The sequence below is a fragment of the Mesorhizobium sp. M0954 genome (genome assembly GCF_040319155.1).
Taxonomy (GTDB): domain Bacteria; phylum Pseudomonadota; class Alphaproteobacteria; order Rhizobiales; family Rhizobiaceae; genus Mesorhizobium.
The window spans coordinates 1-224,374 of sequence record NZ_JAMYNR010000006.1; the positions used below are offsets into that span (position 1 = coordinate 1).

The window sequence follows — 224,374 nt, forward strand, 5'->3', positions numbered from 1 at the left end:
CCCCCCGCGGCTGCTGCGTTCCCCCCCAATACCTACCACCCACGGCTGTCTTCTCCATCTCTGGCTCCCGACTGGATACCAACACGTGCGGCGGCCTGGCCCCCCCGCTCTTGTCTGGAATTCCAGTTCGGCCGTTAGAGCGGTTCATCGTTTCACGGAACGCCGAACCGCTCTATCTCCTTGTTTTGACGCAATTCCCAAGGGAAAGCGCTACACGCTTTTTCCCAGGAAAACCGTTTCACACTTTCCTGGAATTGCTCTAGTTGTTGCCGAAGAGGTTGCGGTCGGCGCCCTGAGGCGCGGACTTGGGCACATCGCCAGACGAATTCAGCAGCTTGTAGATCGGCGAGTTGCTGTCCTGCACCGAATAGGTCTGCGTCTTGTCGACGTTGACGGTCGACTGCTTGTTGATGTCGGTCCCGCCAACATTGTCGTTGCGGGCATAAGCGCTGCCGGCGGCAATCAAGAGCGCGGCGGCAGTAAGAACAATCTTTTTCATTTTGGGTCTCCTGGATTTTCGAAATCAAGCGGCGGGCATGCCGCCGCCTTGATGCTGGGATCGGCTGTTAGTTGTTGCCGAAGAGGTTACGGTCGGCGCCCTGGACAACCGGCTGCTTTTCAGCCTGGTTCGACGTCTTGACGGAAGCCGTGTAGGAGCTGTCGACCGAGACAGCAGGCGGGTTGGCTCCGTTGGAACCAAAGTTGTCGCCGCCGGCGAAGGCGCTGCCGGTGATGGCCAAAACGGCGGCGGCAGCAAGAACGATCTTTTTCATCTTAATACTCCTGAATTTTTCAGATCCCCGGACGGCGGATATGCCCGCCGCCCTGATGCTGGGATCGGCTGTTAGTTGTTGCCGAAGAGGTTACGGTTGGCGCCCTGGACAGCCTGCTGGTCAGCATGAGCCGGCTTCTGAATGGAAGCCGTATACGAGCTGTCGACCGCAGCGGCAGGCTGGTTCGCACCCTTGGAACCAAAGTTGTCGCTGCCAGCGAAGGCGCTGCCGGTGATGGCCAAAACGGCGACGGCGGCAAGAGCGATCTTTTTCATTTTTTAGTACTCCAGTATCTTAGTTTTCCGTCCGTCTAGCGGCGTGCCTTGGGGGGAATTCGCGTCGTTCGGACAGCCCCGATGTGGGAAAGCCAATGGCCAGTTTCCAATCACGAAGTTTTTTGGTGTGGACCAAGAATCTACACCTTGAAATTGTGCCAGAGATTCCCTTCGCCACATTTTTATCGTTTAATGTCAAGCAGATAGTCTATCGCCTCGGTCTGGCTGCAAGGTGACTTGGGAGGCAGCGTTCACAGCATCCTGCACGCATTGTCAACAGAAACGAACCGTTCGGTTCGATTTTTTAAACCGATAAAAGTCGCAGCCGAGGTTCTTTGTCGAATCGTTAACCATTTCGGCCGAATGCGGCGTCGGCGTTGCGGCTGCTTTTGGCCTGCCTTATGCCGCCCAACGAAGGCAGCAACCGGGCAAGCAGAACCGGGTCAGACCCCGTAACGTTCGGTGCGGATGAGTGCCGCAGGCACCCCGGCATCGATCAGTGCCTCGGCGGCGGCCGTCACGAATGCGTTCGAGCCGCAGACAAAGGCGAGCTTCGGCGGCGCCGGCAGCCTGGTCATGGCTTGCACCATCATCGCGGCGTCGACCCGCCGCGCATAATCCGCCGGACGGCGGGCCGGCTCGCGCGTCAGCGTCAGCACCAGGTCGAAGCCATCCCGGCGCTCGGCGAGGTCGATCAGTTCGTCGCGAAAGATCACCTCGTCCCAGACCCGCGCCGAAAACACCAGGGCGGCGGCGACCAGCGATCCCCGCATCGCCCGGTGACGGAGCATCGACATCAGCGGCACCACGCCCGACCCACCGCCGACGAGCAGGAGCGGGCCGCCATCGCCGTCGGACCAGACGAAATGGCCGCCGAGCGGCCCGCGCAATTCGACCTCGTCGCCCACCGCCGCGATCTCGTGAAAGAACGGCGAGACCTCGCCGTCCTCGAGTTTTTCAATCGCCAGCTCGATGGTCTCGCCGGCTTCCGGCGCCGAGGCGATGGAGTAGGAGCGGCGCGCCTGATAGCCGTCCGGCGCCGTCAGCCTGACATCGACATGCTGTCCGGCACGATAGACGAAGGGCCGCGACGGCTGCAGGAAGAAGCTGGTGACGCGCGGCGTGCGCTTTTGGATGCGGGTGATGGTGACCGTCTGCCAGGGCGACTGCGCCGCCGGGCCGTCGCTCATGGATCGTTCGTGTAGCGCTGCTCGCGCCACGGATCGCCATAGATATGATAGCCTCGCAACTCCCAGAAACCCGGCTCGTCACGCTCTGTGAACTGCAGCCCGTTCAGCCATTTGGCCGATTTCCAGAAATAGAGATGCGGAACGAGCAGCCGGGCCGGGCCGCCATGGTCGGGAGTGATCGGCTTGCCCTGGTAAAGCAGTGCCACCATCGCCTTGCCGCCGGTGATATCCTTCGTCGGCACGTTGGTGGAATAGCCGTCGAAACCCAGCGCCAGCGTGAAGGCGGTGGGCGGCTCGATGCCAGCGTCGGCAAGGATGTCGTCGACGAGCACGCCCTGCCACGCCGTGTCGAACTTGGTCCATGCAGTGACGCAATGGATGTCGCGCGTCATCTTGGTCAAGGGCAGCGCGTTGAACTCGGCCCAGTTCCACTTCTTGATCGGCCGCGGCCCGTGCTTAAGCGTGAACGACCAATCCTCGGTGCGGACATGCGGCGTCGGGCCGGCCGACAGGACCGGGAAACCTTGCTCGAGATATTGCCCCGGCGGGATACGTGCATCCGTATCCTTCGGCGGCTTTCGTCCGGAAGAGAAACCTCGGGTAACCATCGAGAATATCCGTTTGCGCAAGGTCCAATCGACCTTTGTCAGTTTTCTCGAAGACGCGAGCGCGGGCAACCGAAATCTTGGCTCCGGCCCAGCGGCAATGCTCTACATCGATCTTGGCAGCGCGGCGCCCGCTTCAGCCGCTGGCGAAGGGGACGGCGACGAACATCTGGGCGTCGCCGCGCTCGACAAGCAGCAGCACCGATTTCTTGCCGGATTTGGCAGCCTGCACAATCGCCTGATTTGCCTGCCTGGCGCTCCTCACCGGAGTCTGGTCGACGCCGACGATGATGTCGCCGGGCTGGATGCCGGAAGCCGACGCCGCCTTGTTCGGGTCGACGCGCTCGACCAGTGCGCCGTGCTGGTTTTCTGGCAGGTTCATTGCCTGGCGCACATCAGGAGTGACGTCCATCAGGCCGAGACCGAGCGCCGGTGCGCGAAGGCCCTGCCCCGTCGACGGCTGACCTGAATCGCCGGTCACCGATCCCGTCGCCGTGTCGTCTTCGTTGCGCCCGATCTCGACGGAGATCTGCAGGCTTTTCCCATTGCGCCAGACATTGAGGGCTTCCCTCGTGCCAGGCGCAACGTCAGCGACGGCGCGCGACAGATCCCTCGGATCCTTTATGTCCTGGCCGGCGAAGCTGGTAATGACATCGCCGGTCTCGATGCCGGCCTTGGCGGCCGGCGATCCGTCGCTGACCTGCGCGACCAGCACGCCGGTAGGGTGATCGAGGCCGATGGCGCTCGCCACATCAGGCGTCACCGGCTGAATCTGGACGCCGAGATAGCCGTACTGGATGGAGCCGCCCTTCATCAGCTTGGCGACGACCTTTTGCGCCTGGTCCGAGGGGATGGCGAAGCCGACGCCGACGCTGCCGCCATTCGGCGAAAAGATCGCGGTGTTGATGCCGACGACATCGCCGTACACATCCGTCAGCGGGCCGCCGGAATTGCCCCGGTTGATCGGTGCGTCGATCTGGATGAAGTCGTCAAACGGGCCGCTGTGCAGATCGCGGCCGCGCGCCGAGACAATGCCGGCGGTGACCGTGGTGCCAAGGCCGAAAGGATTGCCGAAGGCGAGCACCTGGTCGCCCGGCATGAGCTTGTCCGAATCGCCCCATTTGACGGTCGGCAAGGGCTTGCCGGCGTTGACCTTGAGCACGGCAAGGTCGTTCTTCGTGTCATGGCCGATCAATTTGGCGGGAAGCTCGGTGCCGTCGTCGAGCATCACCTTGACCGACTGGGCGCCGTCGACGACGTGATTGTTGGTGACGATCATGCCGTCGGCACCGACGATGAAGCCTGAGCCGAGGGCCTCGGTGCGCGGCGCCTGTTCCGGCGGTGTCTTGGGGGCGGGCAGTCCCTGGTCACCGAAGAAACGGCGGAAATAGTCGTCGAAAGGCGAGTTGCCACCGAACTCGTTGCCACCGAATGGGGAGGCCTCGCTCGTGGTGTCCGACTGCGCCGATTTCATGAGGGTGGTGATCGTCACCACTGCCGGTTTGTCGGCCGCCACGACCGGAGCGAACGAGCCGCGGGGCGCCGTCATGCCGGTGACAGGTGGGGTCACTGTTGCCGCCAGGACATCATTCAGCCTGGGAGCGAAGGACAGGGCGAAGGGGCTGACGATCAGCGCGGCGCCCAGCAGAGCGGCGACGCGATGTCTGCGAAGGGTCTGGATTGGTGACATGGCCGTTGTCCGGGCGAGAGATTGGTCTTGCGCCGCGACGTTCCGTCACCGGAACAATTCATCGGCGCGTCGGTCGTCGGCCTTGCCTGTCTCGCCTGTCACGGCAGCCGACCGGATCGACAGCCCCGCATCTAGGGCACCGATGATGGTTTCCAGATAATATTACGAAGATTTAATTTCCAGCCGGCAACCGCCTCGCGGCGTTGCCGCCGAAACCCGAAAATACAAAACCCGCCTCGGGAGGGGCGGGTCGGTTGGGGCGAATCAGCACCATACCGATATTAGTAGCATAGCTGCCGGCACAAAGCAAGAACAAAATAGCTGCCCAAGACAAATCGCCTCAGATTTGCGCCGCCTCAGCCGAGGCCTCCTATTCGCCTTTCCGGTCGGTCCGGCTGAGATAGGTGGTGGCGATCTCGCGCATCCGCCTGCCATCGAAGCTCGGTCCATGGCCGCCATGGCCGATCCGGATCGGCAGCTCGAGCAGGCGCTGCATCGTGCGGCGATAGGCGGCACGATCCGAATCCGGCAGGTCGTCGATCAGCATGGCGTCGTAGATGGCGTCGCCGGCGAAGAACAGGCCGTCAGCCTCGTCGAACAGCGCGATCGAATCCGGAGAGTGGCCGGGCAGATGCAGGACGCGGAATTGGCGGTCGCCGAGGTCGATCCTATCGCCCTCGTCCAGGGTCCGGGCCAGAGGCGCCGGCTGAATCCTGTAATCGGCCGCCTTCCAGCCCTTTGCCGGCAGCCTGGAGACGGCGCCTTCCAGATCATGGAACATGTAGGCGTAGGTCACCGCTTCATCCATGCTGTCGAACTGTGCGGCGCTGTGGCGCGGCCCTGCCCGCAGCGGAAACTCGTGCAGCGAGCCGACATGATCGAGATGGATATGCGTGGCGACGACGAGCAGCGGCTTGCCGGACGGCGTGTCGATCTGCGGCGCCAGCGGGCAGATACCCATGCCGGTGTCGACCAGCAGGTCGACATCGCGGCCGCGCAAATGCCAGATGTTGGCACGCACGAAATCATGCACGAAGGGCTCGGTCAGCATTGTCGTCTTGGCGTCGACGATGGTTTTGCTGAACCAGCTGTCCATCAGATCAACGCCGCATCAGACGAACGGCTTGCCGACCTTGTACTTTTGCGGGACCAGCCGCTTCAGATAGGCCATCCCCGCGTCGGACAGCCGGTTGACGTCGGGCAGCATGAAATCATCCGGCATATGGCGCGTCTTGCCGGCGACGTTCTTCAGCGGCACCTTCTTCAGCACGGTTTTCTTGCCGTCATATTGCAGCGCCACCGAACCGCCGCCCTCGTCGGCCACCGTCACCGCGAAGGCGCCGGCATCGAAGGCCTCCTGCGCGTCCACCGCGCTGATGGCGCCGACATAGCCGCGCGGCATATAGCCGAGCGCATCGACGCGCGCCCGCTTGCCCGGCAATCCTTCGGCGAGCGCGCGCTCCAAGGCTGCCGGCAGGTCGCTGCCCGACAGCTTGACGTTCCCGTGTTGGTCGCGCTCCAGCCTTTCCGGCGGCACCAGGCTTTCGACCAGCGCCTTGCCGTCGGCGGTGCTGACGCCTTCGGAGACGGCAACGATGCAGCGCTTGTGGCGGTCGAGCGTGGCGCGCACGTCGTCGATGAAACCGGCCGCCGAGAACGGCCGCTCCGGCACGTAGACGAGATGCGGGCCGCTGTCCTGGTCGAGCTGCCAGGCCGCGGACGCGGCCGTCAGGAAACCGGCATGCCGCCCCATGACAATGCCGACATAGATGCCCGGCAGAGCGCGGAAATCGAGATCGACCGAAAGGAATGCTCCAGCGACGAACTCGGCCGCCGACATGAAGCCGGGCGTGTGGTCGTTCTCCTCGAGATCGTTGTCGATGGTTTTCGGCGCATGCACGAAGGCGATCTTGCCGCCGGCGGCGTCGGTGAGGATCTGCTGCGTGCCCGAGGTGTCGTTGCCGCCGATATAGATGAAGGCGTCGGCACCGGCTTTCTTCAAGCCGTTGAGGATGAGGTCGCAATAGGCGGCATCCGGCTTGTCGCGCGTCGAACCAAGCGCGGCGCTCGGTGTCGCCGCGATCAGCCGCAGGCGATCCTCGGGGATGGCGGAAAGATCGACGTAATTGCCGTCACGAATGCCGCGCACGCCGTGGATGGATCCCAGCACCTTGGCGCCGGGATGCCGCTTGCGGATTTCGAGCGCAGCACCCACCACGGTCTGGTTGATGACGGCGGTCGGGCCGCCGCCTTGCGCGATGACAAAAGTTCCGGCCATTGTTCACGTCTCCCGGGTGATGAAATCGCAGGCACATTCGCCTGTCTTGCGGCATCGCGCAACGGCAGAGTGATCGCTCGAGCCTTGGCCGCCGGTCAGACGACGACGACCGGGTTTTTCTTGGAGACGCGGCTGTAGAGGTCGATGATGTCCTGGTTGATCAGGCGCACGCAGCCCGACGACATCGCCTGGCCGATGCTCCACCATTCGGGCGAGCCGTGGATGCGATAGCCGGTGTCGCTGCCGTTCTGATAGATGTAGAGGGCACGCGCGCCGAGCGGATTGTCGAGCCCGCCCGGCTGTCCGCTTTGCCATTTCACCAGTTCCGGCCTGCGGGCGATCATCTCGGGCGGCGGGGTCCAGACCGGCCATTCCTTGCCGTACTGGATGTTGGCGCGGCCGGACCAGCGGAATCCGTCCTTGCCGATGCCGACGCCGTAACGGATCGCCTCGCCGCCGGGCTGCACCAGATAGAGCAGCCGTTCCTGCGAGTGAACGACGATGGTGCCGGGTTGCTCGCCGGTCGGATCGACGACGATCTGGCGGCGGAACTCCGGCTTGACCTTGAGATAGGGCACTTCCGGCACATTGAAGCCACCGTCGGTGAGCGAAGCGTACATCACGTCGGGGCTGGTAATGTTCTTGTCGACGCTGATACTCGGACGGATGGGCCGGATCGAGCCGGTGGTGACGTCGTCGAGCTGGAGCGACGGCAGATCCAGCGTCTGGCTGCAGCCGGCGACGCCGAGCAGCGCCAGCGCACCGGCGCCGGACAGCACCGTGCGACGGGAAAGCTGTATTTCGGTTTCGATTGCGTCGCCAATATGCGGCAGCGACAGACCGTGCGGCAACTCACGCATTTACCCAAACCCTACGCTGTCGGCGGGAAACACGCTCCGGCCGTATAGCAGGCATTTTCGCCAATCATGGTTGAAAAAGCGTGAAGGCCGGCCGCCTGGCATTAACGAGAGGCTTTTTCGACTTTGCCTCTTTACATCTGCGCGAGGCCAAGGATTTATCCTCTTCTTTGAGCTCAAGGAGAAGAAAATGTCCTTCGAAAACTGGGCCGCTTTTGCCGCTGCCTCGGCAGTCCTTCTGGTCATTCCGGGCCCGACCATCCTGCTGGTGGTTTCCTATGCGCTCGGCCAGGGCTGGCGCACCGCGCTGCCGATGGCAGTCGGCGTGGCGCTCGGCGACTTCACCGCGATGACACTGTCGATGCTGGGCATTGGCGCGCTGCTGGCGGCGTCGGCCACCGTGTTTACCGTGCTGAAGGTGATCGGCGCCGGCTACCTGATCTATCTCGGCATCAAGCTGTTTCGCGCCGGCGGTGCGCTCCGGGCCGAACCGCGCACCGATGCGGTGTCATCGGCGAAAATGACGGCGCACGCCTGGCTGGTTACCGCGCTCAATCCGAAAAGCATCACCTTTTTTGTCGCCTTCCTGCCGCAGTTCCTCGACCGGTATGCGGATTTCTGGACACAGATGCTGATCTTCGAGACGACCTTCCTGGCGCTCGCCTTCGCCAATGCCTTCGGTTATGCGCTGATCGCGGCAAGGGCGCGCAACGTCGTGCGCAACCCAAAGGCGATCCGCATCTTCAACCGCACCGGCGGCACGCTGCTGGTCGGCGCCGGCATCGCGACAGTGGCGATGCGCTCGGGCAACTGAGGACGGACCATGGCGGTGAGCGATGCATTCGGCCTGACACTGTCTGGCGCGACGGAGGCCGGGCTCTCGTCCTACAGCCGGGCTGTTCGCGAATTGCAGTGCTTCATCGGCGATCCGGTCGGTTCCGTTGACCGGGCAATCGCCGAAGATCCCGGCTTCGTCATGGCGCAGGTGTTCAAGGGTTATCTCTTTGGCCTCGCCACAGAGCGCGAAGCGACGGCGGTGGCCAAGGCATGTCACGAGGCGGCGCTGCCGCTTGCCGCGACAACACGCGAGCAGGCGCATGTCGCCGCCCTTGGCCATCTTGCGGAGGGACGCTGGCACGAGGCCGCCCGCGTGCTGGAGGATATCGCCATCGAGTTTCCGCTCGATGCGCTGGCGCTGCAGACCGGCCACCAGATCGACTTCTTCACCGGCAATGCGCGCATGCTGCGCGACCGCATCGGTCGCGCGCTGCCGTCCTGGCAGAGCGACATGCCGGGCTATCACGCCATACTCGGCATGCAGGCCTTTGGCCTGGAGGAAATGGGCGATTACGCGCGCGCCGAAAAACTTGGCCGCACGGCGGTCGATATCGAGCCGCGCGACGGCTGGGCCCAGCATGCGGTGGCCCATGTCATGGAGATGCAGAGCCGGCAGAAGGACGGCATTCTGTGGATGCGCGCCAATCCCGAAGCGTGGACGCGGGACAGCTTCCTGCAGGTGCACAATTGGTGGCATCTGGCACTGTTCCATTATGATCTCGGCGAAGTCGACGAGGTGCTGGCGCTCTATGACGGGCCGATCTATGGCGAACGCTCGATGCTGGCGCTCAACATGGTCGATGCCTCGGCGATCCTGTGGCGGCTGCATCTCGGTGGCGTCGATGTCGGCGAGCGCTGGGCGACGCTCGCCGCCAACTGGTTGCCCATGGCCAGCGCCGGCCACTATGCCTTCAACGACGCCCACGCGATGATGGCGTTTGTCGGTGCCGGCCTCGAAGCGCCGGCCCGCAACTTGCTCGAGGCGCAGCGCGAGGCGATGCGCGGCAAGGACGACAACGCTGCTTTCACCAGGGATGTCGGCCATCCCCTGACGCTCGCCATCAAGGCATTCGGCGAGGGCAATTATGCCGGGACGATACGCCTGATCCGGCCGATCCGGGCAATCGCCCATCGCTTCGGCGGCAGCCACGCACAACGCGACGTCATCGACCTGACGCTGATCGAAGCGGCATTGCGTTCCGGTGATGGCGCGCTGGCGAGGGCGCTTGCGGCGGAACGCGCGCTGGCACGGCCGGACAGCCCGTTGTCGGCACTGTTTTCACGGCGTGCAACCGCTCCCGCGGCGAATTGACCACGGCCACATCTTGCCTTAAAAACTGCCCCGGCCAGATTTTTTCGAGCGTCGAAAAAATCTTCGCGTGTTGACCGGGGTGCGTTTCCGGCGGCACGATTGCCGGGATATCTTCGCCGCCAGTGTCACAGGACTGGGCAGCGAAGCAAGAAAGACCGTCGCCGCCAGGCATGACGGACATGGGAGGAAACATGTATCTCGGCCTCGATCTCGGCACGTCGGGCGTCAAGGCGCTGCTGATCGATGCAAGGCAGAGCATCGTCGGTTCCGGCCATGCGCCGCTCGACGTGTCGCGCCCGCATCCCGGCTGGTCCGAGCAGAACCCGGCCGACTGGATCCGCGCCTGCGAAGCGGCGGTCGGCGAGCTGCGGTCAATGCATGCGAAGGAACTCGCGGCAGTCAAAGGCATCGGCCTTTCCGGCCATATGCATGGCGCCACTCTGCTCGATGCCGCCGACCAGGTGCTGCGCCCCTGCATTCTATGGAACGACACACGCAGCCACGCCGAGGCGGCCGCGCTCGATGCCGACCCGCGCTTTCGCAAGCTGACCGGCAACATCGTCTTTCCCGGTTTCACCGCGCCGAAGCTGGCCTGGGTGAAAAACAACGAACCGGCTGTTTTTGCCAAGGTGGCAAAGGTCCTGCTGCCGAAGGACTTTTTGCGGCTCTGGCTCGCCGGCGAGCATATTTCGGAAATGTCGGATTCGGCTGGCACGTCGTGGCTCGATGTCGGCAAACGCGCCTGGTCCGCCGAACTGCTCGCCGCGACGTCGCTCGACGAAAGCCAGATGCCGTCATTGGTCGAAGGCACGGCCAAGGCCGGTGCCTTGCGCGCCGAACTGGCCGCCAAATGGGGCATGCAGCCGGGCATCCCGATCGCCGGCGGGGCCGGCGACAACGCGGCCTCGGCCTGCGGCATGGGCACGGTCGGCGCCGGGCAGGCGTTCGTCTCGCTCGGCACGTCGGGCGTGCTTTTTGCCGCCAACGCGTCGTATCTGCCCAATCCGGAAAGCGCCGTGCACACATTCTGCCACGCACTGCCCGGCACCTGGCACCAGATGGGCGTCATCCTGTCGGCAACCGATTCGCTCAACTGGCTGTCGGGGATCGCTGGAAAAAGTGCCGGCGAGTTGACCGCCGAACTCGGCGATTCGCTGCAGGCGCCGAGCGGTGTCTCTTTCCTGCCGTACCTGTCAGGCGAGCGGACGCCTCACAATGATTCCGTCATTCGGGGCGCCTTTACCGGGCTTGCCCACGAGTCCGGCCGCGCGGCGCTGACCCAGGCCGTGCTCGAAGGCGTCGCCTTCGCTTTCCGCGACAGCCTCGAAGCCCTGGCCAAAGCCGGTACGACGCTGACCCGGGTGACGGCGATCGGCGGCGGCTCGCGTTCGCGCTACTGGCTGAAGGCCATCGCCACAGCGCTTGGCCTGCCAGTCGATATCCCAGCCGACGGCGATTTCGGCGCCGCCTTCGGAGCGGCCCGGCTTGGCCTGATCGCGGCGACAGGCGCCGATCCGCGCGCCGTGTGCACGGCGCCGGCGACGGACGCCACGGTCGAGCCGGTCGCCGCACTAAGCGATGCCTATGCAGATGCCTATCAGCGCTACCGCCAGCTTTACCCGGCGATCAGGAGCGCCACGGCGTGAGCGGTTTCCCGCCCTCGCCGTGGCCTGCCGAGAAGGCCTCACTGTGCCGGCACCTTGTCGAGAAAGCCGGTGACGCTTTTCAGCCGGCCATTTTCGATGACGCCGATATCGGTGCCTTCGATGACGGAGCCGACGCCTTCCGGCCCGAGGTTCCAGGAGAAGCGGATGGTATCGGCGAAGCCGTCCGGCTTGCCTTTCAGCGAGAACCTGAAGCCGGCAAAGCGCTGCTGAACGCCTTCGATCAGCGCGGCGATGGCGTCATGGCCGTCGCCCTGCATGATCGGATCGCGGTAGCCGACGTCCTCGGTGAAGGTCGCCTCGAGCAAGGCTTTCCTGCGTGCGGCGTCGCTCTCGTTCCAGGCGGCGATGTAGTTTTCGGCAATGGTGTTGAGGTCGGTCATGGTCTGTCTCCTTCGTTGGGTGGCTTTGACATGAGCCTTTTCGACCAGCGCCAGCGCGAAACCAATTACGCCTGAGGTAATCAGGCCGAACCATGCGAGAGGAAAAAAACATGAGCAGCGGTTTTTTCGGCGACATCCAACAGATCAAATACGAGGGACCGGATTCGACCAATCCGCTGGCCTATCGGTTCTACAATCCCGACGAGATCGTCGCCGGCAAGCGGCTGGAAGACCATCTGCGCTTTGCCGTCGCCTATTGGCATTCCTTCGCCTGGCCGGGCGGCGATCCGTTCGGCGGTCAGACGTTCGACCGGCCATGGTTCCCCAAGGCCGGCGGTACCGACACGATGGAGCTGGCCAAACTCAAGGCCGACGTCGCCTTCGAGATGTTTTCGCTGCTGGGCGCGCCTTATTTCTGCTTCCACGATGCCGACGTGCGGCCGGAGGGCCGGGACTTTTCCGAAAGTGCGGCGCGGCTCGACGAGATCGCCGATTATTTCTCGGGAAAGATGAAGCAGACCGGCGTCAAGCTGCTGTGGGGCACGGCCAACCTGTTCTCCAACCGCCGCTTCATGTCGGGCGCCGCCACCAATCCCGATCCGGACGTCTTTGCCTATTCGGCGGCGACGGTGAAACACTGCATCGACGTCACCAAGCGGCTGAACGGCGAGAACTACGTGCTGTGGGGCGGCCGCGAGGGCTATGAGACGCTGCTCAACACCGACCTTGCCCGCGAGCAGGAACAGGCCGGCCGTTTCCTCAACCTGGTCGTCGATTACAAGCACAGGATCGGCTTCGAAGGAACCATCCTGATCGAGCCGAAGCCTCAGGAGCCGACCAAGCACCAGTATGATTACGACGTCGCCACCGTCTATGGCTTCCTCAAGCGTTTCGGACTGGAGAACGAGGTCAAGCTCAACATCGAGCAGGGCCACGCCATCCTGGCCGGCCATTCGTTCGAACATGAACTGGCGCTGGCCAATGCGCTCGGCATTTTCGGCTCGATCGACATGAACCGCAACGACTACCAGTCGGGCTGGGACACCGACCAGTTCCCCAACAATGTGCCGGAGATGGCTCTGGCCTACTACCAGGTGCTGCAGGCCGGCGGCTTCAAGACCGGCGGCACCAATTTCGACGCCAAGCTCAGGCGCCAGTCGCTCGATCCGCAGGACCTGCTGATCGGCCATATCGGGGGCATGGACTGCTGCGCTCGCGGCCTGAAGGCGGCAGCGCGCATGGTCGAGGACAAGGCGCTGTCCGCCCCGCTCGCCGAGCGCTATGCCGGCTGGGATTCGGCCGAGGCCAAGGCGATGCTTGCCGGCAAGCGCACGCTGGAGGAAATCGCCGAGCGCGTCGTCAAAGAGAAGATCGAGCCGCAGCCCAGATCCGGCCGCCAGGAATTGCTCGAAAGCATCGTCAACCGGTACGTCTGAGGCGTACCCGGTTCGCGGCCGCATTGTTCAGCGGCCGCCGGCTAAGACGGCTTTCTGCGGGGCTGAACCGACGAAGGTTTTGCCCCGTGTGAAACTCGCGTGGCCTGTTCGCTGACCGGGTCTGGCGCGCCTTAGCCGTGATCGAGGCCTCTCAGGTAGGCGCAAAACATGTCGGCCATGGCGTTGGCGTAGACTTCAATCTCCTTGGGGGTTCGAGGCGTCTCCGAGAACTGCTTCCCCACCGTGCTGAGCGTCGTCATGACCAGGTCGCCGGCCAATTCGCGAGTCGCTTGCGCGGCGCTCGGCAACGCCTCCTGCATGAAGAGCTGGATGGTGCGGTCTCCGGAGGCCCTCGCCGCCTGCGCCTCGGGCGCGTCGCGGTAAAGCGGGGCGGCGTCGTCGAGCGCCACACGCACCGCAGCCTCCTCACACTCCGAGCGGAGGAAGGCGTGGACCAGGTCGCGCAGCCGGTCAAGCGGCGGTTTCCTGATATCCTCGAGGATATCGCGCAGCAAACTGGTCGTCTGCCGCCATTCGTCGCTCTGGAGCCGGAACAGGATCGCCGCCTTGTTCGGAAAATACTGATACAGCGATCCGACGCTGACGCCGGCCTTCTCGGCCACGCGCGCCGTGGTGAAGCGCTGCGCGCCTTCCCTCGCCAAAACCTGAACAGCAGCCTGCAAAATCGCAGCGACGAGCTCCGCCGAGCGGGCCTGCTTCGGCTGTTTTCGCGAGGAAATCCGCGGACTTCGGTTGTCGCTCATTGAGAGCCGCGCCAATGCGATTAGTGAATGCGAATGATTAGTCGTATTTTGAATGTCGCACAAGAACGCATTCAATTCCGACTGGAGACCGATATGACCACACTGACGACAACGCCGCTCGCGCCCCTGCTGGACCGCCTGTTCGAGGAAGCCGCTGCGGCAACAAGCCCTGCAGTGGCGGAACTCTCCGCCGAGGAGCGGATGCGGCTGGTTCGAAGCAAGACCGAATACCTCGATTTCTATGGGCGGCTAAGGGATCTCTGGCTTCCCGTTTCGCGAGAGACCGGCACGCTGCTCTACATGCTGGCACGAGGCAGCGGCGCACGGACGATCATCGAATTTGGAACCTCGTTCGGCATCTCGACCCTGCACCTTGCCGCAGCCTTGCGGGACAATGGCGGTGGCCGCCTGATCACCAGCGAGTTCGAGCCATCCAAGGTCGCGCGCGCGAGGAGTAATCTGACAGCAGGCGGTCTCATTGACATGGTGGAAACCCGCGAAGGAGACGCGCTGCAAACATTAAGCGTCGATCTTCCCGAAAGCGTCGACCTGCTTCTGCTCGACGGCGCCAAAGCGCTCTATCCCGAGATCTTGAGTCTGGTTGAAAGCCGCCTCAGACCGGGCGCCTTCGTCGTTGCCGACAACGCAGATCTTTGCCCCGAATACCTCGAGCGGGTGCGCTCGACCGGGAGTGGCTACATGTCCACGCCGTTCGGCGAGGATGTTGAACTGTCGATGCGGCTTGGCTGAAGCACTGCCTGACCTGCCGGAACGATCGTGCCCAAGATGGGCGGCGGCGGACAAAACTTTGCCCGGCATCGCCCATCAATCGCCTCGCTCTTGCCTTCAAACAGCCGTCACGAACCTCCTATAGTGTGGTTCGTGGCGGGATTCAGAAAGAAGGAGGCGAAACGATATGCAGCACGAACGCGAAATCGACGCCCTGCTCTCATCTGGCGAGGCTGGATCGATCATCGACCGGCTGATGGCGCTGCCGCACCCGAAACAAGGTGCGCTGATTGCAAACGAATGGGATCGCGCGGTCGCCAGCCGCTTCGAGACCCATCTTGCGAGACAGATGCGCTCGCAGATCGACGGCAGCAGCGACCGCCAGGACGCTGCCTGATCTACCTTTGCCTATGGATGTCGTTATCGCAAAACCGCTACGCACGCTCGGGTCAAGCCCGTGGCCAGGCTTTTGGGCGACATGCATTATCCCCGACGCAGCCTAACCGGCGCTTCGCCGAACGCTCTTGAAAACGCTCTGGAAAATGCCGCGGCGGACGAAAACCCCGTTCGCCCGGCAATGTCCGCCATGGCGATGCGCGTGTCGACCACCAGCCGGCGCGCGGCGCCGAGGCGCAGCCTGAGGTAATAAGCGCCGGGCGTTTCGCCGATCGACTTTCGAAAGATGCTTTCCAGCGTCCGTGCCGTCACCCCGGCGCGCTTTGCCACGGCCGCGATAGTCAGCGGCTGGTCGACATGCGCTTCCATCAGCCGGATGGCTTGCGCCAGCTTGGGATCGTAGCCGTCAAGACGGCCGAGCGAGACCAGCGGTTGCGCGTCCGTCGCGGCGCGCGCCTGGTCGTAGATGAAGACGCTCGCGACATCTAGCGCCACGGCCATGCCGAGCCGCGTGCGGATCAGATGCAGCATCAGGTCGAAGGTCGGCGAGGCGCCGCCGGTGGTGAACACCGGGCCATCGATGACGTAGCGGTCGGGGCGCACGTCGACGCCGGGAAAGGCCGACGAGAAATCCTCCATGTCCTCCCAGTGGGTGGTGGCGCTGCGCCCCTCCAGCAGACCGGCGCGGGCAACCAGCCAGGTGCCGGCCTCGACGCCGCCCCAGGCGCGTGCCGCGCGCGCCGCCCGGCGCAGTCCGGACAGCAAGGCCGATGTGGCATGGTTCTGCGAGCCGAAGCCGGCGACGACGACCAGCATATCGGTTGTGTCAGCCGCATCGAAGCGGCCGCTGACCGCCACCGGCAGGCCGCATGTGGTGACCGGCGCCTCGCCTGTCACCGAGACCAGCCTGAAATCGAACAGCGTCTCACCGGCAATGCGGTTGGCGGCGCGCAACGGATCGACGGCCGAGGCGACGCACATGATCGACGAGCCGGAGAATACCAGCAGCGTTACCTTGAGCGGCAAACGCTCGGCCCGAAAGATCGTCGGTTTTTCGTTTTTGGTCACACGATCTTCGTAAAACGCAAAACAGTTTCCGGCAAGTCAGGCATTCTTGCCCTACGTTCTATTGGGAGAGAATCCGATGCCGTTAGCGATGAACCGTGAGGTTTTCATTACCTGTGCCGTGACCGGGTCCGGCAGTTCGCAGGATCGCAGCCCGCATGTGCCGCGCTCGCCCAGAGAGATCGCCGATTCGGCCATCGAGGCGGCAAAGGCGGGTGCGGCGATCGTGCACTGCCATGTGCGCGATCCCGAGACCGGCAAGCCTAGGCGCGACGTGCATCTCTATCGCGAAGTAACCGAGCGCATCCGCGCGGCAGACGTCGACGTGGTGCTGAACCTGACCGCCGGCATGGGGGGTGACATGGTATTCGGCCCGCCGGAGAAACCGCTGCCGCTGAACGAAAAAGGCACGGACATGGGCGGCGCGAGCAACCGCATGGAGCACGTCCGCCAGTGCCTGCCGGAAATCTGCACGCTCGACTGCGGCACCATGAATTTCGCCGAGGCCGACTATGTCATGACCAATACGCCCGGCATGCTGCGTGCCATGGGCGGCATGATGACGGCGCTCGGCGTCAAGCCGGAGATCGAGGCCTTCGACACCGGGCATCTGTGGTTCGCCAAGCAATTGGTCGAGGAAGAAGTGCTGAAGCCGGACGCCTTGGTGCAATTGTGCATGGGCGTGCCGTGGGGCGCGCCGGACGACCTCAACACCTTCATGGCCATGGTCAACAATGTACCGTCGACCTGGAACTGGTCGGCCTTTGCCATTGGCCGCAACCAGATGGCCTATGTCGCGGCCGCGGTGCTGGCCGGCGGCAATGTCCGCGTCGGACTGGAGGATAATCTCTGGCTCGACAAGGGTGTGCTGGCGACCAATGCGCAGCTGGTCGAGCGGGCGGTCAGCATCGTGTCGAATATGGGCGCCAGGGTCATCGGCCCGGACGAAGTCCGCAAGAAGCTGAACCTGACGAAGCGCGCACCGCTTTGAAAAGCCGGTAGCCGGTTGGGAGGAGCCGCCGATGAAGACCGTGAAATTCACCGCCATGAAGGACGGCGACCGCGAGGATTACGCCTTCCTCACCGAGCACGAGATCGACTACGCGGCAAAGACCGGCGAGCGCCTGCTCGACGCGCTCGTCCAGCTTGATGCGGGCCTCTCGGGCTACAAGATCACCCGGCTCGGCCATTCACTGCAAGCGGCAACACGGGCCTGGCGCGACGGCGCCGACACCGACTGGATTGCCTGCGCCTTGCTGCACGATATCGGAGACATCTACGCGCCCTATAACCACGACGAGTATGCGGCGTCGATCCTGAAGCCTTTTGTGCGCGAGCAATGCACCTGGGTGGTGGAAAAGCACGGCGATTTCCAGCGCCTCTATTACGCCCACCACCTCGGCGGCAATCCGCACGCCCGCGACCGTTTCGCCGAGCACATCTACTTCGACGATTGCGATGAGTTTTGCGAACGCTGGGATCAGTCGAGCTTCGACCCGGATTACGAGACATTGCCGATCGATTTCTTCCGGCCCTTCGTGCTCGAAGTGTTCGCGCGCAAGGCCTATGACGCATGCGTGATCCGTGCCGGCGAACGCGTCGCCCTCACCGACCCCGCAACAGCCAGCACCAGAACCGGAGCTTCCGCATGAGCATCATCAACAAAGCGGCCGCCATCGGCGGCGGCGTCATCGGCGCCGGCTGGGTGGCGCGGCTGCTGCTCAACGGCATCGACGTGTCGATCTTCGATCCCGACCCCGAGGCATCACGCAAGGTCGGCGAGGTGATGAAGGGAGCACGACGCGCCTACAAGCAGATGCTGCCCGGCGGCCTGCCGAAGGAGGGCAAGCTTACCTTCGCCAAGACCATCGCCGAGGCGGTCGCCGACGCCGATTTAATCCAGGAAAGCGTGCCGGAACGGCTCGACCTGAAGCACCGCGTGCTGGCCGAGATCGACCTTTATGCGCCGGCCAACGCAATTGTCGGCTCCTCCACTTCCGGCATCAAGCCGACCGACATGCAGGTAGCGATGAAGAAGCATCCGGAGCGGCTGGTCGTCGGCCATCCGTTCAACCCCGTCTATCTGCTGCCGCTGGTCGAGATCGTCGGCGGCGAACAGACCTTTCCCGAGGCGATCGAGGTCGCCAAGGAGATCTATGCCTCGATCGGCATGAAGCCGGTGGTGATCCGCAAGGAGATCGAAGCCTTCGTCGGCGACCGGCTGCTCGAAGCGGCGTGGCGCGAGGCGCTGTGGCTGGTCAAGGACGGCATCTGCACGGTCGAGGAGCTCGACGACATCATGCGCTACGGCTTCGGCCTGCGCTGGGCGCAGATGGGCATGTTCCAGGTCTATCGCGTCGCCGGCGGCGAGGCCGGCATGCGCCACTTCATGGCGCAGTTCGGCCCGTGCCTGAAATGGCCGTGGACCAAGCTGATGGACGTGCCGGAGTTCAACGATGAGCTGGTCGAGCTGATCGCGACCCAGTCGGACGATCAGGCGCACGGTCTGTCGATCCGCGATCTCGAAAAGATCCGCGACGACAATCTGGTCGCCATCATGGAGGCACTGTCGAAGCAGAACAAAGGCAAAGGTTGGGGTGCCGGCGCCTTGCATAAGGACTACACCAGGCAGTTGGCCAAGCTTGCGGCGAAGAAGCCCACCGCCTCCAAGGCGGCCGAAAAGGCCAAGGCTGAAAAGCCGAAGAAAAAGAAGAAAGGCTGAGACCATGGATTTTGGTCTTTCGGAGGAGCAGAAGCTCATCGTCGAGACGACGCGGGCCTTCGTCGAGAACGAGCTTTACCCGCATGAGCGCGAGGTTGAACGCACCGGCGTGCTGCGCCGCGAGCTGATCGAGGAGATCAAGGCCAAGGCGATCGAAGCCGGCCTCTATGCCGCCAACATGCCGGCCGATGTCGGCGGCGCCGGGCTCGATACGGTGACCTGGCTGCTCTATGAGAAGGAACTCGGCCGCGCCAATTACGCACTGCATTGGACCTGCGTGGCGCGGCCTTCGAACATCCTTCTCGCCGGCACGCCGGAGCAGCGCGAAAAATATCTGTTTCCCTGCATTCGCGGCGAGAAATGCGATTGCCTGGCAATGACCGAGCCGGGCGCCGGCTCCGATCTGCGCGGCATGAAGGCAACCGCCGTGCAAGACGGCGACGACTGGGTGCTGAACGGCACCAAGCATTTCATCAGCCATGCGGACCTCGCCGATTTCGCCATCGTCTTCATGGCCTCGGGTGAGGAAGAGTCTTCGCGTGGAAAACGCAAGAAGATCACCGCCTTTTTCGTCGACAAGGGCACTAAGGGTTTCACCGTGCGCGACGGCTACCGCAACGTCTCGCATCGCGGCTACACCAACGCCATTCTCGAATTCGATGATTGCCGGCTGCCGGCGAGCCAGGTACTCGGCGAGGTCCACAAAGGCTTCGATGTCGCCAATTCCTGGCTCGGCGCAACGCGCCTGCAGGTCGGCGCCACCTGCCTCGGCCGCGCCGAGCGGGCGCTTGGCCACGCCGTCGAATACGCCGCGCAGCGCCAGCAATTCGGCCAGCCGATCGGCAAGTTCCAGGGCGTGTCGTTCAAGCTCGCCGACATGGCGACCGAGCTGAAGGCCGCCGACCTGATGGTGTTCGAAGCCGGCTGGAAGTACGATCAGGGTACCGTCACCGACCAGGACATGGCCATGGCCAAGCTGAAGGCCACCGAGATGCTTGCCTTCGTCGCCGACGAGGCGATCCAGATCCATGGCGGCATGGGGCTGATGGACGATTTGCCGCTCGAGCGCATCTGGCGCGACGCCCGCGTCGAGCGCATTTGGGAAGGCACTTCGGAAATCCAGCGCCACATCATCTCCCGGGCGCTGCTGCGCCCGTTCGGGGGCTGAACAGCGCAATGTCTGCATTCCTTCGCGCCCCCCTCAGTCCTATCGGACATCTCCCCCTCAAGGGGGGAGATCGGCCGCCATTCCTGATTTCGCCAGTTATTACCGTTGCATGCCTCGGGCCGGCGGCCCAGCTGCCAATCTCCCCCCTTGAGGGGGAGATGCCCGGCAGGGCAGAGGGGGGTGTTTATGCACAAACTTGAGCGCCTTCTGCGCCCACGAACGATCGCGGTCTTCGGTGGCGCGCAGGCTGCCGCCGTCGTCGCGCAATCGATCAAGATGGGCTTTGCCGGCGAGATCTGGCCGGTGCATCCGAGCAAGGCCGAGGTCGCCGGCCGCAAGGCCTATCGCTCGGTGGCCGAATTGCCCGGTGCGCCGGATGCCGCTTTCGTCGGCGTCAACCGGCACTTGACCATCGAAGTGGTCAAGGCACTGGCCGAGCGCGGCGCCGGCGGTGCGGTCTGCTTCGCCGCCGGCTTCCTCGAAACCGAGGCCTATGACGAGGACGGCGAGCGGCTGCAGGCCGAGCTGGTCGCGGCGGCGTGCCAAATGCCAATCATCGGGCCGAACTGCTACGGGCTCATCAACTACGCCGACGGCGCGCTTTTGTGGCCCGACCAGCATGGCGGCATCAGGCTGCCAGAAGGCGGTCGCGGCGTTGCCATCATCACCCAGTCGTCGAACATCGCCATCAACATGACGATGCAGAAGCGCGGCCTGCCGATCGCCTTTCTGATGACCGCCGGCAACCAGGCGCAGACCGGGCTTTCCGAAATGGCGCTCGGCCTGATCGAGGACGACCGCGTCACCGCGCTCGGCCTGCATATCGAGGCCTTCGATTCGGTAGCCGGCTTCGAAAGGCTGGCGGCACGGGCACGCGAGCTGAAGAAGCCTGTCATCGCCATGAAGGTCGGCCGCTCCGAGCAGGCGCGGCAGGCGACCGTCTCCCATACCGCGTCGCTGGCCGGCTCGGACGCGGCGTCCGGCGCCTTCCTGAAGCGGCTCGGCATCGCCCGCATCGATTCAATTCCCGCCTTCATCGAGGCGCTGAAGCTGCTGCACGTCACCGGCCCCCTGCCCGGCTACCGGCTGTCGTCGATGAGCTGTTCGGGCGGCGAGGCGTCGGTCATGGCCGACAGCGCCGAAGGCCGCTGGGTGACGTTTCCGCCACTCACCCCCGAGCACCGCGCGCATGTCAAATCGACGCTCGGGCCGCTGGTCGCGGTGGCCAACCCGCTCGACTACCACACCTTCATCTGGAACAACGAGCCGGCGATGACCGCCACCTTCACCGCGATGGTGTCGGGGGGCTTCGACCTCAACATGCTGGTGCTCGATTTCCCGCGCCCCGACCGCTGCTCGGACACCGACTGGTGGGCGACGCTGCGCGCCTTCGAAGTGGCGCTGAAGACCAACAGCGCGCAAGGCGCGATCGTCTCCTCGCTGCCGGAGAACCTGCCCGAGGAATACACTGCCGGCCTGATGGCGCGGGGCATGGTGCCGCTGTTCGGCATCTCCGAAGCCATTGACGCCGCCCAGGCGGCGGCCTTCATCGGCTGGGCCTGGCGCGAGCCGCAGGCGCAGCCGATCGACACTTCGGCGTCCGGCGCGCCGGCCGGCGACCATGTCACGCCGGACGAGGCCGAGGCGAAGGCGCGGCTCATCGAGGCCGGGCTCCCCGTGCCGAAGGGCGAGCGCGCCGGCAACGCGGTCGAAGCTGTCATCTCCTCGATGGCGCTCGGCTTCCCGGTGGCGCTGAAGGCCCTTGGCGTCATCCACAAGTCCGAGCTCGACGCGGTCCGGCTCAATTTGAGGGATGCTGAATCCGTCAGCACCGCCGCCCACGATCTCGGCCCGCTCGGCACGGGCCTTTATGTCGAGCGCATGGTGCGCGACGGCGTCGCCGAGCTGCTCGTCGGCTTCACCCGCGACCCGATGTTCGGCGCCGTGATGACGCTCGGCACCGGCGGCGTGCTGGTCGAGCTGTTGCGCGACAGCGTCACGCTGATGCTGCCGGCGACCCGCGACGATATCGAGGCCGCTTTGCGTGGGCTGAAACTGTTCCCGCTGCTCGACGGCTATCGCGGTCGGCCGAAGGCCGATGTCGCGGCGGCAATCGATGCGATATCGGGCATTGCCGCTTTCGTGCAGCAAAACGCCGGCGAGATCGAGGAACTCGACATCAATCCGCTGATCGTCTGCACCGAAGGCAAGGGCGCCTGGATCGCCGATGCGCTGCTGGTGCTTGGAGAGAACAAAAATGTCTGACGTCATCACCACCCGCCGCGAGGGCACTATCCTCGAAGTCACGCTCGACCGGCCCAAGGCCAATGCCATCGACCTGAAGACGTCGCGGCTGATGGGCGAGACTTTCAAGGCGTTTCGCGACGATCCCGACTTGCGCGTCGCCATCGTCAAGACCGCCGGTGACAAGTTTTTCTGCGCCGGCTGGGACCTGAAGGCAGCGGCCGGCGGCGACGCTGTCGACGGCGACTACGGCGTCGGCGGCTTCGGCGGGCTGCAGGAACTGCGCGACCTCAACAAGCCGGTGATCGCCTGCGTCAACGGCATGGCGGTCGGCGGCGGCTTCGAACTGGCGCTATCCTGCGACCTCATCTATGCGTCGGACCACTCCTCCTTCGCGCTGCCCGAAATCCGTGCCGGCACGCTGGCCGATGCGGCGACGATCAAGCTGCCGAAGCGCATCCCCTACCATGTCGCCATGGACCTTCTGCTCACCGGCCGCTGGATGGATGTCGCCGAGGCGCATCGCTGGGGCCTGGTCAACGAGGTGCTGCCCAAGGAAAGACTGGAGGACCGCGTCTGGGAAATCGCGCGGCTGCTCGCCAGCGGCCCGCCGCTGGTCTTCGCCGCGATCAAGGAAACGGCCCGGGTCGCAGAATCGCTGACGTTCCAGGACGCCATGAACCGGGTGACGCGCCGGCAACTGTCGACGGTTGACGCACTCTACGGCTCGGAGGACAATCTCGAGGGCTTTCGCGCCTTTGCCGAGAAGCGCGATCCGGTGTGGAAGGGGAAATGAAGGTACAGCCGAAATGACGGCACTCCGTCACACCCCCCTCTGGCCTGCCGGCCATCTCCCCCTCAAGGGGGGAGATCGGATGTCGCTTCGGTTTTCGCCAATCTCCAACGTTGCAAGATGGGCTGCAAGGCCGAAGCTGCCGATCTCCCCACTTGAGGGGGAGATGGCCGGCAGGCCAGAGGGGGGTGTTCACGCGGATTCATTGCGATCCATTCAGCGCCCATGACCGACTACAAAACCCTCATCGACGCCGAGACCTGGGGCTTCATCGAGCGGACTAACTCCTATTATCCGCCCGATACGATCGACTACACCGTCGCCGAGCAGCGCCAGATCTATAACCGGATGTGCCGCGAGTTCTTTGCCGGCTATCCCCAAGGCGTCACGGCGGAAACCACCGCCATTGCCACACCCTGGCACATTCCGATCCGCATCTACCGCGCTCCGGCGCCGGAAACGGCGGCGATGGTGCTTTATTTCCATGGCGGCGGTTTTATCCTCGGCGGGCTCGACAGCCATGACGACCTCTGCGCCGAGCTTTGCAGCCGCACCGGCTACGAAGTGGTTTCGGTCGACTACCGGCTGGCACCTGAACACCTTCATCCGGCCGCCTTCGACGATGCCATCAGCGCCTTCGAATGGGCGGCGGCGACTTACGAGCGTCCTGTCCTGCTCTGCGGCGACAGTGCCGGCGGCAATCTCGCCGCCGCCGTCAGTCACGCAACGCGCGGCCATGCGCGCAAGCCGATCGGCCAGATTCTGGTCTATCCCGGCCTTGGCGGCGACAGCTCCGCCGGTTCCTACGTCACCCACGCGGAAGCGCCGATGCTTACCGCGCGCGACCTCGTTTTCTACAGGGACATCAGGACCGGTGGCGAGGATCGCACCGGCGATCTCACTCTGTGGCCGCTCGCCGACGCCGAGTTCGCCAATCTGCCGCCCACCGTCGTGATCACCGCCGAATGCGACCCGCTGTCGTCGGACGGCGAAGCCTATCGCGACCGCATCGTTGCCGCGGGCGGGCGCGCCTGGTGGCTCGAGGAGCCGGGGCTGGTGCATGGCTATTTGCGCGCCAGGCACACGGCCGGCCGCGCCCGCTCGAGCTTTACCCGGATTGTCGATGCGGTAGCGGTTTTGGGAAGGGGCGAGTGGATCTGGTGAGGGATGTCTTCCCGACCAGAACGGGCCTTTGTCGGCCGGTACAGCTCTATTTGCGGCGGCGTCGCCGGCCGGAAACCTGCTTCAGCCAAGGTCCTAAATGGAAGCCGCTCATCAGCAGGTACATCGGGACCATGCCGTCGAGCGGTGACGCCTCTTGCCCGGTCGAGCACATCATGTCCGGCGCTCCGCCGAGAAGCGTCAGCAGCGCCATGGTTGCGAAGGTCGGCGCGGCCGCAAAGGACAGCCAATCGGCTGCACTATGGTCGGCCGGGCTCGCATCGCCGGTGGATCCGCCTGCATGAATCTCGCTCATGTCCGTAGTCCTGCATAGCGAGCGGGATGCGTCGAATTGAACCGTGCATCCCGCTCCTCCAATTGTCCTGGCTGCATTTCCGCGACGCCAAAGACGTTCTATTCGGTGCGATTCCGGAACGCGGCCTCTCCGGCGTCCGATATCTCGACCCATTTTTTGTCGGGGACGGCTTCGGCGCCGTAATTGTCGTGCCAATTCCACCACTTGTACGTCGGCGTCTGCGGATAGCCCACGGGCGAATCCTCCCAAACCTCCTGGCGGCCGAGCGGCGACAGGTCGAGATAGCTCCATACGGTCCCCATCGCCTCGTCACCGCGGTTGTTGATGAAGTAGGTGCGGAACACGCGGTCGCCGTCGCGGATGAACACGTTGTGGCCGTGCCACTCGTCAACGCCGAAGTCGGCATCGAAGCTGTCGGTGATGGTGTACCAGGGCATCTTCCAGTCCATCCGCGCCTTCAGCCGCGCAATGTCGGCCTGCGGTGCGCGCGAGGCGTAGGCAAGCGTGGTGTCGCGGGCGTTCAGATGGGCGAGGTTGCCGACCTGGTCCGCCCCCAGCGAACAGCCGCGGCAAGCGTGGTCGGGCCAGCCGAATACGCCGGGCTCGAAGAAGGCGCGGTAGACGATCAGCTGACGGCGGCCCTCGAACAGGTCGAGCAGGCTCACCTTTCCATCAGGCCCTTCGAACGTATAGGTCTTCTCCACCGCCATCCACGGCATCCGCCGGCGCTCGGCGGCCAGTGCGTCGCGAGCCCGGGTCACGGTCTTCTCTTTCACGAGCAGTTGCTGGCGCGCGGCCTCCCACGCGTCAGACGAAACGACCGGTGGTGTCTTCATCGCGAGCCGCTTCGTCTGCTCGCCTGTGCCATTCTGATGTGCCGTCATTGTGCATCTCCTTGCTGGTTTGTCGCCGCAGGCGCGACGTGTTGGGTCGTCAGATAGGATAGGGGCGATAGCGGGTTGGCGAGAGTGACAAGTGTGACGCGATTCCGACGGGTCCGCTGATCACGGCCAATTTCGCCGCCCGCGACGCCCCTGCGCTCATTCGTGCCCGGACTGCTGAATGGGCCGAGCGCCGGCCAGATAGCGGTCATTGTCAAACGGCTCGGCCTGGTTGCCATCCGGACTCCACAGCTGCCGGTGGGTTCGTGTGAGATCGCCGAGGTAGACATGCAGCGCACCCGATCGCGCACCGCCCGTATTCGCAACCGCATGAACGGTATTTGACGCCATGTGCACCACGGCAGGCGCTGCGATGTCCTGCCTTTCGGGAACATCGAGTTCGCTGCCGGCAACGGGATAGATGAAGTTCGTCTCGCTGCCCTTGTAGATGCCGATCAAGGCATCCATCAGGTGGTTATGAGGCGGGTACTGCAGGCCGGGCGACAGCGTGATGTGATAGATCGTCAGGTTCGGGCTCGCATGCAGAAGCACCTCGTCGTCGTCTTCTTCGTGAGCGAGTGTTCCCGATGCGTGAAAGCGGTTGGTATAGTCGCCCAGGACCGTCCTTACCGCTTCGAGGGGATCTGGCCCCTTCGCGGCATTGACGATATCATCGGCAGCGGCGTAGAGAGGCGAGTTGGCGGGTAAAGGCATATCAGTTATCCTCGCTGAGATGCTCAGATCATCAATCTGAGATGCTCACGCTAGCGAATGCTGATGCCAGCGTCAACGGGACAGCCAGACGGACGGAATATGAAAACGACGAAGTTGACCGCCGAACCGGCAAGGCCGGCCACGGTCGAGGCGACAGCACTGTCGGCCGCCGACGTCCTTCGCAGGGAACAGGCATATGAGCAGCTGAGGAACGACATCATCGCCTGCGTGTTGAGCCCCGGCGAAGCGCTCACAGAGAAACAGATCGGTAATCGATACCAGATCAAAAAGGCGACGATCCGCGCGGCGCTGGCTCGTCTGATGCAGGAAGGTCTGGTCAGGAGCGAGCCGCGCCGCGGCTACGTCGTTGCTACGCTCAGCCTGCGGGATGTCAACGAGATCTTCGATGTCCGCAGCTTGATCGAGCCGGAAGTGTTCAGGGTGGCGGCATCGAACATGACCGAGCGCGGGCTCGAGGATGTCAGGCTGGCAGCGCAAAAAGTGCTGAAGCCGGAGACGCTACGCAGCCACGTCGCCTTCCTTGCGGCCGACCGTGCCTTTCGTCTGGCCCTTGCGGAGCTCTCTGGAAATTTACGACTGGCGCATCTCCTGGACCAGATACTCGACCAGTCGGCGCGGGTTCTCCACCTCGGCTTCAAGTCCCGCGACTTCACCCAGTTGATCATCGCCCAGCAAAAGGAGCTGGTCCTTGCCTGCGAGGCAGGCGAGGTTTCCGCCATCGTCAAACTTGCCCGTTCGCAGTGCCTGTCTCTCAAGAAGCAGGTGCTCGAGGCTTTGCTTGCCGGTTCCAAGCTTCAAGACGTCAATTTGCAGCCCTTCGCCTAGAGCCGGTTCCGGTTCTCCTGGAACCGGTAACCCGCTCTAACTATCTGTTTTGCCGCATTTATGCGGACGCCAAATGATTCCATTCGGCTGCAAAATGCTCTAAGGGAAGTTGGCCACTCGGTGCGACCCGCCACCTTGGCGCAACGGCCGCCGCGGGCCTTGTTTCACCCCACTGCGCGTGCCGCCGCCCGTCCGGCACTGCGGCCGGAAAAGATGCAGCCGCCGAGAAACGTGCCTTCGAGCGCTGCATAGCCGTGCATGCCGCCGCCGCCGAAACCGGCGGCCTCGCCCGCCGCGTACAGCCCCTCGACTGGTTGGCCGCCGGCGCCCAGCACGCGGCTGTCGAGGTCAGTCTCCAGCCCACCGAGCGTCTTGCGGGTCAGGATGCTGAGCCTGACGGCAATCAGCGGGCCATTGGCGGGATCGAGCAGCTTGTGCGGTCTTGCGGTGCGGATCAGCCGGTCGCCGAGATAGGCTCGCGCGCCGCGCAACGCAGTAATCTGCATGTCCTTGGAGAACGGATTGTCGAGCTGCCGGTCGCGGGCGCGGATTTCGCGCTCAACCTGCGCCAGTTCGAGCAGCGGCTCGCCGCCGGCCACTGCGTTCATGCGGGCGACCAGCGCCGGCAAATCAGGCTCGACGATGAAATCCTCGCCCTTCTCCATGAACGCCTTGACCGGCGCGGGAACGCCGCTGGTGGCGCGGCCGAGCACCTGGCGCCAGCTCTTCTCCGTCAGATCGGGGTTCTGCTCGGAGCCCGACAGCGCGAACTCCTTCTGGATGATCTTTTTGGTCAGGATGAACCAGGAATGATCGAAGCCGGTGCTCATGATGTGGCTGAGCGTGGCCAACGTGTCGAAGCCGGGATAGAGCGGGACCGGCAGGCGCTTGCCGCGCGCATCGAGCCACAGCGATGACGGGCCGGGCAGGATGCGGATCGCATGATCGGTCCAGATCGGTGCCCAGTTCCTGACGCCCTCGACATAGTGCCACATGCGGTCGCGGTTGATGAGCCGGCCGCCGGCGGCTTCGGCGATCGCCAGCATGCGGCCGTCGACATGATCGGGAACGCCGGTGATCATGCGTTTCGGCGGCGCGCCCATCCGCTTCGGCCAATTCTCCCGGACCAGCCGGTGATTGGCGCCGATGCCGCCGGAGGCGACGATGACGGCCTGCGCCTTCAGCTCGAAATCACCGGTGATCTCGCGCGAGCTCTTGCGGCCGCGCTCGGCATCGCTCGCCGCCAATAGGTCGCCGCGCACGCCGTTGACGACGCTGCCCGTCCGCGTCAATTCGTTGACCCGGTGACGGAATTTGAAGCGGATCAGCCCGCGCTTCTCGGCCTCGCGTACGCGCTGCGCGAACGGTTCGAGCACGCCAGGGCCGGTGCCCCAGGTGATGTGGAAGCGCGGCACCGAATTGCCGTGGCCGACGGCATTGCCGCCGCCGCGCTCGGCCCAGCCGACCACCGGAAAGAATTTCAGGCCGCGCTGCATGAGCCAGGAGCGCTTCTCGCCGGCGGCGAAGCCGAGATAGGCCTCGGCCCAGCGGCGCGGCCAGAGATCTTCCGTGCGGTCGAAGGCTGCGGTGCCCAGCCAGTCCTCGAGCGCCAGCTCATACGAATCGCGGATGCGCATGCGCCGCTGTTCGGGCGAATCGACGAGGAAGATGCCGCCGAGCGACCAGAATGCCTGGCCGCCAAGCGACTGTTCCGGCTCCTGCTCGACGATGATGGTCTTCTTGCCGGCCGCAGTCAGTTCGGCCGCCGCGACAAGGCCGGCAAGGCCGGCGCCGACAACGATCACATCCGCATCGTCGGACATCTATTTGGCCATGATCTCGTCCAAAAACCGGTCCCCACTTTTTGGGATCATCGCCGGCCTAGACTGCCTCCCAGCCTTCCTTCTCGCCGGCGCGGAAGATGGCATCGATGACCTTCTGGTTGAGCACCGATTCTTCCAGGGTGAAGACACGATCCTTGCCGCCCTGCGCAGCCCGCGCGAAGGCCTCGACTTCCAGCCGGTACTGTTGCGTGCCGGGAAAGCGGAAAACCTGCGCCTCGCTGTGGTTCTGGTTGTGCAGTTCGACGCGGTGATGGTCGTAGAGTCCGGCGTTGAACGGTGAGAACACCTCGATGAAGCCCTTCTCGCCGTGGAAGACCATCACCTGGCGTGCCGCCATCTGCGTCGACAGGTAAAACGACAGCTCGAAGTCGCCGAAATCGGCGCGGATCGAGGAATAGATGTCGGTGCCGAATGTCTTGTCGCGCTCGATCGTCGCCTGGACGCGCAGCGGCTCCTTGCCGGTCGAAAAGCGCGTCGATACCGTCGGATAGACGCCGATGTCGGGCAGCGCACCGCCGCCGAGATCGAGCTTGTTGCGCATGTTGTTGGGGTCGACATTGTAATAGGAGAACGCGCCCTGGACATGGCGCAGCCGGCCGATGGCGCCGTTGGCGATGAGGTCGCGCACCTTGATCCATTGCGGATGGTAGACGACCATGAAGGCTTCGCAGACCAGCACCTTCCTGGCATCGCGCAGCTTGATCAATGGCGGAATGTCCTTGGCGTCGAGCGCCAGTGGCTTTTCGACCAGAACATGCTTGCCGGCCTCGATCGCCTTGGCTGTCCATTCGACATGCTGCGAGGTCGGCAGCGGAATGTAGACGCCGTCGATGTCGCTGGAGGCGAGCAGCTCCTCATAGGAGCCGAACGCGTGGCGCGCACCGAAGCGTTCGCCCAGCGCCTGCGCTTTCGACAGATCGCGGCTGGCAATCGCGGACAGCACGCCGTTCTCCGCTTCGACGATTGCCGGCAAAAGCTGCTCGCGGCCGATCTTGGCCGTCGACAAAACTCCCCATCGGAACATCAGATTTCTCCTCTCGATTGCAGGCCTGGAGGTTTGCCCTAATTCAGGAGAAAAGCCAATGCGGGAGCATGGTTCCTCGCCCCACGAAGTGGGGAGAGGTGGCCCGGCGAAGCCGGGACGGAGAGGGGTCTTCGTGACGGGCTGGAATTCGCTGTTTAAGGGCGGCGCCTGATAGGCTTCGTATTATGGCCCGTCTCGCGCTCAGTCCCTTTTAGGAGTCTGACTTCGCGACCGTCGTCCCCCTCTCCGTCCCGGCTTCGCCGGGCCACCTCTCCCCCGCACCGCGGGGGCGAGGAACCCAGGTCCTGCAGCGACGGTGAAATCTCAGGAAGAACCGCTCAACCCCTTCTACCCATCAGCGTCATGTCGAAATCGACGACGTTGGAATAAATCGGCGTGCCGACATCCATGCCGTAGCGCGACCGCAGCACCTTGCCGGTGACGTGGAATTTTATCGTGCCCGCCCTGAGCCCGCCGAGCTCGGCCGTGAATTTTTCCTGAAAGGTCTTGCCGCGCGCCGTCAGCCGGCCGGTGACAAGGGCCGACGTGTCGCCGGTGCGTTTGACGCTGGTCGAACGGAACTGGATCTCCGGATTGTTGGCCGCGTCGAAGACTGCGTCCGAGCGGAGAAAGGCATCGATGCGGCTTTGGCCGGTACCGACGCTTTCGGGAAAGATGGTGAAATTGACCCGGGACCGGCCGACATCGCTGTTGTCGATGAGGATACTGCCCTTGAAGCGGGAGAAGGCACCGTCGAGCCCGCCGCCGCCGAGCTTGGCGATGGAGAAATGGATGCTGGAACTCCCCGGGCTGATCGTGTAGCTGCCGGCCGCCTCGCCAAGGGCAACGGCGGCGAAAACAGGCATGGCAAAACAAGCGGCAGCTGCCGCAAATCCGAAGATGCGCGCGTACATGGAAATGGTCCTCTTGGCAGGCAACGCTTTCTTGCGTCCTCGCCCCATCAACGAATGAGCCGTCCGCTCTATTCCCTGTCGTGATGTGACGAAGCCGTGATCATGCGCGTCAGCACGGTATCCCTCAGCCAGAAATGATGGCGCAGCGCTGCGGCGAGATGCAAAGCGACAAGTCCGATGCCGGCATAGGCGAGATACCAGTGCGTCGCTGCCCAGAAGCTTTCTGCCGTGTCCGATTCACCGAGCGGCAGATTGGGCATGACGAACAGATTGAACGGCACGCTCGGGATCTCCAGCACCGAGACCGAGACCAGCGCCCAGCCGGACAGCGGCAGAGCGAGCTGAAACGCATAAAGCGCGAGATGGACCAGCGGCGCCATCCGGCGCGCGAAAGGGCCGACCGAGCGCGGCAGCGGCGGCACCGCATTAGCAAGGCGCCAGGCGATGCGCAGGATGACCAGTCCAAGCAGCAGGAAGCCGAAGGATTTATGCAGCTGGATCAGCTCGAAGGCGGTGCGCTGGCTGGACAGCCGCACCATGACGAAGCCGAGCACGAACTGGCCAATAAAGAGCGCCGCGATCAGCCAGTGAAGGATGATCGCCGTCCAGCCGTAGCCGGCCGTCTGGTTTTTGGGCAGTGCTGACATGGTCGGTGAACGAATGCCAGGTCGACTTTCTTCCAGCTCTCCCTTGTGGGGAGGGTTGGCTTATTCGCCGACCTTGAAAAAATCGACAAAGGCCCTGAGCGCCGGCCGCATCTGGCGGCAGCTGGGGTAATAGACGAAGAAACCATCGAAGCGCGGGCACCAGTCCTCCAGCACGCGAACGAGCTTGCCGGCGGCGAGCGGGTCGCGGACATAGTCCTCGAACACGAAGGCGAGCCCGGCGCCGTCGACCGCGGCATTGGCAATCAGATGGTCCTCGTCGAGGATCAGCGGCCCTTCCACCGGGATTTCGATCTCCTCGCCGTTTTTCTCGAATTCCCAGCGATAGATGATGCCGCTGGAGAAGCGGAAGCGGATGCAGCGGTGAGCGGCGAGATCGCGCGGATGCTGCGGCTTGGACCTGGTCTCGAAGTAGGCTGGCGCGCCGACCACGGCGCCGCGAAGGTCTGGTCCGATACGCACCGCGATCATGTCGCGCTGCAGGCTCTCGCCCAGCCGCACACCGGCATCGAAGCCGCCCTCGACCACATCGGTGAAGCGGTCCTCGATAACGATCTCCAGCACGATGTCGGGATAGGCAGCCGCAAAGGCGCTGAGCCTTGGCGTCAGCGCCAGATGGGCCGCGGTGCGCGGCACGGTCAGCCGGAGATTGCCGGCCGGCCGGTCGCGCGCCTCGATCGCCGATTCCAGCGCCAGGTCGATTTCCGACAGCGCCGGCCTGAGGCGCTCGAGCAGTTGCGCGCCCTCCTCGGTCGGAGCAACGCTGCGCGTGCTGCGCGCCAGAAGGCGCACGCCGAGGCGCGCTTCGAGGCTGGACACCGCGTGGCTGACCGCCGACGGCGCGATTGCCAGTTCCTTGGCGGCGCCGCGAAAACTGCCGCATTGGGCGACCATTGCCAGTACCGCGAGCTGTGAAAGATGGGTTCGCTTCATTGATCTATTTCTTGGAACAGCCCGTGCAATTGAGAGCCGATTATCGAACTCGGCGCAAGACGCTATCTCTGCGGCATCACAACCATCACAACAAGGAGACACGTGATGCAAACCCGCAAGCTTGGCAATGAACTTGACGTCTACCCGGTCGGCCTCGGCTGCATGGGGATGAGCTTTGCCTATGGTGGCCAGCCGGAGGCGGAGGCGATTGCCACGCTGCGCCATGCCGTCGAGATCGGGGTCAATTTCTTCGACACGGCCGAGGTCTATGGCCCTTTCGAGAACGAGATCCTGGTCGGCAAGGCGCTGAAGCCGGTGCGTGACAAGGTGACGATCGCAACCAAATTCGGCTTCAAAATCCTCGAAGAAGGCAGCGGCATGGAGCGCATGGCCGGTGTCGATAGCCGCCCGGAGCATGTCAAGGCCGTGGCCGAAGCGTCATTGAAGCGGTTGGATACGGAGGTGATCGATCTCTATTACCAGCACCGCGTCGACCCCAACGTGCCGATCGAGGATACGGTCGGCGCCATGGCCGAGCTGGTGCGCGAGGGCAAGGTGCGGGCGCTCGGCCTGTCGGAGGCAAGTGCGGCGACCATTCGTCGGGCGCATGCCGTGCACCCGATCGCCGCCGTGCAGAGCGAGTATTCACTGTGGAGCCGCGATCCGGAGGAGGAGGTGTTTGCTGTCTGCCGTGAGCTCGGCATCGGCTTTGTCCCCTATAGCCCGCTCGGCCGCGGCCTGCTCACCGGCACGATCGCCAAGCCCGATGTTCTCGGCGCCGACGACTGGCGCCGTGGGTTGCCGCGCTTCCAGGCCGACGCCATGGCGGCCAATGCGGCGGTCGTCGCCGTGCTGGAAAAGATGGCCGCCGGGAAGGGCGTGACGCCGGCGCAGCTGGCGCTCGCCTGGGTGCTGCATCAGGGCGACTTCATTGTGCCGATCCCTGGTGCCCGCAAGATACGACATCTCGAACAGAATACGGCGGCAGCCAATATCGTGCTGAGCCAGGCCGAGGTGGCATCCATCGGCGACGCCCTGTCGCCGGAAAAGGTGGTCGGCAAGCGCTATACCGAGGAGCTGCTGGCGCTGGTTAACGGGTGAACGGCAATCGACGGCGTAATCGAAACGGGGCGTTTGGGCACCCCTTTTTGACTAATACGGTGCGATGCAAAGCGTTGTGAGACCTCGGCGCGAGGCACCCCCCTCTGTCCTGCCGGACATCTCCCCCTCAAGGGGGGAGATTGGCAGTTCCCGCGCCCTGCCCGCCCTTCCGGCGCCGGTGATTGGCGAAAGCCGAGGTGACATCCGATCTCCCCCCTTGAGGGGCCCTTGAGGGGGAGATGCCCGGCAGGGCAGAGAGGGGTGCCTCGTGTCGACATTTCCTACCAAGGCACGACACTGATCTCCGGCCAGTTCTCCCTGGCACGTGCGCCCTTTGCCTCGTGCGTCTGGCGACTGTCCAGTACCCGGTTCGGCGTGATGCGAAACGAGAAGATGTCGTCCAGACCAAACGGCGCGACGAGATCAAGTCGCCCGTCCGTATCGAAGCGGACACCGACCGCATGGGTCTTCGAGGCGAAGAAGCGAACCGAGTCGCTGGAACTGGAATAACATGGACAGGACCGTCCGAACTTGGACGGATACCATAGATGCACCCGCGCCTGGTTGCGAATCTCGACTGGTAGGGGCAGATCGGCAAAGACCGGCGCGGCGCGGGCGATCACACTGTCCTCGGCCTCGTAGGACAGATCGCTCTCATCGAAATAGAACAGGTCGACATCCCGGATGCCGTACCCCGAGGGCTTTCCGGTCAGATGATTCCAGACGCTGTTGTAAAGCGCGCCGGACACGACCAGCCAGTCCGGCAGGCCCAGCACCCGTACCCGCGACAGCGTCTCGGCAATCAGCGGATCGGCCGAGACGATATCGAGAAAGGCTGCACGCTGTTCTCGAAAGACAGCCCGCAATAGCGCAAATGGTCCATCGCCCTTTGGACGGCGATTCGTCACCTGCCGGCAACCCCTCCAGGTCCTCAGCGCGCCATGCGTTGTGCAATTATCGGAAAGGGCGTCGTGACGCCCATTTCTGCAGGCTAGTTTCCCTCCCGCCCAAGGCTCATTGTTCGGTCGGTCTCGGACCAGAAGACTGGCTCCTCGATTGACGGCCATTCTTCGCCATACACAAAGCCTTCGATCGCATCTAGCTTTCCTTCAATCCCATCGAAGAACAGCACCATGCCGCAAAGAAGCTGGTCAGGTCCAACGCACGCTACCCGAAGCGAACTGAACACTCGACTCTCAAAGCGCAATTCCGGGGGAACCGATGAGGGAGTGACTCTGGTCATGAATCCTACAGGATCGCGGCTGCGTTCTTTGACTTTCAGCGCACGCATCATGTCAGGAGAAACGCCGGCGGAACGGCAGAACTCCTTGACGAAAAACACTTCCAGCGGGGTCAGTTGCATTTAGCTCAGCGGCAGAACGGACAGCGTTTCATTGGCGCTTGTACATCACGTCCGTTCGGATGACGTACTTGCGCCCCGACAGCACCTCGTCGCCGCGATGCTCGATCGGATGGTAGAACGCCAGTGCCATTCCTTTCTTCGGCTTCACCAGAAGACTGCTACCGGCATAGCCCGGCATCTCGCCGCGAAACGAGGTTCCTCCCCCTTCAAATCCATCTGAAAGATAAATCATGAACGTGAACTGACTGCGCTCCAAGGCGTGGCGCTCGAAATAGCCGTCATGGTGCCAATCGAACTTCTGGCCCGGCCCATAGCGATAGAAACGGAAACGCTCATTCAGCCCGGTCAAGCGCCAGTCGCCGAGACCACGATAGAGCAGAGGCCGCGCCCGTGCGAAGAGCAAATCCGCAAGGTCCTCGTCATCGAAGACAACCCGGTCGTTATTGCGAAGCTCCTTCAGGACGGTGGCGCCGCCGGAGCTGTTCACCTTGGCCGCCTCGAAACCGCGCCGTTCACTGTCAGCGATCAGATCGGCGCATTCCTGGTCATCCAAGAACCCGTCGATCGTCCCGATATGCGTTGCCAGCCAGTTGATGGAGAGCTTGTGGTCCATCAGAGCATCCCCTTACATCCGCAGCACGCCGCCGGTCTGCTTGCCAACATTCTCGACGATGCGCTTGGCCAGCGCCTCGAAATCCTCATCGGTCAGCGTCTTTTCGACCGGCTGGATCGACACTTCAATGGCGATCGATTTTTTCGCCGCGCCGAGCGCTGCACCCTCGAAAACATCGAACACCGAGACGCCGGAAATCAGCTTTCGGTCGGCGGCAAGGGCGGCGCGAACGAGTGTGCCGGCTTCGACCGCCTTGTCGACGACGAAGGCGAAATCGCGCTTGACTGCCTGGAAGGCGGACAGATCCAGTCTCGGCTTTGTCCGCGTCGGCTTGGTCTTCGGCTCAGGCACCGCATCGATGAACACTTCGAAGCCGCAAAGCGGGCCGGAGATGTCAAGCCTCTCCAGCGTCTTCGGGTGGAACTCGCCAAACGTGCCAAGGATTACCTTCGGCCCGAGCTTGATCGTGCCGGAGCGGCCGGGGTGATACCAGGCCGGGCCGCTGGCCTCGATCTGCAGCCGCTCGACCGGCGCGCCGCAGGCTTCGAGTGCGGCGATCGCATCGGCCTTGGCATCGAAAACGCCGACGGCGCCGGCGTTGCCGGCCCAATGGCGGCCGAAGCCTTCGAGCTTGGCGGTGCCGCGCCGCACGCCGGCGACAACGCGCCGCTGCTGGTCGGCGCCGTCGCCCTCGTAAGTGCCCGACACTTCGAACAGCGCGACATCGCCGATGCCCCTGTCGGCATTGCGCTGTGCTGCCGCAATCAGCCCCGGCAGCAGCGACGGCCGCATGTCCGACATATCGGCGGCGATCGGGTTGGCAAGCTTCAGCGCCTGCTGGCCGCCGCCGAACAATTCGGCGTGTTTTGCCGGAATGAACGACCAGGTGACGGCCTCCATCATGCCGCGCACGGCGAGTGCCCGCTTGGCGGCGCGGGTGCGGATCTGCAGCACAGTCAGGATCCTGGCGTTGACCGCATCGTGCGACCCGAGCGGCTGCGGCGCGATGTTGTCGACGCCGTGGATGCGCATGACCTCCTCGACCAGGTCGGCCTTGCCATCGACATCCGGCCGCCAGGACGGGACCGCCACATTGACGACATCGCCCGTGCCCTCCGGCCTGAAGCCGAGGCGGGCAAGAATGTCGAGGCTTGTCGAGCGCGGCACTTCGATGCCGGTCAGCCGCTTCACTTCCGACAATGGGAACGAGACGATCTTCGGCTGATGGCCGGCATAGCCGACGACTTCGGTTTGCGCCGGCGTACCGCCGCAGAAATCGAGCACCAGCTTCGTCGCCAGCTCCACACCGGGAATCATCATTTCCGGGTCGACGCCACGCTCGAAGCGGTAGCGTGCGTCGGTGATGATGCCGAGCGTGCGGCCGGTGCGGGCGGTGGTGATCGGGTCCCAAAGCGCCGACTCGATCAGCACGTCGGTGGTGTTCTCGTCGCAGCCGGAATGCTCGCCGCCCATGATGCCGGCAATCGATTCGATGCCGTCCTGGTCGGCGATGACGCACATCTCCGGCGTCAGCGTGTATTCGCGGCCGTCGAGCGACAGCACCTTTTCGCCATCACGCGCCCGGCGCACGGCGAGATTGCCGGTGACCTTCGCCGCGTCGAAGACATGCAGCGGCCGGCCGCGGTCGAAGGTGACGTAATTGGTGATATCGACGAGCGCGCTGATCGGCCTCAAGCCGATGGCGAGAAGCCTTTGCTGCAGCCATTTCGGCGACGGTCCGTTCTTGACGCCGCGCACCAGGCGCAGCGCAAAGCCGGGACAGAGCTCCGGCGCTTCGATCGTCACCTTGACCGGCGTCTCGCCCTTGCCGGGGATCGGCTCTATCGGCGAGCTCTTCAGCGTGCCGAGCCCGCTCGCCGCCAGATCGCGGGCGATGCCATGGACACTGGTCGCATCCGGCCGGTTCGGCGTCAGATTGATCTCGATCAGCGGGTCGTCGAGATGGGCATAGGCGGCGAAGCTGGTACCGACCGGCGCATCGGCCGGAAGGTCGATGATGCCGTCATGCTCCTCGGACAATTCGAGCTCGCGCTCGGAGCACATCATGCCGTGGCTTTCAACGCCACGGATCTTGCCGACGGTCAGCGTCACGTCGATGCCGGGAATATAGGTGCCCGGTGCTGCAAAGGCGCCGATCAGGCCCGCGCGGGCGTTCGGCGCTCCACACACGACCTGCACCGGCGGCTTGCCGTCGCCGGTGTCGACGGTCAGCACGCGAAGCCGGTCGGCGTCGGGATGCTGGACCGCCGTCAGCACCTTGGCGATGACGAAGGGAGCCAGGCTCGCCCGGTCGTCGACATGCTCGACCTCGAGGCCGATCGAGGTGAGACGCTCGACGATTTCCGCCAGCGAGGCGTCTGTCTCGAGATGATCCTTGAGCCAGGAGAGGGTGAGTTTCATGACTGTGTTCCGTCTGGTCTGGGCACGCTGCACTTGAAGCTATGCGGCCGCGCGTCGGACATGTGCAGGAAGGCGAGCTGCCCGCGGATTTGCTGCGGCCCGGTCGTCACGCGCTCAAGCCCCCGAACAGCGTCGGCATGTCGAGCGGCCTAAAACCGTAATGCGAAAGCCAGCGGACATCGGCGTCGAAGAAGGCGCGCAGATCCGGCATGCCGTATTTCAGCATGGCGATGCGGTCGATGCCCATGCCCCAGGCGAAGCCCTGGTATTCGTCAGGATCGAGGCCACCGTAACGGAGCACATTGGGGTGGACCATGCCGCAGCCGAGGATCTCCATCCAGTCCGAGCCCTCGCCGAAGCGCACCTCGCCGGGCCGCGAACGGTCGCACTGGATGTCGACCTCGAGGCTGGGCTCGGTAAACGGGAAGAAAGACGGCCGGAAGCGCATCTTGACGCTCGGCACCTCGAAGAAGGCTTTGCAGAACTCCTCCAGCACCCATTTCATGTTGGCGACGTTGGCCGATTTGTCGATCACCAGCCCCTCGACCTGATGGAACATCGGCGAGTGGGTGGCATCCGAATCCTGCCGGTAGGTCTTGCCGGGGATGACGATGCGGATCGGCGGCTTCTGCATCTCCATGGTGCGGATCTGCACCGGCGAGGTGTGGGTGCGCAAAAGCTTGCGCTCGCCCTGCTCGTCCGGCTGGAAGAAGAACGTGTCGTGCATCTCGCGCGCCGGGTGGCCTTCCGGGAAGTTCAGCGAGGTGAAATTGTAATAGTCGGTCTCGATGTCGGGACCTTCGGCGATGGCAAAGCCGAGATCGCCGAAAATCGCTGCGATCTCGTCGATAACCTGGCTGATCGGATGGATGCGGCCGCGCTCGGCCGGCGATTGCCTGACCGGCAAGCTGACGTCGACCTTCTCGGCGGCAAGCCGTGCCGTGATCGCCACATCTTTCAGCTCGGCGCGGCGTGCCGAAAGTGCCTCGGTGACGCGGTTCTTGAGGCCGTTGATTGCCGGGCCCTTGACCTGGCGCTCCTCGGCGCTCATCGAGCCGAGCGTCTTCAGCATCTCGGAAACCGAGCCCTTCTTGCCGAGGGCCGAGATACGCACCGCCTCGATCGCCTGCTCGTCGGCGGCCGAGGCGATCTCGGCCATCAGGGAATTTTCGAGAGTTTCCATGTCACTCATGTTCCAGATCCGATTGGAAGCAAAGAAAAACCCGCGCCAGCCCTGCCAGCGCGGGTTTCCCAAATCAAGTGTCGAATAGCTTGGGAAGCGCTGGTCTTAAGCGACAGCGCTTTCAAAAGCATTCGGCGTGGTATTCTTCAGGTATTCGAGCGCGACCTTGGCCTTGGCCACGAGTGCGGCGAAGGCCTGCGGCTCGTGGATGGCCATGTCCGACAGGATCTTGCGATCGATCTCGATCCCGGCCTTGTTGAGACCGTCGATGAAACGGCCATAGGTCAGGCCATGCTCATGCGTCGCCGCATTGATGCGCTGGATCCACAGCGCGCGGAACGAGCGCTTGCGGTTCTTGCGGTCGCGATAGGCGTACTGCAGCGACTTTTCCACCGCCTGCTTGGCGATGCGGATGGTGTTCTTGCGACGGCCGTAAAAACCCTTGGCGGCTTTCAGGACCTTCTTGTGCTTGGCGTGCGAGGTGACGCCTCTCTTTACGCGTGCCATGTCATGATCTCCTTAACGCTGTCCAGACCGAATGCTCAGAGGCCGTTCGGCAGAAAATTCTTGATGACCTTCTTGCCATCCGGTTCAGCCAGAACCATCGTGCCGCGGGCATTTCGAATGAACTTGTTGGACCGCTTGATCATGCCGTGACGCTTGCCGGCCGCAGCCGACAGAACTTTACCCGTACCTGTGATCTTGAACCGCTTCTTGGCGGCCGATTTGGTCTTCATCTTGGGCATTTTGCTACTCCGTTTATATGCGCACCAATGCGCTTTTTGTTCGCTTCAGGCCGACCAAAGCCCGAAAAGCAAATGAAACCGCCACGGCATGCCCTGCCGGGCGGTTTTTTGGGAACGGCGGTCCTATACGTCAAAGCGGGGGCGCGCGCAACACCCCGTGCCCAGCAACACTGTACTCAGCAACACCGTACTCAGGGGAAACGGAACAGCACCGGCAATATGCCGGACTGCTGGGCGCCGTCGATCAGTTCGAAAGCCGGCAAGGCAACCAGGAAGACCAGACCGTCGAGCAGCGTGGTTCGCAGCAGGCGCGGCTTGAAGCCGCCGGTGTCGCCTTCCTGATACAGCGACAGTTTCGGGAAGAAGCGCGGCACTTTCAACAGGTAGGCCTGGTATGGCGCGCCAAGAACCTGCTTGAGGAATTTCTCCTCGCGCAGGATAACGATGTAAAAGGCACCCGCGCAGAGCGCTCCAAAGCCGATCGTGGCGGTGATGGAGCCGATCTGTGCGCCGACACCGGCGGCAGCTAAAGTAGAGAAGACATAGAGCGGGTTGCGGGTGATCGAATAGGGTCCGCCGGTCACCACTTCGGAGGATTTGCGTCCACCAATATAGAGCGTCGACCACAAGCGTCCGACAACGCCGAGAAAGATCAGCAGGACGCCGACCATTTCGATCGTTTCATGCACAGGCGTATCGGGCGGAAAAACCGACTGCCCGAACAAAAGCATAGCGAAAAGGACGACGACGACGACGGCAAGCACCATCCTGCGCGTGTGCTGGTAGCTGCCCAGCCCATATTTGGCTTCCGAATGCTTGACGTCATTGACCATGTCGGGAATCCGATCGTCGAGGGAACCAGAGCGTCTTTGCTCTCGCCGGCGATCGCAGCGTCTGGCCAAGAAACAGGCGCCCCGCCGATCGCCGGGACGCCTTGCAATATGATTCAGGCGGATTTAATGCACGTCGCGCAAAAGTGCGCAGCGGTTTTGCGACAACGACATGCACAAACAGAACTAAAGCGCAACGCGCTTTAGCGGGGCGCCAGCACCATCATCATCTGGCGGCCTTCGAGCTTCGGTTCGGCTTCGACCTTGGCGATGGGCGCCACTTCCTCGCGAACCTTGTTCAGAAGCTGCATGCCGAGTTCCATATGCGCCATCTCGCGACCGCGGAAGCGCAATGTCAGCTTGACCTTGTCGCCTTCCTCGAAAAAGCGCCGGACGGCCTTCATCTTGGTCTCGTAGTCGTGGCTGTCGATGTTCGGGCGCATCTTGATCTCCTTGATCTCGATGACCTTCTGGTTCTTGCGCGCCTCGGCCGCCTTCTTCTGGTTGGCGTATTTCAGCTTGCCGAGATCGAGGATCTTTACGACGGGCGGCACTGCATTGGGCGATATCTCGACCAGATCGAGCCCAGCCTCTTCGGCGAGCAGCAATGCATCGTTGATGGAGACATCGCCGCGGTTCTGGCCTTCGGCGTCGATTAGCTGGACCCGGGGAACCCGGATATCACGGTTGGAGCGCGGGCCTTCCTTGGTGGGCGCCGCTGCTTTGAAAGGTCTGCGAATGGTCGTGGTCTCCTTGAGCCGTTTCGTTAAGGGGTTCTTCGGTTCAGAATTGCGAACGCGCAATGTGGTGAGCGCGCGGTCGGAGTCAATAGCACAGCATTCTCAGGAAATCACCTGCTCGATGGAATGCTCCTCTGCACCAAGCGAAGAAAGTGGCGGAGCACTTTTCGTTGAATGCCTTGCTGTGCCAAAAGACCGGCGTGAGGGAATACACCATGACCACCACCCCGATCTTTCTGGACGTCGACGGGACGAGCATCGCCGTCAGGCATGCGACAGGTGCCGAGCCCGGCATCGTCTGGCTCGGCGGCTACAAATCGGACATGCTGGGCACCAAGGCCGAAACGTTGTCGGAATGGGCGCGCAAAGAAGGTCGCGCCTTTCTGCGCCACGATTATTCCGGCCACGGCGAATCGGGTGGCGCCTTTGCCGACGGCACCATCTCGAAATGGCTGGGCGAGAGCCTGGCGGTTTTCCGCCGCTTCACCCAGGGCAGGCAGATCCTGGTCGGCTCCTCGATGGGCGCCTGGATCGCGCTGCGCATGGTGCAGGAATTGCGCAAGGCGGGCGAGAACAGCATCGCAGGTCTTGTGCTGCTGGCCCCGGCGCCCGATTTCACATTCGAACTGGTGGAGCCGGTGCTGACCGGGGCGCAGAAGCGCAACCTCAGGAAAAAGGGCTTTTTCGAAGAGCCGTCGGACTATTCCGCCGAACCGTACATCTACACGCGCGCACTGATCGAGGACGGCCGCAACAACCGGGTGATGACCGGGCCGATCGACACGCACTGTCCGGTCCACATCCTGCAAGGCCTGGCCGATCCCGACGTGCCGTCGAGCCATGCGCTGAAGCTGGTCAGCCTGCTGCCGGCCGACGACGTCACGCTGTCGCTCATTCCCGACGGCGACCACCGCCTGTCGCGGCCGCAGGATCTCGACATGCTGGTGCGGGCGGTGGACGCTATGGTGCGGCAGGCGGGATAGAGACATGCGCATTTCCATTCCGGTGTCCGCCTTCGTGGCGGCGATCGTCGGCTTCGGCGGTACGCTGGCCATCGTCATTGCCGCCGCCAAGGCGGTCGGCGCAACGCAGGTCGAGACCGCAAGCTGGGTGACGGCGCTTTGCCTGGCGATGGCGATCGAGAGCCTGTGGCTGTCCTGGCGTACGAAAATGCCGGTCATCACCGCCTGGTCGACGCCAGGCTTGGCGCTGATCGCCGCGTCGACCGGCTTTTCGATGGGTGAGGCGGTTGGTGCCTTCGTCGTCACCGCGGTCCTGCTGATCACCACCGGCCTGTTCGGGCCCTTGACCAAGCTGATCGCCAGAATACCGGCGTCCGTCGCGTCCGGAATGCTGGCCGGCATCGTCGTCACCTTCGCCATCAATGCGGTGAAAACCGTTCCCGTCGACCCCTGGCTGATCCTGCCGCTGGTTGCGGCGTTCTTCGTCATCCGCCTGTTCAACCCGGCCCTCTCGGTGCTGCTGGTGCTGATCGGCGGCGGTCTCGCCGCCTTCCTCACCGGCCGGGTCGGCGGTCTGCCGGCACCGGAACTCTCGAGCTTGACGCTGGTGATGCCGCAGTTCACCGCCACTGCGATCATCGGCCTCGCCTTGCCGCTCTATCTCGTCACCATGGCCTCGCAGAACCTGTCCGGCCTCGCCGTGCTGAGGGCAGCCGGCTATCATCCCGAACCAGGGCCGCTGATCGGCGTCACCGGCCTGTTTTCGCTGCTGACGGCGCCGCTCGGCGCCTCGACCACCAATCTGGCGGCAATCTCGGCGGCGATCTGCACCGGGCCCGACGTGCATCCCGATCCGGCCGAGCGCTGGAAGACCGGGCCGTTCTATGCGTTGGCCTATCTCGTCTTTGCCCTGTTCGGCGCCTCGCTGGTGGCGATCTTCGCCGTATTGCCGCAGAGCCTGATCGCGCTGGTCGCCGGCCTGGCGCTGATGGCGCCGCTCGCCAATGCACTGTCGATCGCCTTGAAAGACGAGGACGAGCGGATGGCCGCCACCGTCACCTTCGCCGTCACCGCATCGGGGCTGACGCTGTTCGGCGTCGGTGCGGCGTTCTGGGGCCTGATCGCCGGATTGGTCGTGCTTTTCCTTGAAATGCTCAAAAAGCGATAATCATTTCAGCCGCTTGTCCGGTTTTGGCGGCTGCTGTCTTGAATCGCCGTTTTCTTCATCCCATTTCGATTGCACGCAGCCGGATTTGGCTGTCTCCAACTGAAGGATTGGAAGAAATGAACACATCTGCATTGATCCGTCCGGCCTGGACGCCGGCGACCATCGCGTTGATGGTGATCGGGTTCATGGTGTTCTGGCCGCTCGGCTTAGCCATGCTCGCCTACATCATCTGGGGCGATCGGCTCGAGGGCTTCAAGCGCGACGTCAACCGCGCCACCGACGGCATCTTCGCCGGTTGCCGCCGCGGTTCCGACAGGGCCGCGCGCTGGGGCCATGGCTCTGCACGCACCGGCAACGTCGCTTTCGACGACTGGCGCGAAAAGGAACTCGAGCGGCTTGCCGAGGAACGCCGCAAGCTCGACGAGATGCTGAGCGAGTTCGATGAATATGCCCGTGAATTGCGCCGCGCCAAGGACCAGGAAGAGTTCGATCGCTTCATGGCCAACCGCAACAAGTCGACGTCGCCCACGACGGGTGGGTCAACTGGCTCGACGACGAACAACAAACGCGGCGGCAACTCCACGCCAGGCCTGCTCGACGAGTAAGGTCCCGTGCCCAGATAGATAATCCAACGGCGTCGCGTCAGCGGCGCCGTTTCTTTTTTGTTCTAGTCGTTTCCCTCGAATCACGTATCGTCCCGGAATGTCCTTCGGCTTCTTCCGCACCCCGACGAAACCCAAGCCCACGCCCGTCGTGGAGCGCGAGCATTGCGTTGCCGGCCGCACGCTGCCGCTCAAGATCGTCGAGAACGACCGGGCGCGGCGCCTGACGCTGCGCATCGATTCCGGCGGCCGCGGTTTGCGCATCACCGTGCCGCCGGGGCTGCGCCGCGGCGAGGTGGAAAAATTCCTCGACCGCCATCAGGACTGGCTGGAGCAAAGGCTGGCCAAGGTACCCAACCGGCCGCAGGTGCGGCCCGGCATCAAGGTACCGGTGCGCGGTGTGCCGCATCGCATCGTCCATGAACCGTCGAAACGCGGAACCGTCACGCTGTCGCGCGACGAGCGCGGACCGCTGATGATCGTGCATGGCGAGCGTGTGCATCTGCCGCGCCGCATCGCCGATTTCCTGAAGCGCGAAGCCAAGCGCGAGATCGAAGCGCTGGTGACCAAGCACAGTGCTGCGGTCGGCAAGCGCGCCAAGGCGATCCGCTTCAAGGATACGTCGAGCCGCTGGGGATCGTGCACGTCGGACGGCAATCTGTCGTTTTCCTGGCGCATCATGATGGCGCCGCGGCCGGTGATAAACTACCTCGTCGCGCATGAGGTGGCGCATCTCAAGGAGATGAACCACGGCCCGAAATTCTGGAAACTATGCGAGCAGCTTTGCCCGGATACCGAGCGCTGCAAGGACTGGCTCAAGCGCAATGGCGGCGCGCTGCAGGCGATCGCGTTCGAGTAGGATGCTTGTAGGGGCACGAAATGGAAACTGTAGCGATCCTTCGCGCCGGCCTCAATAGATTCTGCACTGCCGATCAATCGTCATTGGCCGCGTTCAACTCCTCCGGCCGCAACCCCTCATCGACATGGCGCGGCCAGGGCAGGAAATCCTTCTCGAAGGTCTCGTTGCTGAAATAAGCCAGCGCCCGGTGCGCCTCGGCGCCGTTGAAGGCTGCCTTGTCCATCAAATGAGCGATGACCTCATGGGCCTGCGCCAGCTTTTGCCTGAGTTCCGCGACGGTCTTTTCCGGCATGATCTTTGTTCTCCCGCCTCTGTGCCTGAGCAAGTAGCGTTGCGCTTATATTAGCAAGGTAGCGCGTTCCGCTCTTACATTAGCAAGGTAGCGCGTTCCGCGCTGGCGGCAAACAGGATGCTTTTTCTCGACTCTTTGGCCGTTTCATGCCAATCCCGCGCCATGGCGCTGGACATCAAGATATGCGGGTTGAAGACCGACAAGGCACTGGCTGCGGCATTGGCCGGCGGCGCCAGCCATGTCGGCTTCATTTTCTTTGCCAAAAGCCCGCGCTATGTCGAGCCGGCGGAAGCCGGCCGCCTGCGCGAAGCGGCGCGCGGCAAGGCCAAGGCGGTTGCCGTGACGGTCGACGCCAGCGATGCGTTCCTGGATGACATCGTCGAAAAGATGCAGCCCGATATGCTGCAGCTTCACGGCGCCGAGCCTCCCGAGCGGGTGGCCGAGGTGAAGGCCCGCTACGGCTTGCCGGTGATGAAGGCGCTGCCGGTCAGCGAGGCCGCCGATCTCGGGCGAGTCAAGCCCTTCATCGGCATTGCCGACCGCTTCCTGTTCGATGCCAAGCCGCCTAAGGGTTCGGAATTGCCGGGCGGCAACGGTCTTGCCTTCGACTGGCGCATTCTGGCTGGCCTTGACGCCGGCGTCGATTACATGCTTTCCGGAGGGCTCAATGCCGGCAATATCGGCGACGCCTTTCGGCTGGCGAACCCGCCCGGAATAGATGTTTCCTCGGGCGTGGAGAGCGCGCCGGGCGTCAAGGAACCGGCGCTGATCGAACAATTTTTCCGCGCCGTCGGGGCAGCACGCGACAACCGCGCCGCCTGACCACGCTTCAAACCACAGACCAGGAGATCGGCGATGGACAAGCCGGCGATACCGAATTCCTTCCGCACCGGCCCCGACGAGCAGGGCATGTTCGGCATTTTTGGCGGTCGTTTCGTTGCCGAAACGCTGATGCCGCTGATCCTTGAGCTGGAGCGGCACTGGAACGAGGTCAAGAACGACCCGGATTTCAAGGCCGAACTGACCGATCTCTCGACGCATTACGCCGGGCGGCCGTCGAAGCTCTATTTCGCCGAAGGCCTGACCAGGCATCTTCGTGAGGTGTCCTCGGCGAAGGGCCTCGGCGGCGGCGCAAAGGTCTATTTCAAGCGCGAGGACCTGAACCACACCGGCTCGCACAAGATCAACAACTGCCTCGGCCAGATCCTGCTCGCCAAGCGCATGGGCAAGACGCGGATCATCGCCGAGACCGGCGCCGGCCAGCATGGCGTCGCGTCCGCTACAGTGGCGGCGCGCTTCGGCCTACCCTGTATTGTCTATATGGGCGCGACCGATGTCGCCCGGCAAAGCCCCAACGTCTTTCGCATGAAGCTTCTGGGCGCCGAGGTGCGGCCGGTGACGGCCGGCCACGGGACGCTGAAGGACGCCATGAACGAGGCCCTGCGCGACTGGGTGACCAATGTCGAGGATACCTATTACCTGATCGGCACCGCCGCCGGCCCGCACCCCTATCCGGAGCTGGTGCGCGACTTCCAGTCGGTGATCGGCACCGAGGCGCGCGCCCAGATCCTCAAGCAGGAAGGCCGGCTGCCGGACACCATCATCGCTTGTGTCGGCGGCGGTTCCAACGCTATCGGCCTGTTCCATCCCTTCCTCGACGACAGTGAGGTGCGCATCATCGGCGTCGAAGCCGGCGGCCGCGGGCTCGACGGCATCGAGCATTGCGCCTCGATGAGTGCCGGCGCGCCCGGCGTGCTGCATGGCAACCGTACCTACCTTCTGCAGAACGCCGACGGCCAGATCATGGACGGTCACTCGATCTCGGCCGGCCTCGACTATCCGGGCGTCGGTCCCGAGCACTCATGGCTGCGCGATTCCGGCCGCGTCGACTATGTGCCGATCCTCGACAGCGAGGCGCTGGAGGCGTTCCAGTTGACGACACGCGTCGAGGGCATCATTCCGGCGCTTGAATCGGCCCATGCCATCGCACAGGCGGTGAAGATCGTGCCTGACATGGACAAGGACCAGATCGTCATCGTCAACCTGTCCGGCCGCGGCGACAAGGACGTGCATACGGTGGCCAATATGCTGGGCATGGAGATCTGATCATGGCCACCCGTATCGACCGCCGCATGGCAAAGCTGAAGGCCGAGGGGCGACCGGCACTCGTCACCTATTTCATGGGCGGCGATCCGGACTACGACACGTCCCTGTCGATCATGAAGGCGCTGCCCGGCGCCGGCAGCGACATCATAGAGTTAGGCATGCCGTTTTCCGATCCAATGGCCGACGGCCCGGCGATCCAGGCGGCCGGCCTGCGGGCGCTGAAGGGCGGCCAGACCTTGGTCAAGACGCTGAAGATGGCCTCGGAATTCCGCGCCGGCGACAGTGAAACGCCGATCGTCTTGATGGGCTATTACAATCCGATCTACATCTACGGGGTCGAGCGCTTCCTGAGCGATGCGCTGGCCAGCGGTATAGACGGGCTGATCGTCGTCGACCTGCCGCCGGAGATGGACGAAGAACTTTGTATCCCGGCACTCAAGGCCGGCATCAATTTCATCCGGCTGGCGACGCCGACCACCGACGACAAGCGCCTGCCCAAGGTGCTGCAGAACACGTCCGGCTTCGTCTATTATGTGTCGATGACCGGCATTACCGGTTCGGCGCTGGCCGACACCGGCAAGGTGGCGGCAGCGGTCAAGCGCATCAAGAGCCATACCGACCTGCCGGTCTGCGTCGGCTTCGGCGTCAAGACCGCCGAGCAGGCGCGCACCATTGGAGCGTCGGCCGACGGCGTCGTTGTCGGCACCGCGATTGTCAATGCAGTCGCCAACGTGCTGGGGCCGAAGGGCGAAAAGACCGCCGATCCGGCCGAGGCCGTCGCCACGCTGGTCAGCGGGCTTTCGCAGGGGGTTCGCGCGGCTCGCCTTGCTGCCGCCGAATAATCTTGATCTTCTGGTTGGCCATGATCTCCAGCGAAAACCGGTTTCCACTTTTCGGGATCATGGTCTAACTCTTCGTAAGGACAGGAGCCGAAGCGATGAACTGGATCACCAATTACGTCCGCCCGAAGATCAATTCGATGCTCGGCCGCCGCACCGACATGCCGGAAAACCTGTGGATCAAGGATCCCGAGACCGGCGAAATGGTGTTCCATAAGGATCTGGAGCAGAACCAATTCGTCATCCCGTCCTCCGGCCACCATATGAAGATATCGGCTAAGGAACGGCTGAAATTCTTCCTCGACGACGGCAAATACGAGACGCTGGAAAACCCCAAGGTCGTTCAGGATCCGCTCAAGTTCCGCGACGAGAAGCGCTACGTAGACCGGCTGAGGGATGCCAAAGCCAAGACCGGCATGGAAGACGCCATCATCAATGCGCTGGGCACGGTCGAGGGCGTGCCGGTGGTGGTGACGGTGCAGGATTTTGCCTTCATGGGCGGCTCGCTCGGCATGGCGGCAGGTGACGCCATCGTGCATGGTTTCGAGGTCGCCTTGCAGCGCAAGCGGCCGCTGATCCTGTTTGCGGCCTCCGGCGGCGCCCGTATGCAGGAAGGCATCCTGTCGCTGATGCAGTTGCCACGGACCACGGTCGGCGTCGACAGGCTGAAGGAGGCCGGCCTGCCCTACATCGTCGTCCTGACCAACCCGACGACCGGCGGCGTCACCGCCTCGTATGCGATGCTGGGCGACGTGCATATTGCCGAGCCCGGCGCCCTGATCGGCTTTGCCGGCCCGCGCGTCATCGAGCAGACCATCCGCGAAAAGCTGCCTGACGGCTTCCAGCGCGCCGAATATCTGATGGAACACGGCATGGTCGACATGGTGGTGTCACGGCTGGAGATGCGCCAGACCATTGCACGGCTGCTGAGAATGCTGCTCAAGCTGCCGGAGGAGCAAAAATCTCAGGAACCGGAAATCTTGCCGCCGTCGGTGATTCCGGCCGAAGCCCGGCCGCACGCCTGACGCATTCGCCACGAACTGCGATTGCGCGCCGTCCGCGGCGCGCCTAGGATTCGCCATGACCACGCTTGCCGCCGACCGCGAAATCGAAAGCCTGATGGCGCTTCATCCGAAGGGCTTCGACCTTTCGCTCGACCGCATTTCGCGGCTGCTCGAGCGGCTCGGCAATCCGCAGGACCAGCTGCCGCCGGTCATCCACATCGCCGGCACCAACGGCAAGGGCTCCTGTGCTGCTTTTTCACGGGCGCTGCTCGAAGCCGCCGGCTACCGCGTCCACGTCCACACCTCGCCACATCTGGTGAACTGGCACGAGCGCTACCGGCTGGCCGCAGATGGCGGCGGCAGGCTGGTCGACGACAAGGTCTTCGCCGAAGCCATCGCCCGCGTCGCCAAAGCCAATCAAGGCCAGAAGATCACCGTCTTCGAAATCCTCACCGCCGTCACCTTCCTGCTGTTTTCCGAACATCCAGCCGATGCCGTCATCCTCGAGGTTGGCCTTGGCGGCCGCTTCGACGCCACCAATGTCATCGCCGAGCCGGCCGTGTCGGTGATCATGCCGGTGTCGCTCGACCACGAAGCCTATCTCGGCGACCGCGTCGAGCTGATCGCCGCCGAAAAGGCCGGCATCATCAAGCGCGGATGCCCGGTCGTCATCGGCGCGCAGGAAAGCGAGACGGCCCAGCAGGTGCTCATCGAAACCGCCGAGCGGCTCGACTGCCCCGCCTTCGTCTATGGCCAGGATTTCCTTGCCTATGAGGAAAACGGGCGCATGGTCTATCAGGACGAAGACGGATTGATGGACCTGCCGCCGCCGCGCCTGCCGGGGCGCCATCAATTCGCCAATGCGGCGGCGGCGATCGCGGCGGTCAAGGCGGCGGGCTTCGAGATCAGCCACCGCGCTGCCGAGAAGGCGATGGCGAATGTTGCCTGGCCGGGCCGCATGCAAAAGCTGCCGCAAGGACGGCTGAGCGAACTGGCGCCGAAGGGCGCCGACATCTGGCTCGACGGCGGCCACAATCCCGGCGCTGGCGTGGTCGTCGCCGAGGCGCTGGCCGAGCAGGAGGAAAAGAACCCGCGTCCGCTGTTCCTGATCTCGGGTATGATCAACACCAAGGACCAGAGCGGCTATTTCCGCGCCTTCAAAGGGCTGGTCCGGCATGTCTACACCGTGCCGGTGAGCCTGAGCGACGCGGGCGTGCCGAACGACGAGCTGGCGACCCGCGCCATCGAGGCCGGCCTGTCGGCCGAACCGGTCAGTTCCGTCGCCAATGCGCTGATGCTGCTGCGCGACACATGGGACGGACCGCCGCCGCGCATCCTGATCGGCGGGTCACTTTACCTGGCCGGCGCGGTGTTGGCCGAAAACGGCACGCCGCCGGTTTGAGGCGTGCTTCAGCCGGGCCACGGTGACGCCACACTTGTCAGACCACCGCGAGGAGCCAATCATGATCAAGGTAAAGCAGCTCGCACACGTTTGCATTTTCGCGAATGACCTGGAGATGACGCGAAGCTTCTATCGGGACGTCCTCGGCATGGACACCCAGTTCAATTTCCTGCGCGACGGGAAGATTTTCGGCTTCTACCTCAATTGCGGCAGCCGTAGCCATGTCGAGGTGTTCCAGAAAGACGGCGCCAGCTATGGCGACTTGAACCAGATCAACCACTTCTGCCTCGAAGTGGAAAACATCGACGCCGCGATCGCCCATCTGAGGTCAAAGGGGGTTGATGTCACTTCCAAGAAACGCGCGTGCGATGACACCTACCAGGCTTGGATCCGCGACCCCAACGGCGTGAGGATAGAACTGTTCGAATACACTGAAAAAAGCGCACAATTCGTCGGCGGCGATCGTATCGCGGATTGGTGATCGCGCCTCGCCGGGACAATTGTAGCGGCGCAGCCGATGGTTGGTGGACTACTTCAGCTCGACCTCGATGAAGGCGAATTCGCCATCGTTTGCACTGATGACGTCATGTTCGACGCCCTCGTTGCGGAAATACGGGGCGCCCTTCTTCATCTCGGCAAAGGATTCGCCATCCTTGGTCAGGAGCTTCACCTTGCCGTCGGTCAACGGCACGATCACATAGTCGTGGCCATGGCGGTGCCAGCCGGTGTTGTCGCCCGGGGCGAAGCGGTATTCGGTGACGATGACGCGCTCATTGTCGATGAAGACGGTGGCCTTGGCGGATCCGGTCATATCGCTTCTCCTGCTTTAAGCCAGACAAGAGCATGAGACTGCAAGTGGCGAGTGCCAGATCTGCGGATCGGTGACGCCACAAGAAAGCCCGGCGCGAGGCCGGGCTTTTCTGCAAAATTTTGATCGGATCAGGCGAGGCTGCCGTTGATCCAGTGCGACAATGCAGTTTTCGGCGCAGCACCGACCTTCATGTCGGCGACTTCGCCGCCCTTGAAGATCATCAGCGTCGGGATCGAGCGCACGCCGAACTGCGCGGCCAGCTCAGGATTCTCGTCTATGTTGAGCTTGGCGATCTTTATCTTGCTGCCGAGTTCGATGGCGATGTCCTCGAGCGCCGGGGCGATCATCTTGCACGGGCCGCACCATTCCGCCCAGAAATCGACCACGACCGGCTCCTTGGCGTTGAGCACGTCGGCCTGGAAATTGCTCTTGTCGACCTTGACGGTGGCCATGCTGAGATCCTTTCGATTTATTCGTCCCACCAAATGTGGTGGTGATCGTGTCCGTCTTCAAGCAAGTGTTGTGTCACGCTCCCGTGAGTCTAGCAAGCGCGTCGTCCATGGCCGCTGCCGGCAGCTCGATCAGCCGCGGCACCTCGGTGAACAGCAGCGCCGCCGAGACCTCGCGTCCCGGATAGAGCGGCTGAAGCAGCGCGCGATAAAGTGCGAGCTGCAGAACATAGGCTTGCGGCACTTCGGCGAGCGTAGCTGGCGCTGGCCGATTGGTCTTGTAGTCGACGATCGAAACCTTGTCCGGCGTTACTGCCAACCGGTCGATCTTGCCGGAAATCGAGCGCAGTTTGCCCCTTACCTCCAGGCTGCCCATGATGGCGACTTCGGCGCGCGAGTTTGGCGCAAACAGCGGCGCGAAGCGGCTGTCGGCAAGAATTCTGAAAACGCCAGCCAGGGCCTTGTCGCGCTCGTCGTCGGGCCATGCCGCGCCGGCTCTTGCCAGATAGCGTTCGGCGGCATCCCGGCGTGTTCCCTCGGCGATGCCGGGCAGCATCTGCAGCAATTTGTGCAGCGCCAGCCCGCGCACGACGGCAAAGCCGGGCTCGGCGTCGGCATCCAGCACCGGCGAACGCGTGTCGGCCACCGCTTGCCGCGCCTCGTCGATCAGCACCGAGGCGCCGGACGGCGAGAGCGGCCGCGGCAATTCCTCGAAGGGCGGCAGAGGCCGGAACAGGGTTTCCGGCAATGGCGCAAAGCGTTCAGTCTGTCGTGCCTCATCCACTGACGCCGGTGGCATGGGCGGCAGTTTCGTCACCTGGAAACGATGCACGGTCTCGCCAGTGGCGGGATGCCGGCGTTCTTCGCTCTCTGCGGCACCGACCAGTGCGCGGCTGACGATCGAATGCCAGGTACCGATATTCGGCGCCCGCTTGCCGTGGTAGCCGCAGACGATCAGCCGATCCTCGGCGCGGGTCATGCCGACATAGAGCAGCCGGCGGTATTCGTCGTCGGCGAGCTCGCGGGCGCGGGCCGATGCGGCGCGTGAAAACCCATTTGCGACATCGCTGGCCGAACGCCAGAGATAGCCCTTGCCCTCCCAGCAGTCGCCCGAGCCTTCGAACGGCATCAATCTCGGCAGATGCTGGTCACTGAACGGCGCGGAGCCGCCATCAACAAGGAATACCACCGGCGCCTCCAGGCCTTTGGCGGCATGCACGGTCATGACGCGAACCTCGTCGCGGGTCTGGTCCATTTCGCGCTTGATCTCGGGGCCGGCGTTTTCCAACGTCGACAGGAAGGATTCCAGTCCCGGCAGGCCGGTCCGCTCCTCGGCCAGGCAGAAATTCAGGAATTCGTCGAGGACGTCGCCGGCCTCCGGCCCGAGCCGCGCGATCATCTTCTTGCGCAGGCCGTCGCGGGCGAGAGCTGCAGCATAGAATTCGAACACCGGCTTGAATGCGGCCTCGTTCGACCATGTGCCGAGCCGGCTGACGACGGCGGCCAACGCCTCGCTTTCGCCGGCATGCCGGCGCAGCGAGGCGATCAGCGAGACGCTCGATGGCCTCTCCGCAGCAAGCGCGAAAAGCTGCTCTTCCGAGACATCGAAGATCGGGCTGCGCAGCACGGCGGCCAGCGACAGATCGTCCTCGGGCTGGATGAGAAAGTGACCGAGTGCGATCAGGTCCTTCACCGCGATATGGCCAGGCAGGCTGAGCCGGTCGGCGCCGGCCACCGGGATGTCGCGGCGCTTCAGCGCCCGCGTCAGCGCATGGACGAAGCGATCGCGCTTGCGCACCAGCACCAGCACGTCGCCGGGCCGGAGTTTCTTGCCACGCCCTTCGATGACCTCGCCGCCGCCGATCCAGCCGGCAATGGTCGCTGCAACGTTTTCGGCAACGCGCACCGCCGGTGCGTGGGCGTGATCCACCGCTTGCGTCCAGTCGTCCGGTTCGTCGACGATGTCGGCGCCGAGCGAGGGCCAGACGTCGACATAGCCCGGCGCATCGTTGCGGATCGCCTTGTGGTCGAGCGGATCGGGATCGTGGCTGATGCCGCGCCGCACGTTCGGGTCAGCAAAGACACGATCCACCGCCGCAAGCACGTCGTCGGTCGAGCGAAACGACCAGGTTAGCTTGAGATCGGCGAAGGCGGCGGCGGCGGATCTGACTTTGCCGGCAAACAAAAGCCGGCTGTCGGCAAAGGAGTCCGGGGCGGCTCCCTGGAAGGAATAGATCGACTGCTTTTCGTCGCCGACCGCAAAGATGGTGCGGTGGACGGCGTCGCGTGCGCCGAGCCCGGCAAAGAACTCCTCCGCCAGCCGCTTGACTACCTCCCACTGGTCGGGACTGGTGTCCTGCGCCTCGTCGAGGAGGATGTGGTCGATGCCCTGGTCGAGCTTGTACTGCACCCATGGGCCGGCGTCGGGCCGCGCCAGTAGATGGACCGTGCGGGTGATCAGGTCGTTGAAGTCGAGGAAGCCGCGCGCGCGCTTCAATTGCTCGTAGCGGGCGATCAGCCAGTCGGCGATGGTCAGCGCCGCACGCGTGCCTTCCAGCATCCTGAACAAGGCCAGCCGGTCGGAGATTTCAAGAATGGCGTCGACCGCCGCCAGATATCGTTCGGCAAGATCGGGCAACCGGTGAAGCAATGCCCTTTTAAACGTCTTTGCCGGATCGTAAGGCTCGCCGTCGGCCCTCAGGAAAGCCTTGGAGAGCAAATTCAGGCGACGTACCGGATCCTCTTCGGCAAAGGCAAGGCGGGCGTATGGCAGCAGATTGTTCAGCAGGATGCGCGCATCGGCGGCCTCGGCTGCCCGTGAAAAGGTGACGAGATAATCCGGCAGGAAGCCGGGCAGCGGCCAGACCGAGGCGGCTATACCTTCGGCCGTCTGGCCGGCGCGGAAATGGAACTCGTCGAACAGCGCCTGAAAACCATCGCCGCCGGCCGCGGCGATGAACGCACGCAAACCATCGCGCTTGCGCACGATCTCGGCCAGCAGTGCGTCGAGCCCATGCTCGCCGCCGCGCTCCAGCACGGTGGCGAAGGCCTCGGACAATGCCGCATCGCCTGCAACGCCGCCCGAAATCATGTCGCGGCGGGCGGCGGCAAACAGCGAAGCCTCCATTTGCGGATCGAGCATTTCGAAATGCGCAGGGATATTGGCTTCCAGCGGGAACTGATGCAGCACCGATTCGCAGAAGGCGTGGATGGTCTGGATCTTCAGCCCGCCCGGTGTTTCCAGCGCCCCGGCAAACAACCGCCGCGCCCGGCGCATGGTTTCGCGGTCGGGCTGGCGGCCGTCCAGCGCCTCTATCCGTGTCGAGAGCTCGGCATCGCCCAGGGCCGTCCATTGCGACAGCGTCGAAAACACCCGGTTCGACATGTTGGCGGCGGCGGCACGCGTATAGGTCAGGCACAGGATCTTGGACGGATCGGTGCCGCGCAGCAACAGCCGGATAACGCGCTGGGCGAGTACATGGGTCTTGCCCGATCCGGCATTGGCCGACACCCAGGCGGAATTGCGCGGGTCGGACGCGCTTGCCTGGCTCGCGGCAGTGTCGCTTGGAATGGGGTAGGCCTTTTTCATGCCTCCCCTCCCTCGTCATCGGCGTCGCCGCCGGCGGACCATTCGAGCACGCGGGCGAGATGGTCGTAGTCGCCGTCGGTCTCGCCCTCGCGGAACGGCAGCGCCCGCGACAGATAGCCGGTCGCCGGGTCGGCGTAGTGGATCAGCAGTTTTTCCAGCCGCGCCCACGCTTCTTCGGCGAGATCGGCGGCGGTTCGCGGCTTGCGGTTGTATTCGAGGATGGATTCCTCGAACACTTCGCCATTCGGCCTCAGCCGCACGAAGGCCAGTTGCGACGGCTCGCATGCGCCAAGCTCCTTGAAAGCGCCGCGCCTGAGCAGCGCGCCCTCGAGTGCCAGTTGCGGCGCGAGCAGCGTGTGCGCCTGTGCTTTGGATGGCGAGGAGCCGGTCTTGTAATCGAGGATGTCGGCCATGCCGCCGGCCAGCAGATCGATGCGATCGGCATAGCCGGACAGGGTCACACCGGATCGGCCCACACCGGTCTTTTCGGCGCGTTCCTCGGCGTGCCGCCGTGCCACGGCTGCGGCCCGGCCGCGCTCCCATTCGATGATGCCGACGGCAAGCTTTTCGAAGCGTGGCCACCACACCGCCTCGACATCGGCCGGCAGCGCCGCCTCGGCAAAGCAGGAGCGGCCTGCGGCGATGAGCCCGTCCAGCGCCTCTGGCGCGCGCGGGTCGGCCACCCTCGCCGAGAAGAGGTGCAGAATGGCGTGAAACAGCGTGCCACGCTCGGCAGCGCCCGGATCGCGAATGACCGGATCGAGCGGCATCAGGCCGAGTATCCTTCTGGCATAGACCGCATAGGGATCGCGGCGCAGCGTTTCGATCTCGGTGACCGAGAAGTGGTGCGGCCGCGCGGCGAGCGGCGGTTTCGGCTGCGGCCGCGGCGCAAAGTCCTGCTTTTCGCCGGCATCGAGCACACGCGCCCAGGCAAGCAGTTCGTCGCCGCGCCGGCGAAGTGCAGCAGCGTGGTCCTCGCCGACGAATGTAAGGATGCGCTGCAGCCAGCGCGAAGGTACCGACGGTGCATCGCCGGAGCGGCCGGAGCGAGCCAGCACCACTTTTTTGGCGCCCATGGCCATCTGGAAATCATGGGCGGCAAGGCCGATGCGCCGCTCGGGCGGTTCAAGATCGATGCCGGTCTTCATCAGCCGCGACATGAAGCGGTCGCTCTCCGGCTTGCGCGGCCACACGCCTTCGTTGAGGCCGCCGACGACCAGCGTGTCGACATCCTGAAGCCGCGCTTCCAGCGCACCCCAGATGGCGATGTTCCTGTCGGTGCCCTGCGCCGGCTTGACCGTCTCGGGCGCGATCATCGCCTCCATCACGTCAGGCCATTCGTCAGCCGCGAAGGAGAACGACACCGAGGCCGCGACCAGCCCGCGCAAGAGCTCGGCGAGCTTTTCGCCGGCATCGCCCGCATAGAGTTCGCTCGGGCTGCCGTCAGCGGCGCGGCCGAGACTTTCGAGCGCAACGACGCTGGCGCGCACAAGGGTGGCAAGATCGGCATTCTCGTCGCCGCGAAGAGCAACCAGCGGCGCCAGCGCGGCCGTTAGCCGGATCAGCAGGTCGCGCGCCTGTTCGATGCGCCTGACCGAAAGCCGCGGCCACCAGAAGGGTGGGCGGCGATTGCCGCTGCCGTCGAATTCGAGGAGCCGGGTGTCGAAGAGCTGCGGCAGCGACGCCACGTCCGGACGCCCTGTGCCACCGCGCAGCGCCACAAGTTCGACGATTTCGGCCGCATGGCGCACGCTTGCCCGCTCCAGGCCGAGGCCAAGCAGGGGATGCTTGAGCAGCGACAGCAGGGCGACGGGGTCGCCCGGGCGGAAGGCTGCCTGAAGCGCCAGCCTGAGCAGGCTGGCGGCTGGTGTGTTGATCAGCGGCGTGCCGCCGGAATCGTCGGCGGCAACGCCGAAGCGCAGCAGCTCGACTGAGCCGCGCCGCGCCAGTGCGCGCTCGCCGGTGACGAGTGCGGCGCGCTGGCCGGGCCGTTCGACAGCCTGTTTGAGCGCGACGGCGATCGCCACGGCTTCGTCGCGTTCGCTGGCGGCTTCGAGAAGCGTCACCTCGGCGAAGGCCTCGGCAATATCGCCGGCCCTAAAGCGGGCGCGCGTCTCGGCCCAGAGCTCGGTGGTCTCCGCCGGGCGCAGCGCTTCGCCGACAAGTGCGGCGCGCAGCGCAAGCGGTCGCGGCGCAACAGCAAGCTCCTCGACATCGGCGCGCGGCACGCCGATCTTGCCGATCAACTTTGCCAGGCCGTATTGCGGGTGGCCAAGCACGGCTGGGCGCGCGCCCGGTGTGGTGATCGCGGCAAAGGATGGCTCGTCCAATGCCCGGTCGAGCCCGGGCAGCACAACGGCGCCATTGGGCAGACCGGCGATCACGGCAAGCAGCTGGGCCGTGGCGGGAATGGAGCCGGTGGAACCGGCGGCGATCACCGGTCCGGCTGGCGGATTACGCTTCAGCCGCGCCGCCTCCAGCCTTATCAGGGCATTACGATGCGCGGCCGGATTGGAACGATGGCGTTCCTCGAGCAGGTTCGGCCAGTTCTCCGTCACGATGGTCAGGAAGTCGAGTGTCACCTGCCACCAGCCTGCAAGATTGCCGGTTACAAGGTCGGCGAGCCTTGCCCAATCCGTGCCTTCAGTGTCGATCTCATCCATCAGGCGTGCAAGGTCGCGCGCCAGCCAGATGGCGTCGGCGGCGGAGGCCGGTATGACGATCTCCTCGTCGAACAATGCCGCGACATGTGCCGGCAGGCGGCGTTTCCACGCCCGCACCAGCGGCGCAAGCAGCAGAAGACGCTCGACCGCGGCGATCGGCGGCGCAAGGTCGATGGCGGCCGAACCTCCTGCCTCGAAGGCGGCTTCATCCTCATCGAACTCACCAAGCGGGCGGATGACCGGCAGGATCGCCGAGCGGCTTCCCGAGCGCGAGAGAGCATCGACGAAGACGCCGCGAAGCGCCCGCGCCGCACGGCGTGTCGGCACATAGATGGTGAGATCGGCCAGCGCCAGCGGATCGCCGTCATAGGCGAAGCCGGGAACCAAGCGCCCCGCAAGCAGCGCCTCGGCCAGCGTCGGCAGGAACGGCGCTCCGGGCGGGATCGAGAAAACGCGGCGGGAGCCGCTCATTTCGACTCGGTAAGAGCGCCGGGTGCCTCACCGACAGCATTGGGCGTGCCGGCAAGCGCGGCGGCGACCGCTGCTTCCGCCCGCGGGATCGCGTCAGGTGTGCCGACAGTAATCCAGTGACCCTGCATTTTCATGCCGAACAGGCGGCCGGCGGCGATTGCCGCATCGAAATAGGCGTTGAGCGACAGCGGGCCGGCTGGCGCATCCTTGAAGATGCGCGGATGGACGATTGCGGCGCCGGCATAGATCAGGCCGGCCGGATCGTTGTTCGCACGCCGCAAGGCGCCGTCCGGCGCCATCAGGAAATCGGTGCCGCCGCTATGTCCGGTTGCCGACTGGAGATCCGCAAGCATCAGCAGAATGTCCATTGTCGCGCCCTCCCATGCAAGCGCAAGTCGCCTGAGATTGGAAACGCCGCTGTCGATCCAGAAGGTGTCGGCGTTGAGCACATAGAAGGGCGCCCCTAACCTGGGCAATGCCTTGACGATACCACCGGCGGAGTCAAGCAAGCCCCTACTCTCATCCGAGATGACGATTCTCGGCGCACTGCGGCGGGCTACATGGTCCACGATCTGTTGCGGGAGGTAATGGACGTTGACGACGGCCTTGGCGACGCCGGCTCCGGCTAGGCAGTCCAGCCCCCAGTCGAGCAATGTCTTGCCGGCGACCTTGACCAGCGGCTTCGGCATGGTGTCGGTGATCGGCCGCATGCGCTTGCCGAGCCCGGCGGCGAGCACCATGGCGGTCGTCGGCATCGGCTGCTCATCCGCCGCCTTCAGGCCCAAATCCTTAGCCGTCAAATCGAGCGTTCCTCCAGCAAGCCGTGGGCGATGTAGAAATCCTGCAGCCCGGCCAGCGCCGGATGCGCCAGTGCCCGGCGAAGATAGTCGCGGATGCGCGGCAGATGCTTCAGATAATAAGGCTTGCCGTCGCGTTTTTCGAGCCGCACGAAGATGCCGAGGATCTTGGAATTGCGCTGTGCGGCCATGATTGCATAGGTTTCGCGGAATTCGTTCTCATCGAAGGCACCGGCAGCACGTCGCGCGGCGATGTAGGCGGCGAGCGTGTGCTTTTCGATTTCAGGTGAGATGGTGACGCGCGCGTCCATGGCGAGCGAGGCGACGTCGTAGGCTGACGGACCGATCAGCGCATCCTGGACATCGACGACGCCGAGGCGGTCGTGACCGAAACGGTCAGCGCGCCAGATCAGGTTGGGCGAATGAAAGTCGCGCAGCATCAGCGTGTATTCGCGCCCCTCCAGCCGATCGAGCACCGCACTCCATTCGCTGCGGTAACCGGCGCGCAGCGCCTCTCTAGGCGGAGCGCCTGATATCGCCGGGACATACCAATCGACCAGCAATTCGGCCTCGATCATTATGGCGTCGCGGTCGAAAGGCGGCACGTCGTGGAAGACGCCGGGGCCGGCCTGCATGCGGGCCGGCCATGTTTTGCCGTGCATCATGGCAAGCAGTTCGGCCGCCGCCGCATAACGCGCGGCCACCGGCTGGCCGCGCTTGTCGAGGAAGCCTTGGGAACCGAGATGCTCCAGCAGAAGAAAACCCTGCTCGAGATCCTGGGCATGGATTTCCGGGACGCTGACGCCGCCGGCCCGCAAGGCCCGGTCGATGGCGACGAACGCCGAAACGGATTGCGCGGTGTGAGCGATCTCGGCATAGGGTTTGCCGTCGCGGACTGGCGGTCCGAGCACCAGCCTTGGCGAGTTCATCAGCACGCGCGGCGGAAATCCGGCGAGCGTGACGATCTCGTAGGAGCGAGCCGAGGCATCACCGATGAAATATCGTCGCTGCGCTTCGCCCCAACCGGCCTGCCCGAGAAAATCGCGCATTGCCAGCGATCGCGCCGCGCGCTCGAAGGCGGCGCCCTCTCCCGATAGTCTCGCCAGTCGGCCGTCGCCCTGCTCGAGAAGTTCGACCAGCACCGAGGTTTTCGGCAGATATGCCTCTGCCCGCTCCGGCCATTCGACCAGCGCGGCGCCTTGCGTCAGCGCCTCGTCGAAGCCCAGCTCGTCCAGCTCGGATGCCGTGCCCAAGCGGTAGAGATCGAAATGATGAACCGGCACATGCGTGTCGTAGCTCTGGACCAGCGTGAAGGTCGGGCTCGGCACGTCGAGCCCGGCATCGTCGGCCAGTGCCCTGATCAGCGCCCGTGCCAAGGTCGATTTGCCGGCGCCGAGATCGCCCTTGAGGGCGAGCACGTCGCCAACGCGCAGCGACATGGCGAGATCCTCGCCGAACCTTGCCGTCGCAGCCTCGTCGGCGAGAAAACGCTCCAGCACCAATACCGCCATCGAACGCGCTACTCGGCCGCCGCGCGGATGCCGGACGGCGTGTCGGGAAAGGCGCAAACAACCGTGGTGCCCTTATCCCTGCCGGTCTCGATGCGGACGCTGCCGCCATGCAGTTCGACAAAGCTCTTGACGATCGACAGGCCGAGCCCGGCGCCACGGCGGCGGCCGCCATTGGTGCGCGGCTCGAAGCGCCGGAACACTGAGTCAAGCAGGTCCGGCGGCATGCCGGGGCCGTCATCGTGAACGGAAAATTCCACGCCGTCGGCAAGTTGGCGGCAGGCGAGCGTTATGGTGCTCGCCTCCGGCGCGTAATTGGCGGCATTGCTGAGCAGATTGAAGAGGATCTGGCGGACGCGGATCTCGTCGCCGTGGAAGGTTTTCGGCGCGGCCGCCGCGTCGATCCTGAGCTTGATCGCATGTTCCTCCAGCCGGTCGGCGACCAGTTCGGCGGCAGCCGTAATGGTTCGATCGATGTGAACTTCGGAAATGTCGAGTTCCATGATGCCGGCATCCACCGTCGCCAGGTCGAGGATGTCGTTGACGATGGTGAGCAGGACCGAGGAGGACGAGCCGACATGCCCGATATATTCGCGTTGCTTCTGGTTCAGCGGACCAGTCGACGGCAGTGAAAGAAGCTCGGTAAAGCCGATGATGTTGGTGAGTGGCGAGCGAAGCTCATATGAGACGTGCTGCACGAATTCGTTCTTGATCTGGTCGGACTTTTGCAGCGCCTCATTCTTGTCCTTCAGCGCCCGCTCGACATTGACGCTGTCAGTAACGTCGACGAAGGTCATCATCACCTGGCCGTTGGGCAAAGGGATGACGGCGTAGCGCAAAACGGTGCCGTTGTTCAATTCGGTTTGGCCGTGGCGGTCGCGGCGCTCGTCGTCGAAGCCGGTGATGGCGGCAACGAACCCGCCCCACGGACTGTCGACGGCACGGCGGTCGCAAAGGTCGCGGATCGTCGAGACATGGACGTTGGGTTTTGAGGCATCGGCATCCAGCCCCCACAATGCCGCGAACGCCGGGTTCGACAGTCTCAGCCTGCCGTCGGGGCCGAACACAGCGACGCCTTCGGCGAGGTTGTCGAGCGTCTCGCCCTGGACCCGGACGGCGGTCTGGTAGCGGCTTTCAAGGTCCATCTTCTCGGTCAGGTTCTCGAACACCCAGGTGACGCCGCCCTTGGGCTGCGGATTGGCGACGACGCGAATGGTCTTGCCGTCCGGCAGATGCCACCAATGCTCCTGCGATTCAACCGCGCGGTAAGCGCCGAGCAGGCTCTCTTTCCAGCGCCGCCATTCGGGCTGCTCGGCGATCTTGCCTTCGCTGCGCAGGCGGTCGAGCAGCAAGGCGTTGTCCGGCGCGCTGTGCAGGAAGCCGCTGTCGAGGCCCCATAGTTTCTGGAACGCCTGATTGAAAAACCGCAATTTCTCGTCGGTGTCGAAAATCGCCACGGCGGTGTTGAGCTGATCGAGCGTGTCGGCGTGGCTCTGCATGGTCCGCTCATATTCGGCGCGAATGGCCTCGATAGCGCTGATGTCGCAGGCAAGACCAGCCGAACCATCCGCCCCGGCAAAATCGGTCACGGCAAACATACGGCGGTCGCCTTCGATGACCGTGGAGAGCGTCTGTTCAAAGACCGCGCGCGACCTGTGCTGCGCAGCGATCGTGTCGCGCGCCTGGCCGCCGAGGAATTCCTTGCCATCGCGGACCGCCGCTTCGGCATTCTCGGCCTCGACCGCTTCGGCATAGGCGCGGTTGACCCATTTCAGCCGCCCGTCGACAGTACGCAGCCATGACGGCATCTTGAGCGCATCCAGAAGACCGATCAGCGTCTCATGGTCGGCGGCTAAGCGCTGGTTCTCGATCTTCAGCCTGGCCTGGCTTCGCTGTGTCTCCGAAAGCGAGACGAAGCGAACCAGCACATGCGCCGCACTCTTGCGGCCGTGAACCTCGAGCGGCTGGCCGGCCTGCGATTCGATGACCAGATCGAACGGCTTTGCCTTGTCCCGCAGTGCCGCGACGGCATGTTCGAGTGCAGCCGCCGAACGCGGCATCAGCCAGCGGCCGAAAGCCAGGAAGGCCGCCCGGTCCTCCGGCGCGCCGCTCTCGATCGGCAATGTCCCGACAAGCTCGGGCTTCTTGTTCTCGGCCGCCCATACCACCACGCGCTGATCGCGGGAATGGAGCAGCGCCTCCGAGCGCTGCAGCGCGGCATTGACGTCGGCGATACGGGTCCTGAGCTCGGCATTTTCCGCCGCGGTGCGCGCCCGTTCGCGGATCAGAAAGATGGCCGACAGCAATGCCGCCCCCATGACGCCGACGAACATGGCGAGTTGCATGACCTCGACCGTGCTGACCGACAGCCCGGCCTTTTGCGCCACGCGGGTTTGGGCATGTGCAGTAAAGCCAAGCAGCGGACCAACCAGCGCGGAAGAAGCAAGCAGCACCCCGACACGGCTGCCGGCGCGCCATAGAAGGCTGCCGCCTCTAGCAGCGGAGCCCGTGATCGAATCGTTATGGCCGCCGGAAACGGCCTGTCCCGCGCAAGGCGGGTTATCCCCCGGCATGTCTTGGTCCTCTTCGCCGCCTGAATGCAAGACCGCCCTGATGCGTGCGCCCGGGCCTCGTCCCCGGACCGCGAATCAGCACCATAGCGCTTGCGCGAATCGGCGTGAAGAATCAATCAGCGCAAAAATAAAGCCGGGCGAAAAGTCAATCGCCCGGCTTCAATATCTAGTGGCAAGTTTCGCCGTGGTTAATAGCGGTAGTGTTCCGGCTTGAACGGTCCCTGCGGAGTGACGCCGATATAGGCGGCCTGTTCGCCGGACAGTTCGGTCAGGCGGGCACCGAGCTTGTCGAGATGCAGGCGCGCGACCTTTTCGTCGAGATGCTTCGGCAGGACATAGACCTGGTTCTCGTACTGACCGGGCTTGGTGTACAGCTCGATCTGGGCCAACACCTGATTGGTGAAGGACGCCGACATGACGAAGCTCGGATGGCCGGTGGCGTTGCCGAGGTTGAGCAGACGGCCTTCCGACAAAAGGATCATCCGCTTGCCGTCCGGGAAGGTGATCATGTCCACCTGAGGCTTGATGTTGGTCCATTTCAGGTTGCGCAGCGAGGCCACCTGGATCTCGTTGTCGAAGTGACCGATGTTGCCGACGATCACCATGTCCTTCATCAGGCGCATGTGGTCGAGGGTAACGACGTCCTTGTTGCCGGTGGTGGTGATGACGATGTCGGCCGTCGGCGCCGCGTCTTCGAGCGTGACCACCTCGAAACCGTCCATCGCCGCCTGCAGCGCGCAGATCGGATCGACCTCGGTGACCTTGACGCGGGCGCCGGCGCCCTTGAGCGAAGCCGACGAGCCCTTGCCGACGTCGCCATAGCCGCAGACAACCGCGACCTTGCCAGCCATCATCGTGTCGGTGCCGCGGCGAATGCCGTCGACAAGCGATTCCTTGCAGCCATATTTGTTGTCGAATTTCGACTTGGTGACGGAATCATTGACGTTGATCGCCGGGAACGGCAGCAGGCCTTTTTTCTGCAACTGATAGAGCCGGTTGACGCCGGTCGTCGTCTCTTCGGTGACGCCGCGGATCGCTTCCTTCTGCTTGGTGAAGAAGCCGGGCGATGCCTGCATGCGTTTCTTGATCTGGGCAAACAGGATCTCTTCCTCTTCGCTGCCCGGATTGGACAGCACATCCTCGCCGGCCTCGGCGCGGGCGCCGATCAGGATGTACATGGTGGCATCGCCACCGTCGTCGAGGATCATGTTGGAGGTGCCGCCATCGGCCCACTGGAAGATCTTGTCGGTGTAGACCCAATAGTCCTCCAGCGTCTCGCCCTTGACGGCAAAGACCGGAATTCCGGCTTCGGCAATGGCCGCGGCAGCGTGGTCCTGGGTCGAGAAGATGTTGCAGGAAGCCCAGCGGATGTCGGCGCCGAGCGCTTTCAGCGTTTCGATCAGCACCGCCGTCTGGATGGTCATGTGCAGCGAACCGGTGATGCGCGCGCCCTTGAGCGGCTTCTTGTCGCCGAATTCCTCGCGGCAGGCCATCAGGCCGGGCATTTCGGTTTCGGCGATCTCGATCTCCTTGCGGCCCCAGCCGGCAAGCGCGATGTCAGCGACCACATAGTCCTTGCTACCCGTCATGGCAGTGCTCCGATGCGAATTGATTGCGGGACGCGCCCGCCCCGAAGGCATTTCGGAGGGCGCGAGTTGCCGGCCTGACTAGCAGATCGGGAGTGGGACGACAATGGGATATAAAGAAATCTTTATCCGTGCATGTCTTCAGCGGCGGCGGCCATGAGAGCGCGCAGAAGGGGTGCTGTCCAAGGTGGCCGTCCCTCAGACCTCAGATCGGCAACACTTTCAAAGCCGGAAACAAAAACCCGCCTCGGCGGGCGGGTCTTCGGGGCCAATTGGCACCATAGTGAAATTAGTAGCATAGCTGCCGGCACAAAGCAAGAACAAAATACGCGACGGTCGCGCAAAAATGCGATTTCCTTCACCGCCGCAAGGTTGCGCCCGAACATGCCGTAGCAGGTGCCGTCGGCGAAGCCGTCAGCACTCCTCGCCGAAACGGGAAGCAACCAGTTGCTCCAGCGCATCGATGACCTCTTCGGCCTCCGGGCCGGTGGCGGTGACGCGTATCGAATAACCGGGGCTCGCCGCCAGCATCATCAGGCCCATGATCGAGGTGCCGCCGACCTTGACGCCGTCCTTCTCGACCTGGACCGTGGCGTTGAAGCCGCTGGCGATTTGAACGAACTTGGCCGAGGCGCGCGCATGCAGGCCGCGCTGGTTGACGATTGGAAAGTCGCGAACGATCTTGTCCTTTTCCGGCAACAGCGCGCTCATTTGCTGCTCAGGAGTTGACTGGCGACATTGATGTATTTGCGGCCGGCAGCCTGCGCCTCATCCAGCGCGGCCGTCATGTTGTCGCCCTTGCGAACGCTGGACAGCTTGATCAGCATCGGCAGGTTCATGCCGGCAATGACCTCGATACGCCCGGATTCCATCACGGAAATGGCGAGGTTAGAGGGCGTGCCGCCGAACATGTCGGTCAAAACGATGACGCCTGATCCCGTATCGACGCGGCCGACTGCCTCGATAATGTCGCGGCGGCGCTGTTCCATATCGTCGTCGGCACCGATCGCCACGGTCTCGAAATTGTCTTGTGGCCCAACGACATGTTCCACGGCATTGCGGAACTCGGCGGCCAGTTGACCGTGCGTTACAAGCACGAGTCCGATCATTCTTTGGTGGCTCCCGTCATCGCCGCTTCACAGGCGCATTTTATGCTCGCCGACCGTTCCAGGTGGCGGGAGCGCTATCTTGTCGACGCAAGGCCCGTTGACAAGCCCAAAATTGCGCCGGCCCAAGCCAATTTGACGCATTGCAGCAAAAAATCGAAATCGGATCACAGGAAAGGCGCAATCGACAGGCGCGACATCACTTCCGGCAAGGCCGCCGCTACATTGCGCCCGGCAAGATCGATGCGCGGCACTGGTACGCCGACAACGAGTTCGCAGCAGTCTTCCTGGAAGCGGGCCATTTTGCCGGCTGGCACCAGCCGGATAATGAGGTCGATCACGCAGCTTGGCTCGAACCGTATCGGTTTGGGGCCGAATCCCGGGACCTCGACGAGGCCGGCTATGCTGGCTGGTGCGCGGCAGACCAGCCGCCCGTCGCAATCTGCAGCATAGAGCTGGTCATCGCCGATCAGCCGGGAAAACAGCCCACGCTGGCTGCAATGATCGATTAAGGCGAGCCCCAGCGTCGTCTTGCCCAAGCCGGACGGTCCGGTGATGAGAATGCCGCGATCACCTATCAGGATCGCGGTGCCGTGAATATTTTCAGGCTGCACAATAGGACCAGGCGTGATTGGAATTCATCCGTCAGCCTTCCGCCGGCAGCGTCACCACGAAGCGCGCGCCCTTGATCTCGCCAGGCTTGGTGCCCGGGATGTTCTCGGCGCTCAGCGTGCCGCCATGGGCTTCAACGATCTGCCTGGATATCGACAGGCCAAGGCCCGAGTTCTGACCGAACGCCTCGCCGGCCGGCCGATCGGTATAGAACCGCTCGAAAATGCGGTCGATGTTATCGGCACGGATACCGGGTCCATTGTCGTCGATGGTGACGATGTTGAACTTGCCGGCGCGCGCCAGCGATATGGTGATGTGGCCACGTTCCTCGGGAACGAACGAGCGGGCATTCTCGATCAGGTTGGTGATCACCTGGCCGATCCTCAGATCATGACCGACGACGAAGTAGCCTTTCACGCCCTGCGGCAGTTTGGCGACCTTGAATTCGATCTCGACCGCCTTCTTGTTGCGCGTGGCCTCGCGCGAGACGGCGACCAGATCGGTGATGAACTTCTTGAGGTCGACGGTTCCTGCATCTTCCCGCGCCAGTTCGGCATCGAGACGGGAGGCATCGGAAATATCGGTGATGAGACGGTCAAGCCGCCTCACATCGTGCTGGATGATATCCATCAGCCGGCTGCGCGAATTGTCGTTCCTGGCCAGCGGCAATGTCTCCACCGCGCTGCGCAGCGAGGTAAGCGGGTTCTTCAACTCGTGCGAGACATCCGCGGCAAAACTTTCGATCGCCTCGATGCGGGCGTAGAGCGCATTGGTCATGTCGCGCACGGCGATCGACAGATTGCCGATCTCGTCCTGGCGGTCGGAGAAGTCGGGGATTTCCTCGCGGTTCTTGACGCCGCGGCGAACCCTGACCGCCGCCGCGGAAAGCCGGCGCAGCGGGTTGGCGATGGTGGAGGCCAGCAGCATCGACAGGATGGCGGTAACCAGGGCGGCAATGCCGAATACGCGCAGGATCGCCTTGCGCTCGGCCGCGACGATCTTGTCGATGTCGCCGCCTTCGGTCGACAGCATCAACACGCCGAGAACGGCACGGAAGCGCTGGATCGGTACCGCCACTGAAACGATCTGCTCGCCCTGCTCCGAGATCCGCACGATCGTCGACGGACTGCCGGTAAGCGCCTTGACCACTTCCGGAAACGCGGCGCCGTTGCCACCTGGCTGCTCGCGATAGACAGGCAGCTGCTTGTTGCGAAAGAAATCAAAGACGAATTTCTGGATGCGCTCCAGAAGGTCCGGCTGCTCCTCTTCGACCGGCGGCAGGTCGTAGCGAAGGATCTGGCCGCGCGAATAGAGATGGCGGGAATCGAGCAGCAGGTTGGCGTCGCGGTCGTAAATGCGGGCGCGTGTGCGCGTCGGCGAGATCAACCGCCTGAGCACCGGCGCCACGCGCTCCGGATTGATCGGGAAATCGAGATTGTCGAGCTGATCGGAACCCGGGCCGAGGCTTTCGCCGGCCTGCAACTCGAGCAGCTTCTCCGGATCGATGCTGATCGAATCGGTCTCGACCGTCGCCGAGGCGGCGATCGCGCCGGCGATGATCTCGCCTTGAGTCATCAGGCTCTCGACACGGGCGTCGATCAGCCCGTCGCGAAAGGTATTGAGATAGAGAATGCCGGTGACCAGGACGGCAAGGCCGGCAAGGTTGAGAAAGAGGATACGCCGCGTCAGGCTGGAAAAGATGTGATGGCCGAGAAACCGGCGCATCGGCACCGTAATTTTCGACACGAAGGCGGGCAGAATCCGCGGCGGGCGCCTGGCGGCGCCCGACCGTCTCACTCGCTCTACTTGCACTGCCATCGAATAGCAGCTCCCGCTCGACTCAAGCTTCGCGGAACCGATATCCGACTCCGTAAAGGGTTTCGATCATTTCGAAGTCATCATCGACGGCCTTGAACTTTTTGCGCAGCCGCTTGATGTGACTGTCGATGGTGCGGTCATCGACATAGACCTGCTCATCATAAGCCGAATCCATCAGCGCATCACGGCTTTTTACGACCCCCGGACGCTGTGCCAGCGAATGCAGGATGAGGAACTCGGTGACGGTCAGCGTCACCGGCTCGCCCTTCCAGGTGCAGGTGTGGCGCTCCTGGTCCATGACAAGCTGGCCGCGCTCAAGCGACCGGGCCTGCTGGTTGGGCGCCTTGGCCGCCGCCTCGCGGGTGCTGGCGCGGCGCAGCACGGCGCGGACGCGCTCCACCAGAAGACGCTGCGAGAAGGGTTTGCGGATGAAGTCGTCGGCGCCCATCTTGAGGCCGAACAGTTCATCGATCTCATCGTCCTTGGAGGTCAGGAAGATTACTGGCAGGTCGGATTTCTGACGCATCCGGCGCAGCAACTCCATGCCGTCCATGCGCGGCATCTTGATGTCGAGGATGGCGAGGTTCGGCGGGCGCGCCGCCAGTCCCTCCAGCGCCGATGCCCCATCCGTGTAGGTTTCGACCCGATAACCCTCGGATTCGAGGGCGATCGAAACCGAAGTCAGAATGTTGCGATCGTCGTCGACAAGCGCGATTGTTGCCATTTCAAGCGGCTCCCTCATGAGCTGTCCCTTCTTTCGTCGAGAAGGGGCTTTTGCAGGACAAATTAGGTACAAAATGTGGCACAGGCTGTATCCGCTGTCACGCGCGGCATGTCGACGGCCACAATTGTACCTCGATATGGATTGGACGAATGAACATCGCCAATCCTTTGGGCAACCATCAGTGTTTTTGCACATATAAACGATTTAAACAACTTTCAAAATATTTAAATCGATTAATGATTTGATATCATTCGCCTTTTCTGGTTTTGACGTTTTTAGCTCCTGCAATGGGGGTTCCGGAATTCGCCGGTAAAGACGCGGTAAATCGAAGAAGGGACACCCATGTCGGAAGCCGGCAAACGCAATCCTGCATGTGCAATCGATCGCATCGGCCTGAGAACCACGGGGGTGGTACGCTATAATTTCGGCGCGGCCGCGCTCTACGAGGAGGCAATCCGCCGTGGCGAGGCCCGACTCACCGCGCATGGCGCGCTTGCCGCCGAGACCGGGCAGCACACCGGCCGCTCGCCCAGGGACAAATTCGTGGTGCGCGACGAAAGCACCGCGCCGCATATATGGTGGGACAACAACAAAGCGATTTCGCCGATCCAGTTCGATACGCTGCTTGCCGATTTTCGCGCCCACGCGGCCGGAAAGGACCTTTATGTGCAGGACCTGGTCGGCGGCGCCGACGAGGAACTGAAGCTGCCGACCAGGGTGATCACGGAGCTTGCCTGGCACTCCTTGTTCATCCGCAATCTGCTCATCCGACCGGCCGCCGCCGAACTCGAGCATTTCATGCCCGATTTGACGATCATCGACCTGCCGTCGTTTCGCGCCGATCCCGCCCGCCACGGCACGCGCGGCGAAACGGTGATTGCCGTCGATCTTTCGCACATGATCGTGTTGATCGGCGGTACCTCGTATGCCGGCGAGATGAAGAAGTCGGTGTTCACCGTGCTCAACTATCTGCTGCCGGCAAAAGGTGTGATGCCGATGCACTGCTCGGCCAATGAAGGGCCCGTCGGCGACGCGGCCGTTTTCTTCGGCCTTTCCGGGACCGGCAAGACGACGTTGTCGGCCGACCCGTCGCGCACGCTGGTCGGCGACGACGAGCATGGCTGGGGACCGCACGGCATCTTCAATTTCGAGGGCGGCTGCTATGCCAAGACGATCAAGCTTTCGGCCGAAGCCGAGCCGGAGATCTTCGCCACCACCCAGCGCTTCGGCACGGTGCTGGAGAATGTGGCGCTCGACGCAGGCCGCGTGCCGGATTTCGACGATGGCGGGCTGACCGAAAACACACGCTGCGCCTATCCGCTCCACTTCATCCCCAACGCCAGCAAGACGGGGCGCGCCAGCCACCCGAAGAACATCATCATGCTGACCGCCGACGCATTCGGTGTGATGCCGCCGATCGCGCGGTTGACCCCGGCGCAGGCCATGTACCATTTCCTCTCCGGCTATACCGCCAAGGTGGCGGGGACCGAGAAGGGCGTTACGGAACCCGAAGCGACATTTTCGACATGCTTCGGCTCACCGTTCATGCCGCGGCATCCGTCGGAATACGGCAATCTGCTGCGCGAGCTCATCGCCCGCCACGGCGTCGATTGCTGGCTGGTCAACACCGGCTGGACCGGCGGCGCCTACGGCACCGGCAAGCGAATGCCGATCAAAGCAACGCGGGCGCTGCTTGCGGCGGCGCTCGACGGCTCGCTGAAAGCGGCCGACTTCCGCACCGACGCCAATTTCGGTTTCGACGTACCGGTGACGGTTGCCGGCGTCGACCGCGCCATTCTCGACCCTAGATCGACCTGGATCGACAAGCCCGCCTACGACCGGCAGGCGGCAAGGCTGGTCGGCATGTTCGTCGACAATTTCGAAAAGTTCGAAGCCCATGTCGACGCCACGGTGCTCGGCGCCGCACCACGCATGCAGGTAGCGGCTGAATAGCCGTCGCCCCTGGTGATGCTTCAAGGCCCGGCTTCAATCGGGCCTTTTCTTTTTTCGCCTGCCGCGCCATGAGTGCGGCATGAACGCCGACGACAAGATCATCATTACCGACGATGCGGTGATTAATCCGGGCGACCTGCACGAGGACTTCATCCGTTCGTCCGGCCCGGGCGGCCAGAACGTCAACAAGGTGGCGACGGCAGTGCAATTGCGCTTCGATGCCGCCAATGCGGCTGGCCTGTCGGAGCGGGTGCGCGAACGGACCATCAAGCTTGCCGGCCAGCGCGCCACCAAGGACGGCGTCATCGTCATTGAAGCCGGACGCTTCCGCACCCAGGAGCAGAACCGGGCGGACGCCCGGGCGCGGCTGACGGCACTGGTCGCCAAGGCCGCCGAACCACCACCACCGCCGCGCAAGAAGACCAGGCCGTCCAAAGGCGCGGTCGAAAGACGGCTCAAGAGCAAGGCCGGGCGCGGCTCGATCAAGAAACTGCGCGGCCGGGTCGGGGATGAGTGACAGCCGAAGCGGCTTCGGATCTCAGATCGCCGGTTAAAGCGCGCAGCCACCGTCGGAGGCGGCTTTCGGGTCGCCGTTTTCATTTGACGGTGGCATTCTGATTTCTCCAGACCAACGGATTAACCGACGCGATGCTCGTACTGCCCAAAGGCGTCCGCCATATGCCCGGCTACCTGTCGCGCGCCATGCAGGAAGTGCTGGTGGAAGATATCAGGCAGGTCGTGCAGAACGCGCCGCTGTTCGTGCCGGCGATGCCGCGTACCGGCAAGGAGATGAGCGTGCGCATGACCAATTGCGGTCCGCTGGGCTGGGTCACCGACAAGGAGCACGGCTATCGCTACCAGCCGACCCACCCGGTGACCGGAAGGCCTTGGCCGCCGATCCCGGAGATGCTGCTCGAACTGTGGCGGGATTTATCTGCCTATGCGCACCTGCCGGAAGCCTGCCTGGTCAATTTCTATTCGCAGGATGCCAAGATGGGTATTCACCAGGACCGCGACGAGAGCGATTTCTCCGCGCCTGTCGTCTCGGTGTCGCTCGGCGACGATTGCCTGTTCCGGGTCGGCCAGACGACGCGCGACGGCGCCACCAAATCGTTCAGGCTGAGGAGCGGCGACGTCGTCGTGCTTGGCGGCGAAGGGCGGCTCTGCTTTCACGGCGTCGACCGTATCTACCCGTCGACCTCGGCATTGCTCAGGAGTGGCGGCCGCATCAATCTGACGCTGCGACGGGTGACGATGCCGAAATAGGCTGTTCGGGTGGCCCGCGGCCCGGGCGGACATAATCGTCGCGCAGATAGATGCGCTCGGTCTCGTCCTCGATAAGAATGCGGTAGTGCGCCAGGATGGCGTCAAAGCCAAAATGCCCCATCAGTTGGCTTGTCCACATCGTGTTGTTTTTCTTGAAGACGACGATATCCGGGCGCAGACGCACGAACTCTTCGCGTTTGCTTTCGACGTAGCGCGCCATGATGGCTCGGTAACGCATGGCTTCGGCGGTGTCACCCGAGAGAGCTGCCTGCCGGGACAGGGAAAGTGCGAACGCTCCAAGCCAATCGCTGACGTGGGTCGAAACGAACTGCCCATCGATCATACGGTTCAACGGATGTCCCGAGGAAATATCCGAACTGACCAACGCTACGGTCGGCCGATCGGTGGCGGCGCGAATTGCAGCAACCAGCGCCGGCCCTGGTTTCTGGGTGCTCCAGTACGGCAAGAAAGCGATTGCCACCGCCGCCAATGCCCAAGCTCGCGAAGGAGCCGTCACGAACGTCAACAGCTTGGACGGCCGCTGCACGATCCTGGGCAGTGCCAACAGGCAGAAAATGGCTGCCACAGCGCAAAAGATCGCGGGATAGGCATGATAAGACCAGCCTTTGGCCTGGTAGAACAGCGGAAACATGCCAGCGATCGATGCCGCCAACGCTACCGCCGCCAGCTCTGGAAATCGCTTGGCAGGCCACAGCCACCAGATCAGGAAGACAAGGAAACACCACGAGAAACCGTAGCCGATCACAATCGGCCAAAAGATGCCGATCTTTGCATAAACGTCCGCCAAGAGGGGATAGATGTCGCGCACGAATTCCGGATGGATCAGCGTGACGGTGCCGAGATAGACAACGCAGATGCCGCCAATGACCCAGTGTTCCAGGGCGAAGATCGATTTCAGACTGCGCCGGCGCACTGCAACGACCAGCGCCGGCGCCAACACCATGATCGCATAGTAGGGCTTGACCAGCAGCAGAATGCTGCCCGACAGGCCGGCGAGTACGGCGAGCCCGGGGTCTGGTTGGGCAGCTGCATCTCTGCGCGCGCGCCAGGCATGAAGCGCAAGCAGCGGCATGAAAAGTGCCATGCCGATATGCTCCCGCTCGCTGAAGGCATTTCCGGGGAAGACCACCAACATTGCGCAAAACGCTGGCCCCAGTGCAAACAATGATGCAGTTTCGGTGAAACCCGCACGCTTGACGATCACGCCCGAGAGCGAAAGTCCGATAAGCACGGCAAGGTATGTCCAGGCCTCAACCAGGATTTCCGGGGCGGTGCCCAGCAATCTGGCCGCAGCCACTGGCGGCAGATAGAGCCAGACGCTGAATGGGGGATTGGTCTCGTAGATTTGCGAGTAAAGCCGCTCACCGGACAGCATACGCTCGCAGACCGTGATCAGCCAGCTAGTGTCGGGAACAGTCCCCCAACGTCGCTGCCAGAAGATCGAGAAGACGGTGACTGCGGCAATGGCCAGGACATTGCGGCTAGGAAGCAGCGACGCCGCAATATCCCGGTCGCGCCAGCGGCTCAAGCCGCCAATGTCGTTCGAGACGCTCATGCTGTTGCACCGAGGCTCTCGAGATCGAGCCATATGTCGTCCAGTGGAGCGATTGGATCCAGCCGTGTCATGGGTTTCCGGGGGCTCCTGCTCTATCGGTTTGGAGCGGCGCAGGCGCCGTGTAACGCAGATAGACAGTGATTTCCCGCTCGGCGTGCAGCAGACGATAGTCGGCCAAGGCGACCTGGATCCGCTTGTCCTGCAGCATCAGGGCAGTCCACGCCGGCGAGCCTGACAGCACGATATCGGGCTTCTTCGCTGATATCTCGGCGGCGTTTTCGCCGATCACCCGATCGCGGATGCTTTCAAGTTCCGGTCTCCGTTCGAGATCGCCGGTGACGCGGGCGAGCGTGTCCGCGTTGGAGACCGCCCAGGCGCTCGGATGGCGTGATATAAACCTGCCGCCGACCAGCCTGGCGAGGGGATGGGCAACCTGCATCTGGTCGGCAATCGACATGATGGTCGGGGTTTCGACCGTTGCGCGGATCGCGGCGACAGACCGGGCGGTCGGGCCGTTATCCGTCGTCAGCGCCGCGTACTGTGCCCTGACCGCTATTTGCAGCACCAGCACGCAGCCGAAGATCAGGGCGGCCTTGCGAACGAAGCCTGCACTGCCGAATGTGCCGAACCACACAAGCTGGATGCCAAATGCAAGTGTCGGAACAACGACCATCGGCAGCGCGTGATTGGGCCAACCCTTGCCCATGACGATGAAGGCCGGAATGAACCCCAGGGCGGTCAGAAGCGGAATCCTGACGTCCCAGTTCGTCTTTCTCAGGCCGCCGGCCGCAAGCACGGTGGCGGCGGCCAGAAGCAGCACCACTTTCGGCCAGTTTGCCAGCATATCGGCGGCAGAGGCCCTCAACGGAAGATAGACCTCCCTGACCAAGGGCAGCACGTCGCTGACGTAAGCGCGGTCGAAGAGCGCGATGGACGCGATATAGGCGGCCACGATCGCAGCGCCCATCAGGTTCTCTGCGACGAAGAGCGGTCTCAGCGACCGCCTTTCAAGCGCAAGACAGAGCGACGGCAACATGAAGGCCAGCACAAAATAGGGCGGCTTGACCATGACCACGACCGCCGCGCCGAAACCCGCGACCATGTGCTCCAGGCGCGAGCCCGCGCTGAAATCCAGGTTCCGCTGACGTGTGCATTGCAACGCCACCCAAGGCAGAATGGCAATCAATGCGAAGTGCTCGCGTTGGCCGAATTGATCCGGCATGAAACACAGGATCAAAAACAGGGCCGCCGCTGCCGCCCACAGCGCATGGGGCTGCCGGTAGACCGGTTCATCGCGCGCGAGAATACGGACGGAACCGAAAAGACTGGCCAGGCTCAGGCAAACGACGCCAAGCGTCAGCCAGAATTCCGCACGTATGCCGGTGAGCTTTTCCAGGAGCATGAATGGCATGTAGAGCCAGATCGAGAAAGGTGGGTTCGTCTCCACGATGTCCGTGTTGAGCCGCTCTCCGCCAAGCAGGCGGTCGCAGACGACCAGAAGCCATGACACGTCGACATTGGTCGGGATTGCAACGGTGGATAGCCAGACGGCGTATGTGACGACCAGACTGGCCAGCAGCAACGGAGCACCCGCTACGCCCACAAAGGGCGAGAAGCGGTTGGCGCCGGGCAGCAGTTCACTGAGGGATCGCGCGCTAGAGACCACGAAACACCCACCGCCCGAGGACGACATAGTTGATGACCGGCACGGCAATGCAGGTGAGCAGGATCGGGATTGCGGCAGGGATGCCGAGCATCTGGGTCAAAAGCCCCGGCAGGGCGATCGCGACGGCGAGGCCGGAAGCGGTGAGCAGGAGGAAGCGGGGCAATTCCATAGCGTGGCTGCCGCCGGAGGTGAACGTGAAATATTTATGCCCGGTGTAGGAGAACAGCGCGGCGACGGCGTAGGCCGCAAACGATGTGAGCGCCGCCGGCAGGGCCGCCGTTGCCTGTCCACGCGACAGCAGAAAAGCGCAAACGGCGTAGATCAGCGTCGACGCGATGCCAATCAGCGCAAAGCGCGATAGTCGATGATACGAGCCGGTGCCCATGACGCGGTCAAGCTGCCAATTTCTCGTCGAGGCGAGCGGTTTCGACGGCGCTGTCCTTGCGGAATACCGCCAGCAGCGAAACCCCGAAGGGCAAGCTTGCATTTGGTATGATGCGGCCTTCCGCCGAAAACACTGCCTTCATCGCCGCATTCAGTGGTTTTGGCGGCGTGGCATGGCCGGCTGGCAAGGCCGACTTGCGCAACCTGTCCACCAGTCGTGCCAGCGCCGCTACCGGGAAGAGCGCGGCATTTGTGTAGCTCAGCCGGTCGATCGCGAAACCAGCCTTTTCAATTCGTTCACGCAGCAGATTGCGTGAATAGCGCCGCATGTGATGCAGCCCAACATCATGCGTGCTCCACAACCATTGGTGTGCTGGCACCGTGAGGACGACGCTGCCGCCCGGCTTCAGCATCTGGCGGATCGCGGCAAGCGACGCCTCGTCTTCGGCGACATGTTCCAGCACGTCGAACAGGCAGACGAGGTCGCAGCTTTGCGGCGCGACAGGAATGTTGTCCGGCAGATGTCCGGCGAGGAAGTCGCGGCCGGTCTTTTCCCAGGCAATCCTGCGCGCGAGATCGCTCATCTCGACTGCCGTCACTGCGCCGAACTGCTCCAGCATCCGGATGTTGCCGCCGGTGCCGGCGCCGATCTCTACGATGCGCGCGTTTTCAGGCAGGCCGATGCTGCGAATGACCGCCTCGGCGATGGCGCGACGCCCGCAGAACCACCAATGCTCGTCTTCGGTGGCGGCCATCTGTCGGTAAGCGTCGATCTCCATCAGCTCATTCCCTCATATTTGCGGCGCACGATATAGATCGGACGCTGCTTGATCTCGGCGTAGACCCTGCCGAGGTATTGTCCGATGATGCCGATGCCGAGTAACTGGATGCCGCCAAGGAAAAGAACACTGACCAGCAGGGAGGCGTAGCCGGGCACATCAACGCCAAAGATCATTGTCTTGGCGACGATCAGCAGGCCGTAGAGGAACGACAGCGCGGAAATCGTCGCGCCGACATAGGTCCAGATTTCAAGCGGAGCGGTGGAGAAGCTGGTGATGCCTTCGAGCGCGAAGTTCCACAGCTTCCAGCCGGAGAATTTCGACTGGCCGGCGATGCGCTGATCGCGGACATATTCGACGCTTGCGGTACGGAACCCGACCCAGGCGAACAGGCCCTTCATGAAACGACGGCGTTCGGGCAAAGACCGCAGCGCCTGGATGACCTGGCGGTCGATCAAACGGAAGTCGCCGACATCGTGCGGGATCTTCTGCTGCGCGATCCAGTTGTGAACGCGGTAGAACATCGAGGCGGAGCGCTGCTTGAGAAAGCTGTCGCTCGACCGATTGGCTCGCTTGGCCAGAACAACCTCAAAACCCTCGCGCCACTTTTCCACAAGCAGCGGAATGACATGCGGCGGATCCTGCATATCGACATCCATCGGGATCGCTGCATCGGCATCGCAGCTGTCGAGCCCCGCGGTCATCGCGGCTTCCTTGCCGAAATTGCGTGAAAGGTCGATTACGTGGATGCGTGGATCGGTTTGTTGGGCTTCGATCAGCTTTTCGAGCGTCGTATCGCTGCTGCCGTCGTTGACGAAGATGAACTCGAGGGCAACGCCTTTGTCCTTCAGCGGCGCGGTGCTTTCGCATACCGCCTTCAGGAATGGAGCAATTGCGCCTTCCTCATTGTGGACAGGCACGATCAGGGCAATCGTTGCGCCGCCGCTGCCCGGACGTGCGATGCGGTCAGCTGCCGGCCGATCGATGTTTAGGAATGGCGCATTCATTTGTTTGCCGAGCCCGCAGATCAGGCCCGACAATAGAAAGACTGGGTTAAGATGACTTTAAGGAATGTCCCGGGATTTCACAGTTTCCTGAGCGCCACTTCCTCGACCAGATGGTTGGCGCCCTTGCGCAGGATGAGATCGGCTCGGGCGCGGGTCGGCAATATATTCTCGCGCAGATTCTTCAGGTTGATGTTGGTCCACAGGCCCTCGGCGATGGCGCGGGCCGCATCCTCGGAAAGTTGCGAATAGCGGTGAAAGAAGGAGGCCGGGTCGCGGAAGGCGGTTTCGCGCAACCGCATGAAGCGGGCGATATACCAGTGATGGATCAGCGCCTCCTCGGCATCGATGTAGATGGCAAAGTCGAAGAAATCCGACAGGAAAGGCACGATCTTGCCATCCTTCGGCAGCTTGCCCGGCTGCAGGACGTTGATGCCCTCGAAGATCAGGATGTCCGGCCGGTCGATGGTCTGGAACTCGCCCGGGATGACGTCATAGGTCAGGTGCGAATAGACCGGCGCGCGGACGTTGCGCTGCGCCGATTTGATGCCGGACAGGAAGCGCAGCAGCGCGCCGACGTCGTAGCTGTCCGGAAAGCCCTTGCGCTCCATCAGGTTGTTGCGGCGCAGGACTTCGTTCGGCAGCAGGAAACCGTCGGTGGTGACCAGGTCGACCTTGGGACTCGACGGCCAGCGCGCCAGCAGCTCCTTCAGCACGCGCGCCGTGGTCGATTTGCCGACCGCGACGGAACCGGCAATGCCGATGATGAACGGTGTCTTGGCCGCGTCCAGCGCGTTGAAGAAGGCCTGGCGCTGCCTGAACAGGAGTTGACTGGCTTCGACATGAGCCGACAACAGCCGCGACATCGAAAGATAGATGCGCTCGACCTCGTGGAGATCGACCGGATCGTTCAGCGACCGCAGACGACGGACCTCGTCCTCGGTGAGCGTCATCGGCGTATCGGCGCGGAACCGCGACCATTGCTCGGCCGAGAAGAAACGATAGGGTGAATACTTCTCGGTAGGAGCGAGCTGGTCCATCGAGTTCCTCCGCAGCGATCAGCCCCGGTCCAGCCGAGACGCCTTTTCGGCGATGCCCGAACGACCGGTGCGGCGTTCAAGCTCGTTGAGCACATCGCTCAGCGGAATGCCCGCTACGCCAAGAACGACAAGCCAATGATAGATGAGATCGGCGCTTTCCGAAACAAGCGCGTCCCGGTCGGCGCTGACGGCTGCGATCACCGTTTCGACTGCCTCTTCGCCGAGTTTCTGCGCTGCCTTGCTCATGCCACGCTGAAAGAGCTTGGCCGTCCACGAATCCGGATCGCCGGAACGTGCGCGTTCGCCAATAATCTTCTCCAGATCGGAGAGCGAGAACTCGGTCATGACGGCGTTTACAGCCTCTTCTTAGCCGGAAAGGCTCTAGGACCGATTACCCGGCGAGTCCAGCCGCATCGGCAGTCCGGCCTGAGCCATGTGCAGCTTGGCTTCGGCGATGCTGTAGGTGCCGAAATGGAAGATCGACGCCGCCAGCACCGCGCCGGCGTGGCCGTCGCGAATGCCTTCGACAAGGTGGTCGAGCGTGCCGACGCCACCGGAAGCGATGACCGGCACGCGTACGGCATCCGCGACCGCGCGGGTAAGGGCTATATCATAGCCGGCCTTGGTTCCGTCGCGGTCCATCGATGTCAGCAGGATCTCGCCGGCGCCGAGGTCGACCACTCGCCGAGCGAACTCGACGGCGTCGATGCCGGTCTTCTCGCGGCCGCCATGGGTGAATATCTCCCAGCGATCAGCCTCGCTCGCAGCGGACACTTTCTTGGCATCGATGGCGACGACGATGCACTGGTTGCCGAATTTGTCGGCAGCCTCGGCGACAAAATTTGGGGTCTTCACCGCCGCCGTGTTGATCGACACCTTGTCGGCGCCGGCCAGTAGCAGCTTCCTGATGTCGGCGACCTGACGGACGCCACCGCCAACGGTCAGCGGCATGAAACATTGTTCGGCGGTGCGGGCGATGACATCGAAAATGGTCTCGCGGTTTTCCGACGAGGCGGTGATGTCGAGAAAGCAGAGCTCGTCGGCGCCGGCCGCGTCATAGGCTTTTGCCGCTTCGACGGGATCGCCGGCATCGACCAGGTCGACGAAATTGACGCCCTTGACGACACGGCCGTTCTTGACGTCGAGACAGGGGATGACGCGGGCTTTCAGCATCAGATCCTCTCGATCGCCGCAAGAAAGTCGACAAGCAGCTGGCCGACGACGGGCGGAACTTCGGACTGGGAATCAAAGGCCGGGTCGTAGGCCGAGAGCGTCACGCCGACAATCGGGATTGACCTGGCCAGTCCGCAGGCAAGCTGCCGCAGCTGTTCCGGACTCGGGCCGCCCGGGTGCGCGTAGCGGTTCACGTGCAGCACATCCGGATCGAGAACATCCAGGTCGAGATGCAGATGCGCCCGCACAGTCCCTGCCGCCGTGAGCTTTCCGATCATATCGAGTGCACCGGCACATTCGGTGCGCACGATCGGCAAAGTTTCCAGCAGTCGCTTTTCGTCGGGATCGAGGTCGCGGGCATCGACCAGCATGCAGCGCGCCGGGTCTATCGGCCGGAACCCCGGAATTGCTGCCGCCATCGGATGCCAGCAGAGCCCGAGCGTCGCCGCCAGCGCCATGCCGTCGAGAAAGCCGTAGGCCGACGTCTCCGGCGTGTTGAGATCGCCATGCTGGTCGATCCAGATGATCGAATCCGCCGCTTCACCGGCAACCGCACCGGCGGCGGTCAGGCAATTTCCAGCAAGGATAATGGGGAAGCGTCCTCCATCGCGGGCGAGGTTAACCTTGGTCGCGACGGCGTTGCAGACGGCGAAGCCGGTTGCAATTTCGCGCCCCTGCTCGTCTCCGACCTTGCCGATATCTTCGACGGCGACGTCATGGCCAGCCACGGTCAGGGCTTCGACCAGCCCACCGCCGACGATGGCGTCCGGCCCCTGGCCGCACCCCTCGTGATAGTGCCCGCTGTCGTAGGGAGCAACGATAATCGAGACCTTCACGTTTCACACCCTGCCATCGGTTTGCCACGCAGGATCGCCAATGCCTCGGCCGGGTCGATGCGGCCGTCGTAGAGGGCGCGGCCGGAGATCGCGCCTTCGAGCTTGCGGGCATCGGGCATGGTCATGCGCACGATGTCGGCGATCGAGGCGAGCCCGCCCGAGGCGATAACCGGGATCGACACCGCGTCGGCGAGATCGATGGTGGCGTCCCAGTTGATGCCAGTCAGCACACCGTCGCGGTCGATATCGGTGTAGATGATGGCGGCGACGCCGGCACCCTCGAATTTCCTCGCCAGTTCAATGACGCCGAGGCTCGAGGCCTCAGCCCAGCCTTCGACCGCGACCTTACCGCCCTTGGCGTCGATGCCGACAGCGATCTTGCCCGGGAATGCCTTGCAGGCCTGCCTGACCAGATCCGGATCGCGGACCGCCACGGTGCCAAGAATGACGCGGGCCAGCCCACGGTCGAGCCAGTCCTCGATCTGCGCCAGGGTGCGGATGCCGCCGCCGAGCTGCACCGGATTGCTCGTCGCCTTCAGGATGGCGCCGACCGCGGCGCTGTTGACGCTCTGGCCCTTGAAGGCGCCGTTGAGGTCGACGACGTGCAACCATTCGAAGCCCTGCTCTTCGAAGACGCGCGCCTGAGCGGCGGGATCGTCATTGTAGATGGTGGCGGTCGCCATGTCGCCATGCCTGAGGCGCACGCATTTGCCGTCCTTGAGGTCTATCGCCGGAAACAGAAACACCTTCAGGCGCCTTCGACGATGACAAAGTGGCCGGTCGAGCCGGCGAGCCTGTACTTCAACGCCTCCTGGTATTCAGGCGAGCCGTAGCATTCCAGCGCCTTTTCATAGGATTCGAATTCCACCAGCACGTGGCGATTGCCTGCCGGTCCTTCCGGGCTGGTGTACCGCCCGGCGCGCATCGGGAACTTCGCGCCGTATTTCGCGAAAGCCGCGGCATTGGCCTCGATATATCGCTTGTAGATCTCGGGATCGCGGACATCGACCATTGCCATCCAATAGCCCTTCTTGCTCATGGTTCAGGGCCTCCAGCCTAGGAAATTGGTGATCAGCGCCAGGCCCAGCGCCTGGCTCTTCTCGGGGTGGAATTGCGTTCCGGCGAGGTTGTCGCGAGCGACAGCGGCCGTTACCGGGCCGCCATAGTCGGCAACCGCCAGCACCTCATCCTCCTTCCGTGCATCGAGATGGTAGGAGTGGACGAAATAGGCATGCAGTCCCTTGCCACCCGTCGCAATGCCGGAAAACAGCGGATGCTTGCGCTTCAGGTCAATCGTGTTCCAGCCGATCTGCGGGATCTTCAGTGTCGGATCGGCCGGCGTGATCTCCTTGACGTCGCCGGCGACCCAGCCAAAGCCCTTTGTGACGGTCTTTTCCAGGCCTCGCTCCGACATCAGCTGCATGCCGACGCAGATGCCGAGGAACGGCCGAGCCTTGGCGATCGCCACCTCCTCGACCGCTTCCCACATGCCGGCGACCGCACGCAGTCCAGCGGCGCAATCGGCATAGGCACCGACGCCGGGCAGGACGATGCGGTCGGCGGTCCTGACCCGCTCGGCATCGGCGGTGAGTTCGATCGCGGCGGCAATACCGGCTTCATGCGCGGCACGCTCGAAGGCCTTGGTGGCCGAGCGCAGATTGCCCGACCCGTAATCGATGATCGCTACCCTCATCTCAGGGCTTTCCCGGAATATGGTTCAGCCCCAGCGCCAGGCCCATCTGCGCCGACCGGGCATGTGCTGCGTCTGGGACGATGCGTTGCACCGTCGGTTGTTCATCCGACTGAGCATCGGCTTCCAATGCATAGCGGAGGTCTGCGTCGTCGAGCCTGTCGGCCTCGACCACGCCCCATTCATGCCAGCCGCGACGGCGCAGGGCTGCGATCCGCAAGCCCTGCCCTTCCAGTCCGACAAAGAGCATGACAAGCAGGGATAAAAGCGAGCCGGTTGTTTCCAGGTCCAGCCTTTCGCCTAGCATCGAGAGCAGGCCCATGGCGACAAACGCCAATGCCGCCTCGACCCACAGCCGGTGCCAGGCCAGCCACAGCGGCGGCACCAGGAAGCCGAGCCAGGCAAAGCCGTCACGGATAAAGGTAGTGTCCACGCTTTCGCTGCGGCCTGGCGGCTTCATCACGACATAGATGGCCATGACGCTATCCTTTCAGGGATCCCTTGGTGGAGGGAACCGCGTCCGGCTGGCGCGGGTCGCGCTCAAGCGCCGAACGCAACACACGCGCCACGGCCTTGAAGCAGGTCTCGGCGATGTGGTGGTTGTTGGCGCCGTAATGATTGGTGACATGAAGCGTGATGCCGGCATTCTGCGCCAGCGCGTGGAAGAATTCGCGCACCAGCTCGGTGTCGAACGTACCGATCTTCGGCGACGAGAACGAAACATTCCAGACCAGAAAAGGCCGGCCGGAGACATCGATTGCCGCCCGCGTCAGTGTCTCGTCCATGGCGAGATCGATCGAGGCGTAGCGCATGATGCCGCGCCGCTCGCCCAACGCCTTGGCCAGCGCCTGGCCGAGCGCGATGCCCGTATCCTCGACCGTGTGGTGGTCGTCTATGTGCAGGTCGCCCTTGGCCTTCACGGTCATGTCGATCAGCGAATGGCGCGACAACTGGTCCAGCATATGGTCGAAGAAGCCGACGCCCGTCGAAATGTCGGATTTGCCCGAGCCGTCGACCTGAACCGACACGGCGATGTCGGTTTCCCTGGTCTTGCGGCTTATCTCGGCGGAACGGGGCGCCATGACCTCATCCTTGTCTCAGATTTGCACGGTTCAGGCGTTCACATGCCTGAAAACGAAAGCCTTCTAGCAGCATGATCCGGCGATTGCCAGTTACCGCTGCGGAGCACAGTCCGGCCCGGCGGATGGCCGGTTTGCAATCATCCGGCCTATGCATACATATGGCCGATCAAGTCACTCGTAACGCGCCGATCGCCTCGATGGGATCGGTGCTGATCGGAGCAGAAAATGTCGAATGAACTGACCATGCATGCCACGACCATCCTGACCGTGCGCAAGGGCGGCAAGGTGGTGATCGCCGGCGACGGCCAGGTCAGCCTCGGCCAGACCATCATGAAGGGCAACGCCAAGAAGGTGCGCCGCATCGGCAAAAGCGGCAACGTCATTGCCGGCTTCGCCGGGGCCACCGCCGATGCCTTCACGCTGCTGGAGCGGCTCGAAGCCAAGCTCGAACAATATCCCGACCAGCTAACACGTGCCTGCGTCGAGCTCGCCAAGGACTGGCGCACCGACCGTTATTTGCGGCGGCTGGAAGCAATGATGCTGGTGGCCGACAAGTCGGTGTCGCTGGCGCTGACCGGCACCGGCGACGTGCTGGAGCCCGAATTTGGCGTCATGGCCATCGGCTCCGGCGGCAATTACGCGCTGGCAGCGGCACGCGCTTTGATGGACAGCGACAAGGGCGCAGAGGAGATCGCCCGCAAGGCGATGCAGATCGCGTCAGACATTTGCGTCTACACAAACAACAACTTCGTCGTCGAAACCCTCGATGCCGCCTGAGCGGAGCCTCCGCTATGGTTTTCGGCCGGTGATCCAGAGGGACCTGCCGATGATCGCCGGCTGGCTTGCCGAGCCGCATGTCGCCGAATGGTGGAACGACCCAGAGACCGAGATTGCGGAGATCCGCGAGCATATCGACAGCATTTCGGTCGAGCCGCTGATTATCGAGCTCGACGGAAAGCCCATCGGCTATTTGCAGAGCTACGATCCGCATCTGGAGGACGGCCATCCCTATAGCGACCAGCCGTTCGGCACGCTCGGCATCGATCTGTCGATCGGCGTGCCGGGGCTTGTCGGGGTCGGCCACGGCTCGGCGATCGTCCGGCAGTTCGTCGAGCAGCTTTTCGAGGAAGGTACGCCGCGCGTCATCATCGACCCGGACCCCGCCAATGCACGGGCTATCCGTGCCTATGAAAAGGCCGGTTTCAGGGCTATCGATCGCAGGAAGTCGGAATATGGCGATGCCGTGCTGATGGCGATTGATGCCCCAGAGGGCGACGCCGGACAGGGTGAGGCAAAAGAGGGGCAATAGCAGCATGAGCGTATCCAGCGACAAAACCGTCTCGGCCTACGAAGACAGCTGGCGAATGGGGCTTCTGCTGGTTCTCGGCCTGGTCATCTTCCAGGCCGGGGTCCTCTACGGCATGGGGCGGACGCCGATCTGTACCTGCGGCTATGTCAAGCTGTGGCACGGCATTGTGCAGAGCTCCGAAAATTCCCAGCATATTTCCGACTGGTACAGCTTCTCGCACATCATTCACGGTTTCCTGTTCTATGCGCTGGCGTGGTTCCTTTTCCCGCGCTCGCCGATCGGGCTCAGGCTGGCCTTTGCGGTGGTTATAGAGGGCGGCTGGGAGTTGCTCGAGAACAGCCCTTTCATCATCGACCGCTACCGCGCCGGCACAATCTCGCTCGACTATTATGGCGACAGCATCATCAATTCGGTGTCCGACACGCTGGCCATGGTGCTGGGGTTTGTCATGGCGCGAAGGCTTCCTATATGGGTGATCGTGACCCTCGCCCTCATCTTCGAATTCGGTGTCGGCTATCTCATCCGGGACAATCTGACACTCAACGTGATCATGCTGCTGCATCCGTTCGAGTCCATTCGGCAGTGGCAAAGTGGAATTTAGTGACATGAGCACCTTCTCTCCCCGCGAAATCGTTTCGGAACTCGACCGCTTCATCATCGGCCAGAAAGACGCCAAGCGTGCCGTGGCGATTGCCTTGCGCAACCGTTGGCGCCGCCAGCAGCTCGAGGGCCAGATGCGCGAAGAGGTGATGCCGAAGAACATCCTGATGATCGGCCCGACCGGTGTCGGCAAGACCGAGATTTCACGCCGCCTGGCACGCCTTGCCGGTGCGCCTTTCGTCAAGGTCGAAGCCACCAAGTTCACCGAGGTCGGTTATGTCGGCCGCGATGTCGAGCAGATCATCCGCGATCTGGTCGAGATCGCCATCGGGCTGGTGCGCGAGAAGATGCGCGAGGACGTCAAGGCGCGTGCCCACATCAACGCCGAGGAACGGGTGCTCGAAGCGCTCGTCGGCAAGACGGCGAGCCCGGCCACCCGCGACAGTTTCCGCAAGAAGCTGCGCGACGGCGAGCTCGACGACAAGGAGATCGAGATCGAAGTGGCCGATACCGGCAATGGCGGCATGCCCGGCTTCGAGATCCCCGGCATGCCGGGCGCCAATATCGGCGTGCTCAACATCAACGACATGCTGTCGAAGGCGATGGGCGGCAAGAAGACCAAGTTGCGCAAGACGACCGTCAAGGAGTCCTACGGGCTGTTGATCAGCGACGAGTCCGACAAGCTGCTCGATCAGGACGAAGTGGTGCGCAGAGCACTCGAATCGACCGAGAATGACGGCATCGTCTTCCTCGACGAGATCGACAAGATCGCCTCGCGCGAAGGCGGCATCGGTGCCGGTGTTTCGCGTGAAGGTGTGCAGCGCGACCTGCTGCCGCTGGTCGAAGGCACCACGGTTGCGACCAAATATGGACCGGTGAAGACCGACCACATCCTGTTCATCGCCTCGGGTGCGTTCCACGTCGCCAAGCCCTCCGACCTGCTGCCGGAATTGCAGGGCCGCCTGCCGATCCGCGTCGAGCTGCGGGCGCTGGAGAAGGACGATTTCGTCCGCATCCTCACCGAGACCGAAGCCAGCCTGATCAAGCAGTATATCGCGCTGATGAAGACCGAAGGCGTCGACCTGGTCTTCACCGATGATGCGATCGATTCGTTGGCCGGCATCGCCGTGGACCTTAACGCCAGCGTCGAGAATATCGGCGCCAGGCGGCTGCAGACGGTGATGGAACGGGTGCTGGACGATATCTCCTATGACGCGCCGGACCGCAACGGCACCTCGGTGACCATCGATGCCGCCTATGTCGAGAAGCATGTCGGCGACCTCTCCAGAAACACGGACTTGTCGCGTTTCATCCTGTAGGAGACGCTTCATTCTCGAAGCGGGTCGGGGAATTGCTCCCGGCCTCCCCAATTTGGCCCAGCATTCCCGATGTGTGGCCAAATGGAAGCATCCGGCAAGCTTTCGTCCCGTCGGGTGCAGGCGTCTCTCGACTCCCGGTGGAGCATTACCTAGTTTGCCGGCGACTATTTGGGCGGCGGCGCATGAAAAAACTGATCCTCGTCATTTTGGGGCTGACGCTGGCGGCAGCCATGTTCGCCGCGCAAGCGGCAACGATGGTGCCGCCGGGCAACCGCAACACCGAGCAGCCCGACATACCGGGCGCTTCGAGCCGGCGCACCCAGGCGACCAACACCACCTTCCAGGCGAAATACCGCAAAGTCTTTGCGCTGCTCCAGAACGATGCCGAGTTGCGCGGCAAGATCAAGCAGGCAGCCGCGGCCTATGGCATCGACCCAATGCATATCGTCGGCGCCATCGTCGGCGAGCACACCTACAATGTCGATGCCTACGACCGGCTGCAGACCTACTACGTCAAGGCGATTTCGTATCTGTCGAGCAAGCTCTCCTTTGCCTATGATGGCGAGGACATCTCCGATTTCGTGCAGCGGCCGCAATTTGCGAAATGCGCAGGGAAGTCCGACAGCTACGATCTGTGGGAGTGCCGCGAACAGGTGTGGAACCGGTCGTTCCGCGGCAAGACCGTCGACGGCGAGAGCTTTCCCAACGACCGCTTAGGCGCCACTTTCTTCCAGCCTTATTATGCCGGGCAGACTTTTGGCCTTGGCCAACTCAATCCGCTGACGGCGCTGCAAATGAGCGACCTCGTGCACAAGGTTTCCGGCCTGCCGGAACTCGACGTCGGCGATCCCAACGCGGTCTACAAGACCATCATGGATCCTGACCTGACACTGCCTTATGTCGCGGCGACGATAAGGAAGTCGATCGACGCCTATAGAAGCATTGCCGGCTTTGACATCTCAGGCAATCCCGGCATCACGTCGACGCTCTACAATGTCGGCAACCCCGAACAGCGCGCCTATGCGCTGAAGGCCGAGAACGACAAGCGCCGCGCTGCGGGCGAGCCGGAAAAACTGCCCGAGGAAAATTACTATGGCTGGCTGGTCAACGACAAGCTGCCGGAGCTGAAGGCGCTGTTTTAGCCGAACGCGCTCGGCCAATTATCCACGCGGCGTTCATGCCGCCAGCAGCGACTTCAGCTTGATCGCCTGCGAGCCCAGCGCTTCCGGCGCCGGCCTTGCCTGCTTCGCAATCAGCATCTCGGCCAGCCTTATGTCGCGGGCGACCGCGTTGCCGGCGCCGATGCCGCTTGCCGCAACCAGCCTGCCGTCTTCGGCGAGGTGGAACAGGATGAAGGCGCGGTCGCCGAGGTCGCGGCGCACGACGCTGCGGCCTTCGTCCGACAGGCCGGCGATCTGCAAGGTCAGGCCGTACTGATCCGACCAGAACCACGGCACCGCCGCATGGGACTCGCCGGCGCCAAGCATATTCCTTGCGGCGAGCGCGCCCTGCTCCTGTGCGTTGCGCCAGGCTTCGAGCCGCACGCGCCGGCCGCCATAGATGGCGAGCGGAAACGAACAGCAATCGCCGGCGGCAAAGACATCCGGGTCGCTGGTGCGAAGCTCGGCGTCGACGGCGATGCCATTGTCGACGGTCAGCCCCGCCTCCGCGGCAAGTCCGGTCACCGGCACGGCGCCGATGCCGATCACGGCCAGATCGGCGACAATGTCGCGTCCACCGGCGAGCGCGATGCGCACTTCGGCGCCATCATCGGCAATGGCGGCGATGCCCTCGCCGCACAGGATTTTCACGCCTTCCGCTTCATGCGCCTGATGGATGACCTCAGCGATCTCGGCTGGCACGCCGCGCATCAAGATGCGCGGCTGCGCCTCGATGATGGTGACCGCGGCACCCAGTCTGCGTGCCGCCGCGGCAAGCTCAAGCCCGATGAAGCCGCCGCCGACTATGGCGATGCGATTTCCGGCGCTGAGATGGGCGCGAATGGCCAGCGCGTCGTTGAAGGTCCGGAGGTAGACGCAGCGCCCGCCAAGGCCCGGCATAGGCAGCTTGCGCGGCACCGAACCGGTCGCCAGCAGGAGCTTGTCGTAGGCCAGGGCGGAACCGTCCGAGAGACGCACGACATGCGCCTCTCGGACGATCGCCACCGCCTGGACCGAATGGATATGCCTGATCGATCTTTCGGCCAGAACCGCCTCGCTGGCGATCGCCTTGATTAGGGGCGCGTCGGCAACCATCGCGTCTTTCGACAGCGGCGGGCGCTCATAGGGAAGATGCGGCTCGTCGCCGACCAGCGTCACCGGGCCATCATAGCCGAGCTCGCGCAGCGCAAGGGCGGCGCGCCCGCCGCATTCGCCGGCGCCGATGATGACCATTCCCTTCGTCATCATCAACCGATCCGGACAAGGACTTTGCCGGCGTCGACTTTGACCGGATAAGTTCTTAGATCGACGCAGACCGGCGCGCCCCTGGCAGCCCCTGTCTTGTAGTTGAAGCGTCCGTTATGCTTCGGGCATTCGATGATATCGTCCATCACCAGCCCGTCGGCCAGATGCACCTTCTCATGCGTGCAAAGCCCGTCGGTGGCGAAATACCCGTCGTCGGGGCTGCGATAGATGGCAAAGGTGCGGCCGCCATGGTCGAAGCGCATCACGTCCTCTTCGTCGATGTCCTCGGCGTCACAGGCCTCGACCCAGTCGCTCATTTACGGGTCCCTCGATGTTTGGTGCGTTGGCATGGGCTTGTCATTCAGCAGCCACTGCAACAGCAGCGTTATCGCTGTGGAAATCCTCGCGATAGGGCCTCGCCGTCGGCGGCAGTTCGCGCTTGATGAAATAATCCTCATTGCGCAGCTGGCGCAGGAAAGCCGGTATCATCTCGCGGTAGCCGGCCAGGATGGATGGTGTCGGCGCCGGCAGATCGTGCTTGATCAGTTCGTGCAGCCTGGGCAGCGCGTGATAGGGCACCATGGGAAACATGTGATGCTCGACGTGGTAGTTCATGTTCCAGTAGATGAAGCGGCCTATCGGGTTCATGTAGACGGTGCGGCTGTTGAGCCGGTGATCGGTGACGTTTTCAGCCAGGCCGCCATGCTGCAGCAGGCCGACCATGACATGGTGCCAGGCACCGTAAAGCCTGGGCAGACCGACCAGCATCAGCGGCAGGAACGAGCCGGTATAGAGCGCCAGCGCAATGGTCGCGGCATAGATTGTCGTCCAGATGCGGGCAATGCGAATTGCCTTCGGCTGCTCCTGGTCGGGAATGAAGGTTCTTTCGGCCGGACTGACGATACCGGCTGCATTGCGCAGCATGTCGCTCATCGCACGCCAGGCGTCGAGAATGCCGACGAAGTTGAGCACCACGCGCAGCAGATCGGGCGGACGCATCACCGAGATCTCCGGATCGCGGCCGACTATGATGGTATCGGTATGATGTCGCGTGTGGCTCCAGCGCCAGGTCACCGGGTTGCGCATGATCATGAAGCAGGCGACCTGATAGACCACGTCGTTCATCCACTGCGTCCTGAAAGCGGTGCCGTGGCCGCATTCGTGCCAGCGTGAGTCGGTGGAGGAACCGTAGAGGACGCCGTAGACGAAGAAGAACGGCACGCACCACCAGCTGCCCCAGAACCAGGCGGCGCCGGCGCCGCTGAGGATCATGGTGCCGAGCCAGATGATGGTGTCGCGGATCGCCGGGCCGTCGGAGCGCTGCATCAGCTCCTTCATCTGCTTGCGCGGCACGTCGGTGTGATACCACTCGGCCGCCGCCAGCCCGCTCTCGACGGCAAGCTTCGCGTCGCGGCCGATCAGGCTGTAGTCGCGTCGGGACGCTGCTGCGGCTCTCGTATTCCCGGTTCGGAGTCCAATATCCACCATAGCGGAGGCCTCGATCATATTCGGTCAGCGTTCAAAATAACGCCGAGCCCTGATAGGCTCAATATCACAAAGATAGTTTCTATCATTTTCCATCAGAATGGTGTAAAAGGACCAAACAGTGGAATGAGGCAGCGATGGCGAAACGCCCGACGATCACCGACCTGGCGCGCATTTCGGGGGTCAGCGTTGCCACCGTCGATCGAGTGCTGAACAACCGCTTGCCGGTGCGCGAGGAAACCGCGCGCCGCGTCTATGAGGCCGCGACCAGCATCGGCTATCACGCAGCCGGATTGATCAAGCAGCGGATGCGCCATGAATTGCCCGAATACCGGCTCGGGTTCCTGCTGTTGAGGCGGGAGGACGTCTTCTACAGCGAATTTGCCCGCGAGCTTGAACTGGCGGTATCGCAGTCGCCGCGCTTTCGCGGCGTGGCGACCATCGACTTCGCCGCTTCGCTGGCGCCGGACGAGATCGTCGAGCGGATGCGCAAGCTGGCCGCCAAATCCAGGGCCGTCGCCCTGGTCGGGCCTGATCACCCGACGCTGACGGTCGCCGTCGAGGCTCTGAAAGCCAATGGCGTACCGGTGTTCTCCCTGCTTTCCGACTTTGCATCCGGTATTCGCGAGGGCTATGTTGGCCTGGACAATCGCAAGGTCGGCCGCACCGCTGCCTGGATGATCTCGAAGGCCGCGAAGAGACCTGGCAAGGTTGCCCTCTTCGTCGGCAGCCATCGCTTCCATGGCCATGAGCTTCGCGAGATCGGTTTTCGCTCCTTCTTTCGCGAGCAGGCGCCGGAATTCACTCTCCTCGAGACGTTGGTCAATCTGGAAGCGAACCAGATCACGCATGATGCAATGATCGAGCTTCTGGCCCGCCACCCTGATCTCGCCGGTTGCTATGTCGCCGGTGGCGGCATGGAAGGCGCGATCTCGGCGCTGAGGGAGGCAAAGCCGGCTGAGATGCCGGCGGTCGTCTGCAACGAGATCACGCCCGACTCCCGCGCGGCGCTGGCGGATAATTTCCTGACCATGGTGATCTCGACGCCACTGGCGGCGCTTTGCCGCGAGCTTGTCGGGCTGATGGCGCATGCCATCGAGACCGGCGCTGCGAATGCGCCGGGCCAGACCTTTCTGCCCTTCGACATTTATCTGCCAGAAAACATCTGACGTCGCAGTCATCGGCGGCAGACATGATGTAATCTATCAGAATGCTTTCAGGCCTCGCTTGCCTGAGCGTCCGTCCAAAAGCGCTCGAAATGCCGAAAATCCATTCCTCATGGCGAAATCTCGCTTGACGCCCACGCGAAATGGAATAAATATTTCACCATCTGAGCATTTTGGTTCTTTCGTTCCGGAAGATCTGTTTCAGGCAAATGCCTCTGGAACCAAAAATGGCAATCGGGAGAGAATTCCCTGCGAGATCGGGGATTCCGGGTAGATCGGTGCAGCCGGACACCAATGTGGAGGAGAAATAAAATGAAAAAACTGCTTTTGGGCGTCGCGTTCGCGGCGCTGATGAGTTCGTCCGCCTTTGCCGCCAAGATCGGCGTGTCGATGGCGTTGTTCGACGACAATTTTCTCACCGTGCTGCGCAACGGCATGATTGAACAGGCCAAGGGCATGGACGGCGTCGAGCTGCAGGTGGAGGATGCGCAGAACGACGTCGCCAAGCAACTCGACCAGATCAAGAACTTCGCCGCCTCAGGCGTCGACGCCATCATCGTCAACCCGGTCGACACCTCGGCGACCCAGGCAATGTCGGACGCAGCCGCCGCTGCCAAGATTCCACTGGTCTATGTCAATCGCGAGCCGGTCAACGTCGACACGCTGCCCGAAAACCAGGCCTTCGTCGCCTCGAACGAAGCCGATTCCGGCACGCTCGAGACCAAGGAGGTCTGCCGCCTCTTCAAGGAGGCCGGCAAGACTGAAGCCAATGTCTATGTGATCATGGGCGAGCTGTCGAACCAGGCAGCGGTGCAGCGCACCAAGGACATTGATGACGTGATCGCCACACCGGAGTGCAGCTTCATCAAGATCATCGACAAGCAGACGTCGAACTGGAAGCGCGAAGAAGCGCAGAACCTGATGACCAACTGGCTGTCGACCGGCAAGCCGTTCGACGGCGTCATCGCCAATAATGACGAAAGCGCCATCGGCGCCATCCAGGCGATGAAGGCCGCCAACATCGACATGAAGTCGGTTGTCGTCGGCGGGGTCGACGCTACCCAGGATGCGCTTGCCGCGATGCAGGCGGGCGACCTCGATGCGACGGTGTTCCAGGACGCGGCCGGCCAGGGTGCCGGCGCGCTTGACGCAGCGCTCAAGCTGGCGAAGGGCGAGAAGGTCGAGCACAAGGTCTACATCCCGTTCCAGCTGGTCACGCCGGCGAATATCGACAAGTTCCTGAAGAAGAACTGAGGCGGACCTGTCCGATACGGAGCGGCGCGCCAAAGTAAGACAGCGCCGCTCCGCTTTTTCCCTCTCGGCCTGAACAGCGCCGAGTGGAGACCGTGGCTGACGGAGGAAGCACGATTGGCACAGACATCTCACGGCGTCGGCGGGCTCAGCTATGATGCGAAGCGGCGCGCATGGCCGGCCGAATTCAACGTCTTCCTGGCGCTCGTCATCCTGGTCGGCGCTTTCGAGCTGATCGGCCGGGTTTTCCTGGGCGACAGCTTCCTTTTCAATACCCGCGACAATATCGATGCGATCTTCAACGAAGCGCGCCTGCAGATCATCATCCTGCAGGTGTCGATCGTCGGCATTATTGCCATCGGCGTGACGCAGGTGATCATTACCGGCGGCATCGACCTGTCCTCAGGTTCGATCGTCGGCGCCACGGCGATGATAGCCATGAGCTTCGCCCAGGTAGCCACGGTCAACGGCAACCCGAACCCCAAGGCGATGTTCATCGCCCAGGGCTGGACCGACCTGCCGGTGATCGTGCCCGTGCTGGTCGCGATCGGCTGCGGCCTGCTGGCCGGCCTGGTCAACGGCGCTTTGATCGCCTACACGCGCATCCCACCGTTCATCGCCACGCTCGGCATGATGGTCACCGCGCGCGGCATCGCCAAATGGTGGTCAAAGGGGCAGCCGATCTCGTTTCCGACCGAGAGTTTCGCCGCCATCGGCAAGGGGCTGATGCCGGTCATCATTTTCATATCGCTCGCAGTGCTGTTCCAGCTGATCCTGAGTTACACCAAATATGGCAAGCACTGCTATGCGATCGGCTCCAATGAGGACGCCGCGCGCATGTCCGGCATCAACATCGCCAACCACAAGATCCTCGTCTACGTCATTGCCGGCGTCCTCGCCGCGCTCGCCGCCGTGGTGCTGAGCTCCAAGAATCTCACCGCCCAAGCCGGCATGGGTGTAATGTACGAGCTCGATGCGATCGCCATGGCGGTTATCGGCGGTGTCTCGCTGTCGGGCGGCCGCGGCTCGATCATCGGAACGGTGATCGGCTCGCTGATCTTCGGCGTGATCATCTCCGGCTTCACCTTTCTGCGCCTCGACGCCTATTATCAGGAGATGGTCAAAGGCGTGATCATCGTCGGCGCAGTCGTTCTCGACCAGTGGCGCCAACGCCTGCGGGCAATGAGGGCTTGATCATGTCGGACATCGTCCTGAAGACCGAAAACCTGACCAAGTATTATGGCGGCGTCCATGCGCTGGAGGGTGCCGACTTCGAGCTGCGCAAGGGCGAGCATGTCGCTATCATGGGCGACAACGGCGCGGGGAAATCGACCTTCGTACGCCAGATCACCGGCGTCGAGCAGCGCACCAGTGGCAGGATGTGGTTCGACGGCAAGGAAGTGAATTTTGCCGGCCCCATCGAAGCCCGCGAGGCAGGCATCGAGACGGTGTTCCAGAACCTGGCGCTCGCCGACGACCTCGACGTGCCGTCGAACCTGTTCCTCGGCCGCGAGCGGGTGCTGTTCAATCTCGGGCCCTTCTCGATCCTCGATCGCAAGTTCATGCGCAAGGCGACCGAGGCAGCCTTGGTCCGCACAGCGGTCAAGATCCCCAATCTTTCCAATACTATCCGCCACATGTCGGGCGGCCAGCGCCAGTGCGTAGCAATTGCCAGAACCGCGACCTTTGCTTCCAAGCTCATCATCATGGATGAGCCGACGGCGGCACTCGGCGTGCAGGAGACGATGCAGGTCGAAAACATCATCCGCACGCTGAAGGAGAATGGCGAACCGCTGATCCTGATCTCTCACAACATGCGCCAGGTGTTCGACCTGGTCGACCGCATCGTCGTTTTCCGGCGCGGCCGCATCGTCGCCAATTTGCGCAAGCAGGACACCGACGGCAACGATATCGTCTCCTACATCACCGGCGCCAAGACCGGGCAGGCGGAACTTGCGGCGTAACGGCCAACGCCGAGCCACAGGCGCTGACACGCCCTCCCTTCCGAACCATCCTCAAAGGAAAACTCTTCATGCCTCTTCGCTTTGCTCTTCTCGGTGCCGGCCGTATCGGCAAGGTCCATGCTCGCGCCGTCGGTTCCAATCCTGAGGCCAGGCTGGTCGCAGTTGCCGACGCCTTCGAGAAGGCGGCGACCGATCTGGCCTCTGCCTATGACGCCGAAGTGCGCAGCATCGATGCCATCGAGAAGGCCGGCGATATCGACGCGGTCGTCATCTGCACGCCGACCGACACTCATGCCGATCTGATCGAACGCTTCGCCAAAGCGGGTAAAGCGATTTTCTGCGAAAAGCCGATCGACCTCGACGCCGGCAGAGTGGAAGAATGCCTGGCCGTCGTCGACAAGGCCGGCGCCACGCTGATGGTCGGCTTCAACCGCCGCTTCGATCCGCATTTTGCCGCCGTGCGCAAGGCGATCGACGACGGCGCCATCGGCACTGTCGAAATGGTGACAATCACCTCGCGCGATCCCGGCCCGCCGCCGCTCGACTATATCGGCCGCTCGGGCGGCATCTTCCGCGACATGACCATTCATGATTTCGACATGGCGCGCTTCCTGCTCGGCGAGGAGCCGGTGGCGGTCAGCGCTCACGCTTCGGTGCTGGTCGACAAGAAGATCGGCGAGGCCGGCGACTTCGACAGCGTCAGCGTCATCCTCGAAACTGCCTCCGGCAAGCAATGCGTTATCTCCAACTCGCGCCGCGCCACCTACGGCTACGACCAGCGCATCGAGGTGCATGGCTCGAAAGGCATGATTGCGGCCGAGAACCAGCGGCCGGTGTCGATCGAACTGGCCAATGAGAAAGGCTATACGCGGCCGCCGCTGCACGATTTCTTCATGACCCGTTATCTCGACGCTTATGCCAACGAGATCGCTGCCTTCATCGCGGCAGCGACGTCAGGCAAGAAGGCGACGCCGAGCGGCAAGGACGGGCTGGTGGCGCTCAGGCTGGCGGATGCGGCGCTGAAATCGGCCAAGGAAGGCAAGACCGTCCGCCTCGACAAAACAATCTGACTATCAAGCACAGGAGCAAGGCGATGAACGGTTCAGCCGGTCGCAATTCCGAAACACGCGCCATCGTCACCGGCGGCGCACAAGGCATCGGCTTTGCCGTCGCCGAAGCGCTGGCCGATGAGGGCTGCCGGGCGCTGGCGCTGATCGGCCGCTCGCAGGAGAAGGGCGACAAGGCTGTCGCCATCCTCAAGGGGGCAGGCGTCGATGCCATCTTCATCAGCGCCGACGTCTCAAAAGTGGCCGACTGCAAGCGTGCGGTCGAAACGGCGATTGGCCATTTTGGTTCCGTCAACGCGCTGGTCAACGCCGCTGCCACCTCGGCTCGCGGCTCGCTGGTCGAGACCTCCGAGGATCTGTTCGACCAGATATTCCAGACCAATGTGCGGGGCCCGTTTTTCCTGATGCAGGGCGTGGTGGCGCATTTGCTGGCGCGCCAGGCACCGGGCTCGATCGTCAACGTGCTGTCGATGTCGGCGCATTGCGGCCAGTCGTTCCTGGCGCCTTATTCGTCAAGCAAGGGAGCGCTGGCGACACTCACCAAGAATGTCGCCAATGCCTATCGCGGCAATCGCATCCGCTGCAATGCGGTGCTGCCCGGCTGGATGGACACCGAGGGCGAGGCGATCGTGCAGAAGAAATGGCACGACGCCCCGGACGACTGGCTGGAAAGGGCCGAGGCCGCGCAGCCGATGGGTCAATTGGTGAAGCCAGCACAGCTTGCCCGGTTGATCAGCTATATGATCAGCCCGCAGTCCGGCGTCATGACCGGGTCGCTGGTCGATTACGACCAGAGCGTCGCCGGGTCGTCGCCGGAATAACGCCGGCAAGTCTAGCGGAACGCTTCGTCATCCACGGGCGGAGCAAGGAGCGCAGCGACGCGGCGCAGACCCGAGGATGACGAAGTTCGGGGGGCTTCAGCCAATCGCGAATGGGCTGGAGTAAACCTCCTCCTCACCAGGCACGTGACAAGCGCATCCGCATCGACTATATCAGCCCTCATGATCAACCTGACCGCCACATATTGGTACTTTATGAGCTCGCTGGCGGCGGGAGGATTGCGCTCGATCTGAAGATTGCAGCAACAATATCCGAACAGCCGCCAGACCTGGCGGCTTTTTTGTTTCAGCCGGCAGGTCTCCCCAATCAGGAGCGTAAGCCGTGTTGACGACCACAGACGATCTTCGGGTCAAGGAAATCAGAGAACTGAGCACACCCGACGAGGTGATGCGGGAAATACCGCGCACGCTGACGGCGACGCGCACCGTTGCCGCATCACGCAATGCCATCCACGCCGTGCTGACCCGCGCCGACGACCGGCTGGTGGTTGTCGTCGGCCCCTGTTCGATCCACGACCCGGCCGCTGCCGTAGACTATGCCAGCCGTTTGGCATCGCTGCGTGAAAGCCTGTCGGACCGGCTGGAGATCGTGATGCGGGTTTATTTCGAGAAGCCGCGCACGACGGTCGGCTGGAAGGGCCTGATCAACGATCCCGACCTCGACGGCAGCTTCAACATTGACAAGGGCCTGAGGATGGCACGCAACGTGCTCTCCGCCGTCAACAATCTCGGCCTGCCGGCGGCGACGGAATTCCTCGACATGGCCACCCCGCAATATATTGCCGACCTCGTCGCCTGGGGAGCGATCGGCGCGCGCACGACCGAGAGCCAGATCCACCGCGAACTCGCATCAGGCCTGTCCTGCCCGGTCGGCTTCAAGAACGGCACCGACGGCAATTTGCGGATCGCGGCCGAGGCGGTGAAATCCGCCGCCCAGCCGCACCATTTCATGGCGGTGACGAAAGGTGGGCGCAGCGCCATCGCGACGACCACCGGCAACGAGGACTGCCACGTCATCCTGCGCGGCGGCATTGTGCCCAACTACGACGCGGCAAGCATAGCTGCTGCCTCCGCTGAGCTCGGCCGGATCGGCGTGGCACCTCGGCTGATGATCGATGTCAGTCATGCCAACAGCAACAAGAAGCCGGAAAACCAGCCGCTGGTGGCGGCTGACGTGGCGGGCCAGATCGCGGCAGGCGACGAGCGCATCATCGGCGTCATGATCGAGAGCAACCTTGTCGCCGGCCGGCAGGATGTCGTGCCCGGCAAGCCGCTCCTCTATGGCCAGAGCATCACCGATGGCTGCATCGACTGGGCGACCACCGAGACCGTGCTGCACGGCCTTGCCGACGCCGTCGAGCAGCGCCGGTCGGTGCGCCGCGCCATAATCGCCGGCCGGCCAGGAGCCGCCTGAGGCAGCCAATGCCGGCCCTGGCCCTTCTCCCCTTGTGGGAGAAGGTGGATCGGCGCGCAGCGCCGAGCCGGATGAGGGGTGCTGGAAGAAACTCGGCGCAAAAATATTGAGGGATTTTAAGCGTTTATTTCTTCGCTGTAGCGATCCGTCCAACACCCCTCATCCGACCGAGCTTCGCTCGGCCACCTTCTCCCACAAGGGGGGAAGGGGAGACCAGCGCGGGCTTACTACCGCACCTCCATCCAGCGCTGTTCCGCGAACGAGCGCGCCATCGCGTGCACCGTGCGCTCGATCTCCAGGCCTTCGTCGAAATCGATGATCCGCGCCGGCTTGCCGGCAAGTCGCGTCAACAGTTCCCGGCATTCGATAATCTTGAGGTCATTAAAGCCAAGGCCGTGGCCGGGCGCCGGCAGGAAGGCATCATAAGGCTTATGATGCGGCGCCACGAGGATGGTGCGATAGCCTTGCTCGGTCGGCCGGTCGGCCGTCAAATAGAGTTGGAACTCATTCATCCGCTCCTGGTCATACAGTATCGAGCCCTTCGAGCCAAAAATCTGGATGGCGATCCGGCCTTTGCGGCCCCAGGCCGAACGGTTGACCAGCAGCGTGCCGGCGATGCCGTTTTCGAGATGCATCAGGATGCTCGCGATGTCGTAGGTCTCGACCGCGCGGCGCCCGCCCGAGGCGACGCGGCGGTCGGCATAGGGTTTGGCCATGTCGCACATGACGCGGGCAACGCGGCCGAACAGTATCGCGATGAGCGACAGCGGGTGCACGGCGAAATCGTCGAGCGCGCCGTAGCCGGACGCCGCCTCGTGCTTCCAGAAGAACAGCGCCTCCGGATCGGCCATGAAGTCCTCGTCCATCTCGATACGCAGATGGGTGACCTCGCCGATGATCTTCTCGTCGAGCAGCGCGCCGATATGGCGGATCGCTGGGTTCTGGATGTAGTTATAGCCCAGCGCGGCGACCTTGCCGGACTTTTGGGCCGCCGCAGCCATTGCTTGCGCCTCCGCAAAATTCGGCGCCATCGGTTTTTCACACCACAGATGCTTGCCGGCTTCGAGGATGGCGATGGCCATTTCCGGGTGGAACTGGTTCGGCGTGGTCAGCGAGATGACATCGACATCCGGGTCGTCGACGACGGCGCGCCAGTCACCGGACGCCTTGGCGAAGCCGAATTCGCTGGCACGGCGTTTGGCAAGATCCTCGTTGACCTCGCCCAGATGGACCAGCCTTGGCTTGGCCACATCGGGAAAGACGGTGCCGACCGCGTTCCAGGCAATGGCGTGGCACTTGCCCATGAAACCCGTGCCGATAAGACCTACCCCGACCATCCGCTTGCCTCCCTGTGCGCAAAATTTGTGTGGATGAATTAGTCCATTTTGTCTGCAGATGGAACGCTTGTCTCATTTTTTATGGTGTTCTTGCACAGGCCCGCTATGATGGGCCACAGAGGGAACCAGACGATGAGCCTGGGCGGAGCGACGATGGACGAACGGGTGCCGCGCGATTTCGAGACGCTGCGGGCGACGATACTGGAGCGGCGTCAGAGCCTGCCGAAACGTATCGCCCAGATCGCCGCCTATGCGCTCGACAACCCAGACGATATCGCCTTCGGCACCGCTGCCAGCATCGCCGCTTCCGCCGGTGTCCAGCCTTCGACCCTGATCCGCTTTGCCCAGCAGCTTGGTTTTGATGGTTTCACCAGCCTGCAGTTGGTGTTTCGCGAGCGCCTGCGCGAGCGCAACTCATCCTATGATGAAAGGCTGGCGGCATTGCGCGCCAAGGCCGAGGAAGGCGCCGGCCACCGCGCGATTTTCGACGGTTTTGTTGCCGCAGCCAGTACCTCGCTCAACGACATTTCGCGCACGCTGAATGAAGACCATTTCGAAGATGCGATCACCGTGCTGGCCAAGGCCGAAACCATTTACGTGCTGGCCAAGCGGCGCTCCTACCCGGTCGCCTCCTATATCGCCTATGCATTGGGCAAGCTCAAGATCCGCAACCAGCTGATCGAATCGGCCGCCGGCCTCAATGCAGAGATGATCGGCTTTGCCTCTCCAAGGGACGCCGTGATCGCCATCAGCTTTTCGCCCTATGCCCCGGCCACCATCGAGGAGGCGCGCGTCATTTCGGAGCAAGGCGTGCCGATCGTGGCGATTACCGACAGCTCCTTTTCGCCACTCGCTCAATTCGCCAGGGTCTGGTTCGAGGTCGCCGAGGCCGATTTCGCCGGCTTCCGCTCGCTGTCGGCGACGATGGCTTTGGCTATGGCGCTGACCGTCGCGGTCGGCGAGAAGCGGCGCGATACTGGCAAGAAGCGCAAGCCTTAGATCACCTCTATTGCCGTTTCGCCTTCTGCCGAAAGCCGCGCTGCGTCGCGTGCCGGCGGCGACCCGAACTGGCGGGCATACTCCCGGCTGAACTGGGAAGCACTCTCATAGCCGACGGCGAAGGCGACACGTGCGACGTTGCCCGGCTGGGCAATCAGCAGATGGCGGGCTTCCAGCAAGCGGATTTGCTTTTGATACTGGATTGGGCTCATGGCCGTCGCCGCCTTGAAGTGACGATAAAACGCAGCACTGCTCATACGGGCAATCTCGGCCAGATCGCCGACCCGGACCGGCTGATGGGGATGCGAACGGATCCAGGCGATCGCCCGGCCAATCCGGGACAGATGGCCATCGGCGCGCGCAAGTTCACGAAGCTTTCCGCCTTGCGGGCCTTGCAGGAGCCGAAACAGCATCTCTCGCTCGATCATGGTCGCGAGCACGGGAATCTCCGCTGGCCGGTCAAGCAGCCGCAGCATTCGACGCAACGCGTCGAGCAGATCGTCATCAGCGGGAGAGGTGGAGAAACTGTCGCCACTGAGGGCCGGCGCGTGCTCGACGAGGAGCGCGGCGACGGCCTGCAGGTCAAGGGTCAAGCCAATGGCCAGGTAAGGACGCGCCGCGCTCGCTTCGATTATCTGGCTGATGGTGGGCGTCTCGACAGTATAGATGAAATAGCTGGCCGGATTGTAACGAAGAGCCCGGTCGCCGATCAGAACCGTCTTCGCGCCCTGCAGTACGAATAAGATCCCCGACCCCCACACCCCTGACAATGGCGGCGTGACTTCGCTGCGGCCGATCGAAACGCGGGGAACCGCCGTTCTTGTTCGTCGCCCGCGCGCATGGCGGCTGGCGATCTCGATCAACTCCTGCAGCGCTTCGCTCATTGCGCCAGCATCGCGCATTCGCACCGGCGGCGCAACAGCGTGAGAGGATTAGGCAAGAGCCGGAGAATTTCCGGCGCGCAACCCCCGCTGCCTCGCACCATTTGTGGGTCTTCCACAAGAAAAATGGAGACACCGATTATGAGAACATCGAAAAGCGCGCTGGTGACCGGCGCCAACAAGGGTATAGGCCGTGAAATCGCCCGGCGACTGGCGACCATGGGCTTCAAGGTCTGGCTCGGCGCCAGGAGCGCCGAACGCGGCATGGCGGCGGCGCAGGCATTGCGCGCCGAAGGCCTCGACGTGGAGTGGCTTGAGCTGGACGTCACGCGGGATGACAGTGTGAAGGCGGCAGCCGAGGCATTCAGGCAGGCCAGCCCCTGCCTCGACGTGCTGGTGAACAACGCCGGCGTCGCCATCAATTACGACCTGCCGCCGAGCCAGCAGCGGATCGCCGACATCCAGGCCACCTACGACGTCAATGTCTTCGGCCCGATCCGCGTGACCCAGGCATTCCTGTCGCTGCTGCTAGCAGCACCTGCTGCCCGGATCGTGATGGTGAGCAGCTCCACCGGGTCCATCGGCCGGGCGCTCGATCCCGCCACTGCGAACCACGCCGTTAACATGATGGGCTACGGCAGCTCCAAGACAGCCTTGAACGCCATCACGGTGGCATTCGCCAGGGAGCTCGCGCCGCAAGGCATCAAGGTCAACGCCGCGGCGCCCGGCTACACTGCCACCGATCTCAACGGGTATAAAGGTCACCGCACGGTGCAGCAGGCGGCCGAGATCGTCATTCACCTGGCGACCTTGGACGCCGATGGCCCGACCGCCGGGTACTTCAACGATGATGGCCCGCTTCCTTGGTAAATCAGCTGGTTTCAGTGGTAGACACTTGACGTTCGTCTGACTTCAAAGTTTCTGAACGCGCGAGCCTTGCACAGCACTTTTCAGCCTTGGGAATGCTCGTTCCATATTGACTATGGATTGGAATTATTATTTCATATTGCCGGCGCCACGCTGCCGCTCGCGCGTGTTACCCAAAACAACAAAGCCGATGGGAGGTTCGAATGGGCGAAGCCGTGGAAGCGAGACATGCGCCGCTCGACATTATCACCATCGGCCGCGCTTCCGTCGATCTCTATGGTCAGCAGATCGGCTCGCGCCTCGAGGACATTACTTCCTTTGCCAAGTCGGTCGGCGGCTGTCCGGCCAATATCGCGGTCGGTACTGCCAGGCTCGGCCTGCGCTCGGCGCTGCTCACCCGCGTCGGCAATGAGCAGATGGGCCGCTTCATCCGCGAGCAGCTGACCCGCGAGGGCGTTTCGGTCCAAGGCCTCAAGACCGATCCGGAGCGGCTGACCGCCCTGGTGCTGCTGTCGGTCGAGGATGAAGGCGTCTCGCCGATGATCTTCTATCGCAGCGATTGCGCCGACATGGCGCTTTCGAAAGACGATATCGATGAGGCGTTCATCGCTTCGGCACGCGCGGTCGTCGTCACCGGCACGCATTTTTCACGGCCCAACAGCGACGCCGCCCAGCGCAAGGCGATCCGTGTCATGAAAGCCAAGGGCGGCAAGGTGGTGTTCGACATCGACTACCGCCCCAACCTCTGGGGTCTCGCCGGCCACGCCGAAGGCTTCGAGCGCTATGTGAAATCCGACCGCGTCTCGGCGCAGTTGAAGACGGTGCTGCCCGATTGCGATCTCATCGTCGGCACCGAAGAGGAAATCATGATCGCCTCGGGCGCAGACGATTGCCTGAGCGCGCTGAAAACCATCCGCTCGCTGTCGGCGGCAACCATCGTGCTGAAACGCGGCGCCATGGGCTGCATCGTCTATGACGGGCCGATCAGCGACGACCTCGAGGACGGTATCGTCGGCAAGGGATTTCCAATCGAGGTCTACAATGTGCTCGGCGCCGGCGACGCCTTCATGTCGGGCTTCCTGCGCGGCTGGCTCGGCGAGGAAGGCTTGGCGACGGCGGCGACCTGGGCCAATGCCTGCGGCGCCTTTGCCGTGTCGCGGCTCCTCTGCGCACCGGAATACCCGACTTTCGAGGAATTGCAGTTCTTCCTGAAAAACGGCAGCAAGCATCTGGCGCTGCGCAAGGACGAGGCGATCAATCACATCCATTGGGCGACCACGCGCCGGCGCGACATCCCCTCGCTGATGGCGTTCGCCTGCGACCACCGCGTCCAGCTGGAGGATGTCGCGGCAAAAGCCGGCGCCGATCCGTCGCGAATCCCGGCTTTCAAGGTGCTGACGGTCAAGGCTGCGGCCAAGGTCGCGGCTGGCCGCGCCGGCTACGGCATGCTGCTCGACGAAAAATACGGACGCGAGGCGATGTTCGAATTCGCCCACCATTCCTTCGCCTGGCTCGGCCGGCCGGTCGAGTTGCCGGGTTCGCGGCCGCTTCGCTTCGAGTTCTCGCAAGACATAGGTTCGCAACTGACCGAATGGCCGGTCGACCACTGCATCAAGTGCCTGTGCTTCTATCATCCCGACGATCCCGCGGCGCTGAAGAGCGAACAGCAGCAGAAACTGCGCGCTTTGTTCGAGGCCGCGCGGAAAATGGGCAGAGAACTTCTGGTCGAGATCATCGCCGGCAAGCACGGCAGGCTCGACGACATGACCATCCCGCGCGCGCTCGAGGAACTCTACGCACTCGGCATCAAGCCCGATTGGTGGAAGCTCGAACCGCAGGCATCGGCCGGCGCATGGGCAAAGATCGAGGCGGTGATCCTGAAGCACGATCCGTGGTGCCGCGGGATTGTGCTGCTTGGCCTGGAAGCGCCGCAGGACGAGCTGGAAATGGCCTTCGCCGCCACCGCCAAGGCGCCTATCGTCAAGGGCTTCGCTGTCGGCCGCACCATCTTCATTAACGCGGCCGAACAATGGCTTGCCGGCAAGATGTCGGACGAGGAGGCGGTGGCCGACATGGCATCTCGCTTCGAGAGACTGACCGAGGCATGGCTTGCGGCGCGCGGTCGCAAAGCAGCATAAGAAGGCGCGACATAAGCACTGCGGAGGAACCGACATGACCAAGACAATCCGCCTGACGATGGCGCAGGCGCTGACCCGCTTTCTTGCCCGACAGATGACCGAGATGCACGGCAAGAAAGTGCCGATCTTCGGCGGCGTCTGGGCGATCTTCGGCCACGGCAATGTCGCCGGCGTCGGCGAGGCGCTCTACCAGGTTCGCGACGAACTGCCGACCTTCCGTGCCCATAACGAGCAGGCAATGGCGCATGCGGCGATCGCCTACGCCAAGGCCAATTTCCGCCGCCGCTTCATGGCCGCGACCAGTTCGATCGGCCCCGGCGCGCTCAACATGGTGACCGCTGCGGCACTTGCGCATGTAAACAGGTTGCCTGTCCTGTTTCTGCCTGGCGACGTCTTCGCCAATCGCATTCCCGATCCCGTCCTGCAGCAGGCCGAGGATTTTTCCGATGGCACGGCGACGGTCAATGACTGCCTCCGCCCGGTGTCGCGCTATTTCGACCGCATCACGCGGCCGGAGCAGATCATGCCGGCGCTCAACCGCGCCATGCAGGTGCTGACCGATCCCGCCGAATGCGGCCCGGTGACGCTGGCGCTGTGCCAGGACGTGCAGGCCGAGGCCTATGACTACCCCGAGAGTTTCTTTGCCGAGCGACTCTGGACGCCGCGACGGCAGCGCCCGGACCGCAACGAACTGGCGGCCGCAGTCGCGGTACTCAAAGCGGCGAAAAAGCCGCTGATCATCGCCGGCGGCGGCGTACTCTATTCGCAGGCGTCCGAGGAGCTGGCAAAACTGGTGCAAGGCGCCGGCATTCCAGTTTGTGAGACGCAAGGCGGCAAATCCTCGCTCCCGGACGATCATCCGTTGAACATGGGCGCGGTCGGCGTTACCGGCACTTCGGCGGCCAACAGGCTGGCCGAAGAGGCCGACGTCGTGCTTGCCGTCGGCACCAGACTGCAGGATTTCACCACCGGCTCCTGGGCATTGTTCAAGCATGCCGGCAGGACCATCATCGGGCTCAACGTGCAGCCTTTTGACGCCGGAAAGCACCAGGCGCTGCCGCTGGTCGCCGATGCGGCGGAAGGGCTCGCCGAACTCGCTGCGGCGCTGAAAGGCTGGAAAGCCCCTTCAGGCTGGACCGACAATGCGATCACGGGCAAGAAGGACTGGCAAGCGGATGCCGACAAGGTGACGGCGTCGACCAATGCCGCCTATCCGTCCGACGCGCAAGTGATCGGCGCAGTACAGCGCGCCATGGGCTCCGGCGTGGTACTGCTTCATGCGGCCGGCGGCTTGCCCGGCGAATTGCACAAGCTATGGCAGGCGGGCGCGCCCGGCTCCTACCACGCAGAATACGGCTTCTCGACAATGGGCTATGAAATCGCCGGCGGGCTTGGCGTCAAGATGGCCAAGCCGGACGAAGAGGTCGTGGTCATGATCGGCGACGGCTCTTACCTGATGCTCAATTCCGAGATCGCGACCTCGGTGATGCTCGGCCTCAAGCTGACCATCGTGCTGCTCGACAACCGCGGCTATGGCTGTATCAACCGGTTGCAGATGGCGACCGGCGGCGCCAACTTCAACAATCTGCTGAAGGACGCCCGTCACGAAGCCTTGCCCGAGATCGACTTCGCCGCGCATGCTGCGAGCATGGGTGCGATTGCCGAAAAAGTGCCATCGATCGCCGGGCTGGAAACGGCGTTGGTGCAAGCGAAGAAGAACACGCGAACGACGGTGCTGGTCATCGACACCGACCCGCTGGTTTCGACCGAGGCTGGTGGAAGCTGGTGGGATGTCGCAGTGCCGGAAGTCTCGGCACGGCCGCAAGTGAATGCGGCGCGCAAGAAATATGAGGAAGCGCTGAGCGGGCGGCGGTTTTAACGCGCCCGCCAACGCCGCCTCGAATGTCAGAAACTGGAGTGACGACTTGAAAGCCAAACTGGGCATGTCCCCCATTGCATGGTGGAACGACGATCTTGCGGAACTCAGCGATGATGTGTCGCTGGAGGAGTGCCTGCGCCAGTCGCGTTCGGCTGGCTTTACCGGCATGGAAATGGGCCGCCGCTTTCCCAACGATCCGGAGATCATGCTGCCGATCCTGAAAGAGGCCGACGTGACGCTTTGCGGCGGCTGGTTCTCGGGGACGCTGGTCGACGAAGACATGGCGAAGAACAAGGATCGTATCCAGCCGATGATCGACCTGTTCAAGGCGGTGAACGCACCATGCATCGTCTATGGTGAAGTCGGCCGCTCCATCCAGGGCGACCGCTCGAAGCCGCTCGCCAGCAAGCCCAGGCTTTCGGACGAGGAAATGAAAGCCTACGCCCGGCGGCTCACGCAGTTCGGCGAATGGTGTGCAGAGCAAGGCATGCCGCTCTCCTACCATCATCATATGGCGGCAGTAGTTGAGACCGAGCCTGAGCTAGATGCCTTCATGCGCTATTCGGGAGAAGCCATTCCATTGCTGCTCGACGCGGGTCACCTGGCCTTTGCCGGCGGCGATGTGCTGCGCGCTATTGATAACCACCACCGGCGCATCAACCACGTGCATGTGAAAGACGTACGCATGGAGGTGATCCAAAAGCTGGATCGCAACACGCAATCCTTCCTCGACGCGGTGGCACTTGGCGCCTTCACCGTGCCGGGAGATGGCTCGCTGGATTTTGGCGCGATCGTCCAGAGGCTCGCCGACCATGGCTATGAGGGCTGGTTCGTGGTCGAGGCCGAGCAGGATCCGAAGAAGAACCCGCCGCTCAAGATGGCGCAGGTCGGCTACAAGGAATTGATGCGGGCTATGACGGCGGCCGGCTATACGGTGGAGACACAGGGCTTTCCCAATGCTTGAGAGTTCGCGAGGAAAGGTGTTGATCCGATGAAAGACTCCGAGCACCCGTTTTTCCGGCCGCTGTGGCGGCGCGTCGCCGTTGTCGCGGTCTGCCTGGCCTGGTCGGTAATCGAATTCGCCACCGGCACGCCGTTCTGGGGCGTGATCGCGCTCGGCTTCGCCGGCTATGCCGTCTGGCAGTTTTTCTACCTCTACAAGCCGGCTGACGAGGACGAGCCATCGGCAGACGCCAAACCGAAGGAATGACCATGTCTAAGCTGCTCGTCAAAGCCAATAAGGGCCACGGCCGCATCGCTCATGTGACGCCGCAAAACGCCGGCTGGACCTATGTCGGCTTCGATCTGCATCGGCTCAGGCCCGGCGAGAGCGCTTCCGGGCAAACCGCGGATCGTGAGGTCTGCCTGGTGTTCGTCACCGGCAAGGGCAAGGCCAAGGCCGGCGGCAAGGATCTCGGCTTGCTCGGCGAACGCATGTCGCCGTTCGAGGGCAAGCCTTGGTCGTTCTATGTGCCGCAGGGGTCGGAGTGGTCGGTGAGCGCCGATACCGATCTCGAACTTGCCGTCTGTTCGGCGCCAGGACTGGGCGGCGGTCTGCCGGTCCGTGTCATCGCGCCCGACGATCTCGGCCAGGAGGTTCGCGGCAAAGGCACCAACACGCGCTACGTCACCAACATCCTGCCGGAAGGCAAGCCGGCCGATTCCTTGCTGGTGGTCGAGGTCATCACACCCGGCGGCCACACATCGAGCTATCCGCCGCACAAGCACGACCAGGACAATCTGCCGGCTGAATCCTATCTCGAGGAGACCTACTACCACCGTCTCAACCCGCCACAGGGCTTTGCTTTCCAGCGCGTCTACACCGATGCCGACCAGAACGGTGCTCGTTCGCTCGACGAGGCGATGGCGATCGAGGACGGCGACGTCGTGCTGGTCCCCAAGGGTTATCACCCCTGCGCCGCCTGCCACGGCTATGATCTCTATTATCTCAACGTCATGGCCGGACCGAAGCGGACGTGGAAATTCCACAACGCGCCCGAGCACGAATGGCTGATGAAGGCCTAACCACTTCCCCTTCGCCCCAACCGCTGGTCCAAGCGAAAAATCGTCGGCTAACGACCCGGCTGTGTGGTTTTGTTACCGAAAACGCCGCAAAGCTTCGTCAATTCGTCATGGAAATCACCTATGGCAGCGGGGCTGACGAGGACTTTCGATGCGCTACGCGATCTATTTCACCCCCCGACAGGACGAACCGCTGGCACGGATCGCTGCCGACTGGCTCGCCCGCGACCCATTCGGTGCCGCCACAAAGCCGGTCGAGGCTGCGGGCGAGTTGTCGGCGGCAGAAGTTGCCTTCCATACCGCCTCGGCGCGCCGCTATGGCTTTCATGCGACACTGAAGGCGCCCTTCAGACTGGCCTCCAACGAGACGGAAACGTCGCTTCGTGCAGCACTCGACGATTTTGCCGAGGCGACGCCGCTGGTTACGATCCCGCGCCTCGTCGTCAGCCAGATCGACGGCTTCTTCGCGCTGGTGCCGGAAGCACCGCTGCCGGCGCTCAACCGCTTCGCCGACGACGTTGTGCGCGACTTCGACCGCTTCCGCGCGCCGTTGACGGAAGCCGAGATCGAACGGCGCAGCCCCGATTCGCTGAAGCCCGACGAGTTCCGCAATCTCTGCCAGTGGGGCTATCCCTATGTCTTCGAGACGTTTCGCTTCCATATGACGCTGTCCGGCCGGGTGTCGTCACAGGAAAGCCCTCGTCTTCGCCTAGCAATCGACAGCCTGTTTACGGACGTGCTGCAACGGCCGGTGGCGGTGGACGCGCTGACGCTGTTTGTGGAAACTGAACCGGGTGCGCCGTTCATGGTGCTGTCGCATCACGCGCTCGGGCGCCACCCGGCCAGAAGAACTGCCTAAATGGCTATTTGCTTTAACCGGATAGTGCGACGCCAATTCATTTTCAATTGGCTGCAAAATGCTGCAAGGACTGCCTGAAATGACTGCCGAGACCGTTCTTGACAATGCCCGTATCGTGCTGGCCGACCAGATCGTCGAAGGGTCGATCGTGCTGCGCGACGGGGTGATCGCCGCCATCGATCCCGGCGCTGGCCGCAGCGGCGAGGACATGGGCGGCGACTTCATCATCCCTGGCCTGGTCGAGCTCCATACCGACCATCTCGAAGGCCATTACGCGCCGCGGCCGAAAGTGCGCTGGAACCCGATCGCAGCCGTGCTCGCGCATGACGCCCAGGTGGCGACCGCCGGCATTACCACCGTGCTCGACGCCTTGCGTGTCGGCATGGACGAGGATGCCGACCTGACGGCCGCCGACATACGCAAGCTGGCCGACGCGATCGAGGACAGCGTACAGCAGGACCGGCTCAGGGCCGACCATTTCCTCCATCTGCGTTGCGAGGTTTCGGCGCCGGACTGCCTCACGGCCTTCGCCAATTTCGACGGCGACGAGCGGGTCAGGCTGGCGTCGCTGATGGACCATGCGCCCGGACAGCGCCAGTTCGTCAATTTGGAAACCTACGCCTATTACTACCAGCGCAAGCTGAAGCTGACCGATCGCGATTTCCAGAAATTCTGCGAAAAGCGGATGGCGGAATCGGCGAGGAATTCGAGCCCGAACCGCAGCTTCATCGCCGCGGCTTGTCATGAGCGCAGCATCGTGCTCGCCAGCCATGACGACGCGACCGTCGGCCATGTCGACGAAGCGATCGAGCAAGGTGTGCGCGTCGCCGAGTTCCCGACCACCGAGGAGGCGGCGCGGGCTTCAAAAGAGGCAGGGCTCGGCGTATTGATGGGCGCGCCGAACGTCATGCGCGGCGCGTCGCATTCGGGCAATGTCTCGGCCCGCACGCTGGCCGGCGATGGCCTGCTCGATATCCTGTCGTCGGACTACATTCCCTTCAGTCTGATCCAGTCAGCCTTCTTCCTCGGCGACGTGGTCGAGGGCATTTCCTTGCCACAGGCGGTGGCGATGGTCTCGAAGAACCCGGCCGAGGCGGTCGGCCTCACCGATCGCGGTGTCATCGAGCCCGGCCGGCGCGCCGATCTGGTTCGCGTGCGCGTCGACGACCATGTCCCGGTCGTCCGCACGGTCTGGCGGCAGGGACGCCGGGTCGCATGATGGTGTCGGCATCGGTCGAGCGTGAATTGTCCGCCGCGAGATTTCCGATCCGCGACGGTGTCTTCGTCGCCGTCGTCGGGCCGAGCGGTGCCGGCAAGGACACGGTGATCGGCTATGCGCGCGCCGTGTTTGCCGACGAGAGCCGGCTGGAGTTCGTGCGCCGGGTGATCACCCGGCCGAGCGATGCGGCCACCGAGGATCACGATACGCTCGCCGACGTTGCCTTCGTCGAGGCCGAAGCGGATGGCGCCTTCGCGATTTCCTGGGAGGCGCATGGCCTGCGCTATGGCATCCCGGCCGAAGTCGATTGGTCGGTCTCAAACGGCCGTGTCGCGATCGCCAACGTCTCGCGCGCGATCATCCCGGCGCTGCGGGAGCGCTACGCCAATCTGGCTGTCGTCGAGATCACGGCTACACCGGATATCCTGGCCGAGCGGCTGGCATTGCGCGGTCGCGAATCGCGCGGCGAAGTGCTGGCACGGCTGGCGCGCAGTGCCAATGTCGCGCTGTCCGGACCGGGTGTCACCTCGATCGACAATAGCGGCCCTCGTGAAGCCGCCGGCGAGCGCTTCGCCGAGGTGCTGCGCAAGGCCATGGCCTTCTCCGACATGTCGGGCCTTAGCTAAAGTAGCGCCCATCCGATGCATTCGGTATGGGCGCTACTTGTCTAACCGATATCTTTTTGGAAACCGGTATCCACTTTTCGGGATTATGGCCTCATGCGGCGTGCCGGTCCCGACCAGCGTGACGAGTATCCGTGGCAGTGGTTGTCGAAGGCTTCGCTGGCGCATCCGCTGGTGTGTCCAGAACTGCAACGTGGTGCCGATACACCATCTCCCAGCCCTTCCAGCCGGTGAACAGCAGTATGCAGACCACTATGAACGACAAGAGCACACCCCATGGGCGAACCGCGGCTTCGGCGCCTTGCGCATAGCGAAGGTAGAAATTGATCAGTGCCACAACGACCGCGGTCAAGTTGCCTAGCATGTGGTACCAGGCGTCGGACAAGGCGCGAATGCGCGGCTCGTTGAGGAAGTCGATAAATCCGGCTGTCGCAGCGAGAAGGGCCATTACTATGGCTGCCCCGATCAGCCACATCGATGCCCGTGCCCAGAAGGCATCGGCAGTCCCCCAGAAAACCAGGTCGGTGACAAACGCACCGACAAGAAACGCGACAGGAAAAGGTATCAGCATCGGGTGGAGGGGGTGAGTTCCTACTTTGGCGGTACTAACTGGATTCGTGGGCATGGAACGCCTCCGCGTAGCAAAGCTTAAATAAACGCTCAGATGCGGGTTTCGTTCCAAATAGAGACCGACCTGAACTGCTGTCGCGAAGCTCCGGCTGACTCTTTCACGCCACCTGCTATGGCCGTCGGCGTATTTCATCCAGCTATTTTTGCGTCACTCGGCGGCAGCACCCGCCACGCCCTTGCGTGTGGCTTCCAGCATCCGCCGCCGCGCCCTGAACACGCCCCATTGCTGGTCGACCAGCACGCCGATGAGGATCACCCCGCCCATGACGGCGAAGTTGAGCGAGGACGGGATGCCGAGCAGGTTGACGAGGTTCTGCAGCTCCTGCAGCAGCACGGTGCCGAGCAGGACGCCGATCAGCGAGCCTTCGCCGCCACGCAGCGAGAAGCCGCCGAGCACCGCGGCCGCGATGGCATAGAGCTCGTAGAACTGACCGTGGCTCGCCGGCGAGATCGAGCGTGTGTACATGGCGAAATAGATAGCTGACAGCGCCGTCAGCACGCCGCAGATAACATAGGCGGCCATGACGATGCGGCCGGTGCGGATGCCGGAATATTTCGCCGCTTCCTCGTTCTTGCCGATGGCATAGAGATAGCGCCCGAACACCGACCGGTGCAGCACCACCCACATGACGACGGCGATGACGATCAGCGCGATGAAGCTGTTCGGCACGCCCCAGGACCGCCCCGCCGTCAGGAACTCGAGTTCCGGGAAGTTCTGTCCGAAGGCAAAGCCGGCGGTGCCGTCGGCGGTATAGAAGCGCGCCACGCCGCGATAGATCAACAGGCCGCACAAAGTCACCACGAAAGGCTGCAATTTGAGCCGGGTGATCAGCCAGCCATGCGCCAGCCCGATGATGCCGCCGAGCACCAGGATCAGCGGCAGGGCGACCGGCCAGGCCATGCCGCGCGTGGCGATGAAGTCGATGAACAGCACGCCGAGCAGCGCAACCACCGAGCCGACCGACAATTCGATGCCACCGGTGATGATGACGAAGGCTTGGCCAATCGACAGGATGCCGAACAACCCGATCAGGTTCGAGGTGTTGGCGAGATTGATCGGCAGCAGGAAGCGTGGGTTGATGATTGCCACCACCGCGCCGACCACCAGGATCAGGATCAGCAGGCCGAGATCTTTCTTGCTCATCGTCTTCTCCCAGTGCCTGCGAACTACTTCGGCTGCTTGCCGACCGCCAGCAGCAGCACGTTTTCCTGGCTGAACCGGTCCTTGTCGAGAATGCCCGAGATCTGGCCTTCATGCATGACGGCAATGCGGTCGGAAACGCCGATCACCTCCTCCATGTCGCTGGAGATCATCAGCACGGCGACGCCGGCATCGGCCAGCGCCCGCATCAGCCCGTAGATCTCGGCCTTGGCGCCGATGTCGATACCGCGGGTCGGTTCGTCAAGAATCATCACCTTCGGCTTCATCGCCAGCCATTTGGCCAGCACGACCTTTTGCTGGTTGCCGCCGGACAGCGTGCCGGTGCGCGTCTGGACGGAGGGCGCCCTGATGCCGAGATCGGTCTTCTGCTTCTCGGCGGTGGCGGATTCCGCGCCGGCCGAGACCAGCGAGCGCCGCGAATGCGCCGGCAGATTGGGCAGCGAAATGTTCTGGGCAATCGACAGGTCGAGCAGGATGCCGGTCAGCTTGCGATCCTCGGGGACGAGGAAAATACCGTTGGCCACTGCGTCCGCGGCCGAACCAAGAACCAGATCTTTTCCGTCAAGCTGGAACGAGCCGCCAAAGCTCTTGTCGATGCCGAACAGGACGCGCGCCAGCTCCGTCCGGCCGGAGCCGACGAGACCGGCGAGGCCGAGGATCTCGCCATGCCTGACATCGAGGTCGACGGGCCGGTCGGGATAGGCAGCGGTGCGAATGGCCTTGACCGACAGCGCGACAGAGCCCGGCGGGCGCGCCGATTCCGCGGCCTTCTCGCGCTCCTTCAGCATGCGGCCGATCATCAGCTTGACCATCTGGTCGTGATTGATCGCGCTCTTCGGCAAGGTTCCGGCGAGCATTCCGTCCCTGAGCACGACGACGCGGTCGGCGACGCGCTCGACCTCGTGAAGGCGGTGCGAGATGAAAATGACACTGATGCCGTCTGCCTTGAGCGCCTTGATGACGCCGAGCAGCTTGTCGGTTTCGGCGATCGGCAGGCTCGAGGTCGGTTCGTCAAGGATAACCAGCCTTGCCTCGATCGACAGCGCCTTGGCGATCTCGACCATTTGCTGCTGCGCCAGCGACAGCGCCGACACCGGCGTATCGGCCGAGAAATTGGCGCCCACGCGTTTGAGCAGCGGCGCCGCCTGCGCTCGCAGCCTGGCGCGGTCGACGAGCTTGAGCGGCCCGGCGCGCAGCGGTTCGCGGCCAAAGAAGATATTGGCGGCCACGTCGAGGTTTTCGAACAGGTTGAGTTCCTGGTGGACGAAAGCGATGCCCGAGCCGATGCTCGCCTCGACAGTCAGCCCGTCATGGGCGACGCCATCGACGGTGATGGTGCCGGTGTCCGGCCTGGTCACGCCGCCGAGGATCTTCATCAGCGTCGATTTGCCGGCGCCGTTTTCGCCGACCAGGCCGATGACCTCGCCGGGCCTTACGTCCATCGAGAATCCGTCCAGCGCGACGACACCGGGATAGGTCTTGCGCACACCGTCGAGGCTCAGGAACGGAGCGGCCGTGGATGCAACGATGGATGGGTCGGAATAATTCATCACGCCTGACAGCAGCCGGTGAGCCGTTTGGTCTCAGACTGACGGGCCTCGCGAAGCCCGTCAATAGAACGCCGGCTCAAGGCGAACCTTGAGCCGGCGCAACCTAATTTGCTCAGTTTCCAGACATCGCCTTGAGGCTGGCGGCGTAGGCGTCGACATCGTCCTTGCCGATGATCTTGGTCGGGATGATGATCAGGCCATCGGCGGGAATGCCCGACTTATCGCCCTCGAGATAGGCAGCCATCAGCTTCATGCCCTGATATGCCCATTCGAAGGGCTGCTGCACGACGGTGGCGGCGACGGTGCCTTCCTTGACGCCGCCCAGCGTGATCGGATCGTCGTCGAAGCCGACGACGGTGATCTGGCCGAGCTTGCCGGCATCGCGCAGCGCTTCATAGATGCGCGGCGTGTTGTAGGAATAGAAGCCGACCATGCAGGTGACGTCGGGGCTGGCGACCAGCGCGTCCTCGACGTTCTTCTTGGCGCGAGCCTGATCGATGTCGTCGCCACGCACGTCGACCAATTCGATCTTGGTGCCGGCGAGACCTTCCTTCATGCCCTGGATGCGCTCCTTGGCGTTGTCGGCGCCGAGCAGGCCGACGAAGCCGAGGCACTTGCCGCCGTCAGGCATGGCCTTCTTGGCGATCTCTGCCGCCTGCTTGCCGGCATCGACATTGGACGAGCCAATATAGGCGACACGCTTGGTCTGCGGTGCGTCGCTGTCGGTGGTGAACAACGCCGTTTCCGAGGCGATCTTGTTCAGCCCGTCGGTCGACGTCTTGGGATCGACGGCCGAGACCATGATCGCCTTCACGCCGGCCGTCACCAGATCGTCCATCAGGCGCTGCTGGATGGCGACCGAGGACTGCTCCGGATATTTGAGCTCCAGATTGTAATTGGGCAGTTCGCCTTGAGCCTTCTTGACGCCGGCTTCGGCCGCCTTCCAGAAATCGGAAGCGCCGTTGACGACGAAGGCCAGTGTCGGCTTGTCGTCGGCCCGCGCAATTGCGCTGACGGACAGGCCGAGCAGCAGGGCCGCAGCGGCGACGGACGCATTTCGTATTACAGATTTCATATTCAACCTCCCATTTGACTTAGTAATTTTCGCTGATGATGAACGTGCCGACGCGGCTTGGACGCCCTCCTCCTCAGGGTTCCGGCAGCGAGGAACGACGCCATTCCAGCCGCGATCATCGACTTTAGAGACTCATTCGCCGTTCGTAAATAGTCCGATTTGTCTGACATTTCCCGAAACGGCAGGCGAACTTCGGCTGACGGGAACCGTCCGATACCAGGCTGGCTTGCATTCCGAACACGCACGGTCCGATGTCGTCCGGGCATGACGGATTGACGTTATAGGGATGCCAGATATTAGTAAAGAGTATTAGTGGATCGGGGGATCCTCGCCACAAAAGAGAGGTCTTCCAATCGTTGCCGCTTGGGATTGGCGACTAAATCGCGTAAGAGGGTAGATTATATCTATTAGTAGCGCTTTGCCTTATAAATGCGAAATTCGAGGGACTAACGACGTGAACGAACCACTTCGGGATGCGGTCCTTCAGGGTACCAGACGGCGAAAGCCGTCCGGGAAAAACCCCAAGGGCCGCGTCACCATGACCGACATCGCCAGGGCCGCAGGCTGTTCGCAGGCGACGGTCTCGTTCGTCCTCAACAACACGCCGGGCATAAGGCTGTCGCAGCAAACCCGAGAGCGGGTGATTGAGACCGCACGAACGCTGGGATATTCGCCGCCGGTGTTTTCTGCCTTGCGAGCCCCTGTTGCCGCATTCGGCGGGCTGGATGGCGTGATCGGCTTCGCAGTCGACCAACTGGCGACCAGCCCGGAGGCGGTCGTCGCCATTGAAGGGGCGCGGCAAGCCTCATGGAACGCCGGCAATGTGCTTTTGGTGGCGCAGACCATGGGCGACGAGGTGATGGAGCCTCGCGCCATCGCGGCGCTGACCAAGCGGGGCATTTCGGCGCTGATCTACATGACCATCTTCACCCGCGAGATCGTCGCGCCGGACTATCTCTACGGCCTCGACATTCCGGTCATCCTGCTCAACTGCTACACCGCCGACTATGCCTTCCCCGCCGTGGTGCCGAGCGAGATCGCCGGCGGCCAGAGCTCCACCCGCCACTTGATCGGCCATGGCCACCGGCGCATCGCCACCATTACCGGCGAGCCCTGGATGCAAGCGGCGCAGGACCGGCTGAAGGGTTACCGCCGGGCGCTGGCGACGGCCGACATCCCCTTCGACCCGGCGCTGGTCGTCGAAGGCGACTGGTCGGCGAGCGCCGGCTATGCCGCGACCGTCAAGCTCTTGGCGCTGAAGGACCGGCCGACCGCCATCTTCTGCCAGAACGACCGCACCGCGATCGGCTGCTACGAGGCGCTAAAGGAGGCCGGCCTGCACATCCCCCGGGATATTTCGGTGATCGGTTATGACGACGAGGAGATCGCGCGGCATCTGTTCCCGCCGCTGACGACGTCGATCCTGCCGCATATGGCGATGGGACAATGGGCGATCGAGCAGCTCGAAGTCCCCGCTGCTCCCGGTCGTGGCCGCTATCCCATCACCAAGCTCGAATGCCCGCTGGTGGAGCGGGAGTCGGTTGGCGCTCTGGCGGGCTGAGGCGAGAGCGCCGGCGATCGACAATGGCACAGGCTTGACATCGGGCCCGGCATATACCCGATTGATTTCATGAGATTGCAAAGCTGCTACAATTTTCAGGACTTCCGCCGGCTGGCAAAACAGCGCCTGCCAGGTCCGATCTTCAATTATATCGATGGCGGCGCGGACGACGAGACGACGCTGCGGCGCAACACGGCGGCGTTCGAGGACTGCGATCTCGTCCCCAACGTCCTTGCCGGCGTCGGACAGGTCGACATGTCGGTCACCGTCATGGGCCAGAAGCTGGCGATGCCGGTCTATTGTTCGCCGACGGCTCTCCAGCGACTGTTTCACCATAGCGGCGAGCGCGCCGTCGCCGCGGCGGCGGAGAAGTTCGGCACGATGTTCGGCGTCTCGTCGCTCGGCACGGTCAGCCTGGAGGAAGTCCGCAAGCACAGGACGCCGCAGGTCTATCAGTTCTATTTCCATAGGGATCGCGGCCTGAACCGCGCCATGATGGAGCGCGCCAAGGCGTCCGGCGTCGAGGTGATGATGCTGACGGTCGACAGCGTCACCGGCGGAAACCGCGAGCGTGACCTGCGGACCGGCTTTTCCATCCCATTTCGGCTTACGCCCGGCGGCATGATGCAGTTCGCGATCAAGCCGAGATGGGCTATCGACTATTTGACACACGAAAAGTTCAGCCTGCCGCAGTTGGACGGCCATATCGATCTCGGTGGCGGAGCGCTTTCCATCAGCCGCTATTTCACCGAGATCCTCGATCCATCGCTGGATTGGAAGGACGTCGAAGACATGGTCCACTTCTGGAACGGCCAGTTCTGCCTGAAGGGGATCATGAGCGTCGCCGATGCCAGAAAAGCCGTCGACATCGGCTGCACCGGTATCGTTCTGTCAAATCATGGCGGCAGGCAGCTGGACGGCTCGCGCAGCCCCTTCGACCAGCTGTCGGAGATCGTTGACGCGGTGGGCGACAAGATAGACGTCATCATCGACAGCGGCGTCCAGCGCGGCACGCATGTGCTGAAAGCCCTGTCGTTGGGCGCCAAGGCCGTCGGCGTCGGGCGCTACTATCTCTTCCCGCTGGCAGCCGCCGGACAGGCCGGCGTCGAACGGGCGCTCGGCCTGATGCGAACCGAGATCGAACGCGACATGCGGCTGATGGGATGCAGGTCGGTGGCAGAGCTTTCCAGGGGGAATGTGCGGTTTAGGTGATAGAGCCGGGAAGTGGCGCACGGCATAAGCTTTTCGAAGTGCGAAGCTATACCGACCTGCCGCCGCTGCTGCCGTCCGTTTCGAAGACAGCCTCGCCGGAAACAGCATCCGTATATCCGCCCTCAAGCTGCTGCAACGTATGCCGGAACCGATCAGGATTGCCTAGCATTTTGGGCCTGGCATCGACCATGTGCTGGAACGTGTCACACTCTCCAATCGAGAAGAAGGCGCCGTCTCCCGATTTGATGAGAGCCATTTTTCGCAATCCCTCGAAGTTGCGCGGAGCGCTGCTGAACAGTTCAACGAATTCGTCTTCACTACCCGGCTTGACCCGGAAGCGGACGCTGTTGAATGCCGTCATCTACGTTCCCTCGTGAAAGAACTGAAGAACCTCGAATTTGCGAAAGCCTAAGGCACCTCAAACCCTTCGAACAGGTGTACAGGAAAATCGGAAGGTTGGCTTCAGTCACCTCTGGCCGAAAGCCCCGTTTCTGGCGCTATTTTGCCAGGAAGAGGACGACGCTCGATCTCAATCGGTACGCCCTTCCGACCGGCAATGAAACGCGCTGTTAACGCCGTTCGCGGGTGACAGGATGTTGGCCGCAGTTCGAAGGTATAATCTGCGTCTCGCTGTCAGTTGCGGAGGCGAAAATGAATTTGCTTCGGATTGCGCTCTTGTGCACGGCCATGATCGACCTTGGAACGCCGGCTGTTCGCGCTGAGGATCGGCCTGTGCCGCAGAACAATAAAGCCGCAACAACGCAGCCGCCCGTTCATTGTGAAGGCCAAAATTGTCTCCCGCCGGCGAAAGATCCCGTGCAGGAATGCACTGGCCAGGATTGCACGCCAGGCCCGCCGACTGAACCGGCCCCGGAGATTAAGCAGGCCGACTGAGTCGCATCAGCGGACCATCCGCTCTTTGCAAGGACGGCGCTCACTCAAGGCAACCTTCCGGCCAGTGGCGGCAGGTTCTGTTACCTATGTCCCCGGGCCGTACATTGAGTTTAATGGCGCGCCCGAAGAGATTCGAACTCCTGACCCCCAGATTCGTAGTCTGGTGCTCTATCCAGCTGAGCTACGGGCGCGCAACAGGCCATGCTTTGCATAGCCCCGCGATCCGATCCTGGCGACCGGCCGCGAATGTGAGCTGTTCCCTAGCGACTGAATTTGCGAAAAGCAAGCCGATCCTGGCCAAAAGTTTTGCCGTCATGTTTTGCCGTCATGCGCCGGCCGGCGAAGGCAAGATCGCGTCACGCGGCGGCCGAGCCGATAGGTCGTCGTCTTGGATCAGTCATTTGCTAATCGGAACGGCCCGTAACGGAACACGCCGTTGCACGGCGGCCGAGCCGATGGCTCGTAGTCTCGGACCAACCATTTGCGAATTGAAACGGTCCGTAACGAAACGGTTCGTTACGCCGGGCGGCGCAGACCGTTGCGGGCCTGGTCGAGCCGGACCGGCTGGTCGGGAATGGTGACGGCGAATGTGGTGCGACCGCCGATCGATTCGACCAGCTCCACCGTGCCGCCATGGGCGCGGATCAATTCATGGGCGATCGCCAGGCCAAGGCCGGTGCCACCGCTGCGGGCCGAGCCGCGAAATGCCGCGAACAGGTTTTCGCGCGCCTTTGGCGGCAGGCCGGGGCCGGTGTCGGTGACGACGATGCGGCTGACGCTGCCGATGCGCTCGGCCGATATGGTCAGGCGGCGCACCACGGCGCTCTCGGTGTCCGCCGCCATCGCCTGCACGGCGTTGCGGCTAAGATTGGTGAGCACGCGGAACAGCTGGTCGGAATCGGCATCGACCTCGAGCACCGGGTCGACGGCGTTGACGAATTCGATGCCGCATTCGATGTCGAGCAGGCCCTGGACGTCTTCGACCAGCTGGCGCAGCCGCAGTCTGCGGCGCGACGGCGGCGGCTCCTGGGTGCGGCCATAGGCCAGCACGCCCTCCGAGTAGGACACCGCACGGTCGAGCGCGCGCAGCAGTTTTGGCGCGAACGCCTGCACGGTCGGGTCCTTGACCTGGCGCAGGCGGTCCGACATGAGCTGCGCCGAGGCGAGGATGTTGCGCATGTCGTGGTTGATCTTCGACACGGCCAGGCCGAGATCGGCCAGGTGCTTCTGCTCGGTCAGCATCTTCTGCAGCCGCTCCTGCATCTGCGACAGCTCGCGTTCGGCGACGCCGATCTCGTCGGCCCGGGCGGCGGGGTGAATGATGCGGCCGGGATCGTCGGGCGCCTCGGAAAAGGACAGCATCGAGCGTGTCATCGTCCTGATCGGGCCGATCATGATCAGGTCTATCGCGGCGTAGACCAGCATGGCGGTGAACAGCGAGATCAGCAGCGAGACGAAGGCGACGTTGCGCGAATAGATCAGCATGGCATTGCGCAGGCGGTGGTCGGGCATGATCAGCTCGAATTCTTTGTCGCTGTCGCCGACCGGCCCGAAAACGCGCAGCATCCGCTTGCCGCCGAAAAACAGCGTGTCCAGCGCGCCGGTCATACCCTTGATCATGCCGACATTGGCGATATCGATATGCTCGTCGACCTGCGGCGGCATTTCGGCCACGACCAGAAGCCGCGAGACGCCGCCGTCGCGCACGGCGATCGCCTTGGCGCCGATCGCCATCAGTACGTCGTTCTGGGCGGCACGCGACAGCGAGGCAGGTTCGCCCTGCACCAGGACGATGGAAACCGCGGCGGCGGTGCTCAGCCTCTCCTTCAGCCAACTCAGCCTGTAGCTGGCGATCCAGGGCACGAAGATGAGAATTTCGGCCAACAGCACGAAGACGATGGTGAGCAGCAGCAACTTGGTCGACAGGCCGCGCGCCAGCGGCACCCTGCGGGTGGCGGCCTTCGCCTGGGCGATGCTTTCGTCGGTTGCTGGGACTTCACTCATGCTCGTCGTCACGGCTGCCTGTCATCACGGCTGCTTGTCTTAGGGACTGCTCGTCTTCACGATCGCTTGATCGGGTGAGATTAGGCGATTGCGGCTTTTTTGCCAAATTCATCCTTGGTCGAAGCCGGACAAAGGGCCGCAAGGCTTCGATGCCGGTCCGACACGCTGGATTGACTTCCAAAACCCTTCTTTCTATAAGCCCGCTCACGCTCGGGCCATTCGTCCCGGCGCGGTTTCGATCGCGCCAAAACCGGCCCGGCAAAGCTCCTGTTACAAAGTGACAGAATCAAGAAGGGCCGCACCCCGCGGTATTTAAACAAATGAAGCGTACTTACCAGCCGTCCAAACTCGTCCGCAAACGCAGGCACGGTTTCCGCGCCCGCATGGCCACCAAAGGTGGCCGCGGCGTCGTCGCAGCCCGCCGCAACCGCGGCCGCAAGCGTCTCAGCGCCTGAGCACCAAGCGAGAGACAAGATCGTTGCCCGCAACCGGCAAGCCAACGGGTGCCCATCCCAAGCGGCTTCTGAAGCGCGCGGAATTCCTGGCTGTCCGCCGCGGCGAAAAGCGCCGCGGGCGGCTTTTCCTCGTCGAGGTCCTGGGCCGCGGCGACAGCGAGGCGCCGCGCGTCGGCTACACCGTCACCAGGAAGGTCGGCAACGCCGTCGTTCGCAACCGCGTCCGGCGGCGGCTGAGAGAAGCCGTGCGCACGCATGCCGCGGATGACATGGCGCCGGGCAATGATTATGTCATCGTCGGGCGCGAAGACGTGCTTACCACTCCGTTCGGCCAGTTGAAGGCCGAACTCTCCCGCAGATTGCGTGGAACACGATAGGCCAAGGGCTTCGATGGAAAACAACCGCAACTTCTTCATCACCATCGCACTGTCGGTGCTGATCCTGGCGCTTTGGCAATATTTTTATGTGATGCCGCGCAGCGAGATGCAGCGCGAAGCCGCCCGCATCGAAGAGCAGCGCGTGGCGGAGCAGAAGAAGGCCGCCCAAGGCACCAGCCCGGGCGCCAGCGAAACACCGGTGCAGCCGGGCGCCATTCCGAACGCGCCTGGCGGCGAAGCCGTCACCGCGGCCGGCCGCGACCAGGCGATTGCCTCGACCAGCCGCGTCAAGATCGACACGCCGAGCCTCGAAGGCTCGATCAACCTCATCGGTGCGCGCCTCGACGACCTCCGGCTCAAGCACTACACGGAGACGGTCGACAAGACTTCGCCCGAGATCGCGTTGCTCAACCCGGCGTCCCTGCCGAACGGCTATTTCGCCGAGATCGGCTTTTCCGGCACGCCGGATGTGGGCAGGCTGCCCGGCCCTGACACGGTCTGGCAGACCGACGGCAATGCGACTCTGACGCCAGCGACGCCGGTCACGCTGACCTTCACCAATGACAAGGGCCTGACCTTCAAGCGCACCTTCTCTGTCGACAGCCAATATATGTTCACCGTGTCCGACACGGTCCAGAATGGGGGCTCGGCACCCGCGACGTTGTCGAACTATGGCCGCGTCACCCGTTTCGACAAGCCGGCTATCGCCAGCACTTATGTGCTGCACGAGGGCCTGATCGGTGTTACCGGCAGCGAAGGCCTGCAAGAGTACAAATACTCCAAGGTCGAATCGGAGAGAGAATTCAAGCCAGGCAAGTCGACCGACGGCTGGCTCGGCATCACCGATAAATACTGGGCGGTGACCCTGGTGCCGCCGAGCGGCCGCGAATTTCAGCCCAAATTCTCTTATTTCGAGTTCAAGAGCGGGCCCCATCCGCACAGCTACCAGTCCGATTTCCTGTCCGATCCGGTCACGATCGCTCCCGGGCAATCGACGACCGTGGAATCGGAGATATTCGCCGGCGCCAAGGAAGTTTCGACGATCAACGCCTATGAAAAGGACCGTCATATCCGCCAGTTCGACCTTCTGATCGACTGGGGCTGGTTCTATTTCATCACCAAGCCGATGTTCTGGCTGATCGACACGCTCTACAAATTCTTCGGCAATTTCGGTCTGGCGATCCTCGCCACCACCGTCATTGTCAAGGCGCTGTTCTTCCCGCTCGCCAACAAGTCCTATGCGTCGATGGCGAACATGAAGAAGGTGCAGCCCAAGATGCTCGAGATCCGCGAGAAATACACGGACGACAAGATGAAGCAGCAGCAGGCGATGATGGAGCTCTACAAGACCGAGAAGATCAATCCGCTCGCCGGCTGCTGGCCGGTGGCATTGCAGATCCCGGTGTTCTTCTCGCTCTACAAGGTGCTCTACATCACCATCGAGATGCGGCACGCGCCGTTCTTCGGCTGGATCCAGGATCTGGCGGCGCCGGACCCGACATCGATTTTCAACCTGTTCGGGCTGATCCCCATTACCTTGCCGCACATGCTGATGATCGGCGTCTGGCCGCTGATCATGGGCGTGACGATGTTCCTGCAGATGCGCATGAACCCGACGCCGCCGGACCCGACTCAGGCGGCGATCTTCACGTGGATGCCCGTGATCTTCACCTTCATGATGGCGGGTTTTCCGGCCGGCCTCGTCATCTACTGGGCCTGGAACAACACGCTGTCGATCCTGCAGCAGGGCGTGATCATGAAGCGGCAGGGCGCCAAGATCGAATTGTGGGACAATCTGGTCGCGCTGTTCCGCAAGAAACCGTCGCCGGCGGAATAGCCGGCGCTCCGATAGTGCGAAACCAGAAAGCCCCGGTTCGTCCGGGGCTTTTTGCACAGGCTGCCCGCCTGGATTAAGCGATTGGTACTGCCGGACGGATCGCGCTATTTTGACCTGGCTGGCAGTTGCCCGACGGAGCTCGATATGACCGGACCCAATCCATCGATCAAGCATCCGATCCCGTTGCACACGCGCGTCGGCTTTCTGAAGCCGCTGGTGACGGCGCCGAATATCGAGATCGGCGACTTCACCTATTATGACGACCCTGACGGACCCGACAAATTCGCCGAAAAATGCGTGCTGCATCATTATCCGTTCATCGGCGACAGGCTGATCATCGGCAAGTTCTGCGCCATTGCCGAAGGCGCGCGCTTCATCATGAACGGCGCCAATCACGCCATGTCCGGCTTTTCGACCTATCCGTTCAACATCTTTGGTCACGGCTGGGAGGAAGGTTTCGACCCGGCGACATGGTCGAAGGAGGTGCGTGGCGACACAATCGTCGGCAACGACGTCTGGATCGGCATGGAAGCGGTTATGCTGCCGGGCGTGAAGATCGGCGACGGCGCCATCGTCGCGGCAAAGTCGGTGGTGACGCACGATGTGCCGGCCTATGCGATCGTCGCCGGCAATCCGGCCAAAGTGGTGAAGATGCGCTTCGATGACAGGACCATCCGGCGGCTGCTGGCGCTGGCGTGGTGGCACTGGCCAGTGGAAAAGATCAGCCGCAATCTCGATGCCATTCGTGGCAGCAACATTTTTCTTCTGGAGGCGGCGGTTTGAACGCGTTGAACAAGACCACGATCGGCATCGAATTGTTCACGCGAGCCTGGATCTTCATCCGCGGCGTGCCGGCGATGAAATTCCTGCCGCCGGAGGGACCGCCCGAGATCGCCTTTGCCGGCCGCTCCAATGTCGGCAAATCGTCGCTGATCAACGCGCTGGTCAACCAGAAGGGGCTGGCGCGCACCTCCAACACACCGGGCCGCACGCAAGAGCTCAACTATTTCGTGCCGGGCGGATTTTCGGGAGAGGGCGCCGACCTGCCGCCGATGGCGCTGGTCGACATGCCGGGCTATGGCTACGCCACGGCGCCGAAGGAAAAGGTCGACGAGTGGACGAAGCTCGTGTTCGACTATCTCAAGGGCCGGGTGACGCTGAAGCGCGTCTACGTGCTGATCGATGCCCGCCATGGCATCAAGGCCAAGGACGACGAGGTGCTGTCGCTGCTCGACAAGGCGGCGGTGTCGTATCAGATCGTGCTGACCAAGACCGACAAGATCAAAGCGGCGGGGGTACCGCGGCTGATCGAGGAAACGCTCCAGAAGATCAAGAAACGCCCGGCGGCATTTCCCTTCGTGCTCGCCACGTCGTCGGAAAAGAGCGAGGGTCTCGAGGAACTGCGTGCGGCGATCGTGCTCGCCGCCAATGGCGGATAGGCCACCGACCCTGGCAGCCTGTCAGGCGGGGCTGGAGGCCCGTTCCTGCTCTGCAAGCTGTTCGGTGCCGTAGGCCTTCAGGAACACATCGACGCCCGACCTGACGATGTGTTCGATCTCGGCCACACTTGGCGCCTTGGTGCGATAGGCGAAAATGCACTGGCGGAAAAGACCGGCCAGACACAGTTCGGTGAACTGATAGGCGGCAAGCTCGACGTCGTCGATCTTCAGCAGGCCGCGTTCGATAGCCATGTTGAGGAAAACGACGACCCTGTCATGGCCACGCTTCGGGCCGCGTTCGTAGAACCGGGCACCAAGCTCCGGGATGCGTTCCGACGCGCCGATCACCGTCCGCTGCGCCAGGATGACCCGCGCCGAAGTGATCTTCATGGACAGCACGATGCCGAACTTCACCAACGTCTGGCGAAGGTCGCCGATCTGGTCGAGCACCTCATACATGTTCTTGAAAATCGTGCCGCGCTCTTCCTCGATCAGCGCTTCGAAGAGCTCTTCCTTGTTGGCGAAGTAGACATAGATGGTGCCCTTGGACACGCCGGCCTCGCGCGTAATGTCGTTCATCGACGCGGCTTCGAAGCCCTTTTCGATGAAGACACGGCGCGCACCGTCGATGATCTGGCTGCGCTTGACCGGGTCTTGACCCGCGGCCGGGCGGCCGCGCGGCAGGCTGTCCAGCAGATCGCACTGGTCCTTGCCAGCGCTGGGCAATGGGCCTGAATCAGGCAAAGGAGCGGCCTTGGGGGCTTCGGCCATAATGTCACACCTCGTAAAATAATTCGAACCATCCGGTTCGATTGCTCTTGATATGGTCCTCTTTAAGCGCTAAGTCAACGCCGAGATCGAACCGAACGGTTCAGTCTGACAAAATTCAGCGCCAGTTAATTTAGAGAGATATCATGTCCTCGAACGCGCCCACCAGTGCCGAAGTCCGCCCCTTCCCCAGTGCCAAGGTCCAGCCTGCGATCGAAGCGCCGGAAACCCCTCTCAAGCCCGCCGACGTCACCCCGCTGGCTCCCGCCAAGAAGAAGCGCTCGACGCGCTCGATGTTGTTGCCCATCATCGGCCTGGCCCTGCTGGGCGCCGGCGCCTGGTATGGCTATGATTACTGGACCGACGGGCGCTTCATGATCACGACTGACGATGCCTATGTCCAGGCCGACACCGCGTTCATCTCGCCAAAAATCTCGGGTTATGTCGATCAGGTCAAAGTGACCGAGAACCAGCAGGTGAAGGCCGGCGACCCGCTGCTGATCGTCGATGACGGTGACTACAAGATAGCCGTTGCTCAGGCCGAGGCGCAGATCGCCACGTTGAGCAAGACGCTCGACCGCATCGATGCCCAGACCGAGGCGGCGCGCGCCTCGCTCAAGCAGGCGCAGGCGCAGAAGACCGCCGACCAGGCCGCGGCCGATAATGCGAAGCGAGCTCAGGTTCGTGCCGCCCAGTTGCTCAAGACCCGCGTCGGTACCCAGGCCCAGTTGGACGATGCCCAGACGGCGGTCGAGCAAGCCAATGCCGCACTAGCCGGCGCCGACGCGCAGATCGCGGCGGCTCAGGCGAATATCGGCGTGCTCCAGGCGCAGCGGGCGGAATCGGCAAGCACGCTGGGCTCGCTGCAGCTTGCCCACGACAAGGCGGTGCGGGATCTGTCCTTCACCGTGCTGCGCGCACCCTATGACGGCGTGGTCGGCAACCGCTCGGTCGAGCAGGGCGACCTGATCAGCCCCGGACAGAAGCTCGCCGTCATCGTGCCAATGGACAAGCTCTACATCGTCGCCAACTTCAAGGAGACCCAGCTTGCCCGGCTGGTGCCTGGTGAAAAGGTCAGAGTGTCGGTCGACGCGATCGACGGTCAGGACATCGAGGGTACCGTGTCGTCGCTGGCCCCGGCTTCGGGAGCAGTGTTCTCGCTGCTGCCGCCGGAAAACGCCACAGGCAATTTCACCAAGGTGGTGCAGCGCGTTCCGGTTCGCATTGACGTGCCCGCGGATGTGTTGAAGACGGGCAAGCTGCGCGCCGGCCTGAGCGTCGTCGTCGCCGTCGACAGCCGCACCGCGCCTTCGGCATCGAAGTAAAGCGGAACCGGGAGCAAGGGTCATGGCGACCGCAACCCTAACTGCAGGATCGGCGCCGGCGCCAGCCATGCCGGTGCCGGTCGACCACATCTCGACGCGCCGCGTCATCGCCTTCCTGGCAATGGTGTTCGGCATGTTCATGGCCATCCTGGACATCCAGATCGTCTCGGCCTCGCTGGCCGAGATCCAGGCGGGCCTGAGCGCCAGTTCGGACGAGATTCCGTGGGTGCAGACGGCGTATCTGATTGCCGAGGTGGTGATGATCCCGCTGTCGGGCTTCCTCAGCCGGATGCTGTCGACGCGGGTGCTGTTCACTATCTCGGCGGCAGGTTTCACCGCGGCCAGCGCGCTGGCGGCGACCGCAACCAATATCGACCAGATGATCGTCTACCGCGCCGTGCAGGGCTTCATCGGCGGCGGCATGATCCCGAGCGTCTTTGCAGCCGCCTTCACCATCTTCCCGCCGTCGCGTCGCGCCATCGTCTCGCCGATGATCGGTCTGGTGGCGACGCTGGCGCCAACCATCGGCCCGACCGTCGGCGGCTATATCAGCCATGCCATGTCCTGGCACTGGCTGTTCCTGGTCAACGTCGTGCCCGGCATTCTGGTGACGACGGCCGCCTGGTCGCTGATCGACTTCGACAAACCCAATCTCAAGCTGTTCAGCAAGTTCGACTGGTGGGGGCTTGCCGGCATGGCCGCCTTCCTGGGCTGCATGGAATATGTGCTGGAGGAAGGTCCCAACAACGACTGGCTGCAGGATCAGGCGGTGTTCATCTGCGCCGTCATCATGACTTTCGGCGCGGTGCTGTTCTTCTGGCGCGTGTTCACCGCCGAGGAGCCGATTGTCGACCTGAGGGCTTTCAGCAATATCAATTTTGCCTTCGGCTCGTTGTTCTCCTTCGTCGTCGGCATCGGCCTCTACGGTCTGACCTATCTTTATCCGGTGTTCCTGGGGCGGATCCGCGGCTACGATTCGATGATGATCGGCGAGGCGCTGTTCGTCAGCGGCCTGGCCATGTTCTTCACTGCGCCGATCTCCGGCATCCTGTCGAACAAGATGGACCCGCGCATCATGATGATGATCGGCTTCTTCGGCTTCGCCACGGGGACCTGGTGGATGACGCATCTCACCGCCGACTGGGATTTCTATGAACTGCTGATCCCGCAGATCCTGCGCGGCTGCTCGATGATGCTTTGCATGGTGCCAATCAACAACATTGCGCTCGGAACCTTGCCGCCGGAGCGGCTGAAGAATGCGTCTGGCCTGTTCAACCTGACCCGCAATCTCGGCGGCGCCGTCGGCCTGGCAATCATCAACACCGTGCTGATCGACCGCAATGCCTTCCACTACGCCAGGCTCTCCGAGCACGTGCAATGGGGAAGTGCCGCTGCGCAGCAGAAGCTGCAGAACATGACGCTCAACTTCGAGCAGACCGCCGGGCTCGACGCCTCCAAGGCGGCCATCTCCAAACTGTCAGGCATGGTCCAGCAGCAGGCGTCGCTGCTGTCGTTCATGGACGTATTCTTCATGCTGACGGTTTTGTTCGCGACGCTTGGGCTCTTCACCCTGGTGATCCGCAAGCCAGCCGCTCAAGGCGGCGGTGGCGGAGGCCATTGAGGCGCGCTGGATCCCCCGCCTGGCGCCCTCGCGCATGACCCCGAAAAGCGATTTTCGGGGTCATGCGCAAAATCAACCATTACGAAGTCCTCTCGCGCTCCGACAAAGTCAGGGTCGCAGCCGTCCTCACGCCGTCGCCGGCTTGAAGGTCAAGGCAACGCCATTGATGCAGTGTCGCAACCCGGTCGGCGGCGGACCGTCGTCGAATACGTGGCCGAGATGGCCGCCGCAGCGGCGACAATGGACCTCCGTGCGGGTCATGCCCAAAGACCTGTCCACGGTCTTGCCGACGGAATTCGGGATTTCCTGCCAGAAGCTCGGCCAGCCTGTGCCGGAATCGAACTTGGTCTCTGACGAATAGACCGGCAGGCCGCAGCCGGCGCAAGCGAAGATGCCTTTGCGGTGCTCGTTGAGCAGCGGACTGGTGCCCGGGTATTCCGTGCCCTCCTTGCGCAGCACATTGAAGGCCGCGTCGGACAGGATGGCGCGCCACTCGGCTTCGGTCTTGGTAACCTCGAAAGTCTCAGCCGCGCGTGCATCCTGGGCTCCGCCCATGCGCAGCGCGGTGGCGCCTGCGACAACGCCAATGGCTGCCGCACCACTCAAAAGAAGCTCGCGACGGTTCATGGCCATTCCTCCTGTCATCGCTTGTGCCAAATTCGACCGCCACACGGAAATCAAAAGCCGGTGACGATCGCTGTCCTCAAAGCGGGACTCCGCGCCTATCCACATCTTGCGTGAACGGCGCGGAGCGTGCGCAGGGAGGCCCTTAGCGATATCTTCGCCGGCAGCGTGCGTTTGTTACATCTTCGGCAGGAGAACCTTGTCGACGACGTGGATGACGCCGTTGGACTGCTCGACATCGGCGATCGTCACATTGGCGACGTTGCCGTTCTCGTCGGTCACGGTGACCTTGCCGCCGTCGGCCTTGAGCGACAGTTCGCAACCACCGACCGTCTTCACCTTGTGGGTGCCGCCGTCGTTCTTGACCATCTTGGCGACGTCGGCGGCCATCGCTTTGGCGCCGATGACATGGCAAGTCAGGATCTTGACGAGCTTGTCCTTGTTTTCAGGCCTGAGCAGCGTCTCCACCGTGCCGGCTGGAAGTGCCGCAAAGGCCTCGTTGGTCGGCGCGAACACAGTGAAGGGGCCAGCGCTTTGCAGTGTATCGACCAGGCCGCCTGCCTTGACGGCAGCGACCAGCGTCGTGTGGTCCTTCGAGTTGACAGCATTTTCGACGATGTTTTTCTGGGCATACATGGCGGCGCCGCCGACCATCGGATTTTGAGCATAGGCAATGGTGGCGAGCGCGGAAATGGCGACCGTGCCGGCAAGCAAAAGGGTGGCGAATTTACGCATGATTTCAATCTCCTCTGGTTATCGTTCCCCTCATTTGGGAACGCAAGGAGATACGCGATAGAAATGCTGGAGTTTCGCCCTCTCCGCAAAAAAATATTTGCCGCTGCAATTTGCCGGGCTCGGATCGACAGCCGCCAACAAGCTTTGCAGGCGTCTACATCGCGGGAGATAGATTTCAGGTCTGCTTCCAGAGATGAGAAGTGGTCAGATGCTCTTCAGATCGCCCGCTGCGACCACCGGTCCAGTCGGCGCGCCGGTCGGTGAACCGCCGGCAGGCTCAACGCTGACCGCAAGCACGGCGCCTTGCGCCAATTTCTCCTGGACGGCGGGCGGGATGGCCAAATGCGCGGTCGCACCGGCCGGGATGACGCCCATCGACACCGGCGCCTTCTTGCCTTCTATCATCCACAGTTCGAAGTCCTTGCCGGCGGCCCGCTCGCCGGAAACGTGAGAAAGACCGACCTCGTGACGGGCGGCATCGTAGACGACGAGATATTTGACGTCGCTGCCTTCGGCCGCCAGCGAGGCGACAAGCCGCGCCTGCGGCGGTTCGGTGGACGGGCGGAGGTAAGGCACGGCGATGTAGATCGCCAGCGCCGCAATGGCGGCGGCGGCAAGACCGCGCCAGAAGCCAAGGCTCGACCACAGGCCGGCGCGCGGCTCTGCAGCGAAAAGCCGGCGGTCCAATGCTTCCTTGACCCTGATCGGAGGCTCTGTCTCCGGATAGGCGGCGGCCATCGGCGAAAGATGCGCCTCCCAGGCATCGACAAGGCGCGCGAAGGCGGCGTCCGCATCGATGCGGCGCGACGCGATCTCGCGTTCATCGGCGGCCAGAACGCCAAGAACGTATTCGGCGGCGAACAGGTCGTCGCCCCCACGTTCCGGTCCATTGTCGTCAGCCAGCGTCATCTTTCCAGGCATTCTCTCAGTTTCAACAGGCCGCGCCGCAGCCAGGTCCGCATCGTGTTCAGCGGTACGCCATAGCGCTCCGCCAGTTCGGCATAGCTTTTGCCATCCAGATAGGCGCCCCGGACGGCCGCCGCCCGGTCCTTCTCCAATTCCTCGAGACAATGGTAGATGCGTTCGGACTCACCGCCCGCCACGGCCATGGCCTCCGGCCCCGGCGCCGGATCGGCCACGTCGAGCGCGGCATCGATATAGGCGGCAGGCTCTCGCCGCGCCCTGATCCGATCGATCGCATGATTGCGCGCAATGGCCACCAGCCAGGAGATCGGGCTCAGATCCGAAACGGCGAAACGGTCCGCCTTCGTCCATATCTTGACGAAGACCTCTTGAAGCGCTTCTTCAGCATCTCCCCGATCCTTCAATACACGAAGGCAGACGCCGAAAAGTTTCGCGCTGGTCTGCCGGTAGAGCAGATCGAACGCAGCCCGGTCCTTCATCGAAGTCCGGACAATCAGGTTGCTGATGTCCTGCGGCGTCATCCGCCGCCAAATTAGGCGATTGCAATGCATTTGCAACGACTGAAATGGTCTTGCGCACCGGCAGCGCCAGCGTCGATTGCCAATGAAATCGCCGCCCGCTAGCTTGCAATGAGCGGGAGGGCGACCATGTCGATCGAGCGGGTTCTGTGGGAGCATGACGCAACCGGCCAGGCCGCACTCGTGCACAAGGGAGAGATCACACCGCAAGATCTCGTCGATGCGGCGATCGCCCGGGCCGAGGCCACCCTGCCCGAGATCAACGCCATCGCCGAACCGCTTTTTGAGGCGGCGCGGGCGCGAGCGAAAACCGTCGACCACAAGCTGCCGCTTGCCGGAGTGCCCTTTGCGCTGAAGGACCTCGGCATCGCCATGAAAGGCGTGCCGACGCATGGCGGCAGCCGCATCCCAGCTTTCACCCCCGATTTCAGTTCGGTGATGACGGAACGCTATCTGGCCGCCGGCCTGATCCCGATCGCCACCAGCACCGCACCCGAACACGGGCTGAGGCTGGTGACCGAGTCGGTGGCTTACGGCGTCACCCGCAATCCATGGAACACCGCGCATACGACCGGCGGTTCCTCGGGCGGTGCGGCTGCGCTGGTCGCGGCCGGCGTCGTGCCGGTGGCGCATGCCTCGGATGGCGGCGGCTCGATCAGGGTGCCTGCCGCTTGCACCGGGCTGGTCGGGCTGAAAACCTCGCGCGGCCGCGTACCCTTGACGCCGCTCGTCACCGAAAGCTGGTACGGCTTCGTCGTCGACCATGCGTTGGCCCGCTCCGTGCGCGATACGGCCCTGCTGCTCGACCTGACCCACGGGCCCGACCCGCTGTCGCCCTACGCGGCACCCTCGCCGAACGGCAGTTTCACTGCGGCCGCCGGGCGCGATCCGGGCAAGCTCAAGCTCGCCTTCTATCGAAAATCGCCGCTCGGCTTGCCGATATCCGAAGAGACGTTGAAAGCTCTGGATGCGGCGATTGCGCTGGCGCGCGAAGGCGGGCACGGCGTCGAGGAGATCGACCTGCCCTATATCGATCGTGATTTCATCGCCGATTTCGCCAGAACCGTCGCCGCGGCGGTGGCCGGCACGATGCGTGGCGAGGCCTTGCGCGTCGGCCGCTCCATCTCAGGCGACATCGAACGCGCCACGCGCGTGATGAGCCGGTTCGGTGAAATCCTCTCGGCCGGCGAAATCTATGCCGGCCTGCAGCGGCTGCACGCAACCTCGCGCCGGCTTATCACCGAAACCGCGCACTATGATGCAGTGCTGATGCCTGTCATCGCGCACCCGCCGCTCGCCTGCGGCACCATGGACCCGAAAGGCGCCGACGAATTCATCGAGAATGTCCTGGACAGACTGCGCCTCGCCGGCCTGCTGAAGTTCAAGCCGCTATTCGGCCAGCTGATGGACAAGAGCCTGTGGTTCACCCACTGGCCGGCGATCCAGAACGTCAGCGGGCAACCGTCGATCACGCTTCCGGTTTACGTCACCGATGCCGGCCTGCCGCTCGGCGTCCAGGCCGCCGGCCGCCCCGGCGACGAGGAAACGCTTTTGTCGTTCGCCGCGCAGATGGAAAGGATCTCGGGCTGGCTGGGCCGACGGGCGCCGCTGCAGCGGCCGGCATAGGCGGTGATTTGATCGATCGTGACAGCAAAGCCGTTTGCCCCGTCGTCTAATTCCCGCTAAGACGCCGCCGTTCATGCCAAGCTGGGAACCACGCCGATGACGGATGTCGCCGCCACCGCCGAAATGCAGGCCGCGCTGCTTTCAAGGGCGCTGCCCTACATGCAGCGCTACGAGAACAAGACGGTCGTGGTGAAATATGGCGGCCACGCGATGGGCGACATCGCGCTCGGCAAGGCTTTCGCCCGCGACATCGCACTTTTGAAACAATCCGGCGTCAACCCGATCGTCGTGCATGGCGGCGGGCCGCAGATCGGCGCCATGCTCGCCAAGATGGGCATCGAATCCAAATTCGAGGGCGGCTTGCGCGTCACCGACCAGAAAACCGTCGAGATTGTCGAGATGGTGCTGGCCGGGTCGATCAACAAGGAGATCGTCGCGCTGATCAATGCCGAGGGCGAGTGGGCGATCGGCCTGTGCGGCAAGGACGGCAACATGGTGTTTGCCGAAAAGGCACGAAAGACCATGATCGATCCGGATTCCAACATCGAACGGGTGCTCGACCTGGGCTTCGTTGGTGAGCCTGTCGAGGTCGACCGCACATTGCTCGACCTCCTGGCGCGGTCCGAAATGATCCCGGTGCTGGCGCCGGTGGCGCCCGGCCGCGACGGCCATACCTACAACATCAACGCCGACACTTTTGCCGGCGCCATCGCCGGCGCCTGCCAGGCGACGCGCCTGCTGTTCCTTACCGACGTGCCCGGCGTGCTCGACAAGGACAAGAAGCTGATCGACGAGCTGACCGTGGCCGAGGCCAAGGCCCTGATCAAGGATGGCACGGTCTCGGGCGGCATGATCCCCAAAGTCGAGACCTGCATCGAGGCAATCGAGCGCGGCGTCGCAGGCGTCGTCATCCTCAACGGCAAGACGCCGCATGCGGTGCTGCTCGAGCTGTTCACCGAACACGGCGCCGGCACGCTGATCGTGCCGTGAGGCCGGGTGTCTGAGGGGCTCAAGCGTTTGGCGAAATAGCGGTCACGGACTTACGCGGCAGGCGTTCGACAACCATCGATTCCTCTTCCTCGTCTTGCGGCGCGCCCCAGAATTCGGCGAGCGTCGGGCCATTTTTGAGGCGGCGGTCGCGGACCAGAAAGCCCCAGACTTCGCGAAACCAGACGCGGCGGCCCATTCTGGTGTACCAGCGCATCGAATGCCTTTGCTCCGGATCCTTGTGGAACAGGATGCGCGCCAAGGCCTTGGGCCGCGACTGCACCGCCAGTTCGATCAGCTTGACGGCGAAGAACAGCATCCACGGCTTGAGGCGGGTCATCCGCAGGACCTGGTGCTTGTAGTCCCACAGGCGGGCGTCCAGCTGGATCACCTTGCGGTCCCTGGCAATCCTGAAGAACGGCGTCCAGCGATGCGGCGTCACATAGAGCGCCTGGATCTGGTCGGGGTCATAAGCGATCAGCTGGCGGAAGCCGCGCCAGAGGTCGCGCAAACTTTCGTCCTCGAAACCGGCCACCCAGGTCGCCATTGACAAGATACCGTTGAGGCGCAGCAGCCGTATCGCCTCGCGGTCGGACGAGGTGCTGCCGCCCTTGCGGATCAATGCAAGCGTCTGCTCGTCGGTATTTTCCATGCCAAGCAGCCAGCGGATGACGCCGGCCTGGCGATAGAGATGCAGGCTGTCGGCGTCGCGGACGATGTCATCGGCGCGGGTGGAGCCGACGATCAGCACCGGCATATTCTCGGCGATCATCGCATCGAGAAAGGCGCGCCAGGCTTTTTTGGACGACGTCGGGTTCTCGTCGGCAAGGTTGATCAGCTCGACGCCATGCTCGCGGTACAGCCAGGCAGTCTCCCGCGCGAACTTCCCGGGGTCGCGGTGCCGCCAGCGCGTCCAGAAGCCGCGCTGGCCGCAATAATTGCACAGATGCGGACAGCCTCGCGAGAACTGCATGACCACCGCGCGCTTGCCTCCCCAATAGCTGTAGCGACTGAAATCGATCAGTTCCCAGCCGATGCGGTAGTCGTCCAGGTTGGTGATCGTTCTTGTTGGCCGGGTTGCAAAGGGCCGGCGCAAAACGTCAGGAAAGGCGATGCCCGCCACATCCGACAGCGGCTTGCGGTTTTCAAGCGCTTCGACCAGCGCGACGATGGTCGCCTCGCCCTCGCCGCGCACGATGAAGTCGAAGACATTCGTTTCAGCCAGTATGTCGCGCCAATGATAGGTCGGAAACACGCCGCCATAGATCAGGATTGTCGCTGGCTGGATGTCCTTGACCATGCCGGCGATCAGCAGGGCTGTCGGATGCGCAGAGGTCGAGCCGGAATGGCCGATCAGAATGCAGTGGGGATGATCGCTCAAGGCGTCCCGGACCAGCGTGGCAAGCGCCATCGGCCCGAATTCGGCGTCCACAAGCCGCACTTGATGTCCCGCGTCGATCAGCGGACCGCCCAGTGCCAGCAAACCGAGCGGCGGCAGATGGTCGTCCGGCACGCGGCTGCCGATAGCTGTATGTGGCGGATTGATCAGGACGATTTTCATGGCGGACCTTATGCAATGGCGGTCCGCATGTCGTAGTCGGCGATCTAGCTCTGGAGATTGGCTCGATTCAGCAGTTCGTGTGCAGCTTTTCCGCAGAAATGCCTATCGTCTGAGATGTGCAAGCGGGACATGGCCTGGCCCCTTGATGTTCTGCAGCACAAGCTGCGTGTGTACGTCGCGCACGCCTTCGAGCCGCATCAGCCGGTGCATGACGAAGGCATTGAGTTCGTCGACCGACGGCACCATGACATGCAGCAGGAAATCGTAGTCTCCAGTCATCGTCCAGCACGACGACACCTCGTCCATGCGCTGCACGGCGGCGATAAAGTTTTCGGGCGAGCCGTCGCTGTGGGTTACGAGGCGCACCTGGATGAACACCTCGACCATCAGACCGACGGCGCGGCGGCTGAGCACCGCAGCGAAGCCCTTTATGATGCCCGCCTGCTGAAGGGCCTCGAAGCGCCGCGCGCAAGGTGTCGTCGACAGGCCGATCTCCTGCGCCAATTCGGAGACCGGCTTGCGCCCGTCGCGCTGCAGGATGTCGAGCATCTTGATCTCGAATTCGTCAAACTGAGGCATTTTCACTCTCCCAAAGCTCGATCGTGCAGCCTTTTACCTCCAACCCTGCGTTTGAGCCACCATCAAAGCTGATTTGCCTCGCGCGATCCGGCTAGAATTTCCGGCAATTGGCTGGTCATGATTTCCAGGGAGAGCAAGCCATGACAATGAACGTTGCCGACTATGCCCGCGAATGCGCGGCGCGAGGCCTTCGCGGCGATTATTCGGTCTGCCGTGCCGATTTCACCGTGGCGCAGGGCTACAATTATAGCGACGAAGAACAGGCGGTGTGGCGCACGCTGTGCGACCGCCAGACGAAGCTGACCAGGAAGCTCGCCCACCATTCCTATCTCGATGGCGTTGCGGCGCTCGGCCTTCTCGACAAGATCCCGGATTTCGGTGCGGTCAGCGAGAAGCTGCGCAAGCTCACCGGCTGGGAGATCGTCGCTGTGCCGGGGCTCATCCCCGCCCAGCCGTTCTTCGACCACCTCGCCAACCGCCGCTTCCCGGTCACCAACTGGCTGCGAACCCAAAAGGAGCTCGACTACATTGTCGAGCCCGACATGTTCCACGATTTCTTCGGTCACGTGCCGATCCTGACGCAGCCGGTCTTTGCCGACTTCATGCAGATGTATGGCAAAAAGGCCGATAACGTGATTGCGCTCGGCGGCGACGAGATGATCACCAGGCTTTACTGGTACACCGTCGAATACGGGCTGATACGCGAGCCGGGCCAGCCGCTGAAGGCTTTCGGCGCCGGGCTGATGTCATCCTTCACGGAGCTTCAGTTCGCGGTCGAAGGCGGCGAGGCGCACCATGTCCCCTTCGACCTGGAAACCGTAATGCGCACCGGCTACGAGATCGACAAGTTCCAGCGTGCCTATTTCGTGCTGCCGTCGTTCAACGCCCTGCGTGATGCTTTCGAGACCGCCGATCTTGCGGCGATCGTGGCGCGCCGCAAAGGCGAGCCAGCGCTCGACCCGGCGAGCCTATAGGCTGTCGGTTATTCCAACGCCTCGGCCTTCAGCCGGGCCAGCTGGTCGCGCTGAAGGTCGAGGGACGCCGTAACGAAGCGCAGGATCGTGGCGAGCTCAGTGTCGCTGAATGTGGCGATCACCTTTTCCCCCTCCTGCGCGATCGCGCCATAATAGCGCGTCGATAGTTCTCGTGTGAGTTCCGTCGCCTCTATGACCACCTTGCGCCTGTCCTCAAGGCTGCGCGTTCGTGTCAGCAGGCCGCGTGCCTCCAGCCGGTCGATCAGCGCGGTGACCGCGGCCGGCGTCAACCCTGTTGCGGCCGCGACCTCGCCAGCCGATCGCGGGCCGCCATAGAGCAGCGCCAGGCAATGGCGTTCCGCCATACTCAGCCCAAGCCTATCGCCCACTGCCTCGTCGTAAGCCTGCGTCGCGTCCTGCCAGCCCATAATGGCAAGGCTGATGGCGGTCTTCATGTCGGCCCGATTCATGCTTGACGAATTTATTTCGATCATCTAACTATCAAACTGCCTAACATTATGGCTATTATAGTAATATGCTGCATCAGGCGCAAGGCAAGGCCTGTCGCAGCCTGCAAGGAGTGAAACATGAATCAGACCCCGACGCGCGGCCCACTCACACCGGCCGAGGAGTTCAAATATGCCAAGCTGGCGATGGAGTGGTATGGCTGGGGCTCTCCCATTGGCCTTGGCATCGCTCTGGTGGCGGTGGCGGCGGCCGCCCTGCTGTTCCGCATCGCCATCTTCGGATTGTGACAGTCTGGCAGCGGCGCGGTTGAATGCAGCAGAAGGCTTAGGGGCCGAGCTCAGGCGGCTTCGGAAATATCGCGGTCGATGATCGACAGATTACGGCCGCGATGCTTGGCCTCGTAGAGCCGCTGGTCGGCGGCGCGCATTAGCTCCGACACTGCGGCGTCTCTGCCGCAGGTGATGCCGCCAATACTGACTGTCAGCGGAACCGTTCGTTCGTCGACGGGCCGGAAACGGATACGCTCGACTTCACGGCGGATGCGCTCGGCGATGCGCCTGGCCTCGTGTTCGGTGGCACCAATCAGAAGGGCGCAGAATTCCTCGCCGCCGATGCGGCCAAGCACGTCGCCGCTGCGCACGCCACGCTCTATCGCGTTTGCAATCAGGAGCAGCGCATCGTCGCCGATCAGATGGCCGTAGCTGTCGTTGATGGTCTTGAAATGGTCGGCATCGACGATCAGCAATGCCCCGCGATCGGATTTGCGCCGGGAGCCGTCGAGAGCGGCAAAGAAACTTTCGCGGTTGAGCATGCCGGTCATGTCGTCGCGGCTCGCCTTTTCCGCCAAGCGCCTGTGCGCGGCGGCGAGTTGGGCATGGGCGCGGGCGAGCCCGCGATGCGCGGTCTGCAACCTTTCGCCCTGCCAGAACGTATAGGCGCCGACGCTCCAGGCCAGCGCGAGCGGGCACACGGTGGATGTCAGCCAGATGGTGCGATTGATCGGAAACCCCATTGCCGGCACGACGATCAGCGTCAGCAAAAGCGAGACCGCGACGGAGGCGAAAGCGATGGCGGCAGACTTTAGAAATATGCGATTCATCGCTTGCTCCCACTGGTCCGTCTTGGTTCCAGCAAAGCGCTGAATGTCACCTTTCGGCGATGCTTAAGATTTTAATCATGGCGCCATTTTTACCACCCAGGGCGCGCATAGGTTGTGGATAAACCTCCTGTTAGAAAGATCGTTTCGTGCCATAAGGACGTATGACGACACTTCCCGACCCCGCCCGCTTTGCCCATGTCACCGACTGGGTGTTCGATCTCGACAACACGCTTTATCCGCATCATTCGAATCTGTTCTCGCAGATCGATGTGAAGATGACCGCCTACGTCGGAGAATTGCTGACGCTGCCGCGCGAGGAAGCACGCAAGCTGCAAAAGGAGCTCTACCGCGAATATGGCACGACGCTGAACGGATTGATGACGCGCCACGGCATCGACCCCGACGATTTTCTCGAGAAAGTGCACGACATCGATTATTCCTGGCTGGTTCCAGATCCCGTCCTAGGCACCGCCATTCGCCAGCTTCCCGGCCGTAAATTCATCTTCACCAACGGGGATCGCCGGCATGCCGAACGCACCGCGCGGCAGTTGGGCATTCTCGAGCATTTCGATGATATTTTCGATATCGTCGCAGCCGGACTGAACCCGAAGCCGGCGCGGCAATCCTATGAGAAATTTGCCGAACTCCACGCCGTTACCGGACAAAATGCGGTGATGTTCGAAGATCTTGCCCGCAACCTGTCGGTGCCGAAATCGCTGGGCATGACCACGGTGTTGGTGGTGCCGCGCAATTTCGAGCCGACCTTCTCGGAAATCTGGGAACGCGACCCGGCCAACGAGGACGATGTGGACTTCGTCACCGACGACCTCGCCGGCTTTCTCACGGCGATCGTGGAAGTCCCTGCTTGAGGCAGCCGGCGCGCTTCAAGTCCTTGCTTGCATGTCAAAGTTTATAGAAGCGGCTGACGATCCCCCAGGCCTCGTCGGCAGTGTCGACGAAATCGATGATATCCTGGTCGCCGGGCGTGATCGTGCCTTGCTCGGCGAGGAAATCGAGGTCGATCGCCCTTGCCCAGAAAGCCTTGCCGAACAGGATGACCGGCACGCGTTCCATGCGGCCGGTCTGGATCAGGGTCAGCGTTTCGAAGAACTCGTCCATCGTGCCGAAGCCGCCGGGAAACACCGCAACGGCCTTGGCACGCATGACGAAATGCATCTTGCGGACCGCGAAATAGTGGAAGTTGAAGCAGAGTTCCGGCGTCACGTAGGCGTTTGGCGCCTGCTCGTGCGGCAGCACGATGTTGAGACCGATCGATGGCGCGCCGACATCGTCGGCGCCACGATTGCCGGCCTCCATGACGCCCGGCCCGCCACCGGTCACCACGACGAATTCGCGATAGTACGAGGTGGCCGACTGCTGTGAGCAGAGGCGGGCGAATTTGCGCGCCTCCTCGTAATATTTGCTGTTTTGCTCGAGGTTCTTCTTCTGCGTCTCGTTCTTGGCCGCCCAGGCTTCGCCGCCGGGCTCGGGAATGCGCGCGCCGCCGAACAGGATGACGGTCGATTGGATGCCGCGCTCGGCCAGGATCATCTCCGGCTTCAGCAGTTCGAGTTGCAGCCTGACCGCGCGCAACTCGCGCCGCGTCATGAAATCGGGGTCGTTCCAGGCCAGCCGATATGTCTCCGCGCGCGTTTGCGGCGTGTCCGGCACGCTTTTCGATCGCTCCAGATCCTCGTCCGAATGCGGCAGCGGCGTCCATCCCGCCTTTTCCATGGGAGTCATATTTGCTTTACCCGTCCAATCATTCACCTGCGCCGTCCCGTGACGCTGCCGCGATTGACCCTCCCCAAGCCTTCACATAGGGTCCGCGCGACTTTCAAACAGGTTAAGGCGCCGGCCCTTAACAGCTTGGTAATGGAGCGAATTCATGTCGAAGCCCGATCTCGCGAGCCTCGAGGAGATCATCGAGAACGCCTTCGAGGAACGCGACACGATTTCGACCGCAACCCGCGGCGAGACGCGCGAGGCCATCCAATCGGCGCTCGACCTGCTCGACCGGGGCGTCGCACGCGTCGCCGAGCGGCAGGCCGACGGCAAATGGCACGTCAACCAGTGGCTGAAAAAAGCGGTGCTGCTGTCCTTCCGGCTCACCCCGATGGAGATCATAGAGGGCGGTCCCGGTCAGGCGGTATGGTGGGACAAGGTGCCCTCAAAATTCGACGGCTGGAGCGCCGTCGATTTCGAGAAGGCGGGCTTCCGCGCCGTGCCGTCGTCGATCGTGCGCCGCTCCGCCTACGTCGCGCCCGGCGCCGTGCTGATGCCGTCCTTCGTCAATGTCGGCGCCTATGTCGACAGCGGCACCATGGTCGACACCTGGGCTTCGGTCGGCTCCTGTGCCCAGATCGGCAAGAATGTGCATCTGTCAGGCGGCGTCGGCATCGGCGGTGTGCTGGAGCCGATGCAGGCCGGCCCAACCATCATCGAGGACAATTGCTTCATCGGCGCCCGTTCCGAAGTGGTCGAAGGCTGCATCGTTCGCGAAGGCTCGGTGCTCGGCATGGGCGTCTTCATCGGCCAGTCGACCAAGATCGTCGACCGTGCCACCGGCGAGATCTTCTACGGCGAGGTGCCGCCTAATTCCGTCGTCGTCGCCGGCTCGCTGCCGGGCAAGCCTTTTCCAAACAACGAGCCCGGCCCCAGCCTCTACTGCGCCGTCATCGTCAAGCGGGTCGACGCCAGGACCCGGTCCAAGACCTCGATCAACGAATTGCTTCGCGATTGATCTTTCTCAACGAACACGGACGGAATTCGCTTGCCTGAAAGATCCGACCTCATGTGGCTTTTCTTCAAAGCTTCGGGCCGCGTCAGCCGCGCGGCCTATTTTCTTGGAGGACTGCTGGTGGCCATCATACAGGCCTTCCCGCTCTACCGTTTCACGCTGGTGCCGGAGGGCACCACCGAGAGCAACATGTGGTCGTTCATTTTCTTCATCGCCTTCATTGCCTCGCTTTGGTCGAACGTGGTGCTGGCGGTCAAGCGGTTGCACGACCTCGACAAGCCGGGCGTTGCGGCGCTGGTGCTGTTCGTGCCGGTTGTCTCGATCATCGCTTTCCTCGTGCTTTGCCTGTTTCCAGGGCAACCCGGCCCCAACCGCTACGGCAAGCGCACCAACGCCCCGGCCGAACCCTGAGCACCGATCGGACATTTCGTCATGCGCTACCGCTCGCTTGATCCGAAACTGATCCTCGAAACCGCCGAACGGCTGGAAGGGCGCGTCGCCGAGCGCTTTCCCGATGCAGGCTTGCGCGGCGTCGCCGCCGAGCTCGTGTCGCTGTCGCGCGATCTGGCAAAGGCAGCCAAGGCGCTGGAGGCGCCGATCTGGTGGCTGCGCGGCCTCATCATCGCCGCCTTCGTCGTCGGAGCGCTGATGTTCCTGTTCGTCGGCACAATCCTGCCGCTCGGCCGCATCTCGGGAAACCACGATGCCTTCCAGTCGGTGCAAGGCATCGAAGCCTCCCTCAACATGATCATCCTCGCGGTGCTGGGCTTCCTGGCCCTGATTCGCTCCGAGGAGCGGATCAAGCGCAAGCGGGTGTTTCGCCAGCTCCACGGGCTGCGGTCGCTGATCCACGTCATCGACATGCACCAGCTGACCAAGGATCCGGCAACGCTTTCAGCCAGTTTCAAGCCGACTGCGCATTCGCCAGCCCGCATCACCAACGCCGCCGACCTTGCCCGCTATCTCGACTACTGCTCCGAAATGCTGTCGATCACCGGCAAGATCGCCGCGCTGTTCGCGCAATCGGTGAATGACGCCGTGGTCATCGACGGCGTCAATGACATCGAGAACCTGGCTTCGAACCTCTCGCGAAAGATCTGGCAGAAGATCACGCTGATCGAAACCCCTCATGGGCAGCCGGCACGTGCGGCGAAGACCGATCCCGAGCCGGGCCCGCCGCGCCGGCCTGCAGTCCGCAGACGACCGGGGCCGGCAAGCTAAAACCGGCAACCCGGCGGCAGATCCGCTAGAGCGGTTCATCGTTTCGCAGAAACGCCGAACCGCTCTATCTTTTTTGTTTTGACGCAATCCCAGACGGAAAACCGTTCCACACTTTTCCTGGAATTGCTCCAGAGCGGCGGAGCGGGGAGTTCCGAAAGCCCGGTTTGCGCCGGATGCTCTAAGCGAATGTTAATCACCCTGGCCCAGCATGCCGGCGAAGACTGTGTCGACCGGCACGGAGCGCTCGACTGGCAAGCGACCTATCCCTGATCACCAAGGAGCCGCGCAAAACGTGGAGCGCCGCCGCTCGCCTCTTTGCCTGGTTCTCTTCGCCGATGAAATTGGAACCGGAAGCTGTCCGCGCCCGGCTTCTCGACACCACCTTCGACCGCAAATTCGCAGTCCTGTTCGGCACCATCAGCGTTCTGTTGGTTGCAGTCAGCGCCGCTCTTGCCACCGGGGATTGGTGGCCCTACGCCTGGATTGCCGCCGACCTGATGCTTTTCACCGTCCGCGTTCTGCTGATGCGGGAATGCGAGCAGGCCCGCAGGCGCGGCTCGAAAGGGCCGCTGGCGGGCCTGATGGCAGCCAGCGGCGTCTGGTCGGTCGTTTTCGGCCTCGGCTGCTATGGCTGTGTTGCCAGCGGGAATATGGCGCTTTCCGTACTTGCCGCCTTGAATGTCGCAGGCGTCGTCGGCGTGGTGTCGTCACGCAATGCGGCGACCCCGCGCTTCGCCATATTCGTCATGTTGGCCGTAAGCCTGCCTTACGTGGTCGGTGCATTGTTTTCTGCGGCGCCCGGAATGCCGATCGTCGGAATTCAAACGCCGTTCTATGTGGTCGGCGTCATCATCGTGCTGCTTCAGAACCACGCAATCAATGCCCGCATGATCCGCGCCGAACTGGACAATCGCGACCTGGCCATCAAGGACGCGCTGACCGGCCTGCCAAACCGCATCTTCCTGCAGGAGAAATTGCGCGACATGTGCCGCGACCTTGCGGCGCCGGCCGCTAATGGCGGCAAGCCGTTTGCAGTGCTCAGCATGGATCTCGACGGTTTCAAACACGTCAACGACCGTTTTGGCCACGCCGTCGGCGACGTGCTGCTGCGCAAGGTGGCCGAACGATTGAAGCGGGGCTTCCGTCCGGGGGACGTGGTCTTCCGCATTGGCGGCGATGAATTTGTCATCCTTTTGCCCGCAACCTCGGAGATCGAGGCCACCTACCTGGCAAAGCGGGCCATCGAAAAGGTCTCGGTGCCTTTCGACCTCGGGGTCGGTTCCGCCATCCATGTCGGCTTGAGCGTCGGCAGCGCCTTCGCACCCGCCGACGGCGGTGATCCGGAAATCCTGCTCACCTGTTCCGACCATGCGCTGTACGAAGCCAAGCGCACCGGCAAGGGCCGTTACTGGGCGCCTGTGCGGGCTACGATCTGACGGACGCGACAACGGCTTCCGGCGACAGGCAGGGCGATCCGCCTCTTTCCTGCTCGACCGCGCGCACCAATGCCGTCACGCGCTTCAGCAACGGCGCCGGCGTGCCGGCCTTTTCGGCCAAACGCAAGGCCGCGCCTTGCAGTTCGCCGATCTCCGAGGGCCGGCGGCGCTGAAGGTCATCCCACATCGACGAACGCGCGGCCGGATCGATGGCAAGCATCCGACGCGCCAAGAACTTGAACAGCCAGTCGGGCAGGCGAAGCACTTTCGGCAGCAGCGCGGGACGCAGGCCGGCGATGCGAGCGGGTTCGATGCCTGTCGCCATCATTGCCGCCAATGCTTCGTCGATCTGGCCGGCCAGGATCAGCCGCCAGCGGCGATCGGCAAGCTCTGCCGCCAGCGGCAGGCCGGAAAGCGCCACCAGCGCGTTGTTGAGGTTGAGCAGCAGCTTGCCCCATAGCACCGCTTCGATGTCACCATGTGTGGCGACGGCAAAGCCCTCGACGTCGAGCAGTTCGTCAAGGCCTGTCGCGCCCTGTTCGATCATCACCTTGCCGCCGCTGGCGCGGTGCAGGCGAAGCGGCAATTCGCCCTCCGGTGATTGGACCACGTTGAACGGCACCATGCCCGCGAGCACCCGCCGGGCGGTGAGATGGGCTCGCAACTTATCGGCATTGTCGACGCCGTTCTGCAGACTGAGTACCACCGCATCCGGTCGGGCATGGGCCGCAATAAGCCCGGCCATGTCTTGCGTCGCGCCGCTCTTGACCGTTAGCAGGATGACATCGGCACCGGGGAATGCCGCGGCCGGATCGGCGGTGACCGACAATGCCTCCGGCTTGACGGATCGGTCGCGGCCATCACGGTCGGTGATGCGCAATCCACCTTTTTGCAGCGCCTTCTCGATGCGAGGCCGCGCCAGCAGAACCACCTTTCGCCCGGCAAGTATCAGGCAGCCGCCGGCGTAGCACCCGATACTGCCGGCACCGGCGATTACGATCGTCCTGCCATGCGTGATCATGCGATGGCCCTGTCCTGGTTGAGAGGCCTTGCCGCAACTTATACGGCATGAAAACCATAATGTCGGCGGCATGGCTGGCCCTTATGTCTGGCCGTGACAGGCCTTGCGCTTTCGACTATCGCTTTTGCCCATGACGCTGCCTACCGATCCGACCAGAAATCTGGCTGCTCTCATCCGCTGCGCTTCCGTGACGCCCGCCGAAGGCGGTGCGCTGAGCGCGCTGGAAGAAATGTTGAAGCCGCTCGGCTTTGCCGTCGAGCGCCCGGTGTTTTCCGAATCCGGCACACCTGACATAGAGAACCTTTACGCGCGGCGTTCCGGCAACGGCCCGCATCTGATGTTTGCCGGCCATACCGATGTGGTGCCGGTGGGCGATGAAACAGCCTGGACGCACCCACCCTTTGGCGCCGAGATCGCCAATGGCGAGATGTTCGGCCGCGGCGCCGTCGACATGAAGGGCGGCATTGCTTGTTTCGTCGCGGCGGTAGCGCGACATATCGCGCAGAAGGGCGGCCCGAAGGGGTCGGTCTCGCTGCTGATAACCGGCGACGAGGAAGGGCCGGCGATCAACGGCACGACGAAGCTGCTCGAATGGGCGGCTGCCAAGGGTGAGAAATGGCATGCTGCGATCGTCGGCGAGCCGACCAATCCCGACGCGCTCGGCGATATGATCAAGATCGGCCGGCGCGGCTCGCTCTCCGGCACGGTCGTCGTCAACGGCCGCCAGGGCCACGCCGCCTATCCGCAGCTAGCCGACAACCCGGTGCGCGGCCTGGTGACGCTGGTCGACGCCTTGCTTCACCCCGTCTTCGACAACGGAACAAGGGATTTCCAGCCGACCAATCTTGAGGTCACCTCCATCGACGTTGGCAACCCTGCCACCAACGTCATCCCGGCGAAGGCGGCGGCTACCTTCAATATTCGCTTCAACGACACATGGACCGCCGAGACGATCCAGGCCGAGATCCACAACCGCCTCGACCGGGCGGCGAAACGCAAGAAATACCGCGCCGGCAAGAAGACGCCGGTCGACTACGAGATCGTCTGGCGCGACGGACCGAGCCACGTTTTCCTGACACGCGACGACAGGTTGATCGAGACGCTTGGCGGCTCGATCAAGGCGGTGACCGGCAGGAAGCCGGCGCTCTCCACCTCCGGCGGCACCTCCGATGCCCGCTTCATCAAGGATTATTGTCCGGTGGTCGAATTCGGACTGGTCGGCAAGACCATGCACATGGTCGACGAACGCGTGGCGATTGCCGACCTCGAGACGCTGACGCAGATTTATCTGCGCTTCGTTGAAGACTGGTTTGCGCAGGACATATCCTAGTGATGCTTTCAGCGGATGAAACCTACGCTTCGCTTGCCGGTGCCTGGCGGCTGATGCTCGGCAAGGCCGACGGATTTCGCCTGCTCGACCTTTCGGCGGACGGTTTCTGGAACTCCTTTTTTGCCATCGTCGTCGCGGCGCCGGCACTGATCGTCGGCTGGGTCGGTATTGCCAACGAGATCGGCGATCCCAACGCATTCGTCGGCCGTTTCAGCATGTTGATCCGCCTGGCCACCGTCGATATCGGCGCCTGGGTGCTGCCGCTCATAGGCCTCGCCCTGGTGGCGCCGCGGGTCGGCGTCGGCGGCCGTTTCGTCCATTATGTCGTGGCCAGCAATTGGGCCTCGGCGATCATCGCCTGGATGATGCTGCCATCGGCGTTGATCCGGCTTTTCCTGACATCGGCCAACGAAGTCTCCGGACTGGTGTCGCTGCTGTTGTTCGCGCTGTCGATGGTCTTGACCTGGCGGATGACCAACGTTGCGATCGGCAGGGGTGCGGCCACCGGCAGCGCCGTTTTTGCCGGCATGTTCGTGGCGTCGCTGATCGTCCTGTTCGGCCTGCAGGCGCTGCTCGGGATCAGCGTTCCGGATCAGCCCGGCGTCGGATAATCGACGCCGACGAGAAACAGCCCGTCGGGCGGCGCCACCTGACCGCAGGCCGCACGGTCGCGCGCCTCAAGCGCCGCCTTGAGGTCGGCAACAGTCCAGCCGCCTTCGCCGACACGTTTGAGCGAGCCGACCATCGAGCGCACCTGGTTGTGCAGGAATGACCGCGCCGAAGCGCGGACCTCAATGAAATCGCCCGCCCGGCTGACATCCAGCCGGTCGAGCGTGCGGACCGGGCTGGTGGCTTGGCACTGGGTCGAGCGGAAGGTGGTGAAATCATGCCGGCCAAGCAGCACCTTTGCCGCCTCGTGCATGGCACCGGCATCGAGCTGCTTTGGTACCCACCAGATCTTGCCCTTATCGAGCGCCGCCGGCGCGCGGCGGTTAACGATGCGGTAGAGGTAATGGCGGCCGATCGCCGAGAAACGCGCATCGAAGCCATCCGGCACGACGGCGGTCTTCAGGATGGCGATGCGCGCCTTGGCCGCTTGCAGATGCGCGTTGACGGCGTCGCGCACCTTGTCGCCGGGCCATGCTTTGATCAGATCGACATGCGCCACCTGAGCGGTCGCATGGACGCCGGCATCGGTGCGGCCGGCGGCGCGCAGCGAAACCTGCTCGCCACAGAACTTCTCGATCGCCCGCTCGATCGCCTGCTGCACCGAAGGCTGGTTGGCCTGGCGCTGCCAGCCGGCGAAGAGACTGCCGTCATATTCGATGTCGAGGCGAAAACGCGGCATTCCCGGATCGAGGCGAAATCAGGCGGCGAGGGCTGAGCCGAAGGCCGAGGCGTAGACCAGCCTGCCGGTCTCCGGCGCCTCGTCCCAGGCAAGCGCCTGCAGGGCTTCGCTTTGGTACTCGCTCTCGAACTTCGCTGCACGGGCGCGGCTGTAACCGAAACGTCCATAGTAAGCGGGATCCCCGAGCACCACGGCGAGCGTCTCGCCAGCAGCCTTCAGGCGGATATGCGCCTCGCGGACCAGCGCACCGCCGATGCCGGTGCCGTGGAACGACGGCTCGACCGCCAAAGGAGCCAAAGCCACCGCCGGGAAGCTCTTGCCGCCATTCTGCACGAAAAGCCGTGAAAACAGGATATGCCCGACCACTTGCCCGTCTTCGTCCGCCACCAGTTCGACGACGGCATCACCGCCGGTGACCAGCGCGTCGACCAGTCCGGCCTCCGCCTGCTGGCCGAATGCGTGTTCTTCGACAAGGCGGATCGCCTCGCGGTCCCGCGGCGTCGCCGCGCGTATGGACATCATGCTCATGACAATTTCATTCCTTTTTCGAGCTTGGCCCCGCGCAGAAACTCCTGCGCGGCAATGGGCCTTGCGCCCGCACGTTGAACTTCGACCGGCCTGATCGCGCCTGACCCGCAGGCGACCGTCAGCCGGTCATCGAGAATTCCTCCCGGTTCGCCGGCGCCTTGCGAGAGCGTCGAGCGAAGCAGTTTCAGCCGTTCCACGCGGCCGCCGATTTCGGCCTCGCACCATGCACCGGGAAAGGGCGACAGGCCGCGAATCTGGTTGTGCACGTCGCCGGCAGGTCGCAGCCAGTCTATGCGAGTCTCCAATTTATCGATTTTCTTGGCGTAGGTCACCCCCACCTCCGCCTGTGTGGTAAATGTCAGCGTATTCCGCTCCAGCCGTTCGAGCGCTTGCACTATGAGCGAAGCACCCAAGACCATCAGCCGATCGTGCAGATCGCCGGCCGTCATGTCGGGTCCAATGGGACATTTTTCAACCATTGCCACAGGGCCGGTGTCGAGGCCTTCCTCCATCCGCATCACCATCATGCCCGTTTCGGTATCGCCGGCCATGATGGCGCGCTGGATAGGGGCAGCGCCGCGCCAGCGCGGCAGCAGCGATGCATGGCCGTTGAGGCAACCGAGCCGCGGCGCCTCGAGAACGGGTTTGGGCAGAAGCAGCCCGTAGGCGACCACCACGGCGACGTCGGCACGCAACGCGCGGAACGCCTCCTGCTCCGCCTCGCCCTTCAGCGACACCGGCGACCGCACCTCGATGCCAAGCCGCTCCGCCTCGCGCTGCACCGGCGACGGCGTCAGTTCGAGCCCGCGCCGGCCGCCGGCGCGCGGCGGCTGCGTGTAGACGGCTGCCAACTCGTGCCCGGCCCCGGCAATCGCCCGCAGCGTCGGCACGGAGAATTCGGGCGTACCCATGAAGATGACACGCAGGGGCATTCGTCGACGCCTACCCCACCATCTTGCCCGGCGCCTTGTCCCTGGCGAGCTTCTTGAATTTCTTGACCACCATGTCGCGCTTCAGCTTGGAGATGTAATCGATGAACAGCACGCCGTTGAGGTGGTCGATTTCATGCTGCAGGCAGGTCGCCATCAGCCCCTCGGCCTCGATCTCCTGCAGCTTGCCATCGCGATCGAGATATTTCACCCGCACCGCGGCGGGGCGCTCGACTTCCGCATAGTAATCGGGGATCGACAGGCAGCCTTCCTCATAGACCGAACGCTGGTCGGAGCTTTCAAGGATTTCGGGATTGATGAAGACGTGCGGCGCCGGCGTCTCGTCCTCCTTGGCGAGGTCGATCACCAGCATGCGCAAGGGTTCGCCGACCTGGATCGCTGCGAGGCCGATGCCGGGTGCGTCATACATGGTGTCCAGCATGTCGCCGGCCAGTTTGCGCAGATCGCCGTCGACACGCTCGACCGGTTTTGAAACCTGGCGCAGGACGGGATCGGGGAGGATGATAAGCGGCTTGATCGACATGGTGTCTCACCTAAGACCTCGCAGGAAAAGCGTCAACCGGGGCGCCTTCGGGTCGTTCACGTTTTGATCTGCGCCGGCAGACCGAATCATCTATGCTGTCGACATGAACGATCTGGCCACCATCCTGTCCGAACCTGTCGCCCGCCTCGGCGCCACCACGATCACGCTCGGCCATGCCCTGGGTTTCGGCGCAATGCTGTTCCTCGGCCTGTTCGTGGCGCTCATCGTTGCGCTCTGGCGATCGGCCAAGGCGCGTGCAGTGGCGGCTGCCGAAGCCGCCGACCACGCCCGCGACGCCGAGGCGCGGATGGCCGGCATTCTGCAATCCCAAGCGGAAATGCAGGGCCGCATGGGCGCCATCGCCGAAGTGTTCGGGGCGCGCCAGGCCGAACTCACCCAGTCGATCGGCCAGCGCCTCGATGCCATGACCGGCCGCCTGGGCCAGACCATGACCGAGCAGACGAGATCGACGCATGAGAGCCTCGCCAAGCTGCAGGAACGGCTGGCGGTCATCGATATCGCGCAAGGCAACATCCAGTCGCTGGCCGGCCAGGTCGTGCAATTGCAGGCGATCCTTTCCAACAAGCAGACGCGCGGCGCCTTCGGCCAGTCGCGTATGGAAGCCATCGTCGCCGACGGATTGCCGCACGGCGCCTATGAATTCCAGGCGACCTTGTCGAATGGCAGCCGGCCCGACTGCCTGGTGAAGATGCCGAACGGCGCACCGTCGCTTGCCATCGATGCAAAGTTTCCGCTCGAGGCCTGGAATGCCATCCGGGCCGCCGAAGGCGCCGAACTGCAGAAGACCGCCGCACAGGCTTTCCGCCGCGACATCGAGGTGCATGTCCGCGATATTTCCGAAAAATACCTGATCCAGGGCGAGACGCAGGACACCGCCTTCATGTTCGTGCCTTCGGAATCGGTGTTCGCCGAAATCCACGAGAATTTCGAGGCCGTTGTCCAGAAGGCGCATCGCTCACGGATCGTCATCGTCTCGCCATCGCTTTTGATGCTGTCGATCCAGGTCATCCAGGCGATCCTCAAGGATGCGCGCATGCGCGAACAGGCACACCTGATCCAGGGCGAGGTTATCCGGCTGATGGAAGACGTCTCCCGGCTAGACGAGCGGGTGCGCAAATTGCAGACGCATTTCGGCCAATCGGCCAAGGACATCGAGGACATCCTGGTCTCGACATCGAAGGTGACCAGGCGCGGACAAAAGATCGAGGCGCTGGAGTTTGGCGTGCAGCCGGCGGAGGACACCGCTGGTTCGAATGGCAGCGGAGCAAAAGCGGAAAGCAGCCCGCGCGTCGCCGATTCGAAAACCGGGCAGTTGAGGCTAAGGGTCGTCGAAGGCGACGATTGAGAGCTGCGCCGGAACCGGAGGCTTCGCCCCGGTCTGGCGCTACTGCTCCTCGATGATGGTTGTGCCTTCGAATTCCGGCAGCCAATGCAGCGCCGAGCGGTGCCAGATCTGCTTTCTTGGCACCAGTTGCTCGCGCTGCCGTGCCGTGCCGACCCTGATACCGTAAACCTTCGGTCCCTCGCCCGCCGACGTGGCGTAGAGATGCGAGCCGCACTCACCGCAAAATGCCTGGGCACGCTTGGCGCCGCTCGAACCGGTCTTGATGTAGATCTTCGGCGCGCCATTGGTGATCCTGTAATTGTCCTCGGACGCCGGCACGGTGACGCGAAAGGCCGTTCCGGTTAGCTTCTGACAATCGATGCAGTGACAAATGGTGGTCTTTTCCGGATCGACTTCGGCCTCGTAAGTGATAGCGCCACAATGACACGCGCCGTCGATTTTCATCTTCGTTCCTCCTGGAGCTTTTGCCTGCAATCATAACCGGGACTGCCCGATGGCGCAGCCATTTTCCTCAGGCCGGTTCCCCTCCGGACGCCGCCAGGGCCTTGCTCCGGCGTTCCCAGGTGCCGGTGGTCTGCGGCTTGACGAAGAGCCGCGTCACCTCCGGCATCTCCGCCTTCAGCCGCGTCTCGAGGCGCTCGACACAGGTCTCTATCTCCGGCGCCGACAAATGATCCTCGAACTCGATGCTCAAAGCGGCGACGATCTCCTGCGGACCCATATGCAGCGTCAGCACGCCATTTGCCCGTTGCACCGCCGGGTCCTGCTGGATGACGGCCAGCACCTCTGTTTGCACCTCGGGCGAGGCCGGCTCGCCGAGCAGCAGGCTCTTGCTTTCGCGTGCCAGGAAGATCGCGGTCGCGCCCAGGATGAGCGCGATGCCGATCGACGCGGCGCCGTCGAGCTTCGGCATGTCCAGCAATTCCGCCGCCAATATGCCGGCGAAGGCGACAACGAGGCCGAGAAGTGCCGCGCTGTCCTCGAAGAGTACGGTGTAGACACTCGGATCCTTGCTGAGCTGCACCGCCTCAAGCCAGCCGTGGCTGCCTTTTTGGTGGCGGAATTCCTTCAGCGCCACCAGCCAAGAGGTGCCTTCGAAGAGGAAGGAAAGGCCAAGGACAGCGTAGTTCACCTTGGCGTTGGCGATCGGCTCCGGCGCCATGATGTGCATCACGCCTTCGTAGAACGATATGCCGGCGCCCAGTGCAAAGACAAGGAGCGCGACGATGAAGCTCCAGAAGTACAGCTCGCGGCCATGGCCGAGCGGATGCGTGCGGTCGGCCGGGCGCGCGGCACGGTGCATGCCGTAAAGCAGCAGGCTGCCATTGCCGGTATCGACGAGCGAGTGGACGCCTTCCGAGAGCATTGCCGAGCTGCCCGTGAACAAGGCAGCGGCGAATTTGGTCAGTGCGATCGCAAGATTTCCGGCGAGCGCCGCATAGATCACTTTTTTCGACCCGCCATGCGCCGCCATGGTGTGCTGCCCTGGTTGATGCCCCGAGATTGGCGGAGCGTCCGCCCACGCTCCACAGCTCTCACAACGCCTGAAGCGCCCAGTTGTTCACAAGGTCAGTTGTTCAAAAGGGCGGCGCGGGCTATTCGACGACCTCGTCCGTCCAGACCTTGAAGCCAGCCAGCGCGCCCGGCCCGAAAATGTGGGTCAGCGGCACATCGGCGGCATCGCGTCCGGAGGCAATCAGGATGCGGCCGATGCGCGGCGCGTTGTTGCGCGGGTCGAACGCGTGCCAGCGGCCGCCGAGATAGACTTCCATCCAGGCGGCGAAATCCATGTCCGACCACGGCTTTGGCAGGCCGATATCACTGATATAGCCGGTGCAGTAGCGGGTCGGAATGTTCAGGGCGCGGCAGAAGGCGACAGCGAGATGAGCAAAGTCGCGGCATACACCACTCTGCTCGCGATAGGCCTCGGCGGCGGTGCGCGTCGGCCGTGCATTGAAATAGTTGAAGACGATGTGGTTATGGACGAAGTCGCAGACCGCCTGGACGCGCGGAATGCCGAGCGGGGTGCTGCCGAACAGTCGCCACGCTTCATTCGACAGCACGTCGCTCTCGCAATAGCGGCTGGGCAGCAGGAACAGCAGCGTCTCCGACGGCAGATCGCGCACCTCGTGCTGCCACGCCGTCAGCTCGCGCGTCTCGAAGGAGCCGGGGTCGCGGATCACCGCGTCCGTGCCGAACGCAAAGCGCCCGGCCGGCGCAACGAAACGGTTGCACCAATTGCCGAAACTGTCGCGGTAGCTCTCGATCGGCACCGGCGGGTTCGACGTCAGGAAGTCCGGCCGCTCAAGATCGGATGCGCGCGAATAATGGACATTTAGCATCGCGATCAGCGGTGTTTCCTGCGGGAAGTCGAAGCTCATCTGGCAACCGATGTGGATCCGCATTGTCGTCCTGACCGGCCTGCCTGATCATCAGCCGGCGAAACGCGAGGGCTGATGCTGCAGTGCGAAGAAGACCATGGCACGGACCGCTGCGGTTTACGAGGGAATTAGAAACCGGTTGACAGCCCATCGGCCAGGCGACTGCACGGCAGCGGCCTCTTGCAGTCGAACGTTTTCTCTTGTTTCACTTCGCCAGATATCAACTGGAGGAACGAATCATGGCTAAGGGTGCGATGAAGGCAGGCAAGGAGGCCCGCAAGCCGAAGAAGGACGCGAAGAAACCGGCTCCGGCGCCGGCCCTGAAGGCACCGCCGGTGAAGGCGATGAAGCTGAAGGACAAGTAGAGCCGCAGCTACCGTTTCGGCTTATTTCGACCGGCCGCAAACGCGGCCGGTATGATTGTTCATTAAGCTCACGCGCATCCCCTTGGATGCGGCGAAGGCAATTTTTGCGCTTTTCAAGAAATCGGCCGAAAGCCATCGAAACGGAGCGTTCCGATGTCGTCGGTTTTCCTGTTCCTCGCCGGCCTGTTCGAGATCGGCTGGGCGATCGGCCTCAAATACACCGACGGATTCTCGAAGCCGCTGCCAACCGTCCTGACGGTAGCCTCGATGATCGTCAGCCTGACCTTGCTCGGCCTGGCGCTGAAGGCGTTGCCGGTCGGCACGGCGCTGTTGGGGATATGGCTGCTCGGCGACCCAGCGACGGCGATCAGGCTGGCCTGCATCGCGCCAATCGTCTGCGGCATCATGGGACTGAAGCTCGCGGCTTAGCCGATTCCGACAGACCAACGCGTGCGGGGCCGCTGCAAGGCGGCCCTGATTCTTGAATTCGGCTGATTAGCGCCGGAAAGCGCTATCGCGCGGAGAAGCCGGGCGGCGTCCTGCCGGTGCGCTGCTTGCGCGCGGCATAGCGCGCATCACGCTTGGCCTTGCGTTCGGCCTCGTCGGCAAGAAAACGGGCGATGCGCTCGTTCTCTTCAGCTTCCCGGATCTTCGCTTCGGCCTGTGCGGCTTCTTCCGCAGCGATGCGTGCCGCTTCGGCAGCTGCCTCGCGCTCGGCCTTTTCGGCCGCTTCGCGCGCCAGCTTTTCCTGCTTCAGCCTGGCCTTTTCGGCCTCGCGTATAGCGCGGGCCTCGAGGATTGCCTTGCGCTCGGCCTGTCGTGCCAGCACCGCTGGATCATCTGCCGCCGGCTTTGCCTTGAAGCGCTCCAGAAGCGCCTTCTTTGCCTCGTTTGCGGCATTGCGCCGCTCGAAAACGTCTTTTTCCCTATAGATAGCCAAGTCCACTTCCCTGAAGTCAATTTGCGAGGCTTACATACGCGTGAAAACCGAGAGTTCAAGCGCCAAAACGGTATGCCAGCCATGAAATTCTGATCTGTTGCAGCCGGGAGACGCCATTTCGATTGAATTCGGCCGAAAGCACCCGCACTGTTCACCATCCAGGCATCTGGCGGGGCGGCGGACTGATCGCTACCGCCAAGACAAAACGCTGAGATGACAGTATGGAACTCGGTCTCTACACCTTCGCCGACGTCAGCCCGGAACCGGGTCCCGGTGCGATCGGTGCGCATGAGCGATTGCGCAATTTGATCGAGGAGATCGAGCTCGCCGACCAGGTCGGGCTGGACGTCTTTGGTCTCGGCGAGCACCACCGTCCCGACTATGCTGCCTCGGCTCCGGCGGTGGCGCTGGCGGCGGCGGCCGAACGGACCAAGCGCATAAGGCTGACCAGCGCTGTCACCGTGCTGTCCTCCGACGATCCGGTGCGCGTCTTCCAGCAGTTTGCCACCCTCGATCTTCTGTCCGGCGGCCGTGCCGAGATCATGGCCGGGCGCGGCTCGTTCATCGAATCCTTTCCGCTGTTCGGCTACAATCTCGAAGATTATGACGAACTCTTCGCCGAGAAGCTCGACCTGCTGCTCGCCATCCGCGACCATGTCAAGGTGACCTGGTCGGGCCGTCTGCGCGCGCCGATCAATGATCGTGGCGTCTATCCCCGGCCCTTGCAGGACAAATTGCCGATCTGGATCGCCGTCGGTGGAACACCGCAATCCGTCGCCCGCGCGGGCGTGCTCGGGTTGCCGCTGGCACTGGCGATCATCGGTGGCGAGCCGGCGCGGTTCGCACCGCTGTTCGACATCTACAGGGATGCAGCCAGGCGCGCCGGCAACGATCCGGCAAGCCTTGCCACCAGTCTCAACGTGCACGGCTTCATTGCCGACAGCACGGACCAGGCAGCCGACGATTTTTACGGGCCGCAGGCCGAGGTGATGAACCGCATCGGCCGCGAGCGCGGCTGGGGGCCGACATCGCGGGCACATTTCGACCAATCGCGCGGCCCAAACGGCGCGCTGTTCGTCGGCAATCCAGAACAGGTGGCCGAGAAGATCCTTGCCCAGCACAGGATATTCGGCAACGACCGCTTCCTGCTGCAAATGGCGATCGGCACCATGCCGCACGCCAAGGTGATGAAGGCCATCGAACTCTACGGAACCAAAGTGGCGCCGATCGTGCGCCGGGAAACTGCGAAGGCCGTTCCCGCCGTGGCGGCGCCGGTTGCCTGATTCCCAGTCACCTGATTCACCGGCAAGGCCGCGAGGCGGCCTGGCCGGTGACGCCGGCTAACGGAACCTTGAAGCGACAGAGGCGTTTTCGCCAACGGTCTGCACCAATCGCGGTGTGCCGCCGAGGGTCAGAATGAAAGCCGAACCCGACGCTTCGGGCGCAAGCGCTGCCGAAAGCCCGGATCCGCGCGTCGAGGCGCGGGCGGATGCGCATCTGATGCGTTCGCTGCTCGTCGGCATCTTCATCCTCATGGCGATCTACGCGCTTTACTTCGCCCGCGCCTTCTTCATGCCGGTCATTCTGGCTTTCCTGCTGGCGCTGACGCTGACGCCGATCGTTCGCTTCCTGCGCAAGCATGGCATGCCCGATGTCATTTCAGCGACACTGCTGGTGCTGCTTTCGTTCTGCCTCGTCGCCGTCGCGGGATATCTGCTCAGCGGCCCGGTCATCGACCTCATCAACAACACCTCGACGATCGGCCAGCAGCTTACCGAACGTCTGGCACAACTGCGCCGTCCGTTCGAACGGATCGTGGAGATTTCGCGCCAGATCGAGGGCCTGACACAGACATCCCAGGAGCCGGGCGTTCAGAGGGTGGCGACGGCGCCATCCGGTATTCTCTCGCAGGCCGCCGGCAATGTGCTGTCGGCCGGCGCCAGCGTTACCATCGTCTTCGTCCTGTCGCTGTTCCTGCTCGCCTCGGGCACGATGTTCTATGAAAAGATCGTCCAGTCCTTCCCCAGTCTCAGCGAAAAGAAGCGGGCGCTGCGCGTCGTCTACGACGTAGAACGTGAAATCTCGCATTATCTGCTTACTGTCACGGTCATCAATACATGTCTCGGCGTGGTCATCGGGCTCGGCCTGTGGGCGCTCGGCGTGCCCAACGCGCAGGTCTGGGGCGCGGCAGCGGCTCTGCTCAATTTCCTGCCCTATATCGGGGCGCTGACCACCATCACGCTGGTTACGATCATCGCGCTGATAAGCTTCGACACGATTTCCTATGCGCTGCTGGCGCCGGCCTTCGTCCTTATGTGCGATGTCGTCGAAGGCCAGTTCGTGACGCCGACGGTGGTCGGGCGCCGTCTCGAAATCAACGCAGTGGCGATCCTCATCGCCATCGCCTTCTGGTCGTGGCTGTGGGGTTTCGTCGGCGCGCTGCTGGCGGTGCCGCTGCTGGTCGTCATCAAGGTGTTCTGCGATCATTTCGACGGTCTCAGCCATGTCGGCAATTTCCTGGCGGCGCAGCACACGGCAGCGATCGAGGACGAAGAAATTGACGAGGCGAAAAAGTAGCGGCTTAAAGGGTCAAAAGCGCCCCCGATTGGTGCGGATCACGACCTTGCATCGGTCGCACGTCCGTTGTGCCCTCAGCGCTCCATCAACATTTTGAATTTGCCGCCTCGGCAACGGCTTCCTACATCCCTTCGGCCCACAGGAAACCCGCGCCGATGACCGTTCTTTCCGTTCTCGACCTGTCGCCGATCGTCGAAGGCAGCAACGCTTCACAGTCACTCGCCAATTCGCTCGATCTCGCCCGTCATGCCGAGCGGCTGGGTTACCGGCGCTATTGGCTGGCAGAGCACCACAATATGCCGGGCATCGCCAGCGCCGCCACCTCGGTGGTCATTGCCCATGTGGCCGGCGGCACCAATACGATACGCGTCGGCGCCGGCGGCATCATGCTGCCCAATCATTCCCCGCTGGTCATCGCCGAGCAGTTCGGTACGCTTAACGCTCTGCATCCTGGCCGCATCGATCTCGGCCTCGGCCGGGCGCCCGGCACCGACATGGCCACGGCACGGGCGCTGCGCCGTAACCTCGACGCTGGCGCCGACAATTTCCCGCAGGACGTCATCGAGCTGATGGGTTACTTGCAGCCGGCCGAAGACGGCCAACGCATCCGCGCGGTGCCCGGCGAAGGCGAAAAGGTGCCGATCTGGATTCTCGGTTCCAGCCTCTACGGCGCGCAGCTTGCCGCCATGCTCGGCCTGCCCTACGCTTTCGCTTCGCATTTTGCGCCGGCCGAGCTCGACCATGCTCTGGAGATCTACCGCTCGCGTTTCCAGCCTTCGGAGCAGCTCGACAAGCCTTATGTGATGCTCGGCCTCAACGTCTTCGCCGCTCCTTCCGATGCCCAGGCGCGGTTGTTGTTCACCTCGCTGCAGCAGGCCTTCGTCAATCTGCGCACCGGCCGGCCCGGCCGATTGCCGCCGCCGGTCGAAGGATATGAGCGCGACCTCGACCCTATGGCCAAGACCATGCTCGGCCAGGCGCTTTCCTGCGCCGTCGTCGGCTCTCCCGAAAGAGTCAGGCAAGGCATCGAGGCGTTTGTGCGCCGCACAGGGGCCGACGAGCTGATGGTCACAGCGCAGATTTTCGACCATGCGGCGCGGGTGCGCTCGTTCGAGATCCTGGCCGACGCTCACAAATCGCTGTCGGAAGCTGCCTGAGAGTTGGTTCGCCACTTGCCTCTGCTGCGGGCAAGGCCGGCCTTAGGCAGGGAACATCGCGAACAGGTGTGCGAAGACATCGCGAACATTTCGCGCGTTTTGCGCGGAGCTTTTCGATCCGTCATGCTCGTCCGTTAGCGGGAAACGCGGCGTCCACTAAATGACGATCACCTTGGTGCCAATTGTGGCGCGGTCATAGAGATCGATGATGTCCTGGTTCATGAGGCGAATGCAGCCCGCAGACACGGCTTTGCCGATGGACCACCATTCGGGGCTACCGTGCAGGCGATATCCAGTGTCACCTTTCTCGTTAAAAAGATAGAGCGCCCGCGCCCCGAGCGGGTTCATGAGTCCGCCCTCCATATGGGCCGGTATGATGCGGCCTCGCTTCTGCTCGCGCACGATCATCGCAGACGGCGCGCTCCAATCCGGCCATTCGCGCTTCCTCGCAACGTGAGCAGTGCCATGCCACTCGAAGCCCGCCTTGCCGACGCCGATGCCGTAGCGCAGTGCCTGACCGTCTCCCAGCACGTAGTAGAGGAACTTCGCTCCTGTATCGACAATGATGGTGCCCGGCGCCTCATCAGTCGCATAAGGCACTGTCTGCCGATGGAACTTTTGGTCAACCTTGTAGATCGGAACCGGCGGAACGCGAAAACCGGCGTCGGTGAGGCCGCCATAGGCCTGGGGAAAGGTCTGTAACGCTCCGCCGGTGGTGCAGCCGGAGAATGCGACCATCCCAGCAAGTCCCAGCCCGATTAGGATCGATTTCACGCGCATGACTCAAGCCGGCGCCCGTGTGAACGATCAGTCGCATCTCGTCATATTCCTAAACCGACATGCTTCGATTGCCAAGATTTTCCTGACTGTCGGCTGGCTGATTGTTGGCCACTTGGCTCGATCGGCGCCGCGTCTTTCAATTGCTCGGTTTTCGAAAGACGAACGCCCGTAGTGGCTGCGAAGGCCCGGGATCGGCAGGACAGAGGGAGCGCTGTCCGTCCGGCATTGCAAAGTTTCTGAACAGAGCCCAAGCGCTACGCGCTGACGCTCTGCGCAGTTGCACCTAGCGGACGGCATGAATTGCGGATCATCAAGCGTCCCTTGAGCGTCAGCTTGCGCGGCGGCGCATCCCTGTTTCCGGCGAGCCGGTCGAGCAGCAGATTGGCCGCCTGTTCGCCAATCGCCTGCACCGGCTGTGCGACCGTGGTCAATTGCGGCCGGAACACATCCGACCACGGAAAGTCGTCGAAGCAGGCGACCGAAATATCCTCCGGACAGGACAGGCCGATATCGCGAATGGCCTTCATGGTGCCGATCACCATCGGGTTGTTGGCCGAAAAGATGGCGCTCGGCCGGTCGTGCAGCGAAAGCAGCTGCATGGTGGCGTTGTAGCCGTCGACTTCATGGAAGTTGCCGAAGCGGACGAGTTCGGCCTCGGCCGGCAGGCCGGCGGCCTGGAGGGCCTCGCGGTATCCCGCCATGCGGTCATGCATCGGCGAGATATCGAACGAGCCGGAGATGTAGCCGATGCGCCGATGGCCGAGATCGATCAGGTAATTGATGGCGTCGAACACCGCGCGCTGATTGTCGAGAACGACGGCATCGGTGTCGACACCCTGGCAAACACGGTCGAGCAGCACGACCGGCACATTGGCGTCGTCGACAATCCGTTTGAGGATCGCGCCGTCACCGACACGCGCGACGATCAGTCCGTCGACCATGCGGTCGAGCAACAGCCTGATCTGGTCGTCCTGCGTGTTCAGGTGCTCGTCGGTGCAGCACAGCATGACGGCGTAGCCGGCCCGGTCGAAAGCCTGCTGGATAACCGAAACCACGTCGGTAAAGAACGGATTGGTGATGTGTGGGACGGTGAGCCCGATGGTGCGTGTGGTGCCCATCTTCAGGCTGCGGGCGATGGCGTTGCGCTTATAGCCAATGTCGCGGATCGCCTGTTCGATGCGCTGGCTGAGCTCGGGGCTGACGGTCGCGGTGCCGTTGATCAGCGCCGATACGGTGGCCACGGAAACACGCGCGGCCTCGGCCACATGAAGCATAGTCGGAGCAGTGAATTTGCGCTGCTTTTTTCGTCCTGACGCTGTCATTTTCGAAACGTTTCACCACTTCACGGTAGCAATACGTACGGAATCTTATGATTTTGCGCAAGAATTGAAATGGAACAATCTCAGGCTCCAGATATTGCCTTGACATGATCGAAACGTTTAGATTAGCGTTTGAGGTGTTCGGTGACGACGGAGGGAGGCCGTCCTTGTCATGCAGCACGGCAATTCCATCCCTGCGGAAGGCGCTACGGCGGACGGCTCGGCTATCGTGCTGAGGGCCGAGCACATCTCCAAATCCTTCGGCGGCATCGCAGCACTCGTCGATGTCGGCTTCGAGCTGCGGCGCGGCGAAGTCCATGCGTTGATGGGCGAGAACGGCGCCGGCAAGTCGACGCTGATGAAGATACTGTCCGGCGTCTACACGGATTATAACGGAACGGTCAGTATCGATGGCCACCCGGTGCGCTTTACCGGCGTCCGCGAGGCCGAGCGCGCCGGCATCGCCATCATCCACCAGGAGCTGAACCTCGTTCCCGAACTTAGCGTCGCCGACAATATCTTTCTCGGCCGCGAGAAGCTGATCGCCGGGCTGATCGTCGACCGCAAGGCGAGCAGCCGCGCTGCCGGCGCGCTCTTGCAAAGGCTCGGCATCGAGCTCGACCCGGATGCGCGCGTCGGTGCCTTGCGCGTCGGCGAACAGCAGCTGGTCGAGATCGCCAAGGCGCTGTCGATGTCGGCGCGCATTCTGATCATGGACGAGCCGACCTCGGCGCTTTCGCCGGCCGAATGCCAGCGGCTGTTCCGCATCATCCGCCAGCTCGCCGACAGCGGCGTGGCGATCGTCTACATTTCGCACCGCATCGACGAGGTCATGCATCTGGCCAGCCGCGTCACCGTGTTTCGCGATGGACGCCACGTCCTGACGCGGGCGATGGACAAGCTCGACGAAGACGCCATAATTTCGGCGATGGTCGGGCGAAACCTGCTTGCTTCCTCCCAGGAGCACCGCATCCCCGGTGGCAACACGGTCCTGTCCGTAAGCGAGCTGTCGCTGTCGAAGCCCAATCGCAATGGTTGGCGCACCGTGCTCGATGGCGTCAGCTTCGATCTTGCCGCAGGAGAAATCCTCGGTATCGGCGGGCTGCTGGGCTCGGGCCGTACCGAAATCCTGGAAACCATCTTCGGGTCCAGCGGCGGACGTGCCGGCGGTGGGATCAGGCTCGATGGCGAGGCAGTAGAAATCCGTTCGCCGCGCGATGCGCGCCGGCTCGGCATCGCCCTGGTCACGGAAGACCGCAAGACGCAGGGCCTCCATCTCGAGGCCTCGATCACCGACAATGTCGCGCTGCCGCTGGTCGGCGCCCTGGCGCGGTTCGGCGTGCGCTCGTTGGCCGGTGAGCAAGGGCTGGCACGGGACGCCGTCAAGGCGCTCGGCATTCGCTGCGAGACCGTCGAGCAGCCGGCCGGCACGCTGTCCGGCGGCAACCAGCAGAAGGTCGTCATCGGCAAATGGCTAGCGACGAGGCCGCGGGTGCTGCTGCTTGACGAGCCGACACGCGGCATCGATGTCGGTGCCAAGCGGGAAATCTACGATCTCATCTTCAAGCTGGCGCGAGACGGGCTGGCAATCGCCGTCATCAGCTCGGAATTGCCGGAGCTGCTGCATCTTTCCGACCGTATCCTGGTCATGGCCGACGGCCGCCAGACGGGAATCCTATCCCGCGCGCAAGCCAGCGAGGAGGCCATCATGCGGCTTGCGGCGCCGCGACGGACGATGACGAGGCCTGCCGCATGAGCATTTTGCATATCCTGTCCCGGACGAAGCTCTATTGGGGCCTGATCGCCATCTTCCTGATCGGCGTGCTCGGCTCGCCGATCAGCTCCAAGGGCAACAACATCTTCCTGTCCTACGGCAACCTGCTCGATGTGCTGCGCCAGGTGTCGACCACCGGGCTGATTGCCACCGGCATGACTGCGGTGATCATCACCGGCGGTATCGACCTTTCCGTCGGCTCGCTGATGGCTATCTGCACGGTCGTCTGTGCCATGCTGCTGACGGTCCCCGGCGTGACGCCGGCGGTGGTGCTGGGGGTGCCGACAGTTGCCCTGGCAGCCCTTTGCCTCGGCATTCTCGTCACTCGTTTCATCCTGCTGAACATCGAAAAATCCCGCGCCGGCGCGCAGGCCATGCACGACATCAGGTTGGACAGCGTTCGCGGGCTGGTGACGCCCGGCATTGTCGGGGTGATCCTGTGCAGTCTGGTGCTGTGGTTCCTGCTGCCGCAGGTGGGCTCAAAATTCGGCGTGCTCGGCGTGTTGCTGGTGGCGCCTTGCGTCGGCCTGCTGTTCGGTGCGCTCAACGGCTTCATCATCGTCGCCGGGCGGCTGCAGCCCTTCATCGTCACGCTGGCGATGATGGTCACGGCGCTCGGCATCGCCCGGTTGACCGCCGGCCAGAACAATGCGGTGCTGCCGGTCTATACCGGCTCGAACGCCACGGCCGATTTCGAAATGCTGCGCTCGCTGGTATTCGGTGTGATCCCGATGCCGGGCCTGTTCTTCCTCGGCGCCATCCTGATCTACGGCGCTGTGCTGCGCTTCACCCCGTTCGGCCGCTATGTCTATGCGATCGGCGGCAATGAGGAGGCGGCGCGGCTGTCGGGCATCGCCGCAGGCCGCGTGAAGATCGCCACCTATGCCGTGTCAGGGCTGCTGGCCGGCATCGCGGCGGTGCTCTATGTCGCGCAGTACCGGCAAGGCAAGCCGGACGCCGGCGCCGGGCTGGAGCTCGACGCGATTGCCGCCGTGGTCATCGGCGGCACCAGCCTGATGGGCGGACGCGGCAGCCTCACCGGGACGTTCTGCGGCGTGCTGATCTTCGGGCTGCTCTCCAACATCCTGCAGCTGCACAACATCAATTCGAACCTTCAGCTGGTGCTGAAGGGGATGATCATCATCGGTACCGTACTCGTACAGGAGCGCAGTGCCGGTGATCTTCTCTTCTATCTGCGACTGCCCGGCGGGCAAGCGCACAAGGAAACGGCCGCGGCAAAGCGGCCGTCGCAAGAGACCGCGTCTCTGAATATTGGAGGAAACAAGAAATGAAACGACGTGAATTGTTGAAGCTCGCCGGGCTGACAGCGGCACTCCTGACCACGACCGCCATGCTTGGCGGCGGCGCCCATGCGCAGGACAAGAAGTGGAAGATCGGCTTCTCGCAGGTGACGACCATCGAACCCTGGCGCGCCCAGTTCAACAAGGACATCCTGGCCGAAGCGGCCAAGCATCCGGAAGTCGAGCTGATCATCACCGACGGCGAGGACAAGACCGAGAAGCAGGTCGCCGATGTCGAAAACCTTATCCGTCAGGAGGTCGATGCGCTCTTGGTATCACCGAAAGAATCCGCCGGCCTGACCGGTGTCGTGCAGCAGGCGATCGATGCCAAGATCCCGGTCTTCGTGCTCGACCGCAACGTCGAAACCAACGACTACACGCAGTTCGTCGGCGGCGACAACAAGCTGATCGGCCGGGCTGCCGGTGAATATGCCGTCGAGCTGCTTGGCGGCAAGGGCAAGGCCGCCGGCAACGTTGTCGAGATCTGGGGCGGCATGGGCACCCAGCCGGCACACGACCGCCATGACGGTTTCCATGAATTCACCGACAAGGAGCCGGGCATAAAATACCTGCTCGACCAGCAGTCGGGCGACTGGAAGCAGGACCAGGCCTACAACATCATGGCGACGGCGTTGCGCAACAACGAGAAAATCGATCTTGTCTACGGCCACAATGATCCGATGGCCTATGGCGCCTATCTTGCCGCCAAGGACGTCGGACGTGAGAAGGACATCAAGTTCATCGGCATCGACGGCCTGCCCAATGAAGGCGTGCAGCTGGTCGCCAATGGCGAGCTGACGGCGACGTTCACTTATGTGACGCCGGGCGCCGAAGGGCTGCGGCAGGCGATCAAGTTCCTGAACGGCGAGAAGGTGGAAAAGACGATCACCCTGCCGACGCAGAAGATCACCAAGGAAAATGCCGCCCAGATCCTGAAGGACAACGGCCTCTGAGACGAGGCTTTCCTGCCGGGCGTTCAGCGCCCGGCAGGAACAACAACCAAACGCCGGCAGGCAGCAGCTCAAGCCAGCCTGGCCAGCAGCTTCATGAAAATGGCCGCTTCCTTGGCGGAAAGCGGCGCCAGCGTTTCCTGCGTAATCTCACGGGCAAGCGGAATCAGCCGCTCGATCGCGTCGCGCCCCTCGGCGGTCAGATTGACCAGCAGGCGCCGTTTGTCGACTTCGTGTTTGCTAAGTTCGACAAAGCCACGCGCTTTCAGCCGGTCGATGACGCCCTTCACGGTCGCCGCATCCATGGCGATCAGGCTGCCAAGCTGGTTCTGAGAGGTCTCGCCGACGTCGCGCAATTTGGCCAAAGCGGCAAATTGCGGCGGCGTCAGATCGGCGATGTGTGCGGCGAAGATCGAGACATGGCGCTGATGCGCCTTGCGCAGGATGAAGCCGACCTGCTCCTGCAAGCGATAGTCGTTTTCGTCAGGCTCCTCGGCCTCGACCAGCTTGAGCAGATTGTCCTCGGCGCTCACCGCAGCCCATCCCATGCCTTAATGTCCTTGGCCGCCAGCCCACCCATGCGGTCGTGCACGCGCGGGCCGCAGGTCATGGCGAGGCAAAACAGGATCTCGTCGGGACGGGGGCCATCGCTGGTGCCGATTTCCATGGCATCGAAATGGCTGCGCACATAGGCGGCGTTGATGTGGCCGAGCGGCACATCGAGCCGCGCCCCGAAGCCGCCGACCTTCTTCGCCGAGGGCACGATCGCCTTGGCGTCGCCGAGCCGTTCGCGCATGGCATAGCCGCCCGGCACATGCCACAGCGCGCCATGCTCCAGCTCGCCCGCCATGCCGACGATGGCGCCCTTGCCGTAACCGTCGATCTGTTTGACGTCGCCGCCCAATGCGGCAATAAGCCTGTCGGAGAGCAGCAGCCCGAGCGGCTTCAAATCCTCCATGGCGCTCTGCAGTTCCTCGACGTAACGGCCGGCGAACGGGTTCTTGACCACAGCCATGGCCGCCGCGCGGCGCCGCGGCACCTTCGCCACCGGCCCGCCTTCGTGAAAAATCTCTTCGGTCAGCACGGCGATCTTGCGGATCGGAAACTCAGGCATGAGCAATTTCCCTCTCTAAAACTTTATTGGCGAGCGCCATCGGACCTGCGATGCGCGCCTGACCGCCGAGGAAAAGCGCCGCGGCGGCAATCAGGCCGCGCCGCCGAAACTCCTCGGCAACGGCAAATCCGCCTTCCAGTGCAATATCGATTTCAGCGGCGGAAAGCAGCCCCACGCCCTGCGTCACCAAACGGTCGCCGAGGTCGCTGTCAGGTGCGAGATCGCGCGCCCGCACGCGCCTAACGGCCGGATGACCGGGCAGATCGACGGCGTTGGCGATCAAGGTCGCGGCGGCATCGGCTTCAGCACCCGTTCGCGCCAGCACCGTGACCGCGTCGGCGATGCCCAGCGAAAAGGAGCGGCCGCGCCAGCCGCTTGTCGCGACACCGCGGATCCCGTCTTCGGGGCGGATCGTGAGACGATCTGCCAACCCATGACCTGTCCCGGCAATGACAAGCGTCATCGACTGGCCGTGGCCGAGATAGATCGCGCTGTCGCCGCCATTGTTGACATAGGCGCGCTCGAGCCGGCGGCCGGCAAGCAGCGCGCCAAGCACTTCGTCGGCTACCGAGCCGGCGACAGCCGCCATCGGTGTGATGAATTGTTTCGCTAGCGGAACGACCGCCGCTTCCATGCGGCGCGCCGTCGGGCCAGCGAAAGCACGTGGCCGCGAGGCGGCCGGGCGCCGCAGTTCGGGCAACTCTTCGACCAGTTCGGGCAGGATTGTCTGGAAGCGCGCCACTGCCTGGCGATGTGCGGCGCTGCATTCACTCGCCTCGCCGAATGCCTCGACGATCAGGTCGATCGGCCCATGATTGAGGTGAAGCCTCCGGCCGTCCTCGAGCCAATGCGCCTGCGGGCCGTTCATCGCCCGGCCCCGTTTGCGGTCGCGCGACGCAACTGCGCCAGCGGCGGCCAGGGATTGTCACGGGGTGCGGCCGTGCCGCGGCGCGGATTGAGATATTCGCCGCCCTTGGCCAGGATATCGTCGACGCTGCGGATTTCGGCTTCGTAGCCGCCAAGTCTGACATAATCGTCGCGGCGCATGGTGAACTCGATCGGCGCCACCAACGCCGGCGTCGGCACATAGCCGAAGGCGCCTTCCGGGACGCGGGTGACCTCGACCATCAGCGTGATGCCGCCGCCCGGCCAGACATAGACCGGCGCGCCGCCGACCGTCACGTAGGTCGTCAAGCCCTGCACCGAGCGGGTCAGATTGACCGGGTTCTCGGTGACGCCGGCGCGCAGCGAGCCGCCGGCGCCGCCGACGAAAAGCACGGTGCAGAGCGCCGGCTCGCAATTGTCCTCGATCAGTTCGACCGACTTCCGCAGCCGCTCCGGGAACGGTTTCTGCACCGGCTTCAATTCGTCGTCGAGCTCGTAATAGGCGAATTGCTCACCGGTGGTCGAGACCATCAGCAGCGACATGCCGGGGCGCGCACCCTTTTTGGCGTTCCATTCACCAAGGATCGACAGCGGGTCGGAAATGCTGGTGCCGCCCCAGCCGAGCCCGGGCTCCGACACCTTGAAATAACGGCCCGGCGTCGAACGGCGGCCGATGATCTTGATGCCGGTATCCTGCCAGCCAAGCACCTTGCCGGCCTGATGCTCGGAGACGACGCCGGTGATGTGGTCATCGACCACCACCACCTCGTCGACAAGGCCGCGCCATTGGGTCGCGAACATGCCTATGGTAGCCGAACCGCAGCCGACGCGCATGCGCTGCTCGAGCTTGCCGTCGATGACCGGCGGCTTGCCGGCTTCGACGATGACGGTGGCGCCGCCGTCGATGACGAGTTCAACCGGTTTGCGGTTGCACAGGGCGAGCATGGCGTCGCAGGTGGCGCGCCCTTCAGCCTTCGAGCCGCCGGTCAGATGATGTACGCCGCCCAGCGACAGCATCTGCGAGCCGTATTCGCCGGTCGTGACATGGCCGATCGCCTCGCCTTGGGCACGGACCGTAGCCGTTTCGGGGCCGATATGACGGTCGGTGTCGATCTTCACCTTGACGCCGCAATAGGAGAAGATGCCCTCGGTGACGACGGTGACCAGATCGACGCCCTCGACCTCCTGGCTGACGATGAAGGGCGCCGGCTTGTAATCGGGATAGGTGGTGCCGGCGCCGATGGCGGTGACGAAGCGGCGGCCGGTGTTGACCAGTTCGCCGTCCCATGCCTCGCCCTCTTCGGCAAAGGGTACGATTGCGGCGCCGGTCTCGGCCGCGTGGTCGAGGATGGTCAGTGGATCCATCCGCACGATCCTGCCGCCAACATTGCCGTAGCGATCGCAGGCGCCGGTGCGGCCATCGGCGATGTAGCACATGACTGGACAGGCATCGCAGCGGATCTTCTCGGCCACCAGCTTCTCGCCGGGATCGTGGGTCTCGAAGCGTTCGGCAAGCTCGCTCATCGGCGCGCCTCCTTGTCGAGGATGGCGGCGCGGATGCGGGTCGGCGTCGCCGGAATTTTGGTGACCAGCACACCGGTGGCGTGGCGGATGGCGTTGAGGATCGCCGGCGCCGTCGGGATCAGCACATGCTCGCCCAAACCCTTGGCGCCGAAGGGTCCTTCCGGATCCGGAACTTCTATCAGGATGGTCTCGATCGGCGGCACGTCGCCGATCGTCGGGATCAGATAGTCGTGCAGGTTTTCGGTGCGGCCGGGGATGAATTCCTCCATCAGCGCCATGCCGATGCCCTGGGCGATGCCACCCTCGATCTGGCCCTCTGCCAATAAAGGGTTGATGGCCTTGCCGACATCGTGAGCGGCGGTGATTTTTATAAGCTTCACGGTGCCGAGCCTGAGGTCGACCTCCAGTTCGGCGATCTGCGCGCCATAGCCATAGACGGCATAAGGCTTGCCCTGGCCCTTGGCATCGAGCGGCAGCGTCGGCGGGTCGTAGCTTTCCTCGGCGCGAAAGACAAAGCCTTCGGGGTCTGCCTTCAGCGAGGAAAGATCGACGCGGCGGGTCGCTTCGCCTTCCCTGATGCTCAGGCTTGTGCCGTCCAGCGCAATCGCCGCCTTTTCCGAGACATTGGCGAAACGCAAGATCTCCTCGCGCAAGGCGCGGCCGGCCTTTTCGGCGGCCTTGCCGGTGACGAAGGTCTGGCGCGAGGCCGAGGTCTTGCCGGCGTCGGGGGTGATCGCCGTGTCGGCGCCTTTCAGCATGAATTTTTCAAGCGGAAGACCCAACGCATCGGCGCAGATCTGCGCGATGACGGTGTTCGAGCCTTGCCCGATATCGACCGCACCCTGATGCAGGACGACTGCGCCCGATGCCGAGATGCCGACCTTGATGGTCGACGGATTGGGCAGCGAGGTGTTGCCGCAGCCGTACCAGCAAGAAGCGATGCCGACGCCGCGTTTTTTGATGCTGCTACCGGCATTGAACGCTTCGGCATCGCGAACGGCACGCTGCCAATGTGAACGGAGGGCCTCGAGGCAGTCGGCGATGCCGACGCCCGACTCGAGCCGCTGCCCGGTGACTGTTTCGGATCCGTTCCGAAGGCAGTTCTTCAGGCGAAAATCGAGCCGATCCATGCCGAGCTTGTCGGCCAGGTCGTCATAGAGGGTCTCCTGCATGATCGTCGCCTGCGGCACGCCGAAACCGCGAAAGGCGCCGGCAATCGGGCCATTGGTGTGGATGGCGCGGCCTTCGGCGCGATAGTTCGGCGTGGCATAGGGGCCGGAGGCGTGCACCGGCACGCGGTTGGCGACCGTCGGCCCCCAGCTGGCATAGGCGCCGGTGTTGAAATCGCCGGCGAAGACCATGCCAGTGACGCGGCCGTCGGCATCGGCGCCGATGCTCGCTCTCATCAGAGCCGGATGGCGCTTGGTGGTCGAGATCATCGATTCGGTGCGGCTGTAGGCGAGCGCCGCCGGCCGGCCGGTTTTCATGGCGACGAGGCCGATGAGCGGTTGCAGCGAGACGTCGAGTTTGGAGCCGAAGCCGCCGCCGGTGGCGGTCGGCACGATGCGCACCTTTTCCGGGGCAAGGCCGAGCACTTTTGCCGTGTCGTCGCGGTCCATATAGGGCGCCTGCGTGCAGGCGACGACCACCAGCGTGTCGCCGTCCATGAAGGCATAGCCGGCTTCCGGTTCGATATAGGCGTGCTCGACATAGGAGGTGTCGATGGCGCCGGAAACGACGATAGCCGCACCGGCAAGCGCGGCTTCCGGGTCGCCACGCTCGACGAAGCCGGAGGTGAGCAGGTTCGAGGGCCGGTTTTCATGGACCAGTTGCGCACCGCCGGCCTGCGCTTCGCCAGTTTCCAGAAAATGCGGCAACTCGGTCCAACTGACAGGAAAATCGGCAAGGTCGAGATCGAGGATAGCCTCTCGTTCGCCGGCAACCAGCGCCACCGCCTCACCGCGAAAGCGCGAAACCCCTTCGGCCAGCGCCGGCTGGTCGGCGAAGGGCGCGATGACGCCGAAACAATTCTTTCCCGGAATGTCGGCGGCGGTGAAGACGCCGGCAATGCCAGGACGGGATTTCACCCAGCTGCCGAGATCGCCAAAAGTGAAAGCGGCATGATAATGCGGCGAGCGGACCACCAGCACCGACAATGCGTCGGCCGGGAATGAATCACCGCCGAATTTTTCGCCGCCGGTGACTTTCGGCAGGCCATCGAGGCGGATCGGGGAGGAGCCGACGGCATGGCCAGAGGATGGCATGCGCTGATCGAGGCCGTCGGCGTGGCGCCAAGCATCCATCACCGCGGCGACGATCTTGCGGTAGCCGGTACAGCGGCAGAGCACGCCGCCCAGCGCATCCTGCGTTTCGGCCTCGCTCGGGCAAGGCGTCCTGTCCAGGAGTGCCGTTGCGGCGACCAGCAGGCCGGGCGTGCAGGCGCCGCATTGCGCTGCGCCATGGCTGAGAAACGAGGCCTGCAGCCCCGACAGCCGGCCATTGGCGAGGCCTTCGACCGTCGTCACCACGGTGCCGGAGGCGGAAGCCGCGGGAATCAGGCAGGCGCAGACCGGCTCGCCGTCGACCAGCACCGTGCAGGCGCCGCAGTCGCCGGCATCACAGCCGATCTTGGTGCCGGTCAGCCGCAACTCGTCGCGCAGCACCGCGGACAGCCGCCGCACCGGCGGCACACAAACCCTGACGGCGGCGCCGTTGACTTCGAAGGCGATGTCGACGCGCTCCATGCTCATCAGGCCGCCGCCCTTTCGTCGGGAACAGCGCCCATCGCACCAAGCACGGCGCGGGCGACGATCTCGCGCGCAGCGTCCAGCCGATATGCGGCGCTGCCGCGCACGTCGCCAATCGGCGACAGCTCGTCCATCGGTGCGGATTGGATCGCAGTGGCCAGCGCGTGGCCGACGGGCCGGCCGCGCAGCGCCGCCTCGACACCCGCCAGCCGCCTGGCGACAACCGAGCAGGAACCGACGGCGACGACCGCGTTCCTGACCATACCATCTTCGACGGCCAGGCGTGCGGCGGCCATGGCGATGGAGATGACGAGATAACGCCGCGCGCCGAGTTTCACGAAGGCGGAGCTGCCGGCGGTCGCGGGTTTGGGAATGCGGATTGCCGTGACCATTTCGCCGGGCTGCAGTGCGGTGCGACGGTTGCCGAGGATGAACTCTGCAAGGGGCAGATGCCGGGTCGCCACAGCGGAACGCAGTTCGACTTCGGCATCGAGCACCAGCAGCGCCGGCACGCCATCGGCGGCCGGCGAGGCGTTGCAGAGATTGCCGGCAATCGAGGCAACGTTCTGGATCTGCACCGAGCCGACTTCCCGCGCCGCCTGCTTCAGCGCGTCGAAAGCCGCCGGCAGAGGATGGCGGACGAGATCGGTCCAGGTGGTGCGCGCGCCGACGAGCCAATGGTTTTCGGCTTCGGCAATGCCGCGCAATGCCACCAGCCCATTGATATCGAGGACATTGTCGCGGAAAGGCTTGCTGCCCTGTGCCGGATAGAAGTCGGTGCCGCCGGCGAGGATGCGCCATTGCCCTTCGCCCAGCAAAGCGAGGGCGTCGTCGACCGTGGTGGGTTTTGCGTAACGGATCACGCTTTGCCTTCCCAGAATGGGCTTCCCGAGAGGGGATCCTGCCGAAAGATTTTCCCGAGCATTCAAGGCAGGAAATTCATTCGTATGCAAATGATATCAAGCCGGCAGGAATTGTCAAAGCCAGAGTTTGCACGACTGTTGGCATCGGTGCATCCGGAATGCATTTGTTATGCCATGAGAGGTTGACGCAGCCGGCCATCTGGTCAAGTTTCTGCGTCCGGTCGCGTTTTTATTGGAGCCTAAGCTCAAGACCAAGAAAATAAGGAGGCTCCATGGCCGACGAAGCGCTTGTCGTTATCGACCTGCAGAACGATTTCTGCCCGGGTGGCGCCCTTGAAGTGGCCGGTGGCGACGAAATCGTGCCGTTGGTCAATGACCTAATCCGGCGGACCGAGCACGTCCTGCTGACGCAGGACTGGCACCCTGCCGGCCATTCGAGCTTTGCCTCCAGCCACCCCGGCAAGCACCCGTTCGAAACGATCGACGTGCCTTATGGCCACCAGACGCTGTGGCCGGATCACTGCATCCAGGGCAGCCTGGGATCGGATTTCCATTCGGGCCTCGCCTGGAGCAAGGCCGAGCTGGTGATCCGCAAGGGGTTCCGTCCTGCGATCGACAGCTATTCCGCATTCTTCGAGAACGACCGGACGACGCCGACCGGCCTTGCCGGCTATCTCCGGGATCGGAACATCGAGACGCTGACCCTGGTCGGCCTGGCGACGGATTTCTGCGTCGCCTTTTCGGCGCTCGACGCGGTCAAGCTCGGTTTTGAGACGTCCGTGCGGCTCGACGCCTGCCGCGGCATCGATCTCAACGGCTCCGTGGAGCGGATGCTGGGCCGGATGCGCGATGCCGGCGTGACACTGATTTGAACGTCATCCAGCCGAACCTGACGGACTTTTGAGGGGCTTCATGCGGTTTGCGGCGTTGACGGCAAGTGCTGCACTTATTGCAGCAATCTTTTCTCCGAATGCGGTTCTCGCGGCCGAAGCGCACGAATTGCCGGGCGGCGCCATGTCGCTTTGGTGGGTGCTGCCGTTTGCCGGGCTATTGCTTTGCATCGCGACCGGCCCGCTGCTGTTCCATCATGCTTGGGAGCACCATTACGGCAAGATCGCTGCCTTCTGGGCAGCGTTGGTGATCGGGCCGCTGGCCATCGCCTTCGGCATCCCGTCCGCCACGCAGGCAGTGCTGCATGCGCTGCTCACCGAATACATGTCGTTCATCATCCTGCTGTTTGCGCTGTTCACCATTTCGGGCGGTATCTTCGTTGCCGGCAACATACACGGCACGCCGCTGGTCAATGCCGGGCTGTTGCTGGGAGGGGCGCTGCTTGCCTCGATCATTGGCACAACCGGCGCCTCGATGATCCTGATCCGGCCGCTCATCCGCGCCAACGACAACCGGCGCTTCAACGCCCATGTCGTCATCTTTTTCATCTTCCTGGTGTCCAACATCGGCGGGTCGCTAACGCCGCTGGGCGATCCGCCGCTGTTCGTCGGCTTTCTGCGCGGCGTCGATTTCTTCTGGACGACAGTTCACCTGCTGCCCGAGACGCTGTTCGTCGCCGGCGTGGTGCTGGCTGTTTTCCTGGCGATCGACATCATCATGCATCGCCGGGAGGAAGGCGCGCCGAAGATCAAGGATCCGACGCCCGACAGCAAGGTGCGCATTCGCGGCCTGGCCAACATCCCGCTGCTGGCCGGCGTAATCGCCGCGATCCTGATTTCCGCTGCCTGGAAGCCGGGAGTGAGTTTCTCATTTCAGGGTGTCAGCCTCGAGCTGCAGAATCTGGTGCGGGACGCCGCCATCCTGATACTGGCCTTCACTTCGCTTGTCGTCTCGCCGAAGGAGTTTCGCGGCGCAAACGCCTTCAACTGGGGGCCGATTGCCGAGGTGGCGAAGCTGTTCGCCAGCATCTTCATCTGCATCGTGCCGGTCGTCGCCATATTGCGGGCCGGGCTCGATGGCGCGCTGGCGCCGTTGGTACTGCTGGTCAGTTCGCCGACCGGCGCGCCGGACAACCTTGCCTATTTCTGGCTGACCGGAGCGCTGTCGTCCTTCCTCGACAATGCGCCGACCTATCTGGTGTTCTTCGAGCTGGCTGGCGGCGATGCGCAGCATCTGATGACCGAGCTCGCCTCGACGCTGGCGGCGATCTCGGCAGGCGCGGTGTTCATGGGCGCCAACACCTATGTCGGCAATGCGCCGAATTTCATGGTCTATGCCATTGCCAGGCATCGCGGCATCAAGATGCCGAGCTTCTTTGGCTATATGGCATGGTCGGGCGCGGTGCTGATCCCGACATTCCTGCTTGCCGGCTTGCTGTTCTTTGCCTGATCATCCGACGCCGACATAGCGACGGACCGCGGAGGGATCGGAACGCAGTTCCTCGACATCGACCGTCTCGCGGTTGCGGCCGTTTTCGATGAAACAAACGCGGTCTGCGACCGACAGCACGGCATCGACGCGCTGCTCGACAAGAATTGTCGACACGCCAAGCGCACGCAGCTTCGACACGGTTTCGCGGATCTTGGCGATCATCGACGGCATCAGCCCTTCGGTCGGCTCGTCGAGCAGGAGCACCTGCGGTTCCAGACACAGGGCGCGGGCCATGGCCAGCATCTGCTGCTCGCCGCCGGATAGCGTGCCCGAACGCTGCCTGAGGCGCTGGCGCAACAGCGGGAAGAGATCGAGCACGTTCTCGCGCGTCGCCTTGCCCTTGTTGCGGGCCATCAGGCCGATCTCGATGTTTTCCGCCACCGTCATCTCGGCGAACAGCCGCCGGCCCTGCGGCACGTAGGCGACGCCGGCCTTGGGCACCTCGTGCGCCGGCAAGCCGCTCAATTCCCGCCCTTCGAGCCGAATCGACCCGGAGCTTACCGGCACCAGGCCCATGATTGCCTTCAGCGTCGTCGTCTTGCCGGCGCCGTTGCGGCCGAACAGGCAGAGCACTTCGCCCTCGTTCAAGACAAGATCGAGACCATAGAGCACCTGGACCTCGCCATAGAAGCAGTCGACCCCGGAGATCGTCAGTGCCTTGGACTGGGCCTCAGCCATGGGTCGTCCCCAGATAGGCGTCCTGCACCGCGGCATTGGCGCGGATCTGCTCGGGCGTGCCTTCAGCCAAGATCCTGCCGGCGTTGAAGACGGTGATGCGGTCGGCGAGCCGCATGACCACCGGCATGTTGTGCTCGATCAAAAGCACGGTGGCGCTATCGGCGATCTCGCGCACCAGCTCGATGAAATTGTCGATCTCGCTGTCGGCAAGCCCTTGCGTCGGTTCGTCGAGGATCAGCAGCCGCGGCTTCAGTGCCAGTCCCATTGCCACTTCCAGCAACCGCTGGTGACCGTAGGACAATTGCCCGGCAGGCATTTGCGCCCGGTCGGCAAGGCCGGTGCGCTCGAGCGCCGCCATGACGCCGGTGTGAACCGCGCCCTTCGAACGGCCATCGGTCAGCGTGCGCTGGACCGGCAGGGCGACATTGTCGTAGGCGCTGAGATTGGCAAAGACGCTGGTGATCTGGAAAGTATAGGCGATGCCAAGGCGAACCCTGGCGTAGGGAGGCAGGCTGGTGATATCGGCGCCGTCAAAGATGATCGTGCCCGACGAGGACTGGATGCGGCCGCTGACCAGGCTGACGAAGGTGGTCTTGCCGGCGCCGTTGGGGCCGATGATGGCGCGAATCTCGCCCGGTATCAGCGCGAAGTCGACGCCGTCGACGGCACGCAAGCCGCCGAAACTGCGCGACAGGCCTTTGGTGGTGAGCAGCGGCATCATGGCAACCACCCGAGCCAGCGCTGGCGGATGCTGCCGAGAATGCCTCTCGGGAAGAACAGCACCAGCAGGATGAGCGCTATGCCGACGACCAGCAGATAGGCCGAGGTGTAGCCGCTGGCGACGTCGATGACATAATACATGAACAGCGTGCCGATCAGCGGACCGAGCGTGGTGGCGGCACCGCCCAGCAGCACCCAGAGCAGCGGCAGGATGGAATATTGCACCGAGGCGAAGCTCGAGCCGACATAGCCGAACAGCAGCGCATAGGCCGCGCCGGAAGCCGCGCAGATGCTGCCGGAGATGACGACGGCGGCGAGCTTGCTGGAGAACGTGTCGTAGCCAAGCATCTTGGTCCGCTCCTCGTTCTCGCGGATGGCGACCAGCACGCGACCGTAGCCGGAGCGGACTATCGCCAGGCTTATGAGCAGCACGATCGAGAACAGTGCCAGCGCGCTCATATAGCGCACGGTCGGGTTGGTGAGGTCGAGTGACGTGCTGCCCAGGACAAGGACACGCATCGGCTGCGGCACGACCATGCCCTGGTCGCCACCGGTCCAGGCAGCGAAATAAAGAATGACGAGATAAAATACCTGAGCGAACATCATGGTGACGATCATGAAGGCGACGCCGGAGGTGCGCAGCGCCAGCAGCCCGATCACCAGCGCGAGAAGCGCGCCGCAGGCAAGCCCGGCTGCGAAGGCGGCCGGCACGCTCCAGCCGAGATGGATGACGGCAAGGCCGGCGCCATAGAGCCCGGCTGAAAAGAACATGGCATGGCCGAGGCTGAGCAGCCCGACATAGCCGAACAGCAGATTGTAGCCCATGGCGAAGACCGCCAGCACCATGATGCGGGCGAGCAGGCCGTGATGGTATTCCGGCAGGACGAAGCTAAGCCCGAAAAGCAGGGCGATGACGCCGAGGTGCAGCGCATATGGCTTTGCCGGCGAAGCATCCTTCATCGTGATGTCGTCCCGAACAGGCCCTGCGGCCGGAACACCAGCACCATGGCGACGAGCAAGGTGGCGATGATCTTGGCCAGCGTCGGTGAGAAGAACACCGAGATGATGCCGTCGGAAAGGCCGATCAGCACCGCGGCGACGACCGTGCCGCGCAGCGAGCCGAGGCCGCCGATGATGACGACGATGAACGACAGCAACAGCGGGTCCTGTCCCATCAGATAGTGGGCCTGGCTGATCGGCACGATCAGCACCGCGGCGACAGCAGCCAGCATGGCGCCGAGCGCGAAAACACTGGCATAGACTCTGGTCACCGGGATGCCGAAGGCCTGCGCCGTCTCGCTGTCATATTGCGTGGCGCGCATGACGAGGCCGATTTTCGTGCGCGTCAGCACCAGCCAGGTCGCGACCAGCAGCAGCGCCGACGCGGCGATGATCGACAGCTTGTAGCCGGAATAGCCGAACCACGGCAGGAGGATGCGGTAGCTGAACGGCGGCTCCACCGGCCGCGCCTCCGGGCCGTAGAAGGTCAGCGCCAATTGCTGGATGATGTAGAGCATGCCGATGGTGGCGACGATGGTGGCTTCCGGATTGTAGTTGAGCCGGCGCAGCACCAGCCGTTCGGCGAGCAGCGCGATCAGGCCGACGATCAGCGGCGCCAGCACCAGGGCGGCCAGGAAGCCGAGCGCCGGATGGCCGGATATCGCCGTTGAGATCGCCCAGGCAAGCACCGCGCCCAGCATGAAGAACTCGCCATGCGCGACATTGACGACGCGCATGACGCCGAACACCAGCGACAGCCCAAGCGCCGTCAGCGCCAGCACTGCGGAGGTGACGAGGCCTTCGAGGGCGGCGAGGAGCAGGTGAGGTCCGAAGTGCATCGCCTAAGCACCGGCGGATGCGCGAAGCACCCCCCTCTGGCCAGAGGGGGGTATCTTGGCGCTCACGCTTGCTGCAGCAGCCAAGCTCACAGCGTCTGCGTCGTGTAATCCCCCTCAGGCTCGTAGAGGCCGTCCTCGATCTTGGTCTTGTGGACGACATTCAGCCGGCCGCCTTCAACCTTGGAGATGTTCTGGATGCCAAAGCACTGGTGGATCTTGCCGTTGAAGGTTTTCGGCCCTTGCGGGTGCTCCGGCCCCTCGGCGAACTCGGTCAACGCCTCGGTCGCCTCGACCAGCTTGGCGCGGTCTTCCGGGCCCTTGTAGCCGGCATCCTCCATCGCCTTCTTGACGACGTAGAGCGTTTCCCAGCAGCCGAACATGTGCGCGGCGGTGGAGACGTCCTTGGGGTCGCCGACGGCGGCACCATTGTCGTCGATGCCGACGGCGGCGCGGTAGGCTTTCTGCGCAGGGGAGTCATCGGGCTGCGCATAACGCGGCGAGCCTTCCCAGAAATGGCTGCCGTCGAGGAATTCGAGGCCGGGGCTGTTGATGTCGGTGGCTTCGAGCGAATCGATGAAGCCGAACAATTGCGGCCGATTGGAGCCGTAGAACTCGCCGAGCTCCTTGACGAAGGTGAGCACCGCCGGGCCGACCATGACGTGGTAGATCACCTCGGTCTCTGCGGGGATCTGCGGGAAATATTTGGTGAAGGAGGATTCCGTCGGCGGAATCGCGATCTGCGCAATGACCTCGGCGCCTTGCGCCTTCAGGGCCGGCGGCAGGTAGTCGCGATGGTCGTAGCCGAAAGCGAAATCGGGGAAGATCTGCGTCACCTTCTTGCCGGCATTGGCGGCAATCCACGGCGCCATCGACTGGATCTGGCTCTTCACATCGGTGATGCCGGGCTGGAAGACGTAGCGGTTCAATTTGGTCGAGGCGACGTGGTGGCCTTCGCTGACAACGAAATAGGGCATCTTGGCCTCGCCGGCAGCCGGCGCCGAGCCGATGACGACATGCGAAAACAGCGTGCCGTAGACGATATCGGTCTTGTGCTGAGAGGCGAACTTGCCGACGACTTCGGCGCCCCGGCCGGGATCGGTGCCGTCATCCTCGATGATCACCTCGACGGGTCGGCCGTTGATGCCGCCGGCATCGTTGATCGCCTTGACGGCAGCCGCTGTGGTCTTCTCGTACCAGCGGCCATAGGCGGCGCCGATGCCGGTGCGGTGCGACTGGAAGCCGATCTTGATCGGCGCCGAGCTCTGCGCCTGGCTGTAACGCACGAAACCCGGCGCGACGGCAAGACCGGCGCCGGCGGCAAGGCCCTTCAGCGCCGTGCGGCGGGTGAGAGCGGATCTGGAGAGATCGAAAAACCCATTCTTGTCAGTCACGGCAGTTCCCCTTGTTTTTGAGCTTTGACCAATGGCTGTAGCAGGCAGGCCACTCTTGTTAAGAGGGGCGAAAATTGCATGTGTACAAACTAAATCACCAAAGCTCTGACGTGGCAAGCGAGCTTTCCCCAAGGTTCGATTGACGGCCATCGCACACCTCGTTCATCCGGCGCTCGGCGTCGCAAGCAGCCATAGGCCGAGGACGGTGTAGGCGATCATCAGCACGGTGAGCGGGAACTGGCTGAGCGCGGCGCGAGCCGGAATGGCGTGCAGCCGCCAGGCCAAGCCATGGGCGACAAGCACAGCAAGCATGTGGCCGCCAATGATGACGCCGGCCTGGAGGTTCCACAGCCACCACGCCGAGCCGGCGCCGGCGACAACGCCGGCTTGAATTGACATGTCTGCGGTACCGAACAGGTTCCAGCCAAGCGCAAACGGGTCTGAGAGAGCGGCAATCGCATATTGGTCGTCGACCAGCAGCGCCGTCAGATAATGCGCGAAGTGGTAGGCGAGCGCGATCGGTACGATCGACCAGGCCAAAAGCCCGGCGGCGTGACCGAGCGAATGGTTGCTGCCGGCAAGGTGCTGGCCAAGAAAGACGGCTAGCGCGAACACGGCCGCAAGCACGGCAAAGCTCAGCACAAGACCGAAACTGCCGATGCCGATCAAAGCGGTGCGTCCAGGAAACTCCAGCGGATTGATGCCGAACCAGCCTAGCCAGAAGAAGGTTTTCGACAGGCCGTCGAAGGACACAGACGACAGCGCAAGCAGCAGGAAAGCGACGCCGCTGAGCGGTAGCGGCGCGCCACCGAGCAGCTTGGCACCCGGCCAGCAGAGTTTGAGCCGGCCGTCTTCGTTGCGCTCGATGATGGCGAAGTGCGCTACCATGGAAAAGAACACCGTCAGGAACTCACCGCGCAGGCTCCAGTTGCGGTATCCGACGACCTGCATAGCGGCAAAGGTCAGCAGCCAATAGGCGCCGGCGGCCCAGGCCAGCCGCGCCGGATCGTCTGGCGCAGGGTCGATCAGCTCGAACCAGGCGAAGGCGAAGAACAGCAGGAAAGCCGGCCAATAGCCGAGCCGTTGGGGGAGCAGATTCGGCTGCGTTCTGCCGGACAGGCGCGAGGCGACGCGGCATGGCCCGTACCAGGGGTTGAGCCACGACCAGAGATCGCCGGCGAGCCCCTGCAACAGAGCCAGGCCAACCCAGAGCAGCGTCCACACGGTCAGCGGCAGCGGATTGGAAAGCGGATCGCGGCTGCCGAACAGGCCGGCGGCAATCAGAATTGCAAAGCCGACAAAGGATACCAGGCTGACGGCAGTCCGCGCGCCGTCGCCGAAGGTAAAAAGCGGCAGGCGTTTGCGCCAGAAGCGGTCGAGGGAGTCCGGCGGCAGTAGAGCCAGGACAAGGAAGCTGGCGGCAACCGCGAGCGCGCCACCGACGACGTAGTAGCCGGTGGGAAGCAGCAGGACATGGCCGCGGTCGGAGGCGTGGGCGAAGGCGGGCGTGGATGGGAATTCCAAGGAAGCGACGAGGCCGGGAAAGGGCCTGATTGCCGAAATGCAGCGCTCTACAGCGCCCCCCTCTGTCCTGCCGGACATCTCAAGCGGGGAGATCGGCGGTTCCGCCGTCGGCTCTCCTTCTGCAACTTCAGCAATTGGCGAAAGCAGCAATGAGGGCGCAATCTCCCCCCTCGCGGGGAAGATGTCCGGCAGGACAGAGGGGGGCGCGAAGGAACTCATACTACGCAAGAGTTCCCCTACTTCACACCTTCACCAACTGCTCCACGCGGTCCTTCTGGCCGAAGATGCGCAAATAGCGCTCGATCTCTTTCTCGTCGCCTGTCGACTTGGCCGGATTGTCGGAAAGCTTGACCGCCGGCCTGCCGTTGGCTTCGGTGACCTTGCAGACCAGCGAGATGGCGTCTAGCCGGTTGGTCTCGGTCGGCGCGCAGCCCTCGAAATCGTTGGTCAGGTTGGTGCCCCAGCCGAAGGACATGCGCACCTTGCCGCGGAAATGGCGATAGGTTTCCTCGATGGTCTCGACCTCCAGCCCATCCGAGAAGATGAGCAGCTTCTGCTTGGGGTCCTTGCCCTTTTCGCGCCACCAGGAAATGATTTTCTCGCCGCCTTCGATCGGCGGCGCGCTGTCGGGGCGGAAGCCGGTCCAGTCGGCGACCCAGTCCGGTGCATCGCGCAGGAACGCCGCGGTGCCGAAGGTGTCCGGCAGTACGATCAGCAGGTTGCCGCCGTAGTAGCGCTGCCAGTCCTGCAGCACGTTGTAGGGCGACCGTTTCAATTCCTTTTCCGAATTGGTGAGCGCGGCGAACACCATCGGCAGCTCATGCGCGTTGGTGCCGAGCGCCTCGAGATCGTTGTCCATGGCGAGCAGCACGTTGGAGGTGCCAGTGAAGGCCTCGCCGATGCCCTCCTTCAACGCTTCGACGCACCAGCGCTGCCACAGGAAAGAATGACGGCGGCGGGTGCCGAAATCCGAGATGCGGATGCCGGGCAGCGCCTTCAGCCGCTCGGTCTTGGCCCACATCTTGGCCTTGGCGCGGGCATAGAGCACGTCGAGCGCGAACGGCCCGAACGCCCGCATGGCCGCGCGAGATCGAAGTTCATTGATAATTGCCAGCGCCGGGATCTCCCACAGCGTCGTGTACATCCACGGACCGCTGAAGGCGAGTTCGTATTGGCCGTCGCGCTTGGAAAGCTCGTATTCGGGCAGCCGGAAATTTTCCAGCCAGGCGAGGAATTCCGGTTCGAATATCTGCTTGCGGCCATAGAAGGTGTTGCCGCCGAGCCAGATCATCTCTTTCTTAGAGAAGCGCAAGGTGCGGGCATGGTCGAGCTGCTCGCGCAGCTCCGTCTCATCGATCTCCTCGGCAAGGCGGACCGAGGTGGCGCGGTTGATCAGCGAGAAGGTGGCGTCGACCTTGGGATACATGCCCCAGATCATCTGCAGCATCAGAAGCTTGTAGAAATCGGTGTCGAGCAAGCTGCGGACGATCGGGTCGAGCTTCCAGGTGTGATTGTAGACGCGCCGCGCTATATCGGTCTTTGCCATCGCTTAATGCGCCTTCGTTGCTCGCTCTAGCTTTTGTCTAGCGCAATTCCGGACGGAAAACCGCTGCGCACTTTTCCTGGAATTGCTCCAAATGCCTCTTAGCATCGAATTTTTGAACGCGCCTCCCGCTTTGCGGGCTGGCCCGACAAAAAGAAGCCCCTGCTGCAAGCGGCGCCTACGGCAGTTTCGGCCTCAGGATGCGGTCTTGGCGCCGACCACCTTGAGCGCCGGACGCTTGCGGCGAATGCCGATGCGGCCTGCCACCGGTGCGTCAGCGCGGCGGTCGGCCTGTTCTTTCTCGGCAAACAGCCAATCGATGAACAATTGCACGATCGGCGCCGACCGCATCTCGTTGCGGCAGACGACGTAGAAATCGTCGACGGCCGGCACGGAAAGACTGAACGGGGCGACAAGCAGGCCCCTGGCGAGCAGTCCGCTTGCCGTCACCGTATCGCCGAGCGCCACGCCATGGCCGTGAACCGCGGCCTCGGTCGCCATCCGCGCATCGCCGAGATGATGGCGACGGCCGCGCTCGAGGTCCAGCGCGTCGGCGGCGGCCAGCCAGGTATGCCATTCGCGGCCGTCGTCGCCATGCAGGAAGACGTGATCGGCGAGGTCGCGGACGGTGCGGATCGGGCGGTTGTTGATCAGCGTCGGGCTGACCACCGGGAACAGTTCGAGGCCCGACCATTTGCGCATCCAGCAGTCGGTCCAGCTGCCGTCACCATAGTGCACGCAGACATCGATGTGCGGTGCGCGGACGTCCTTGGCATCATTGGATGGGATCAGCGTCAGCCTGATATCCGGATATTGCGAGGTGAAGCTGCCCAGCCGCGGGATCATCCACAGCAACAGTAGCGCCGGCACGCAGGATACAGAGAGAACGCCGGTGCTGGCCGGTCTCGTCATGCGCTGCGTGGCGGCGGCAATGCCGTCGAAGGCGGTCGACACCGCCGGCAGCAACTCGGCGCCGTGCGGCGTCAGCTTCACCCGCTGACCGGCACGCTCGAACAGCTTGACACCCAACGATTGCTCGAGCGCCTTGATCTGATGGCTGATGGCGCCGTGGGTGACGTTGAGCTCAGCCGCCGCCTTGCTCAGCGAGGCGTGGCGCGCCGTCGCCTCGAAGGCGCGCAGCGGGTTGAGCGGTGGCAAACGCTTGGCCATTTGGACCCTAGGCTCTGTGAGATTTTCTCACAGATAACACGCTAACAATATCAATTGATTTTTCAATGCAGCTACGGGACACTTTGCCCAGGCATTGCATCAAGACGTGAAATCTGCAGGCAGCCGGCGGCTGCGGCTATCGAGGCCGCCGCCCGCGCGCCGCACCAGCCATGGAGGACCGACATGGGTTACGACCGCGGCAAGCTCGAAGCGTTGCGCCGCAAATACGGCGAGAGCCATGGCGGCGAAATGTTCGACCCGAAATTCCAGCGTGTCGCCGACAAGATCTTCTCCAAGACCGGCACGCGACTGGCGCCCTATTCCGGCATCCCGACCTTCCTCGCGGCGCCCTATCGTGAAATCGCCGCCGACAATCCGGATTTCGGCGATCTGCAGGTGGCGATGATCGGTGTGCCGATGGATCTGGGCGTCACCAACCGGCCGGGCGCCCGTTTCGGGCCAAGGGCGCTGCGCGCCATCGAGCGCATCGGCCCCTACAATCATGTGCTGGAATGCGCACCGACGCATGAGCTGAAGGTCGCCGACATCGGCGACGTGCCGTTCCAGAGCCGCTACCGGCTGGAGACCAGCCATGACGACATCGAACGCCGCACCAACCAGATCGTCGACGCCGGCGTCCTGCCCTTGTCTGTCGGCGGCGACCATTCGATCAGCCACCCGATCCTGAAGGCGGTCGGCAAGAACGCGCCGGTGGGCATGATCCATATCGACGCTCATTGCGATACCAGCGGCCTGTTCGACATGACCAAGTTCCACCATGGCGGGCCGTTCCGCAACGCGGTGCTGGACGGCGTGCTCGACCCGAGCCGCACCGTCCAGATCGGCATTCGCGGCTCGGCCGAATATCTGTGGGAGTTCACCTATGAGTCCGGCATGACCGTCGTGCATGCCGAAGAGGTGACCGGCCTCGGCATTCCCGCCATTATCGAGAAGGCGCGCAGGATAGTCGGCGACGGCCCGACCTATGTCTCCTTCGACATTGACAGCATCGATCCGGCCTTCGCGCCGGGCACCGGCACACCGGAAGTCGGCGGGCTGACGACGCGCGAAGTGCTCGAGCTGCTGCGCGGCCTGAAGGGACTCAACATCGTCGGCGGCGACGTGGTCGAGGTGGCACCGCAGTACGACGCGACCACCAACACGGCGCACGCCGGCGCGCAGGTGCTGTTCGAGATCCTCAGCCTGATGGTCTTCAGCCCGGCAATCACCGGCAAGGCGGGCTGACACGCTCGACCATGATCCCGAAAGTGGGAACCGGTTTTCGGAGAAGATCATGGTCCACCAGAGAATCCAAAGGCGACCGCCGCGCTGGAGCCGGCGGTTGCACTCAAACAAACAAGCTTCCAGCAGGGGAATGACAATGACACTTCACATGAAACTCAAATCGTCCATCGCCGCCGTGCTGATGCTCGGCGCGACCGGTTTTGCTTTCACCACGCAGGCCGTCAATGCCGACGCGATCGACGACATCGCCAAGGCCGGCGCCATCAATGTCGGCATCTTTTCCGACTTCCCGCCCTTTTCCTCGGCCAGCGCCGACATGAGCATCAAGGGCTACGACATCGACGTGGCGCAATCCATCGCCGACCAGCTCAAGGTCAAGCTCAATCTGGTCAGCGTGACCGGCCAGAACCGCATTCCGTACCTGACCGACAAGCGCGTCGACCTGCTGATGAGCGTCGGCTACTCCAAGGAGCGAGAGCAGGTGATCGATTTCGCCGCCGCCTACGCACCCTACTACATCGCCGTCATCGGCCCGGCAGCACTCTCGGTCAAAGGCAAGGAAGACCTTGCCAACAAGTCGATCGCCGTCAATCGCGGCACGCTGGAGGACACCTCGCTGACCGAGGCGGCACCCGCCTCGGCCGACATCCGCCGTTTCGACAACTATAATTCCGTCATCCAGGCTTTCATCTCGGGCCAGACCCAACTGATGGTGGTCGGCAACGATGTCGGCGCCCAGGTGCTCGCCCGGCAGGAGGAACTGAAGCCGGAGCAGAAATTCCAGCTTCTTACCTCGCCCTCGCATATCGGCCTCAACAAGAAGGAAGACCGCCTCAAGCAAGCGGTCAACGATGCGGTCGCCAAGATGCTGGCCGACGGCAAACTGGACGAAAGCTCGAAGGCCTGGCTGAAGACACCGCTCGATCCCGCCAATCTCAAGGATTGATCGCCGGTGACGTATAGCCTCGACTTCGGCTGGCTTGCCGGGGCGACAGGGGCGATCGCGCGCGGCGCGGCCACGACGATCCTGTTGATCGCCGTGACCACGCTGGCGGGAACGTTGCTCAGCATCCTCGGCGCGGCAGGGCGGCGGAACGGTCCGCTGCTGCTCAAGCGGGCGATCGGCGTCTATGTCGAGGTGATCCGCAACACGCCGTTCCTGGTGCAGCTGTTCTTCATCTTCTTCGGGCTGCCCAGCATCGGCGTCAGGCTCGATCCGGTGTTGGCAGCCATGTTGGCGATGACGCTCAACATGGCCGCCTATACGATCGAGATCGTTGGCGCCGGGCTCGACGCGGTGCCGCCCGGGCAGACGGAAGCGGCACTGGCGCTTGGGCTCAGGCCGCGTCAGGTCTTCATCAAGATCGTGCTGCCGCAGGCGCTCAAGGTGATCTATCCGGCGCTGACCAGCCAGATCGTCATCATGATGCTGGAATCCGCCGTGGTATCGCAGATCGCCGTTCGCGAGCTGACCTATGAAGCCGACATGCTGCAGGCGCGCACGTTCCGGGCTTTCGAGACCTATTTCGTGGTGACGATGGTCTACCTCGCCCTGTCGATTGGGCTGCGCCGGCTGCTGGTCGGCGGCGGCCGCCGGCTTCTCGGAGCCGGCGTGTCATGATCGAATTCACCTTCTGGGACATTCTGCGCAACCTGCTGCTGGCGGCGCGCTGGACGGTGCTCTTGTCGCTGGCCGCCTTTGTCGGCGGGGCCGTGGTCGGCATGATCGTGCTGTTCTTCCGGATCGCCAAGAATAAATGGGCGCGCCGGTTTGCCTCCGGCTACATCGCGCTTTTCCAGGGCACGCCGCTGCTGATGCAGCTCTTCCTGATGTTCTTCGGCTTGCCGATGCTGGGCCTGCGCATCGAGCCGTGGACCGCGGCGGTGCTTGGCCTGACCTTCTTCGCCAGCGCCTATCTCGCCGAGATCTGGCGCGGCGGCGTCGATGCGCTGCCGCGCGGCCAGTGGGACGCCGGCGCCAGCCTCGGCCTGCACTATCTGCATGAACTCCGGCTGATCATCTTACCTCAGGCGTTTTCGATCACCCGCGCACCGACCGTCGGCTTCCTGGTGCAGCTGATCAAGTCGACCGCGCTGACCTCGATCATCGGTTTCGAGGAGCTGGTGAGGACATCCAACGCGATCAACAATGCGACCTTCGAACCGTTCAAAGTCTATGGGCTGGTAGCGCTGATCTTCTTCGTCATGTGCTTTCCGCTGACGCAATACGCACGTTCGCTCGAGCAACGGGCGGCGGCCCGCTGAGCGGGCGACCAGCAATTCAACGCCCGAATACCAGCGGCGGCGCGATCCTGTCACGCCGCAGCCAGCGCACCAGCAGGAGTGCCGCAACCACCGCCAGTCCCGACGACAGGCCGATCCAGATGCCGACGCCGTTGAAGCCAAAACGAAAGGCCAGCAGCACGCCGAGCGGCAGCCCGATGCCCCAATAGCCGATCGCGGCATAGATCATCGGCACCTTGGTGTCGTGCAGGCCGCGCAGCATGCCGCTGGCGACAGCCTGCGCACCGTCAAAAACCTGGAACAGCGCGGCAAAGGCGAGGAACGACACGGCAAGCGCCACCACCTCGGCATTAGCCGGATTGCCCAGATCGATGAAGGCGCCGATCAAGAGATGCGGCCACAGGATCATCACTAGCCCCATCAGCGCCATGAAGGAGACACCGACGACATAGGCGGTCCAGCCAGCCCGGCTGACACCTTCCGGATTGCCGGCGCCGTGGGCAAGTCCGACGCGCACCGTCACCGCCTGGTTGAGGCCGAGCGGCACCATGAAGGTGATCGAGGCGATCTGGATGGCGATCGCATGGGCGGCAAGCGAAGCCGCATCGATCAGGCCCATGAGAAAGGCCGCCGCGTTGAAGATCGTCACCTCGAACGCCAGCAGGCCCGCGATCGGCAGGCCGAGCCGCAGCAGGCCCTTGAAGCGCGGCCAGTCGGCGCGCCAGAAGCGTCCGAACAGACGATAGCGCCGGAACTTCTTCTCAAGCATCACCACCATCGCCATGCCGGCGAACATCAGCGTGCTGGACAGAGTGGTGGCAAGGCCGGAGCCGGCGATGCCCATCGAAGGGATGCCGAGATTGCCGAACATGAACAGCCAGTTGAAGAAGGCATTGCAGGCGACGGCAACGAAAACGATGATCAGTGCCCAGCCCGGCCGCTCCAGCGCCGAAATGAACGAGCGCAGGACGATGTAGCCGAAAAAGGGCAGCACCGCCCATTCGAGCCAGCGCAGATAGATGCCGGCCTGGTGCGCCAACGCCGGTTCCTGACCCATGGCCAGCAACACGCTCTCGCCGTGCCAGAGAAGGGCCCATATCGGAATGCAAATGAGGATCGCCAGCCACAGACCCTGGCGCACGGTGCGGCGCAGGTCGCGCACCGAGTGCCGACGGCGGCCGAGCTCGGTCGCCATCATCGGCGAGGTCGCCAGCATCAGGCCGAGCCCGAAGATGAGCGGCATGAAGTAGAGGTTGGCACCAAGCGCACCGCTGGCCAGCGTGTCCGGCCCCAGCCGTCCCATCATCATGACGTCGGTAGCGGTCATCGCGGTCTGGCCGAGATTGGTCAGCACCATCGGCCAGGCGAGCGCCAGCATCGCCCTGATTTCCCGACGCCAAAGGTTTTCCGGCGCGCGAGCGTCGGCTTCGATCGCAGACATTCTAGTTTTCCGCCTATCCGATTGCGGCACGTCGGCAAGAGCCGGAAGCCGCGTCTCAGCGCGGAAACGGCCATGATCGGCCGGATTCCGCATTACGGCGAGTTTGTCTATGAAATAGGCACCGGTGGCAAGAGGCTGACTTGCGGAAGGGTTAAGCCAGTCAGCTCCATGCAGGCTGTTGGAGAGGCTATGGAAGCCGCTATGGTCGCGGCAGATCCATTTGAAAGGCAGCCTGATGAGCACGTTTCCCGAAATCTATCTGGTTCGGCATGGCGAGACGGAATGGAGTGCGTCCGGAAAACATACCGGCCGAACCGACATACCGCTGACGCCGGCCGGCGAGGAAGCGGCAAGGCGGATCGCTGAGCGGCTCAAGGGCCTGTCCTTCTCGGCGGTGTGGTCGAGCCCGTCGCAGCGCGCCTTCAACACCTGTGCGCTGGCCGGCTTCGGCTCGTCAGGCGTGAAGAAGGACGATCTGGCGGAGTGGGATTATGGTGCCTATGAGGGATTGACCACCAAGCAAATCCTCGCCGAGCGCCCCGGCTGGCGTCTTTTTCGCGACGGCTGCCCGAGCGGCGAGTCCGCCACGGATGTCGGCTCGAGGGCGGACCGGATCGTCAGCCGGTTGCGCGAGGTCGGCAGCAATGTCCTGGTCTTCTCAAGCTCGCATTTCCTTAGAGTGCTGGCCGCACGCTGGCTCGGCCCGCCGCCGCAAGCCGGCGCGTTTTTCGTGCTGGATACCGCCAGCATAAGCGTGCTCGGTTATGAGCACGACCTTGACGAGCCGGTCATCCGGCGCTGGAACCAGAGATAGCAACCGATCCGATTTATCGGATCGCGTCCAGCGCCTGCCTTTGCCTGTGCATTTCGAGAAACACGCGGTAGTCGCGATCGAACCGGCCGGCGGCAGCCGGATTGGGCTCTCGCGTCCTGCCGCCCTGTTGCATGGCGACGCAGGCAGCGTTCAAATCGGGAAAAAGCCTGGCCGCGGTGGCGGCAATCATGCCGGTGCCGAGCAGCACCGCCTCGTCCGCCAGCGGCTCGACCACCGTGCAGCCGGTGGCATCGGCATAGAGCTCCATCAACAGCGGGTTCTTGGTGTGGCCGCCGGTGACGTGCAGCGTGTCGATCAGATAGCCGTTCTCGTTCAGCGCTTCCAGCACATGACGGACGCCAAGCGCGACGCTGACGGCGGTGCGCCAGTAGAGCTTGCACAGACTGTCGAAGGAGGCATCCAGCGTCAGCCCGCTGATGACGCCGACGGCATGCGGGTCGGCGAGCGGCGAGCGGTTGCCGTGAAAATCGGGCAGTACGTGCAGCCTTGCGGCGAGGTTGTCGCCCTCGACGGCGCGCAGCTCGGCGACGCGGTGGGCAATCCTGGCATGCATGGCGGCATCCGGCTCGCCGCCGGCGCCATGCCAGCGGATGATGTGGTCGAGCAGCGCGCCGGTGGCCGACTGGCCACCTTCCGACAGCCACAGGCCGGGAAGGGCTGCGCCATAATATGGGCCCCAGACACCGGCGAAAGGCTGCGGATCGGTCGACATCGCCATGACGCAGCTCGACGTACCGGCAATCAGGGCCAGATGGCGACCGATGTTCGTTGCGTCACCGGCGAAACCGCCGAGCACGCCAAGCGCGCCGGCATAGGCATCGATGACGCCGGCGCCGACCCGGCATTTTTCGGTGAGGCCAAGCTCCGTCGCGGCTTGCGCGCCGAGCGGGCCGATATCGGCACCGACCGGGCTTGCCTTTTCCGGCAGGTTGCCGTGCTCAAAGATATCGCCGAGCCCGACGGCTTCGAAGAAGTCGCGCCGCCAGCCGGTCGCTTCATGGGCTAGATAGGTCCATTTGGCGGTCAGCGTGCATTGTGAACGGGAGAGCGAGCCGCTTGCCTTCCAGGTGAGGAAGTCGGTGAGGTCGAATAGATAGCCGGCTTCGTTCCATGTTCCGGGCAGGTTGCGCTTCAGCCACATCAGCTTCGGCGTCTCCATTTCCGGCGACATGACGCCGCCGATATAGTCGAGCACAGCGTGGCCGCTTTCAGTGCATTCGTCGGCCTCGGCAATTGCGCGATGGTCGAGCCAGACAATGGTGTCCCAGCGCCTTTCACCAGTGACGGACACGCTGAGCTGGCCGCCATGCCGGTCTCGCACCACCAGCGAGCAGGTGGCATCAAAGGAGATGCCGACGATATCCTCGGCCCGCACGCCCGCCTTTTCGCGGGCAGCGCGGACGGCCATGCACACCGCCGACCATATATCCTGCGAATCGTGCTCGGCATGATCGGCCTTCGGCTGTTGCATGGCGATCGGGTGCTCGGCGCGGCCGAGCAAGGCGCCACCCGTGTCGAGAATGCCGGCACGAGCGCTTCCGGTGCCGACATCGACCGCGCAAACGAAACTGTTGGTCAAGGTGTTCTTGCTCTCGCTCCCAGGCCTGCAATCAGATCGGGCAATTGCAGCATGTCAGCGAATATAAAGTCCGGCTCACTCGACGCAAGCCGCGCTTTCAATGCCGGGTTGCCGGTGTGCGAGCCGCCGGTGAAGGCAAGGACGCGCATGCCGGCCGCCCGCGCCGCTTCGATGCCGGCCGGGCTGTCCTCGACGACGAGGCAGTTTCGCGGGGCCGCTCTCATTTTATCTGCTGCATGGAGAAAGAGATCGGGCGCCGGTTTGCCCCGCGCCACCATGGCGGCGCTGAACAAATGCGGCTCCAGCAGCCCAAGCAACCCGGTGACGTCGAGCGCATAGCGGATGCGTTCCAGGGTGCCGGAGGAGGCGACGCAGCACGGTACGCCGAGCCTCGGCAGGACCTGTGCGATACCTGGCATCGGTTTCAGCTCATCGCGGAATCTGCGCATCAGTTCGGAGCGCATCTCGGTCAGATGCTGCTCGGTGAGATCGAGCCCGAAGTCGCTTGCGAGGATTTCGCGGACGCTCTTCATGCTCTTGCCGAGGAAGTGCTCGTAGGCAATGTCCTCGCTGACGTTGCCACCGGCAAGCGCGATCATCTCCAGCAATGCCGAGACGGACAGCATCTCACTGTCCACCAGCACGCCGTCACAGTCGAAAATGACCAGTTCAGGCGTCATCGCGCTGGATCGGCTTCAGAGGTCGCCGGCGAGATAGCGCGTCAGTGTCGCGCGCGCGCCGTCCGCCCACAGCAGTCTCAGCGCTTGGCCGAAGGCTTCAGCGAACGGCGGCGAGCGGCCGACATCGCCATAGATGTCCTCCATGGCAAGCCAGGCGGCAGGCATGTCCCTCGCCGCCTTGGCCGTCGCCTGCAACCGGCCCCAGTTCGGGTCGTTGGGCTCGGTGACGGCACCGGAATCCGTCGTGCCGAAGCAGTAGCGACACCAGAGCGCCGATTCCAGCGCAAGGCCGGTGACACTTTTGCCACCCTTCAGCCGGTCGGTGATGGTCGGGATGATGAATTTCGGCTGGCGGTTGGAGCCGTCGAGGCAAAGCCGGCGTATGGTGTCGCCGATCTTCGGATTGGAGAAGCGGTGCTCGATGAGCTGGTAGTAATCTTCGAGGTCGGTGTCCGGAACCGGCGGCACGGTCGGGATGATTTCGTCATGCTCGAGCTTGTCGAGGAAGCCGCGTACCAGCGGCTCCTGCATCGCCTCATGGACGAAATGGATGTCCATCAGCCCGGCCGGATAGGCGATGGTCGCATGGCCGCCATTGAGGATGCGGATCTTCATCAGCTCATAGGGCGCGACGTCGCTGACGAACTGCACGCCGACTTTTTCCAGCGGCGGGCGGCCGTCGGTGAAACGGTCCTCCAGCACCCATTGCTTGAACGGTTCGCAAAACACCGGCCAATTGTCGTCGAGGCCGAACTCGCTGGAGAGAATGCCGCGCTCGCGGTCGGTGGTGGCCGGCGTGATGCGGTCGACCATGCCATTGGGAAAGGTAACGTTCTCGCTCACCCAGTTTGCCAAACCTTCGTCGATTAGCCGCGCAAGGCCGATGACGCCATCTGAGGTGACGTGGCCGTTATGGGGAATGTTGTCGCAGGACATGATTGTGAAGGGCACGATACCGTCGGCGCGGCGGCGCAGCAGCCCGGCGAGAACGAGGCCGAAGACGGTCTTCGGCGTCGCCCCCGGCTCAGCGTCGGCAACGATGTCGGGATGTGTCGGATTGAAGACGCCGGATGCCGGATCGATGAAATAGCCGCCCTCGGTAATGGTCAGGGAGACGATCTTGATCGCCGGATCGGCAAGCCGCTCGACGATTGCGGCCGCATCGCCCGGCACCAGGAAGTCGATCATGACGCCGGTGACGCGCGCGCTCATATGGCCGCTGTCCTGCTCGACCACGGTGGTCAGCCAGTCCTGCTCCTGCAGCTTGCCGCGGCCGACCTTCTCGCCTTCGAAGACGCCGGCGCCGACAATGGCCCAGTCGTGGCCGACACCCGAATTGAACAGGTCGTCGAGATAGACGGCCTGGTGCGAGCGATGGAAATTGCCGACGCCGAAATGCACGAAGCCGGCCTTGAGCGCGGCGCGATCGTATTTCGGGCCGGCGACCTTGGGCGGCAGCTTGGCGAGGATGGAAGAAGAGAGTTTCACGGTCATCTGCTTTACCCTTTAGCGGGACGGCTCTTCCCCCCGTGGAGGAGACGGGGGGAAGAGCGCCTTCGCCCCCTCAACTCATCCACTGGCCGCCATCGACATTATAGGTCTGCGCGACGATGTACTCGGCCTCATCGCTGGCCAGGAACACCGCCATGCCGGTGAGGTCTTGCGCCGCGCCCATGCGGCCATAAGGCACGGCTTCGCCGACCAGCCTCTTCTTCTCGCCTCTCGGCCGGTTCTCGAACTTGGCGAACAAGGCATCGACATGGTCCCAATGCTCGCCGTCGACGACGCCCGGTGCTATCGCGTTGACATTGATGCGGTGTTTGATCAGGTCGAGCCCTGCCGACTGGGTGAGCGAGATGACCGCAGCCTTGGTGGCGCAGTAGACGGCAACCACCGCCTCGCCGCGGCGCCCGGCCTGGCTTGCCATATTGATGATCTTGCCGCCCTTGCCGCGGGCAATCATAGAACGTGCGGCGGCCTGCAACGTAAACAGCGTGCCGGCGACGTTGACCGAAAACAATTTGTCGTAGCTTGTCTTGGTGATCTCGACGATCGGCGCCAAGTCGAACAAAGCAGCGTTGTTGATCAAGATATCGAGGCCGCCGGCCCTGGCTTCGACCGCCTTGACGGCCTCATCGATAGACGCGAGATCGGTGACGTCGAGCTTTACCGCGTAGGCATTGCGGCCGATTTCCGAAGCCGTCTTCTCGGCGGCTTCGAGATTGATGTCGCCAATCGCGACCGTCGCCCCTTCGCGCATGTAGGCTTCGGCAAACGCCCTGCCGATGCCGCGCGCCGATCCGGTAATCAGCGCCGATTTACCCCGGAGCCTCATTGCAGCATCGCCTTCCCGTCGGCGCCGAAACGATGCAGCTTGGCCTTTTCCGGCGTCAGGTAGATCGTGTCGCCGTGATGGGCGGCCAACTCGCCGTCGGCACGCACCGTCAGCTGCCCGACACCATCCGCCTGGACGTGCAAAAACGTGTCGGAGCCGAGATGCTCGGCAACCCCGACCGTCGCCTTCCAGTCGCCTGACGTCTTCGAAATGTTCATATGCTCCGGGCGGATGCCGACTGTCTTGGCGCCATATTTGGCGGCCGGCGCGCCTTCGATCAGGTTCATCTTCGGCGAACCTATGAAGCCGGCGACGAACAGGTTCTTCGGCGTCTTATAGAGCTCCATCGGCGAGCCGACCTGCTCGATATTGCCGGCATTGAGCACGACGATCTTGTCGGCCATGGTCATCGCCTCGATCTGGTCGTGGGTGACGTAGACCATGGTGGTCTTGAGCTGGTGATGCAGCTCGCTGATCTCCAGCCGCATGGTACCGCGCAGCGCCGCGTCGAGATTGGACAAAGGCTCGTCGAACAGGAAGGCCGATGGCTGGCGCACGATGGCGCGGCCGATGGCGACGCGCTGCCGCTGGCCGCCGGAGAGCTGGCCGGGGCGGCGGTCGAGGTAGTTGGTGAGGTTCAGGATCCGCGCGGCGTCCTTCACCTTCTTGTCGATGGTCGCCTGGTCCTCGCCCGCCATCTTCAGCGGGAAGGCGATGTTCTTGGCCACTGTCATGTGCGGGTAGAGCGCATAGGACTGGAACACCATAGCCAGCTTGCGCTTGGCCGGCGCCTCGCCGGTGACGTCGCGACCATCGATGATGATGGTGCCGCCGCTGGTATCCTCGAGGCCGGCGATCAGACGCAACAGGGTGGATTTGCCGCAGCCCGACGGGCCGACGAAGACGACGAACTCTCCGTCCTCGATGACCAGATCGAGGCCGGGGATGATGGACGTCGCCCCGAAGGATTTGGAGACGTTCTTGAGCGTGATGTTTCCCATGGTTTCCTCCCCCGAAGGGCTATCTTTTCGTTTTGCGTCAGGCAATGCCCGCTACTTTACCGCGCCGAATGTCAGGCCTCGAACCAACTGCTTCTGGCTGAACCAGCCCATGATCAGGATCGGCGCGATCGCCAGCGTTGAGGCGGCCGAAAGCTTGGCCCAGAACAGCCCCTGCGGGCTGGAGAAGGAGCTGATGAAAGCGGTGAGCGGCGCGGCCTCGGTGGTGGTCAGCCGGATCGTCCAGAACGCCTCGTTCCAGGCGAGAATGATGTTGAGCAGCATGGTCGAGGCGATGCCGGGGACCGCCATCGGCGTCAGCACGTAGATTATCTCGTTCCAGAGCGATGCGCCGTCCATGCGCGCCGCTTCCAGGATCTCGCCCGGTATCTCGCGAAAATAGGTGTAAAGCATCCAGACCACGATCGGCAGGTTGATCAGCATCAGCATGACCATCAGGCCGATGCGGCTGTCGAGCAGACCGGTATCGCGGAAGATCAGATAGATCGGAAACAGAACGGCGACGGCCGGCATCATCTTGGTGGAAAGCATCCACATCAGGATGTCCTTGGTGCGTTTGCCCGGCGAAAACGCCATCGACCATGCCGCCGGTATGGCGACGAGCAGAGCCAGGATGGTCGAGCCGACCGACAGGAACACCGAGTTCAGGAAGAATTTGAAATAGCCGTTCTGCGCCTGGACCTCGGAATAGCTCTCCGTGGTTCCCGACGGGAACAGGTTGAAGCCCTGGATAGCCTCCTGCTCCGACTTGAACGAGGTGATGATCGTATAGAGGATCGGGAAGAAGATCAGCAGCGCGACGATCCAGGCGGCCGCGGTAGCAATCGTCTTGTGCTGGGTGGTGACTGCACGTGCCATCTTATCCTCCCTTATTTATCCAGGTTCTTGCCGACAGCGCGCATGGCGAAGAAGGCAACGATGTTGGCGAGAATGACGGCAATGATACCGCCGGCGGACGCCTGGCCGATTTTGAACTCCAGCAATGCCTTCTGATAGACGAGGAAGGGCAGGTTGGTGGAGGCGTAACCCGGGCCGCCGTTGGTGGTGACGAGGATCTCGGCATAGACCGACAGCAGGAAGATCGTCTGGATCAGGATGACGACGGTTATGGCGCGCGACATGTGAGGCAGCGTCAAATAGATGAAGCGGCTGATGAAGCCGGCGCCGTCCATTTCGGCGGCTTCCTTCTGCTCGACGTCGAGCGACTGAAGCGCGGTCAACAGGATCAGCGTAGCAAACGGCAGCCATTGCCAGGCAACGATGATGATGATCGCCAGGAGCGGGTGCTGCCCGAACCAATCGATCGGCTGCCCGCCGAAGAAGCGCGCAATATCGGCGAAAACCCCGTACTGCGGATGCATGATCATGTTCTTCCAGACCAGTGCTGCCACCGGTGGCATGACGAAGAACGGCGAGATGACAAGGATGCGGACGATGCCCTGTCCCCACATCGGCTGATCGAGCAGAAGGGCGAGCAGAATACCGCCAATCACCGTGATCAAAAGCACGCTGACGACGATGGTGAGCGTGTTGAGGATCGACTGCAGGAATGCCGGGTTGGAATAGAACAGCGCGTAGTTCGAAAACCCGACGAAGCCGTCGCGCATCGGATTGAGCGGGTTGTATTGCTGGAAGGAAAACCACAGCGTGAATGCCAGCGGCACAATCATCCAGACCAGCAGCAGCACCACGGATGGCGCCATCATGAAACGGGCAAGCGAACGGGTCTGCTGAGTAGCCATGACGGTCACCCTTCGAGGTCGGCCAAGTTTTTCAGCGGTGTGAAAGCTGGCCGCCCGAACTGGGATTCGGGCGGCCGTTGCCGGTCGCCATTGGCAACCGGCACCGGGAGGAGCTTACTTGATGTAACCGCCTTCGGTCATCGTCGCGGTGGCGGCGTCCTGCGCCTGCTTCAAGGCATCGTCGACGCTCGACTGGCCGGCAAGTGCCGCCGAGAAGAGCTGGCCGACGGTGGTGCCGAGACCCTGGAACTCAGGAATGGCGACGAACTGGACGCCGACATAAGGCACCGGCTTGACGGTCGGGTGCGTCGGATCGGCGGAGTTGATCGAGTCCAGCGTCATCTTGGCGAAAGGTGCTGCCTTCTGGTATTCGGGATTGGCATAGAGCGACGAGCGCGTTCCCGGCGGAACGTTGGCCCAGCCTTCCTTCGAGGCGACGAGCTCGGCATAGTGCTTGCTGGTTGCCCAGGATACGAACTTTTGAGCGGCGTCGGCCTTCTGCGTGCCGGCGGGGATGGCTAGCGACCATGCCCACAGCCAATTGCCGCGCTTGCCGAGGCCATTGTCCGGCGCCAGCGCATAGCCGACCTTGTCGGCGACGGTGGAGTTCTTCGGGTCGGAAACGAAGGAGGCAGCGACGGTAGCGTCGATCCACATGCCGCATTTGCCCTGCTGGAACAGCGCCAGGTTTTCGTTGAAACCGTTGGACGACGCGCCCTCGGGGCCGTCGGCCTTCATCAGGTCGACATAGAACTGCAGCGTGTTCTTCCATTCGGGCTGGTCGAATTGCGGCTTCCAGTTCTCGTCGAACCAGCGCGCGCCGAACGAGTTCGACATGGCGGTCAGGAAGGCCATGTTCTCGCCCCAGCCGGCCTTACCGCGCAGGCAGACGCCGTTCACGCCGTTGGCGCGGTCGGTCATCTTGTCGGCGGCCTGCTTGATGAAGTCCCAGGTCGGTGCATCGGGCATCTTGAGCCCGGCCTTTTCCATCAGGTCCTTGCGGTACATGACGAAGGAGCTTTCGCCGTAGAACGGGGCTGCGTAGAGCTTGCCGTCGACCGACAGGCCGCCGGCTATGGCCGGGATGATGTCCTTGACGTCGTAATCGTCGCCGAGCTTGTCGAGCGGCAAAAGCCAGTTCTGCTTGGCCCAGATCGGCACTTCATAGGTGCCGATGGTCATCACGTCGTACTGGCCACCCTTGGTGGCGATGTCGGTGGTGACGCGCTCGCGCAGGACGTTTTCCTCGAGCGTGACCCACTGCAGCTGGACGTCGGGATTCTTGGCGGTGAAGTCGTCGGTCAGCTTCTGCATGCGGACCATGTCGCCATTGTTGACCGTGGCGATGGTGATGGATTCGGCATGCGCGGCGAAAGCGAGGGCGCTGGCCGAGAACAGGCCTAGGGTGAACGTGCGAAGTTTCATCAAAATTCCTCCCATAAACCAAGATGAGCATTTGCCTTGGCTGTGAGCAATTACTCACTTGCGATGAATTATGTCAAGACGGATTCGTTGCTGCAGCGCAGCACGCCGGGTCTTGTGCAGCGGCAAGCCTGGGACGTTTGCGGCATGTCTGACGAAGGATTCGGCCGGGCTGATTGGGCCCGGCGCTTTGCTCGGGCTTGCTGGGATTCAGCCTACTGGCAAGCGATCTCGCTCAGGATCCAATCGCGGAAGGCGCGGATCTTCGGCACGTTGCGTCGTGCCGTCGGATAGACCAGCCAATAGGCGTGGCCGTCGTCACCGACCAGATCAAAGGGCTGGATCAGGCGGCCGTCGGCAAGTTCGGTCTTGAACAGCGCCTTGGTAACGATCGCCACGCCGTGGCCGGCAATCGCGGCATTGGCCTCGTAGGCCTGCGCGCCCATGCTGGTGCCGGGACGCTTGGCCAGCTCCTCGACCGGCAGGCCGGCGGCGGCAAACCAGTCCCGCCACCAGATGTCACCCGGGTCGAGGATCGGCAGCCGCAGCAGGTCGGCCGGCTCCTTGACGCCGCCGATGCTTGCCGCGAGCTTTGGACTAAGGACCGGCGTGAAATCGGCCCTGAAAAGCATATGGGTCTCGACGCCCGGCCAGTTGCCGCCGCCGGAGCGGATGGCGATGTCGATATCCTCTCTGGCAAAGTCGACAACCCTGTTCGAAGTATCGACGCGCACCGCCAGCGACGGATGCGCGACCTGGAACGAACCGAGATGCTGCGCCAGCCAATTGGAGGCAAATGTCAGCAGCGTCGAAACGCAAAGCACGCCGTCGGCGCCGGTGCGCGCGGCGGCATAGGCGCCGCTCAACAGCGCGAACGCCTCGCTGACCGCGGGCGCCAGGCGCTGGCCGGGTTCGGTCAGCACGATCTGTTTTGGCTGGCGCAAGAACAGGGGCGCGCCGATGCGCTCCTCCAGAAGCTTGATCTGATAGCTTGCCGCCGCCTGCGTCATGCCAAGCTCCTGGGCGGCCTTGGTGAACGAGAGATGCCGCGCCACCGCCTCGAACACCCGGATCGCCTGAAGCGGAGGAAGCTGCGAAACCAGCTGTCGTGAATTGAGCTCCGGCATAAGCCCTCCTTATGGGCAGTGATCGACGTTTGATTGGCGGCACCGGCTGGTCCTACCGATATTCCGTATTGAAGATCAATTACGCCTAGAGATAGCGAAGGCTGACGATCATGACCACAATACAGGAAAAGCTGTTTCTTGCTCCAGCCCATGGCTGGTTTTCACAGTTGGCGCGGGGATTGGCAAGGCACGCGGCGCGGAAACGGGCCTATCTCGACGTCCGGGAGCTGCCGCCGCATCTGCAGCGCGACATGGGCTTTCTCGACGGCAACGATCCTTGCGGCCGGCACCAGTAGTGACGCTCGTTTTATCGGGGATTCAGATGCGTTTCGATTTCACATGATCGTTTCCGACCGCCAGCGGCTCGGAGATCATGCGCCCGCCAGCAAGGCGGCGGCGGTCCGCTCATCGGTGATGAGGCCGTTGACCAGCCGCCGGTTGACGGCGGCGAAGATGCCCGGCAGCTTGCGGTCGCCCATGGCAAGCGCGATCACCAGCGACTTTTCGCGCGACGGCAGCGGTGCCGACGACACTCGATCATTGGTGATGCCCTCGATCATGCGGCCGTCACGATCGAATACCCAGCCGACGATCTCGGCGACGCCGCCGGCCTTCTGCAGCGCCTTTAATTCACCCTCCGAAATGAAGCCGTCCTCGTAAAGCGGCGCCTTCGGGCCGAGATCGCCGATGCCGACAAAGGTGACGTCGGCCTCGGCCGCAAGCGCCAGCGTCGGCTGGATCATCGGCTGGCTGAGCAGCATCTCGCGCTCCTCGGGCGAGGAAGCGATGACCGGCAAAGGCATCGGAAACGAACGCGCCTTGACCCTATCGGCCATGGTGAAGATGACGTTGTAGAAGGCCGCCGAGCCGTCCGGCGAGATGTTGCCGGTCAGTGACACCACCTTGTGCTGCGGGCATTCCATCGGCGGCAGTTGCTCGATCGCGGCCTTCAGTGTGCGGCCGGTGCCGATCGCCATGACGATCGGCACCGGCGACCGCAGCCGCCGTTCGATCTCGGCCGCCGCCGCCTCGGCGACGCCGATGACGGTGGAGGACGAAGAAGGGTCGCTCGGCACCACCTCGACCAGATCAAGCGCAAAGCGCGATTTCAGCCGTGCCGCAAGGTCGAGGCAATTGGCGATCGGGTGGTCGACGCGCACCTTGATCAGCCCTTCGGAGACTGCGAGCGACACCAGCCGCTGCGCCGTCTGCCGCGAGATGCCAAGCGTGGCGGCGATCTGGTCCTGGGTGTTGCCTGCGACATAATAGAGCCAGCCGGCACGCGCCGCGTCGTCCAGCCTGTTGCCGCCGCTGTCCTGCCGCGAATTCAAGTTCCTACCTCCCAACCCCGCCGAGCATAAGAGGCGGAGCGCAGTAGTCTCGCAGGGAATGAACTTGCGCGCAATTGCCTATTGTAAGAGCAATTGCTTAGTGATGAAACTTGGTGTTTGGAGCGAAGTGACAGGTCGACCCAGTCTCGTTGCAACAGCAAGGCTGTCGAGGTCGCACCAATCCCGGTTCTAAAGCGCGTTGCGTTCGATCGGCCTCATGCGACGGGTTTTAGGTTGCTTTTTATGCATGTCGTCATTGCAAAACCGCTGCACACTTTGCGCGACATGCATTAGCGGGGACGCGGCGGTTTATCTCGCGCGCTAAACGCTTTAAGGAATTTTTTGAGAATGGAGCCTTGCATGACGCCGAAAGCGGTTTTCTGGGATATGGACGGCACGCTGGTCGACAGCGAGCCGCTGCACGAGGCGGCGCTGATTGCGGCGCTGTACAGCGTCGGCATCGCGCCGCCGGCCGACCTGCATGAGCGCGTGCTCGGCATCGCCGCATGGCCGGTCTACGAAATGCTGCGCGACGAGTTCGGCCTCGACCTGCCTTTCGACGACTGGATCGTGCGCAAATACGATCACTATCTGCCGATGGCCGAAACGCTGACGCCACGCACCGGCGCGATCGAGATTTTCAATGAGCTGCGCGCGCTTGGCGTGCCGCAAGCGGTGGTGTCCAACTCGGACAGACTGATCGTCGATGCCAATCTGCGCGCCGTAGGCCTCGTATATCCCGGCATGAAGACGGTCAGCCGCAACGACGTGCGTGAAGGCAAGCCGCATGCCGAACCTTTCCTGCGCGCCGCCTGGTTGGCCGACGTCGATCCCGCCAAGGCCGTGGCGGTCGACGACAGCGTGACCGGCGCCACGGCGGGGCTGGCAGCGGGAATGAAGACGATCTTCTGGCCGGAGGTGCCCATGGAAGGACCGCCGGGGGCGATTGTCATCAACAGCGCCGACGAATTGCGGGCTCAGTTGGGGCTTTAAGCCAGGCTCGGCCGGACCGCGCTCAACTCCGGTAGGCAGGCTCCTGCTCGTCGAGGATCGCCTTCAGTTCGGAAAGGTGGCGCTCGGCCTGGCCGGGATAGTCTTCCTGTTCCGTTGCCGCTTTCTCCGCGATCTCATCCGACAGTACCCGCAGCGGCCGGCCGGTCCACAGCGCCTTGATATAGGTTTCGGCGGCGCGCTCGAAATAGAACATGCGGTTGAAGGTGTCGGCGACGCTGTCGCCGATGACCAGCACGCCATGGTTGCCCATCACCATCACCTTGACCTTCGGGTCGACAAGAAGCTGGGAGCAGCGCTCGCCCTCTTCCTCGAAGGCCAGCCCGCCATAATGAGCGTCGACGACATGGCGGTTGAAGAAGATCGCCGAGTTCTGGTCGACCGGCGGCAGCGTCGAGTCGGCGAGCGAGGCAAGCACGGTGGCGTGGATCGAGTGAACATGCATGACGCAGCGCGCATGACGCACGTTGCGATGGATAGCACCATGCAGGCCCCATGCCGTCGGGTCGGGCGCATTCGGGCCGACCAGCGTGTCGGGATCATTGGCGTCGATCAGAAGCAGATCGCTCGCCTTGATGCGCGAGAAATGCACCTGGTTGGGGTTCATCAGGAATTGCGAGCCATCGTCGTTGACCGCCAGCGAAAAATGATTGGCCACCGCCTCATGCATGTTAAGCCGCGCCGTCCAGCGGAAGGCGCAAGCCAGATCGACGCGCTCCTCATAGAACGGCAGGTTGGTCAGCACTTCCTTCTGCAGGCGCGTGATGCTCATCGTAAACCTCGGTGAAAGAAGCAAGGATGCCGCGCGGCTGGAACACGCGCAACCGGTTTCGTTTGGTGCAGGCGAGCGCCGTTATGCCGCCGTGCTGGTGGCCGCGCCGACCCGAAGCCCGCCATGCTCGACGATGAAATCTATCACCTCCTGAAGCCCTTTGCCGCGCGACAGGTCGGTGAAGCCGAACGGCCGTTTGCCGCGCATGCGGGCAGCGTCGCTTTCCATCACGTCGAGATTGACGTTCACATAGGGCGCAAGGTCGCTCTTGTTGATGACCAGGAAATCCGACCGCGTGATTGCCGGTCCGCCCTTGCGCGGAATCTCCTCGCCCTGGCAAACCGAGATGACATAGAGCGTCAGGTCGGCAAGGTCCGGCGAGAAAGTGGCGGCGAGGTTGTCGCCGCCCGATTCGATGAAGACGATGTCGAGATCCGGGAATTTTTTGGTCATCTCGGCGATCGCCTGCAGATTGATCGAGGCGTCCTCGCGAATGGCGGTGTGCGGGCAGCCGCCGGTCTCGACGCCGACGATGCGATCGTCAGGGAGCGCCTGCAGCCGGGCCAGCATCATGGCGTCTTCCTTGGTGTAGATGTCGTTGGTGACGACAGCGATCGAGAACTCGTCACGCAGCGCCTTGCAGAGCTTTTCGGTGAGCGTCGTCTTGCCCGAGCCGACCGGACCGCCGATGCCGACGCGAAGAGGACCGTTGGGTGATATCATGCGGGGAACTCCGTGATCGCAAGAACGGCGAAGCCTGCCCCAATCAAAAGGCAGAGCGGCGAATAGTAGCGGACATCGAGCCGCGCGAAAGGCTGTTCGGGCGCCAGCCGTCGCCACCAGGGCGTGAAGCCGGCAATGCCGCGCGCCAGGAACACCAGCGCGATGAGCAGCGCCGTGGCGGCCAGTCCGGCCTCGGGAAAAGGCGTGGCAAAGATGCCCTCGAGCGCCATCGGCCACAGCGTCGCCAGGCCGAGGCAGGCGGCAACGGCGAAGCTGGCGAAGGGTGCCGGCATCTCGTCGACGCCACGGAAGCCGATGACCGCACGAGCGCAGGAGGCGGCGTCCCTGCCTGGCCAGATGCCGCCAATGCCCCAATAGACATGCAGTGCCGTGATCAACAGCAGGACGAGCGAGAGGGCGAAAGCAAGGACGATCATGAGCGGAACAGCCGCGAATACTGGGCCTCGTGCTTCATCGCCGTGACGTCGGAGATGAAAGCGCAGCCGCCGAGATCATCGAGTGTCGAGCCGGCAGCGCGGTCGGCCGTGGCCAGGGCAAGCGGTTCGAAGGCGGCCAGTAGCGTCATCGCGGCACTCTGGCCAGCGATGCCAAGCCGGATCGCAGCCTGGACGAGATTGGAGAAGAAGGCCTGCAGAAAGGCCGCCAGGGCGTCCCGCAGCGCAATGCCGTGATCGCCGGCAACGGCGCCGACGGCAACGCAATAGGCACATTCGGCCGGCAGGCGATCCAGCACCTGGCACGGCCAGGCGAAGGTCGCCTTCAGGAAAGCAGCGCCCTGCAGCATGGTCTCGGCATGGCGCTCGCGCGAGCCGGCCAGAGCTTCGGCAAGGGCGACGATTTCATCGAGATCGCCGGTTTCGCGCGCCCTGCGCCAGCTTTCGGCAAACAGCACCGCATCATTCCAGCCCGAACCCATCTCGACCAGCGTTTCCAGCCACGCGGCGAGCTCTTTGCTGTCGGCAACCAGCCCGGCATGCACGGCTTGCTCGAGACCATGGCTGTAGGAAAAGCCGCCGACCGGGAAGGAAGGCGACAGCCACGCCATCAGCCGCAACAAAGCAATATTGGAAGGCTGGGCAACGTTGGAAGGCTGGTCAGTCATGGTCATGGTCGTGCGAATGGCTATGGGAATGCGATTCGCTATGGGTATGGGAGTGCGCTTCGGCATGGCTGTGCGCATGCGCCTCGGCGTGAGAATGGCCATGGCCGGAATAAGCGCCGCGCACCGGCTTGAATGGCTCGGAGACGTCGCTCACCGTGGCGCCCAGCCCTTCCAGCATCGCCTTGATGACATGGTCGCGCAGAATGAGGATTCGGTCAGCCTCGATGCTTGCCGCGAGATGACGGTTGCCGATATGCCAGGCAAGTTCGGCCAGATGGACAGGGCCGCCGGCACGGATATCGTAGAGCGGCTCCTCGGCCGCGATGATCTCGATGTGGCGGCCATCCTCCAGCACCAGCCGGTCACCATGGTTCAAGGTCACCGGTTCGGGCAGGTCGACCAGCACCTTGTCGTTACGCACCGTTTCGATGGCGCGACGGCGCAGATGCCGCTCGTCATGGGCAAGCACCGCACTGTCGTATGGCGTGGTGGTTCCGGCTTCGCCTGCGGCCAGGACGGAGACGGCGCGCGGGAATTTGGTGAAGTCGGTGCGAATATCGAGCTTCATGTAAAAACTGCCTCTCCCAAAAAGCCTAGCCTATCGCATCCGCCGCCCCAATGGGGCTCAGACGATCGTGTCGAAGAGCCGCAGGATGAACGATATCTGATAGACGAGCGCGCCGGCGACAAAGGCGATATGGAAACGGCGGTCGCGCATCAGGATCGCAATGACGCAAAGCGCAACGAAAACCGGGGTGCGGATCAGATATTCGACGCCGAAATGGGCGAAATGCTCCGGCCCTTTCAGCAGCGTGTCGATCACGTCGAGCAGATAGGTCGCCGCCAGCAGGCCGAAGAACCAGGCCCGGCGCGAATAGAAGAAATCCTCATAGCTGGTGTAGTCCAGCATCGAATCCGGAAACAGCAGCGCGCAGAGCAGGAACAGCGTGACGGCGTAGAAGATGATGAACAGGTATTTGCCGAAGGTCCAATTCTCGATCTGGAACAGGCCGAACTCCCACCACCAGAAATGCACCAGCATCAAAAGCACCGACGCAACCCAGGCGAGGTGCACGGGATAGAGCCGGTATTGGCCGGGATGCTGGACGATGCGGGCGACCCCCGACAAGAGGCGGGTGACGCCGAGCCCGATCACCATGCCCAGGACGATGCGGATATGCGGGAAAATGTCGTGGGCGTAGGGGAGTTGCTGGTCCATAAGCCTGGTGCGGCGTGTTCTACATCGGTCGTTCTAACGCCTATGGTTCAGAACAGGAAGTAGCGTTGCGCCATCGGTAGCACGGTTGCTGGCTCGCAGGTCAAGAGTTCGCCGTCGGCGCGGACCTCATAGGTTTCGGGGTCGACCTGGACATGCGGCGTGGCGTCATTGAGCACCATCGAATGCTTGCCGATGCCGCCGCGGGTGTTTTCGACCGCGACCATCTGCTTGTCGACGCCGAGCCTGCCGCGCAGGCCGGCGTCGAGCGCGGCCTTCGAAACGAAGGTCACCGACGAATTGGTCATCGCCTTGCCGTAGGCCCCGAACATCGGCCGGTAATGCATCGGCTGCGGCGTCGGGATCGAGGCGTTGGGATCGCCCATCGGGGCGGCGGCGATCATGCCGCCGATCAGCACCATGTCCGGCTTGACGCCGAAAAAGGCCGGATTCCACAGCACGAGGTCGGCGCGTTTTCCCACCGCCACCGAGCCGATGTCCTTCGACAGGCCATGCGCGATGGCCGGATTGATGGTGTATTTGGCGATGTAGCGGCGGACGCGGAAATTGTCGTTGTCGCCGGTCTCCTGCGGCAGCGAACCGCGCTGCCGCTTCATCTTGTCGGCGGTCTGCCAGCAGCGGATCGCCACTTCGCCGACACGGCCCATGGCCTGGCTGTCCGACGAGATGATCGAGAAGGCGCCGATGTCGTGCAGAATGTCTTCGGCGGCGATGGTTTCCTTGCGGATGCGGCTCTCGGCAAAGGCGATATCTTCGGGGATCGACGGCGACAGATGGTGACAGACCATCAGCATGTCGAGGTGTTCGGCCAGCGTGTTGATCGTGTAGGGGCGTGTCGGGTTGGTCGAGGACGGAATGACGTTAGGCAGGCCGCAGACCTTGATGATATCAGGCGCGTGGCCGCCGCCGGCGCCTTCGGTGTGGAAGGCATGGATGGTGCGGCCCTTGATCGCCGCGACCGTGTTTTCGACGAAGCCGGACTCGTTCAGCGTGTCGGTGTGGATCATTACCTGCACGTCGTAATCGTCGGCAACCGACAGGCAGCAGTCGATTGCAGCCGGCGTCGTGCCCCAGTCCTCGTGCAACTTCAGCGAGCAGGCGCCGGCAAGCACCATCTCCTCGAGCGCGGCGGGCAGCGACGCGTTGCCCTTGCCCGACAGGCCGATATTCATCGGGAAGGCGTCGAAAGACTGGATCATGCGCGCCAGATGCCACGGCCCAGGCGTGCAGGTGGTGGCCAGCGTGCCGTGCGCCGGGCCGGTGCCGCCGCCGAGCATGGTGGTGATGCCCGACATCAGCGCTTCCTCGATCTGCTGCGGGCAGATGAAGTGGATATGCGCGTCGAAGCCGCCGGCGGTCAGGATCTTGCCCTCGCCGGCGATAATCTCGGTGCCGGGACCGATGATGATGGTGACGCCGCCTTGGGTATCCGGATTGCCGGCCTTGCCGATCGCGGCGATACGGCCGTCCCTGAGGCCGATATCTGCCTTGACGATACCGGCGGTGGCATCGACGACCAGCGCATTGGTGATGACGGTGTCGACCGCGCCTTGCGCGCGCGACACCTGGCTCTGGCCCATGCCGTCGCGGATGACCTTGCCGCCACCGAACTTCACCTCCTCGCCGTAAAGAGTGAGATCCCTTTCGACCTCGATGAACAGCTCGGTGTCGGCGAGCCGGACCTTGTCGCCGACGGTCGGGCCGTACATCTGCGCATAGGCGGCGCGGGTGATTTTAGCCATCAGCAATTGCTCCCGAAATACAGCCCGAAAATACCGCTTGTCGAAGCCGGGCCCCACATTGCCGCCATCCTATGGTCACGCAATGACCCGCTGAGCGACACTTTCCGATCCCATTTAGCGTTTGAGGTGGCCGGGCCACCCCAAAACCACAATTTGCCAATCGATGGAAAGGAACATCCATGCGCAAAACGACCCTTCTGGCAGCCGCCGCCACGCTGGTGCTCGCAACCGCCGCCAGCGCCCAGCAACAGCCCGCGCAGCAGCCCAGTCCGGCGCCGGCCGCGCCTGCTCCTGCCACGCCCGGGGCGCAGCCGCAGGCGCCCACCATCCACGCGATCAACGTCGTCGATATCAAGGATCTGCCCGCGGACACTCAAGCCAAGGTCAACGAGGTCATCGCCAAGCGCAGCGATGCCGACCTGCAGAAACTGCGCGGCTCGATCGACGCGACACCGCAGGTCAAATCCGCGCTCGAAGCCAAGGGGCTCACCTCGGCGCAGGTGATCGCCGCCAGCATGAGCACCAATGGCGCGCTGACGCTGATCACCAAGAAAGCGAGCTGACGAGACGAGGCGGCGGGCCGGCGCCCGGCCAGCCCGCCGCATCGCAAAGGGAACCTTCACGGGGGACGTTGCGTTTCGGTCCTGTCGCCCTGACACGAGCCTCGAAAAGGACCCTGAGAACGAGCGATGGCGATCACCACCTTCTCCGACACCAGATGGCTGCATGGGATTGCCGCGACCGCGTTTCTGGCAGCCAGCATTCCGCACGCCGCGCTGAACGCGCAGAGCCTCGACAGCGCCGAGACCGTCAACCGGATCGTCGGCTCGGAGGTCGGCCAGGAAGAGACCCAGACAAATGCGGAAGCCGGCAAGGTCAGTTCGGCGATCGACCGCACGCGTGAAAACATCGCCGCCGTGCGCAAGACATCCAAGCTCGACAAGGTCGATATCGTGTTTCTTACCGATGCCGCGCGCACCGAAGGCGGCCCGCCGCCGGCGATCGAAAACAAGGTCAGGCAACATCGGGACGACATCGCCGAGCTGCGCAAGGAGATCGAGGCGAACGCATTGCTGTTCAACGCCATCGATTCGCGGCGAGTGCAAACCGAGGACGTTCTGGCGGTGGAATTCGACGATCCGGGAAAGGTCGTCATCTATGCGGCGGCCAAGCCGCCCGGCTGAGCCGAAACTGCTCGACGCCTTCGATCTCACAGCGCGCCCATGATCTTCTGCTGAAATCCGTAGACCTCGCGCTTGCCGCCGAACGGCACCAGGGTAACGTCGCGCTCTTGGCCGGGCTCGAAACGCATGGCGGTGCCGGCAGCGATGTCGAGGCGCATGCCGCGGGCCTTGTCGCGATCGAATCTCAGTCCCTCATTGGTCTCGAAGAAATGATAATGGCTGCCTACCTGGATCGGCCGGTCGCCGCTGTTGGCTACCTTCAAGGTGACCGTCGCCAGACCCTTGTTCAGTTCGATCTCGCCGCTTGCCGTGATGATTTCGCCGGGGATCATCGCGGCCTCACACGACGCCGAAAGCGAGGCCGGCGCCAATCGCGGCACAAGCGGCGCCAGCGGCGCGGGCAAGCCCGCGGAAGCGCCAGCCGAGGCCGAGACCGGCCGCGATGCCGACGGCGTGGAGCAGTGCCGTGGCAACGGCAAAGCCCGCCATATAGCCGAGTCCGCCGGCATTCTCAGGCACCTCGGTGCCATGGGCATAGCCGTGGAACAGCGCGAACAGGCCGATGACGGCGACGCCGGCCGAGACAGGAAGATCGACGGCGAGCGCAACCAGCAGCCCGAGTGCCACGACGGACGCCAGTATCGCCGGCTCGACGAAAGGCATCGGCACATGCAGCATGCCAAGCACGCCGCCGGCCAGCATGACGCTTACGAAGGCCAGCGGCCATGCCCAGATCGCTTTGTCGCCCTTGAGCGCGGCCCATAGCCCGACGGCAATCATCGCCGTCATGTGATCGAGGCCGGAGAGCGGGTGGGAGAAGCCGGCGGTGAAGGACCAAACCGTGCCGACGCCGACATGGGCATAGGCTGGCATTGCTGCCGCCAGCAACAGGACCGCCGACAGCGTTGAGCGTTTCATCGTAGCGGGGATCATCGGCGTGCCTTCCATCTTTGAGATCATCATCCCTCTCACGCTGCCTTGCGGGCCGGACCGCAGCCCTCTGCCTTGAGGACGCGCTTGGTGGAGGCCGGATATTTCTTCAGCAGCGCTGCCGGACGGATCGGGCGGGCCGAGAAGTTGCCGCCGCAATTCGGACAGGCGCCACCGAGCACGTTTTGTGCGCAGTCGGCGCAAAAGGTGCATTCGAAGGTGCAGATCACCGCATCCGTCGCGTCGGGCGGCAGATCCTTGTCGCAGCACTCGCAGTTGGGACGCAGCTCAAGCATTTCCTCTCCTTGGCGGTGTTATCTGATCGGCTCGTGCACGGTCACCAGCTTGGTGCCGTCTGGAAACGTCGCCTCGACCTGCACATCGTGGATCATTTCTGCAATGCCTTGCATCACCTGGGCCCGGGTGACGACATGGGCACCGGCCTCCATCAGCTCGGCGACCGCGCGGCCGTCGCGGGCACCCTCGACGACGAAATCGGTGATCAGCGCGATCGCTTCCGGATGATTGAGCTTGACGCCGCGTTCGAGCCGCTTGCGGGCCACGATCGCCGCCATGGCGATCAGCAGCTTGTCTTTCTCCCTCGGCGTCAGATTCATGCTTTTTCCTGCGGTGGCACAATCGAGATCAGAGTGACCATAATTTGGGCAGGCCCGCCCGTCCGTTGAGCAATTCGACAAGCGGCACCAGCCGCTTGCGGAGCTGGTAGCCGTCCTCGGCGAACAGCCTCGCAAGAAGCTTGCCAGATTTCCGCACGCTCCAGAAACTGACGCCGCCCTGGCCGCCGACTATGCCCCGGGCCGGCTCGAGCAAAGCCTCTGCCCGTGGCGACACCATCAGTAGCGTCGCCACGGCGACAGCACCGCCGGCCGCTGCGGGACGGTTCAAGGCGGCCGCAATGTCCGGCCCGATGCGGAACTCCTCTGCATGGAACAGCGCCCCGTCCTGGCGGACGCGCCAGCGGTCGTGGAAATGGCCTTGCGAAGCCCGTTCACCCATGGCCAGGCGGCCGAAGACGGTAGCCTCCAGGATCAGCGCCTCGGCTCCGGTGGCAAGCTCCACGTCAAGGCTGCGGGCAAAGGCCGAGCGGTCGAAGACGATGGTTTCCTGTGGCAGCCAGGCAATGTGGCCGTCTTCCCCGACAGTCAGCTGCACCCGCACTTCGGCGCGGTCGGATGCGGCGCGATAGATTTTCTCGCAGGCCTGCGTTGTTATGGTTGCGGAGGCGCCGGCACCGACATCGACCTCCCAGGCGAGACGGTCGCCACCGGTCAGCCCACCGGCGGTGTTGATCAGGACGGCTTCGAGCGGATCGGCCGAGACCGTCGGCATGCGGATCTTGGCTGAACCGTCCTGGTACAGACGCCGAAGACGCGTGCGGCCTCCGTTCCAGTCGCAGCCAAGCCGCGCGACGCCGGCAACACGCTGGGCCGGCGGCACTGAAGTCAAGCTATATGCGATCGTATCCACGACACCAACGTTAAGCACTGCGGCGGCTTTGTCGATATATAGCTTGTTGCTTGACAGCGTTTCGGTTTCTATAGAGGGAGCCACCTTGGTACGGTCACCGGCGCCTGGCGGGGGTAAAAGGCGACGATGACGACGTAATCGAGGACAAAAGGGGCGCTGATCAGTTGGCGTCGGGAAACGACAGAGTTGGGGAATAAACCGAATGGCTGACCAGCTGGCAAACGATATCATCGCCAAGATCAAGGCTCATGCCGAGCCGGGCGGCGAGGAAATCACCACCAGTACCGAACTGACCGCCCTTGGCATCCATTCGCTGGAACTGACGGAGATCATCTTCGATCTCGAGGAAGAGTATGGCATCGAAATCGAGATGAACACTGTCGATGCCTGGAGCAATCTGAAGAATGTCGGCGACATGGTCGAGGCGGTTCGCGCGCTGATCGCGAAAAAAGCCTGACTGAATGCACAAGCGCGTCGTCATCACGGGCATCGGCGGATTATGCGGGCTCGGCACCAACGCACCGGCAATCTGGAATGAAATGCGCGCCGGCCGTTCGGCAATCGGCGCGATCGACAATCCGCTGCTGCATGATCTGAAGGTCAAGGTCGGCTGCGAAATCAAGGCGCTTCCCGAGCACGGCATCGACCGCAAGCAGGTCGTGTCGATGGACCGCTTCAGCCTTCTGGCGACGATCGCCGCGCGGGAGGCGGCACAGCAGGCGGGATTGAACCCGCACGCCGCCAACACCTACCGGATGGGCACCGTCGTCGGCGTCGGCGTCTGCGGCTGGGAGGCGATCGAAGAGAACTATCGCGCCATCCTGCTCGAAGGCAAGAACCGCGCCGGCATCTTCACCGTCCCGAAAGTAATGCCGGGCGCTGCAGCCGGCCATGTCAGCATGAATCTTGGTCTGCGCGGGCCGGTGTTCGGCATCACTTCTGCCTGCTCGTCATCCAACCACGCCATTGCCTCGGCGGTCGATCAGATCAGGCTCGGCCGGGCCGACGTCATGGTCGCCGGCGGCACCGATGCGCCGCTGGTCTGGGGCATCCTCAAGGGCTGGGAGGCCCTGCGGGTACTGTCGCCGGACACCTGCCGGCCGTTTTCGGCCGACCGCCAGGGACTCGTGCTCGGCGAAGGCGCCGGCATGGTGGTGCTGGAAACATATGAGCATGCCATGGCGCGCGGCGCCGCCATCCTTGCCGAAATCGCCGGCGTCGGCCTTTCCGCCGACGCCTCCGATATCGTCGCGCCAACCATCGAAGGGCCTGAGGCGGCGATGCGCTTCTGCCTCGTCGATGCCGGGCTCAATCCCGAGGACGTCGACTATCTCAACGCGCATGGCACCGGCACCAAGGCCAACGATCAGATCGAGACGGCTGCGATCAAACGCGTGTTCGGCGGCCATGCCTACAAGCTTTCGGTGTCCTCGACCAAATCGATGCACGCCCACTGCCTCGGCGCCTCCGGCGCGCTGGAAATGATCGCCTGCGTGATGGCGATCCGCGAAGGCATCGTGCCGCCGACCGCCAATTATCGGGAAGCCGACGCCGACTGCGATCTCGACATCACGCCGAACGTGGCGCGCGAACGCACCGTGCGCACCGCGATCAGCAACAGCTTCGCCTTCGGCGGCACCAATGCGGTGCTGGCGGTAAAGGCCGTGTGACCGCACCCCTTGCGGGTCCTTCACCGGGGCCGGCGAAACTTTCCATGCGCATATTGATCGCGCCAGGCGTCGCGCCTAACTCTCTGCGACCCGCCATGACCGTGCCGCTCGGCGCGGTCCCCTACCAGGAGTTTCGATGACCGATCTGTCCGCGTTTCCGATTGCCAGGCGCTGGCCGGCGAGCCACCTCGACCGCATCCAGCTTTATTCGTTTCCGACGCCGAACGGGGTGAAGATATCGATCGCGCTGGAGGAACTTGGCCTGCCTTACGAGCCGCATGCCGTCGATATCGGCAACAACGAGAGCTGGACCCCGGAATTCCTGTCTTTGAACCCGAACGGCAAGATACCGGCGATGATCGATCCGGACGGCCCGGGCGGCAAGCCGATCGGCTTGTTCGAATCCGGTGCCATCCTGCTTTACCTCAGCGACAAGACCGGCCAGCTGGTCCCGGCAGACGCGACGCTGCGTTATGAGACGATCCAGTGGGTGTTCTTCCAGATGGCTTCGATCGGGCCGATGTTCGGCCAAGTCGGATTCTTCCACAAATTCGCTGGGCGCGAAATCGCCGACAAGCGCCCGCTGGAACGTTATCGCGACGAGTCGCGACGGCTGATCGGCGTCCTCGAAACGAGGCTCAAGGGCCGTAGCTGGATCATGGGCGACGATTACACGATCGCCGATATTTCGATGCTTGGGTGGGTGCGCAATCTGATCGGCTTCTACGAGGCGCGGGAACTCGTCGGTTTCGACGATTTCCCCAGCGTGGGCGCATGGCTGGAGCGTGGCCTCGCCCGACCGGCGGTGCAGAGGGGCCTCACCATTCCGGCCAGAAGCTGATCTTACGTCGATTCCGCTCGGCTATTTTGCCTTGGTCCGGGGCTTTGAGCCGCCCTTGCCGACTACGGAAGCAGCAAGCGACGCCGCACCTTTGGCGGTGGCAAGCACGGCACCGGCGGCGACATTGGCCGTTGCTTTAACGGTGCGCATTGCGCTGCCTGCGATCGATCCTCTGCTGCTTGCCGATCTTTTGGGCTTGGGTGCAGCGGCTTTGGCCGCGGCAGGCATCACCTTTTTCGGCGCCGCCTTGCCAAAGCTGGGCTTTGCCGCATCCTTGGGGCGGGCCGCCGCTGCCGGGCCGGCGCTGGTTTTCACTCGAGTGGCTTTTGATCGTGTTGCCCTGCCCTTGGCGGGCGCAGGCTTTCTTGCCATGGTTTCCATCGAACGGTTCCCTCATGGGCACAATTGCCGTGTCCGGGATAACGGCCTGAAACTGTCAAGGTTCCGGCCGGGCGGTTCCTTGCAAGTCACGCCAGGTCGCCGACCACCAGGTCGGCGGGCCGCCGACGGGCAAGCACGCGGTCGATGTTCGGCATATCGTTAGAGGCGATCCAGGCGCGCGCGTCCTCGTCGGAGCGGCCGTGCTCGTGCCATCGCGCCAGCAGTCGGCGCTCGAGCTCGGCGCGCGGCACATCGACGAAGATCGAGAAGTCGAACAGCGGCGCCAGCCGCGTCCAGGGTTCCTCGTCGAGCAGCAGATAATTGCCTTCGACCAGGATGAATTTGGTGTCGGCGGCGACAATCGCAGCGGCGGCGCGCGACAGCTCCATGCTGCGGTCGAAGACCGGGATGGCGATATCCGGCTCGCCGGCGCGGATGCGCTTCAGCAGCGCTTCGAAGCCGGCAAAATCAAAGGTTTCCGGAGCACCTTTTCGCGCGCGAAGGCCGCGTCGATCGAGCACGACGTCATCGTAATGGAAGCCATCCATCGGCACGACTTCCGCCGTGCCTTCCGGCAGCAGGTCGTGCAAGCCTGCCGACAATGTCGACTTGCCGGCGCCGGGCGGACCGGCAATGGCAACGATGAAGCGCGGCGCCTTGCCGGCGCGCTTGAAAATGGCAGCAGCGATATGGGCGATTTCTGACATTGGCCCCCTTACGGTGGTTCTGGCGCATTTTGGCGGCAGTTTTCGAAAATTTCAAACGCCGGATTGTGCCAAGCCTTCAATCGGGCCTGGATTGACCGATCCGCAGGAAATCGCCGTCGAAGCCGATGTCGCGCACGGCACCGTCAGCCGCCAGGATGCGCATGCGGCCCGGCGAGGTCGTGACGTCGTGCGGCGGCTCGCCGGATGGCCATGGCAGTGCGCCGATGACATGGCGGAACGAAAAGCGGCGCCCTTCGGAAAGGGCAAAGGCGGTCGCCACGCCTTCGCGCTTCAGCCAATTGTCGCCGAGCGATGCGGCGTGGCCGACGGCCGTGCGGCCGTCCTCGATGCCGAGCACGCCGCGGTGGCGGCCACTCCAGGGCGCATAATCGCGCCCGCCATTGCTGACCCACAGCATGGTGACCGGCAGTTCGGCCGGGTTCTTCAGCACCAGCAAGAGATCGGCTTCCGCCTGGCGCGCCAGCGCGGTCCAGCCCGGCCCGCCATGATCGGCCTCGACCAGCGTCACGAAGTCCTCACGCAGCTGGTCCATGCGATAGGTGGTCAGGTCAATCGTGCCGCCGTTGGCGGCGGGAAAGCGCGTCAGGTCGGCGGTTCGCGCCGGGTAGGCGAGCAACGAGCGGCCGCGGGCCGGATCGGGCTCCGGCGCCTCACTCGGCGTTGCGGCAAGGCGCTTGGGCGAGAAGGCCAGCCTGCCGCCGGCCGTCATCACCGTCATCGGGTGGTGGGCGACGGGAATGGCGCCGGCGCCGCCGGAAAAGACGTGCTCCTGATAGAGAAAGGGATGATCGTCGCGCAAGGTCAGGATCTTGTCGACGGTTGCGCCCATGACCGGGCGCTGCAAGCGGAAGACGGCGCGCCAGCCGTCGGCTGTTGCCGCGCTGTCGACCACGTCCCAGCGGCTATTTGCCGGCCAGCCATGCAAAGGTGCCGCTTCGACGTCGCTGATCGAGAACGGCGCGCAGAGGAAATCGCCGGACAGGTGGACCGTCCCTTCAGGCAGGTCTTTCGGCAGCATCTCGCGCGGCTCGCCGACCCAGGGTGCGCGATGCAGCGGCTTCAGCCGGCGGCCATCGATATCGACTGTCATGTCGGCGAGATGGCCGACGGCAAGATCGACCGATACCGAAATGCCCTTCGCCGTGATCGTGACCGTATCCATGTGCACCTACCGATTCTGCCAGCCCGATTCTGCCAGCCCGATTCTGGCGGCCCGATTCTGCCGGCGCCAGCAAAGCCCACTCGCCGCCGGTTGCGCAAGCGCGGTGGCCGGCAATTCACATCAGGCGGCGCCACGTCGGCCTGTGGACAGGGCACCGTTCGAGGCCCCGACCGATATTAACCAAATGGACTGTGCCTTTGCGTTAAGATAGCTTCGCGTCGTCTCAGAAACAGCCTGCCTTCGGAACTGACTTGTCCGCCTTCCGGTTCTTTTCGTCCGTCCACAAATGCGTCGCTGTGCTGGCGCTGCTGCTGTTTGCTGCCGGCTGCACGACTGTCACGCCGCCCGACAGCGTGCTGGCGGTACCGGCGCCGCCGCAGAAATATGCCGCCATGGTCATCGATGCCGGCACCGGCAAGACGCTGTTCGAGGTCAACTCGACGGCGCCGCGCTATCCGGCGTCGCTGACCAAGATGATGACGCTCTACCTCCTGTTCGAGGCGCTGGACCAGGGCCGCATCAGCAAGGAGACGCAAATTCCGGTGTCGGACAACGCCGCCCGGCAGCCGCCGACCAAGCTGCGGTTCAGGCGCGGCGAGACCATCGACGTCGATTCGGCGATCCGCGCCATCATCGTCAAATCGGCCAATGACGTGGCGGTCGCAATTGCCGAATATCTCGGCGGCAGCGAAGAGGCGTTCGCCGGCATGATGACCGCCAAGGCGCGCCAGATCGGCATGAGCAGCACCGTGTTCCGCAACGCCTCGGGCCTGCCGGACGGCGACCAGCACACGAGCGCGCGCGACATGGCGGTGCTCGGCATGGCGCTGCACGCCCGCTTCCCGCAGCATTTCCACTATTTCTCCGAAAGCGACTTCATGTTCCGCGGCAGGCTGGTGCGCGGCCACAACGACATGCTCGGCCGGGTGCGCGGCGTCGACGGCATCAAGACCGGCTACATCAGAGCTTCGGGCTTCAACATCGTCACCTCCTATAATGCAGACGGGCACAGGCTGATCATCGTGGTAATGGGCGCCGACAGCGCGCGCCAGCGCAACGACCACGTCGAGGCGCTGATCCAGCGCAGCCTGTTGCCGACCTCGGAGGCAAAGACGCGGCTGCTGTATGCCGAGGAGCAGTGACAGTTGAAGTCCGAGTGTTGACCGCGTACGGGTTCAGGCGACAAACGCAGAGCCGCCGTTTTGCGCGACACTGCTGAGATACTTTGCCGGCGGCTTGCCAAGCGCTTTCTTGAACATGGTGATGAAGGCGGTGACCGATTCGTAACCGAGATCGGCCGAAACCTGCTGCACGCTGGCGCCGGAGGCCAGCTCGCGCATTGCGACGATCAGGTGCAGTTGCTGGCGCCAGCGCCCGAAGGTCAGTCCTGTCTCTTTCACCACGAGACGTGCGAGACTGCTCTCGCTGAGCGCGACGCGACTGGCCCATTCCGCCAGCGTGCTGCGATCGGCAGGATCTTGCGCCAACGCCGCGGCGATGCGCCTCAAGCGCGGCTCGGACGAGATCGGCAAATGCAGCTGCTGGACAGGCATGCGCGGCAGTTCGGATAGCAGTACGCTGGTCAGGAGCTCGCCCCTCGCGTCATCGTCCTCAACGCGATCCGTCAGCTCTATGATGAGCTCGCGCAGCAACGGCGTGATCGAAAGCGTGCAGCACCGGTCCGGCAGGTCGGTAGCTCCCGGTTCGATATAGACGAAGAAAATCCGGGCATTGGCGGTCGCGATATTGCTGTGCTCCATGTCGCCGGGAATCCACACCGCGCAATGCGGCGGCACCATCCACAGGCCGCTGGGGACGCGACATGTGACGCCACCGCCGAGCGCGAAGACGAGTTGCCCTTTGCGGTGGTGGTGGTCCGGCACCTCCGCCCTGGTTTCGGTAACGTCAACGCGCACGGCGATTGCCGGGGCGAGGACATCATCCGGATCGAAAGGCCAGGGGTAGCGGAGAGGCTGTCTCATATTGACTGATTTTAGCGATCGACTACCGAGATATCTAAATTACTCAAACAGGAAAGTCGATAGTTTAGGGATGAGTAACTCAGAAGCCGACAGGCGGGCTTCCATTTAGTCATGCCCTGCTTGCGTTCTGAACGTCGGACCAACAAGCCCGGCGCACGAAAACAGGCTGGCGTCCGCCACGCAGCAAGAAGGAACGATACCAATGCTCGCCTTGGTCACATCTTCCGACAGCGCCACCGGGTTGCGGCTCGCCGAGCTTGGTGAGCCCGAGCCCGCCCCACATGAGGCGCTGGTCTCGGTCCGGGCAGTCTCGCTGAACCGCGGTGAACTGCGCCTGCTCAACGTCCGTCCGAACGGCTGGGTGCCTGGCCAGGACGTCGCCGGAATTGTCGAGCGCGCCGCGGCCGACGGCTCCGGGCCGGCCGTCGGCGCCCGGGTTGCGGCTCTGGTCGACGAGGCCGGGTGGGCCGAACGGGTCGCCGTTCCGACCGACCACCTCGCCGTCCTGCCGGACGACGTCAGCTTCGTCTCCGCCGCCACTGTTCCGGTCGCGGGCACGACCGCGCTGCGGACCGTGCGCCTCGGCGGCGACCTGGCCGGCCAGCGGGTCCTGATTACCGGCGCAAGCGGCGCCGTCGGCCGTTTCCAGATCCAGATCGCCCGCCAGCAGGGCGCGTCGGTGGTGGCGGTCGCCGCTGAACGGCATGCCGACGATCTCCGCGGCCTCGGAGCCGAGCGGGTCGTCGAAACGATCGAGCTGGCCGAAGGACTGTTCTCGCTGATTACCGAATCGGTGGGCGGCGATAGCCTCGCCCACGCGATCGAACGGATCGCGCCCGGCGGGACCGTCGTCATGTTCGGCTCGAGCAGCGGCGAACTCACGCCCATCGGCTTCCGCCAGTTCGTTCCGGGGCACGAAGGCGCTCGGCTGCAGACCTTCGCCTACTACGCTTCCGGTCCGGAGGTTGGCGCCGACATCGCCTCGCTGCTCGCGCTGATCGCAGCCGGCCGGCTCGAAACGCGCGTGGTCCTCACCGTGCCGTGGCGGGACGTCGGCCAGGCCCTCGACGCGCTGCGACAGCGCAGCATCAGCGGCAAGGCAGTGCTTACCATGACAGAATGAGCAGGCGGTGGCGCCGGACGGGACGGTGTCTGTCTCCCCCGCGCTGCTACGGCAGTTTGAGCCCGCTGGCGATTGCCCGTTGAAGCCGGCGCCTGCTTCCGCTAAGAAGCCGTGGCTGGCCGGTTTACCGGCTGGTTCGTTTTTGGGACCACCGATCCTGAAGGCACCCGTAGCTCAGCTGGATAGAGCGCTGCCCTCCGAAGGCAGAGGTCACAGGTTCGAATCCTGTCGGGTGCGCCAATAATTTCAATAAGTTAGCCTCAGACACACCAGCGATTGTGCGAAGGCTGCTCACCAATCGCTCGCAAGCTCTGGCGTAGTTTGGCGAAGATGGAGCTTTGATTCTGGTGAAGGATCGCCAGCAGGAGAGCGGCTCTACACCGCAGTTGATTTAATCTGACTGTCCATGGCAGCCCTCCGCTAGCCAGCCCAACCTACTGGACTGCGTGCAGCGTATCCTCCGTCACCGTCCCATGATGGATGGGCCAGATAGATAACTAAAATCAGGCAGTTATGGAAGGACGTGTGCAAGAACTGCACACGAAAGTTCTCCTTCTCTTCCATTTTCGTTCCTGCAACAGGGTAACCGACCGGTTCCCTGGGATACCGTCAAACAGAGTTGTCGACCTATCCTGCGAGAACCGTCGCCGGTGTATCCGCGATCTGCAGACCGACGGAAAGCCGACGTCGTAGTTATTTTGTCCGGTTGCACTCTCACCAACTTGGTCAGTGCGGCGTGGCCAAGAGAACGCTGGCCTGCTGTCCGTAATACAAGCAACAAACCGGATGGGGCAAAACACCGTATTAGTACGGCAGGGAATCGAGGTTAACGCGGGTTGATGTTGAGGATTTCCTGCAGATAGCTGGTATCCCAACTTGCTGATTTTCTTTTGTTTTGATGCTGCCCTTGGATTTGTTGGCGCGCACGAGGTTGAGGGCGAAGCGTCGGATGATGGCCATGTTCTTGGCGCCGTTGCCGGTGCGGTAGCGGGACAGGTCGTCCTTGAACGCAACATCGAGGATCCAGTGCATACTCTCCACCGCCCAGTGACTGCGAAGAGCTTCGGCGAGGCGGGCGGTGTCCTTGGGCGCGGAAGAGATGCAGAAATGGGTGGTCAGCGTGCAGCGGTCGTGAAACTCGGTCCGGCGCACGACCTTGATGATGGTCTTGATGGATGTAAACTTTGTCTGGCCCGGAAAGCTGCGCTCGCTGACGATCCAGTCGACACAGGACGATGCGGTGACGATCCGGGTTTCGATGCGGCCATGTCCCTTTTCGACACCGGTCACAGTGGTCGTTTCCTCGGCGGGCGCGGTTTTGAAATAGCTCTCGACCTCAGCCTCGAGCGCGGGATGGTTGCTCTTGAGGGTGAACAGGAAGTCCGCGCCATGGCCGGTGATGGTGTCGGCAATCGCGGCCTGGCAGCCCATGGCGTCGATGGTGACCAGCGCGCCCTTGAGGACGCCTTTTGCGGCCAATTCGTCGACAAGATCGGGAATGGCGGTGATTTCATTTGTCTTTTCGGGAACATGCGTCTGCGCCAGAACCAGCCGGGCGCCTGTCGCGTAGGCGCTGATCGTGTGCTGCGCTTTCAGGCCCTTGCGCCGGTCGTGCGTACGCCGGGCGGTCTTGCCATCGATGGCGATGAGGTCATGGCGATCCGGCCACAAGGCGCCAATCCAGTCATCGAAGCATTTGCCGAACAGAACCGGATCGACCCGGTTGACCAAAATGCGCAGCCAGCGCTCGCAGGGAATGCCGAAGTGAAACTCTGAAAATCTTCGTAGGAAAGGCAGATGGTGCTCGCCCCAGGCAACGATTTCATCAAAATCGTCGCAGGAACAAATGGTGGCGCAGGTCACCAGAAACAGAACTTCCGACAACGGGTACATGACCCGCTCGGGTTCACGATCGTCGCCGAGATCGGAAAAGTGATCCAGTAAGATCGCAACCCGCGAACGGGCAAGCTCAAAATCAATCAGATCGCTCAAATGTTGACCCATCGCCGCCTCCTCGAATCAGAGGCCCGACCGAATCACAAACCAGCGTCAATTCCAAAACGCGCGTTAACCTGACTTCCCAGCCGTGACCGTATTAGGTAGCCCCATTGCGACTCGCTTAGGATGTTACTATCATCCGTTCTTCTACATAGGAAAAATAATGTCGGGTTGGCGAAGGTCTGGAGGGATTGTGGCCATCGACTGGGGGATCAAGACCGCATGGCTAGTCCTATCCTTTTTACGTTGGCTGTACTGGCAATCCTCAGCACGCCAGGCCCGACAAATACCCTGCTGGCTACCGCAGGTGCTACGGCTGGGCTAAAGCGCTCACTTCTGCTAATCCCGGCGGAGGCGGGCGGGTACACCGTCTCCATTCTCGTCATCGGACTTGTGCTGGGTCCAGCAGTTACGAAAGCACCTCTGCTAGCCGCTACATTGCGTATTGCAGTTGGCGTCTATCTGCTGCTGCTAGCTCTGCGTCTTTGGCGCCTTCATGGGAGTTTCCCAAAGAGGGGAGCGCTGGTGACCCCATATCAGCTCTTCATTACCACGCTGCTGAACCCGAAGGCGGTCGTCTTCGCGCTCGTAGTCGTACCTTTCGGGGCAGGGTACGAGGTCTGGCCTCTATACCTGCTCGGCTTCCTCCTGCTTCTAACCTCGATAGCCGCGGTTTGGATTGCGGTGGGCGCGTTGCTAGGAAGTGCCGCAGGCCGACGAGGCTGGGTCGGAGCGGTGCCGTGCGTTGGGGCTTCCGTGATTGGTTGCTTCGCTGTCTTACTAATCATCGGGCCTTTGCTCCGGTGACTTGTGAGACACCGCGTCTTCGTGGTCACGCAAGCCCACAGCAGCCAAGTAACAAACTGACTCACGAATAGAGCAGGACACTTTAATAATCTGCCAAAACCATTTATTCTACGGATATGCTTCACATGAGTTTCTGACAGCATCTTGAGATGCCTCAGAGTAATAGAAAGGCGGAGGCTCATGCGTTCATATCGCGGATCGCAAGCTGGTCTGAACAGTTTGGGCGTCAAGGGCGCTCACAGCCCAATCGAGGTTGAGTGCAGCCGCGACCATATTGTTGATGACAAGGTGGTTGCCCCCTACTCACTTTTGGGCACGCGACGAGCAGTATGCCTGATTTTGTATATATTGATCGTATGTTCGGCTTTTGTCGGAACGCTGTATTGTTTTTACGCTAATCCAGTTTTTTTTGTTGCCATCCTTCCTGTGTGCTACATAGTCAATAATATAGCATTCTTGACGGTGCACAGCAAATTACATGCAAGTTTTATAGAATTGCCTGAGAAGGATATGGGGGTGATATGCCACAATTCCTTTATCCATCACTATCGAAATATCAGAATATATCACCAAAAATGGCTTGAAACTCGACTGGCATACTTTATGGATCCACGAATCGTCTTCGATGGAGCCTTCATTGGTTTCTTCGTTTTGCTCCCACTGATCTCTCTTTTTCTTTTTCTAATTGATCCGATTCTTGGTATTGCTTTTGTTTCCACGCAATGCTTAGCGCAATTGCTTCAAGCAACTATTCATGAATGGTATCATAACCCGGTCTCTAATAGAAAGAATTTTTATAACCCATTAGTATATTGGACGTTTACGGTACTAGAAAAATTAGGCGTCGCTTCAACGAAACGTCATCTCGGACATCACCGCCATAATCTACACAATTTGGACGAAGTGGACGTTTGGTTGGATCTGTGGATGCCGTTTGGAGAGAGGGTAACTTCAAGACTATGGAAGGTGGCTCTCACGAAGTACATTCCGGGGCAATCGCAAATGACTAGGTACGTGACACTAGTTGGTACTATAGTTCAGTTTATAGCATTTTCTGTAATTAATCCGTTGATGTTTGTCATGCTATACAAACTGTTCGGCTAGGTTTTTTCCATCATGTCGCATCGTACCCCGCGCAAGGCCTTCATCCGCAAATGTCGGCTCAAGTACCGCGCCGTCGCGGCAGTTTTGGGGAAGGCCGCGACTATTCAACTTCATGCACTTCCCGCCCGAACCATGGCGCTGGGTTCTCACCACCAAACCCATCGAGCGCCTGCACGTAGAGTTCATGCCCAGGATCAAAATGCAGAGCGTCCTACCGTCGGCGGAACCCCCGCGAGGCCGTGCTGGGCGTCGGGGCAGATCGTTGCGCAAGGTCGATGGCTACAATTCGCTCGCCGCAAAGCCGTCCGGACAAACCGCCCTCGATCAACAAATTGACATCGCCTTGTAAGCATAGCGTCATTCGGCTCGGAGTTGCTTGAGCGAACGGCACCACTTTCTAAATTCAGTCGGACAAGCTGCCAGTCTACTTTATCGTTTCAAATCTTTTTCAGCACCGTCTCTGCGGGCCGCCGTGAGATGGCTACCAACAAGGAGCAAGAATGAGGACGAGCGTCAGGATCATAGGGACCGGCGCCGCAGTTCCAGCCGAAGGCGTCACGCGCGAGGCACTAGACAAACGACTTGGCTTGCCGCCAGGCACGTTGGCAGCAAACGGCGCAGCGCGATTCCGCTATTTGAGCACCAACGAGACAGCTGCTGGCCTCGCGGCGAGCGCTTGCGAGCAAGCCTTGGTTGCGAGCGGCCTGCGTTGGCAAGACATTGACTTGCTAGTAGCCGCAAACGCGACGATGGATCAAAGCTTGCCATACAACGCTGCGCTGGTGCATGCCGAACTCGGGTTGCGCGACCATCCCATTGCATCTTTCGATATCGGTGCGAGTTGCATGTCGTTCCTATCCGGCCTCGATGTCGTTGGCCATTTGCTCCATAATGACCGTTATCGCACCGTGGTTCTCGTGTCGGCTGACATTGCAACCTTCGGCCTGAACTGGAAAAGGCTTCATGAGTGCGGGAATTTCGGAGACGGTGCGGCTGCAGCGGTGTTGCGTAGGTCTGCGCCGGACGAGGCCTCGTGTATCCTTGCCTCCGGGTTTCGGACGTTTTCGCAAGGCGTGCGCTACTGCGAGGTCCCGGCCGGTGGCACGCGTTTCCATCCGGAACGCGTCGACCAGGCGTCGTACAGTTCTCTCGCTAAATTCTCGATGGACGGCAAGGCTGTGTTTCGCTTGGTGGCTGGCGTGATGGAGGGCTTCGTAAGTGATTTGCTGCGGGATTCTGAGCGCACGCTGAACGATATCGCCGCGGTCGTGCCGCACCAGGCGAGCCGGCTCGCCATGGACCATTTGCGCTCGCGCCTGCGTGTTCCCGAGGAAAAGGTGCTGGACGTGTTCGATGAGTTCGCCAATCAGGTGGGCGCCTCCCTGCCAACAGCGCTTCATCGCGCGATTAGCTCCAACCGCGTTCAGCGCGGCGACGACATGCTACTGATCGGATCGGGGGCAGGTGT

General features: G+C 63.2%; 227 protein-coding genes, 2 tRNA genes and 2 pseudogenes (1 of these 231 cut by a window edge). 98 read left to right on the plus strand and 133 right to left on the minus strand.

Going from position 1 to position 224,374, the window contains the following annotated elements:
* Positions 1-259: 259 nt before the first annotated feature.
* From NKH93_RS09750 to NKH93_RS09790, 9 genes are all read right to left on the minus strand, one after another.
* Positions 260-499, minus strand: coding sequence for a DUF680 domain-containing protein (locus tag NKH93_RS09750; protein ID WP_352540022.1), 240 nt, complete (start codon positions 497-499; stop codon positions 260-262).
* Positions 500-566: 67 nt separating this feature from the next.
* The gene (locus tag NKH93_RS09755) at positions 567-773 is read right to left on the minus strand and encodes a DUF680 domain-containing protein (protein ID WP_352540021.1); all 207 of its coding nucleotides are present in this window, start codon (positions 771-773) and stop codon (positions 567-569) included.
* Positions 774-844: 71 nt separating this feature from the next.
* On the minus strand, positions 845-1,048 hold the full coding sequence (locus NKH93_RS09760) for a DUF680 domain-containing protein (protein WP_352540020.1): 204 nt from the start codon (positions 1,046-1,048) through the stop codon (positions 845-847).
* 443 nt (positions 1,049-1,491) lie between these two features.
* Positions 1,492-2,238: an FAD-binding oxidoreductase gene (locus NKH93_RS09765; RefSeq protein WP_352540019.1), complete on the minus strand. Its 747-nt coding sequence runs from the start codon at positions 2,236-2,238 to the stop codon at positions 1,492-1,494.
* On the minus strand, positions 2,235-2,846 hold the full coding sequence (locus NKH93_RS09770) for a molybdopterin-dependent oxidoreductase (RefSeq protein ID WP_352540018.1): 612 nt from the start codon (positions 2,844-2,846) through the stop codon (positions 2,235-2,237). Before NKH93_RS09770 ends, NKH93_RS09765 begins: the two co-directional genes overlap by 4 nt.
* 133 nt (positions 2,847-2,979) lie before the next feature.
* On the minus strand, positions 2,980-4,533 hold the full coding sequence (locus NKH93_RS09775; protein ID WP_352970055.1) for a DegQ family serine endoprotease: 1,554 nt from the start codon (positions 4,531-4,533) through the stop codon (positions 2,980-2,982).
* A 370-nt stretch (positions 4,534-4,903) separates the two neighbouring features.
* The gene (locus tag NKH93_RS09780; protein ID WP_352619398.1) at positions 4,904-5,629 is read right to left on the minus strand and encodes an MBL fold metallo-hydrolase; all 726 of its coding nucleotides are present in this window, start codon (positions 5,627-5,629) and stop codon (positions 4,904-4,906) included.
* Positions 5,630-5,644: 15 nt separating this feature from the next.
* Complete coding sequence (locus tag NKH93_RS09785) at positions 5,645-6,811, minus strand: diphosphate--fructose-6-phosphate 1-phosphotransferase (RefSeq protein WP_352451606.1); 1,167 nt, start codon at positions 6,809-6,811, stop codon at positions 5,645-5,647.
* Positions 6,812-6,906: 95 nt separating this feature from the next.
* Complete coding sequence (locus NKH93_RS09790) at positions 6,907-7,671, minus strand: L,D-transpeptidase (protein WP_352682169.1); 765 nt, start codon at positions 7,669-7,671, stop codon at positions 6,907-6,909.
* Between the two features lie 187 nt (positions 7,672-7,858).
* Here NKH93_RS09790 and NKH93_RS09795 point away from each other — a divergent pair, with 187 nt between their 5' ends.
* The 3 genes from NKH93_RS09795 (at position 7,859) to xylB (ending at position 11,463) form a co-directional block, all read left to right on the plus strand.
* Positions 7,859-8,482 carry a LysE family translocator gene (locus NKH93_RS09795; protein ID WP_352472533.1) on the plus strand — a complete coding sequence of 208 codons (624 nt, stop codon included), beginning with the start codon at positions 7,859-7,861 and terminating at the stop codon, positions 8,480-8,482.
* A 9-nt stretch (positions 8,483-8,491) separates the two neighbouring features.
* On the plus strand, positions 8,492-9,817 hold the full coding sequence (locus NKH93_RS09800) for a tetratricopeptide repeat protein (RefSeq protein ID WP_352970058.1): 1,326 nt from the start codon (positions 8,492-8,494) through the stop codon (positions 9,815-9,817).
* 191 nt (positions 9,818-10,008) lie between these two features.
* Positions 10,009-11,463 carry a xylulokinase gene (xylB, locus tag NKH93_RS09805; RefSeq protein WP_352970333.1) on the plus strand — a complete coding sequence of 485 codons (1,455 nt, stop codon included), beginning with the start codon at positions 10,009-10,011 and terminating at the stop codon, positions 11,461-11,463.
* Positions 11,464-11,501: 38 nt separating this feature from the next.
* On the opposite strand, the gene NKH93_RS09810 is transcribed toward xylB, so the two are convergent.
* Positions 11,502-11,864: a nuclear transport factor 2 family protein gene (locus NKH93_RS09810; RefSeq protein ID WP_352472535.1), complete on the minus strand. Its 363-nt coding sequence runs from the start codon at positions 11,862-11,864 to the stop codon at positions 11,502-11,504.
* A gap of 110 nt (positions 11,865-11,974) precedes the next feature.
* On the opposite strand from NKH93_RS09810, the gene xylA reads away from it, so the two are divergent.
* Positions 11,975-13,300 carry a xylose isomerase gene (xylA, locus tag NKH93_RS09815; protein ID WP_352970060.1) on the plus strand — a complete coding sequence of 442 codons (1,326 nt, stop codon included), beginning with the start codon at positions 11,975-11,977 and terminating at the stop codon, positions 13,298-13,300.
* 131 nt (positions 13,301-13,431) lie between these two features.
* Here xylA and NKH93_RS09820 read toward each other — a convergent pair whose 3' ends face one another.
* Positions 13,432-14,064, minus strand: coding sequence for a TetR/AcrR family transcriptional regulator (locus tag NKH93_RS09820; RefSeq protein ID WP_352454840.1), 633 nt, complete (start codon positions 14,062-14,064; stop codon positions 13,432-13,434).
* Between the two features lie 93 nt (positions 14,065-14,157).
* Between NKH93_RS09820 and NKH93_RS09825 the strand changes: the two genes are divergently transcribed.
* Together NKH93_RS09825 and NKH93_RS09830 are read left to right on the plus strand one after the other, a co-directional pair.
* On the plus strand, positions 14,158-14,814 hold the full coding sequence (locus NKH93_RS09825; protein ID WP_352970062.1) for an O-methyltransferase: 657 nt from the start codon (positions 14,158-14,160) through the stop codon (positions 14,812-14,814).
* Between the two features lie 166 nt (positions 14,815-14,980).
* Complete coding sequence (locus NKH93_RS09830) at positions 14,981-15,190, plus strand: hypothetical protein (RefSeq protein WP_352970064.1); 210 nt, start codon at positions 14,981-14,983, stop codon at positions 15,188-15,190.
* 86 nt (positions 15,191-15,276) lie between these two features.
* On the opposite strand, the gene NKH93_RS09835 is transcribed toward NKH93_RS09830, so the two are convergent.
* Positions 15,277-16,257, minus strand: coding sequence for a GlxA family transcriptional regulator (locus tag NKH93_RS09835; RefSeq protein WP_352970066.1), 981 nt, complete (start codon positions 16,255-16,257; stop codon positions 15,277-15,279).
* A gap of 76 nt (positions 16,258-16,333) precedes the next feature.
* On the opposite strand from NKH93_RS09835, the gene bcoG reads away from it, so the two are divergent.
* The 7 genes from bcoG to NKH93_RS09870 all read left to right on the plus strand — a co-directional run bounded on the left by bcoG (position 16,334) and on the right by NKH93_RS09870 (position 24,345).
* Positions 16,334-17,245: a 3-dehydrocarnitine:acetyl-CoA trimethylamine transferase BcoG gene (gene bcoG, locus NKH93_RS09840; protein ID WP_352970068.1), complete on the plus strand. Its 912-nt coding sequence runs from the start codon at positions 16,334-16,336 to the stop codon at positions 17,243-17,245.
* 31 nt (positions 17,246-17,276) lie between these two features.
* A complete protein-coding gene (locus tag NKH93_RS09845) occupies positions 17,277-17,906 on the plus strand; it encodes an HD domain-containing protein (RefSeq protein WP_352454777.1) in 630 nt (209 codons plus the stop codon).
* On the plus strand, positions 17,903-18,976 hold the full coding sequence (locus NKH93_RS09850) for a 3-hydroxyacyl-CoA dehydrogenase NAD-binding domain-containing protein (RefSeq protein WP_352970070.1): 1,074 nt from the start codon (positions 17,903-17,905) through the stop codon (positions 18,974-18,976). The genes NKH93_RS09845 and NKH93_RS09850 overlap by 4 nt, the downstream gene beginning before the upstream one ends.
* Positions 18,977-18,980: 4 nt before the next feature.
* Positions 18,981-20,144, plus strand: a complete 1,164-nt coding sequence (locus tag NKH93_RS09855) for an acyl-CoA dehydrogenase family protein (protein WP_352970073.1) — start codon at positions 18,981-18,983, stop codon at positions 20,142-20,144.
* A 186-nt stretch (positions 20,145-20,330) separates the two neighbouring features.
* Positions 20,331-22,409 carry an acetate--CoA ligase family protein gene (locus NKH93_RS09860; RefSeq protein ID WP_352970075.1) on the plus strand — a complete coding sequence of 693 codons (2,079 nt, stop codon included), beginning with the start codon at positions 20,331-20,333 and terminating at the stop codon, positions 22,407-22,409.
* Positions 22,402-23,184, plus strand: coding sequence for a carnitinyl-CoA dehydratase (locus NKH93_RS09865; protein ID WP_352472543.1), 783 nt, complete (start codon positions 22,402-22,404; stop codon positions 23,182-23,184). Before NKH93_RS09860 ends, NKH93_RS09865 begins: the two co-directional genes overlap by 8 nt.
* Positions 23,185-23,406: 222 nt before the next feature.
* A complete protein-coding gene (locus NKH93_RS09870; protein ID WP_352501130.1) occupies positions 23,407-24,345 on the plus strand; it encodes an alpha/beta hydrolase in 939 nt (312 codons plus the stop codon).
* 46 nt (positions 24,346-24,391) lie between these two features.
* Here NKH93_RS09870 and NKH93_RS09875 read toward each other — a convergent pair whose 3' ends face one another.
* The 3 genes from NKH93_RS09875 to NKH93_RS09885 form a co-directional block, all read right to left on the minus strand.
* Positions 24,392-24,658 carry a hypothetical protein gene (locus tag NKH93_RS09875; protein ID WP_352682188.1) on the minus strand — a complete coding sequence of 89 codons (267 nt, stop codon included), beginning with the start codon at positions 24,656-24,658 and terminating at the stop codon, positions 24,392-24,394.
* A 98-nt stretch (positions 24,659-24,756) separates the two neighbouring features.
* Complete coding sequence (locus NKH93_RS09880; protein WP_352970078.1) at positions 24,757-25,542, minus strand: DUF899 domain-containing protein; 786 nt, start codon at positions 25,540-25,542, stop codon at positions 24,757-24,759.
* A gap of 156 nt (positions 25,543-25,698) precedes the next feature.
* A complete protein-coding gene (locus NKH93_RS09885; RefSeq protein ID WP_352970080.1) occupies positions 25,699-26,253 on the minus strand; it encodes an autotransporter in 555 nt (184 codons plus the stop codon).
* A gap of 99 nt (positions 26,254-26,352) precedes the next feature.
* On the opposite strand from NKH93_RS09885, the gene NKH93_RS09890 reads away from it, so the two are divergent.
* Positions 26,353-27,099, plus strand: a complete 747-nt coding sequence (locus NKH93_RS09890) for a GntR family transcriptional regulator (protein WP_352970082.1) — start codon at positions 26,353-26,355, stop codon at positions 27,097-27,099.
* Positions 27,100-27,263: 164 nt separating this feature from the next.
* Here the strand turns inward: NKH93_RS09890 and NKH93_RS09895 are convergent, their stop codons facing one another.
* The 5 genes from NKH93_RS09895 to NKH93_RS09915 form a co-directional block, all read right to left on the minus strand.
* A complete protein-coding gene (locus NKH93_RS09895) occupies positions 27,264-28,922 on the minus strand; it encodes an FAD-binding dehydrogenase (RefSeq protein WP_352970084.1) in 1,659 nt (552 codons plus the stop codon).
* Between the two features lie 58 nt (positions 28,923-28,980).
* The gene (locus NKH93_RS09900; RefSeq protein WP_352970087.1) at positions 28,981-29,967 is read right to left on the minus strand and encodes a Gfo/Idh/MocA family protein; all 987 of its coding nucleotides are present in this window, start codon (positions 29,965-29,967) and stop codon (positions 28,981-28,983) included.
* Between the two features lie 338 nt (positions 29,968-30,305).
* Positions 30,306-30,881: a YceI family protein gene (locus NKH93_RS09905; RefSeq protein ID WP_352767410.1), complete on the minus strand. Its 576-nt coding sequence runs from the start codon at positions 30,879-30,881 to the stop codon at positions 30,306-30,308.
* 68 nt (positions 30,882-30,949) lie between these two features.
* Positions 30,950-31,528 carry a cytochrome b gene (locus NKH93_RS09910; RefSeq protein WP_352970089.1) on the minus strand — a complete coding sequence of 193 codons (579 nt, stop codon included), beginning with the start codon at positions 31,526-31,528 and terminating at the stop codon, positions 30,950-30,952.
* A gap of 60 nt (positions 31,529-31,588) precedes the next feature.
* Complete coding sequence (locus NKH93_RS09915) at positions 31,589-32,479, minus strand: LysR family transcriptional regulator (RefSeq protein WP_352970091.1); 891 nt, start codon at positions 32,477-32,479, stop codon at positions 31,589-31,591.
* Between the two features lie 105 nt (positions 32,480-32,584).
* Here NKH93_RS09915 and NKH93_RS09920 point away from each other — a divergent pair, with 105 nt between their 5' ends.
* Positions 32,585-33,580, plus strand: a complete 996-nt coding sequence (locus NKH93_RS09920; protein WP_352970093.1) for an aldo/keto reductase — start codon at positions 32,585-32,587, stop codon at positions 33,578-33,580.
* A 281-nt stretch (positions 33,581-33,861) separates the two neighbouring features.
* Here the strand turns inward: NKH93_RS09920 and NKH93_RS09925 are convergent.
* The 9 genes and pseudogenes from NKH93_RS09925 to infC all read right to left on the minus strand — a co-directional run bounded on the left by NKH93_RS09925 (position 33,862) and on the right by infC (position 41,476).
* Positions 33,862-34,463, minus strand: a pseudogene (locus NKH93_RS09925) (nucleotidyltransferase family protein).
* A 108-nt stretch (positions 34,464-34,571) separates the two neighbouring features.
* On the minus strand, positions 34,572-34,943 hold the full coding sequence (locus NKH93_RS09930; RefSeq protein WP_352970095.1) for a hypothetical protein: 372 nt from the start codon (positions 34,941-34,943) through the stop codon (positions 34,572-34,574).
* Positions 34,944-34,971: 28 nt separating this feature from the next.
* Positions 34,972-35,556 (minus strand): prolyl hydroxylase family protein, encoded by a 585-nt coding sequence (locus NKH93_RS09935; RefSeq protein WP_352501133.1) that lies wholly within the window; start codon positions 35,554-35,556, stop codon positions 34,972-34,974.
* A gap of 12 nt (positions 35,557-35,568) precedes the next feature.
* A complete protein-coding gene (pheT, locus tag NKH93_RS09940) occupies positions 35,569-37,977 on the minus strand; it encodes a phenylalanine--tRNA ligase subunit beta (protein WP_352970098.1) in 2,409 nt (802 codons plus the stop codon).
* A gap of 106 nt (positions 37,978-38,083) precedes the next feature.
* A complete protein-coding gene (gene pheS / locus NKH93_RS09945; protein WP_352539998.1) occupies positions 38,084-39,169 on the minus strand; it encodes a phenylalanine--tRNA ligase subunit alpha in 1,086 nt (361 codons plus the stop codon).
* Positions 39,170-39,265: 96 nt separating this feature from the next.
* Positions 39,266-39,667: a 50S ribosomal protein L20 gene (rplT, locus tag NKH93_RS09950; RefSeq protein WP_006201247.1), complete on the minus strand. Its 402-nt coding sequence runs from the start codon at positions 39,665-39,667 to the stop codon at positions 39,266-39,268.
* A 35-nt stretch (positions 39,668-39,702) separates the two neighbouring features.
* On the minus strand, positions 39,703-39,906 hold the full coding sequence (rpmI, locus tag NKH93_RS09955) for a 50S ribosomal protein L35 (RefSeq protein WP_006201248.1): 204 nt from the start codon (positions 39,904-39,906) through the stop codon (positions 39,703-39,705).
* A gap of 191 nt (positions 39,907-40,097) precedes the next feature.
* Positions 40,098-40,739 carry a methyltransferase family protein gene (locus tag NKH93_RS09960; protein ID WP_352472560.1) on the minus strand — a complete coding sequence of 214 codons (642 nt, stop codon included), beginning with the start codon at positions 40,737-40,739 and terminating at the stop codon, positions 40,098-40,100.
* A 200-nt stretch (positions 40,740-40,939) separates the two neighbouring features.
* A complete protein-coding gene (gene infC, locus NKH93_RS09965) occupies positions 40,940-41,476 on the minus strand; it encodes a translation initiation factor IF-3 (protein ID WP_023677573.1) in 537 nt (178 codons plus the stop codon).
* A 215-nt stretch (positions 41,477-41,691) separates the two neighbouring features.
* On the opposite strand from infC, the gene NKH93_RS09970 reads away from it, so the two are divergent.
* The 4 genes from NKH93_RS09970 (at position 41,692) to NKH93_RS09985 (ending at position 45,067) form a co-directional block, all read left to right on the plus strand.
* Positions 41,692-42,459, plus strand: coding sequence for an alpha/beta hydrolase (locus NKH93_RS09970; protein WP_352472561.1), 768 nt, complete (start codon positions 41,692-41,694; stop codon positions 42,457-42,459).
* Positions 42,460-42,463: 4 nt separating this feature from the next.
* Positions 42,464-43,606, plus strand: coding sequence for a benzoate/H(+) symporter BenE family transporter (locus tag NKH93_RS09975; protein WP_352472562.1), 1,143 nt, complete (start codon positions 42,464-42,466; stop codon positions 43,604-43,606).
* A 116-nt stretch (positions 43,607-43,722) separates the two neighbouring features.
* Positions 43,723-44,211, plus strand: coding sequence for a DUF2852 domain-containing protein (locus tag NKH93_RS09980; RefSeq protein WP_352451639.1), 489 nt, complete (start codon positions 43,723-43,725; stop codon positions 44,209-44,211).
* 97 nt (positions 44,212-44,308) lie between these two features.
* Entirely contained in the window at positions 44,309-45,067 is a 759-nt protein-coding gene (locus tag NKH93_RS09985) for a M48 family metallopeptidase (RefSeq protein ID WP_352451640.1), read from the plus strand.
* A gap of 73 nt (positions 45,068-45,140) precedes the next feature.
* Here NKH93_RS09985 and NKH93_RS09990 read toward each other — a convergent pair whose 3' ends face one another.
* The gene (locus NKH93_RS09990; RefSeq protein ID WP_254815955.1) at positions 45,141-45,359 is read right to left on the minus strand and encodes a hypothetical protein; all 219 of its coding nucleotides are present in this window, start codon (positions 45,357-45,359) and stop codon (positions 45,141-45,143) included.
* 162 nt (positions 45,360-45,521) lie between these two features.
* On the opposite strand from NKH93_RS09990, the gene NKH93_RS09995 reads away from it, so the two are divergent.
* The 6 genes from NKH93_RS09995 (at position 45,522) to NKH93_RS10020 (ending at position 51,191) form a co-directional block, all read left to right on the plus strand.
* The gene (locus NKH93_RS09995) at positions 45,522-46,181 is read left to right on the plus strand and encodes a phosphoribosylanthranilate isomerase (protein WP_352616834.1); all 660 of its coding nucleotides are present in this window, start codon (positions 45,522-45,524) and stop codon (positions 46,179-46,181) included.
* 33 nt (positions 46,182-46,214) lie between these two features.
* The gene (gene trpB, locus NKH93_RS10000; protein WP_352970101.1) at positions 46,215-47,465 is read left to right on the plus strand and encodes a tryptophan synthase subunit beta; all 1,251 of its coding nucleotides are present in this window, start codon (positions 46,215-46,217) and stop codon (positions 47,463-47,465) included.
* Positions 47,466-47,467: 2 nt separating this feature from the next.
* Positions 47,468-48,307: a tryptophan synthase subunit alpha gene (trpA, locus tag NKH93_RS10005; RefSeq protein WP_023677563.1), complete on the plus strand. Its 840-nt coding sequence runs from the start codon at positions 47,468-47,470 to the stop codon at positions 48,305-48,307.
* Between the two features lie 95 nt (positions 48,308-48,402).
* Positions 48,403-49,329 (plus strand): acetyl-CoA carboxylase, carboxyltransferase subunit beta, encoded by a 927-nt coding sequence (gene accD, locus NKH93_RS10010; RefSeq protein ID WP_352682217.1) that lies wholly within the window; start codon positions 48,403-48,405, stop codon positions 49,327-49,329.
* Between the two features lie 55 nt (positions 49,330-49,384).
* Positions 49,385-50,710 (plus strand): bifunctional folylpolyglutamate synthase/dihydrofolate synthase, encoded by a 1,326-nt coding sequence (locus NKH93_RS10015; RefSeq protein WP_352472565.1) that lies wholly within the window; start codon positions 49,385-49,387, stop codon positions 50,708-50,710.
* A gap of 61 nt (positions 50,711-50,771) precedes the next feature.
* Positions 50,772-51,191, plus strand: coding sequence for a VOC family protein (locus tag NKH93_RS10020; protein WP_352472566.1), 420 nt, complete (start codon positions 50,772-50,774; stop codon positions 51,189-51,191).
* A gap of 48 nt (positions 51,192-51,239) precedes the next feature.
* Here NKH93_RS10020 and NKH93_RS10025 read toward each other — a convergent pair whose 3' ends face one another.
* The 13 genes from NKH93_RS10025 to NKH93_RS10085 form a co-directional block, all read right to left on the minus strand.
* Entirely contained in the window at positions 51,240-51,521 is a 282-nt protein-coding gene (locus NKH93_RS10025) for a cupin domain-containing protein (protein ID WP_023718287.1), read from the minus strand.
* A gap of 128 nt (positions 51,522-51,649) precedes the next feature.
* Positions 51,650-51,973: a thioredoxin gene (gene trxA / locus NKH93_RS10030; RefSeq protein ID WP_023677558.1), complete on the minus strand. Its 324-nt coding sequence runs from the start codon at positions 51,971-51,973 to the stop codon at positions 51,650-51,652.
* A gap of 73 nt (positions 51,974-52,046) precedes the next feature.
* Positions 52,047-55,559: a double-strand break repair helicase AddA gene (gene addA, locus NKH93_RS10035; RefSeq protein WP_352970103.1), complete on the minus strand. Its 3,513-nt coding sequence runs from the start codon at positions 55,557-55,559 to the stop codon at positions 52,047-52,049.
* Positions 55,556-58,693, minus strand: coding sequence for a double-strand break repair protein AddB (gene addB / locus NKH93_RS10040; RefSeq protein WP_352970104.1), 3,138 nt, complete (start codon positions 58,691-58,693; stop codon positions 55,556-55,558). The genes addA and addB overlap by 4 nt, the downstream gene beginning before the upstream one ends.
* Positions 58,690-59,433, minus strand: coding sequence for a nucleotidyltransferase family protein (locus NKH93_RS10045; protein WP_352540039.1), 744 nt, complete (start codon positions 59,431-59,433; stop codon positions 58,690-58,692). Before NKH93_RS10045 ends, addB begins: the two co-directional genes overlap by 4 nt.
* Positions 59,434-59,489: 56 nt before the next feature.
* Complete coding sequence (gene tsaE / locus NKH93_RS10050) at positions 59,490-61,001, minus strand: tRNA (adenosine(37)-N6)-threonylcarbamoyltransferase complex ATPase subunit type 1 TsaE (RefSeq protein WP_352970107.1); 1,512 nt, start codon at positions 60,999-61,001, stop codon at positions 59,490-59,492.
* Between the two features lie 8 nt (positions 61,002-61,009).
* Entirely contained in the window at positions 61,010-63,571 is a 2,562-nt protein-coding gene (locus tag NKH93_RS10055; RefSeq protein ID WP_352539990.1) for a sensor histidine kinase, read from the minus strand.
* 188 nt (positions 63,572-63,759) lie between these two features.
* Positions 63,760-65,160 (minus strand): adenosylhomocysteinase, encoded by a 1,401-nt coding sequence (ahcY, locus tag NKH93_RS10060; RefSeq protein WP_023677552.1) that lies wholly within the window; start codon positions 65,158-65,160, stop codon positions 63,760-63,762.
* A 411-nt stretch (positions 65,161-65,571) separates the two neighbouring features.
* Entirely contained in the window at positions 65,572-65,868 is a 297-nt protein-coding gene (locus tag NKH93_RS10065) for an HPr family phosphocarrier protein (protein ID WP_023677551.1), read from the minus strand.
* On the minus strand, positions 65,865-66,266 hold the full coding sequence (locus NKH93_RS10070; RefSeq protein WP_023677550.1) for a PTS sugar transporter subunit IIA: 402 nt from the start codon (positions 66,264-66,266) through the stop codon (positions 65,865-65,867). The genes NKH93_RS10065 and NKH93_RS10070 overlap by 4 nt, the downstream gene beginning before the upstream one ends.
* A 164-nt stretch (positions 66,267-66,430) precedes the next feature.
* Positions 66,431-66,877 (minus strand): HPr kinase/phosphorylase, encoded by a 447-nt coding sequence (locus NKH93_RS10075; protein ID WP_352970110.1) that lies wholly within the window; start codon positions 66,875-66,877, stop codon positions 66,431-66,433.
* A gap of 31 nt (positions 66,878-66,908) precedes the next feature.
* The gene (locus NKH93_RS10080; RefSeq protein ID WP_023677548.1) at positions 66,909-68,693 is read right to left on the minus strand and encodes a sensor histidine kinase; all 1,785 of its coding nucleotides are present in this window, start codon (positions 68,691-68,693) and stop codon (positions 66,909-66,911) included.
* A 22-nt stretch (positions 68,694-68,715) separates the two neighbouring features.
* Positions 68,716-69,417: a response regulator transcription factor gene (locus tag NKH93_RS10085; protein WP_023677547.1), complete on the minus strand. Its 702-nt coding sequence runs from the start codon at positions 69,415-69,417 to the stop codon at positions 68,716-68,718.
* Positions 69,418-69,759: 342 nt separating this feature from the next.
* Here NKH93_RS10085 and NKH93_RS10090 point away from each other — a divergent pair, with 342 nt between their 5' ends.
* The 3 genes from NKH93_RS10090 to NKH93_RS10100 all read left to right on the plus strand — a co-directional run bounded on the left by NKH93_RS10090 (position 69,760) and on the right by NKH93_RS10100 (position 72,636).
* Positions 69,760-71,370 (plus strand): phosphoenolpyruvate carboxykinase, encoded by a 1,611-nt coding sequence (locus NKH93_RS10090; RefSeq protein ID WP_352970112.1) that lies wholly within the window; start codon positions 69,760-69,762, stop codon positions 71,368-71,370.
* Positions 71,371-71,449: 79 nt separating this feature from the next.
* Positions 71,450-71,887 carry an alternative ribosome rescue aminoacyl-tRNA hydrolase ArfB gene (gene arfB, locus NKH93_RS10095; RefSeq protein ID WP_023677545.1) on the plus strand — a complete coding sequence of 146 codons (438 nt, stop codon included), beginning with the start codon at positions 71,450-71,452 and terminating at the stop codon, positions 71,885-71,887.
* A 131-nt stretch (positions 71,888-72,018) separates the two neighbouring features.
* Positions 72,019-72,636, plus strand: coding sequence for an alpha-ketoglutarate-dependent dioxygenase AlkB family protein (locus NKH93_RS10100; protein ID WP_352970114.1), 618 nt, complete (start codon positions 72,019-72,021; stop codon positions 72,634-72,636).
* Here the strand turns inward: NKH93_RS10100 and NKH93_RS10105 are convergent.
* The 14 genes from NKH93_RS10105 to hisB form a co-directional block, all read right to left on the minus strand.
* Positions 72,599-74,185, minus strand: a complete 1,587-nt coding sequence (locus NKH93_RS10105) for a hypothetical protein (protein WP_352970116.1) — start codon at positions 74,183-74,185, stop codon at positions 72,599-72,601. The genes NKH93_RS10100 and NKH93_RS10105 overlap by 38 nt on opposite strands.
* Positions 74,186-74,279: 94 nt before the next feature.
* Positions 74,280-75,878 carry a hypothetical protein gene (locus NKH93_RS10110; RefSeq protein WP_352970119.1) on the minus strand — a complete coding sequence of 533 codons (1,599 nt, stop codon included), beginning with the start codon at positions 75,876-75,878 and terminating at the stop codon, positions 74,280-74,282.
* Positions 75,868-76,263 (minus strand): GtrA family protein, encoded by a 396-nt coding sequence (locus NKH93_RS10115; RefSeq protein WP_352970121.1) that lies wholly within the window; start codon positions 76,261-76,263, stop codon positions 75,868-75,870. Before NKH93_RS10115 ends, NKH93_RS10110 begins: the two co-directional genes overlap by 11 nt.
* A 7-nt stretch (positions 76,264-76,270) precedes the next feature.
* A complete protein-coding gene (locus NKH93_RS10120; protein WP_352970123.1) occupies positions 76,271-77,041 on the minus strand; it encodes a class I SAM-dependent methyltransferase in 771 nt (256 codons plus the stop codon).
* A complete protein-coding gene (locus NKH93_RS10125; RefSeq protein ID WP_352454814.1) occupies positions 77,041-78,048 on the minus strand; it encodes a glycosyltransferase family 2 protein in 1,008 nt (335 codons plus the stop codon). Before NKH93_RS10125 ends, NKH93_RS10120 begins: the two co-directional genes overlap by 1 nt.
* Positions 78,049-78,125: 77 nt before the next feature.
* Positions 78,126-79,085 (minus strand): type I pantothenate kinase, encoded by a 960-nt coding sequence (gene coaA, locus NKH93_RS10130; RefSeq protein WP_352451662.1) that lies wholly within the window; start codon positions 79,083-79,085, stop codon positions 78,126-78,128.
* An 18-nt stretch (positions 79,086-79,103) separates the two neighbouring features.
* Positions 79,104-79,430 carry a phosphoribosyl-ATP diphosphatase gene (locus NKH93_RS10135; RefSeq protein WP_352451663.1) on the minus strand — a complete coding sequence of 109 codons (327 nt, stop codon included), beginning with the start codon at positions 79,428-79,430 and terminating at the stop codon, positions 79,104-79,106.
* A gap of 36 nt (positions 79,431-79,466) precedes the next feature.
* Positions 79,467-80,261 carry an imidazole glycerol phosphate synthase subunit HisF gene (gene hisF / locus NKH93_RS10140; RefSeq protein WP_023677537.1) on the minus strand — a complete coding sequence of 265 codons (795 nt, stop codon included), beginning with the start codon at positions 80,259-80,261 and terminating at the stop codon, positions 79,467-79,469.
* A complete protein-coding gene (locus NKH93_RS10145) occupies positions 80,258-81,094 on the minus strand; it encodes an arginase family protein (protein WP_352970125.1) in 837 nt (278 codons plus the stop codon). Before NKH93_RS10145 ends, hisF begins: the two co-directional genes overlap by 4 nt.
* Entirely contained in the window at positions 81,091-81,840 is a 750-nt protein-coding gene (gene hisA / locus NKH93_RS10150) for a 1-(5-phosphoribosyl)-5-[(5-phosphoribosylamino)methylideneamino]imidazole-4-carboxamide isomerase (protein ID WP_352472580.1), read from the minus strand. The genes NKH93_RS10145 and hisA overlap by 4 nt, the downstream gene beginning before the upstream one ends.
* A 2-nt stretch (positions 81,841-81,842) precedes the next feature.
* Complete coding sequence (locus NKH93_RS10155) at positions 81,843-82,133, minus strand: DUF1330 domain-containing protein (protein ID WP_352970128.1); 291 nt, start codon at positions 82,131-82,133, stop codon at positions 81,843-81,845.
* A gap of 3 nt (positions 82,134-82,136) precedes the next feature.
* Positions 82,137-82,787 carry an imidazole glycerol phosphate synthase subunit HisH gene (gene hisH, locus NKH93_RS10160; protein WP_023677533.1) on the minus strand — a complete coding sequence of 217 codons (651 nt, stop codon included), beginning with the start codon at positions 82,785-82,787 and terminating at the stop codon, positions 82,137-82,139.
* Position 82,788: 1 nt separating this feature from the next.
* Entirely contained in the window at positions 82,789-83,262 is a 474-nt protein-coding gene (locus tag NKH93_RS10165) for a DUF2628 domain-containing protein (protein ID WP_352451667.1), read from the minus strand.
* A gap of 4 nt (positions 83,263-83,266) precedes the next feature.
* Positions 83,267-83,866 (minus strand): imidazoleglycerol-phosphate dehydratase HisB, encoded by a 600-nt coding sequence (gene hisB, locus NKH93_RS10170; protein WP_352769582.1) that lies wholly within the window; start codon positions 83,864-83,866, stop codon positions 83,267-83,269.
* A 225-nt stretch (positions 83,867-84,091) separates the two neighbouring features.
* Between hisB and hslV the strand changes: the two genes are divergently transcribed.
* From hslV to NKH93_RS10195, 5 genes are all read left to right on the plus strand, one after another.
* Positions 84,092-84,643: an ATP-dependent protease subunit HslV gene (hslV, locus tag NKH93_RS10175; RefSeq protein ID WP_352472584.1), complete on the plus strand. Its 552-nt coding sequence runs from the start codon at positions 84,092-84,094 to the stop codon at positions 84,641-84,643.
* A complete protein-coding gene (locus tag NKH93_RS10180; protein WP_352472585.1) occupies positions 84,633-85,175 on the plus strand; it encodes a GNAT family N-acetyltransferase in 543 nt (180 codons plus the stop codon). The genes hslV and NKH93_RS10180 overlap by 11 nt, the downstream gene beginning before the upstream one ends.
* Positions 85,176-85,179: 4 nt before the next feature.
* A complete protein-coding gene (locus NKH93_RS10185; RefSeq protein WP_254815925.1) occupies positions 85,180-85,776 on the plus strand; it encodes a DUF2585 domain-containing protein in 597 nt (198 codons plus the stop codon).
* 4 nt (positions 85,777-85,780) lie between these two features.
* On the plus strand, positions 85,781-87,094 hold the full coding sequence (gene hslU / locus NKH93_RS10190) for an ATP-dependent protease ATPase subunit HslU (protein WP_254815924.1): 1,314 nt from the start codon (positions 85,781-85,783) through the stop codon (positions 87,092-87,094).
* A 182-nt stretch (positions 87,095-87,276) separates the two neighbouring features.
* Positions 87,277-88,236, plus strand: coding sequence for a DUF1402 family protein (locus NKH93_RS10195; RefSeq protein ID WP_023677526.1), 960 nt, complete (start codon positions 87,277-87,279; stop codon positions 88,234-88,236).
* A gap of 33 nt (positions 88,237-88,269) precedes the next feature.
* Here the strand turns inward: NKH93_RS10195 and NKH93_RS10200 are convergent, their stop codons facing one another.
* From NKH93_RS10200 to NKH93_RS10210, 3 genes are read right to left on the minus strand one after another with little or no spacing between them, the layout of a single operon-like run.
* Entirely contained in the window at positions 88,270-89,499 is a 1,230-nt protein-coding gene (locus tag NKH93_RS10200) for an NAD(P)/FAD-dependent oxidoreductase (protein ID WP_352540038.1), read from the minus strand.
* A 2-nt stretch (positions 89,500-89,501) separates the two neighbouring features.
* Entirely contained in the window at positions 89,502-89,816 is a 315-nt protein-coding gene (locus tag NKH93_RS10205; protein WP_352454826.1) for a MocE family 2Fe-2S type ferredoxin, read from the minus strand.
* Between the two features lie 40 nt (positions 89,817-89,856).
* Positions 89,857-90,987, minus strand: coding sequence for a fatty acid desaturase family protein (locus tag NKH93_RS10210; protein WP_352970132.1), 1,131 nt, complete (start codon positions 90,985-90,987; stop codon positions 89,857-89,859).
* 134 nt (positions 90,988-91,121) lie between these two features.
* Between NKH93_RS10210 and NKH93_RS10215 the strand changes: the two genes are divergently transcribed.
* From NKH93_RS10215 to NKH93_RS10245, 7 genes are all read left to right on the plus strand, one after another.
* Positions 91,122-92,153 (plus strand): LacI family DNA-binding transcriptional regulator, encoded by a 1,032-nt coding sequence (locus NKH93_RS10215; protein ID WP_023677522.1) that lies wholly within the window; start codon positions 91,122-91,124, stop codon positions 92,151-92,153.
* Positions 92,154-92,462: 309 nt separating this feature from the next.
* A complete protein-coding gene (locus NKH93_RS10220; RefSeq protein ID WP_352451673.1) occupies positions 92,463-93,404 on the plus strand; it encodes a sugar ABC transporter substrate-binding protein in 942 nt (313 codons plus the stop codon).
* A gap of 114 nt (positions 93,405-93,518) precedes the next feature.
* On the plus strand, positions 93,519-94,595 hold the full coding sequence (locus NKH93_RS10225) for an ABC transporter permease (protein ID WP_292655972.1): 1,077 nt from the start codon (positions 93,519-93,521) through the stop codon (positions 94,593-94,595).
* A gap of 2 nt (positions 94,596-94,597) precedes the next feature.
* A complete protein-coding gene (locus tag NKH93_RS10230; protein WP_023677519.1) occupies positions 94,598-95,365 on the plus strand; it encodes an ATP-binding cassette domain-containing protein in 768 nt (255 codons plus the stop codon).
* Between the two features lie 68 nt (positions 95,366-95,433).
* Positions 95,434-96,435: an inositol 2-dehydrogenase gene (gene iolG / locus NKH93_RS10235; protein ID WP_352970134.1), complete on the plus strand. Its 1,002-nt coding sequence runs from the start codon at positions 95,434-95,436 to the stop codon at positions 96,433-96,435.
* 23 nt (positions 96,436-96,458) lie between these two features.
* Positions 96,459-97,253, plus strand: coding sequence for an SDR family oxidoreductase (locus NKH93_RS10240; RefSeq protein WP_352614971.1), 795 nt, complete (start codon positions 96,459-96,461; stop codon positions 97,251-97,253).
* 340 nt (positions 97,254-97,593) lie between these two features.
* Positions 97,594-98,685 carry a 3-deoxy-7-phosphoheptulonate synthase gene (locus NKH93_RS10245; RefSeq protein WP_352539976.1) on the plus strand — a complete coding sequence of 364 codons (1,092 nt, stop codon included), beginning with the start codon at positions 97,594-97,596 and terminating at the stop codon, positions 98,683-98,685.
* A 227-nt stretch (positions 98,686-98,912) separates the two neighbouring features.
* Here NKH93_RS10245 and NKH93_RS10250 read toward each other — a convergent pair whose 3' ends face one another.
* Positions 98,913-100,022 carry a Gfo/Idh/MocA family protein gene (locus NKH93_RS10250; RefSeq protein WP_352970137.1) on the minus strand — a complete coding sequence of 370 codons (1,110 nt, stop codon included), beginning with the start codon at positions 100,020-100,022 and terminating at the stop codon, positions 98,913-98,915.
* A gap of 153 nt (positions 100,023-100,175) precedes the next feature.
* Between NKH93_RS10250 and NKH93_RS10255 the strand changes: the two genes are divergently transcribed.
* The gene (locus NKH93_RS10255; RefSeq protein ID WP_352814125.1) at positions 100,176-101,021 is read left to right on the plus strand and encodes a MurR/RpiR family transcriptional regulator; all 846 of its coding nucleotides are present in this window, start codon (positions 100,176-100,178) and stop codon (positions 101,019-101,021) included.
* Here the strand turns inward: NKH93_RS10255 and NKH93_RS10260 are convergent.
* Complete coding sequence (locus NKH93_RS10260; RefSeq protein WP_352970139.1) at positions 101,018-101,905, minus strand: AraC family transcriptional regulator; 888 nt, start codon at positions 101,903-101,905, stop codon at positions 101,018-101,020. The genes NKH93_RS10255 and NKH93_RS10260 overlap by 4 nt on opposite strands.
* Positions 101,906-102,043: 138 nt before the next feature.
* On the opposite strand from NKH93_RS10260, the gene NKH93_RS10265 reads away from it, so the two are divergent.
* From NKH93_RS10265 to phnN, 9 genes are all read left to right on the plus strand, one after another.
* Positions 102,044-102,772, plus strand: a complete 729-nt coding sequence (locus NKH93_RS10265; RefSeq protein WP_352970141.1) for an SDR family oxidoreductase — start codon at positions 102,044-102,046, stop codon at positions 102,770-102,772.
* A gap of 200 nt (positions 102,773-102,972) precedes the next feature.
* Positions 102,973-104,907 carry a bifunctional 5-dehydro-2-deoxygluconokinase/5-dehydro-2-deoxyphosphogluconate aldolase gene (locus NKH93_RS10270; RefSeq protein ID WP_352970143.1) on the plus strand — a complete coding sequence of 645 codons (1,935 nt, stop codon included), beginning with the start codon at positions 102,973-102,975 and terminating at the stop codon, positions 104,905-104,907.
* Between the two features lie 34 nt (positions 104,908-104,941).
* Complete coding sequence (gene iolD, locus NKH93_RS10275; protein WP_352970145.1) at positions 104,942-106,786, plus strand: 3D-(3,5/4)-trihydroxycyclohexane-1,2-dione acylhydrolase (decyclizing); 1,845 nt, start codon at positions 104,942-104,944, stop codon at positions 106,784-106,786.
* A gap of 46 nt (positions 106,787-106,832) precedes the next feature.
* Complete coding sequence (gene iolE, locus NKH93_RS10280; protein ID WP_352970147.1) at positions 106,833-107,750, plus strand: myo-inosose-2 dehydratase; 918 nt, start codon at positions 106,833-106,835, stop codon at positions 107,748-107,750.
* Between the two features lie 27 nt (positions 107,751-107,777).
* Entirely contained in the window at positions 107,778-107,996 is a 219-nt protein-coding gene (locus NKH93_RS10285) for a DUF3329 domain-containing protein (protein WP_352970150.1), read from the plus strand.
* 2 nt (positions 107,997-107,998) lie between these two features.
* Positions 107,999-108,811, plus strand: a complete 813-nt coding sequence (iolB, locus tag NKH93_RS10290) for a 5-deoxy-glucuronate isomerase (RefSeq protein ID WP_352970152.1) — start codon at positions 107,999-108,001, stop codon at positions 108,809-108,811.
* A 148-nt stretch (positions 108,812-108,959) separates the two neighbouring features.
* Positions 108,960-109,667 (plus strand): DUF1045 domain-containing protein, encoded by a 708-nt coding sequence (locus tag NKH93_RS10295; protein WP_352614987.1) that lies wholly within the window; start codon positions 108,960-108,962, stop codon positions 109,665-109,667.
* A 79-nt stretch (positions 109,668-109,746) separates the two neighbouring features.
* Complete coding sequence (locus NKH93_RS10300) at positions 109,747-110,886, plus strand: alpha-D-ribose 1-methylphosphonate 5-triphosphate diphosphatase (RefSeq protein WP_352472334.1); 1,140 nt, start codon at positions 109,747-109,749, stop codon at positions 110,884-110,886.
* The gene (phnN, locus tag NKH93_RS10305; RefSeq protein ID WP_352970155.1) at positions 110,883-111,512 is read left to right on the plus strand and encodes a phosphonate metabolism protein/1,5-bisphosphokinase (PRPP-forming) PhnN; all 630 of its coding nucleotides are present in this window, start codon (positions 110,883-110,885) and stop codon (positions 111,510-111,512) included. The genes NKH93_RS10300 and phnN overlap by 4 nt, the downstream gene beginning before the upstream one ends.
* Before the next feature lie 91 nt (positions 111,513-111,603).
* On the opposite strand, the gene NKH93_RS10310 is transcribed toward phnN, so the two are convergent.
* The 4 genes from NKH93_RS10310 to NKH93_RS10325 all read right to left on the minus strand — a co-directional run bounded on the left by NKH93_RS10310 (position 111,604) and on the right by NKH93_RS10325 (position 115,926).
* Positions 111,604-112,134, minus strand: coding sequence for a DUF2231 domain-containing protein (locus NKH93_RS10310; protein WP_352453004.1), 531 nt, complete (start codon positions 112,132-112,134; stop codon positions 111,604-111,606).
* Between the two features lie 153 nt (positions 112,135-112,287).
* On the minus strand, positions 112,288-113,283 hold the full coding sequence (locus NKH93_RS10315) for an ABC transporter permease (RefSeq protein WP_023677502.1): 996 nt from the start codon (positions 113,281-113,283) through the stop codon (positions 112,288-112,290).
* Positions 113,284-113,306: 23 nt separating this feature from the next.
* Positions 113,307-114,851: a sugar ABC transporter ATP-binding protein gene (locus tag NKH93_RS10320; protein WP_352614992.1), complete on the minus strand. Its 1,545-nt coding sequence runs from the start codon at positions 114,849-114,851 to the stop codon at positions 113,307-113,309.
* 112 nt (positions 114,852-114,963) lie between these two features.
* Positions 114,964-115,926, minus strand: a complete 963-nt coding sequence (locus NKH93_RS10325; RefSeq protein ID WP_352472338.1) for a sugar-binding protein — start codon at positions 115,924-115,926, stop codon at positions 114,964-114,966.
* 538 nt (positions 115,927-116,464) lie between these two features.
* Between NKH93_RS10325 and NKH93_RS10330 the strand changes: the two genes are divergently transcribed.
* Together NKH93_RS10330 and NKH93_RS10335 are read left to right on the plus strand one after the other, a co-directional pair.
* Positions 116,465-117,487, plus strand: a complete 1,023-nt coding sequence (locus NKH93_RS10330) for a LacI family DNA-binding transcriptional regulator (RefSeq protein ID WP_352970335.1) — start codon at positions 116,465-116,467, stop codon at positions 117,485-117,487.
* 69 nt (positions 117,488-117,556) lie between these two features.
* The gene (locus NKH93_RS10335) at positions 117,557-118,699 is read left to right on the plus strand and encodes an alpha-hydroxy acid oxidase (RefSeq protein ID WP_352472339.1); all 1,143 of its coding nucleotides are present in this window, start codon (positions 117,557-117,559) and stop codon (positions 118,697-118,699) included.
* A 46-nt stretch (positions 118,700-118,745) separates the two neighbouring features.
* On the opposite strand, the gene NKH93_RS10340 is transcribed toward NKH93_RS10335, so the two are convergent.
* From NKH93_RS10340 to NKH93_RS10350, 3 genes are all read right to left on the minus strand, one after another.
* A complete protein-coding gene (locus NKH93_RS10340; protein WP_352472340.1) occupies positions 118,746-119,060 on the minus strand; it encodes a DUF718 domain-containing protein in 315 nt (104 codons plus the stop codon).
* 647 nt (positions 119,061-119,707) lie between these two features.
* A tRNA-Arg gene (locus tag NKH93_RS10345) sits at positions 119,708-119,784 on the minus strand.
* Between the two features lie 325 nt (positions 119,785-120,109).
* Positions 120,110-121,597 (minus strand): ATP-binding protein, encoded by a 1,488-nt coding sequence (locus NKH93_RS10350; protein WP_023677495.1) that lies wholly within the window; start codon positions 121,595-121,597, stop codon positions 120,110-120,112.
* 320 nt (positions 121,598-121,917) lie between these two features.
* Here NKH93_RS10350 and rpmH point away from each other — a divergent pair, with 320 nt between their 5' ends.
* From rpmH to yihA, 5 genes are all read left to right on the plus strand, one after another.
* Positions 121,918-122,052 carry a 50S ribosomal protein L34 gene (gene rpmH, locus NKH93_RS10355; protein WP_008833937.1) on the plus strand — a complete coding sequence of 45 codons (135 nt, stop codon included), beginning with the start codon at positions 121,918-121,920 and terminating at the stop codon, positions 122,050-122,052.
* Positions 122,053-122,075: 23 nt separating this feature from the next.
* The gene (gene rnpA / locus NKH93_RS10360) at positions 122,076-122,429 is read left to right on the plus strand and encodes a ribonuclease P protein component (protein ID WP_352769640.1); all 354 of its coding nucleotides are present in this window, start codon (positions 122,076-122,078) and stop codon (positions 122,427-122,429) included.
* A 13-nt stretch (positions 122,430-122,442) separates the two neighbouring features.
* Complete coding sequence (gene yidC, locus NKH93_RS10365; RefSeq protein ID WP_352970158.1) at positions 122,443-124,266, plus strand: membrane protein insertase YidC; 1,824 nt, start codon at positions 122,443-122,445, stop codon at positions 124,264-124,266.
* 144 nt (positions 124,267-124,410) lie between these two features.
* Positions 124,411-125,049, plus strand: coding sequence for a CatB-related O-acetyltransferase (locus tag NKH93_RS10370; protein ID WP_023677492.1), 639 nt, complete (start codon positions 124,411-124,413; stop codon positions 125,047-125,049).
* Positions 125,046-125,705 (plus strand): ribosome biogenesis GTP-binding protein YihA/YsxC, encoded by a 660-nt coding sequence (yihA, locus tag NKH93_RS10375; protein WP_031193748.1) that lies wholly within the window; start codon positions 125,046-125,048, stop codon positions 125,703-125,705. The genes NKH93_RS10370 and yihA overlap by 4 nt, the downstream gene beginning before the upstream one ends.
* Before the next feature lie 21 nt (positions 125,706-125,726).
* On the opposite strand, the gene NKH93_RS10380 is transcribed toward yihA, so the two are convergent.
* Entirely contained in the window at positions 125,727-126,476 is a 750-nt protein-coding gene (locus NKH93_RS10380; RefSeq protein WP_352539958.1) for a TetR/AcrR family transcriptional regulator, read from the minus strand.
* A 143-nt stretch (positions 126,477-126,619) separates the two neighbouring features.
* Here NKH93_RS10380 and NKH93_RS10385 point away from each other — a divergent pair, with 143 nt between their 5' ends.
* Together NKH93_RS10385 and NKH93_RS10390 are read left to right on the plus strand one after the other, a co-directional pair.
* Positions 126,620-127,798 carry an HlyD family secretion protein gene (locus NKH93_RS10385; RefSeq protein ID WP_352819580.1) on the plus strand — a complete coding sequence of 393 codons (1,179 nt, stop codon included), beginning with the start codon at positions 126,620-126,622 and terminating at the stop codon, positions 127,796-127,798.
* Between the two features lie 67 nt (positions 127,799-127,865).
* Entirely contained in the window at positions 127,866-129,419 is a 1,554-nt protein-coding gene (locus NKH93_RS10390; RefSeq protein WP_352970337.1) for a DHA2 family efflux MFS transporter permease subunit, read from the plus strand.
* 126 nt (positions 129,420-129,545) lie between these two features.
* Here the strand turns inward: NKH93_RS10390 and msrB are convergent, their stop codons facing one another.
* The 4 genes from msrB to NKH93_RS10410 all read right to left on the minus strand — a co-directional run bounded on the left by msrB (position 129,546) and on the right by NKH93_RS10410 (position 132,223).
* Positions 129,546-130,046, minus strand: a complete 501-nt coding sequence (gene msrB / locus NKH93_RS10395) for a peptide-methionine (R)-S-oxide reductase MsrB (protein WP_023677487.1) — start codon at positions 130,044-130,046, stop codon at positions 129,546-129,548.
* A 174-nt stretch (positions 130,047-130,220) separates the two neighbouring features.
* Positions 130,221-130,778: a fasciclin domain-containing protein gene (locus NKH93_RS10400; RefSeq protein ID WP_023677486.1), complete on the minus strand. Its 558-nt coding sequence runs from the start codon at positions 130,776-130,778 to the stop codon at positions 130,221-130,223.
* A 204-nt stretch (positions 130,779-130,982) separates the two neighbouring features.
* Entirely contained in the window at positions 130,983-131,687 is a 705-nt protein-coding gene (locus tag NKH93_RS10405) for an anti-sigma factor (protein WP_352769632.1), read from the minus strand.
* The gene (locus tag NKH93_RS10410; RefSeq protein WP_352970160.1) at positions 131,684-132,223 is read right to left on the minus strand and encodes a sigma-70 family RNA polymerase sigma factor; all 540 of its coding nucleotides are present in this window, start codon (positions 132,221-132,223) and stop codon (positions 131,684-131,686) included. The genes NKH93_RS10405 and NKH93_RS10410 overlap by 4 nt, the downstream gene beginning before the upstream one ends.
* 126 nt (positions 132,224-132,349) lie before the next feature.
* On the opposite strand from NKH93_RS10410, the gene NKH93_RS10415 reads away from it, so the two are divergent.
* Together NKH93_RS10415 and argB are read left to right on the plus strand one after the other, a co-directional pair.
* Positions 132,350-133,846, plus strand: coding sequence for an amidase (locus tag NKH93_RS10415; protein ID WP_352472349.1), 1,497 nt, complete (start codon positions 132,350-132,352; stop codon positions 133,844-133,846).
* 96 nt (positions 133,847-133,942) lie between these two features.
* Positions 133,943-134,836 carry an acetylglutamate kinase gene (gene argB, locus NKH93_RS10420; RefSeq protein ID WP_352472350.1) on the plus strand — a complete coding sequence of 298 codons (894 nt, stop codon included), beginning with the start codon at positions 133,943-133,945 and terminating at the stop codon, positions 134,834-134,836.
* A gap of 19 nt (positions 134,837-134,855) precedes the next feature.
* Here argB and bchE read toward each other — a convergent pair whose 3' ends face one another.
* Entirely contained in the window at positions 134,856-136,394 is a 1,539-nt protein-coding gene (gene bchE, locus NKH93_RS10425) for a magnesium-protoporphyrin IX monomethyl ester anaerobic oxidative cyclase (RefSeq protein WP_352970163.1), read from the minus strand.
* Positions 136,395-136,496: 102 nt separating this feature from the next.
* Positions 136,497-136,973, minus strand: coding sequence for an Lrp/AsnC family transcriptional regulator (locus tag NKH93_RS10430; protein WP_352455982.1), 477 nt, complete (start codon positions 136,971-136,973; stop codon positions 136,497-136,499).
* 140 nt (positions 136,974-137,113) lie between these two features.
* Here NKH93_RS10430 and phhA point away from each other — a divergent pair, with 140 nt between their 5' ends.
* Positions 137,114-137,947: a phenylalanine 4-monooxygenase gene (phhA, locus tag NKH93_RS10435; protein ID WP_352455981.1), complete on the plus strand. Its 834-nt coding sequence runs from the start codon at positions 137,114-137,116 to the stop codon at positions 137,945-137,947.
* Positions 137,948-137,955: 8 nt separating this feature from the next.
* Here phhA and NKH93_RS10440 read toward each other — a convergent pair whose 3' ends face one another.
* A complete protein-coding gene (locus tag NKH93_RS10440) occupies positions 137,956-138,441 on the minus strand; it encodes a MarR family winged helix-turn-helix transcriptional regulator (protein ID WP_352455980.1) in 486 nt (161 codons plus the stop codon).
* A 93-nt stretch (positions 138,442-138,534) separates the two neighbouring features.
* Between NKH93_RS10440 and NKH93_RS10445 the strand changes: the two genes are divergently transcribed.
* Positions 138,535-138,702, plus strand: a complete 168-nt coding sequence (locus NKH93_RS10445; RefSeq protein ID WP_352970165.1) for a hypothetical protein — start codon at positions 138,535-138,537, stop codon at positions 138,700-138,702.
* Positions 138,703-138,752: 50 nt separating this feature from the next.
* Here NKH93_RS10445 and NKH93_RS10450 read toward each other — a convergent pair whose 3' ends face one another.
* Complete coding sequence (locus NKH93_RS10450) at positions 138,753-139,514, minus strand: GGDEF domain-containing protein (RefSeq protein WP_352970167.1); 762 nt, start codon at positions 139,512-139,514, stop codon at positions 138,753-138,755.
* Positions 139,515-139,675: 161 nt separating this feature from the next.
* Here NKH93_RS10450 and NKH93_RS10455 point away from each other — a divergent pair, with 161 nt between their 5' ends.
* Positions 139,676-140,383: a pyrimidine 5'-nucleotidase gene (locus NKH93_RS10455; protein ID WP_023677476.1), complete on the plus strand. Its 708-nt coding sequence runs from the start codon at positions 139,676-139,678 to the stop codon at positions 140,381-140,383.
* A 34-nt stretch (positions 140,384-140,417) separates the two neighbouring features.
* Here NKH93_RS10455 and NKH93_RS10460 read toward each other — a convergent pair whose 3' ends face one another.
* Positions 140,418-141,257 carry an LOG family protein gene (locus NKH93_RS10460; protein ID WP_023718198.1) on the minus strand — a complete coding sequence of 280 codons (840 nt, stop codon included), beginning with the start codon at positions 141,255-141,257 and terminating at the stop codon, positions 140,418-140,420.
* A gap of 145 nt (positions 141,258-141,402) precedes the next feature.
* Between NKH93_RS10460 and dapD the strand changes: the two genes are divergently transcribed.
* The 4 genes from dapD (at position 141,403) to NKH93_RS10480 (ending at position 144,911) form a co-directional block, all read left to right on the plus strand.
* Positions 141,403-142,257 carry a 2,3,4,5-tetrahydropyridine-2,6-dicarboxylate N-succinyltransferase gene (dapD, locus tag NKH93_RS10465; protein ID WP_352455975.1) on the plus strand — a complete coding sequence of 285 codons (855 nt, stop codon included), beginning with the start codon at positions 141,403-141,405 and terminating at the stop codon, positions 142,255-142,257.
* A 30-nt stretch (positions 142,258-142,287) separates the two neighbouring features.
* Positions 142,288-142,665, plus strand: a complete 378-nt coding sequence (locus NKH93_RS10470) for a DUF805 domain-containing protein (protein WP_352970169.1) — start codon at positions 142,288-142,290, stop codon at positions 142,663-142,665.
* 21 nt (positions 142,666-142,686) lie between these two features.
* On the plus strand, positions 142,687-143,475 hold the full coding sequence (locus NKH93_RS10475; RefSeq protein WP_352455973.1) for a hypothetical protein: 789 nt from the start codon (positions 142,687-142,689) through the stop codon (positions 143,473-143,475).
* Between the two features lie 335 nt (positions 143,476-143,810).
* Positions 143,811-144,911 carry a diguanylate cyclase domain-containing protein gene (locus NKH93_RS10480; RefSeq protein WP_352539949.1) on the plus strand — a complete coding sequence of 367 codons (1,101 nt, stop codon included), beginning with the start codon at positions 143,811-143,813 and terminating at the stop codon, positions 144,909-144,911.
* On the opposite strand, the gene NKH93_RS10485 is transcribed toward NKH93_RS10480, so the two are convergent.
* On the minus strand, positions 144,901-145,932 hold the full coding sequence (locus tag NKH93_RS10485) for a 2-dehydropantoate 2-reductase (RefSeq protein WP_352539948.1): 1,032 nt from the start codon (positions 145,930-145,932) through the stop codon (positions 144,901-144,903). The two genes, NKH93_RS10480 and NKH93_RS10485, sit on opposite strands and share 11 nt — an antisense overlap.
* Before the next feature lie 130 nt (positions 145,933-146,062).
* Between NKH93_RS10485 and dapE the strand changes: the two genes are divergently transcribed.
* Positions 146,063-147,262 carry a succinyl-diaminopimelate desuccinylase gene (gene dapE, locus NKH93_RS10490; RefSeq protein ID WP_352472355.1) on the plus strand — a complete coding sequence of 400 codons (1,200 nt, stop codon included), beginning with the start codon at positions 146,063-146,065 and terminating at the stop codon, positions 147,260-147,262.
* A 2-nt stretch (positions 147,263-147,264) separates the two neighbouring features.
* Positions 147,265-147,873 carry a transporter gene (locus NKH93_RS10495; protein WP_352455970.1) on the plus strand — a complete coding sequence of 203 codons (609 nt, stop codon included), beginning with the start codon at positions 147,265-147,267 and terminating at the stop codon, positions 147,871-147,873.
* Here NKH93_RS10495 and truA read toward each other — a convergent pair.
* Genes truA through def form a run of 4 tightly spaced genes read right to left on the minus strand, consistent with a single transcriptional unit; the run spans position 147,855 to position 150,611 of the window.
* Positions 147,855-148,610, minus strand: coding sequence for a tRNA pseudouridine(38-40) synthase TruA (truA, locus tag NKH93_RS10500; RefSeq protein WP_352970174.1), 756 nt, complete (start codon positions 148,608-148,610; stop codon positions 147,855-147,857). The two genes, NKH93_RS10495 and truA, sit on opposite strands and share 19 nt — an antisense overlap.
* An 18-nt stretch (positions 148,611-148,628) precedes the next feature.
* Complete coding sequence (locus NKH93_RS10505) at positions 148,629-149,138, minus strand: GNAT family N-acetyltransferase (protein ID WP_352769478.1); 510 nt, start codon at positions 149,136-149,138, stop codon at positions 148,629-148,631.
* Positions 149,135-150,064 carry a methionyl-tRNA formyltransferase gene (gene fmt / locus NKH93_RS10510; RefSeq protein ID WP_352970339.1) on the minus strand — a complete coding sequence of 310 codons (930 nt, stop codon included), beginning with the start codon at positions 150,062-150,064 and terminating at the stop codon, positions 149,135-149,137. The genes NKH93_RS10505 and fmt overlap by 4 nt, the downstream gene beginning before the upstream one ends.
* A gap of 16 nt (positions 150,065-150,080) precedes the next feature.
* Entirely contained in the window at positions 150,081-150,611 is a 531-nt protein-coding gene (gene def, locus NKH93_RS10515; RefSeq protein WP_352455964.1) for a peptide deformylase, read from the minus strand.
* Between the two features lie 103 nt (positions 150,612-150,714).
* Here def and NKH93_RS10520 point away from each other — a divergent pair, with 103 nt between their 5' ends.
* A complete protein-coding gene (locus NKH93_RS10520) occupies positions 150,715-151,977 on the plus strand; it encodes a DNA recombination protein RmuC (RefSeq protein ID WP_352970178.1) in 1,263 nt (420 codons plus the stop codon).
* A 39-nt stretch (positions 151,978-152,016) separates the two neighbouring features.
* Here NKH93_RS10520 and NKH93_RS10525 read toward each other — a convergent pair whose 3' ends face one another.
* The 3 genes from NKH93_RS10525 to NKH93_RS10535 form a co-directional block, all read right to left on the minus strand.
* On the minus strand, positions 152,017-152,421 hold the full coding sequence (locus NKH93_RS10525) for a GFA family protein (RefSeq protein ID WP_352970180.1): 405 nt from the start codon (positions 152,419-152,421) through the stop codon (positions 152,017-152,019).
* A 67-nt stretch (positions 152,422-152,488) separates the two neighbouring features.
* Complete coding sequence (locus NKH93_RS10530) at positions 152,489-153,451, minus strand: cation diffusion facilitator family transporter (RefSeq protein WP_352970182.1); 963 nt, start codon at positions 153,449-153,451, stop codon at positions 152,489-152,491.
* A gap of 121 nt (positions 153,452-153,572) precedes the next feature.
* Positions 153,573-154,382 (minus strand): transglutaminase-like domain-containing protein, encoded by an 810-nt coding sequence (locus tag NKH93_RS10535; protein ID WP_352501143.1) that lies wholly within the window; start codon positions 154,380-154,382, stop codon positions 153,573-153,575.
* Between the two features lie 215 nt (positions 154,383-154,597).
* Between NKH93_RS10535 and NKH93_RS10540 the strand changes: the two genes are divergently transcribed.
* Entirely contained in the window at positions 154,598-154,723 is a 126-nt protein-coding gene (locus NKH93_RS10540; protein ID WP_013528464.1) for a hypothetical protein, read from the plus strand.
* 153 nt (positions 154,724-154,876) lie between these two features.
* A complete protein-coding gene (locus NKH93_RS10545; protein ID WP_352970184.1) occupies positions 154,877-155,152 on the plus strand; it encodes a DMT family transporter in 276 nt (91 codons plus the stop codon).
* An 82-nt stretch (positions 155,153-155,234) separates the two neighbouring features.
* On the opposite strand, the gene NKH93_RS10550 is transcribed toward NKH93_RS10545, so the two are convergent.
* Positions 155,235-155,663 carry a DUF6481 family protein gene (locus tag NKH93_RS10550; protein ID WP_023718183.1) on the minus strand — a complete coding sequence of 143 codons (429 nt, stop codon included), beginning with the start codon at positions 155,661-155,663 and terminating at the stop codon, positions 155,235-155,237.
* A 221-nt stretch (positions 155,664-155,884) separates the two neighbouring features.
* Between NKH93_RS10550 and NKH93_RS10555 the strand changes: the two genes are divergently transcribed.
* From NKH93_RS10555 to NKH93_RS10565, 3 genes are all read left to right on the plus strand, one after another.
* Positions 155,885-156,946, plus strand: coding sequence for an LLM class flavin-dependent oxidoreductase (locus NKH93_RS10555; protein ID WP_352970186.1), 1,062 nt, complete (start codon positions 155,885-155,887; stop codon positions 156,944-156,946).
* Positions 156,947-157,079: 133 nt separating this feature from the next.
* Positions 157,080-158,240: an AI-2E family transporter gene (locus tag NKH93_RS10560; protein WP_352970188.1), complete on the plus strand. Its 1,161-nt coding sequence runs from the start codon at positions 157,080-157,082 to the stop codon at positions 158,238-158,240.
* A gap of 155 nt (positions 158,241-158,395) precedes the next feature.
* Entirely contained in the window at positions 158,396-159,397 is a 1,002-nt protein-coding gene (locus tag NKH93_RS10565; RefSeq protein ID WP_352970190.1) for an LLM class flavin-dependent oxidoreductase, read from the plus strand.
* A gap of 156 nt (positions 159,398-159,553) precedes the next feature.
* On the opposite strand, the gene NKH93_RS10570 is transcribed toward NKH93_RS10565, so the two are convergent.
* Both NKH93_RS10570 and NKH93_RS10575 read right to left on the minus strand, forming a co-directional pair.
* A complete protein-coding gene (locus tag NKH93_RS10570) occupies positions 159,554-160,177 on the minus strand; it encodes a L,D-transpeptidase (protein ID WP_352472366.1) in 624 nt (207 codons plus the stop codon).
* Between the two features lie 254 nt (positions 160,178-160,431).
* The gene (locus NKH93_RS10575; RefSeq protein WP_352970192.1) at positions 160,432-161,451 is read right to left on the minus strand and encodes a LacI family DNA-binding transcriptional regulator; all 1,020 of its coding nucleotides are present in this window, start codon (positions 161,449-161,451) and stop codon (positions 160,432-160,434) included.
* A 217-nt stretch (positions 161,452-161,668) separates the two neighbouring features.
* Between NKH93_RS10575 and NKH93_RS10580 the strand changes: the two genes are divergently transcribed.
* Genes NKH93_RS10580 through NKH93_RS10590 form a run of 3 tightly spaced genes read left to right on the plus strand, consistent with a single transcriptional unit; the run spans position 161,669 to position 165,524 of the window.
* On the plus strand, positions 161,669-163,252 hold the full coding sequence (locus NKH93_RS10580; RefSeq protein ID WP_352970194.1) for a sugar ABC transporter ATP-binding protein: 1,584 nt from the start codon (positions 161,669-161,671) through the stop codon (positions 163,250-163,252).
* The gene (locus tag NKH93_RS10585) at positions 163,249-164,562 is read left to right on the plus strand and encodes an ABC transporter permease (protein WP_352970196.1); all 1,314 of its coding nucleotides are present in this window, start codon (positions 163,249-163,251) and stop codon (positions 164,560-164,562) included. Before NKH93_RS10580 ends, NKH93_RS10585 begins: the two co-directional genes overlap by 4 nt.
* Complete coding sequence (locus NKH93_RS10590; protein ID WP_352682299.1) at positions 164,559-165,524, plus strand: substrate-binding domain-containing protein; 966 nt, start codon at positions 164,559-164,561, stop codon at positions 165,522-165,524. The genes NKH93_RS10585 and NKH93_RS10590 overlap by 4 nt, the downstream gene beginning before the upstream one ends.
* A 68-nt stretch (positions 165,525-165,592) precedes the next feature.
* Here the strand turns inward: NKH93_RS10590 and NKH93_RS10595 are convergent, their stop codons facing one another.
* The 6 genes from NKH93_RS10595 to NKH93_RS10620 are packed head-to-tail and all read right to left on the minus strand — an operon-like array spanning position 165,593 to position 172,654.
* Positions 165,593-166,054: a MarR family winged helix-turn-helix transcriptional regulator gene (locus tag NKH93_RS10595; protein WP_352970341.1), complete on the minus strand. Its 462-nt coding sequence runs from the start codon at positions 166,052-166,054 to the stop codon at positions 165,593-165,595.
* A complete protein-coding gene (locus NKH93_RS10600; protein WP_352970199.1) occupies positions 166,051-166,635 on the minus strand; it encodes an amino acid synthesis family protein in 585 nt (194 codons plus the stop codon). The genes NKH93_RS10595 and NKH93_RS10600 overlap by 4 nt, the downstream gene beginning before the upstream one ends.
* Positions 166,628-167,503, minus strand: coding sequence for a UPF0280 family protein (locus NKH93_RS10605; RefSeq protein ID WP_352682301.1), 876 nt, complete (start codon positions 167,501-167,503; stop codon positions 166,628-166,630). The genes NKH93_RS10600 and NKH93_RS10605 overlap by 8 nt, the downstream gene beginning before the upstream one ends.
* Entirely contained in the window at positions 167,500-169,044 is a 1,545-nt protein-coding gene (locus NKH93_RS10610) for a 6-hydroxynicotinate reductase (protein ID WP_352970201.1), read from the minus strand. The genes NKH93_RS10605 and NKH93_RS10610 overlap by 4 nt, the downstream gene beginning before the upstream one ends.
* Entirely contained in the window at positions 169,041-171,794 is a 2,754-nt protein-coding gene (locus NKH93_RS10615) for a molybdopterin-dependent oxidoreductase (RefSeq protein WP_352970203.1), read from the minus strand. The genes NKH93_RS10610 and NKH93_RS10615 overlap by 4 nt, the downstream gene beginning before the upstream one ends.
* Positions 171,794-172,654: an FAD binding domain-containing protein gene (locus NKH93_RS10620; RefSeq protein ID WP_352970205.1), complete on the minus strand. Its 861-nt coding sequence runs from the start codon at positions 172,652-172,654 to the stop codon at positions 171,794-171,796. The genes NKH93_RS10615 and NKH93_RS10620 overlap by 1 nt, the downstream gene beginning before the upstream one ends.
* 272 nt (positions 172,655-172,926) lie before the next feature.
* Here NKH93_RS10620 and pncA point away from each other — a divergent pair, with 272 nt between their 5' ends.
* On the plus strand, positions 172,927-173,526 hold the full coding sequence (gene pncA, locus NKH93_RS10625; RefSeq protein ID WP_023676971.1) for a bifunctional nicotinamidase/pyrazinamidase: 600 nt from the start codon (positions 172,927-172,929) through the stop codon (positions 173,524-173,526).
* Between the two features lie 40 nt (positions 173,527-173,566).
* Positions 173,567-174,994, plus strand: a complete 1,428-nt coding sequence (locus tag NKH93_RS10630) for a sodium:proton antiporter (RefSeq protein ID WP_352970207.1) — start codon at positions 173,567-173,569, stop codon at positions 174,992-174,994.
* Here NKH93_RS10630 and NKH93_RS10635 read toward each other — a convergent pair whose 3' ends face one another.
* The 8 genes from NKH93_RS10635 to gcvA (NKH93_RS10670) form a co-directional block, all read right to left on the minus strand.
* Entirely contained in the window at positions 174,995-175,714 is a 720-nt protein-coding gene (locus tag NKH93_RS10635) for an ABC transporter ATP-binding protein (RefSeq protein ID WP_352472376.1), read from the minus strand.
* The gene (locus NKH93_RS10640; protein ID WP_352970209.1) at positions 175,707-176,435 is read right to left on the minus strand and encodes an ABC transporter ATP-binding protein; all 729 of its coding nucleotides are present in this window, start codon (positions 176,433-176,435) and stop codon (positions 175,707-175,709) included. The genes NKH93_RS10635 and NKH93_RS10640 overlap by 8 nt, the downstream gene beginning before the upstream one ends.
* Positions 176,432-177,394: a branched-chain amino acid ABC transporter permease gene (locus NKH93_RS10645; protein ID WP_352970211.1), complete on the minus strand. Its 963-nt coding sequence runs from the start codon at positions 177,392-177,394 to the stop codon at positions 176,432-176,434. The genes NKH93_RS10640 and NKH93_RS10645 overlap by 4 nt, the downstream gene beginning before the upstream one ends.
* Positions 177,391-178,272 carry a branched-chain amino acid ABC transporter permease gene (locus tag NKH93_RS10650; protein ID WP_352682315.1) on the minus strand — a complete coding sequence of 294 codons (882 nt, stop codon included), beginning with the start codon at positions 178,270-178,272 and terminating at the stop codon, positions 177,391-177,393. Before NKH93_RS10650 ends, NKH93_RS10645 begins: the two co-directional genes overlap by 4 nt.
* A gap of 86 nt (positions 178,273-178,358) precedes the next feature.
* The gene (locus tag NKH93_RS10655) at positions 178,359-179,663 is read right to left on the minus strand and encodes an ABC transporter substrate-binding protein (protein WP_352539928.1); all 1,305 of its coding nucleotides are present in this window, start codon (positions 179,661-179,663) and stop codon (positions 178,359-178,361) included.
* Between the two features lie 162 nt (positions 179,664-179,825).
* Positions 179,826-181,265, minus strand: a complete 1,440-nt coding sequence (locus NKH93_RS10660) for a hypothetical protein (RefSeq protein ID WP_352970343.1) — start codon at positions 181,263-181,265, stop codon at positions 179,826-179,828.
* Between the two features lie 163 nt (positions 181,266-181,428).
* On the minus strand, positions 181,429-182,733 hold the full coding sequence (gene pncB / locus NKH93_RS10665) for a nicotinate phosphoribosyltransferase (RefSeq protein ID WP_352970218.1): 1,305 nt from the start codon (positions 182,731-182,733) through the stop codon (positions 181,429-181,431).
* A gap of 192 nt (positions 182,734-182,925) precedes the next feature.
* Positions 182,926-183,900 (minus strand): transcriptional regulator GcvA, encoded by a 975-nt coding sequence (gene gcvA, locus NKH93_RS10670; RefSeq protein WP_023676980.1) that lies wholly within the window; start codon positions 183,898-183,900, stop codon positions 182,926-182,928.
* A 183-nt stretch (positions 183,901-184,083) separates the two neighbouring features.
* Here gcvA (NKH93_RS10670) and speB point away from each other — a divergent pair, with 183 nt between their 5' ends.
* The 4 genes from speB to NKH93_RS10690 all read left to right on the plus strand — a co-directional run bounded on the left by speB (position 184,084) and on the right by NKH93_RS10690 (position 187,410).
* Positions 184,084-185,145 carry an agmatinase gene (gene speB / locus NKH93_RS10675; protein ID WP_352970221.1) on the plus strand — a complete coding sequence of 354 codons (1,062 nt, stop codon included), beginning with the start codon at positions 184,084-184,086 and terminating at the stop codon, positions 185,143-185,145.
* 136 nt (positions 185,146-185,281) lie between these two features.
* On the plus strand, positions 185,282-186,091 hold the full coding sequence (locus NKH93_RS10680; protein WP_352970223.1) for a transporter substrate-binding domain-containing protein: 810 nt from the start codon (positions 185,282-185,284) through the stop codon (positions 186,089-186,091).
* A gap of 6 nt (positions 186,092-186,097) precedes the next feature.
* Positions 186,098-186,766 (plus strand): amino acid ABC transporter permease, encoded by a 669-nt coding sequence (locus NKH93_RS10685; protein ID WP_352663666.1) that lies wholly within the window; start codon positions 186,098-186,100, stop codon positions 186,764-186,766.
* On the plus strand, positions 186,763-187,410 hold the full coding sequence (locus tag NKH93_RS10690) for an amino acid ABC transporter permease (RefSeq protein WP_352539924.1): 648 nt from the start codon (positions 186,763-186,765) through the stop codon (positions 187,408-187,410). The genes NKH93_RS10685 and NKH93_RS10690 overlap by 4 nt, the downstream gene beginning before the upstream one ends.
* 16 nt (positions 187,411-187,426) lie before the next feature.
* On the opposite strand, the gene NKH93_RS10695 is transcribed toward NKH93_RS10690, so the two are convergent.
* On the minus strand, positions 187,427-188,830 hold the full coding sequence (locus tag NKH93_RS10695) for an MATE family efflux transporter (RefSeq protein WP_352814018.1): 1,404 nt from the start codon (positions 188,828-188,830) through the stop codon (positions 187,427-187,429).
* A 232-nt stretch (positions 188,831-189,062) separates the two neighbouring features.
* Between NKH93_RS10695 and NKH93_RS10700 the strand changes: the two genes are divergently transcribed.
* Complete coding sequence (locus NKH93_RS10700) at positions 189,063-189,644, plus strand: histidine phosphatase family protein (RefSeq protein WP_352472398.1); 582 nt, start codon at positions 189,063-189,065, stop codon at positions 189,642-189,644.
* 13 nt (positions 189,645-189,657) lie between these two features.
* Here NKH93_RS10700 and NKH93_RS10705 read toward each other — a convergent pair whose 3' ends face one another.
* The 9 genes from NKH93_RS10705 to gcvA (NKH93_RS10745) form a co-directional block, all read right to left on the minus strand.
* Complete coding sequence (locus tag NKH93_RS10705; RefSeq protein ID WP_352970226.1) at positions 189,658-191,244, minus strand: FGGY-family carbohydrate kinase; 1,587 nt, start codon at positions 191,242-191,244, stop codon at positions 189,658-189,660.
* Complete coding sequence (locus NKH93_RS10710; RefSeq protein ID WP_352539921.1) at positions 191,241-191,924, minus strand: HAD family hydrolase; 684 nt, start codon at positions 191,922-191,924, stop codon at positions 191,241-191,243. The genes NKH93_RS10705 and NKH93_RS10710 overlap by 4 nt, the downstream gene beginning before the upstream one ends.
* A gap of 15 nt (positions 191,925-191,939) precedes the next feature.
* Positions 191,940-193,418 (minus strand): mannitol dehydrogenase family protein, encoded by a 1,479-nt coding sequence (locus NKH93_RS10715; RefSeq protein WP_352970229.1) that lies wholly within the window; start codon positions 193,416-193,418, stop codon positions 191,940-191,942.
* A gap of 70 nt (positions 193,419-193,488) precedes the next feature.
* Positions 193,489-194,259, minus strand: coding sequence for an L-iditol 2-dehydrogenase (locus NKH93_RS10720; protein ID WP_352835798.1), 771 nt, complete (start codon positions 194,257-194,259; stop codon positions 193,489-193,491).
* Entirely contained in the window at positions 194,256-195,260 is a 1,005-nt protein-coding gene (locus NKH93_RS10725) for an ABC transporter ATP-binding protein (protein ID WP_023676991.1), read from the minus strand. The genes NKH93_RS10720 and NKH93_RS10725 overlap by 4 nt, the downstream gene beginning before the upstream one ends.
* A gap of 51 nt (positions 195,261-195,311) precedes the next feature.
* On the minus strand, positions 195,312-196,136 hold the full coding sequence (locus NKH93_RS10730) for a carbohydrate ABC transporter permease (protein WP_023676992.1): 825 nt from the start codon (positions 196,134-196,136) through the stop codon (positions 195,312-195,314).
* Between the two features lie 11 nt (positions 196,137-196,147).
* Positions 196,148-197,020: a carbohydrate ABC transporter permease gene (locus NKH93_RS10735; protein WP_023676993.1), complete on the minus strand. Its 873-nt coding sequence runs from the start codon at positions 197,018-197,020 to the stop codon at positions 196,148-196,150.
* A 114-nt stretch (positions 197,021-197,134) separates the two neighbouring features.
* Positions 197,135-198,445: an ABC transporter substrate-binding protein gene (locus NKH93_RS10740; RefSeq protein ID WP_352814026.1), complete on the minus strand. Its 1,311-nt coding sequence runs from the start codon at positions 198,443-198,445 to the stop codon at positions 197,135-197,137.
* Positions 198,446-198,657: 212 nt separating this feature from the next.
* Positions 198,658-199,569, minus strand: coding sequence for a transcriptional regulator GcvA (gcvA, locus tag NKH93_RS10745; protein WP_292662413.1), 912 nt, complete (start codon positions 199,567-199,569; stop codon positions 198,658-198,660).
* Positions 199,570-199,679: 110 nt separating this feature from the next.
* On the opposite strand from gcvA (NKH93_RS10745), the gene NKH93_RS10750 reads away from it, so the two are divergent.
* Positions 199,680-199,865 carry a hypothetical protein gene (locus NKH93_RS10750; protein ID WP_352970233.1) on the plus strand — a complete coding sequence of 62 codons (186 nt, stop codon included), beginning with the start codon at positions 199,680-199,682 and terminating at the stop codon, positions 199,863-199,865.
* A gap of 75 nt (positions 199,866-199,940) precedes the next feature.
* Here NKH93_RS10750 and NKH93_RS10755 read toward each other — a convergent pair whose 3' ends face one another.
* Positions 199,941-200,900 (minus strand): sugar-binding transcriptional regulator, encoded by a 960-nt coding sequence (locus tag NKH93_RS10755; RefSeq protein ID WP_023676997.1) that lies wholly within the window; start codon positions 200,898-200,900, stop codon positions 199,941-199,943.
* A gap of 360 nt (positions 200,901-201,260) precedes the next feature.
* Between NKH93_RS10755 and NKH93_RS10760 the strand changes: the two genes are divergently transcribed.
* Positions 201,261-201,893 carry an HAD family hydrolase gene (locus tag NKH93_RS10760; RefSeq protein ID WP_352970235.1) on the plus strand — a complete coding sequence of 211 codons (633 nt, stop codon included), beginning with the start codon at positions 201,261-201,263 and terminating at the stop codon, positions 201,891-201,893.
* Between the two features lie 22 nt (positions 201,894-201,915).
* Here the strand turns inward: NKH93_RS10760 and NKH93_RS10765 are convergent, their stop codons facing one another.
* The 7 genes from NKH93_RS10765 to ureC form a co-directional block, all read right to left on the minus strand.
* Complete coding sequence (locus NKH93_RS10765; RefSeq protein ID WP_352970237.1) at positions 201,916-202,683, minus strand: class II aldolase and adducin N-terminal domain-containing protein; 768 nt, start codon at positions 202,681-202,683, stop codon at positions 201,916-201,918.
* A gap of 81 nt (positions 202,684-202,764) precedes the next feature.
* Positions 202,765-203,406 (minus strand): urease accessory protein UreG, encoded by a 642-nt coding sequence (ureG, locus tag NKH93_RS10770; RefSeq protein WP_352970239.1) that lies wholly within the window; start codon positions 203,404-203,406, stop codon positions 202,765-202,767.
* Positions 203,403-203,843: a DUF3995 domain-containing protein gene (locus NKH93_RS10775; protein ID WP_352970241.1), complete on the minus strand. Its 441-nt coding sequence runs from the start codon at positions 203,841-203,843 to the stop codon at positions 203,403-203,405. Before NKH93_RS10775 ends, ureG begins: the two co-directional genes overlap by 4 nt.
* On the minus strand, positions 203,840-204,529 hold the full coding sequence (locus NKH93_RS10780; RefSeq protein ID WP_352970243.1) for an urease accessory protein UreF: 690 nt from the start codon (positions 204,527-204,529) through the stop codon (positions 203,840-203,842). Before NKH93_RS10780 ends, NKH93_RS10775 begins: the two co-directional genes overlap by 4 nt.
* The gene (locus tag NKH93_RS10785) at positions 204,522-205,097 is read right to left on the minus strand and encodes an urease accessory protein UreE (protein ID WP_352474741.1); all 576 of its coding nucleotides are present in this window, start codon (positions 205,095-205,097) and stop codon (positions 204,522-204,524) included. Before NKH93_RS10785 ends, NKH93_RS10780 begins: the two co-directional genes overlap by 8 nt.
* Before the next feature lie 57 nt (positions 205,098-205,154).
* Positions 205,155-205,748, minus strand: coding sequence for a hypothetical protein (locus tag NKH93_RS10790; protein WP_352970245.1), 594 nt, complete (start codon positions 205,746-205,748; stop codon positions 205,155-205,157).
* Positions 205,749-205,795: 47 nt separating this feature from the next.
* Positions 205,796-207,508, minus strand: a complete 1,713-nt coding sequence (ureC, locus tag NKH93_RS10795; protein WP_502895709.1) for an urease subunit alpha — start codon at positions 207,506-207,508, stop codon at positions 205,796-205,798.
* Positions 207,509-207,687: 179 nt separating this feature from the next.
* Between ureC and NKH93_RS10800 the strand changes: the two genes are divergently transcribed.
* Together NKH93_RS10800 and NKH93_RS10805 are read left to right on the plus strand one after the other, a co-directional pair.
* Positions 207,688-208,071, plus strand: a complete 384-nt coding sequence (locus NKH93_RS10800; RefSeq protein ID WP_352709122.1) for a hypothetical protein — start codon at positions 207,688-207,690, stop codon at positions 208,069-208,071.
* Positions 208,072-208,197: 126 nt separating this feature from the next.
* A complete protein-coding gene (locus tag NKH93_RS10805; RefSeq protein WP_023677007.1) occupies positions 208,198-208,692 on the plus strand; it encodes a hypothetical protein in 495 nt (164 codons plus the stop codon).
* A 26-nt stretch (positions 208,693-208,718) separates the two neighbouring features.
* Here the strand turns inward: NKH93_RS10805 and NKH93_RS10810 are convergent, their stop codons facing one another.
* The 5 genes from NKH93_RS10810 to NKH93_RS10830 are packed head-to-tail and all read right to left on the minus strand — an operon-like array spanning position 208,719 to position 211,089.
* Positions 208,719-209,024: an urease subunit beta gene (locus tag NKH93_RS10810; protein ID WP_023677008.1), complete on the minus strand. Its 306-nt coding sequence runs from the start codon at positions 209,022-209,024 to the stop codon at positions 208,719-208,721.
* A 7-nt stretch (positions 209,025-209,031) separates the two neighbouring features.
* Positions 209,032-209,625, minus strand: coding sequence for a HupE/UreJ family protein (locus tag NKH93_RS10815; RefSeq protein WP_352615150.1), 594 nt, complete (start codon positions 209,623-209,625; stop codon positions 209,032-209,034).
* A 35-nt stretch (positions 209,626-209,660) separates the two neighbouring features.
* Positions 209,661-209,918 (minus strand): DUF1272 domain-containing protein, encoded by a 258-nt coding sequence (locus NKH93_RS10820; protein ID WP_352492190.1) that lies wholly within the window; start codon positions 209,916-209,918, stop codon positions 209,661-209,663.
* Positions 209,919-209,936: 18 nt separating this feature from the next.
* A complete protein-coding gene (locus NKH93_RS10825; protein WP_352771138.1) occupies positions 209,937-210,239 on the minus strand; it encodes an urease subunit gamma in 303 nt (100 codons plus the stop codon).
* A 28-nt stretch (positions 210,240-210,267) separates the two neighbouring features.
* Complete coding sequence (locus NKH93_RS10830) at positions 210,268-211,089, minus strand: urease accessory protein UreD (protein ID WP_502896445.1); 822 nt, start codon at positions 211,087-211,089, stop codon at positions 210,268-210,270.
* 223 nt (positions 211,090-211,312) lie between these two features.
* On the opposite strand from NKH93_RS10830, the gene NKH93_RS10835 reads away from it, so the two are divergent.
* The 3 genes from NKH93_RS10835 to NKH93_RS10845 all read left to right on the plus strand — a co-directional run bounded on the left by NKH93_RS10835 (position 211,313) and on the right by NKH93_RS10845 (position 213,621).
* The gene (locus NKH93_RS10835; protein ID WP_023677013.1) at positions 211,313-211,567 is read left to right on the plus strand and encodes an acyl carrier protein; all 255 of its coding nucleotides are present in this window, start codon (positions 211,313-211,315) and stop codon (positions 211,565-211,567) included.
* Positions 211,568-211,571: 4 nt separating this feature from the next.
* Positions 211,572-212,780, plus strand: coding sequence for a beta-ketoacyl-[acyl-carrier-protein] synthase family protein (locus tag NKH93_RS10840; RefSeq protein WP_352455913.1), 1,209 nt, complete (start codon positions 211,572-211,574; stop codon positions 212,778-212,780).
* 136 nt (positions 212,781-212,916) lie between these two features.
* Entirely contained in the window at positions 212,917-213,621 is a 705-nt protein-coding gene (locus NKH93_RS10845) for a glutathione S-transferase family protein (protein ID WP_352920043.1), read from the plus strand.
* A 21-nt stretch (positions 213,622-213,642) separates the two neighbouring features.
* Here NKH93_RS10845 and NKH93_RS10850 read toward each other — a convergent pair whose 3' ends face one another.
* The 4 genes from NKH93_RS10850 to NKH93_RS10865 form a co-directional block, all read right to left on the minus strand.
* Positions 213,643-213,771: a hypothetical protein gene (locus NKH93_RS10850; RefSeq protein ID WP_302893450.1), complete on the minus strand. Its 129-nt coding sequence runs from the start codon at positions 213,769-213,771 to the stop codon at positions 213,643-213,645.
* On the minus strand, positions 213,758-214,018 hold the full coding sequence (locus tag NKH93_RS10855; RefSeq protein ID WP_352920046.1) for a hypothetical protein: 261 nt from the start codon (positions 214,016-214,018) through the stop codon (positions 213,758-213,760). The genes NKH93_RS10850 and NKH93_RS10855 overlap by 14 nt, the downstream gene beginning before the upstream one ends.
* A gap of 70 nt (positions 214,019-214,088) precedes the next feature.
* Positions 214,089-214,709 (minus strand): nucleoside triphosphate hydrolase, encoded by a 621-nt coding sequence (locus NKH93_RS10860; protein WP_352539906.1) that lies wholly within the window; start codon positions 214,707-214,709, stop codon positions 214,089-214,091.
* A gap of 76 nt (positions 214,710-214,785) precedes the next feature.
* Positions 214,786-215,892, minus strand: a complete 1,107-nt coding sequence (locus tag NKH93_RS10865; protein WP_352970248.1) for a hypothetical protein — start codon at positions 215,890-215,892, stop codon at positions 214,786-214,788.
* 251 nt (positions 215,893-216,143) lie between these two features.
* On the opposite strand from NKH93_RS10865, the gene NKH93_RS10870 reads away from it, so the two are divergent.
* The gene (locus NKH93_RS10870) at positions 216,144-217,034 is read left to right on the plus strand and encodes a D-alanyl-D-alanine carboxypeptidase family protein (RefSeq protein WP_352970250.1); all 891 of its coding nucleotides are present in this window, start codon (positions 216,144-216,146) and stop codon (positions 217,032-217,034) included.
* 33 nt (positions 217,035-217,067) lie between these two features.
* Here NKH93_RS10870 and NKH93_RS10875 read toward each other — a convergent pair whose 3' ends face one another.
* Complete coding sequence (locus tag NKH93_RS10875; RefSeq protein ID WP_352920058.1) at positions 217,068-217,874, minus strand: AraC family transcriptional regulator; 807 nt, start codon at positions 217,872-217,874, stop codon at positions 217,068-217,070.
* Positions 217,875-218,076: 202 nt separating this feature from the next.
* Here NKH93_RS10875 and NKH93_RS10880 point away from each other — a divergent pair, with 202 nt between their 5' ends.
* Together NKH93_RS10880 and NKH93_RS10885 are read left to right on the plus strand one after the other, a co-directional pair.
* Positions 218,077-218,997 carry a zinc-binding dehydrogenase gene (locus NKH93_RS10880; RefSeq protein WP_352970253.1) on the plus strand — a complete coding sequence of 307 codons (921 nt, stop codon included), beginning with the start codon at positions 218,077-218,079 and terminating at the stop codon, positions 218,995-218,997.
* Between the two features lie 163 nt (positions 218,998-219,160).
* Positions 219,161-219,237: transfer RNA gene (locus NKH93_RS10885), tRNA-Arg, on the plus strand.
* A 586-nt stretch (positions 219,238-219,823) separates the two neighbouring features.
* Here NKH93_RS10885 and NKH93_RS10890 read toward each other — a convergent pair.
* Positions 219,824-220,989: pseudogene (locus NKH93_RS10890) on the minus strand (ISAs1 family transposase).
* 993 nt (positions 220,990-221,982) lie between these two features.
* Here NKH93_RS10890 and NKH93_RS10895 point away from each other — a divergent pair.
* A complete protein-coding gene (locus NKH93_RS10895) occupies positions 221,983-222,906 on the plus strand; it encodes a hypothetical protein (protein ID WP_352970255.1) in 924 nt (307 codons plus the stop codon).
* A 500-nt stretch (positions 222,907-223,406) separates the two neighbouring features.
* Positions 223,407-224,374: the 5' portion of a 3-oxoacyl-[acyl-carrier-protein] synthase III C-terminal domain-containing protein gene (locus NKH93_RS10900; protein ID WP_352970258.1), read on the plus strand. The gene runs 31 nt beyond the window's last position; the window shows 968 of its 999 coding nt (coding positions 1-968); the start codon lies at positions 223,407-223,409; its stop codon lies off the right edge, out of view.

Coding starts and splice junctions, on each gene's coding strand:
- NKH93_RS10270 (WP_352970143.1), top strand. CDS start 102,973: ATGGGCGAAGCCGTGGAAGCGAGACATGCGCCGCTCGACATTATCACC.
- NKH93_RS10205 (WP_352454826.1), bottom strand. CDS start 89,816: ATGAGCGACTGGGTCGAGGCCTGTGACGCCGAGGACATCGACGAAGAG.
- NKH93_RS09830 (WP_352970064.1), top strand. CDS start 14,981: ATGCAGCACGAACGCGAAATCGACGCCCTGCTCTCATCTGGCGAGGCT.
- NKH93_RS10390 (WP_352970337.1), top strand. CDS start 127,866: ATGCCGGTGCCGGTCGACCACATCTCGACGCGCCGCGTCATCGCCTTC.
- NKH93_RS10370 (WP_023677492.1), top strand. CDS start 124,411: ATGACCGGACCCAATCCATCGATCAAGCATCCGATCCCGTTGCACACG.
- rpmH (WP_008833937.1), top strand. CDS start 121,918: ATGAAGCGTACTTACCAGCCGTCCAAACTCGTCCGCAAACGCAGGCAC.
- NKH93_RS10260 (WP_352970139.1), bottom strand. CDS start 101,905: ATGAGCGAAGCGCTGCAGGAGTTGATCGAGATCGCCAGCCGCCATGCG.
- bchE (WP_352970163.1), bottom strand. CDS start 136,394: ATGAAAATCGTCCTGATCAATCCGCCACATACAGCTATCGGCAGCCGC.
- NKH93_RS10555 (WP_352970186.1), top strand. CDS start 155,885: ATGGAACTCGGTCTCTACACCTTCGCCGACGTCAGCCCGGAACCGGGT.
- NKH93_RS10850 (WP_302893450.1), bottom strand. CDS start 213,771: ATGCGCACCGTTAAAGCAACGGCCAATGTCGCCGCCGGTGCCGTGCTT.
- NKH93_RS10340 (WP_352472340.1), bottom strand. CDS start 119,060: ATGACGGCATTCAACAGCGTCCGCTTCCGGGTCAAGCCGGGTAGTGAA.
- NKH93_RS10750 (WP_352970233.1), top strand. CDS start 199,680: ATGACCACAATACAGGAAAAGCTGTTTCTTGCTCCAGCCCATGGCTGG.
- NKH93_RS10015 (WP_352472565.1), top strand. CDS start 49,385: ATGACCACGCTTGCCGCCGACCGCGAAATCGAAAGCCTGATGGCGCTT.
- NKH93_RS10250 (WP_352970137.1), bottom strand. CDS start 100,022: ATGGTCGGGGTAGGTCTTATCGGCACGGGTTTCATGGGCAAGTGCCAC.
- NKH93_RS10565 (WP_352970190.1), top strand. CDS start 158,396: ATGACCGTTCTTTCCGTTCTCGACCTGTCGCCGATCGTCGAAGGCAGC.
- ahcY (WP_023677552.1), bottom strand. CDS start 65,160: ATGACGGGTAGCAAGGACTATGTGGTCGCTGACATCGCGCTTGCCGGC.
- NKH93_RS10640 (WP_352970209.1), bottom strand. CDS start 176,435: ATGATGCCGCTGCTCACCACCAAAGGCCTGTCGCGCAGTTTCGGCGGC.
- xylB (WP_352970333.1), top strand. CDS start 10,009: ATGTATCTCGGCCTCGATCTCGGCACGTCGGGCGTCAAGGCGCTGCTG.
- NKH93_RS10690 (WP_352539924.1), top strand. CDS start 186,763: ATGATCGAATTCACCTTCTGGGACATTCTGCGCAACCTGCTGCTGGCG.
- addB (WP_352970104.1), bottom strand. CDS start 58,693: ATGAGCGGCTCCCGCCGCGTTTTCTCGATCCCGCCCGGAGCGCCGTTC.
- accD (WP_352682217.1), top strand. CDS start 48,403: ATGAACTGGATCACCAATTACGTCCGCCCGAAGATCAATTCGATGCTC.
- NKH93_RS10440 (WP_352455980.1), bottom strand. CDS start 138,441: ATGATCGAAATAAATTCGTCAAGCATGAATCGGGCCGACATGAAGACC.
- NKH93_RS10730 (WP_023676992.1), bottom strand. CDS start 196,136: ATGGCACGTGCAGTCACCACCCAGCACAAGACGATTGCTACCGCGGCC.
- NKH93_RS10535 (WP_352501143.1), bottom strand. CDS start 154,382: ATGCGGATCCACATCGGTTGCCAGATGAGCTTCGACTTCCCGCAGGAA.
- NKH93_RS10645 (WP_352970211.1), bottom strand. CDS start 177,394: ATGAAGGATGCTTCGCCGGCAAAGCCATATGCGCTGCACCTCGGCGTC.
- NKH93_RS09990 (WP_254815955.1), bottom strand. CDS start 45,359: ATGCCGGAAAAGACCGTCGCGGAACTCAGGCAAAAGCTGGCGCAGGCC.
- NKH93_RS10785 (WP_352474741.1), bottom strand. CDS start 205,097: ATGAAGCTCGATATTCGCACCGACTTCACCAAATTCCCGCGCGCCGTC.
- NKH93_RS10725 (WP_023676991.1), bottom strand. CDS start 195,260: ATGGGAAACATCACGCTCAAGAACGTCTCCAAATCCTTCGGGGCGACG.
- NKH93_RS10485 (WP_352539948.1), bottom strand. CDS start 145,932: ATGATCACGCATGGCAGGACGATCGTAATCGCCGGTGCCGGCAGTATC.
- NKH93_RS10325 (WP_352472338.1), bottom strand. CDS start 115,926: ATGAAATCTGTAATACGAAATGCGTCCGTCGCCGCTGCGGCCCTGCTG.
- NKH93_RS10120 (WP_352970123.1), bottom strand. CDS start 77,041: ATGGAGATCGACGCTTACCGACAGATGGCCGCCACCGAAGACGAGCAT.
- NKH93_RS10610 (WP_352970201.1), bottom strand. CDS start 169,044: ATGAGCGAGCTTGCCGAACGCTTCGAGACCCACGATCCCGGCGAGAAG.
- NKH93_RS10810 (WP_023677008.1), bottom strand. CDS start 209,024: ATGATCCCCGGCGAAATCATCACGGCAAGCGGCGAGATCGAACTGAAC.
- NKH93_RS09880 (WP_352970078.1), bottom strand. CDS start 25,542: ATGACGGCACATCAGAATGGCACAGGCGAGCAGACGAAGCGGCTCGCG.
- yidC (WP_352970158.1), top strand. CDS start 122,443: ATGGAAAACAACCGCAACTTCTTCATCACCATCGCACTGTCGGTGCTG.
- NKH93_RS09825 (WP_352970062.1), top strand. CDS start 14,158: ATGACCACACTGACGACAACGCCGCTCGCGCCCCTGCTGGACCGCCTG.
- NKH93_RS09850 (WP_352970070.1), top strand. CDS start 17,903: ATGAGCATCATCAACAAAGCGGCCGCCATCGGCGGCGGCGTCATCGGC.
- NKH93_RS09755 (WP_352540021.1), bottom strand. CDS start 773: ATGAAAAAGATCGTTCTTGCTGCCGCCGCCGTTTTGGCCATCACCGGC.
- NKH93_RS10775 (WP_352970241.1), bottom strand. CDS start 203,843: ATGATCGTCCTTGCTTTCGCCCTCTCGCTCGTCCTGCTGTTGATCACG.
- NKH93_RS09935 (WP_352501133.1), bottom strand. CDS start 35,556: ATGGACCACAAGCTCTCCATCAACTGGCTGGCAACGCATATCGGGACG.
- gcvA (WP_292662413.1), bottom strand. CDS start 199,569: ATGCCGGAGCTCAATTCACGACAGCTGGTTTCGCAGCTTCCTCCGCTT.
- iolB (WP_352970152.1), top strand. CDS start 107,999: ATGTCTAAGCTGCTCGTCAAAGCCAATAAGGGCCACGGCCGCATCGCT.
- NKH93_RS10710 (WP_352539921.1), bottom strand. CDS start 191,924: ATGACGCCTGAACTGGTCATTTTCGACTGTGACGGCGTGCTGGTGGAC.
- NKH93_RS10350 (WP_023677495.1), bottom strand. CDS start 121,597: ATGAGTGAAGTCCCAGCAACCGACGAAAGCATCGCCCAGGCGAAGGCC.
- NKH93_RS10865 (WP_352970248.1), bottom strand. CDS start 215,892: ATGGATACGGTCACGATCACGGCGAAGGGCATTTCGGTATCGGTCGAT.
- NKH93_RS10790 (WP_352970245.1), bottom strand. CDS start 205,748: ATGGACCAGCAACTCCCCTACGCCCACGACATTTTCCCGCATATCCGC.
- NKH93_RS10575 (WP_352970192.1), bottom strand. CDS start 161,451: ATGCTTCATGTGGCCGAGGCCGCGCGTGTTTCCGTGGCCACCGTATCG.
- NKH93_RS10400 (WP_023677486.1), bottom strand. CDS start 130,778: ATGCGTAAATTCGCCACCCTTTTGCTTGCCGGCACGGTCGCCATTTCC.
- NKH93_RS10450 (WP_352970167.1), bottom strand. CDS start 139,514: ATGAATCGCATATTTCTAAAGTCTGCCGCCATCGCTTTCGCCTCCGTC.
- pncB (WP_352970218.1), bottom strand. CDS start 182,733: ATGGCAAAGACCGATATAGCGCGGCGCGTCTACAATCACACCTGGAAG.
- NKH93_RS10185 (WP_254815925.1), top strand. CDS start 85,180: ATGAGCGTATCCAGCGACAAAACCGTCTCGGCCTACGAAGACAGCTGG.
- arfB (WP_023677545.1), top strand. CDS start 71,450: ATGAACGCCGACGACAAGATCATCATTACCGACGATGCGGTGATTAAT.
- NKH93_RS10300 (WP_352472334.1), top strand. CDS start 109,747: ATGACTGCCGAGACCGTTCTTGACAATGCCCGTATCGTGCTGGCCGAC.
- NKH93_RS10695 (WP_352814018.1), bottom strand. CDS start 188,830: ATGTCTGCGATCGAAGCCGACGCTCGCGCGCCGGAAAACCTTTGGCGT.
- NKH93_RS10335 (WP_352472339.1), top strand. CDS start 117,557: ATGAGATTGCAAAGCTGCTACAATTTTCAGGACTTCCGCCGGCTGGCA.
- NKH93_RS10220 (WP_352451673.1), top strand. CDS start 92,463: ATGAAAAAACTGCTTTTGGGCGTCGCGTTCGCGGCGCTGATGAGTTCG.
- NKH93_RS10215 (WP_023677522.1), top strand. CDS start 91,122: ATGGCGAAACGCCCGACGATCACCGACCTGGCGCGCATTTCGGGGGTC.
- pheT (WP_352970098.1), bottom strand. CDS start 37,977: ATGAAACTCACCCTCTCCTGGCTCAAGGATCATCTCGAGACAGACGCC.
- NKH93_RS10410 (WP_352970160.1), bottom strand. CDS start 132,223: ATGACGCCGCAGGACATCAGCAACCTGATTGTCCGGACTTCGATGAAG.
- argB (WP_352472350.1), top strand. CDS start 133,943: ATGACGGATGTCGCCGCCACCGCCGAAATGCAGGCCGCGCTGCTTTCA.
- NKH93_RS09960 (WP_352472560.1), bottom strand. CDS start 40,739: ATGGTCAATGACGTCAAGCATTCGGAAGCCAAATATGGGCTGGGCAGC.
- NKH93_RS09795 (WP_352472533.1), top strand. CDS start 7,859: ATGTCCTTCGAAAACTGGGCCGCTTTTGCCGCTGCCTCGGCAGTCCTT.
- NKH93_RS10265 (WP_352970141.1), top strand. CDS start 102,044: ATGAGAACATCGAAAAGCGCGCTGGTGACCGGCGCCAACAAGGGTATA.
- NKH93_RS09865 (WP_352472543.1), top strand. CDS start 22,402: ATGTCTGACGTCATCACCACCCGCCGCGAGGGCACTATCCTCGAAGTC.
- iolD (WP_352970145.1), top strand. CDS start 104,942: ATGACCAAGACAATCCGCCTGACGATGGCGCAGGCGCTGACCCGCTTT.
- NKH93_RS10545 (WP_352970184.1), top strand. CDS start 154,877: ATGTCGTCGGTTTTCCTGTTCCTCGCCGGCCTGTTCGAGATCGGCTGG.
- NKH93_RS10240 (WP_352614971.1), top strand. CDS start 96,459: ATGAACGGTTCAGCCGGTCGCAATTCCGAAACACGCGCCATCGTCACC.
- NKH93_RS10680 (WP_352970223.1), top strand. CDS start 185,282: ATGACACTTCACATGAAACTCAAATCGTCCATCGCCGCCGTGCTGATG.
- NKH93_RS10135 (WP_352451663.1), bottom strand. CDS start 79,430: ATGACCGAGTTCTCGCTCTCCGATCTGGAGAAGATTATTGGCGAACGC.
- NKH93_RS10845 (WP_352920043.1), top strand. CDS start 212,917: ATGACCGATCTGTCCGCGTTTCCGATTGCCAGGCGCTGGCCGGCGAGC.
- NKH93_RS10080 (WP_023677548.1), bottom strand. CDS start 68,693: ATGGCAGTGCAAGTAGAGCGAGTGAGACGGTCGGGCGCCGCCAGGCGC.
- bcoG (WP_352970068.1), top strand. CDS start 16,334: ATGCCGTTAGCGATGAACCGTGAGGTTTTCATTACCTGTGCCGTGACC.
- NKH93_RS10760 (WP_352970235.1), top strand. CDS start 201,261: ATGACGCCGAAAGCGGTTTTCTGGGATATGGACGGCACGCTGGTCGAC.
- dapE (WP_352472355.1), top strand. CDS start 146,063: ATGACGCTGCCTACCGATCCGACCAGAAATCTGGCTGCTCTCATCCGC.
- NKH93_RS10165 (WP_352451667.1), bottom strand. CDS start 83,262: ATGGCCATCTATGTCGTGATGAAGCCGCCAGGCCGCAGCGAAAGCGTG.
- NKH93_RS09870 (WP_352501130.1), top strand. CDS start 23,407: ATGACCGACTACAAAACCCTCATCGACGCCGAGACCTGGGGCTTCATC.
- NKH93_RS10540 (WP_013528464.1), top strand. CDS start 154,598: ATGGCTAAGGGTGCGATGAAGGCAGGCAAGGAGGCCCGCAAGCCGAAG.
- NKH93_RS09985 (WP_352451640.1), top strand. CDS start 44,309: ATGTCCTTCGGCTTCTTCCGCACCCCGACGAAACCCAAGCCCACGCCC.
- tsaE (WP_352970107.1), bottom strand. CDS start 61,001: ATGGCGGTATTGGTGCTGGAGCGTTTTCTCGCCGACGAGGCTGCGACG.
- NKH93_RS10315 (WP_023677502.1), bottom strand. CDS start 113,283: ATGAGCAAGAAAGATCTCGGCCTGCTGATCCTGATCCTGGTGGTCGGC.
- NKH93_RS10825 (WP_352771138.1), bottom strand. CDS start 210,239: ATGAATCTGACGCCGAGGGAGAAAGACAAGCTGCTGATCGCCATGGCG.
- NKH93_RS09920 (WP_352970093.1), top strand. CDS start 32,585: ATGCAAACCCGCAAGCTTGGCAATGAACTTGACGTCTACCCGGTCGGC.
- NKH93_RS10585 (WP_352970196.1), top strand. CDS start 163,249: ATGAGCATTTTGCATATCCTGTCCCGGACGAAGCTCTATTGGGGCCTG.
- NKH93_RS09930 (WP_352970095.1), bottom strand. CDS start 34,943: ATGCAACTGACCCCGCTGGAAGTGTTTTTCGTCAAGGAGTTCTGCCGT.
- NKH93_RS10480 (WP_352539949.1), top strand. CDS start 143,811: ATGAAATTGGAACCGGAAGCTGTCCGCGCCCGGCTTCTCGACACCACC.
- NKH93_RS10155 (WP_352970128.1), bottom strand. CDS start 82,133: ATGAGCAAGAAGGGCTATTGGATGGCAATGGTCGATGTCCGCGATCCC.
- NKH93_RS09900 (WP_352970087.1), bottom strand. CDS start 29,967: ATGTTCCGATGGGGAGTTTTGTCGACGGCCAAGATCGGCCGCGAGCAG.
- NKH93_RS09915 (WP_352970091.1), bottom strand. CDS start 32,479: ATGAAGCGAACCCATCTTTCACAGCTCGCGGTACTGGCAATGGTCGCC.
- NKH93_RS10600 (WP_352970199.1), bottom strand. CDS start 166,635: ATGCCTGAGTTTCCGATCCGCAAGATCGCCGTGCTGACCGAAGAGATT.
- NKH93_RS10780 (WP_352970243.1), bottom strand. CDS start 204,529: ATGACTGACCAGCCTTCCAACGTTGCCCAGCCTTCCAATATTGCTTTG.
- NKH93_RS10860 (WP_352539906.1), bottom strand. CDS start 214,709: ATGTCAGAAATCGCCCATATCGCTGCTGCCATTTTCAAGCGCGCCGGC.
- NKH93_RS09860 (WP_352970075.1), top strand. CDS start 20,331: ATGCACAAACTTGAGCGCCTTCTGCGCCCACGAACGATCGCGGTCTTC.
- NKH93_RS10735 (WP_023676993.1), bottom strand. CDS start 197,020: ATGGCTACTCAGCAGACCCGTTCGCTTGCCCGTTTCATGATGGCGCCA.
- NKH93_RS09845 (WP_352454777.1), top strand. CDS start 17,277: ATGAAGACCGTGAAATTCACCGCCATGAAGGACGGCGACCGCGAGGAT.
- pncA (WP_023676971.1), top strand. CDS start 172,927: ATGGCCGACGAAGCGCTTGTCGTTATCGACCTGCAGAACGATTTCTGC.
- NKH93_RS10100 (WP_352970114.1), top strand. CDS start 72,019: ATGCTCGTACTGCCCAAAGGCGTCCGCCATATGCCCGGCTACCTGTCG.
- NKH93_RS10065 (WP_023677551.1), bottom strand. CDS start 65,868: ATGAGCGCGCTGTTGCCGGAAAAGGACAAGATCGTTCGCGACTTTCCA.
- NKH93_RS10815 (WP_352615150.1), bottom strand. CDS start 209,625: ATGATCCCCGCTACGATGAAACGCTCAACGCTGTCGGCGGTCCTGTTG.
- NKH93_RS10285 (WP_352970150.1), top strand. CDS start 107,778: ATGAAAGACTCCGAGCACCCGTTTTTCCGGCCGCTGTGGCGGCGCGTC.
- NKH93_RS10230 (WP_023677519.1), top strand. CDS start 94,598: ATGTCGGACATCGTCCTGAAGACCGAAAACCTGACCAAGTATTATGGC.
- NKH93_RS10085 (WP_023677547.1), bottom strand. CDS start 69,417: ATGGCAACAATCGCGCTTGTCGACGACGATCGCAACATTCTGACTTCG.
- NKH93_RS10255 (WP_352814125.1), top strand. CDS start 100,176: ATGGACGAACGGGTGCCGCGCGATTTCGAGACGCTGCGGGCGACGATA.
- addA (WP_352970103.1), bottom strand. CDS start 55,559: ATGAAAAAGGCCTACCCCATTCCAAGCGACACTGCCGCGAGCCAGGCA.
- NKH93_RS10125 (WP_352454814.1), bottom strand. CDS start 78,048: ATGAATGCGCCATTCCTAAACATCGATCGGCCGGCAGCTGACCGCATC.
- NKH93_RS10330 (WP_352970335.1), top strand. CDS start 116,465: ATGACCGACATCGCCAGGGCCGCAGGCTGTTCGCAGGCGACGGTCTCG.
- NKH93_RS09760 (WP_352540020.1), bottom strand. CDS start 1,048: ATGAAAAAGATCGCTCTTGCCGCCGTCGCCGTTTTGGCCATCACCGGC.
- phhA (WP_352455981.1), top strand. CDS start 137,114: ATGACAATGAACGTTGCCGACTATGCCCGCGAATGCGCGGCGCGAGGC.
- def (WP_352455964.1), bottom strand. CDS start 150,611: ATGTCGATCAAGCCGCTTATCATCCTCCCCGATCCCGTCCTGCGCCAG.
- NKH93_RS10115 (WP_352970121.1), bottom strand. CDS start 76,263: ATGGGCACCGGCTCGTATCATCGACTATCGCGCTTTGCGCTGATTGGC.
- NKH93_RS10720 (WP_352835798.1), bottom strand. CDS start 194,259: ATGAGGCTCCGGGGTAAATCGGCGCTGATTACCGGATCGGCGCGCGGC.
- NKH93_RS10630 (WP_352970207.1), top strand. CDS start 173,567: ATGCGGTTTGCGGCGTTGACGGCAAGTGCTGCACTTATTGCAGCAATC.
- NKH93_RS09970 (WP_352472561.1), top strand. CDS start 41,692: ATGACCACCACCCCGATCTTTCTGGACGTCGACGGGACGAGCATCGCC.
- NKH93_RS10430 (WP_352455982.1), bottom strand. CDS start 136,973: ATGCCTCAGTTTGACGAATTCGAGATCAAGATGCTCGACATCCTGCAG.
- NKH93_RS09995 (WP_352616834.1), top strand. CDS start 45,522: ATGGCGCTGGACATCAAGATATGCGGGTTGAAGACCGACAAGGCACTG.
- gcvA (WP_023676980.1), bottom strand. CDS start 183,900: ATGGCCAAGCGTTTGCCACCGCTCAACCCGCTGCGCGCCTTCGAGGCG.
- NKH93_RS10460 (WP_023718198.1), bottom strand. CDS start 141,257: ATGACTCCCATGGAAAAGGCGGGATGGACGCCGCTGCCGCATTCGGAC.
- NKH93_RS10045 (WP_352540039.1), bottom strand. CDS start 59,433: ATGGTGCTCGCCGCCGGGCTCGGCAAGCGCATGCGGCCGATCACCGAC.
- NKH93_RS09770 (WP_352540018.1), bottom strand. CDS start 2,846: ATGGTTACCCGAGGTTTCTCTTCCGGACGAAAGCCGCCGAAGGATACG.
- trpB (WP_352970101.1), top strand. CDS start 46,215: ATGGACAAGCCGGCGATACCGAATTCCTTCCGCACCGGCCCCGACGAG.
- NKH93_RS10765 (WP_352970237.1), bottom strand. CDS start 202,683: ATGAGCATCACGCGCCTGCAGAAGGAAGTGCTGACCAACCTGCCGTTC.
- NKH93_RS10385 (WP_352819580.1), top strand. CDS start 126,620: ATGTCCTCGAACGCGCCCACCAGTGCCGAAGTCCGCCCCTTCCCCAGT.
- hslV (WP_352472584.1), top strand. CDS start 84,092: ATGTCGAATGAACTGACCATGCATGCCACGACCATCCTGACCGTGCGC.
- NKH93_RS09890 (WP_352970082.1), top strand. CDS start 26,353: ATGAAAACGACGAAGTTGACCGCCGAACCGGCAAGGCCGGCCACGGTC.
- NKH93_RS09885 (WP_352970080.1), bottom strand. CDS start 26,253: ATGCCTTTACCCGCCAACTCGCCTCTCTACGCCGCTGCCGATGATATC.
- NKH93_RS10525 (WP_352970180.1), bottom strand. CDS start 152,421: ATGAAAATCGACGGCGCGTGTCATTGTGGCGCTATCACTTACGAGGCC.
- phnN (WP_352970155.1), top strand. CDS start 110,883: ATGATGGTGTCGGCATCGGTCGAGCGTGAATTGTCCGCCGCGAGATTT.
- ureG (WP_352970239.1), bottom strand. CDS start 203,406: ATGATATCACCCAACGGTCCTCTTCGCGTCGGCATCGGCGGTCCGGTC.
- trpA (WP_023677563.1), top strand. CDS start 47,468: ATGGCCACCCGTATCGACCGCCGCATGGCAAAGCTGAAGGCCGAGGGG.
- NKH93_RS10835 (WP_023677013.1), top strand. CDS start 211,313: ATGGCTGACCAGCTGGCAAACGATATCATCGCCAAGATCAAGGCTCAT.
- NKH93_RS10320 (WP_352614992.1), bottom strand. CDS start 114,851: ATGAATTATTCCGACCCATCCATCGTTGCATCCACGGCCGCTCCGTTC.
- NKH93_RS09820 (WP_352454840.1), bottom strand. CDS start 14,064: ATGAGCGACAACCGAAGTCCGCGGATTTCCTCGCGAAAACAGCCGAAG.
- hisH (WP_023677533.1), bottom strand. CDS start 82,787: ATGAGGGTAGCGATCATCGATTACGGGTCGGGCAATCTGCGCTCGGCC.
- NKH93_RS10650 (WP_352682315.1), bottom strand. CDS start 178,272: ATGCACTTCGGACCTCACCTGCTCCTCGCCGCCCTCGAAGGCCTCGTC.
- NKH93_RS10895 (WP_352970255.1), top strand. CDS start 221,983: ATGCGTTCATATCGCGGATCGCAAGCTGGTCTGAACAGTTTGGGCGTC.
- NKH93_RS10605 (WP_352682301.1), bottom strand. CDS start 167,503: ATGAACGGCCCGCAGGCGCATTGGCTCGAGGACGGCCGGAGGCTTCAC.
- speB (WP_352970221.1), top strand. CDS start 184,084: ATGGGTTACGACCGCGGCAAGCTCGAAGCGTTGCGCCGCAAATACGGC.
- ureC (WP_502895709.1), bottom strand. CDS start 207,508: ATGGCTAAAATCACCCGCGCCGCCTATGCGCAGATGTACGGCCCGACC.
- NKH93_RS10740 (WP_352814026.1), bottom strand. CDS start 198,445: ATGAAACTTCGCACGTTCACCCTAGGCCTGTTCTCGGCCAGCGCCCTC.
- NKH93_RS10025 (WP_023718287.1), bottom strand. CDS start 51,521: ATGACCGGATCCGCCAAGGCCACCGTCTTCATCGACAATGAGCGCGTC.
- NKH93_RS10020 (WP_352472566.1), top strand. CDS start 50,772: ATGATCAAGGTAAAGCAGCTCGCACACGTTTGCATTTTCGCGAATGAC.
- NKH93_RS09790 (WP_352682169.1), bottom strand. CDS start 7,671: ATGCGTGAGTTGCCGCACGGTCTGTCGCTGCCGCATATTGGCGACGCA.
- hslU (WP_254815924.1), top strand. CDS start 85,781: ATGAGCACCTTCTCTCCCCGCGAAATCGTTTCGGAACTCGACCGCTTC.
- NKH93_RS10855 (WP_352920046.1), bottom strand. CDS start 214,018: ATGAGGGAACCGTTCGATGGAAACCATGGCAAGAAAGCCTGCGCCCGC.
- NKH93_RS10615 (WP_352970203.1), bottom strand. CDS start 171,794: ATGAGCATGGAGCGCGTCGACATCGCCTTCGAAGTCAACGGCGCCGCC.
- NKH93_RS10820 (WP_352492190.1), bottom strand. CDS start 209,918: ATGCTTGAGCTGCGTCCCAACTGCGAGTGCTGCGACAAGGATCTGCCG.
- NKH93_RS10405 (WP_352769632.1), bottom strand. CDS start 131,687: ATGACGCTGGCTGACGACAATGGACCGGAACGTGGGGGCGACGACCTG.
- NKH93_RS10660 (WP_352970343.1), bottom strand. CDS start 181,265: ATGTCCGGCAGGACAGAGGGGGGCGCTGTAGAGCGCTGCATTTCGGCA.
- NKH93_RS10195 (WP_023677526.1), top strand. CDS start 87,277: ATGAAAAAACTGATCCTCGTCATTTTGGGGCTGACGCTGGCGGCAGCC.
- NKH93_RS10580 (WP_352970194.1), top strand. CDS start 161,669: ATGCAGCACGGCAATTCCATCCCTGCGGAAGGCGCTACGGCGGACGGC.
- pheS (WP_352539998.1), bottom strand. CDS start 39,169: ATGAGTGACATGGAAACTCTCGAAAATTCCCTGATGGCCGAGATCGCC.
- NKH93_RS10590 (WP_352682299.1), top strand. CDS start 164,559: ATGAAACGACGTGAATTGTTGAAGCTCGCCGGGCTGACAGCGGCACTC.
- NKH93_RS09875 (WP_352682188.1), bottom strand. CDS start 24,658: ATGAGCGAGATTCATGCAGGCGGATCCACCGGCGATGCGAGCCCGGCC.
- coaA (WP_352451662.1), bottom strand. CDS start 79,085: ATGGACCAGCTCGCTCCTACCGAGAAGTATTCACCCTATCGTTTCTTC.
- NKH93_RS10445 (WP_352970165.1), top strand. CDS start 138,535: ATGAATCAGACCCCGACGCGCGGCCCACTCACACCGGCCGAGGAGTTC.
- NKH93_RS10310 (WP_352453004.1), bottom strand. CDS start 112,134: ATGCCCACGAATCCAGTTAGTACCGCCAAAGTAGGAACTCACCCCCTC.
- hisB (WP_352769582.1), bottom strand. CDS start 83,866: ATGGCGCCCCGTTCCGCCGAGATAAGCCGCAAGACCAGGGAAACCGAC.
- NKH93_RS09905 (WP_352767410.1), bottom strand. CDS start 30,881: ATGTACGCGCGCATCTTCGGATTTGCGGCAGCTGCCGCTTGTTTTGCC.
- NKH93_RS10055 (WP_352539990.1), bottom strand. CDS start 63,571: ATGCCGGGGGATAACCCGCCTTGCGCGGGACAGGCCGTTTCCGGCGGC.
- NKH93_RS09910 (WP_352970089.1), bottom strand. CDS start 31,528: ATGTCAGCACTGCCCAAAAACCAGACGGCCGGCTACGGCTGGACGGCG.
- msrB (WP_023677487.1), bottom strand. CDS start 130,046: ATGAACCGTCGCGAGCTTCTTTTGAGTGGTGCGGCAGCCATTGGCGTT.
- NKH93_RS10455 (WP_023677476.1), top strand. CDS start 139,676: ATGACGACACTTCCCGACCCCGCCCGCTTTGCCCATGTCACCGACTGG.
- NKH93_RS09780 (WP_352619398.1), bottom strand. CDS start 5,629: ATGGACAGCTGGTTCAGCAAAACCATCGTCGACGCCAAGACGACAATG.
- NKH93_RS09855 (WP_352970073.1), top strand. CDS start 18,981: ATGGATTTTGGTCTTTCGGAGGAGCAGAAGCTCATCGTCGAGACGACG.
- NKH93_RS10210 (WP_352970132.1), bottom strand. CDS start 90,987: ATGGTGGATATTGGACTCCGAACCGGGAATACGAGAGCCGCAGCAGCG.
- NKH93_RS10715 (WP_352970229.1), bottom strand. CDS start 193,418: ATGACCGTGAAACTCTCTTCTTCCATCCTCGCCAAGCTGCCGCCCAAG.
- NKH93_RS09750 (WP_352540022.1), bottom strand. CDS start 499: ATGAAAAAGATTGTTCTTACTGCCGCCGCGCTCTTGATTGCCGCCGGC.
- NKH93_RS09810 (WP_352472535.1), bottom strand. CDS start 11,864: ATGACCGACCTCAACACCATTGCCGAAAACTACATCGCCGCCTGGAAC.
- NKH93_RS10560 (WP_352970188.1), top strand. CDS start 157,080: ATGAAAGCCGAACCCGACGCTTCGGGCGCAAGCGCTGCCGAAAGCCCG.
- NKH93_RS10415 (WP_352472349.1), top strand. CDS start 132,350: ATGTCGATCGAGCGGGTTCTGTGGGAGCATGACGCAACCGGCCAGGCC.
- NKH93_RS10530 (WP_352970182.1), bottom strand. CDS start 153,451: ATGGCGGCGCATGGCGGGTCGAAAAAAGTGATCTATGCGGCGCTCGCC.
- NKH93_RS09980 (WP_352451639.1), top strand. CDS start 43,723: ATGAACACATCTGCATTGATCCGTCCGGCCTGGACGCCGGCGACCATC.
- NKH93_RS10180 (WP_352472585.1), top strand. CDS start 84,633: ATGCCGCCTGAGCGGAGCCTCCGCTATGGTTTTCGGCCGGTGATCCAG.
- NKH93_RS10380 (WP_352539958.1), bottom strand. CDS start 126,476: ATGGCCGAAGCCCCCAAGGCCGCTCCTTTGCCTGATTCAGGCCCATTG.
- truA (WP_352970174.1), bottom strand. CDS start 148,610: ATGCCGCGTTTTCGCCTCGACATCGAATATGACGGCAGTCTCTTCGCC.
- rplT (WP_006201247.1), bottom strand. CDS start 39,667: ATGGCACGCGTAAAGAGAGGCGTCACCTCGCACGCCAAGCACAAGAAG.
- NKH93_RS10475 (WP_352455973.1), top strand. CDS start 142,687: ATGCGCTACCGCTCGCTTGATCCGAAACTGATCCTCGAAACCGCCGAA.
- NKH93_RS10495 (WP_352455970.1), top strand. CDS start 147,265: ATGCTTTCAGCGGATGAAACCTACGCTTCGCTTGCCGGTGCCTGGCGG.
- NKH93_RS09785 (WP_352451606.1), bottom strand. CDS start 6,811: ATGGCCGGAACTTTTGTCATCGCGCAAGGCGGCGGCCCGACCGCCGTC.
- xylA (WP_352970060.1), top strand. CDS start 11,975: ATGAGCAGCGGTTTTTTCGGCGACATCCAACAGATCAAATACGAGGGA.
- NKH93_RS09975 (WP_352472562.1), top strand. CDS start 42,464: ATGCGCATTTCCATTCCGGTGTCCGCCTTCGTGGCGGCGATCGTCGGC.
- NKH93_RS10520 (WP_352970178.1), top strand. CDS start 150,715: ATGAACGATCTGGCCACCATCCTGTCCGAACCTGTCGCCCGCCTCGGC.
- NKH93_RS10070 (WP_023677550.1), bottom strand. CDS start 66,266: ATGATCGGACTCGTGCTTGTAACGCACGGTCAACTGGCCGCCGAGTTC.
- rpmI (WP_006201248.1), bottom strand. CDS start 39,906: ATGCCCAAGATGAAGACCAAATCGGCCGCCAAGAAGCGGTTCAAGATC.
- dapD (WP_352455975.1), top strand. CDS start 141,403: ATGTCGAAGCCCGATCTCGCGAGCCTCGAGGAGATCATCGAGAACGCC.
- NKH93_RS09775 (WP_352970055.1), bottom strand. CDS start 4,533: ATGTCACCAATCCAGACCCTTCGCAGACATCGCGTCGCCGCTCTGCTG.
- iolG (WP_352970134.1), top strand. CDS start 95,434: ATGCCTCTTCGCTTTGCTCTTCTCGGTGCCGGCCGTATCGGCAAGGTC.
- NKH93_RS10635 (WP_352472376.1), bottom strand. CDS start 175,714: ATGGCTGAGGCCCAGTCCAAGGCACTGACGATCTCCGGGGTCGACTGC.
- NKH93_RS10800 (WP_352709122.1), top strand. CDS start 207,688: ATGCGCAAAACGACCCTTCTGGCAGCCGCCGCCACGCTGGTGCTCGCA.
- NKH93_RS10805 (WP_023677007.1), top strand. CDS start 208,198: ATGGCGATCACCACCTTCTCCGACACCAGATGGCTGCATGGGATTGCC.
- NKH93_RS09895 (WP_352970084.1), bottom strand. CDS start 28,922: ATGTCCGACGATGCGGATGTGATCGTTGTCGGCGCCGGCCTTGCCGGC.
- NKH93_RS10880 (WP_352970253.1), top strand. CDS start 218,077: ATGCTCGCCTTGGTCACATCTTCCGACAGCGCCACCGGGTTGCGGCTC.
- NKH93_RS10090 (WP_352970112.1), top strand. CDS start 69,760: ATGTCGGAAGCCGGCAAACGCAATCCTGCATGTGCAATCGATCGCATC.
- NKH93_RS10505 (WP_352769478.1), bottom strand. CDS start 149,138: ATGAGCATGATGTCCATACGCGCGGCGACGCCGCGGGACCGCGAGGCG.
- NKH93_RS10200 (WP_352540038.1), bottom strand. CDS start 89,499: ATGACGAAGGGAATGGTCATCATCGGCGCCGGCGAATGCGGCGGGCGC.
- NKH93_RS09800 (WP_352970058.1), top strand. CDS start 8,492: ATGGCGGTGAGCGATGCATTCGGCCTGACACTGTCTGGCGCGACGGAG.
- trxA (WP_023677558.1), bottom strand. CDS start 51,973: ATGGCCACCGTCAAGGTCGACAAGAGCAATTTCCAGGCCGACGTGCTC.
- NKH93_RS10295 (WP_352614987.1), top strand. CDS start 108,960: ATGCGCTACGCGATCTATTTCACCCCCCGACAGGACGAACCGCTGGCA.
- NKH93_RS10840 (WP_352455913.1), top strand. CDS start 211,572: ATGCACAAGCGCGTCGTCATCACGGGCATCGGCGGATTATGCGGGCTC.
- NKH93_RS10875 (WP_352920058.1), bottom strand. CDS start 217,874: ATGAGACAGCCTCTCCGCTACCCCTGGCCTTTCGATCCGGATGATGTC.
- NKH93_RS10570 (WP_352472366.1), bottom strand. CDS start 160,177: ATGCGCGTGAAATCGATCCTAATCGGGCTGGGACTTGCTGGGATGGTC.
- NKH93_RS09765 (WP_352540019.1), bottom strand. CDS start 2,238: ATGAGCGACGGCCCGGCGGCGCAGTCGCCCTGGCAGACGGTCACCATC.